This window comes from Acinetobacter terrestris (genome assembly GCF_004331155.1).
Lineage (GTDB): Bacteria > Pseudomonadota > Gammaproteobacteria > Pseudomonadales > Moraxellaceae > Acinetobacter > Acinetobacter terrestris.
Window position 1 is genome coordinate 1 of the sequence record NZ_SJNZ01000001.1, and the last position, 230686, is coordinate 230686.

The following is a 230686-nucleotide window of genomic DNA, read 5'->3' on the forward strand; positions in this document are numbered from 1 at the left end:
TACTTTAGCAAGTTGCTCAAAATCCTGTCGCACGACGGGTTTAATAAGCTGATGAAATACGGTATTCTGATGTGACAAAACCTGAATCCTGGTCGTTAAAGTGTTTGTTTGCACTCATATTTTAACGATTTGGACTCAGGTTTTTTATTTAAATCAAACTATGGGACAGCAGTGAGCCGAAGCTTCCTTTTTCTTAATCCAATCTTTTAGCTATGTGGTTTCTCTGCTTCTTCAAGCATCTTGGCATCCACATATTCAGGGTTATTTAACGCATGATGAAGCTGTTCAGTGTCCAATTGACCAACCCATTTTGCAACGACAATAGTCGCCAATGAGTTACCGACCAAGTTAGTCAATGCACGTGCTTCAGACATGAAACGGTCAATACCCAGAATCAAGGCCAAACCTGCCACTGGAATGTGCCCCACTGCTGACAAGGTCGCAGCCATCACAATGAAACCGGAACCGGTTACACCCGCTGCACCTTTAGAAGAAATCAATAACACCACAAGTAATGTAATTTGATGTTCAATATCCAACTGTGTATTGGTGGCTTGCGCAATAAAGATTGCCGCCATAGTCAAGTAAATAGAGGTACCATCCAGGTTAAATGAATAACCTGTAGGAATTACCAGACCCACCACTGACTTTTCACAACCTGCAATTTCAAGTTTCTTCAACATACGAGGCAATACAGACTCGGAAGAAGATGTACCTAAAACAATCAATAATTCTTCACGAATCATACGAATCATTTTCAAGATACTGAAACCACAAACACGGCTGATTGTACCTAATACGATGAAAATGAACAGTAAACAGGTCACATAGAAGCACAAGATCAATTGACCCAACTGCGCCAAACTGCTAATACCATATTTACCAATGGTAAATGCCATCGCACCAAACGCACCGATCGGCGCTAACTTCATAATCATGTTTACGATATTGAAGAAAACGTGAGAGATTTGATCGATAAATTTGAGTACTGGTTTACCCGCACCACCCAGTTTATGCAGCGCAAAACCGAACATAATCGCAAATAACAATACTTGAAGAATTTCACCTTCAGCAAATGCACCTACAACCGTATTCGGGATGATATTCATAAAGAAATCAAGCGTCGATTGTGAAGCACCTGATTCTACATATTTAGAAATACCTGAGGTATCCAAAGATGCAGCATCGATATTCATGCCTACGCCCGGTTTTGCAACATTAATGACAAGCAAACCGATCAGCAAGGCAATCGTTGATACGATTTCAAAGTAAAGTAAAGCAATACCACCAGTTTTACCCACTGATTTCATGCTTTCCATACCAGCAATACCACTGACGACTGTACAGAAGATTACTGGCGCGATGATCATTTTAATCAAACGAATAAAAGCATCACCTAAAGGTTTAAGTTGTTCACCTAAGCCCGGAACATACTGTTCTGCACCATTGATTATTTGCGTTCCACTTGGTGAAAAATGACCAACAAGGATACCCGCAATAATGGCAACAATCACTTGAAAATAAAGTGACTTATAAATTGGTTTTTTAGCCATGACATTACTTCACGATATATTTCTAAATAAGAAATATTCAGTTTTTGTCTATTTTCATCAAATAAACAGCCCAAAACCCTTTTGCCAGGCAAAAGAGCGCCAAAGCATTGAATTCATTCAATACTGAACAATAAATACGTATTATAAGGGTGATTAAAAAATCACGATATTCTGAACTTTTCCAAATTCAAAACCGCTAGATCAGGAGATTGGAATGCAACAAAAGTCTAATATGATTAAATTTTACCTAATTTTTTAATGCTTGTTCTCGCTTATTTGTTAATTAGACTAAATAATCATCAATTCCTTATTAGACATTGGTCTAAACTCAACCACTGAAGTTTTGTTGGAATTAGGCTGCAATATTCCTGTCAACTTTATAAAATAGCTGCATACTTATTTTACTTGCCCATAAAGTTAGACTTATGCAAACCAAAAGAAATATCTATAAAGATTTTGAACATCCTTTTGCACAATATGTACGCATTGTGGGTAAAGGGAAAAATGGTGCGCGTTCACTCAGTTATGAGGAGGCCTATCAAGCCTTTAGCATGATCTTAAAAGATGAAGTGCTAGATGTTCAGCTTGGTGCTTTCTTAATGCTGTTACGTGTTAAAGAAGAATCTGTAGATGAGCTGGCGGGTTTTGTGCAAGCCACACGGGATCAACTCAATTTTAAAAACCTGGACGTCGATTTGGATTGGTCGTCCTATGCAGGCAAGCGTAAGCATTATCCATGGTTTTTATTGGCTGCCCTGACTTTGGCACAACATGGTTATAAAGTGATGATGCATGGCGCATCGGGTCATACCGTTAACCGTCTTTATACTGAACAGGTATTGGAATATCTGGGTTATGCCATTTGCCAGAATGACACAGATGTGGAACAACAATTACAGCAACGCAATTTTGCCTATATTCCTTTAGAAGCGATTTCACCCATCTTAAGTGACTTGATTGCCTTACGTAATGTGATGGGCTTGCGTTCACCGATTCACACCCTTGCCCGTTTAATCAATCCATTCAATGCCAAAGCAACGGTACAGGCGATCTTCCATCCTGCTTATCGAGGTTCGCACCAACAGGCGGCTTTTAAATTAGGCTATAAAAATAGTGCCGTCATTAAAGGTGAAGGTGGTGAATTTGAACGCAATCCGGATGCGAAAACTTTAATTTGCGGTATTAAAAATGGCGAACTATATGAGCACGAATTACCGAAGCTGACCGAAAACCGTAGCCCGATTGAAGAAGAACTGGATTTGGCAGTTTTTAAAGCAGTTTGGGAAGGTCAGCAAAATCATGAATATGGTGAGATTGCAGTCACTGAAACCATGGGGATTGCTTTATATACGATGCATGCTTGTGATTCTTATGATGAAGCGATGTTAAAAGCCAAAGAGCTTTGGCAAAACCGAAAAGTTGTTTAATAGCTTAAAGGGTCAGGCTCTGCGGAGTCTTACTGTTTATTAGCAAATAACGGGAGCTCGTTGTGTTACTTTTTAAAAAGTAACCAAAACTTTTTCCATTCGCAAAACTCGGCAAATACCACCGAGTGTCATCTCTCGCAAAAACAGGACTATATGAATATAGTCCTGCCTCGAACAATTGCGAATGGCTTTTACGTGTAGCTAAACTTCAATTTAAAGTTTAGCTACTCAAACAACTCATCATTAAACAAAACGAATCGGTTTGAATTCAGGTTCTTCAACATGCGAATCGCAATGTTCATCTTCTTCTTTGGTGCCTCGGTCAATATAACCGCTGCGCTCGGCTTCAGGTAAATGTTTCATTTCCCAGGCATATACCGCTTGCATACAGGTCTGACGCTGTTCACGCGTTAATGCAACACCGTTCGGCCATTTACCAATTTCTACTGCTGTTTTTAAACGCGAAACAATTTCAGGATCGAGCACGGTCAGCATTTGTTCAATATTCATCATTTAATCCTGCTGTTGTAAAGAGTCAAAATCTTGATTCCAACCAAGTTTGGTCCGACACGCCATATAGAAGTCATAACCGGGTGGATGAAGTAAATTCAATTTAAATGGATGTTTACGGATATGCAAACTGTCCCCAACATTGAGTGAAACGCTATGTTGACCATCGGCACTGACCATCGGTAACACGCGATTTTCACGAATGATAATCTTGATTTCACTATGCCCGCCGACCACAATAGGACGTGAAGACAAGGTATGCGGATGCATCGGCACTAAAGAAATAGCATCCATACCGGGATGGACAATCGGTCCACCACCGGATAAGGCATATGCCGTAGAACCGGTAGGTGTAGAAACAATGAGGCCATCACTATGCTGGCGATAGACATACTGGCCATCAATATTCAGTTCGAAATCAATCATATGAACCGATCGACCCGAATGTAAAACCACATCATTCAGCGCAATGGCATCATAAATACTTTCGCCTTTGGAACGAATTTCCATTTCCAGCAAGAAACGGCGATCCAACTGGTACTCGCCTTTAAGCACCTGGTCAAGCTTAAATATAACTTCGGTCGGCTTAATATCGGTTAAAAAGCCCAAACGACCACGGTTTACGCCAATAACAGGCGTATTATGTTTTACCAAGGCACGTGCAGCATGTAATAAAGAGCCATCGCCACCCACCACAATGACCAAATCAACCACTTCACCGAGTAAAGCACGACTGACGGTTTGTGTATTGGGATAAGGAACCAGCGCTGCTGTTTGAGAATCAAAAACAGGATGAAGCCCTAAACTTAAAAGATGGTCATGAATGAGACTTAAAGTTTCAACGACGGAGGATTTATCTGGACGTCCTACTAATCCAATGTTCCGAAAAGTCTTATGTGAAATTTGCACCTGAGTCATCGCTCCGCTACGATTCCTGCCTATAATAGCATTAACCCTATTCATTTTAAAAAACTTTAAAGTTCTATATGGCACTCTATATAGATTAATCGACTAGTTAATATAAAATGATTTATCACACTTATCACGAACTACAACAAACATTCTTGCAAGTTTGAGCAATATTGATTTGTTATGATAAAGATCACATTTTCCAAGCAGCATCTTGATATCTATAGCACTGCGGAATGATTCAATTCTGGAAAGGTGTTTTAAAATTGACCCAATATCTGCAAATAAAGCCCAAGCTGTAGAAATAACATCTTTTATAAAATCAATAACTCATTACAGCTTTAGCGGGTTTTTTATCACCCTATTTTATCTTCATTCACAGATTAATTATTGCAAAAAAACGAAAAGCTTCGCATGATTAGCACAATTTATCAGGATCTTATATTAATTGATGAAGTCTGAACGTGGGATTGGTTTACTAGCGCTTATTTTTTCAATATTAGTTATTGGTGCTTTCTTGGCTTTTAGCATCTATTTAATACGAATGGATAATATTGTGCGGGATAAGTTTGAAGGACAGCGCTGGGATATTCCGGCAAAAGTATTTGCCCGTCCTTTGGAAATCTATACCAATGCCCCGGTCAATCAAACAGACTTTACACAAGAGCTGAAATTACTCGGCTATAAAAATTCTGATAGCTACACCAAATCAGGGAGTTACGTTAGCTCAGGTGATGCACTCTATGTGCATACCCGTGGTTTCGACTTTGGCGATAGCGCAGAACCTGAACAGGTTTTAAAAGTCACGTTTAACAATAATCAGGTGGGTGAAGTCAGTGCGACCAAACCGTCCTCTACCGGGATTGCTCGTTTAGAGCCTTTATTGATTGGTGGTATTTACCCGCAGCACAATGAAGACCGTGTCCTGATTAAACTGGATAAAGTCCCTAAACCTTTAATTGAAGCACTCATTGCGACAGAAGACCGTAACTTCTATCATCATCATGGGGTTTCAGTTCGCGGCACAGCACGTGCATTAGTCAGTAATGTCACGGGTGGCAAGCGTCAAGGGGGTTCAACCCTGACCCAGCAATTGGTGAAAAACTTCTATTTAAGCCCAGAAAAAACCTTAAAACGTAAGGTCAATGAAGCCTTGATGGCGCTGTTAATTGAGCTGCATTATGATAAAGATGAAATTTTGGAAGCTTATTTAAATGAAGTGAACCTGGGTCAAAATGGCAGTTATTCAATTAATGGTTACGGTCTCGCTTCACAGTTTTACTTTGGTTTACCGCTCAGAGAATTGAATACAGCTCAACAAGCGTATCTGGTCGGTTTAGTTCAAGGACCAACGCTGTTCAATCCCTGGAGAAATCCCGAAGGTGCAAAAAGACGTCGTGACATTGTCCTGAACAATATGCTGGTGATGGGTTATCTGACTCAGGAACAGTTTGAGCAAGAAGTGGCACGACCACTCAATGTCATTGCAAAACCGACTTTGGGTCCTGCCCGCTTCCCTGATTTCCTAGACATTGTCCGTCGACAATTGCGGACTGAATATCAAGAAGGTGATTTGACCAATCAAGGTTTAAGAATTTTCACTACCCTTGATCCGATTGCGCAAACCAAAGTTCAAGAGGCATTTAAGGCATCTGTTTCCGGCTTAGCCAATGCCAATCCTAAACGTTTAAAAGACTTGCAAGGTGCAGTTTTAATTTCTCATCCTGAAAATGGCGAACTGGTTGCAGCGGTGGGTTCTACACAAGACTTTACCGGCTTTAACCGTGCTTTAGATGCGAAACGTCAAGTGGGCTCTTTACTCAAACCGGTTATCTATTTAAGTGCCATTGAATCAGGGCGTTACAACTGGGCAAGCCCCATTGAAGACAGCGCCCTCAATATTGCCAGTGAAGGAAAAACCTGGACACCTAAAAACTATAGTGGCGGTGATCATGGTGTCATTCCAATGGCCGAAGCTTTGGCAAATTCCTACAACCTTTCAGCAGTCCGTTTAGGTCAGGAATTTGGGATTTCAACTTTTAGCAATCATCTGAAAAAATTTGGCGTGACCTCCAACATTCCCACTTATCCATCTATCTTCCTCGGTGCAATTGATATGTCGCCTATGGAAGTGATGAGCATTTATAGCAACTTTGCAACGGGCGGATTTAAATATCCAATCAAATCTATCCGTTCTGTGGTGGATGCAAACGGACGTTTACTGGATCGTTATGGTCTGACCGTTCAAAAAACCATTGATCCTTCTGCCGCTTATATTCTGAATTATGGCTTACAGCAAGTGATGAGTTCCGGTACAGGCCGTTCGGCTTATAGCGCCTTACCCAGCGATTTAAATCTGGCGGGGAAATCTGGTACCACCAATGATACGCGTGACTCATGGTTTGCAGGCTATTCGGGTAATTATTTAAGTGTGGTGTGGTTGGGTCTGGATGACAATAAAGTCACTGGCTTAACCGGTTCTTCAGGTGCCCTGCCTGTTTGGACCAATGTCATGAAGCAACTGCGCCAAAAACCTGTGAACTTACGCCAAACTGAAAATGTGCAATGGCACTGGATTGACCGCGCGAGTGGCTATTTATCTGCACAAGGTTGTGAAGGCGCCATGTACATTCCGATCCTGCGCAGTAATGTGCCACGTCAGGCAACCGCATGTGGTTTACCGCATTATCAAGTCGAGCCAGTTTACAATTCTGACACTGAAAGCAATCAAGCCGCACCTGTAGAAAACGATAATATCGAAAACTATATTCGTGAAAGTGAAACTGAAATGCAACGTGACTTATCTAATAATAGTCAGATCATTTCAAGCGGTAGCTATAATAATTAAGGGTGACAATTCATAATGAAGGTTCGATTCAATATGTATAAGCAGGTGCTGATCGGTTTAGGCCTAATCGCTTTGGTCGGCTGTCAAAGCCTGCCAGCTCCTGAAACCAAGCAACCGGCAAAACCTGCACCTTCTGAAAAAAAGGAAATTAAAACGCCTTCTGGTGTGGTCATTACCCCTTATGAACGCGAAGAAATTCAACGTAAAAAAATGCAGGTGGTTGTTCCTGAGCAAAAAAGAACGCAGCAATTTGATGATGGCCGCAAACTTCCCGCATTTAAAAAATTGATGCAACAAACCCAACTGGCCTATAAACAGGGGCAATGGAATCAGGCTGAAGCTTCTGCACTTCAGGCCCAACGCTTGGCACCACAATCTGCCGAGACTTTTTTGTATTTGGCTTTGGTGGCCAATAAAAAAAATAAGCCTGCAAATGCCGAAGCTTTAGCACAACGTGGACTGAGTTATGCGCAAAGCAATGCCATGAAAAAGCAGCTTTGGCTGGTCATTTTAAAAGCTGCACAACAGCAAAAAGATCAAAAAACCATTCAGCAAGCGCAAAAAGCACTGAAAGTCTTATAAAATTCTGGATGTATTAAGATAAAAAATTCAGAGCTTAATACATCCTTTTCTGGTTATATAAATTGTTATAAAAACCGAATCCCTGCAATTCCATAAGCACCCTGCTGCTGAGCTGTCAGCAAATCACCGGCTTGCATGCCACCTAAAGCAAAAACAGGAATGTCGACTTGTACAGCTAAATTTTTAAACTGTTCCCATCCCAATACCCCAACTTCTGGATGCGTTTCTGTAGCCAACACAGGACTCAACAGAATGGCATCACACCCCATTTTCTCTGCCTGCTTCATTGAAACTAAATCATGACAGGCGGCAATGTAGCGTTTGCCCGTGATTAAATCGCCTTGCATTAAAGCCATGACTTGCGACTGCTTTAAGTGAATGGCAGAAATGGCCTGTTGCTGAATTGAATTTAACTGCTGGTAAAGCTCGATATTCACAATCAGCTTGGATAATTGCTCAACACTTAGGCCTGAAATTTCAATAATCTGGGCTTGAGTCCCCTCAACACGCCAATACATCAACTGATCCAGTTTTAATGCGTCTAATGCACTTAACCGATCTGAAATTTTAATCTGATGTGCCCAGTGCAGGCGCTTGATCATAGCCTGATTGGCTTTGGGAAAATTCAGACTGAGCAATTCATCACGGCTATACCATTTCCACGGCTGCTGGATTTCATTCAGTAAAGCGTTCGGTACGATGGCATGAAATAAATGCAAATTAACGATCACATCCTCATATTCATGGCGAATCACATCAAAAGCATGCCAGTCCTGCAAACCAATCCCCACTTCTTCATAAATTTCACGGCGACAGGCGGCTAAAGGGCTTTCGCCTTCTTCAACTTTGCCCCCGGGAAATTCATGTTTATTTCCCTGATGCTGTTTTGCTTCACGCCATCCTACCAGTACCTTGTCCTGATGCAACAAGATTGCAATTGCAACGTGAATCGTGGGTTTCGACATGCCGTACTCCTTTGCGTGAAAATATTTTTGCGTGTAAATATTACAGAGTGTAAGCAAATTTAAGTTTTTTATGAAATCTTAAATAATTCATTGACAGGTCTATTCGATAATGATTATCATTTAAAACATTCACTATATACCACGGAACCGAAGGAATGAACGCACCATTTAGCCTATTTACACGTAATAATGATGTCACACACTCACTACCGATGTTGCACTCGAACAACCTGTTTTCCCTTGGCCGAGAAATTCGAATCATGCATGCCGGCGAAGAATATCGTTTACGTTTAACCCGTAACAATCGACTGATTCTGACCAAATAAAACTGATTCAAACCCAATAAAATAGTCACAAGCCAATAATAATATTCGTGGAAACAGGCAGTATGTGCGCAAACATGCTGCTTTTTAGCGACGCAGATGGAGTGGAAATTGTAGCTCGACTTTTAATCCGCCATGACTGGATTGAGAAAAATGAATTTCCCCTGCATGCAATTCAATGATTTTTTGACAAATCGAAAGCCCCAAACCTGAACCCTGAGTTTTGGTTCCCAAAGCGCGGTAAAAGCGCTCACCCAATCGTTGTAGCACTTCATCTGTCACGCCTTGTCCATCATCTTCAATGCTGATAATGATGTGTTGCTGCTTTTGTTGTCCATCAATAAATACATGCCCACCCTGCTCTGCATAGCGAATGGTATTGTCCACCAGATTGCGTAAACAACTGAAAATCAGTTTTTCATTAGCCATAATATAAAGATCAGGTGAAAGCTGGGTCTGGATCTGAATATTTTTCTCAAGCGCAAAGGGTTGCAAGGCTTGAATGACCTCCTTCACCACAAGCTGCACATCTATTTCAGTTTTAGGCAATTGACTGGTATTGGTCGGATCGAGTCGTGCAAGTAAAAGCAGGTTTTCTAAAACTTGTGTCCCCCGGCTGACATCATTTTGAATACTGACCAAGTCCTGCGCTAAATCTGGATATTTACGTTTCAGTACCTGTAAACGCATTTGAATGGCAGATAACGGTGAACGTAATTCATGAGAAGCATCGGCGGTAAAGCGCTGCTCTGCCACTAGAGATTGTTTGAGCCGTTGTAACAGTTGATTCAATTGCCACACCATGGGCTGTAATTCTTTTAATTCAGGCACTTGCTGCTGAATCGGAGCAAGATCATGAGCATTTTTTCCCGAAATTTCTTTGGACAATTGATGAATCACTTTGAATTGGCGTTTTACTGCAAAATGTAAAATCAGCCACTGAATGAACCAGAGCAAAACTAAAATCAGGCCATAACCCATGACATTTTGAGCCAGATCTTTAAAGCGCTCTCCAACTGATTGTAACACCAATACCGACATATTCAGTTCGCTATCTTCAGCCCTATACATGCGCCACAATTGCCGATCTTGCCAAATGAAATCATAACCTTCCGATGCATTATTTTTGAGCTTTGAAGATGGATTGCCGATTTGAAAATTCTTTGATTGCGTGAGCACCTGTTGCTGATCTTTAAGTTGATATTGAATATCAAACTCATCGCTGAGTTCATCCACCTGTCGTCCTGAACTGACGGTCACATCCGAAATCAGCAGCATGTCGGCAATTTCATCCATGAGCTGATCTTGCACTTGCATGGTCTGATACAGGGAAATCGCCATAAAAAGCAGCAATGCCACAACCCCAGCCAGCATTGAACTGAGTAATGATGTCTTGATCAGTTTACTTTGTAGGGACACGGCGTGTGACATATTAATCCTGACTCATGCGATAGCCCAAACCACGAATGGTTTTGATATATTGGCTGCCAATTTTTTTACGTAATTGATAGATAAACACTTCTATGGCATTGCTTTCTATTTCATCGCCCCACGCATAAAGTGATTCTTCCAGTTGCTCACGCGTCATGACATGTTCCGGCTTTTGCATCAGTTTATGCAAAATCTGAAATTCCTTGGCCGTTAAATTCACAGTCTGGCCATCTTGAATCAGGGTTTTGGCTTGCGGGTCTAACACCAGATTTGCATAACGCAGATCGTGCCCGGCACTGCTTTGATGCTGCCGCAGTTGAGAACGTACCCGCGCAGAAAGTTCTTCCAAGCTAAAAGGCTTCACCAGATAATCATTGGCGCCTAAATCCAGACCTTCAACACGGTCCTGAATACTGTCGCGCGCGGTAATAAAAATTACCGGTGTGGGTTGCTGCTGCATTCTTAAAGTTTTGAGAATCTCATCCCCCGTAGCTTTAGGCAGTCCGCGGTCAAGCAAGACACAATCATACTGATGTTGCTCAATCGCTAGAATGGCATGATCGCCACGCTGGACCCAGTCAATATTATAACCATCCATTTCTAGCCATGTTTTGATGCTTTCTGCTTGGGAGGCATCATCTTCTGCCAGTAAGATTCGCATGTATTGTTCTCATGTATAAGGCATTTTATCGTTTTAAGATAGCACGCTTTAAAAGGAGCTGGATTCAAAAAAACCACATGAATGACTCATGTGGTTTTGGGAGAAATAAAAGGAAATATAAAACTTCCGCCTTATCACTTTATTTCCATTGATCGGCTATGCAATGAATCGACCGAATTAGAATTTAACCGTATCGACATCAATTTCAACACGTTTTGCAGGTTTGTAATCTATGTCAACTTCACCGGTGATGGTCACAGGCGTTTTTGCATTCACCGGTTTACCCTGCCATAACTCGTCATCGATATCGACATTAATCGTGCCCGTGTTATCACGGAACTGATATTTTTCATCACCGACCGATTTCACCACATAACCCTTAAGCTGTACTTTAGTGTCATCTTTTAAGCCTAAAGCCTGTTTAACCGTAGTAGTGGCTGTAGGTGCAATCGCTGTTTGATTCACAGCAGTATTAGCCATGGCAAATGTTGTTGCACCGATTAAACCAGTAATTAAAGCTGCTTTTGAGATCATGTTCATTATGAAGCCCTCATCTTTTTGTTCATCATTTCGATGAAGCTATTAAAACAAATCAAGATGAGGTGAATCTTAAGATTGCTTCATTTTCAAAAATTCCTAATTTAAAGGAACCACCCGTAGGACTTCTTCCAAAGTGGTCAGTCCGTCCAGAACTTTACGCGCACCGGCAATACGCAGCGGTTCAACACCCTCTTTTTTGGATTGTTGACGCAATTCATTTAAATTGGCATTGGCACTAATCAGTTGTTTGGTCTCTAAACTTAAAGGCATAAATTCATAGATGCCGACACGTCCTTTATAGCCTGTATGTCGACATTCTTCACAACCGACTGCCTGAAACACAAAGTTTGGCATCTCAATTGTAAAGTCGTAGGTCAAATGCTTCCATTCTTGTTCGTTAATAAAAGTCTCTGTTTTACAGTGCGGGCAAAGTTTTCGTACCAGACGCTGTGCCAATACCCCTAAAATGGTCGCGGCCGTTAAAAATGGCTGCACGCCTAAATCGTGCAGACGGGTCAAACTCGATGGCGCATCATTGGTATGTAAAGTGGATAGCACCAAGTGACCGGTTAATGCAGCCTGAATTGCCATATTGGCAGTATCATGGTCACGAATCTCACCGACCATGATAATGTCAGGATCCTGACGCATTAAAGCGCGCACGCCATCGGCAAACCCTAAATCAATCCCGTTATTGACCTGCATCTGGTTAAAGCTCGGCTCAAGCATCTCGATGGGATCTTCAATGGTACAAACATTCACTTCTTCCGTCGCCAGCTGCTTCAGTGAAGAATAGAGTGTCGTGGTTTTCCCTGAACCTGTCGGTCCAGTCACCAAAATAATGCCATGACTATGTGCAGTTAAGGCTTGCCAGTCATTGAGTAAACCACCTTCAAAACCCAATTGCTGAAAACTGCGCACCAGCACTTCAGGGTCAAAAATACGCATCACCAGTTTTTCGCCAAAAGCGGTTGGCAAAGTCGATAAACGCAGCTCGGTTTCTTGTCCTTTGGGGGTACGGGTTTTTAACCGGCCATCTTGCGGTTTGCGTTTTTCCGCAACATTCATACGACCTAAAATTTTAATTCGCGAAATCACCGCGGTCAGTGTATTGGCCGGCATTTTATAAATAGTATGCAACACGCCATCAATTCGAAAACGTACCTTACCTGTGTCTTTACGCGGTTCGAGATGTATATCACTGGCCCCTTGCTCAAAAGCGAACTGCAACACCCAATCCACAAGTTTCACAATGTGCTGGTCATTGGCATCCGGGTTTTGCGTATCGCCCAATTGTAAAAGTGCTTCTACCCCTTTGTTATCACGATCATAAGCGCTGGATTTTTGTGATGAGTTCACCGCACGGCTGACCTGATAATATTCCACCAAATAGCGCTGTAATTGATCTGGGCTTAATAGCACACGCTGGATTTTTTTCGGTGCAATGGTATGTTCAAGATTGGCTAGCCATTCTGTTTTAAAAGGCTGATCCGTTGCAATCAGGACTTTATCTACCTGAATTTCAACCGCCAAAATCTTATTTCGAAACGCAAATTCTTGCGACATGATATGGGTTAAAGCACCGACATCCGCCTTCAAGGGATCAATAATATAAAACGGGATCTTGGCTTTTTCTGCAATCCACTGACATAAACGGTTTAAGGTCAATGTCGATTGCGGATGGGATAGATCGACCAGATTAAAATGTGCAATCCACTGCAATGGATGCCATTTCAGTTGCTCGCGTTGGCGGTGTGTGGTTTGTATCATCAGCTTGTTGCGCTCGGTAATACGCCCATCTTTTTGTAGTTGTTCCAGACACCAAGCCGTGTCCATTTCAAAATTAAAATTCATTGTTCTAAGCCCCAAAACCTAAGCACACTATAGCAAACTAAATTTCATCTGACTTCAATCAGCTTTAGAAAAAAGCATCGATGCCATTGACTAAAATGATAGCTTTCTCATCGGTCTTTCAAATGCAAGCTGTAACTTTTTTAAAAACGATTACGCTTTTACTTTCACCCATTTATAGCAAATAATGCTAAATGTACTGCTTAAATATGCAGCACTCTTTTCCCTACCCAAGCGATTGGATGAACCTTGTGAATAATCTACTGTATCTGCCGTTTCAAAATACACCATTTCATGAATTGCTGATGATGATGGCAGCAGCATTAGGCTGTGGTTTGCTGATTGGTTTGGAACGTGAACGGAGCAAGCAACGTGAAAATCAGCACAGCTTTGCCGGAGTTCGCTCATTTGTGATCTGTGCATTACTCGGTGCACTCTGCTTTATCTTTGGGCCGGTTTTTGGTGTGGTTGGTGCAATCAGTGTCGCTGCGATCAGTATTTTTTCACTTAAAAATCAGCTCAAAGATCCGGGTGTGACCACTGAGCTGGCCTTCGTGATGACCTATTTCATTGGCGCACTGTGTATCTGGAATGTGACACTGGCAGCCAGTTTATCTGTTGTACTGACTGTCATTTTAATGATGAAACATTCCATTCACGGTCTTGCCGGAAAATGGATTACCGAAGCTGAATTTAAAGATGGTTTATTTTTACTGGCATTGATTTTAGTCGGTCTACCGCTCACCCCCAACACACCTTTATGGGGTACAGTTCTCAACCCGCATATTATTTTAAAGCTGCTGACCCTGATTTTAGTGGTTCAAGCATTGGCACATATTGCTAAACGCTTACTTTCAACAAAAAAAGCCCTCATTCTTTCTTCCATTGCTTCGGGATTTGTCTCCAGTACCGCAATGATTGCGCATTTAGGCATGCAAGTGCGTAATGGAGAAGCTGATGCCCGATCAAATGCCGGTGCAGCGCTGATGTCCTGTATCTCAACTTTAGTTCTATTATTCATCGTGGTTGGAGGCGTTTCTTTGGCCTGGTTAAAGCTGCTGATACTTCCCTCGCTCATTGCCATGGCTATTCTAGCGCTTTGTGCTTACTGGCTATTACGTAAAGCAAAACCTGTCGAAGAAACAGAACCTGAAGATAGTCCGATGTTTAGCTTAAAAGAAGCCGCGATTATTGCCGGGTTGTTAACGGTCATTCAGGCCGGCGTATATGGCTTGGAGCTTTTACTCGGTGATTCGGGTTTAATTGCAGGCACACTGCTGGCTTCACTGTTTGAAATTCATGCCGCCATGGCAGCCGTGGTCGTTCAAGGTGAACCTGGCAATATAAGCTTGCTCTATGCCCTGATTTTAGGATTGGCTGCACACGCCATTTCAAAATCGATCAATGCAGCTATCAGCGGTGGATTTAAATTTGCACTTTATTTTGCACCTGCACAAATTCTGCATATGCTGGTTTTAATTGGCATACTTTGGTGGAGCCTTTAGATATTGTATTCATGTTTATGTATAATGCGCTTGGACAAATTTCAATCCTGTCTAATATCATTCTAAATAAATAATAATTTATAGAGCATTAATAAAATGAAAATTAAAATACTTTCTTTATGGGTTTTTTCTGCTTTTATATTAACCGCTTGTGGTGGGGGATCAGATTCATCGCCTTCATTTAATTCAAGTTCACCTGAATCAAGCAATAATACACCTCCAAATGGTAATGAACCAGCTGATCAGGTTTTAACACAAATTTATATTAGTGAAATGTCTGATGATACTACCCAGAAGATTTTAGGCTACGATATTGATACTATTACCATAAAAGATGGTCAGTACTATACTAGAAATGAGAATAATTTGGGTTATAACCAAGAAGCCGATATGAGTTTTCTTGTCACAGCAGATGGCGTGTATGAAGATGGTCCAAAACATCCTACTTATGGTGTAAATATTGGTTCAGTAACTGGCTCTCCAGCAAACTTCACCCTGAAGCCTTATTCGAAAATTGCTTCCAAAGGGTTAACCTTCAATCAATCTTATAAAACAATTGACCTCAGTAATAAGTCACTTAGTGAAGTAATTAATCCATATAATACATGGGTGATTAAAAATAATCTGACAAGCCAATTTCCAATCAGTGATACTTTATCACGTTTTTATAATGCCAATGCTGCAACTAAATTCCCAGCTGGTTCTCAATGTTTTCAGCTCACCAAATCTGAAAACAATCAGGAGCATATTGAACTTTATAACGACACCAAAAATCAAAAAAATGTAATGGATATATGGAATCAGGAAGCCAATAAAATTGCTGCAGATACACAAAAGAAAAATTTTAAAGATACAACTGCATTTATCACATCTCAGCATCCGCAATATGACACTTATGCCAAATTCCAAAGTGATTTTTATGCAGGAGATTATTATTCTAAAGGTATAGATTTCTTATTAAGTGAGGAAATTTCTAACATGAAAGAAGATATTAATCAAAATAGTGATCTTACAGCCGCAGAAAAAGCTAATGTATTAGAATATATTAACATTACCAATAATTTATGTACTGTATATAACAACACAGCAACCGAGACTATTCGTAATGCCATTAGTAATTTTAAATAGTTTTTTAATTATCTAAGCTCTAAAAAATACAGAAATTCAAAATTCCTGTATTTTTTATGAACCATCAATAAAAGACTTGGCTATTGATATAATTTATTGAAAATAAGTTCTTTATAATGTGATTAAGGTTTCTTTGAAATTTTAAATTATTAACTTAATCCATTGCTTCCTTTAGAAAGAAACACAATATTTAATAGCTCCTTCAAATCTATAAAGCATGGGTGATTTAAAGATATTAAGCTAAATTTGAATTGACTTAATTTTAATATATTCATCTACCATAAATTTAATTTCAAATTCCGCAAACTTCATTCCATAAACTCTCTCTGCATCCTTTTGATAGGCCGGTCTTGGGTCAAGCGATAAAACCTGTTCCAATTCATTCACAATTCGTCCATCTAATTTTTGACGTTTCATTAAATCTTGCTTTTGCTGCTCTGCACTTTCTGTCCAGATAACCCTCATTCGTTCAGGCTCATTCTGTGCATAACCACTTTCTGCATCCCGTACGGCATCTGAATATTGAATATAAGGCTTGATATCTATAATGGGTGTGCCATTCAACAAATCACTGCCTGTGACATAGACCCGAACTGATTTACCGACTTTTTTCACTTCTTTGAGCTGAACCACAGATAAACCCATCGGTGCAGGACGGTACATACTGCGCGTTGCGAACACGCCTATTTTCTGATTGCCGCCTAAACGCGGTGGACGGACTTGCGGGCGAAATTTTGGATTATCTTGTTGATTCTTATTGTCATGGAACTGCCAAATGAGCCACAAGTGGCTGAATTCATTGATCCCTTCAAATGCCAGTAAATCATTATACGGTTCCAGCATTTCAATATAGGATTCGACCTGAACCAAATTTGGTTGTCTGGGAATGCCAAATTTTTCACGGTAGGGAGAATTCATATACCCGATTATTGGCACTTTAAGCTCATTCATAATCACTTTTTCTGATAAGGTCAATTCAATATATTCAGTTTATCGAGAATGTTTTTAGATTAGAATAGTAAGCTGTTCTAATTTGATAATTTATTGAGACCTTTAATGGCTGCTTTCAACGTCGAAAAGATTACTCACGTACACCACTGGAATGACACATTATTCAGTTTTAAAACCACTCGCGACACTGCGCTACGTTTTAAAAATGGTCAATTTGTGATGATTGGACTGGAAGTAAACGGTAAGCCTTTAATGCGTGCTTATTCTATTGCTAGCGCTAACTATGAAGAAGAGTTAGAGTTTTTCTCTATTAAAGTACCAGATGGTCCTTTAACTTCTATTTTACAAAAAGTAAAAGTTGGCGATGATATTTTGATATCACGCAAACCGACCGGCACTTTGGTTCTTGACGACTTAAACCCAGGTAAAAACTTATACCTTCTTTCTTCAGGTACTGGCCTTGCTCCTTTCCTTTCTACGATTCGTGATCCTGAAACGTATGAACGTTTTGAAAAAATTATTGTGGTTCACGGTACACGCTTTGTGTCTGAATTGGCATATCAAGATTTGATCTTGAATGAAATTCCAAACCACGAATTCTTCTCAGAATTGGGCGCGAAAGAAAAATTAGTGTACTACCCAACCGTTACGCGTGAAGATTTCCACACTCAAGGTCGTGTAACCACTGCAATTGAAACGGGTGCTCTTTTCGAGAAAATCGGTTTACCACGTTTTAACCCAGAAACAGACCGTGCAATGTTGTGTGGTAGCCCTGCATTCCTAGATGACGTTGTTGCTTTGCTTGACCAACATGGTCTTAAAGAATCTCCGAAAATGGGTGTTCTTGGCGACTACGTGATTGAACGAGCATTCGTTGAAAAATAAGATTCCTCTTTTTTAGAATTGGAATCAAAAAAACCGAGCTTTTTAGCTCGGTTTTTTTAAATCTCTCGATTTAATTATTTACCTTTACCTTCCTGGTTAGCCTGTCCAGTACAACCTGCACCACCACCAATCACAAAACCAAGTTCCGCTTTACATGAACCAATCATTCGTCCACTCGAATCGAAGGTCGTTACTGTTGAAGCACAGCCTGTCAATAACACAGCAATTGTCAAAGCCAATAAACTCGAAATTTTCATCCTATTTTCCCCCTACTATAAAATTTTTTAAAAAGTTACTCGTGATCTGAAAGCATAATTTTTGCTGATTTAGGCGGTAATGGTAATAATCCTGACTGTTGATTAATTTTTGAATAATCCACACCTTCAGAATTGGCACCGCCATAACAAATTGCGCGAGCCCCCAATATGAAGCTAGAAGTCGCTTTGCAAGAACCGATCACTTGACCTGTTGCATCATAAGTCACGACTTTCGCGCTACAGCCTGTAATCAACACCACAGTGCCCAAAACTAAAAATTTAATTGATTTCATTAAACCCCCTAATAAAGATTTCTAAAATATTCAATTTATTTTGAGAAATTATTTACATTACTTATATTTAATTTGAATTCTATCAAAATGTTTTTATTTGTAAAGCAGTAAATATCGTGTGAATTTTAATGTTTATTTTTACTTAGCAATGAGTTTAATTGTTATAAAAAAAGCTGCTTTCAGGCAGCTTTTAATAAAAACTTTATGATCTACAATGTTAGGGATTGATGTTCTTTACGTTCCTGCAAAGCCCTCTGAATCACCCGATATCCTGCTGTTAAACCCAGTACTGACATAATCACTGCCACTATAATATCTGGCCACAGACTTCCCGTACCAAATACCCCTACCGCAGCCAAAATCACTGCGACATTACCAATCGCATCATTACGGCTGCACAGCCAGACCGACTGCATATTGGAATCACCATCTCTGAAAGCGTATAAAAAGACAGCTGAAATAACATTGGCAATTAAAGCCAACACACCAATAAGTCCCATGGTCATCGCTTCAGGTGGAATCCCTTGCAAATAAGCATAGCCGGTTTTTCCAAGCACGATAAATCCAAACAATGCCATGGTCATGCCTTTGACTAAAGCAACCGATGCACGCCAATACAGACTCATACCCAACACGGCAAGTGAAATACCGTAATTCACCGCATCGCCAAAGAAATCCAGGGAATCTGCCCACAGTGCCGATGAATGCGCATAAGCACCACCCATCAGTTCAACCAGAAACATCACAGCATTAATAATGAGCGCAATCCATAAAGCTGTACGGAATTTGCTGTTCATTTTGGGTGGTTCGGGAGTGCAACAACATGCCATGTTTTTCTCCGTTACTTTTAACATCAATTGGATTATTCTTATTCAAAACTATGGACTAACTCCAAGGTCAAGCCATACTATGAAATCAGAGAAAATTTATTTAATTAAAGATTTGGCAAACAAGGCTCAGCTCAGCACCGACACCATTCGTTTTTATGAAAAAAAGCAGCTGATCCAACCGAGTTTTCGGGCAGACAATAACTATCGTTATTATGATGATGAAGCTCTGAAACGGCTGATTTTTATTAAGCGTTGTCGGGCGCTGGATATGTCGTTAAAAGAAATTGAATTGCTGATTGAACTGGAACAAAAACCGGATCAGGACTGCTGCGCAGTGAATAACGTCATTGACGAACATTTAAAGCATATTCAGAGCAAAATTTCCGAATTACAAAAGTTCCAGCTGCAACTTCAACAACTCAGGCAATCTTGCTCTATCCAAACCACCATTGATCATTGCCAGATTTTAAAGAAGCTTGAATCTGCTGAATGAATCGCTGAATAAATCAAAGTGACTTTTGATTGACCCGTTTTGACAGTTGTTCAGCGGATTCCTTACGTTCCGAATAGCGATCGGTTAAGTATCCTGCTTGCCCACGTGTCAGCAATGTGAATTTATACAGCTCTTCCATCACATCGACAATCCGGTCGTAATATGAAGATGCTTTCATTCGTCCATCTTCCTCAAATTCTAAAAATGCTTTAGGAATAGAGGATTGATTTGGAATGGTGATCATCCGCATCCAGCGTCCTAAAACCCGCATTTGATTTAAAGCATTGAACGATTGAGATCCGCCGCACACCTGCATCAAGGCCAAAGTTTTGCCCTGTGTGGCGCGAATTGCTCCTGCTGCCAATGGAATCCAGTCAATCTGTGCTTTAAAGATTGAACTCATGGAACCATGCCGTTCAGGTGAACACCAGACCATTCCTTCCGCCCAAGCCAGCAACTCATGTAATTCCTGAACTTTAGGATGTGTGCTTTCAGCATCTTCAGGTAAAGGCAATCCTTTGGGATGGAAAATCTTCACCTCGGCTCCAAAATACTCAAGAATACTACCGGCTTCCAGCACCGCTAAACGGCTATAAGATCGCTCCCGGTTTGAACCATAGAGCAATAAAATTCGAGGTGGATGATCGAGTGCTTTGGCCTGTACCTGTTCTAAAGCCGGAGTTTCAAGCAGATTTAAATCAATATTGGGTAAGGACATTTTTAAACTCACTTTTTCTATTAAATTCTCAACATCCCCCCTTTTATAGAGAGGGTTTAGGGAAGATTTTGAGATGATAATCATCAATTTTTTAGCCACGACTATTTACATCATTTGGATAAAACTTTTTACGCAGCCATAGCGAGACACTCACCAAAGCAATCAGCACTGGCACTTCCACCAATGGACCAATAATGGTGGTAAATGCCACAGGTGAAGCCAAACCAAAGGTGGCAATGGCAACGGCTAAAGCCAGTTCAAAGTTATTACCTGCGGCAGTAAAGGAAATGGCGGTGGTTTTTGCATAGTCATTACCCATCCATTTGCTCATAAAGAAACTGATAAAGAACATCAGTACAAAGTAAATGCTCAGTGGAATGGCGATACGCAAAACATCTAACGGTAAACTGACCACATCTGCACCTTTCAGGCTAAACATCGCCACGATGGTGAATAACAAGGCAAGTAGACTTAAGGGGCTAATCTTGGGAATAAACTGGCTTTGATACCACAGCAAACCTTTGGCTTTAACCAGAAATAATCGGCTTAGGAAACCGAATAAAAATGGAATTCCTAAATAGATCAGTACCGCTTGGGTAATGGTCCAGAAGCTGACATCAATTACTTGTCCTGCCACCCCAAAATATGGCGGCAAATAACTTAAAAACAGCCAGGCATAGGTGCTAAAAAACAGAATCTGGAAAATGCTGTTAAATGCTACCAATGCCGCGACATATTGATTGTCGCCACAAGCCAGATTGTTCCAGACCAGAACCATGGCAATACAGCGCGCCAAGCCAATCAAAATCAGACCGGTCATATATTCCGGATAATTTTGCAAAAAGATAATCGCAAGCCCAAACATCAAGCAGGGTGCAATCAGCCAGTTTTGCACCAAGGATAAAACCAGGGTGCGTTTATCCTGAAACACTTGTGGCAAAGCGGCATAATCCACCTTGGCCAAAGGTGGATACATCATTAAAATCAGGCCGAATGCAATGGGTAAATTTACCGACCCCACACTCATTTGTTCCAAAGCAGACGATGCTTGCGGTAGATATACCCCTATTGCCACGCCCAAAGCCATGGCAATAAAAATCCACAAAGTTAAGTTTCGATCAAGAAAGGACAATTTTTTAGCAGTCATGACCTTCTCGATTAGGCAATTTCAGAAATTTTATTGATTTCTACAATTAATTTTTCAGGGCTTAAATGGGCTAAATCTAGGGCAAAAAAGGCATCAAAACGACGGTTGATATGCTCTACCGTCTGCATAAATGCTTGCATTTTTTCATCTTCAGAAACCTCTAAATGCGAAGGATCTTCTAGGCCCCAGTGCGTTTTAATCGCTTTACCCAGATATAAAGGACAAGGTTCTGCCGCGGCTGAACCACACACGGTGATCACCACTTGTGGATTAAACTGTTCACAATCCTGCATGGTTTTGCTAGATAGACCTTGCGTCGAAATGCCTAAATTTTGTAAGGTTTTCAGGGTTAAAGGATGAACCTTTCCAGTCGGTTTACTGCCTGCACTACAGGCACTAAAACCTTCTGGGGCACGAGCATTAAAAAGGGCTTCAGACAAAATGCTACGGCAGCTATTTCCGGTACATAAAAAAAGAAAATTCATATTATTCCAATCACTTATTCACAACAACTTGAAGATTCACAAGCAGATAAATCTACAGCATCAAAACGCTGATCTTGGCTAGCCGCGCTATTCAAAACATCCAGACACCACTGCGGCAAATCCGCTTGCAAGCTGTAATAAATCCACTGCCCTTGACGACGATCTTGCAAAACACCGCTAGTGCGTAACAAGGCCAGATGCCGTGAAATTTTCGGCTGACTTAAATCCAAGCTTGCGGTTAAATCACAGACGCATCGTTCGCCCTGTTTCACAATCAGCGTAAGGATATCCAAGCGCGTTTGATCGGCAAGACATTTAAAGAAATTAACCTGATCCATAAGATATATGTATATACGTATTTACAGATATATTAGCGCAAGTTTAATGACATTTCGATGACACTGCAGATAATTCCGAGCTTTTTACTGGGTTGAATCTAATTTTCAAATCCATACAATAAAGCCATATTTTTTATATGCCTTTATTTTTCATGAGCATTAATCACGTAACCGAACTCCTCTCTCCTGCTGGCTCACTCAAAAACATGCGCTATGCATTTGCGTATGGTGCCGATGCCGTATATGCAGGTCAGCCGCGTTATAGCTTGCGTGTACGTAATAATGCTTTCGATCATGACAATCTAAAAACTGGTATTGAGGAAGCTCATGCACTGGGTAAAAAATTCTATGTGGTGGTGAACATCCAGCCACATAACAGCAAACTCAAGAATTTTATCCGTGATCTGGAACCCGTTGTTGCCATGCAACCTGATGCACTGATTATGTCCGACCCTGGTCTGATCATGATGGTACGTGAGCATTTTCCAGGTGTGCCGGTACATCTTTCGGTTCAGGCCAATGCAGTCAACTGGGCAACGGTCAAATTTTGGCAAAACATGGGCTTAACCCGTGTGATTTTATCCCGTGAACTTTCAATTGAAGAAATTGAAGAAATTAAAAACAATGTGCCGGGTATGGAAATTGAAGTTTTCGTGCATGGTGCATTATGCATGGCGTATTCTGGTCGTTGCTTACTTTCAGGCTATATGAATAAACGTGATGCCAATCAGGGCGCCTGCACCAATGCCTGTCGCTGGGATTATAAAATTCACGATGCAGTTGAGGATGAAACTGGTGATGTCATTTCAGTTCAACACATTGAAGAATCCTCATCATGCTGCAAAAACAAAGATGCCGACGAGCAACACGCAATAGAACAACATCAATTCGGTAAGCCGGTTTTACTGCAACGCAATGAAGAAGACATGTTTGCTGCGGAAGAAGACGAACATGGCACTTACTTCATGAACTCTAAAGATTTGCGTGCGGTACAGCATGTTGACCGTTTAACCAAGATGGGTATTCATTCACTGAAGATTGAAGGTCGTACCAAATCCTATTTCTACTGCGCGCGTACTGCACAGATTTACCGTAAAGCTATTGATGATGCGCTAGAGGGCAAGCCATTTGATCCAGCATTGATGACTCAACTGGAAGGCTTGGCGAATCGTGGTTATACCGAAGGTTTCCTGCGCCGTCATGTGCATACTGAATATCAAAACTATGAAACCGGTTCATCGCGTTTTGATCATCAACAATTTGTTGGTGAAGTTCTGGAACGCAATGGTGACTATATCAAGATTGAGGTGAAAAACCGTTTTGTCGTCGGTGACTCTTTAGAGTTAATGACGACCAAAGGCAACATCACTTTTATTTTGACTGAGATTAAAGACAAAAAAGGTAACTTGATTATTGACGCCAAAGGTTCAGGTCATGTCGTGGATATTCCTGTCCCTACTGATGTTGACATGAACTATGCCCTGCTGATTCGCAACTTGCCAAATTCAACTGCAGATATTTCTGCTGCATCTTTGGCTTATCAAGCGATTTAAAGCGAGATAGATATGGCATTACTCATCACCGATAAATGCATCAATTGTGATATGTGTTTGCCTGAATGTCCTAATGAAGCCATTTATGAGGGCGATAAAGTGTATGAGATTGATGTAGATCGCTGTACTGAATGTGTCGGCTTTTATGAGCACCAAACTTGTATTGCGGTATGTCCAATTGAGTGCATTATTCCGCATCCTGAGCATATGGAAACACAAGAGCAATTAATGCAGAAGTTTAAAACCTTGAATTTATTCAAATCTTAGAAATTTAAATAAAACTGGAATAAAACTTGCTTAATTAAATGCAATAACCTTGGGGAAACAACAATAAAAAAGGGCAAAACAAAAAAAGTAGAAAATTAAAATAACAATAAAAATAGAGGTCATAAAAAAAGGAACTCAGCGTTAGCGCCCTGAGCTCCTATAAAAGGGTAAAACAAAAACTTGGGGAACTAAAGCCAAAGTGTCTATGTCTAAGTCTACATAGCCACTTTGGCTTTTTTACTTATTGCCCTGAACGGATGATGTAATCGAATGCAGAAAGCGATGCCTTGGCACCTTCGCCCGTGGCGATGATGATCTGTTTGTAAGGCACAGTTGTACAGTCACCGGCAGCAAACACACCTTTCACGCTGGTTTCGTTACGCTCGTTAATCACGATCTCGCCACGGTTAGAAAGTTCAACTTTCGAGTCTTTCAGGAAGTCGGTATTTGGCAACAGACCAATCTGTACAAAGATCCCGGCAAGCTCAACTGTTTTAATTTCATCAGTGGCACGGTCTTTGTATTTCAATGCCGTCACCTGTGAACCATCACCAACCACTTCTGTAGAAAGTGCATTCATAATCACCGTAGTGTTCGGCAAGCTGTTAAGTTTGTCTTGCAATACCTGATCGGCACGCAGTTTGGTATCAAATTCAACTAAAGTCACATGCTCAACAATTCCGGCAAGGTCAATCGCTGCTTCCACACCCGAGTTCCCGCCGCCAATCACCGCAACACGTTTGCCTTTAAACAATGGACCGTCACAGTGCGGGCAATATGCAACACCACGGGTTTTATACTCTTGCTCACCCGGAACATTCATTTCTCTCCAGCGTGCACCAGTCGACAGGATGATGGTTTTTGACTCTAACTTCGCACCATTTTCCAAAGTGACTTCAACCAGACCGTTGGCGGTTTCATCGGCACCTTTAATGGCAGCCACTTTTTGCAGGTTCATGATGTCGACATCATACGCACGCACATGGGCTTCCATTTCAGCGGCAAATTTTGGACCTTGGGTTTTTTGCACCGAAGTGTAGTTTTCAATGTCCATGGTATCCATGACCTGACCACCAAAGCGTTCCGCTACAATCCCGGTTTGGATGCCTTTACGTGCCGCGTATATTGCAGCTGTGTTGCCTGCAGGACCACCGCCAATCACCAAGACATCGAATGCGCCTTTGGCATTGAGTTTTTCAGCCTCTTTGGCAGATGAGCCTGAATCCAGTTTGGCCACGATTTCTTCCAGCGTCATACGGCCCTGACCAATGTGCTCGCCATTCTGGAACAACATTGGCACTGCCATGATTTTGCGTTCTTCCACTTCGTCCTGGAAAAAGGCCCCGTCAATCATGGTCGCGGTTGTACCCGGATTGTTGATCGCAATCAGGTTCAAGGCTTGCACCACGTCTGGACAGTTATGGCAGCTTAAGGATACGAATACGTCGAAATCAGCAGTGAGATTTAGACCCTTGATTTGAGCCAGTACTTCATCAGAGACTTTTGGTGCATAGCCGGAAACCTGCAGCAATGCCAGGATCAAAGAGGTGAATTCATGTCCCATCGGCAGACCGGCAAAGTTTACGCGCGGCTGTTCACCGACTTTGGCAATCCCGAAGCTTGGGGTACGTTTATTGGTTCCGTCAAAACGGGCAGTGACCTGATCCGACAGTGCCGCAACTTCAGTCACCAGTTCCTTGATCTTGTCCGATTTGTCAGATGAATCGAGTGACGCCACCAGTTCAATCGGACTTTCCAGACGTTGTAATAAGGTTTTAAGTTGTGCTGAAGTATTTTGGTCTAACATGGCTAACGTCTCCAAGGGAGTAAATGTTTATTTAATAAGGCTATACTAGTGCAAATTAGTAAATAGGTAAAACAGTTTGTTTTTATTATTAAGATCGGATTATCAAATCAAACATGGTTTATCATATCTTCTATAAGCTCTGCCTCACTCCAAAACTTAAGAAAAAATACAATGAAATAACCGTGAAAAAAACAGAAGCCCCAGTAGGAGCTTTTGAATTGCATGATTTAAGGTGTAATGCGCTGTTCAACTCTTAATATGCGTCCTTTTAAATGCTGCGCTAAAAGAAATAAAATTGAGCTCAAAATTGCAGATAAAATAAGCATGGCAATAATAAAGATATTCACCACATCGCTCATTTGTTTAGCTTGATCTACTTGCTTCGAGACACTTGCCGCCATCGGGGTTAAGGTTTTTCCATAAAGTTGATGCTGCATGGTCCACAATTGTTCAGGCTTGAAGCCATATTCAATAAATTGAGGATCTGTTTTTTCCGCTTTAACCAAAGCCAGAACCTGAGGAATAGCGGCATCTTTATCGACAGGCTTATGCAACAGCGCAGCTTGTGCAAGTAAATAAGCCTTCACTGGCTCATCCAAATTGCTCTGCTGTAAGTCTTGGGCCAATTCACTTTGCTGAATATTTTTATCGTATTGAATCGCTTCGCTATAGGCATTATTTTCATCATCATTTAAATCGTATTGTAGAAAGGTTAAGCCTGACCACAACACAATAAAGGCCACCAGCCAGCCGACAAATTTCAAAATAAAAGACTGAAAACGCGTATAGAAGAAGCGTATTTTCTTTAAAAAATGAATGACAAAAAATGCCCCGATAAAAGAAACAAACAGCTTTAGAATCAGCCAGCCAAACCACGACAACAGATTGGTAAAATAATCGGTGTGCTGGCCGAGTTCAGCAAGGTTTGCATCCACACTCATCGGCATATGCAATTGCTTTAATTCGGTGGTAACGCCAAAAAAACTATAGACAAAATCATGTTGTAAAAATAATGCCACCACAGAAGCTAGGAAAACGGTACTGCTGGTGATACAAAATAAAGTCAGATTACGTTGGCGCTTTTTCAGCGCCACAACACCAGATTCAATCTGTTGCGGATTCACAGCATATTCATCTAAGGGAGGCAAACGGTTTCTCCTGAAGTGCAGGCAATGAACTTAAGCGTATTCTTAAGATTTATTCATTCCACTGGTACTTGATTCTATAACCAAATGATTCAAATTTTCCTGCAAGGCACGTAAACGCGTCGTAGCTTCAGCACGTTTTTGCATGCCTTCTTTTTGCACCTGAATCACATCATTAACAGTTTTAATGAGGGTGTTTTGCACATGTTCAAGCGTTTCAATATCAATCACTGAACGTTGATTGGCTTTAGCGGTATCCACCGAGTTTTGATGCAACAAGTCTGCATTACGGCGTAACAGGTCATTGGTCGCATCATCAATGCTATTGGCCAGTTGCACACTGTTTTTCTGTTCATTTAGGGAAATGGCCAAACTGATCTGGTTTTTCCAGGCCGGTAAAGTGATGTTTTTAATGGCATAAAATTTATCCACCAACATCAAATTATTGGACTGAATAATCCGAATCATCGGCAAGGTTTGCATCGCCGATTGCTGCAAGACCTGCAAATCGCTGACCCGCTTTTCCAGATTGTTGGCCAGATGATTCAGGTCATAAACCTTTTGCACCGATGCCTGATCTTGCGTTTGATTGCTTAAAGCTGCGATTTCCTGTTGGATTTCATGTTCTTTCAATTTTCCGGCAGCAATATAAATCCCCAGTTGTTTATATTCATCCTGCACACCATGGAACATTTTATCCAGGGTATCAACGCGAGTTTTCAGCCCCGATTGTGACGTTTCAATTTCTTTGACCAGAACATCAATCTGTTCTTTAGTGCTATTAAAATGCTGATCAAAGTTCTGCTTGGCACCTTTCATTTTACTGATCAAGCCACCAAAGAAACCCGAACTTTTTTTCTTGTTTAAAATGCTGCTGGTATTCAACTGCTGAGCAACTTGCACCACCTGATTTAACTTTTGACCTGTGGCGTCCAGATCTTTATTTTGCACAAGATTTAACAACTCATCGGTATAGGTTGATGTCTTTGTCGCAATATTTTTACCATATTCAGCCACGGCGTTATGGCTCATTGCGGCCAATTCCTTACGTGCATTCATTACTTCATTAAAGTCTGAATCCTGCAAACCAATTTCTTGCAAGTTCAGTTGCTGAAATTTTTGCTGAACCACATCGGTGCTTATTTCGGTCGGTAAATCTTTATGTTCAAAATCGCTCATATCTCACCTAATATCATTATTAATCTGTTGGTTTCTGTAGTGATTTTCTTAAAGTTTTAATCAGATTCTCTCGGCTATTATCCAGCTTTTCCAATTCAATTGTCGAATTGCTTTGATTGCTTTGTTTAACATGATATTGCCATGCGGGAATCAAAACCTGCTGCGCCTCTTTAAACCGATCCAGCAAGCTAAAAGAAAGTTGCTGAGATAACTGCATTTGTGTAATTGCAATATCATTACTGGCTTGCAAAGTTTGCAATGTATTAATTTTTTTAGATAATCTTTCTGCGAAATTGTCTAGTGGATGCTGATTCTTGACAAATTTTGGATATTCCACCAAGAACTCCTGCGCAGCCCGAATGTACTTTGCCATTTGCTCACGGTGTCCAAGCAACTGCTGAAAACGTGCCTGCGACTTCTGAATCTCGATTTGCAATTTTTGACTTAAATGATTAGCACGATTGAGCAATTGATCCAGATTTTTATAATATTCGACCTGCCCCGACCCATATTCCAAATCAATACCCAGCCACTTTTGCAAGGCATTAAACTTGCGTGCTTTCAAATATTTTTTTGAATCTGCCAAGGATTGAATCAACTGTTCAATCGTCGAACTGAGTTGCTGGGTGAGATGTGGATCTATCCCGTTAAGTAATACCGACTGAGCTTGAATAAGTTGATCCGCATAATGATTCAGACGATATTGATCATTCAGCAAAGGCACTAAATCATTACGCTGAATGGAGAGAAGTTCAGCCCGATTCACCTCAATTTCAGCCAAAGGAACAAGAACATCTATCTGTGACATAATATTAGAAACTCAATAAAATCATTTTTATACTACGGCTTTTATAGAAAATATCATGTAGTGTTTTGCAATTTCCAGCGCATATTTATATTAAATTGGATAAAGATTTAAACAAATTTTTAACCTCATGCAATTTTAGCAAAAATCCAGTTTATAGAAATAAGTTACTTCTTTTGGACAATGTCATCCATTACTTTTAAAACTTATATTCCAGTAAGTCAGTCCATTTTTCAAATAAAGAATCAATACTAGGTAAATAACAATCCGTCGGAAAAATAATTTACCCGATTCGAGCAATACTTTGATTATTAAAATCTTCTTAAAATTATAACTTCATTCATATCTTCATCAGCGCCTTTTTATCGGATTACTACAGATTTGACCGGTGAATTCTTTATTCTATTATTCTGCTAATACAGGAGTATTGGCCAATAATGAAAATTTGAATAAAAAATGACTTTCATGGAACTGAACTGGAAAAAATGAGATGAAAAACAAAAAATTATTTTTTAAATGGACTTCGAATGTTTTGCTTGCATCTACCGCATTCACATCACTTTGTATAAATGCAGCTACAGCAACGATGCCTGTTCCACCCAATAGTCAGCAAGTTTTTTTTGTTGGCAATAACTGGGATGGAACAGTGACCGTCATTCGTCCATCGGGTGATTTTGGCAAGATCGGTGTAATTAACATGATTCCTGATCGCAAAGAGCGTTTGAAGGAAATCCACCTCAATCCAATTAAACTGATTGCCTATACTTATATTCAGGCCACCGCTGGAGAAGGTAACGATCAATTGGTCGATGACATGTACTCAACTCCAGACGGCAAGTCAGTGGTTGCATCTCGCCCAAGTTTTGCAGATGTAGTGTCTATCAATATTGCTACGGGCCAGATCAACTGGCGCACTCCTGTTGAAGGTTTCCGTGCAGATCATATGGCCGTTTCTCCAGATGGTCAGCGCTTAGCTGTCTCGGCTTCCTCGGGTAACATTGTTCATGTTCTGGATATCAATACAGGTAAGGAATTAGGACGCTTTGCCACTGGCGACAAACCGCATGAAAACATTTTCTTTAGTGGCGGCTCAAAAATTTTGAACTCAGCCATTGGAAATGTAGAAACCTCCATGGATGCATCATGGCAAGATTTCACCAAGGGTAAACGCTTCATTACCATTGCCGATGCCAATACGTTTAAAGTGATCAAGAAAATTGATTTCCGTCCTGCATTAGATGCATTCGGTCGTAAGGATTTATCCAATGCTGTGCGTCCCATCGTATTTAGTAAAGATGAAAGTAAAATTTATGCACAGGTTTCGTTTTTTAATGGCTTGGTGGAATATGACTTAAATCAGGATAAAGTCACTCGTATTGGTCAATTACCGGGTAGCTCTACCATTCCTTCTAACCGGACAAAATATGTAAATGACTCACGTCACCATGGATTATCCATTAGTGCAGATGGCGAGAAATTATGTGTGGCAGGTACCATGGATGACTATGCGACTATTGTCGACCGCTCTACCTTGAAAGCTGCCAAGCTGATTCCTGCAGGCAAGCCATACTGGGCAACACAGAGTGCTGATGGAAAAAGCTGTGTGATTTCAGAGAGTGAGACTGATGTCGTTACTGTCATTGATTTTGCTACAGGTGAAAAGGTATTGAGTGTTCCAGTGGGTAATCATCCACAGCGTGTTCGTATCGGTTATGCACCGGCTGGCTGGTCGACCAAATAATAAACAGTTAATAAGTGAATAATGGATGAATTGAACAGACCTGATTTTAGATTGGGTCTGCTTTTAATTTAAATGCAAGAGCAGGATTTCTGGCATGAATAGCACCCTACGACTTGGTCTTATCATTGGATCTATTGTGACCTTGTTACTTATCATTGTGGTTTATATATTTAAACCCCTCTCTACAACGCCACCAAATACAGTACAACCACAAGAAAAACCGATTCCAACTGAAATTATATTAGAAAAAAAATTGGTACTTAGCGCACTGGTTCAAGCAAATACAGTGACAGTATCAAATCAGGCAGAATTGATTCAACAACGTGACCGACTTTATCAAGATTTTGAAGAAATCAGCAATTCATTGAGTGTAGGACAGCAACCTGATTTTCGTCAGGTAAGTGATTTATTAGACAAGCAAAAACAGCTTGTAAAAACAGGTGTGCTTTCAGCAAACGATGCAATTTCATATTGCCAATTTTTAAGACAAATTTTGCCGGCTATGGATCATCAAATTAATCAACATATTCTACAACTAGAGCAACTTAAGCGTGCGACTTCATAAATTCAATTACGAATATCCCGTAGGATTTAATTTAGCATTCTAGATTTTTTAATTAAAAACCAGCTTAGGGACAATAAAAAAGGACTTTAAGCTTTTTTGCTTAAAGTCCTTATGCCTAATGGCATTGAATCTTGGTAGGTATAAGCAGACTCGAACTGCTGACCTCTACGATGTCAACGTAGCGCTCTAACCAACTGAGCTATACACCTAAGTGCTGTGAATCATATTCATTTTTATTTTTTAAGACAAGGACTTTCTATTATTTTTTAAAGCATATGTACAAGTTTTAAGCATTGCTTTAAATTGCTTCATTTGTTGGCCAGTTATCGCTACAGAAAATCGCTGCTGCTGATAATATTCTGCTGTCTGGATAAATATCTTTTGTTCATCCTCTTTAACCCCTTCGGCTAAACGATGCATCCAGCTAAAGAAAGTTTCAGCAGGCTGCTTACGTAATGGCTTCGCTAGTTGCTTAGAGAACTGTTGAACTGCACGCTCATATGCCGAACCGTGCTGTTTATTACGATAATAAATCCAGACAAAATAAGAAATCATCACCAATAAAATGCTTGAGAATAATATCAGGATACTGGCATAAGCCGTTTTCAAACCTAATTTCGCCAACCAGCTTTGCTGCTTTTCAGCATCATATCCAACAACTTTGCTTTGCCACTGATAGCTCGCATAGTCACTCCAGATTCGCATATTTTTCATCATTGAAAATTGACGATACTTCCACTTCTGCTCTTTACTTCCCAAAATAGTTCGATCATTTTCAATATAATTTTGCATTCCCGCATCTATGCGTTGTGGAGCAATGATTGCGGTTGGGTCAATCCGTTGCCATTTTCCATTTAATTGCACTTCTGTCCACGCATGGGCATCCAGTTGACGCACTTCCCAACTTGCCCGGTCCAGTGCAAGTTGTCCGCCTTGATAACCGATGACCACACGTGCAGGAATCCCCGCGTATCGCATCAGCATGGCAAAACTCGAAGCATAATGCTCACAAAACCCCTGCCGAGATTGAAACAAGAATTCATCGATACGGTTTTCACCCAGTAAGCCCGGTGTTAAGGTATATACAAAATCATTGTTCTTATACCACTGCAAAATATTACGCACATACTGGTCTGGTAATCGTCCACTTTTCTGAAACATTTCCAAAGCGAATTGACGTGATTTTTCATCGATTTGAGTATTGCTTTGAGTATTGCTTTTTTCCAGTAAATTGGGTGTAGATAAGCCCTGTCCTTGCAGTTGTGCATCGCCTAGCCAATGTAGCGTAATAGGCTGATTTCGTGTGATGGAGCGGATCGGGCTAATGCTCCAATCCTGCTTTAATTGGTATTGAGGGTTTTTGGGGATGGACTTTTCTAGTCCCATGATCCACATCACACTTGAATCTGCAGCCAGGTATTGATAATCAAAACCCTGTTCTGCTTTTATCGAAATCCTATGATTCAAGACAGGTTGTTGATTGACAAAACTACTGGTCCAGGTTCTGCCATCATATTGATCCAGAACCATTGCCCGCCAATATAGCTCATTGCGGGAAGGCAGTTTATTCATATTGCCAATAATGCGAAAAGCCAAACTGCTAGATTGCGAAAGTTCTGCAATATCCCCAGGTGACATGCTGTCACTCATCCCCGTGACACTTTTTTGTTCTGGAATTGGAATATGCCAAAGTGGCGGTAAGCGCGGAAAAAAGATAAACAGCAAGATAAAAAAAGGCAAAGCCAAAATCAGAAATTTACCTACATGCTTGGCATCTGTTTTTAATGCCGATGATTGATTCTGAGCCTGTTTAAATTCACTGGTCTGTAAACGATAAAGCCCGATCAGGCAACTAAATAAGCATAGTAAAATCACAATCGCCATCCAGATGGATTGGCTATATAAAAATGAACTCGCCCCAACAAACAAGGCAAAATTAAACAAGATAATGACATCTCGTTTATTCTTGGTTTCCAAAGCCTTGGCAAATAAAAAAGTGGATAAGACCGCAACGCCCGCTTCTATCCCGATAAAACTCTGATATCTAAAATAGATCGCCATTAGGGCCAGAATTGCCAAGGCAAAGATCCAGATTTTGGATACTGTTTTTGTTTCATCTTTAAAGCTGACAAATAAACAGAGGAGAATCAGAGCAAAAATTGCGCTTAACAGAACAGGATTAAACATTACTTGTGCAAGCAGTAATAACAGCAAGGTCATTAAAATCGAGGTTCTAACATCAGCATGCATCATAATTAAGCCTGCGCCAGAAGTTTTTTTGCCTGAAGCAACTGGTTTGCACCCGCGCCTACAGCTAATTCAGCTTGAGGTAAAAATACCGCATAGCTATATTGCAATTGCTCACATTGCTCAATCAGCCCCATCATTAAGCTCAGTTTCTCTTCATGCTCGGTACTTGGCATGTTTGCATAATGGATTTCCATACTCGGTTGATCATTATGCTGCTCAAAGACTTTGATATATAAACCTTGTCCACGCGCAGCCTGCTTCCATGATACGGCGTGTAAGCTATCACCTAACTTAAAATTACGCAGTTCACGAAACTCATCCATATCGGGTTCAAAACTGTGCTGATACTGTTTATTTTCCGCATTGTAAAATGCAGCTTTGGGCGCAACCCATGAATATTGCGTCAAATAAAAATAAGTCCAGGCACGAACCAGTCCAAAGGGATATACCGCATAAATCTGTACAGTCGGATAATGGAACTTGCCGCGTTTCTCGGCAAAAAAAGACAAGGTGATTTTTTGCTTGAGTTCAGCAATCGAGACTTTTTCTAAATGCTGATCGGTCTTAATCCATAAATAACGCGATTGCTTGTAGGGCTGCTGAAAATGTAATTGCAAATCAAGATGATTCCCCACTTGCCCAATTTCATTTACTGAAATTTCAATGCTAAGCTCATGTAACTGTTTGAAAGTGACATAAAAACTGATACATAAAATTGCACTGATCAGAAAGCAAAAACCCAAAATCAGGTTGTTGGCATAATTGATTCCGGCAATAAACGTAATCAAGATCAATACCAGATACAGATAGCCCTGCTGATAGATAAAAATCAGAATATCTTTTTGCGAAAGCTGTTTGATTTTTTCAAATTGAAAGCGTTTCGCTAACCATTTTTGCCAAGGCTTGCCCAATTTGATCTTCCTTTAGCTAATCGTCACTTGCTGCATCAACTGCGAAGTCTCTGCTTCATTCAATCCAATCCGATGAGAAACCACGGCAACAAATACAGCTTGAACATCATCCGGGGTGACATAGCTGCGCTGTTCAATGAAGGCATGTGCTTGAGCTGCTTTTTTCAAAGCCAATAGACCGCGAGTGGATAAGCCATGCCGACTTTTACGGGTCTCGCTAGCCAGATCCAGCAGATAGTCCAGCACCACATCGGCAATATGAACCTGCGTGACCAGTCGCTGCATCTCTAAAATTTCATACTCGCTGAAAACGTGCTCTAAGGTTGCAATTAAGGCATAGCGCGAGTTTTGCTGTAGTAACAGCTTTTCTGCGGAACGTGATGGATAGCCCAGTGACAAACGCATCAGGAAACGGTCAAGCTGGGATTCTGGCAAACTATAAGTACCACTTTGAAAAAGCGGGTTCTGTGTTGCAATCACCCAAAAGGGTTGCGGCAACTCATAACGAACGCCATCCACCGTAACCAAACCTTCTTCCATTGCTTCTAGCAATGCACTCTGAGTTTTGGGGCTACAGCGGTTGATTTCATCTGCCAGTAATATTTGGGTAAAGATTGGACCTTGCTTGAACTCAAACTGATGCTGTTTTTGATTAAACATATTCACGCCAATCACATCACTGGCAAGCATGTCGTTGGTAAACTGAATACGCTGAAACTTCAGCCCTGCAATATGAGATAAGGCACTGGATAATGTGGTTTTACCCAATCCGGGTAAATCTTCAAACAGCACGTGACCGCCGGCCAGCAAACTGCTTAAAGCCAGTTTGGTCTGATGCTGTTTATCCAAAATGATGCTATTGATTTGATGCAGGAATACCTGAATTTTTGCCGCATACGATTCAACCTGATCATTCAGTTGTTGCTGCTCGTGTGTGAGTTCCTGTTTTTGAACCTTATTCATACCCCAAATCACAGCTTATTTCCCAATAAAAAACGGTGCATGATTAACATACACCGTTTTGTGGTTTTTCCAAACAAATCAAAAGATTTCTGACAAATGTCTGCTTATATTAACAAGGGCATTTTTTCATTCCACCGCCTGCGCTTGGATAACGTGCATCCACACAGTAACGGTAAAATGTTTTGGCATCCATTGCGACTAAGTCTGGATGATTCTTTTGCATATGCTCCAGATAAGTCTGATAATCCGGCACACCAACCATCAAGCGAAAGCTTTGCTGTAGGCGTTGCCAAATCAGTTGAATGGTTTTAATGCCATTCAACATCAAAAACTTTTTCGGCTGCGCAAGTACAGTAAATTTAATGATTTTACCCAATGCCAGTTTTTGGCGAATTTGATCTTTTAGACTCATTTCACCTCTCCTGCCGCTTTATTTGGACTGATCTCATCACTGTAAATCGCTTCTGACTCATGCACGCTTGGATTTGGATTGGCCAAGGCACGGCGGATCACCCCAATGGCAGCAAACAACATTACGAAAGCCACAATCATAAAGAAGCCGCAAAGTACTGCATTGATCTGATTAGAGAATACAATTGTTTGCATTTCAGCAATGTCTTTGGCCGGTTTCAATATTTCATTTCGTGCAATTGCATCCGAGAAACGGTTGGCTTGTGCCAAGAAACCAATTTTTGGATTTTCATGGAAGATTTTTTGCCAACCTGCCGTCATCGAGGTAATGAAAAGGAAAATGGTCGGCAGAATCGTCACCCACACATATTTCTCTTTCTTCATTTTAAACAGAATAACGGTGCCGAGTATAAGAGCCATCGCTGCCAAAATCTGGTTACCAATACCAAACAGCGGCCACAAGCTGTTAATCCCACCGAGCGGATCTATCACACCTTGATAAACGAAGAAGCCCCAGCCTGCAACCGCAACTGCGGTACCCAACAAATTACCAAAGAAATTATGTGAGTTTTTCACCGCAGGAATCACGATACCCACCGTATCCTGAACCATGAAACGGCAAGCACGTGTACCCGCATCTACTGCAGTTAAGATGAACAATGCTTCAAACAGAATTGCAAAGTGATACCAGAATGCCATCATTGAACGGTTATTGAAAATTTCCGTAATAATGTGTGCCATACCAATTGCAAAGGTGGGTGCTCCACCAGTACGTGAAAGAATTGAAGTTTCACCGACTTCTTGCGCAAGCAATGTTAATGCTTCCGGAGTGACCACAAAGCCTAAAGTACGCACCGCTTCAGCCGCACTTTCAACCGTTGTCCCCAATATGGCAGCAGGCGCATTAATTGCGAAATAGACGCCCGGTTCAAGAATGGTGGCACAGATCATTGCCATCACAGCAACGAAAGATTCCATCAACATACCGCCGTAACCAATCACACGAATATCCACTTCGTTATCGACCAGTTTTGGTGTGGTTCCTGAAGAAACCAGTGCGTGGAAACCTGAAATGGCACCACAGGCAATGGTAATAAATAAGAACGGGAACATTGAGCCTGCAAATACAGGACCTGTACCATCAATAAAATGTGTAACCGCAGGCATTTTCAGTTCAGGCAATGCCACCATGATCCCAATCGCAAGACCTGCAATCACACCAATCTTCAAGAAAGTTGAAAGATAATCGCGTGGTGCAAGCAGTAACCAGACCGGTAACACGGAAGCGATAAAGCCGTAAATAATTAAGCACCAGGTCAGTTGCGTACCAGAAAGAGTAAACAATGGTCCCCAATACGGATCAGCTGCAACATTGCCACCATACACAATCGCCAGCATCATCAGCACAAAACCAATGATTGACACCTCGGCAATTTTCCCCGGACGGATATAACGCATATATACGCCCATGAACAATGCAATTGGAATCGTTGCAGCAATACTGAACACGCCCCATGGACTGTTGGTCAAGGCTTTCACGACAACCAATGCAAGCACTGCAAGGATAATGATCATGACGCCTAAAGCACCCAGCATCACAATCACACCCGCAAAAGAACCCAGCTCTTGCTTCGCCATTTCACCGAGTGAACGGCCATCACGACGGGTAGAAATAAAGAGGACTAAAAAGTCTTGAACAGCACCCGCGAGAACCACACCGACTAAAAGCCAAATCGTGCCCGGTAAATACCCCATCTGCGCCGCAAGAATAGGTCCTACTAATGGACCTGCACCTGCAATGGCTGCAAAGTGGTGACCAAACAGGACATATTTATTGGTAGGGACATAATCCAGACCATCTGCCAAGCGATGCGCAGGTGTTAAGCGTCTTGCATTGAGTTCAAAGACTTTATTGGCTATAAATAAACTATAGAAGCGATAAGCGATGCTATAGACACAGATGGCTGCCAAAACCAGCCAGACTGCATTAACATGCTCACCTCTGCTGACTGCAAGTATCCCGAATGATACTGCACCTAAAATCGCGACTAGAAGCCACACTATTTTTGAAGTTATGGTTAACTTCGGTTCAATGGTTTCCATGTAAATCCCTCATATCTAATGCATAAATCAGCGTTAATTTTTATTGTTCGGTATACTGCTGTTTCTTCCTTTGCGACTGTACTCCTCAAAATTTACTTTTCATCTAATACTTTGGCATAAAAAAAGGGATGATTTAAATCACCCCTTTCGATAATAGTCTATTTTTAAACCATTATGCACGTTCTAAATAGTCACCTGTACGGGTATCTACACGAACACTTTCTTCTTGCTGTACGAATAATGGTACACGAACAACGGCACCCGTTTCGAGTTTGGCAGGCTTACCGCCACCGCCCGAAGTATCACCACGTACGCCTGGATCAGTTTCAACGATTTTCAACACAACGAAGTTTGGTGCACTTACTGACAATGGAACACCATTAAAAAGCATGATTGTACATTTTTCGTTTGAATCGTCTTTCAACCATTTGGCAGCATCGCCCATCGCAACCTTGTCAGCTGCGATTTGTTCGAAGCTTACTGGATCCATAAAGTTCCAAAGTTCGCCATCGTTGTAGAGGTATTCCATTTCAACTTCAACAATGTCCGCACCTTCCAGTGTTTCATTGGATTTAAACGTTTTTTCTAGCACTTTTCCACTTCTAAGATTACGTAATTTTACCCGGCTGAAAGCTTGACCCTTACCTGGTTTTACGTACTCATTTTCTAGAATTGTACATGGATTACCATCAAGCATGACCTTAAGGCCTGCTTTAAAATCATTTGTCGAATAATTGGCCATGAAAGGCTCGCTCCAAACTTACTAACTTAAATCTATTGATGCTAGACTAGCATCATTTTTTACATGCAGCATGATAAACTATTTATATCAAGAGCAAAACTGGCAATCTCAACTCAGTGATCTGATTACAGATCCATTAGAGCTTCTAGAGACCCTTCAGCTCTCACCTGATCAATTATTGTCAGGCGCAATTCTGGCTTCTGAACAGTTTAAATTGCGTGTTCCGCGTGCGTTCGTCGGAAAAATGAACATGGGCGACCCCCTTGATCCCCTTCTATTACAAGTCTTGCCGCATCATCTAGAACTTGAAGAACATCCTGGTTATGTCACCGACCCTTTGGGTGAAGAACAAGCCAATCAGCAACCCGGTGTATTACATAAATACAAATCACGCTTTTTACTCACCTTAACCGGTGCTTGTGCGGTACATTGCCGTTATTGTTTCCGTCGTCATTTCCCTTATCAGGAAAACCTGCCCAAAAATGAAGACTGGCTCAACATTAAAGGCTATATCGAAAGCCAACCCGATATTAACGAGGTCATTTTTAGTGGCGGAGACCCACTTACCCTATCCAACCGGAAATTAAAGCTCTGGATCGATCGACTGGAATCGTTGGCACAAATTAAATTTTTGAGAATTCATTCACGGGTTCCGATCGTAATCCCCAACCGTGTCGATGAAGAGCTGGTTTCCCTATTAAAAAACAGTAGGCTACGCATTATTCTAGTGGTACACTCAAATCATGCAGCTGAGCTTGATGATTTTACTTGCGCTAAACTTTCACTATTGGCTCAACAACAAATCACCGTGCTCAATCAGGCAGTTTTATTAAATGGGGTCAATAATTCTGCGCAGGTTTTAGTAGATTTAAGTTACCGTCTGTTTGATGCAGGCGTGATGCCATACTATTTACATGTATTAGATAAAGTAAAAGGTGCGCATCATTTTGACTTGAGTCCCGAGCAGATTAATCTTATATATAAAGATGTTTTAGAGAGCCTTCCAGGATATTTGGTTCCTAAACTCGTTAGGGAAATAGCGGGCGAAAAAAATAAAACACCGCTTTTTGGGGTTTCAACTTTTTGAGTTAAATAATAACGATGCTTATGAGTACTTCTGATATTTTCCAAACACCAACAGAATTAAAGTTGGAACAACTCAGCTTTTGTCCATCGAATGCAAAAGGGCTACAAGAATGGGTGTCTAATTTATCCATTCTGCAACTCGGAAATTCTTCAAAAGAACTGTTCAATGCGTTACTGGAAATATCAGAACTTAAATGCCCAGAAATGCTGCGTTTTGATTTAATTCAAATCTTGCACCCGACCATTGATAATGTATTGACCAGTCTGGAAAAGCATTTTTTCAACCAAGGTCTGATTACCACTGATCGTAGTGATCAAATTATTGAGTTGGCTATGCTGTTACGTAGCCATTTCGCCAAGATTTACATCGATATTTCAAAACGCTGTAATACCCAATTAAGTCTGCAAAAGTTTTCTATTTTTGCATTTAATCAGAAGAAAAGTTTACAGACCGCCAGAATTGTTTCGACGTATTACGCATTACAGCAACTCTCGTTATTACTTTATCAGCAAAATTTGCTGTATAGCACGCCATTATTTGGCCAATGGCTGGTCGCGCATCAACTGCTCGAATGTGCAATCAAGAATAATTTTTATCAAACCAATATCAACCAGATTTTAGATACGCAGCATCAATTACAAACCATTGCTCACGCTTACTCACAGCTCATTTTATTGGATATTTTTAATACCCATCAAATTCGCCCATCAGAAATGCAAGGCTTATATTTATGTAGCTTTGACTGGGCCAAACTGGTTCATATTTTGCCGAAAGAAACCACGCTTTCGCGCTATATTGTCGATACCAATAAAGATCATCCACCGGTTTTCAATATCAATCAATCCAGTTTATATAAACCGACCATCTATATTGCAACGCAAAATTTATTAGATCATCTGTCTGAGACTCAAACTAAAAATACGGGATATTTATCACGTAATGAAAAGTTATTTCTGACCCCAGCACTACATTTTCATATTCATAATCTGCTTACGACCAATATCGAACGTCGCCATGAACGCTACGAATATTCAGCACAATTGCAGATCTGTTTTAGCCTTTCTGTGGCACATTTTTACCTCTCTAAAGGTAAAAACTTTCACGAAACTTTGGATGTAGAAAATAATTATCAGTTCCAAAATGAAAGTAGTTTTATTAATTCGATGAATTCCAATATTCCTGCTGAAATTACCACAGCTAAAGTCTTGGATCGCGAAGCAAAACAAATCTATCCAGCCGAAGTTCTGGATATCAGTGTCAATGGTTACAGAATTAAATGGACCGGTGCTACACCTTCAAATTTAAAAACTGGGGAATTTATTTTAATTCAGGAAAATACCAACAGCCCTTGGCGTGGCGGTGTGGTTCGCTGGATTAAACAGTCGACAGAAAAAAGCCTGGAACTTGGGCTTGAAGTATTGGCCCAAGATTTATTCCCCTGCTCTGTCATGGTAAAAACTGAACGCAACAGCAGTAACTACCAACCTGCCCTGATTGTTCAAACCACTCAACTCGATCATGTTTCAACCAGTCTGATTGTATCGGGTTCGCACATGTTTAGAGAAAAACAAACGATTCATTTAAGATTAGGCAAAGAAGAACTCAAAATTTACCTGACCAAAGCGCAGCTTATTACTCAAAGTTTTATTCGTTTTGAATTTGAATTACTCAATGATCAGCAAGAAAGCCTGATTACAAACTTTATCAATAAACAAATGAATGAAATCAAGAATCACGATTTATGGGAAGCATTGAAGTGAGAAATCCATTATTGTCTAAAAAGTTAAAACGTACCGAGACACGTTTACTCATTATCGATGATAATCAAATACGTTTTAACCAGATTCGTGATCTTTTAACATCAAATGGACATGTTGTAGAAGCAACATTGCTGGATGATTTACAAACTTTTGAAAAGCAATTACATCAAAATTGGGATCTGGTTATTTTTGGCCGTGCCTACGATTTAAAATACGAACAGGCTTTAAGTTTAATCCAACTATCAAAACAACCGAACTTACCGATTATTCTTCTAAAACCAGAAGATTATCAGGCAGATCAATATGCGGCTTATATTCGTAAAGGGATTTATGACATTTTAAATCTGGATTATCCAGATCGTTTTTACCTTGGCCTACTTCGTGCACTTTCATTAAGCCGCTTAATGCTTACTCAGCAACATTTAATGGATGAGTTAGAGTCTGCACAAACCCATGCACAATCCTTAGTACATGATAGCAACAAAGCCGTTGCACTGATTCAAGAAGGCATTCACATTCAAGCCAATCCTGAATATTTACAACTATTTGGGATGAAAAATGAGGATGATGTCGTAGGTCTTCCTTTGCTTGATTTGTTACAACCAAAAGATTTGAACGACTTCAAGTTACGTTTTAAAAAAATTACCCAAGGTCAATTTGATTTAGGTCGTTTAGAAATTGCGACCTTAAATGACCAGGTTTCTGTTCCGAATCCGCTTAAGATCGAATTTTTACCCGCTACGGATGAAGATGCATTACAACTTACTATTGATATTGAAACTTCAGAAACGAGCAATGCAACATCGGGAACAGCTGATAAAAATACCCAGAAGCCAAATACCTATCAGTTGATTAACCGCACGGTGACTCAACAGCCTTCTGATATTAATGCACTGGTCCTGTTCTCTCTAGCCTCTTGTCCTAAAACTATTTTTGAAGGTAACTGGGTTACTTCAAAAAATTATTTCAGTGAAATAAAAACATTCTTAAAAGAACAAACCCATGTTCCTTTATTTAAGGTTTCACCCGGTATATTTGCTGCTTTATTCCAGGCAGAATCTAAAGCAAAACTAGAATCCAAACTGATTGGTTTAAGCTCATTAACCAAGCCACAATTATTAACCGTCAATCAAGTCAGTTATCCACTGAATTTAAGAATTGGTTACGCTATTCTAGATAGCGAAATTCGTGATGAAAGCCATTTTGAACAATTTATTCATTCAGCTTATCAGACCGCTTTACCACAAAATGCACCGGCTGTAGAGCTTAATCTAGGTACACATTTAGATATTCCATCGATGGAAATCCACCATCCAGAAATCAAGCCATTAAATTCTTCGCCTGAATCTTCATTAATCAGAGCTTTAGAGAAAAGCTTGGATCGTGGAGAGATTCATCTTAAATATCAACAACTTTATGATAAACAAGACACCAATTTATACACTTATGAGGTCACCAGCGGCTTCATATTTGAAAATTCTTGGAAAGATTTATCCAGTTTAAGAGAACTGGCCGAAGACCCTGAATTGTCGATTAAACTGGATCGCTGGATATTAGTTGAATCATGTAAACAATTACATAATTTTATTACGCAATATCCTGAAGCCAAATTGATTGTGAATTTGAATAAAGAAGTGCTATTTCGCGATCGGACCTTCCCTGAATTCATTTCCAAGCTGATCACGATTGTACGCAGTAAATTAACCCATCCGCTTATTTTACAATTTTCAGAAGAAGACCTGACCCAGAATATTCCAGATGCACAAAAGCATATTGCTCAACTGCGCCAGTTTGGCGCTGAAGTATCCTTAAGAGATTTTGGTAATACTATTTACAGTGAATCTGCTATACGTCAACTGGATATCAACTGCTTAACATTGCACCGCACACTGACAACAATGTTAAATACAGAACAATCTACGCAGGAATTACAGGAAAAAATTAAAATTTTCCATGAAATTAAACCTGTTGAAATCATGCTACGCGAATTAAATGATATGACGCTCTTCGCCAACGCGTGGAATGTAGATGCCCGATTTATTCAAGGTGATTATTTCCAGAAAAAACTGGATCACTTAATTGATGTACAAGACCAATAGGTCTTGTACACATTATTTTGTAGCAAAATACATAAATTTCAGGCATAAAAAAACGGGCATATTGCCCGTTTTTTTACATTTGACGGTATTAGTCAGGACGTTTGATAGAACGTGACATACCAGCAAAACGTTGTTTGAACTTGTCGATACGACCACCTTGGTCAACATTCTTCTGTTTACCAGTATAGAATGGGTGGCAAGCTGAACATACGTCAAGGTAAAGAGTTTCTTTACCAATCGCTGAACGAGTTTCGATTACGTTACCACATGAACAAGTAGCAACTAATGTTTCATATTTTGGGTGAATATCGGCGCGCATCGTCGATTACTCCTAAGTTAAGAAAGGCTTATGCTGTCATCGCAATTGATCACTCTCATGATTCATGAGGAAAAAGCTTCTTCAAAAGAAGAGCGAGACCAACACCATAACAGACCATTCTTTTGGCCCACCGAGACGGATACCGCCAGAGCTAAGCACAACAAGTGGGCGTAATTATACGGTAAAAAATACCAGATAGCGAATTATTCTTGTAACTCATCTTCTACAGCTTTAAATTCATCTACAGGATGCTTCGACCAATAATTGGCAATCACACCGCACACCATCAGCTGAATTTGATGAAAGATCATAATCGGCAAAACAATCATCCCTAAAGGTTGTCCGATAAATAAAATTTGTGCCATCGGGACACCACTGGCCAAGGTTTTTTTGGAACTGCAAAAAAACATTGCAATTTGATCTTCCCGGTTAAAACCCATCCATTTCGGAATATATAAAGCCAACAGCATAATCAGGGTTAAAAACACTGAACATGCCAGAGTCAAAATCAATAGCGTTTCCCAACTCACCATTTGCCACAATCCTGCAACGACTGCCCCGCTAAAAGCACCATAGACCACCATTAAAATAGTGCCCTGATCAAATGCTTTGACGATGCCCGGCAACTTCAACATATAGGGATAAATATAAGGACGTAATATTTGACCCAATATAAAAGGGACCAGCAACAACAAGGTAATCTGAACAATCGAAGATGTAGGATCAAAGCCGTGTTGTGACTGACCTAAAATAAAGAAACTGACCAGTACAGGGGTAATAAACATGCCAATAATATTGGAAAATGAAGCACTACATACAGCACTGGCCACATTGCCCTTTGCAACCGAGGTAAATGCAATTGAAGACTGCACTGTTGATGGCAAGAAGCACATGAACAAAAATCCCCAGTACAATTCCTGCCCCAAAACAGGCAATAAAATCGGCTTCGCTAACAACCCTAAAAGTGGAAAGAGTGCAAATGTAAAAGCAAACACCACCACATGGAATTTCCAGTGCATGATGCCTTGAACGACTGCTTCTCTGGACAGTTTTGCTCCATGCAAAAAGAATAAAATCGCAATTGCACCCGAGGTAATGACGCCAAAAATATTTGCAGCAAGACCGGAGACTGGAACTATTGTTGCCAAGATCACCATGATAATCAGCAAAATGGTAAAGCGATCCAGTGCCAACAGTTTTAACATTGCTACGTCCTGTAATGATTTAAAGGTATAAAAAAAGCCCAATAAGAGAGTTTACCTAGTGGTAAAGTTTCATCTTACTGGGCTGAATAAATAAAGCCAGTTTTTCAACTCAATATTGAATATTTAGTTTATCTATACCGCACTATTATTAATTATTACGTGCATCTTTATCTTGCTGAATCAGCTCGATTTTATAACCGTCTGGATCCTCAACAAAAGCAATCACCGTTACCCCGCCCTTCATTGGACCAGCTTCACGCACCACTTTACCACCACGCGCCTTAATTTCTTCACACGCCTGATAAGCATCATCTACAGCAATGGCGATGTGACCATAGGCATTTCCCAACTCATAACTTGCAGTATCCCAGTTATGCGTGAGTTCCAGCACCGTATTGTTTTCTTCATCACCATAACCCACAAAAGCTAAAGTGAAACGACCTTCTTCATAATCACGTTTACGAAGCAAAGTCATACCGAGCACTTCAGTATAGAACTTTAAAGATTGTTCCAAATTGCCTACACGTAACATGGTATGCAGCATGCGCATATTCTTGATCCTTATTAAGTCTTTGTATGTTGATGTTCACGTAATAACTTCGCCACCCACACCACTAAAATTAAAATTGGAATACCAATCAGCGTGGTCATGAGGAAGAAATTCGGATAACCAATATTGCTGACTATAGTACCCGAATAACCGCCTAAAATCTTGGGGGTTAAAGTCATGAGCGAGCTAAAAATCGCGTATTGCACTGCGGTAAATGACACACTGGTCAAGCTCGACAAGAAGGCAATAAAGGCAGCACCCGCTAAACCGGACGCCAAATTATCGACAATAATAGCGAAATATAACCACCCTGAACTATACGGTTTGATGACTTTTCCGCTAATTTCAACTTCGTCAGTGGATTGGCCATTCACAGCAGCTAGAGGTTGCACATCAACATCCAAGTCTTTGGCAGTGCTCAAATTCATATTTGCAGCATAGTTATGCTTTGTACTTAAGATCACTTTATTGTTTTCAAAAACTTCAGCAACAAGACTTTTAGAAGCTGAATTGATCAAAACCTCAGCCGGAATTGCCGCACTAAATATGCCTGTTTTATCCAGATTTGCATCAAAAGTTTGGCCATCCAAGCCTAAGACAATTTTTTGAGATTCAGATAATGCCGGTCCAGAATATTGTCCGCGAATGACTAAACTATTATTTCGCTCCTGCGCGCTAATGGTATTGTCACTGGTCACAGGTAGAATTTGCATACTGGATTGCTTTTCATCCAGCTTTAAATACGGCAATGTGGTGACTGCGGTAGTTTTAGAGCCATCCGAATATTGTGCAGCCACTTGCAGTTCATCCGCTTGTGCCAAAACCTGACTGGGTACTTTGAGTTTCCAGTATCCCACTTCATCGGACTGAACCTTGTAACTGTGCTGCCCGACTGTGACATTGACATCATTCAGCTGTTGCCCTGATTTCACCAAACCAATAAAAATCAGATTGGTAGAGCTGGCCAAGATTGCACCGACAAACATCAATTTCATAATGTTCATGCGCTGTGCCAGCAAACCACCCAAGAAACCGCCAACCAGACTAAAAATCACGCCGTAAATTTTCACTGCTTCAGCAATTTGCTGTTTGGTGAAGTTCAGATCTTGATAGAACACATTCGAGATGACACCGGCAATAATGTCGGAAATACGGTAAAAACCAATCAACAGCAACAACACCAATGCCAGTTTAACGCCATAACGTTTAAAGAAATCTGCAATGGGGTTGACCCAGGTTTCAAAGGCCATTTGTTTATTGACGGCACCCATTTTCACCAGCAATGTACCGACCAATACGGCAACAGCAGCAGAGCCAATAAAACGTAATGCTTCAAAGCAGAATAGTAAGAAAGAATCTGAAATTTCAAATTGAGATTTAAGCGCTTCAGTTAAATTACCTGAGAAAATATAGCTCAGTACAAAACTGATTACTGCCACAAAAAATACCGCAACCAAACGATAGTAATCGGTACGTTTATAATTTTTATAAATCCGGCTCACTTGCGGTTCACGAATCACCAATGTGGTGATAATGCCCACTATCATCACCGCAGCCATGGCTAAATAGGTAATTTTCCATGCACTATAGATATAGTTGCCTTTCGCTGTGCCCAAGGATGCCGCTAAAAATAACGCCCCTGCACCCGCTACAATCATCCCGATGCGATAACCGGCATTATAGGTAGAAGCCAGAACGGTCTGCATCTGTGTTTCGGCCAGTTCAATCCGGTAAGCATCAATGACAATATCCTGGGTGGCAGCAGAAAAGCCCAGCAACACTGCACCCACTGCCATTTGGTACAAATAACTTTGCCCTAAAGCAGGGTTTGAAAATGCCATGATACAAATGGCGCAGATAATCAACACTTGCGCAATCAGCAGCCATGCGCGACGACGACCGAGTATTTTCGTCAATACCGGAACCGGCAATTCATCGACTAACGGCGCCCAAACAAACTTGAAGGAATAGCCCAGCGCGGCCCAGCTAAAAAAAGTAACTGCACTTTTATCAATTCCGGCTTCTCCGAGCCATAAAGACAGGCTGGAAAAAATCAGTAATATCGGAATACCTGCGGAGAAACCCAAAAACAGCATAATAAGGGCACGGCGATCAAGAAATGCCGTAAAGGCTGATTTCCATCCAGTAGATTGTGTTGTCATTGATTTATTATGTTCTGCAAAAACTCAATGCCGCTATTCAAACGCGTAATGCGATAGGTTTCAACAATATTTACGAAATCATTATTTTATTTTATCGATTAAAGCACCCTGTCCGCTTGAATTTTTCAAGCAAACCTGTATACCTTTAAAGCTCTACCGCAATATTTCGTTTTGGATTTTCACAGTGACCCAAAGACTCGAGCAAATGAACTCTTCTTTATCCGCCAATATTATTAGCAACACCGAACAACCGAGCCAAAACATTTTAACTTCAGCATTTGAACAACCAGAAATACAAAGCACTCTAGAAAAAACCAAACTGAAATCTGAACAACTGACGCATATCCCTAATTACGATAAAATTCCTGCGTCAACACGTCGACTGAAACCGCTGAATAATTTTCTGGGGCAAGACCGCGCGCGTGCCTCTGTAGAAGCCGGTATTGCCTTACCTTATTCAGGCTATAACATTTTTGCTGTGGGTACGGCGGGCCTCGGCAAACGCACGATGATTAAGCGTTTATTGCAACAGCACGCCAAAACAATGCCGACACCAAATGACTGGGTCTATGTCAATAATTTTAAACTGCCACGCCAACCGATTGCGCTCGAGCTTCCATCTGGACAAGCGACTAAATTTCAAACGCTATTGCATCAGACCTGGCAAACCATCTTAAAACAGTTAGAACGCCGTTTTACTGCAGAAATTTATCACAATCGTATCGAACTGATTCGCCAGCAAATTGGGGATGAACAACATCAAGCATTAATTGATCTCACCAAAGAAGGTGAAGCACTTGATCTGAAACTGATTACTCGTAATGAAGAACACTGCTTTGTTCCGGTTCATTTCATTGACGATTCACCGGAAGAAATGACAGCAGAAGACATTAATGCGCTGAACAGTAAAGAGCGGGCTGAAATTTCAACCAATATGCGTTACATGGATAAAAAACTGGAACGCTTAGGCTTGCATCTGGGCGATTTGGAAGATGATGCACGCGACAAAGTGCAAGTCTTGAATCGTGATATCGCAAAACAGGTGGTGATGCCACGGATCGAGCAAATCCTGAATAAGTTTGGTGAAGTCGAAGGCTTAAAAGACTATCTCAAATACTATGCCGAAGACATTATTAACAATGTTGAAATCGTGCTTGAGCAAGAAGAAGATGACTTTACCCCAGGTTTGTTCAGCCGTGTGCCTGCGCGTTATCAAGCCAATATCATTGTTTCCTACAAGCCAAATTCTGGCGCACCGGTGATTTTTGAAGACTTCCCAACGCATTACAATTTACTGGGTCATGTCGAACAACTAACTCAAAATGGCACCATCACCACAGACTTCACCCTGATTCGCCCGGGTACATTACATAAAGCCAATGGCGGCTTTTTAATGCTCGAAGCCGAGCAACTGCTTGAACAGCCTTATGCATGGCAAGGTTTAAAGCGTGCCTTAAAATCTGGACAGCTAAAATTATCTTCACTAGAACACATGCTGACTTTAACCGGCAGTATCTCGATTGAACCTCAATCTATTCCATTGAATTTAAAAGTGGTTTTACTTGCAGAACCTGAAGTTTATTATGAAATTCTAGAAGTCGAACCAGAACTCGGCAGTGTCTTTAAAATTCGGGCCGACTTTACAGATACATTACAACGTAATGACAGTAACGAGCAGGCGTATATGCAGCTGATTGCCGATTATGTGCAAGCAGACAAATTATTGCCTTTTGAGCGTTCTGCTTTAGCGGCATTGCTGACCGATTCGAGTCGTCAAGCTGAAGACCAGAGTTCATTGTCATTACATGCTTTAACGCTGGGTGACTTGATTCGTGAGGCACATCATCATGCTGAAAAGTCGGGCGACAAAATCGTGACCGACAAGCATATCAATACCGCGCTCGATCATCGTAAGTACCGCCTAGGCTATTTACGTGAATTGTACTGGGAAGATTTGTCTCGTGGTACACAGCTGATTGAGACCAAAGGTCATCGTTTAGGACAGATCAATGCCCTCTCTGTAATTCAATATGCAGATGTTGAATTTGGTTTGCCTTCGCGCTTAACCGCTTCGGTCTATCAAGGCGGTGGCGATATTCTTGATATTGAGCGTAGTGTGGAACTCGGTGGCTCCTTACATGCCAAAGGTGTGTTATTGATGTCGAGTTTCTTAAAGGCGCACTTTGGTCGAGAACAAATTCTGCATTTCTCTGCTGCCCTCGCCTTTGAGCAAAGCTATGGCCAGGTCGATGGCGACAGCGCAACCGTGGCTGAACTTTCCGCATTATTGTCAGCCATTAGCCAACTGCCGATTGACCAGTCTTGGGCAATTACCGGCTCGATGAATCAGCTGGGTCAGGTACAACCGATTGGCGGAGTAAATGCCAAAATTGAAGGTTTCTTCGATGCGTGTAAATTACATGGCTTAACCGGCAAACAAGGTGTGATTATTCCGCGTCAAAACATGCAACATTTAATGTTGCGACACGATGTCATTGAAGCGGTTGAAAAAGGTCAATTCCATATTCATGCCATTCAAACCATCGATCAGGCTTTAGAAATTCTCATGGCTCGCCCTGTCGGCACGCTGAACAAGAAAGGTCGCTATAGCAAAAATTCAATTTATGCTGCAGTGATGGATCAGCTTGAATATTGGCAAGCCATTGAAGATGGCGCAGCATTTGAGGAAGAGACCAAGAAAAAGAAAAAAAAGAAAAAAGCCAAAAAAAAGCTGAAAGAAGAAGCGGAAAAACAGCCTGTTCCCGCTGATGTGGTCGAATCTAAAGACAGCAGCAAGATAAAGTCAGAAGTAGAGTAATCTGCTTCTTTAAAAACTTGATTAAAAATAAACATTAAAAAAGCGCCACAAGGCGCTTTTTTAATTACTTCACAACTGAATTAAGCTTCAGGTGCTGGGCTGTACTGTTCGATCAAGGTTTTTAATTCACCTTTTTGGAACATATCAAGCATGATATCGCTACCGCCAATCAATTCGCCATTGATCCACAATTGTGGAAAAGTAGGCCAATTTGCAATTTGCGGCAAAGTTGCGCGAATGTCTGGGTTTTCCAAAATGTTTACATAAGCAAATGGACGACCAATTTGACTGAGTGCTTCTACCGCACGTGCAGAGAAACCACATTGTGGGAATTGCGGCGTACCTTTCATGTAAAGGAGTACTGCATGTTTAGCAATTTGGTCACGAATTAACGCTTCAGTATCGCGTGCTTGTTCAGTCATTGATAAATCCTCAACTAATCTGCCTCGCATTATACCCAAAACTTAACAAAACAGTATGACTAAAGCAATATTTCCATTTTTATTTACATTTGGGCTTTTATTCTGTAGCAGTTTTTGCTTATATAAACTTTTATTTTCCCACCTAACAGATAAGAGTTAGTCATGAATAACATTACCCTTGCACCTGTGCAATCTGATCAACCTTCACACTTGATGCCAGTCTTTGGCCGTCAGCCGATCAGCTTTGTTCGCGGTCGAGGTTCTTATCTTTATACAGAAGATGGCACTGAATATTTTGATGCACTTACAGGTATTGCTGTATGTGGTCTAGGTCATGCTCATCCTGTTATTGCTGAAGCCATTGCTGATCAAGCGGCAACTCTCATTCACACCAGCAACCTGTTTGAAGTGCCTTGGCAAACTGCGGCAGCACAAAAACTTGCTGAAGTTTCAGGCATGGAAGAAATTTTCTTCTCGAACAGTGGTGCGGAATCCAATGAAGGTGCAATTAAAATTGCCCGTAAATTTGGATCGATGCAAGGCATTGCTACTCCAAAAATCATTGTTGCGGACCGTTCTTTCCATGGCCGTACCATGGCTACCCTTGCTGCAACCGGCAACAAGAAAGTTCAGGAAGGTTTCGGACCACTGGTTGAAGGTTTTATTCGCGTACCGTTTGGTGACATTGAAGCCATTGAAGAAGCAGCAATTAACCACCCGGACATCGTGGCGATTTTTGTTGAACCGATCCAAGGTGAAGGTGGCGTAAATACTGCCCCTCAAGGCTTTAGCTACCTCGAAGAAATTCGTCAAATCTGTAATCAGCATAACTGGTTGATGATGCTTGATGAAGTTCAAACTGGTAATGGCCGTACCGGTAAATACTTTGCTTACCAGCATACCAACATTGTTCCAGATGTTTTAACCACGGCAAAAGGTTTGGGTAACGGCTTTCCGATTGGCGCCGTAATGACTCAGGGTCGTGGTGTTGGTGTACTGACTGCAGGCAACCATGGTTCAACTTATAGCGGTACAGCATTGGGTTCACGTGTGGTATATACCGTTCTCGATATTATGCAAAAAGAGAATATCGTTGCCAATGCTGCCGAAAAAGGTGCTTATATTGTCGATCAGCTGCGCAACAAACTGGCTGATCAAAATGTCATTGTCCGTGGTTTCGGTTTAATGATTGGTATTGAATTGCCAAAAGCGTGTGGTGAACTGGTTAATATTGCACGTGATGAATATCATTTGATTATTAACGTGACTGCAGGTTCTGTTGTTCGCCTACTTCCTACTTTAAACATTACTCAAGAACAAGCCGATCAATTGATTTCTCGTCTTGTAAAAATGATTAAAGCCTTTTTAGCTTAATTCTTTAATCGTTCAAAAACGAAAAGCCGCTTATAGCGGCTTTTTTTCATACTCATCGGCTTTTATGAAGCTTCTTGATAAATTCTGCCACCGGGTAATTGGCAGAAATATTGTTTTAGCGCCTCTAAACAACGATGAATTTTCATCGGCTGTTGTTCATGTTTTGAAATAATGGCATACAAGGTAAAACTTGGTAACTTCCACTCCGGTAAAACTTCAACCAAAGCGCCATTTACTAAATCTTTTTGTGCATCTAAATATAAAATTCGAGCGATCCCATGTCCTTGCTGACATAATGCTTTGGCAACCAAGACATTATTTGAGGTCAATCTCGAACGCATCTCTAAACTAATGTCTTCATTTGTCACACCATGCTGGAATGACAAATATTGATAATTTTTGATCACATTCATTGGAATTAAATCATGATGCTTTAAATCCTCAGGACGTGAAATAGGTGTCGACTGATTCAAATAACTCGGTGAAGCAACAAGAACCTGCTCAACTCGAGCAAGCGGTACAACATGCAAATTACTATCTTCAATTTTTGAACTTATGCGCAACGCAATATCAATACGACCTTCAATCAGGTCAATATATTGATTGTCAGCTTCTACATGAACTGCCAAACCTCGATGAGCAGACATCCAATGTGACAATGCTGGAATGACATGATTTGCAGCTAATTCTGGCGTAGTTGCAATACGTAAATCGCCAACAAGATCATCACGCAGCTCATTAATTCGTATTTTTCCGCGCTCTGCAGCAGCGAGCATCTCTTGACAGCTGTGGAAAAAAGCTTGTCCCACTTCAGTCAAACTCAACTTTCTGGTAGAACGATGTAAAAGTGTAACTTCCATCTCATTTTCTAAAGAACGAATTTGTTGACTTACAGCGCTGGTGGTGATGCCTAAATCGCGGGCTGCACCACTGAACGAGTTTTTTTCTACAACACAAGCAAAGACACCCATTGCTCGAAGTTGATCTAACATAAATTTCCCTCTGAACTTATGAGATGCTTTATCTTTCGATAAAAGCAACTCATTGTATTATACGGTGAAATTCAAGTATTGCATTCAATTTATTTAATTAAGAGGTAAGACATTAGTCGGATCAATAGGCTTGCCGTCTAAACGGACCTGGAATTCAAGCATGGTGCGGGTGGTACCTGATGAACCCATTTCTGCAATTTTTTGCCCTGCCGTTACATTATCACCACTTTTCACATTCATTTTACTGTTATGTGCATAAGCTGAAATATAACCATTAATATGCTTGATCAGAATCAAATTGCCATATTCTTTTAAACCGTCCGCTGCATAAACCACTTGTCCATCCGCGGCTGCATAAATGGTATCGCCCACGTTCCCTGCATAACGGATCCCTTTAATATTATTGGCTAAATTAAAGTTTTGCAGTACAGATCCATTGCTTGGTTTAACCCAACGCAATGCAGATGCTTTGGAAGATGCTACCGGCGCGGTTGGAACATTTGCGACAACAGCTGGAGTGGTTTTAACTGGAGCAGTTGGAATTTGAACGGTTTGACGTTGAATCGGGGCAGCTTGTGTCACCGCTTGAGTCGTGGTGGTACGACGTGAACCAGAATCTTTTAAACGTAAAGACTGTCCCACATAAATGCGATACGGCGGTGTTATGTCATTCATATCAGCAACGCTGGTATAAGCTAAACCATAACGGGCAGCAATCCCACTTAAAGTGTCTCCAGATCGAACGGTATAGTAGTCTGGTGCAGTTGCATAACGTGTTGCATTCTGAATTTGTGGTTTTGAAGCACAGCCACTCAAAATAACAGTCGAAATAACAGCTGTAGACAACACAATGGTTTTCAGCAAGGCTGAAGGCACAGCAAATAAACGATATTGTGACACCACGTGCATTAATCTTCCTCTCTACATACAAATGTATTTATTGATTTGCGCTAAGATTAGCAAAAAAGTATATAAAAAATTATTTCACTTCTACATTTTCACAAAGTTATAACACTACTTGCTACTCTTTGGAAAACTGTGCATGTAATGTGCTCAAAATGTCATAATTTGTTGCATCCATTTGTATCGGTGTGATACTCACATAGCCATTTGCCACGGCAAAAAAATCCGACTCTATATCCGTCAGGCCTTTTTTAGGCTCCGCGACTGCCTCTCCTGACAGGCCAATCCAATAAACTTGACGACCACGCGGGTCTACATGACTGGTAATCGGTTTGGACTGGCTGCGTCTGCCCTGATAGGTAATTTTTGAACCTTGCAATTCAGGCACATCGGGAATGTTCACATTAAAAATATGCCGTGGTGGTAACACTGGCAAACCTGAAGCAATAAAATCATGTACCCAGTGTGCAGCAACAGCATAATCGTTCGGGTGCTCATAAGAGCGAACATTGGGTCCTGCCATAGAAACCGCAATTGCAGGCTGTTTCATTAAACGTCCTTCAAATGCTGCACCGACTGTTCCCGAATAAAGAACATCATCGCCTAGGTTGGCACCACTATTAATCCCACTGACCACCAGATCAAATTCAAAATCAAATAAGCCATTCATAGATAAATAGACGCAATCTGCAGGTGTGCCATTCACAGCCCAGACATCGGGTGAAATTTGAATGGGACGCAAGGGTCGATCTAAAGTTAAGGCACTGGAAAAACCACTGCGCTCACTTTCTGGGGCAACAATAACAACGCGGCCTAAAGGAGCTAAAGCATGCGCAAGCGCTTGGATACCGGGAGCAAAAACGCCATCATCATTGGCAATTAATATATTCACTTAAAAATCTCGTAACGGTTTAAAAAATGACTGGTCAGAACATTTGATTGAATAAGACAAAGAATTATATATATTTAACGCTCGACATCCATTCAAAATGTGTGACTAAAAAATGATTAAAATGATCTCCTTTCGTGGCTTCTTGGGTTTAGGTTTTGCAGCGTTATTATCACAGGCTGTTTTAGCCGATGAAGGCTTAACTCAAGCTGAAGCCAATACCATTGTTAAGGAAGACCTTGCTTCGGCTCAAGTCATGGCTGAAGTATGCCCTGCAATTGTGGGTAAAAATGCAAAATTTGATCACAATATTCATCAACTTATTCAGTCTTATCTGCAAGACTATTCAGATAAATCGATGACTTACGACAAAATTCAGGCAGATACAGAATATAAGTCAGTGCTTGATGAAGCGCGTCAGGCTGCAAAAGAAACCAGTAAGGATGAACAAAAATCAGTTTGTGATGACGTAGTCAATTACGAAGCATAATTCACCACAGATCAGGCCTATAGAATATTCAACCGATTGAGTATTCTATAAATGGGTATGCAGATGTATCCACCTTCATGCCCTGTTTTCTATAAAATAAATACAAGTCAAATTCTACCCTTAAATCCCCTTCACTTATTCTTCATTTTTCAACAGCTTCAATACATTTGAGTACTTACAATTACCCAAAATACCGTTAAGCTTATTTATATTGTTATTTTTTAAATAATTTAGGTCTGCTTAAATGAAATCATCCATGTTCAAATCTCTATCTTCGGGTTTATTGACCACTGCTCTAATGACAATTTCTCTAATGACAGTTTCAGTAACTCACGCGGCAACACAACAAGAAGAAAATATTAATGTGACTCCCACTCAAAAAATTACTCAGCAAGAACTGGCTGCCATTTATGTGCTGTCAGAAGTCTGCCCAAGTCTGGTAAAAGATGATGCACAGTTTGAGAAAGGATATTCCAAACTTGCACAAGAATATTTACCTCAGGAAAAGGATGCTGTTTCAGCTTTATCCAAGCTCAGTAAAGAGAAAAAATTCAAGTCAATTTTAGCGGAAGCACGTACGGATGCGAAAAAAGCCGGTGATGCAAAAAACAAAGAAATTTGCCAAGAATTGACTACTTACAGTAATTAATACAAATTGGTTACAATACTTTTGAAATAAGCCGATTTCCCCGTAGAAGTCGGCCTAGCTTTATCCTAGAATGCTAGGCTCTTTGTGCCTTATTCACGTATTGGAACCACCTAGAATGACCAGAAAAAGCGCCCTTGCTGCATTATTACTTTTACCTAGTTTCACATACGCAGCAACTGTCTTATCTGCACCACCAGAACTCAATAATAAATCTTATGTTTTGATGGACTATGAGACGGGGCAACTCCTCGCAGCAAAAAATGAAAATGAAAAATTAGCACCAGCTTCAATGACCAAGATGATGACCAGTTACATCATCGAACAGAAGTTGTTGAGCGGTGATCTCACGGAAGATGAAAAAGTTCGTATGAACGAATCGGCATGGTGTCGTGGCAGCAGCTCGGAATCATGTATGTATGTACCGTTAAACGGTACTGCAACCGCATTGGAAATGCTCCGCGGGATTATCATCCAGTCAGGTAATGATGCCTCTAAAGCCATGGCAGAACATATTGCCGGGAATGAAGGCACTTTTGCCCACATGATGAATGAAGAAGCAAAACGTATAGGCATGACCAATACCAGCTTTATCAATTCAACCGGTATGCCTGCTGAAGGTCACTACTCGACTGCAAAAGATATGGCGACGCTTGCGCAACATATCATTCATGACAGCTCAAAGTATTACCCAATCTACTCTGAAAAAGAATTTACTTTTAACGGTATTAAACAAGGCAACCGTAATGCCTTGCTTTATACCGACCCAAGTGTAGATGGCTTAAAAACCGGTCACACTGACGAAGCAGGTTATTGCTTAACCACTTCTGCCAAACGTGGTCCCTTGCGTTTAATTTCAGTGATTTTTGGTGCGCCAAGCATGAATGAACGTGCATCTCAGACACGTGAAATTTTGGCTTGGGGTTATGCAAACTTTGAAACCGTTAAAGTACAACCAGCCAATCAGGTTTTAGCCAAAGCGAAAGTTTGGTATGGTAAAAGCAATGACGTTCAAATTGGCTTAGCTGAAAACTTCAATGTGACCATGCAAAAAGGTCAGGCGAATGCGATCAAAACCCAATTGGTTGTTCAACCAAAACTCACTGCGCCACTTAAAAAAGGTCAAGTGATTGGTAAATTTGTCGCTAGTATTGATGGTAAAGTGATTTCAGAAAAACCGCTTGTTGCACTTCAAGATGTTGAAGAAGCAGGTTTCTTTGCAAAAATTATCGACCATATCAAACAATTCTTTAGCAATTTATTCTAATCATTCTAAGCAGAATTTTTTAACTTAGACCAAAGCATCCTGACCTCGGTTTGGATGCTTTTTTATTTTATAATGACGCCATACCCTTGCCCCGAATTCCAATCATGAAAAAGAATATTCGCCCTTATCTAGATCACTCTCCTAAAATTGATGCCACTTGTTACATTGATGAAATGTCGGTGGTAATTGGGGACGTGAGTTTGGCTGAAAACGTTTCAGTCTGGCCTTTTGCGGTGATTCGTGGTGATGTGAATCATATTCATATTGGTAAAAACTCGAATGTGCAAGACCATTCCATGCTGCATGTCAGCCATAAAAAAGCCGATAAGCCTGAAGGTTCACCGCTGATTATTGGCGAAGATGTCACCATTGGTCATCATGTCAAATTACATGGCTGTACCATTGGTAATCGGGTTTTGGTCGGTATTGGCACCATTATTTTGGATGATGTCATCGTTGAAGATGACGTGATGATTGGCGCAGGTTCACTGGTTCCACCGAATAAGGTTTTAGAAAGTGGCTATTTATATGTGGGCAGTCCTGTGAAAAAAGTTCGCCCGCTCACTGATAAGGAAAAAGAGTTTTTGCCTTATTCAGCGCAGAATTATGTGAAGGTGGCGGGAAATTATAAGTAAGATTCCATATTTTATAATGTGTTGATGATCACGGCATGGTTCTCAAATTTTCTTGCCGAGGGATCTAAAATCAAAACCATAAAAGCCGACTTGTTTCAGAATCGGCTTTTTACTACTTTTTAGTCATGAATAAATTTTTAAATTGTTGATATTTAAATCAATATATAAGTGTACTTCGTCTAATGCCCATTATATTAAATGAGGGTGTTTAATTAATTTGAGTTTGCAAAATTGCTAAAATTTTTCTTAATTCTTCTCATGTCTTGAAGTGTATAACCATAATTTCCGAAACATTCTTGTAGCATTTTTGGATCACTCATTGGACTATCTAAAACAGTAAAAAATTCATTAATAATATTTACAGTAGATAAGTTAGCTTCTTTTTTTCTTGTATGAGGATTAGTTGTTATCAATTGATTTTTATTAAAATAATCAGCAGTAATTAAATCAGGTGAATTTTTAAGTTGAGGATTTAATCTTCTGAAATCAGTATTATAAAGAGGAATACAACTTTCTATTATTCGTGGTAAGGCTCTGTCAGTTAAGAACGTGTTTAAGTTGGATTCTATATCTCCAGTAGGTTTTGCATTATTAATATTTGAAGGTTTTACTGGAAAACCATGAAACATCCATTGTATACCCCATAAAATTACCATGACTAAAATTACTGAAAAGATGATTTTTAATTTCTTCATTTTTTAAGTTTTCCTAAAATTAACATACTAAACCTTATAAGAAATGCTTTAACTTTTTTCCTTTTGCATTAATATCTTCATAAAACTCATTTCAGTAGTCAGCTCAATCGAGTGACTTTTATTTCAATATTCGCGTTTCACGCTCACTATTCAAACATTGTTCCACGACTTTAGTTAGCTATTATTAATAATTTATATTTATACAACTTAACTGTAAAAGGTAATTCTAAAAATAGACATCAATTCATTGCAATTTTATAAACCGCCAAAGAAATCCCCTCCCATCATAGCCACCACGTCCTAAATTTTGTAGAATAGCCCTTTTACTCCCTGGTGCTTTTCAATGACCGCTTGGACTGCTCACGTTACCGTAGCCACCGTTGTCGAAAAAAACGGCAAATTCCTTTTTGTTGAAGAACATACGGAAGGCGTAACCCATACCGTGTTTAATCAGCCTGCAGGTCATGTTGAAGCTGGCGAAACTATCATTGAGGCTGCCATTCGCGAAACCATGGAAGAAACCGGGCATGATGTCGAAATCGAATCATTGCTTGGCATCTATACCTATACTCCCCCAATGTTTCCTGACCGTACTTACTATCGTTTTTGCTTCCTGGCGCGTGATGTTCAATATCATCCGGATGCCAAGCTCGATACAGGTATTATTGGTGCAGTCTGGATGACGCTGGATGAGTTAAAAGAGTCTGCACGAGCACGTAGTCCCTTAGTGATTAAAGCCGTGGAAGATGCTTTATCTGGTCAAAAATATCCTTTATCGCTCATTTACGAGCACCAAAATTCTCCCTTAATTTCAACTTTGGATGCTTAATCCTATGCAACAACGTGTCATCGTCGGTATGTCTGGTGGTGTAGATTCTTCTGTTTCTGCAGCGCTTCTTCTTCAACAAGGATATCAGGTTGAAGGACTTTTCATGAAAAACTGGGAAGAAGATGACGGCACGGAATATTGCACGGCCATGGAAGACCTTGCCGATGCGCAAGCCGTTTGCGACAAAATTGGCATCAAACTGCATACAGCCAACTTTGCCATGGAATATTGGGATCGTGTCTTTGAGCACTTCCTGGCGGAATATGCGGCTGGCCGCACTCCAAACCCGGATATCTTGTGTAATAAAGAAATCAAGTTCCGTGCCTTCTTAGACCATGCCGTGAACTTGGGCGCAGACTTTATTGCCACTGGTCATTACTGCCGTCGCGGTGAAACCCTGATCAACTCACGTGGTGAAGAATACGCACCTTTATTACGCGGCTTTGACCAAAATAAAGATCAAACTTATTTCTTACATGCCGTACATGGTCGTGAAATTAACAAAACCCTGTTCCCTGTGGGTGAAATTGAAAAACCGGAAGTTCGTCGTATTGCTGAAGAACTTGGTTTAGCCACAGCGAAGAAAAAAGATTCAACCGGCATTTGCTTTATTGGCGAACGTCGTTTTAATGACTTCTTAAAACAGTATTTGCCTGCCCAAGCTGGAAAAATTTACCTAGATACAGGTAAAGAGGTTGGTGAACATCACGGCTTAATGTACTATACGCTCGGTCAACGTGGCGGCATCGGCTTGGGTGGTCTTAAAGGCGAATCTGAAGGTGCATGGTTTGTTCTTTATAAAGATATTGAAAACAACCGCCTCGTCATTGGTCAGGGTCATGAACATCCACTGATGCAAAGTACTATACTTTGGAGTGAAGCGATTGACTGGGTTGCGGGTGAACAAGAAATTCCAGAGACTGGATTCCGTTGCACTGCGAAAACGCGTTATCGCCAACCCGATCAAGGCTGTGTGATTTATAAAGATACCGATATGCCAAATGGCGTACGTGTTGAATTTGACGAACCGCAACGTGCGGTGACTCCAGGACAAAGTGTAGTGTTCTACGCAGATGAAGTTTGTTTAGGTGGCGGTGTGATTCATCATACCAATGCGCCAAAACCTGATTTTATTTAAAAGGAAGCGATAGGCATGGCTGAGTTACCCTTTCAACAGCCTCAAACTTTGAATATACGCCAAAACCGTGCTTTGGCGTTGGCAGCTGTGTTTCAATCGACACAGCTGACCCATATGACCGCCATGTCGGGACAACAGAGTATTGGTGAAAGCGGTAGTTTCTATTTAGAACAACTCATCAAAGCCAGCCTGAATATCCGCCCTACCGCCAATGAATCCTGCCAAACCTTAGATTTTTTTAATCAGCTTGCTGACATTTCCCTCGGTTTAAAAACCTTAGAAAATAGTATTAACCAACCGTTTAACACCTCCCCCAAATCCCGTTTACCCAAACTCTCTAGCGCCAAGTTGCCAATGAGCTATGCCATGGCCTTGTTACAATTAGAGAAAAAAGTCTATAGCAATCCAAAATTCGTTGAAATTATTGAAAAATCCCAACAAAAAATATTAAAGCAACTTTCATTTTTTGATAATAATTATCTGCATCCCAGTATTATTGCCAACCTAGCCCAAACCTATATTGAAACTGCGGGACAAATTAATCCGCGCATTATGGTCAAAGGCAATGCCCAAGCGTTTAAAGATACTTCCCATACCAATCGTATTCGTGCTTCCCTGTTTACTGGCCTGCAACTGGCGCACTTATGGCGTCAAATGGGCGGCAGTTCATGGGGTATGATTTTCAGTAAGCGTAAGCTGCTCCAAGATATTCAAGATCTTGCCCGTTTACAGTATCAGGTGGTTTAACTGATGCTGTGCGGGCTTTGTTTTACGTTTAATTCCAATGTTTAAGGAATCGCTATGAACGCTTTAACCGCACTTTCTCCATTAGATGGACGCTACGCGAGCAAATGTGATGCTCTACGTCCTTTCCTCTCTGAGTTTGGTTTAATCCATGCTCGTGTGACTGTTGAAGTGCGCTGGTTACAAGCGCTTGCAAACCGTCCTGAAATCACTGAAGTTCCAGCTTTTTCAGCAGCAACCAATGCTGCTCTAGATGCAATTGTGACTGATTTCTCTGAAGATGATGCAAACCGCATTAAAGAAATTGAACGTACCACCAACCACGATGTAAAAGCGGTTGAATACTTTCTTAAAGAAAAAATTGCCCACATTGATGAATTGAAAGATGCGGGTGAATTCATTCACTTTGCATGTACTTCTGAAGACATCAACAACTTGTCTCACGCCCTGATGTTAAAAAATGGTCGTGAGGTTCTGGTTGCTTCAATGCAAAGCATCATCGATGCAATTGCAGCTTTGGCTGAAACGCATGCTGAACAACCAATGTTGTCTCGTACGCATGGTCAAACTGCAAGCCCAACCACTTTGGGTAAAGAAATGGCAAATGTGGCTTACCGCCTTGCACGCCAAATCAAACAATTTAACAATGTTGAATTGCTGGGTAAAATCAATGGCGCTGTAGGTAACTACAATGCACATTATTCAGCATATCCGGACATTAACTGGCCTGCTCATTCACAAGCTTTTGTTGAATCTTTAGGTTTAGCGTTCAACCCGTACACCACTCAAATTGAACCACATGATTACATGGCGGAACTTTTTGATGCGCTTCGTCGTTTCAATACTATCTTGATCGACTTTAACCGTGACGTTTGGGGTTATATCTCTTTAGGTTTCTTCAAACAACGTTTGAAAGAAGGTGAAGTGGGTTCTTCAACTATGCCACACAAAGTTAACCCGATTGACTTCGAAAACTCTGAAGGTAACTTAGGTCTTGCCAATGCTGTATTGGCTCACTTGGGTGAAAAACTTCCAGTATCTCGCTGGCAACGTGACTTAACTGACTCTACTGTTCTTCGTAACATGGGTGTTGGTTTTGCGCAAAGCTTGATCGCTTTTGAAGCTTGCTCTAAAGGTATTGGCAAATTAGAGCTTAACGCTGCACGTATTGCTGAAGATTTAGACCATGCTCAGGAAGTACTGGCTGAACCGATTCAAACGGTTATGCGTCGTTATAACGTAGAAAAACCATACGAAAAATTAAAAGCCCTGACTCGTGGTCAAGCAATGACTCGCGAAATGATGGTGAACTTCGTAAATGGTAATGAACTTGAAGCTGTTCCTGCTGCGGATCGTGCACGTCTTGCGACAATGACACCTGCAACTTATACAGGTAATGCAGCTGAGCAAGCCAAACAAATTAAAGATTTAATTGCTAAAATCTAATTAAATTTCAGTCAGAAAAAGCGAAGCTTCGGCTTCGCTTTTTTATTATAATTCCAATACTTTATAGTCGAAAACCATAAGATGATTGAATACCAGCTCACCTTGAAACACTGGCTTGGTTTAGGTTTTTTAACCCTTGCCATTGTGATTGCAAGTATTCAACCGCTCGAATTATTCTCTTATGTGCTGCATCAGGTCGGTACAGCATTTATGCTGATAGTCCTGTTGATTTGTTTAAAAAAAATCGGGCTGACTTATTTCAGTTTTGCTTTATATCTCTTGTTTTTACTGATTCATATTATCGGTGCGCATTATCTTTATTCTTATGTGCCCTATAATGAGTGGCTGATTCAGCTGTTCAATTTTGATTTAAATCAGTCTATAGGCTGGACACGCAATATGTACGATCGACTGGTGCATATTGCTTTTGGCTTGTTGCTTTATCCATTTTTCTATCGCCTGTTTCAAGTTTGGCTACCGACGTTAAAACCCAGCGTAACTTTTCTATTGGTCATTCAATTTGTAATCACCACAAGTCTTGTCTATGAATGGATTGAATGGTGGATTGCGATTGGCTTATCCCCAGAGGAAGCAGAAAACTATAATGGCCAGCAAGGTGATATTTGGGATGCGCATAAAGATATTTTACTGGCAACCCTTGGCGCGATCATGACCGGCATGATCTGCTTATTTAAAGCTGCCAAACATAACTAATATTTAAATAGTGAAACGTCTACATTGTTTTTTTTATTGCTGAATCGAGGTCGGTTCAATCCATTTCAAAATGGTCGATTCAGGTAATTGTGAATTGAGTTTGCGATCATGAAACTCAAAGCAAATATAATCACCTTTATGCTTAGGTGCTAAGCTTTCATCAAAGCGGAAATGGCGAAAATATTTGGAATCATCAAGCTGTAAAGTAATACGCTCAAACGTCTTCCCTCTGCTATAACGCCCGCCTTTAGAATACTGTTTATAGTACTGCACTGTGCCACAAGCAGTTGACACGGTTAACGGCTTATCGCTATTTAAATACAGTCCATAGCCAAAAATTAAAAATCCAGGCAGCATCAGTAAAAATGGCGCACCCGCTTTCCAGTCATCTGGCTTAACCTGAGGAACGATGTAAAGAATGGCATAGGCTGGCAATCCGACCATGCACATTAACCCCAAAACAGTAAGAAACGTCGCCATTTTATATATGAGCAATCAATGAATTATAAAATAATATTAGCATAAGCATTTAATATTGCTAAAAAAAAGCACACCGAAGTGTGCTCTCATACGCATGGGTTTAAAGAATTAAAGTTTTGGATCACGCAGTTGAATGACATTCGCACTCGCTTTTGCCAAAGTCTCCATCACTTTATTCATCACCGCAGGCACCAGGCTATCTGCCATTTGAGCTGCCTGTAAACCCAACTTTTCACCCAAGGTTGGTTTACGGCGGGTATCAATCACATACACATCATGCTGTGCCAATAAGCCCAGCAGATATTCATCTGAAGTTTGCAGTTTGTCGACCAGGTTTAATTCAAGCGCATCTTTTCCATACCAATGCTCACCTGTTGCGACTTTTTCAACATTCAGCTGTGGACGGTATTTTTCCACAAAGTGCTTAAACAATTCATGGGTTTGTTGCAACTCTTCTTCAAATTTGGCTTTACCTTCAGCGGTATTTTCGCCAAACATGGTTACGGTACGTTTAAACTCACCTGCGGTATAAAGCTCGAAATCGATATGCTTTTCTTTTAATAAGCGGTTGAAGTTGGGCACTTGCGCAACCACACCAATTGAACCCACCACCGCAAACGGCGCAGAAACAATTTCGTTGGCAATACATGCCATCATATAACCACCGCTGGCTGCGACTTTATCGACACAGATGGTCAGGTTAAAACCGGCATCACGCAGACGCACCAGTTGTGCAGCTGCTAGACCATAGCCATGCACCATACCACCCGGGCTTTCCAAGCGAACCACCACACGGTCACGCCCTGCTTTTGCCGTCGCTAAAATCAGGGTAATTTCTTCACGTAAACTTTCTACCGCAGATGCAGCGGTATCGCCCTTAAAATCGAGTATATAAATTTTTTGATTATTTTTTTTGCGTAAACGCGTTTCCTTTGAAAGCTGTTGAGTCAATTGCAACAGTTCAAATTTAGATGAGGTGGTTTGCGCAATTTTTTTACGTTGTTCATTTACGCGCGCATTCAAATGGCTGATTCGAATTTCGGCCGGCAATTTGGGGGTATGGAATAACATATAAAATGATTTCTCTAATTGTATGTGCAGTTGTCTTTAACATGAGGTCAAAACATTGAAAATTCAATATGAATTTTATTAATCATCTAATTGCAGAGATGTTTTCCATTTAAGTACTTCATACCTTGAGTCATTTTCTCAGCATAAAAACATATGCCTAAAGATAATAATCGGATAAAAAATAAAGCTTAAAGGGTTACTAACTGAACACGTTGTATTCCATTTTTAGACAAAAATATTTGATAAAAAATGGATGATTCAATAAAAAAGAGCCTTTCGGCTCTTTTTCAATACTGTCATTTCATTAACCAAAACGACCGGTAATATAAGCTTCTGTCAATTGATGATCCGGCTGGGTAAAGACTTTTTCAGTGGCATTCACTTCAATTAAATCACCTAAGTGAAAGTATGCGGTACGATCCGAAACACGCGCAGCCTGCTGCATCGAGTGCGTCACAATGGCAATAGTATATTGGGTTGAAAGCTCTGAAATCAGTTCTTCAATTTTTGCCGTAGCAATTGGGTCCAGTGCTGAACATGGTTCATCCATCAAAATCACTTCCGGACTCACCGCGATAGTGCGCGCAATACATAAACGCTGTTGCTGACCACCAGAAAGACCTGTACCTGGCTGGTTTAAACGGTCTTTTACTTCGTCCCAAAGACCGGCTTTATGCAGGCTATTTTCAACAATTTCTTCCAGGTCGTATTTGTCACGTGCCAAACCGTGAAGTTTTGGACCGTACGCCACATTGTCAAAAATTGATTTCGGGAATGGATTGGGTTTCTGGAACACCATGCCGACTTGCGCGCGTAGCAATACCACATCTAAATTTGGATCATAGATATCCTGATTATCCAGCATGACTTTACCGCTTACCCGGCACGAATCAATGGTGTCATTCATTCGGTTTAAAGTACGCAGGAAAGTGGATTTACCACAACCGGATGGACCAATAAAAGCAATCACTTCATTTTCATAGATATTTAAATCAATACCTTTAATGGCTTCTGCTTGACCATAGTACACATGCACATCCGAAGTGCTTATTTTCACATTGGCTGTTTTATTTTCTTTTTTAGCCGAAGGACTGGTATCAAATTGAGAAACAAATGCAGTGCCTTGATATTTTTTATCTACTTCGGGTGAGGTAAATTGTTTCTGATCTTGATTCACGGTTTGATCCTGTTCTAAGGAATTTGTTTTTGACATCGCTGTTACAGTATTCATATATTGCTCCTCTTACCAGCGCACTTCAAACTTCTTGCGTAACCAGATTGCCAGACTATTTAGGCCCACCATCAGTGCAAGTAAGACAATAATTGCAGCAGCGGTACGCCCTTCGAAGAAGTTACGTAATTCATTGCCCTGCCATAAGAAAATCTGTACCGGTAATGCTGTGGATTGATCGAGTGGCGAAGCCGGAACACTCGCTACAAAGGCACTCATCCCAATCAGCAGCAGCGGAGCGGTTTCACCTAAGGCTTGTGCTACACCAATAATCGCACCGGTTAAGATGCCCGGTATCGCAAGTGGCAATACATGGTGGAATACCGTTTGTACACGCGAAGCACCCAAGCCCAATGCCGCCTGACGAATCGATGGTGGTACAGCTTTAAGCGATGCACGCGTGGTAATAATTACGGTTGGGAGAGTCATCAGGCTTAATACCAGACCACCGACCAAGGGTGCAGAAATAGGTAACTGCATCCAGCCAATAAAAATGGCAGCGCCGAGCAAACCGAATACAATGGAGGGTACGGCTGCAAGGTTATTGATATTGACTTCCACGACATCGGTAATGAAATTTTTCGGTGCAAATTCTTCAAGATAAATGGCAGATGCCACACCAATGGGAATCGAGATAAAAATCACGATCAGCATCATGAACAATGAGCCCATGATTGCACCAGCTAAACCAGACGTTGCCGGAGAACTACGTGAGTCTGGATTGGTGAAAATATGAGTATTAAAGCTATTTTCAAGCACACCTTTGGCTTTTAAATCATCAGCCAGTTGGCGAACTTCCGGGCTTAATTGCTGCTGATCATCAGGCAATGATCGATCAATATTTCCTGCCAGCCAGACATCGACATTGGCATCGGCTAGAATATTTAAATCTTTCTTCTGACCAATCAAGGCTGGATCTGCGAGCACCAGATCACGTAAACGGTATGTTTCTGAACTGGTATACAGACTTCCAATCTCATCACGTCTGGACGCAATAGTTGGATCTTTTGCAATTAATCCATTTACGATTAAAGCATCCCAGTCGACCATCCCCATTTCAGTTTGCCAAGCAATATAGCGTTCCTGAAAATGGGCCGGAGATTCGCCCTCTTTTTTCGCAGGCTTCGCGCCAGCATTAATAATGGTCGGGTCAAAATAGACTGGAACGGTCATGCTGGTTTGCCAAAATGCCGGTAAACCCTTTGCCAGAATACTTCCGAATAGCAGTACCACAAAGAACAGACCGGTAATCACTGCAGAGAAGCCAAATATACGAAACATTTTTTCTTTGCGATGACGCTTGGCTAAAGTATTACGAATCCTTTGTTTGCGTTTTTCGCGTAATTCAGCGGCAACGCGTGGATCACGTGCCTGATCCATGGAAGATGTATTAGAAGTACTCATTCATATTGCTCGCGATATTTACGCACGATAAACAGTGCAACAATGTTCAGGCCTAAAGTAATCACAAACAAGGTTAATCCCAAAGCAAATGCCACCAGTGCTTGTGGGCTGGCAAAGTCGGTATCCCCTGTGAGTTGATTGACGATAGTAATGGTCACGGTTGAAATCGCTTCCAGCGGATTGGCATGCAGTAAGGGACTATTCCCTGCGGCCAAGACCACGATCATGGTTTCACCAATTGCACGCGATGCCGCAAGTAAAAATGCGCCAATAATGCCCGGCAAGGCTGCAGGCAACACCACCTGACGAATGGTTTCCGACTTGGTTGCACCGAGTCCCAAAGAGCCATCACGTAGCGAGCGAGGCACCTGGGTAATAATGTCATCGGAGAGTGATGATACAAACGGGATAATCATAATCCCCATCACGAAACCTGCGGTTAAGGCACTGGTGGCATTAATTTCTAGCCCAACGCTTGCTCCAAGCATTTTAAAGAATGGGCCAATAATCATCAGTGCAAATACACCGTATACAATTGTTGGAATTCCGGCTAAAACTTCAATTGCCGGTTTTGCCCAAGAGCGAAAGCCAGAGGATGCATACTCAGCCAAATAGATTGCAATCATTAAACCGACGGGTACTGCGACTAATAAAGCGATACCACTGACCATCAGTGTGCCCCACAGCAGTGGCAGCAAACCATAACTTCCTTCAGCATTTCCTGATGTACTAAAACCCGGATTCCATTCTGTACCAAAGAAGAAATCGAGTGGACTGACGAAGTGAAAGAAGCGCATGGCTTCACTAAACATCGACATCACAATACCGATGGTGGTTAAAATAGCTACACCAGAACATAAGGCTAAAGCGATATTAATGGTTTTTTCGACCTGATTACGTGCACGAAATTGTTGGGCGACACGTTTTTTTGCCAAAACCAGCCCCGCCAAAGCAGCACAGATCACCACTGCCAATTTAGCAAAAGAACTGATGGTTTCAATTCTGGATAACTGTTGTGCTGCTGCAATTTCATAGGCTGCGGCTTGATCACTGACGCCAAAGCCAGAGGCAATCGCCTGAACACGGTCAATCACCACTTCCATGCCAGATCGATCTAATGTTGCTGCAATATTTGCAGGTACATTATCTAAAATCACATGTCGTAAAATATTCGGTTCGACAATATTCCAAACCAGTAAAATTAAAAAAGCAGGGATACCACACCATAAAGCCACCAACGCACCGTAATATCCAGGACGAGAGTGCAACTTCGCAGAGTTATTTCCCTTACCTGCCAGGCTACGGCTTTTAGATAACCCGATTTGATAGGCTACGGCAATCAATGCCAATAACACACCTATGAGTAGCAGATTCATGTATTCTCCGGCATTTTTTCAATTTTCATGCTTTGAAAAAACCTTGTCTTTGCAAAAAAGCTGATGCTAGAAATTATCTAGCACCAGCTCGTTCATCCTAATTACTTAACCGCTTTACCAGCTTTCAAAGCTGCAAGAGTGTTTGCACGTTCTTTATCAGACATTGAAATCAAACCCGCTTTTTCCAGCTTAGAACCTTTACCTGAAACTTTCTTACTTAAGAAGTATTCAGAATATTGCTGTAAACCTTTGATTGATTTAAGGTGCTCACCTTTCACGTAGAAGTACAATGGACGTGATACTGGGTAAGAACCATTTAGAATCGTTTTTTCTGATGGCACAACATTGTTGACTGTCGCTACACGTAATTTGTCACGGTTTTGATCATAGAAACCTAGACCAAATACACCTACCGCACTTGGAGAAGTTTTTAAACGTGCCAGTGTTTCAGTATAGTCGCCTGCAATTTCAATCACTTTGCCGTCTTTACGGAAAGTAGAACATGCTTTCTTCTGTGCATCTTTATCTAAATTTTTGAAATATGCGTAAGATTCACAACCTGCTTCAACCATTTTTTCCTGGAACACTTCACGTGTACCGTGGTTAGATGCTGGAATTACCAATGTAATTGGTTCATTTGGAAGTGATTTGTCAATTTGGTTCCAACGTGTATACGGGTTGGCAACCAATTTACCATTCGAAGGTAATTCTGCTGCAAGCGCTGCAAATACATGTTGAGGACGTAATTTATAAGAGGCTTTTTTTGAGTTAGACGCAAATACAATACCGTCATAACCCACTTTAATTTCAATCACCTGATTCACGCCTGCTTTCTTACATGCAGCCAATTCAGAATCTTTAATTTTACGAGATGCATTGGCGATGTCGATAGTATTGTCACCCACGCCTTGACAGAATTGCTTCAAACCGCCCGATGTACCACCAGAACCCACAACCGGTGTTTTAAACTGCGGAAAAGTATTGCCAAATTCTTCTGCCACAATACTTGCATAAGGCAGCACAGTGGAAGAACCAGCGATCTGGATGGTGTCACGAGCTGCATTTGCTGTTGTTGTTACCACTGCCCCTGAAACTGCTAAAGCAAGTGCGATGTGATTTAAGCGCATTCTTTTCTCTCTTTATTAGATGCAATTTTGAAGTACGCTACTTTTTATAAAGTTTTGTACTTGTTTCGATCATTGCATTTTGATTTTATAATATGACAAAGAAGTTACAGCTATGTGACGTTTTAATGATAATTGAAATAGCGGTTTTTACATTAAAATAAATTTATAAAAATCAATAAATAGAATCAAATCTAATCTCATAATTTTTTATTTCTTTGATGACTCTCATTGTAATTATTCATTTACGATTATTAAAAACAATTGCTTATTCTTTAATCATTGATATGGCTGTCTGATCATTTCAGTTAATTTAACGCTGATTTATCTTTTTTCATTTCACTTATTTTATTTTCTACAACGCCTCACTGTTCTAATTTTTGCAATCCCAAATCCAGTTAATTGAAATTTCATAGAACGGGCTACTGTTTTATATTCGACCTCAAGATAAAGAAAAAAGATTCGGTTATGAACAGTAAAAATATTGCCACTTTTAATCCTGATCTACCTGTGCATATGACATTTGAGGAACACGACTGGCATTTATTAGCACAACATTGGTATCCGATTGCCCTTGCCCGTGATATTACAGATCAGCCAACAGGTACAATGCTGCTGGATATGCCTTTGGTCATTTACAAGATGGAGAATGAGCTTATTGTTGCCAAAGATGCCTGCCCTCATCGGGGCGTTCCCTTAAGCTTGGGGAAAAATGATGGGCAAGGCGTGGTTTGTCGTTATCATGGATTACGATTCGGCAGTCAGGGCAAATGCAACCGTATTCCTGCACACCCAGAGCAGAAAATATCGGAACGCTTCAATCTAAAAACCTATGCTGCAGTGGAAAGGTATGGCCTGATTTGGTGTTCACTGACTGCAGCAAAAAATGCCAAACCTAATATTCCAGTTATGCCATTTGGGGATGATGCTGAATATCAACAGCTGGTTTGCCCGCAAATCGACATTAACTGCTTTGCAGGAAGACAGCTCGAAGGCTTTATTGATGTAGCGCATTTTGCCTGGGTGCATCCAGAGACTTTTGGCGATCCGGATAATGTAGAAGTACCTGACTATACAACCACTGAAACCGATCATGGGTTTTCTGCCGACTATATCAGTGGTGTGGGACGTTATCCGATTGGACTAGATCAGCGTGGTCAGGAGGATTTTAAATGGCTCAGACATTTTGAAATTAGTTTGCCCTTTACCGCAACTTTAACCATTCATTTTCCTAACGATGCACGACAAGTTATTATGAATGCTGCATCTCCCATGACAGCACGTTCGACACGGCTATTTGCCCCGATTTGCCGAAATTATGATAAAGACTTACCGGTTGAAGATGCCTATGACTTTAACTTAAAAATTTTTGAGGAAGATCGTTTGATTGTGGAAAATCAAAAACCTGAATATCTACCACTCGATTTATCATTAGAAGCACATTTCCCTGCCGATCGAAGTTCGAGTATGTACCGTAAACTGTTGCGAAAAATGGGGTTAAGTCCGTTATTTGCAGCATGAAAAAGATTTTCGGGTGAAAAATCAATCAATTATTCATCAAAGTTTGCATAGTACCTCGCTATTTACAATCACCTCTCCCTAACCCTCTCCTTCAAGCAGAGGGAACCTACACTGCCAATTTTATATTCTTTTAAATTTTTGCTATTTAATCCATGAAATTATAAGCCGTACACTACTATCGTGACTGGCGACACGGATGTCGCCGTTAGGCAAAGGTCACATGGACGTACCTTTTGCCTAACCAATGATTCTGGTTACCTTGCGGAATATATTCTTATCCTTGAAAAGTAAAAAGCGGCCTACGCAAAAAATACAATGCTTAAATGACAATTGAGGCCATGCATCAAATTAAACTTATCGAGTTAGATAAAAAAAGGAGATCAATTGATCTCCTTTTCTTTAATACAATAAACAACGCTATCGATTAGTCGATTGCAGGTGTATATGTACCATCAGCGATTGCATCTTTAATACGGTCAGCTTCCGCTAATACAAGATCTAGCAAAGCTTTCACGTTTTCTAAAGTTGCAACCGGGCTTAAAGTGGTCATCTTCAAAGATTGAACATCACCCACTTTCGTTACCCCAATATTCGCTTCACCACGTGCAAACAATTCATCTGCAACGTTCTGATTCAGTGTATCCAGTAATTCTGCTGGATAACCCTCAGGAATCACACGGAACAATACAGAAGCAAATTGCGGATCAACCAGCATCTCTAAACCAGCAGTTGCATTGATGTAGTCAGCCACTTCACGGGTCAACTTCACACCATGGTCAATCATCGAACCATAAAGCTCTTCACCGAGTGCCTCAACCGTCATCCACAATTTCAACGCATCAAAACGACGGGTTGTTTGTAATGATTTAGACACCAGATTTGGAACACCATGCTCTTCATCATAAGCAGAGTTTAAGTACTCAGCTTCATAATGCATGAAACGGTAGTTCGCTTCGTCTTTCAACAAGAACGCGCCACAAGAAATGGTTTGGAAATAATGCTTATGGAAATCAAGTGTCACTGAATCAGACAACTCGATCCCATCAAGCATTGAACGGAACTCATTCGAAAGAATCAGTGCCCCGCCCCATGCTGCATCGATGTGCATCCACGCGCCATACTTGTTGGTTATGTCACGAATCGCTTTTAATGGATCAATCGCACCGGCATCTGTTGTACCTGCGGTCGCAACCACACATGCAACGATTTTGCCTTGCGCCTGTAGTTGCGCCATGGTTTGCTCAAGAGCGACAACATCCATCTGTGCATTTTTGTTCACTGGAACAGTGACCACAGACTGGAAGCCCATACCCATCATCGCCATGTTCTTTTGCACAGAGAAATGTGCATTTTCAGAACAAATGACTTTGACATTACGCATCGCATCGCCTGGAATACCATCACGCTGTACAGACCACGGATTGGCGTTTTCGTCTTTCCAGTTTTTCGAGATACAAGCATCACGGGCAAGCAGCACACCCATCAAGTTCGATTGCGTACCGCCAGAGGTGAATACACCTGCCTGACCTGAACCGTAACCGACTTTTTGACGAAGCCAGTCAATTAACTGAACTTCCATCAACGAACCTGCAGGGCTTTGATCCCATGAGTCCATAGACTGGTTGGTTGCATTAATTAAAACTTCAGCAATTTGGCTCACTACCATGGTTGGGCAGTGTAAATGTGCTAAAGAATGGGGATGGTGTACTTTTAAGCTTTTGTTTAAAAAAAGCTCAACCATACGCTTAAGCGATTTATGCACGCCCAAGCCTTGTTTAGTGGCATTAAAAGAAATCGCACTGCGCAAATCTTTAATGCTGCCACCGGTGTACATTTTGTCGTTATGCAACCATGCTGCTACAGCTTTTGTAGCCTCATCCATTGCTGACTGATAGTCAGCAATGGATTGAGCATCATTGCAGAGTAACGCTTTACGGTGTTCTGCAAAATCTACCATGTATTATGCGCCTCGAGTAGCAATAAGCGCTTCAGCAATTGCTTTCTTAAAGCGGGCAATCGCTTCAACACATTCGTCATGCGTGATGATGAGTGGGCAAAGTAAACGAATCACTGTACCGTTACGGCCACCTTTCTCGAGCAACAATTTGTTGTCGAAACATGCTGCCTGAATCGCAGCAGCCAATTGAGAATCACCTGGTAATGAACCCATGTGATCTGCTTGTTGGCGTTCATCTACGATTTCAACACCAATCATCAAACCACGGCCACGTACATTACCAATACATGGGAATTCTACAGCCAATTTTTTCAATTCAGCTTGTAAAAAATCACCACGTTCTTGCGCGTTTTGAGCCAAGTTTTGTTCTTTAATGGTTTTGATTGTTGCAAGACCAGTACCCATCGCCAATTGGTTACCACGGAACGTACCGGTGTGACCAGCAGGCTGCCAAGCATCAAACTTACGTTTAATACCAAGCACTGCAAGCGGCAAGCTACCACCTACTGCTTTAGACATCACCACAACATCCGGCTCAATCCCTGCATGTTCAAAAGCAAACATTTTGCCTGAACGGGCAAAACCAGCTTGGACTTCATCAAGAATAAGTACGATATTGTGTTTTTCAGTTACTTCACGGATTTTTTTCAACCATTTGGTTGGCGCAGTAACCACACCACCTTCACCTTGAATAGCTTCAAGAATCACGGCAGCAGGTTTGGTTACACCACTTTCTACATCTTCAATGAAGTTTTCGAAGAAGTAAGTTAAAGCATCTACCCCTGCTTCACCACCAAGACCCAATGGGCAACGGTATTCATGCGGATATGGCATAAACTGTACGCCAGGCATTAAGCCATTCACCGAATTCTTCGCAGATAAGTTACCTGTCATGGCCAAAGCGCCATGCGTCATTCCGTGATAACCGCCGGAGAAGCTGATCACTGAACTACGACCTGTATAGGTTTTTGCTAATTTAATTGCTGCTTCTGTGCCATCTGCACCAGACGGACCACAGAACTGTAAACAATACTCAGCCTTACCACCCGGTAATTGCTCAAGTAAAGCTTCAGTAAAAGCATCTTTTAAAGGTGTGGTTAAATCCAAAGTATGCAATGGGAGGCCACTTGCAAGTGTATCTTGGATACTTTGAATGACCGCAGGATGGTTATGGCCCAAAGCCAATGTTCCTGCCCCAGCTAAACAATCGAGGTACTCTGTACCTTCAACATCAGTAACCCAACATCCTAAAGCTTTTGCTATCGCTAACGGTAATTTACGAGGATAGCTACGAACATTGGATTCCATCTGGCTTTGGCGAGTCAAATAGTATTCGTTAGTAGAATTAGGGGCAGGATTTACAGAAGAAACGCTCATATCGAATTACCATCTCTGATATGGGTTGAAAGAAATAAGTCGGGTGACTTGCGGTCCTTTGACTCGGTGCTTTATAGAATCTAGCTAGACATGAATTTTTTTGTCATAACTAAAGGGCGGATGATACCGACTTTTTCTGAAAAATAAACAACTTTCGGTACTTTATCTGCCCTATTTTATCGAAAAAAACATCAAGCTAATCTATAACTTGAATTATCATCTTACATTGTGACAGCGTAAAGAAAACCTCATTTTCTTATGCTTTTTTTGATAAAGTCGTGTAATAAAGTAAAACTGCTTGCAAATTAATCTATAAGTGTATAATTTTTCTTTAATTTTATAATTAAAAATGAACAGGTTTTTTTGAGCTTATTTTTACAATCCCACCACAAACTCTACCAAAATTCACCATAAACACCGTTTAATATCACTGATATAGATTCAAATTTTACTTACAAAAATAGGCTAAAAAAATGCGTTACTTAACTCTCTCCGCTCTGGTTTTAGCATCTACTTTCAGTGCATCTGCCTTTGCTCAACAAAATGAACAACTTAATTACAATGTCATCAATATACAAGCGGAAGCTGCACGCCAAGTGTCAAATGATGAAATGCATGCGGTTTTATACATTGAAAAAAGCAACAAACAACCTGCTGAACTTGCATCACAAATCACGCAATTAATGAATCAAGCCATGGCTTTAGCCAAGAAATATCCACAAGTTAAAGTAGAAACAGGTTCTCAAACCACCTATCCTATTTATGACAATGACAGCCGTAAGTTAAAAGAATGGCGTGGTCGTGCCGAAATCCAGATTGAAAGTACTGACTTTAAAGCAGCCAGCCAATTAATTGGTGAATTGCAACAAAACTTCCAGACTGAGTCGATTAACTTTAGCGTTTCAGATGCGCAACGTAAAAAAGTTGAAAATGAGCTGATGGTTGAAGCTTCAAAAAACTTCCAGCAACGTGCACAAATGCTGAGCCAGTCATGGAATAAATCGGGTTATAACTTGGTGAATCTTAATTTGAATACCAGCAGTCAATATCCACAACCGGTCATGATGCGTGCCAATATGGCGAAATTCTCCGGGGCTGAAGCTGTCGATGCTCAAAATGTAGCAGCGGGTGAATCTAAAATTACCGTGAATGCCAATGGTGCAATTCAGTTTAAATAAGCCATTTATACTAAATAGCTAAAAACCGTACCTTATGTACGGTTTTTTATAAGCAGAATATTGCCTTTGCAACGCAATCACACGATTTAAGTACAATATCGCGTTTCAATTCATCAATAAAATTATTGCATTAGCCATCCTGTCTTTGTATGTCGCTCCCGCCGCCATGTCCCTCGAAAGTCTAAATCTTGAATTGTTTAGCCTATTAAATGTGCCTGAACACGCGTCCGTTTTAATGCAGCATTTTGCCATTTTTATTGCCCATGACTTGGTTTATATCATGATCGCTATTTTTGCGCTGCTGTGGTTACGTGGTAACAATGGCACTAAAACCCTTCTGGTCAAAGCTTTTATTTTTACCCTTATTGCACTCTCAATTAGCGAAATAACATCTTATATCTTAAATACACCCCGTCCTTTCGTGATGCATGTCGGTCATACATTAATTGAGCATGATGCCACGGGATCATTTCCAAGCAATCACATGACGATTTTTAGCAGTATTGCCTTTGCCTATTATTTTTCGGTGCGACGAGATATTGGCAAATTCCTGCTAGCCGTTGCATGGCTGGTGGCATGGTCACGTATCTATGTCGGTGTACATTTCCCGATTGATATGGTTGGCGGATTTATGATTGCACTCGTTGTGAATTTAATCGGCTTACCCCTTTGGTTTAAATATTCAGAAAAATTGATGTCTTGGATGTTATATCTGCATCACTTCCTGTTTAAGCCGCTGATCAGCAAAAATATTATTAAATAACTCAAAAAAGCCATAAAAAAAGCCATAAAAAAAGCCATAAAAAATCCCGCTCAAAAGCGGGATTTTTTATTACGAAAATCTTTTAGTAAATCGCCATATGATTGCGGTGAATCATTTCCAATGAACGTGCTTCCCCTAAAACCTGATGCACTTTATCTGAAGACAAACCCTTCACAATTTCAGCTGAACGCGAACTAAAATTGACACGACCAACAGCAATACGGCCACCCTGTGAATCGACACATTCAACCACATCACCGCGTTCAAAGTGCCCTTCCACCGCTTTCACCCCTACAGGCAATAAACTGCGATGGTTTTCTTTAATCGCTTTCACAGCACCATCATCCAAGACTAAACGACCAGCCGTTTGTAGATGCGCAGCCAACCATTGTTGATGCGCAGTTATACGGTCATTGTCGGTAATAAACAATGTTCCGAGCAATTCACCAGACATCAGACGGGCAAGCACATTGTCACTTTCACCACTGGCAATCAGGGTTGGACAACCTGATTTCGCTGCCAAGCGTGCCGCACGAACTTTGGTCAGCATACCACCACGACCAAATTTTCCGCCGCCACCAGCCATATCAAACAGACTTTCATCTAGTGCGCGAACCGTATGGAACAGTTTTGCATTTGGATTAGAACGCGGGTCAGAATCAAACATGCCTTGCTGATCGGTCAAGATAATCAACAAATCTGCATGCACCTGACCTGCCACCATAGCAGCCAAGGTATCGTTATCGCCAAAGCGAATCTCGTCAGTGGACACCGTGTCATTTTCATTAATGACCGGAACCACATGCCAATCAATCAAATGCTGCAAAGCATCGCAAGAGTTTAAATAACGACGACGGTCTGCCAGATCATCGTGGGTCAATAAAACTTGCGCCGTTTGAATGGAATGCTTTTCCAACACACTCGACCAAGTTTGAATGAGACCCATTTGGCCAATAGCAGCACATGCCTGAAGACTCGGTAAATCAGTGGGTCGATTCGACAATTTCATCCGAACCATCCCTTCAGCCACAGCACCTGAAGACACCAGAATAATCTCGTGTCCTGCATTGTATAGATCTGCAATTTGTTTCGCCCAATGCGAAATTGCGTCCAAATCTAAACCTTGCCCATTTGCTGTGAGTAAAGATGATCCGATTTTAACAACGATTCGTTTACAACCCTTGAGCTGACGTTGCCCATCTACCACTTCTATCATCTTGTCCTCAGTTACTCTACTAAGAGCTTAACGTACGTAAAACACTTCTACATCGTTATCGTCGTCTGCTTCATCGTCCTCATCGTCTTCTTCTTCAGCCAACAGACCAGCAAGACGTTGTTGACGACGCATTTCACGATAAGCTTCTTTCGCTGCAATGGTCTGTTCACGTGTTTCAGCTTCAAGCTGATCACGGAATGCTTTCATTTCTGCTGCGTATTCTGGATCTTCAACTTCGCGTTCACGTTGTTGTTCAATTTGATCCATCAGGTAATAAACAACTTCTTTGGTTCCTTCCGACATCAAGCCAGAAGTCTGGAATACCGGGCCTTCCCACTGCATTTCTTCCAGAAGATGGTTACACCATTCTTCTTTGGTATCTGGGTCAAGCTGGTCAACTTTATTCAGCACTAACACCACTGGCAATTTTGCCAAAGTTGGAGAGAAGTTCTTCAACTCTTGTAAAATTGCATTGGCATTATGAACAGGATCTGAACCGTCAATTGGTTGAACATCTACAATGTGCAACAAAATACGGGTACGTGCCAAATGTTTAAGGAAACGAATACCCAGTCCTGCACCTTCCGACGCACCTTCGATTAACCCTGGAATATCCGCCATGACGAATGAACGATGGCTATCCGCATCGACCACACCCAGATTTGGAACCATGGTGGTAAATGGATAATCTGCAACTTTTGGTTTTGCTGCTGATACTGCACGAATAAATGTAGATTTACCTGCATTTGGCATACCCAGTAAACCCACATCCGCAAGAACTTTAAGCTCTAAACGAATTTCACGGTATTCACCTTTGGTACCCGTTGTGCATTTACGTGGCGAGCGATTTGTCGATGATTTGAAGTGAGTATTACCCAAACCACCATCACCCCCTGCTGCCACCAATACACGTTGACCATCAGTGACCAAGTCGCCGATGATATCGCCTGATTCTGTATCAACAATTGTGGTTCCTACTGGAACCTTTAATACGGTGTCTTCACCGCCACGGCCTGCGCAGTTTGCACCACGACCGTTTTTAGCACGTTCTGCACGGAATCGACGTGTATAACGATAATCTACAAGAGTGGTGGTGTCGTTTCCGGCTTCAACATAAATGTTACCGCCACGACCACCATCACCACCATCTGGACCACCAAATGGTACAAATTTTTCACGGCGAAAACTGGCTACGCCATTGCCACCGTCGCCAGCCTCTACGGTAATGACTGCTTCATCAACAAAGCGCATATTGCCAATCCTCTAAATACTTTAAAACCGCATATTCTGCCATATTTTACAAAATTTCTCGAATAGTATTATTCAGCATTACATGATTTTTAGTATTGTTAAGATGAATTTGGCTGGAACTGGGCTGATATGATCTGGCTGAGTTCAATTATTCGCTCAGAAAATCAAAAGGAACCATTCACTTAGCGAGTGAAAAACTGCTTTTAGATTAAATTCCAGTTACTTTATTTTTTAATCATTCAAATAAACTTCAATCCAAAATTGCTGCTCATAGATTTCAAAAAAATTTAATAAAATAATAGTGAGATATGTCCAGTTAAATTATTCTCCTAAATGTATTCCTGCTATTTCTAAGTTTCCGTTTTAGATTTTGTAAAATCCATTCTCTGGCTTATCACAATAAATAATTCCTTTTAAATAAATATCCTGTCATTTAAATATCTCCTAAATTATTTAAATGACTCACTGCTATTATTGAGCAACACGTTGTTTATTTTCTAAAATTTCAGGTAAATTTCGTTCAATCCAGCCAGTCAGTAATGTCATTTTTTCAGCGGCTTGAGCACCCAGAATAGTCAACTGGTATTCCACTTTAGGTGGCACGACTGGATAAACTGTACGAATCAGGAAACCGTCTTTTTCCAATACCTTTAAGGTTTGCGCCAGCATTTTCTCACTCACCCCTTCAATTCGCTGTTTCAGCTCGCTAAAACGATGTACACCATCACTTAAACAGCGTAAAACCAGCACAGACCATTTGGTGGTTAAGTGTTCCAATATTTCACGTGAAGGACATTGATTGGATAGAACTTGTCCAAGTAAATGGCTCGTTGCATAATTTGTCATGACATTGTCTCGATCTTCTTATTACTTACTAATTTTAATTTACTTACTGTTTGTAAGCTAACAGATTAATATTTCAGCAGCAAGCTCTGTTATTACTCTATATTGAATCCAGTAAAATCTGTGTTAAATAAAAAATAGACATAAAAAAAGAGCTTCAAATGAAGCTCTTTTTGACTACTTTACAAATTATGCATTTGTTTCAGCAGGAACTTTTGGATAGCTTACGCCACACATTTGTTCAGCGATACGCAATACCTGGCAGCTATAGCCCACTTCGTTATCGTACCAAACATACGCTGTTAGGCGAGTACCTGAAGTGATTGTTGCCTGCGCATCAAATACACCTGCAGTACGTGAACCGATAAAGTCAGAAGATACAACTTCAGTCGAGTTTGTATAACCAATTTGACCTTGAAGGCTTGAATTAATTGAGATTTGACGAATGTATTCATTCACTTCTTCACGATCAACTTCTTTCTCAAGAGTTAAGTTAAGAATAGCAAGTGATACGTTAGGCGTTGGAACACGTACCGAGTTACCAGTCAACTTGCCTTTAAGTGCAGGAAGTGCTTTAGCAACCGCTTTCGCAGCACCCGTTTCAGTAATCACCATGTTCAAAGTCGCAGCACGACCACGGCGATCTGCCTTGTGGTAGTTGTCGATCAAGTTCTGGTCATTTGTGAAAGAGTGAACAGTTTCAACATGCCCATTAAGCACTTTGTATTTGTCATCTAACACTTTTAATACTGGCGTAATTGCATTTGTGGTGCAGCTCGCAGCAGAAATGATTTTGTCTTCATCTAAAATGTCAGTATGGTTTACGCCATACACTACATTTTTCATTTCGCCTTTACTTGGCGCAGTCAATACCACACGAGCAACGCCTGGGCATTTCAAGTGTTCAGCAAGACCTTCAGCATCACGCCATTTACCTGTGTTATCAATCACTAAAGCGTTATTGATACCAAAAGCAGTGTAATCCACTTCGCTTGGGCTTGAAGCGTAAATCACTTTAATAAAGTTACCGTTGGCAATGATTGCTTCGTTTTCTTCATCTACAGAAATTGTGCCTGCAAATGGACCGTGAATTGAGTCACGACGAAGTAAAGATGCGCGTTTTTCCAAATCACCGTCAGATGATTTACGAACAACGATTGCTTTTAGGCTTAAACCGCGACCCAGACCGGATTGACCAATGATCAAACGTGCAAGGATACGACCGATACGACCGAAACCGTAAAGAACGACATCTTTAGGTTCAACAGTTGCAGGATTACCTTCTAAAGATTTAACGGCATCAGCAACAAATGCATCGATGTCGCCGCCTTTTTCTTTAAATTCAACCGCCAGTTTACCTAGATCGATTTCAGCAGAACCAATTTTCTCAACTTTAGCCAATGCTTCTAAGATTGGGAAAGTGTTAACCACAGAAAGTTCAACATCCATCACACGGGTACGGCGGTGTGCTTTTAAAATCTGGATAACTGAACGGTTAACTAAAGAACGACCGAATACAGAAGTCACGATATTTTTTTCACGATACAACTGACCAATCAAGGCAATCATATGTTCCGCGATTTCTTCACGGTTTTTCCAGCGACCTTGGTGATCTGCATGTAGGGCGATGATAGTCTCTTTGCTCACAGATACGTCCTCTAATTAATTGTATATCTAGGCATAAATTTCAAAACCCCACAATTGTAAAGGAATTATCGGCAAGTTTGAATCAAAAGCTCATTCTGGCCCACATATTTTGCTCTATATTCATTATAAATTGACGAAATAGCTGTAATTATTTTTATGATTTTCTTACCTAAAGCCATCAACCACCGTATTTCATCTTCAACCTATATATTCAGTTCAAATGTTGCTTTATCAAACAAAACGCAAAAGTAGAGACAGCTTACTTTAAGCGATCTTCATAATTTTCCAGATTTTGCACTAAAACCTTTTGCTTCTGCCGTTGCTTGACCAGATGAATTGAACCCTCTAGCACTAGCAATAAAACAGCAAGCCAAATGGGAATATAGGTAAACCATTCTGCTGCTTCTACCCTTTCACCCAACGCAATGGAGGCAAAAGCCAGCAATACCGGTTCTAAATAGCTTAACAATCCAAATATAACAAAAGGCAAATACCGGCTCGCCAGAATATAACTCCCTAGTCCCAAGGCACTTAAAAAACCCAATCCTAAAATCGCCCAGATTAAATGGGGAAATTGTCCTATTAAAGCAAAAGAGTCGCTATACACAGTTGCTAAATAAATAGCGACGGGAAGGATTAAAAATAAGTCCCACCAGAAACCGCCCAAGTGGTCAGTTTTAAAAGCACGTCTTAAAAAGAAATAAACAGGATAGGCAACGGCAACATAGGCCGTTTCCCAAGCAATACTGCCAATGCGCCATAGTTCATGCCCCACACCGATACTGGCAAAAATCACCGCAGCAATCTGCCATTTGGACAGTTTTTCTTTGTAAAGTACACAACCGATGAGCACCATCACCAAGGGGAGCAAAAAATAGCCCAAAGAGACTTCCAAACCCCGTCCGTTTATTGGTCCCCATAAGAACAACCAAAGCTGGGTGGTGCATAAAAGTGAACTGACGATCAGCCAGATTAAAAAAGTCGGTTGCTTGAAAATCCGTTTAAAAATTTCCGTGATATGCTTTAAATCACCGGTCCACCACATAAATAAAGTTAAAAATGGCAGTGTGGCCAGCATACGCCAGGCAAAAGTCTGCTCGCTATCTAAAGGCTTTAAGAATTGGGTGTAGAAATACAAAACCCCAAAAGTGACCGATGCCAATACAGACAAAGCTACGCCTTTATACATTTTGTATCTCTGGATTTATCTCGCCTGCATTATAAACATGACACGCCAAGAAAACTTGAAAATTCATCCTTCATATTGACCATCCAATAAAAAACCATGCCGAAGCATGGTTTAATCACTCATTCTTTTAAGCTTATTTCTGGGTCTGCTTGGTATAAATCACATCACTAATGTCATAGCCTATCGATTGGGCATAATCCAGATATTCCTTGACCACTGCTTGATCCGGGTGTGCTGAACGGGACAATACCCACAGATATCTACGGCGTGGCTCACCGATCAACACGGTTTGATAAGCATCGTCAATTTTTAGAACCCAGTAATCCCCACGTCCTACCGGCAACCAGCGAACAGATTCCGGCAAGAAACTGACTTTCAGCTTGGTATTAAAGGGCGCATTTTGAATGAATGCCTCGCCGACAGAATGGTTTAATTTTCCATCTTTACTATAGCAACGGTTATCTACACCAATATTGCCATTTTCATTGAGCGTATAGGTCGCAGATACATCACGGTCACACTTGTTTTGGAAGTACATAGGCTTGCGCGCAACTTCATACCAAACGCCTAAATATTTATCTAATTCGACTTTTTCAACGGTGGCTAAGGACTTGGTTTGTGCATAAGCCATGGTTGCCATACCCAAGCCAATCAGCACCGCGCCACCCAACGCAATTTTAGCCAGTTTAAAGCCGGCTTTAGGAAGATCATTCGTTGTCATAAAGCTACCCTTTCTAGTCAAAATTTAAGAATTATTTCAAAGTTATAGTGAGTCTCCAATTAAAAATAACCCATTCCAACTTATTGATACTGTAGTGTTATGTAATGATTTTGCAGTAAAAAATTACTTTTTCAACGAATTTACACCTAACTTAACATCTGTGCTTTTAAGCGAACAATCTCATCACGCAGTCGTGCTGCCTGCTCAAACTGCAATTCTTTCGATGCTTTCAACATCTCTTTTTCCAGTTTGGACATGTGTTTCGCCAGCAACTTAGGATCGGCCAGAATATGACGCTCATCCGCACTTAAAGCGCGTGCCTGATCCGAGATATTCTCATCAATCTGATCATCAGTCAGCACTTCACCGGTATCAATATCCTTATTGTTTTGACGTTTAGTACTGCGTGGCGTAATGCCATGCAATTCATTAAACTCGATCTGCTTGGCACGACGTCGGTCGGTTTCATCAATCGCTTTTCGCATGGAATCGGTAATACGATCAGCATACAAAATTGCTTTACCCTTCACATTACGCGCGGCACGACCAATGGTCTGAATCAGTGAGCGCTCAGAACGCAAGAAGCCTTCTTTGTCTGCATCCAGAATCGCCACCAAAGATACTTCTGGCATATCCAGACCTTCACGTAACAGGTTAATGCCGACCAATACATCATGCACACCGGAACGTAATTCATGAATAATCTTCACCCGTTCTACGGTATCGATATCTGAATGTAAATAAGCGACTTTTATCCCATATTCCTTTAAATATGAAGTTAAATCTTCTGCCATACGCTTGGTTAGTGTGGTGATCAAAACACGCTCATCAATATCTTTACGCAAATTGATTTCTGAAAGCACGTCATCGACTTGGGTCAATACTGGACGAATTTCAATTTCAGGATCGACCAGACCGGTAGGACGAACCACCTGTTCTGCAATTTGCACAGATCTTTCCAGCTCATATTTTGCCGGGGTTGCGCTGACATAAATGGTGGTCGGAACGATACGCTGCCATTCTTCAAACTGCATTGGGCGGTTATCCAGCGCACTCGGTAAACGGAAACCATAATTGACCAGGTTTTCTTTACGCGAACGGTCACCTTTATACATCGCACCAATTTGCGGAACCGTGACATGCGATTCATCAATAATCAGTAAAGCATCGTCAGGAATATAGTCGAATAAGGTCGGTGGTGCTTCACCCGATGGACGACCTGACAAATGACGCGAATAGTTTTCAATACCGTTGGTATAGCCCAACTGCTGCATCATTTCCAGATCATAACGGGTGCGCTGTTCAATCCGTTGTGCTTCTAATAATTTGTCATGCTCGCGAAAGAACACCAAGCGCTCTTTCAGTTCTTCACGAATGGTACCGATAGCACGCTGCAAGTTGTCTTTCGGGGTCACATAATGACTTTTTGGATAAATGGTGACACGCGGTACTTTACGTACCATTTTTCCGGTTAAGGGATCGAACCAGCGAATGGAATCCACTTCATCGTCAAACAGTTCAATACGAATCGCATCCTGATCGGATTCGGCCGGAAAAATATCCATGATTTCACCGCGAATACGATAAGTACCACGTAAAAATTCGAGTTCATTGCGGGTATATTGCATCTCGACCAGACGGCGAATAATGTCATCACGACTAATTCGATCACCCTGTACAATATGCAGCAGCATGCTCATATAGGCGTTTGGATCACCCAAACCATAAATGGCAGAAACGGAAGCCACAATAATGGCATCGCGACGTTCTAGTAATGAACGCGTGGCCGAAAGACGCATTTGATCAATATGATCATTAATGGCAGAATCTTTTTCAATAAAAGTATCGGAAGACGGCACATAGGCTTCCGGCTGATAGTAGTCATAATAACTGACAAAATATTCAACCGCATTATTCGGGAAAAATGACTTAAATTCGCCGTACAACTGTGCAGCCAAGGTTTTGTTGTGCGCCATAACAATCGTCGGGCGTTGGGTCCGGGCAATGACATTGGCCATGGTATAGGTTTTCCCCGAGCCCGTTACCCCCAATAGCAACTGGTCGTGATAGCCTTTTTCAATACCACTGACCAGTTTCTCAATGGCTTGCGGCTGATCACCCGCAGGTTGATAGCTGGTCACTAACTCAAAAGGTTGTTGACTATCCGACATGTTTTTCAGCTTCTATACAATAATACAATTCCAATAATATGAGGGCTAAAGCTCAACATGCAATATCGGGATATTTATATTTGTATATTTCACCACTTTAGATGTTTTATATTTTCCTTTTTCTTTTTTATGTCTTAATAGTTTTAAACCACCAGAATAAAGTCTGGTTCCTAAATCAGTTTTTATGAGCAAATATGCTTGAAATAAGTGAAGAATTTGACCTTTATTTATGATCTGTAGGCTAAATTTAAAAATACTGATCTTTCACTTGACCATCCGCTATTTCAATTGCAACATGAATGAAAGACCATACGATTGTATTCGCCTATGTCATATCACTATCACGATGAAAATATTGTAAAAAGCTTGCCTGAAGATACTGTGTTTGTTTTTGGCAGCAATATGGCAGGACTGCATGCAGGTGGAGCTGCACGTACTGCGCTTGAGCACTTTGGTGCAGTTTCAGGTGTCGGTCGCGGCTGGTCAGGCCAAAGCTATGCCATTCCGACCATGAATGAGCATTTGCAACAAATGCCCTTGTCGCAAATTCAGCACTATATTGATGATTTCAAGATTTACACCAAAAACCATCCCAAGATGACTTACTTCATCACCTCAGTAGGTTGTGGTATTGCAGGTTACAAAACTGAAGAAATTGCGCCGATGTTTAAGGGCATTTCACATAATGTGATTTTACCCAATTCATTCCGTCCTTTTGTAGAAAGAGCCTTACCAAAACTGACCCGGCATTTCTTAAGAACTGTTTTTAACGACGAAGTGATTTTTTCCACCCGTGATGATGAGGTGATTACTAGCCTCGATTTATCTGAAAATGAAAAAAGTGCCGCAAGAATTATTTTAAATACAGAAATCTATCCAACCGATAGCAATGGCCGTGATCGTAGTTTTGAAATTTCAGATATTTTACATGTTCTAAATGGCAAAATATTTGAATGGCAAAACAACTCTGAAGGTCCGATGATGTTTGGTGGCGTGATTTTAGCTTTGCTTGAACTGTACAATATTAATGAAAAAGATTTTATTGATGTTTGGCTAGGGGAACGGGAAATTCCTGCCCCAAAACCAGAAAATAAAGCACGCAGAAAAAATCGCTAATTTTTAATCTCGCTTAACAAAAGCCAATTTATAAAATTGGCTTTTTAATGATGGGATTAAACATTTTATGATTCAATTGTCATTAATAAAAATTATTAATTTACTTATCACATTATTTTAAAATCATTTTTTTCATTCTATACTGCATTCTTAAATTTAAATAAAAATGATGAGCTCGTGTAATGGAAATGTTGGATTCTCCTTTTTTTGAATTATCACCCATTGCCATGTGGCTTGAAGACTACAGCGAAGTTAAAAAACAATTTGATCTCTGGCGTGAACAGGGCGTCGAAAATCTGTTAGATTTTCTACAACAAGATGAATCCCGAATACTTGAATGTGCAAGAAAAATTAAATTATTAAAAGTAAATTCTAAAACTCTGGAACTGTATCAAGCCCGGGACTTTGAGCATTTACACCAAAATCTTGATCTGGTCTTTAAACAAGACATGAGCAAAACCCATGTCAAGGAACTGCTTGCCTTATGGAATGGCGAAACCCAGTTTTCCAATTCCGCAGTGAACTATACCCTGACAGGCGTACGTCTGGATATCCAGCTCAAAGGCATTGTACTGCCGCAACATGAACACGATTTATCGCTGCTGTTAATTACCACTGAAGATATTACTTCTTATACCGAAGCTTGCCGTCTTGAAGAAAAAAGCCGACACCTCGCGGAAGCCCGCTTTATTTATTCTCCTACATCACTCTGGGTGGAAGATTTCAGCCGGATCAAAGTTAAATTAGATAGATTACGGGATTTGGGTATTGAAGACTTTCCGACTTTTTTAGATGTGCATAATGAGTTTGTCTATGAGTGCATTAAAGATATTCTGATCATTGATGTCAATCAGGCCACACTGGAATTATTTGGCGCACCGAATAAAGACGTATTATTTCAAAACATGCATAAAGTTTTTGCTCAGGAAATGACCCAAACCTTTCGAGAGCAATTAATTGAACTGTGGAATGGCAATATTCATCATCAGCGTGAAGCCGTGAATTATGCGCTCGATGGCAGCGTCCGCCACGTCCTGCTGCAATTTACCGTATTCCCCGATTATCTGGATAACTGGGGAATGGTTCAGGTTGCACTCACCGATATCACCGCGCGTAAAAAAGCTGAAAAATATCTGGAATATTTAGGCAAGCACGACGTGCTGACCAAACTGTATAACCGTTCTTTTTATACAACTGAATTAAATCGTTTACAACGTAATAGACAGCGTCCTGTGTCCTGTATTTTTATAGATATGAACGGATTAAAAGAACTGAATGACAGTTTAGGTCATGATGCCGGCGATAGTTTATTGCAACGTATGGGCAACGTCTTGAATCAGGTGGTTCAGCAAACCCTGTATACGGCCTGCCGGATTGGTGGCGACGAGTTTGTCATATTGTTGCCGGGTGCTGATGAAGCAGCGCTACAAAACTGTTTGCAAAGCCTGCAAGAACTTTTATTAGTAGATAACCAGTTTTATTCCACTCAACCGATTAGCCTGTCGATGGGTTATGCGACCAATTATGCGGATGAACGCATGGAAGACATGCTAAAACGTGCTGACATGGCGATGTATCAGGACAAAAGAAATTATTATCTGAACCACAATAGAAGAAAACCGACAGCCAATGATATTTAATGAATCAACGTGGATCGGGTTACTCAAATAAAAAAGTCATAATAAAAAAAGCCATGGCTAAAACCATGGCTTTTTTTATTTGAAAGCTTAGCGCTTTCCCATCGAACGGCGTGTACCGCGAGGTGGCATCCAGGTACGGTCAGCATAACGCTGTGGACGTGGACGCAGTTCTTCTAACACTTCATCCGCATTTTGCTCATTCTCTTTTTTAATCGGGAAAGGCAAATTGACCAATGGTTTTTTCTTGGGAGTATTTTGGGTGCTCATGTGATTCACTCAAGGATTTCTGAGACATATTGTACGGAAAAATGCCCCCAAGTGCGAGATACGATTTTAGCTGGTTTATATCATCGCTTCTATTCACTGCATCAAAGCCACCTCAATAGCAGCTGAATAGTGGTTTATACCACTACAACGGACTTAAAAAACACATCAAAATGCGTTAAAAATATCTAAATATTTGCGTCATTATTTTCCATCTTAAACCCTTATAAATTTACCAATAAGCAAAAAAATGAAGTTACAAAAAATTATTTTTATCTATGTTATTGATAACAAATAAGCAAAATAATTACAGGAACACAACTAGATTTATATTTTTAAATAACAGTCAGGTGATTTTTCAACCATATAATAAAAATTAGAAAAAAACTTAAAAACGTAAAATGGACATGGAGTCCCTGAATGAAAAAGTCGCTACTTTGTATTATGTCGTCTCTTGCTGCTCTACCTGCAATCAGTCATGCCGATTCACCCTATTTTAGTCTACAAGATGGTGATGGATTTAAACGCTTTTCTGTTTCTGTTGGTGCACTACATGTCATGCCTCAAGGTAAAGCTCAGCCCTTTCAAGTCAATACTGCAGTTAAAAATGGTGAAGTTTCCAAAAATGGTGACATTCAAGTCGATACCGTATTAAACAACCTGAATCCCGATGTGGATCAAAAAGCTCTGGCGACAGTATTAAAGGGATTAGGTTTTCTTACAGGCGGTCAACTCGGTAGTAACCTCAGTGGCAGTGCAAAGATTCAAGGTTTAGAGCAATGGGACAATCCAGGAACCGGCTTAGAGGCAGATGATGTCACGACTCTTGGCATTATGACCAATTATTTCTTTACCGATCATGTTTCCTTTGAAATGAAAGCGGGCATTCCGCCTAAAGTCGACTTACAAGGAAAAGGTAAAATTTATGCGCCATTTTCTGCCATTGCCACACCCCAAATTGGCAATTTACCGCTGGAATTCCTCAATATTGATCTGCAAAACGATATTTTTATTACCGATTTAGAAGCCAATGGTCCTGCTGCCACAGCACGTGCATGGACACCTGCCTTTGAATTCCAATATCATTTTGGTAAAACCGGAGTCAATAAATTCCGCCCTTATGTAGGCTTAGGCGTCATGTATGCTTATTTCAATGAGCTGGAAATCAACCCGCGCACCGAACAGGACTTAATTGCGGCAGGCCATATGATTGCCAATATTAAAGAAGGCAATGCCGGCGCTTCGCTAGAGGGCAAACTGAGCAAAGCCAATCCTCAAGTTGAACTAGAGGCAACGGATGCCATTGCCCCAATCGCAACTGTTGGTTTTACTTATGACTTTAATGACAAGTGGTTTGCGGTTGGTTCAGTTTCCTATGCGCACATGAAAAATGAAACCACCATTACCGTGACTGATGCCACTCACGGTGAATTAATCCGCTCTAAGGCCGATATCGAGATTAACCCATTATTGGCTTATGCCGGTGTAGGAATTCGCTTCTAAAAGTCTTTTTAAGAAAAAGACGGCTTTATGTCGTCTTTTTTTGATTTCATAAAACTTTCTATAACTTAATTTTATCGTTTGTTTAAATTTTATTTAATCGCTTCCCTATTCGGAATCTAATAACATAGCGACACCGCAATTGCAGCATGGACGACTTATGTCAGATACACGTTTTTCCAAACCTCTTATTTACATGTTAATTGGAAGTGCACTGATTCTGGCGTTATCCCTCGGCGTGCGTCATGCTTTCGGTTTATATCTGGTGCCCATGAGCCATGAATTTGGCTGGGGACATAATGTCTTTAGCCTTGCTATTGCAATGCAGAACCTGATCTGGGGTGCGGTACAGCCCATCACCGGTGCTTTTGCGGATAAATATGGCAGTAAAATTGTCGTTGCTGTGGGCGGCGCTTTATACAGCATCGGCTTATTGCTTATGGCATTCAGCTCCACAGGCTTAATGCTAAATTTAAGCGTAGGGTTAATCTTGGGTTTAGCCCTATCCGCAACCTCTTTTCCAGTGTTACTTTCTGCTGTAGGACGTGCCGCCCATCCTGAAAAGCGCAGCCTTGCAATGGGGATTGCCAGTGCCGCAGGCTCTTTTGGGCAATTCATCATGTTGCCATCGACCTTACTGCTTTTACAAAATATTGGTTGGTCAGCCGCACTGATCGTCAGTGCTATTTTAATTGCCCTGATTATTCCTTTGGCTTGGATGTTAAAAGCACCGATGTATGTCGCTCCCAACGCATCTTCGCTTACCGGCAAGCCCGCTTTAAGCTTTAAACAAATTTTGGTGATTGCCAAAAACCATACTCCCTTTTGGTTCCTGGCCTTGGGCTTTTTGGTCTGTGGCTTTCAGGTGGTATTTATTGGGATTCATTTACCGGGTTATCTGATTGATCATGGATTTAATGCAACCACAGGCACCATTTTCCTGGCCTTAGTCGGTTTATTTAATATAGTCGGGACCTATACTGCAGGTTGGCTGGGCGGAAAATATTCTAAACCTCGCTTATTGATGGGTTTATATGGCTTACGTGGGATCGCCATTATTGGCTTTTTGGCACTGCCTTTAACCACATGGACAATTTATGCTTTTGGCGTCATTATGGGGTTACTCTGGCTCTCTACCGTACCTTTGACCAATGGCATTGTGGCGAATATGTTCGGGGTTAAATACCTCTCCATGCTCAGTGGCATCGTATTTTTTACCCATCAAGTCGGTTCTTTTTTTGGCGGATGGCTCGGTGGTGTCAATCACGACATGACTGGCAACTACAATATGGTGTGGATGTTTTCGATCCTGCTGAGTCTCTTGGGTATCGTGGTGCATTTCTTCGTCAATGAGGAGGCTGTAATTCATGACTGATTCTCTCTTTGGATTAAAAGCCATGATTGCCCTGGCTGTAATTGGATTCATCAGTTTAGCCATTTTATTGTGGTTCAAAACCCCGCAGCTGTTTGAATACTTCAATCAAGCATTCTGCCCACATTAATGCTTAAAAATCAGCATCTAAACAGCAAAAAAACTGCTTTATTTTGCTGTTTATATTAAAAGTTTAACAATCATTCATTTAATAATTTTTCATTGTTATTTCATAAGCTTAGCACTTCTTTTGATTTGGTATTCGGGTCATTTTTGATTAGATTTTTCTCACAGCAAAATAATTTGAGAAAACAATGACCAGCCTTACCCAACTATCCCAAGCCATTCATGATGCACCACGTTGGCATCAGCAAGAACAATTTCAAAACCCAGAAGAAATCAGTATTATTCCCTTACAAGATGAAGCATTAGGTGCCGTTGTTTTTGGTTTGGATGCCCGTAAAGCGCAAGCTAGTGAAACGATTTACCGGCTGAAACAAGCCCTCGCTGAACATTTGATTTTAATTTTTAAAAAACAGACCTTAGATGATTTGCAGTACTTGGCTTTTACCAGTTATTTTGGCTCTATATTCCGTCCCAGTGCAGACAATCCAGTCCTTGCCACGCAATCAGATACGGGCACGCCACCCGATGTGATTCCGGTGTCGAATGCCGTGGGTCAAGGTGATTACACCGGTCATGGTGAACTTTCACCGCATGCTGATCACCAATGGACGCCACAACCCTCTTTCGGTTCCTTACTCTATGCCATTGAACTTCCAGAAGATGGTGGCCAGACCTCATGGTTCAACACCATTCAGGCTTATGAGGCTTTAGACCGTGACACTCAAAAACATATAGATGAGTTGCAACTGATTACCTATAACCCATTTGTCCGTCGGCAACAGCTTCAAGACCATGATAGCAATGGCTATGGCACAAGTCCTTTATACCGCTTTAAAGATCAACCAATTATTGGGCATGCTTATCCACATCCATTAGTACGCACCCATCCTGAAAGTGGTCGTAAAGCACTTTGGCTAAATACACGAAGTGAAGTGGAATTGGTGAATTATGATGATCAAGCAGGCAGTGAATTAATCTCTTCATTGCGCGAGCATATCCTCAAGCCTGAATTCCGTTATGAACATAATTGGGAAATTGGCGATATCGTGTTTTGGGATAATCAGGTGACTTTACACTCGCGTCGTCCTTTTCCATCTGATCAGCGCCGATTACTAAAACGAATCAGTCTGGCAGGGAGTCGTCCTTTTTAATAAAAAATAAAGATAAAAAGAAACTCTAATTAAATTGTCTAAAATGATTTAACTCATGACCTCTAATCTTTGATCTTTATATTTCACCATTGAGAATAACCAGCTCAATGGTGATTTTTTGAAATAGACTTTGAAATAGGTTTTGAAATAGGTTTTGAAATAGGTTTTGAAATAGGTTTTGAAATAGGTTTTGAAATAGATCATGCGCTGCTCACACTCCTTATCTGCAAAATTAAAATGATTGAGAAAATCTATTTTTATAGAATAATAATTTAACAAAATCCCTGCTTTATTTACTTTTTCTCACCCAATCGAACTAGTGTATTTGTCTTTTTCTGATTAGCGTATTCAATGATCAAAATGCATCACATCAAGGAGAAAAATATGAATAACAGCCATTTTTCAGATTGTGCCCAAGCCTGTATGCACTGCTCACTGGCCTGCACCACCTGTGCCAGTGCCTGCCTAAAAGAAGAACATTTAGATATGATGCGCGAGTGTATTCAGCGCTGTCTGGATTGTACTGACATCTGTCAGCTCTGCGCTCGTATGGAGCAGAAACAGTCGCCTTTTAGGCAGGAGATGTGTGCTTTATGCGCTAAAGCCTGTGATTACTGTGCGGAAGAATGCGGCAAGCATCAGGATGAACATTGTCAGCGCTGTGCCGAAGCCTGCCGTCAATGTGCGGAAGAGTGCCGAAAAATGGCAGCCTGATTGCTCTTTTATCAGCTTTCGTTAAAAGAGAACTTTTCAGTATATCCCGCTGATAGTGATTTTTTTGATTGAACTGATCTGATTTCACTGACCTGAATCATAAAACCCGCAAGTTTTCACTTGCGGGTTTTATCTAAGTCAAAGCTTCAGCTTAGAATAAACGGTTCATACCATTCAATGTGGCTACACGGTAGGCTTCCGCCATGGTTGGATAGTTAAAGGTGGTTTCAACAAAATATTTAATCGTGTTGTTACCACTATTCATCACCGCCTGACCAATGTGAATAATTTCGGAAGCATTGTTACCAAAACAATGTACGCCCAAGATTTCCAGCGTGTCACGGTGGAATAAAATCTTCAATTCACCCACAGTATCGCCAGTAATTTGTGCGCGCGCTAAATGACGAAAAGATGCTTGCCCTACTTCGTAAGGAATCTTTTCTTCAGTCAATTGTTGTTCAGTCTTACCAATCGATGAAATTTCCGGAATGGTATAAATACCTGTCGGAATATCCGTTACGGGTGCAACATCTTCACCGCTCATGTTTGAACCGGCACAACGACCTTGGTCATAAGCAGCAGAAGCAAGTGATGGCCAGCCAATCACGTCGCCGGCAGCATAGATATTTTCTACTTCAGTCTGGTAATGCTCATTCACCGTTAACTGACCACGGCTGTTTGGTTGAATTCCTACATTTTCAAGACCCAAACCATCGGTATTACCCGAACGGCCGTTACACCATAAAATGGCATCGGCTTTAATTTTCTTACCACTTTGTAAATGCATCACCACGTGATCATCAAATGTTTCAAGATGATCCAGTTGTTCATTATGACGAATCAATACACCCTGTTCACGCAAACGGTAAGACAGAGCATCAGAAATTTCGTCATCTAGATAGCTGAGTAATTTGTGCTGTGTATTGATCAAATCAACTTTATGATCCAGCCCAATGAAGATCGAGGCATATTCACAACCAATGACACCAGCACCGTAAATGATGATTTTTTGGATTGAGAAATCAAGATCCAAAATTTTGTCTGAATCAAATACGCGTGGATGATTAAAATCAAGCGCCGCTGGACGGTACGGACGCGAACCTGTCGCGATCACCAATTGCTGGAAAATAATGGTTTCTTTAATACCGTCTTCACTGAAAATCAGTGCAGTATTTTTATCTTGAATGTAAGCACGACCATGATAAATATCAATTTTATTACGGTCATAAAAACGAGAATGGGTTTCAACCTGTTGTTGAATCACTTTATGAGCATTACGTAATACTTGTTTCATGGTGAACTGTTTCCAGTCACCCACTTTCTGGAACATTGGATCACGTTGGTAACGTAAAATGCTCGATACGGTTTGACGTAATGCTTTACTTGGAATGGTTCCTACATGCGTACAGTTACCACCCAACTGCTCACGAATATCAATAATTGCAACACGCTTGCCAGATTTGGCAAGTTTCATTGCTGCGCCTTCACCAGCAGGGCCTGAACCGAGAACTACCGCGTCGTATTTAACGAAAGTTCCACTAACGACCTCTTTTTTACGTGGCATTCAACGCTCCTTTAATCAAATCTATTTACTCAATCTAAGCTATATTATGACGTAATTCCCATGCATTTGGTGTATTTAGCTGACATATATTGAGTGATGACAACATTTTTTAAATGAATATCGTTTTTGCCCTATTTGAGCCTAAGTTCGTTATAATAACAGGGCTATTATGTCTCGCATCTCCCCCGTCAAAAACAGTGGAAAAGTTGAATATGTCTGAAAACCGTAAACCAGAACAGGGTGTCAAACTTCGTGGCGCAGAGAAGGTCGCTCGTATTCCTGTAAAAGTTGTACCTACGGTTGAAACGCCACGCAAACCGGACTGGATCCGCGTCAAAATGGCGGCTCCTGATGAAGTTCAACGGATTAAAACCACATTACGCGCACAAAAATTACATACTGTTTGTGAAGAAGCTGCTTGTCCTAACCTGCCAGAATGTTTTGGTGGCGGTACAGCAACCTTTATGATCATGGGTGACATCTGTACCCGTCGCTGTCCGTTCTGTGATGTGGCACATGGTCGCCCAAATGCACTTGATCCAGACGAACCGCGTCACATGGCAGAAACGATTTCTAACTTGGGTTTGAAATATGCAGTGATCACCTCTGTTGACCGTGATGACCTTCGCGATGGTGGTGCTCAGCATTTTGTAGACTGCATTAAAGAAGCCCGTGAATTAAGTCCAAAAACGCTACTTGAAATTCTCGTTCCCGATTTCCGTGGTCGTATGGATGTGGCTTTACGCATTATGACGGAATGTCCACCAGACGTATTTAACCATAACATTGAAACTGTGCCACGTTTGTATAAAGCGATGCGTCCGGGTTCTGATTATCAGCACTCATTAGACCTGCTTAAAATGTTTAAAGAGTACTGCCCTGACGTTCCAACCAAATGTGGTTTGATGGTGGGTCTAGGTGAAACTGAAGAAGAAGTGCTGACACTGCTTGATGATCTTCGCGCACATGATGTGGACTACATCACCATCGGCCAGTATTTACAGCCTTCCAAGCAGCATGCACCGATTGACCGCTTCGTTACTCCAGAAGAATTTGAACGCTATACCGCACACGGCCAAAAGCTCGGTTTCAGAAATATCTGGGCTGCACCGATGGTTCGTTCAAGCTACTTTGCTGACCGTCAATATTATGGCGAACCTGTTCCAGCAGTACGTCGTAAAGCCGATCCTGCCAAGAAAATTGCCGTTCAAACCATTGAAGCTTAATTCAGCCTAAATAAAAATTAGCCTGATTTAATGATGCCAATCTAATCCATTTAGGTTGGCATTTTTATTTTACGATTCTAAAAAATCAGATATAAAAAATCCCCTATTCAAATAGAGGATTTTTCAAAGAACTATAAATAAACTCTAATAGGTTAAGCCGCTTTACTCGGCACACCACTATGGAAACGGAATAAATTATCTGGAGTTAAAATCAGGTTTTTTTCCACTTCACGAAAGTGTGCAATACGCTGCTGAATATCTTCTTTAGGATTTTTTAACTTTGAGGTTTGAGCAACATCCAGTGCCAATGCCAAATAATCTTCAAAGTGACGAGATTCAGACTTGAGAAGATAACGGTAGTATTTACCCAAGTCTTCATCTACTAGCGGTGCGAGCGCATAGAAACGTTCACATGAACGCGCCTCCACAAAAGCACCAATCACCATAATATCGATTAAAGCTTCAGGCTCATAAGTACGTACTTCTTTACGCAATCCACCTGCATAACGGCCCGCACTAATCGATTGCCATTCCTGCCCGCGTTTGGTCATCAACTCAAGTACTTGTTCGTAGTGCAACATTTCTTCACGCACCAACTGTGCCAGTTTGACCTGTAAATCGGTAAAGAAGGTGTAGCGAAACATCAGGTTCATGGCAGTACCTGCTGCTTTCTTTTCACAATTGGCATGATCCTGCATGAGCAACTCTAAGTTATTCATTGCCTCATCTAACCATGCTTTCGGTGTTTCACATCCCAAGAAGCCAAGAACCGGCTTCATGAGATCATCATAATTTATTGACGACATAATTCTAAAAACTTATCTTGCTGATTTAATGACAGCTTTCATTTGTTGAACGGCTTGAGCCAACCCGATAAATACAGCATCGGCAATAATGGAATGACCAATATTGAGTTCATGAATTTGTGGAATTTGCGCAATTGGCGTGACATTCTCAAGGTTTAAGCCATGTCCTGCATTCACCAGCAAACCTTTAGAGGCTGCATATTCTGCACCTTGAACAATACGCTCAAGTTCGTGCTGCTGTGCTTCTGCTGTTTTCGCATCGGCATAGGCACCGGTATGAATTTCAATGGTCGGTGCACCACAGGCAATCGCGGCATCAATTTGTGCAATATCGGCATCAATAAACAAAGACACTTCACAACCAATTGCAGTCAAGGCTTGGGTGGCTGCTTTGACATCTTCAAAATGACCTACAACATCCAGACCACCTTCAGTGGTCACTTCCTGACGTTTTTCCGGAACAAAGCAAACATGCTGCGGCTGGATTTCTTTGGCGAATTCAACCATTTCAGGGGTCACTGCCATTTCCAGATTCATATGCGTTTTCAATAACGGACGCATACGACGCACATCATCATCTTGAATATGACGACGGTCTTCACGCAAATGCAAAGTAATCCCTTCTGCACCGGCTTGTTCACAAATCAATGCAGCATTGACTGGATCTGGATAAGTGGTTCCGCGCGCCTGTCGCAATGTCGCCACATGGTCAATATTTACACCAAGCAAAGCAGCCATAACAATTTCCTAACCATGATTAAAAATTAAGATTTAGATTGAGTATTTTGAACCCACAATTGACGGCTTTTCAGCGGTCGTTCTCCCAAAAGAGAGGTGATCATCTGCCGATACAGTTGCGCCAACAATTGTAACTGCTCCGGATTAAAATCCCTACCCTTTTCATAATCACGCATCGACAGAATTTGCTGTCCCGCTAAAGTTGAGCGTGACTGTTGTGCGGTTGGGATAAAACCCTCATTGAGCTGAAATATATAGTTTTGGGTCTGTTGAATCTCATTTTGCTGAGCATCGGTGCTAAAGTCGAGTGCATAGCCGAGCTCTTCTAGCAGTGCATGTTCGAACTGACGCAAAATTTGTCTGAGAAAAACATGAGGATTTTCGTGCTGTGCCAATTGCTGCAGCTGTTGCAAGACCAGATGATATTGCACAAAGGTCTGTGGCATTTCGACTTCAACTGGACACAAACGAAGAATAAGTTCATTCAAATAAAAGCCAGAAAAGAAGGCATCGCCAAAGAAAAAAACCGGCTGATTGACAATTTCAAGTTTAGTGAAATTTTTAAGATCGGATTTTCCTGAAGCCTGCAAGCAAATCGGTTGATATTGCGGAGGTGGAGTTTGTCTTAATATTCCATCAACGCGACCATGCTCCTGTGTAAACAAATGCACGATATGACTGCGCTCACGGTATTTACGGTGATGGATTAAATAGCCATGCAACTCTTCATTTCGCATGAATAATTAAATCTAGTCTTTTTTCTTTTTAGAATCTTCTTCATCATCCCCATCAGGAATGACCGCCCCCACGACAGCAGCAGTTCCTTTAACTACGCCCTTCGTGGTTTTATAAGCCACTTTTACAGGGACAGTGACAAGTTTATGAATACAGCCTTGCAGAAATAAAACACATGCTACAACTGCCAATACTTTGATCATCACTATTCCCTATAAAAGCGTTACTTATCAAAACGGTTTAGATATCGCTATAACCCAAACTTTTCAATGCACGTTCGTCATCAGACCAACCGCCTTTCACTTTAACCCAAAGTGTCAGCATGATCTTTTGTTCAAACATTTTTTCCATATCCGCACGCGCATCCATACCGATTTTTTTCAGCTTGGTGCCTTTTTCACCAATCACAATGGCTTTTTGGCCTTGGCGATCAACAAAAATTGTCGCATCGATATAGGTACAGGCTGGTTTTGGACGACCGGTTTTTTCATTAATCGTTGCTTCTTCAGTATTAAATGACTCAATCTGCACGGTTAAATCATACGGCAGTTCCTCCCCCAACTGACGCATGATCTTTTCACGAATCACTTCAGACGCCAGAAAACGTTCTGAACGATCGGTAATTTGATCCAATGCATACAAAGGTGGCTGGAACGGCAAATAGTTTTCAATCGTGTCACGCAAGTGATCAAGATTTGATGCACGTAAAGCTGAAACAGGAACAATTTCTGCGAAATTCATTAATTTCGCTCGTTCTTGAATCAATGGCAAAGCACTGTTTTTATTTTCAAAAGTGTCAATTTTGTTGATCACTAAAATTACTGGCATTTCAGCATTTTTCAGTTTTTCCAAAACCAGCTCATCATTTTGAGTCCACTTTTGAGCATCAACAACGAACAGCACCAGATTTACATCACGTAGTGCCGAGGTTGCTGCACGGTTCATCATTTTATTGATGGCACGGACTTCTTTTTTGTGCATCCCTGGCGTATCCACGAATACTGCCTGAGACTTTTCACGCGTATCAATACCGACAATCTTATGACGAGTGGTTTGCGGCTTACGTGAAGTAATCGAAAGTTTTTGACCTAAAATATGATTCATTAACGTAGATTTACCCACGTTTGGACGTCCAACAATGGCGACAAATCCACTTTTAAAATCTTTAGGAATAGTTGTGCCTTGTGAACTGAAAAAATCATTAATCAGGTCATTGCCGTTGCTTTGCGGCTCGTGATCAGCATCGATGTGATCAGAATGTGTGGTCATGCAGATTACTGCTCCAATTGTTTTAAGATATCTGCCGCTACTGCTTGCTCAGCAAAGCGACGGCTGGATCCTTCACCGTACAATACAGGCAAGCCCTCGATAATGCATTCCACTTTGAAATGCTGATTCGGGGCATCACCTTGAATATCCACTACATCGTAAATAGGGAGAGGCTTTTTACGTGCTTGTAAATATTCCTGTAAACGTGATTTGGGATCTTTGAGTTGGTCTGTAGGCTCAATATGGTCTAAATATGGCACGTACCATTTCAGTACGATCTCTTGCAAGGTTTTTAAATCATTGCAGTCGATATAAATTGCACCAATAATCGCTTCTACAGTATCAGCAAGAATAGATTCTCGATGATGTCCACCCGATTTCAACTCACCCGTGCTTAAGATTAAACACGGACCAAGTTTTAAATCGTTTGCAATTTTGCCTAATGCTTCTTGACGAACCAATGTGGCACGCATACGCGTTAAACGCCCTTCATTTTCATGAGGGTAGGCTTGATACAAATAATGGGCAATGATCATCCCTAACAATGAATCGCCTAAAAACTCTAGACGCTCATAGTTAGATTTATGACTTACCGAGCGGTGTGTCAGTGCAAGCTGCAATAATTCAGGCTGTTTGAACTGATAACCGATACGGCTGACTAAGTGCATATCACTTAGTTTGGACTGACCTTTGATCAAAACTTTTCTCGAACTTTAACACTAAATCTATATTGAGTAAGAACGGCTTTCTTATCTCATAATCTTTTTTCACTTCCAGACCATCAATATTTGTAACTTGCGCAATTTCATCGAATTTAAGATCGCGAATATTGTTCATGTCTAAACGCTGACTCATCTGACTTGTAAACTTTGAAGGAGCTGTATTTGCCGGACTGTTTTGCATTAACTCAGTAATCTGACTATCTACCACTCGATCATCCCAATAGGGTCCCCACACTGCAATTGCAATTTTTGCTAAAAAAGCAAAACCAATAATTGCAATCAAAATCCCAATATATGATACACCTTGTTGATTTTTACGCATTTGTTATTTTTCCAATCATGCTTAATCAATTTTACCGTTACGATTAAATGACGGCAATTTAAATCCAGGTTCTTTATGCATCCAGATATAGAATGCACGACCCGTTAAGTTTTCTTCTGGTACAAAGCCCCAAAAACGACTGTCAGCACTTTGATCACGATTATCCCCCATCGCGAAGTAATGACCTTGTGGAACTTTGACTTCCCAATATAAACCATTTTCAGCCGAGTATTTACCATTTTCAACATAATTAATAAATGGTGCCTGGCGTGCGACATTTACATCTTCAAGCTCACGCATTTTAAAAGTATGTTTACCCAATGTTTCTTGATGATAAATTGACGCGGGTGTATCTAAAATATCTTTTTCACGGCTAAATTCAACTGGAACTTTAGCAACCTTATTCCCGTTAATGGAAAGCTGTCCATGATCATAAACAATATGATCACCGGGTAAACCGACTACACGTTTAATATAGCTAATGGTCGGCTGGGGTGGATAACGGAATACAATCACATCACCGCGTTCTGGTTCACCCACATCAATCACTTTTGTATTGACGATAGGTAATCGTATTCCATAATTAAATTTATTGACCAGAATAAAGTCGCCAGTTTCTAAAGTTGGAACCATAGAATCTGATGGGATATTAAAAGGTTCGTATAAAAATGAACGCAGGATCAGGACAACGGCCAACACCGGCCAGAAGTCATAAGCCCATGTAATAATGAAATTTTCATTATCCTTGCCTAGAGTTTGTCTTTGTTTAAAGACAAACTTATCCAACAACCACACCAAAAAGAAAACCAGTGTCGCTGGTACAAGGATTAAATTAAAATCAAAATCCATGGGCTTATATCCTCAATCTTATTATCTTTCTACTTTCAATACAGCCAGGAACGCTTCTTGCGGGATTTCAACACTACCCACTTGCTTCATGCGTTTCTTACCTTCTTTTTGCTTAGACAACAGTTTCTTCTTACGTGAAACGTCACCACCATAACATTTAGCCAATACGTTTTTACGCATTGCTTTTACAGTAGAGCGCGCAATGATTTGTGCGCCAATCGCAGCCTGAATCGCGACATCAAACATTTGACGTGGAATTAGCTCTTTCATTTTCTCGACCAGCGCAATACCACGGTGACGTGCATCATTACGATGAACAATCATCGCCAAGGCATCCACTTTGTCACCATTAATCAAGACATCCACTTTTACCAGTGATGAGCTTTCAAAACGAACAAAGTTGTAATCGAGTGATGCAAAACCACGTGAACATGATTTCAAACGGTCAAAGAAGTCCATTACCACTTCAGCCAGTGGAATTTCAAAGGTCAAAGATACTTGTTTACCCAAGAATTTCATTTCTTTTTGAACACCACGGCGCTCAACACATAAAGTCATGACGTTACCCAAGTATTCTTGAGGAACCAAAATATGACATTCAGCAATCGGTTCGCGTAAATCTTCAACCATTGAACCATCAGGCATTTTTGATGGACTATCGATGTAAATGGTTTCGCCATTTTTCATTAAAGATTCATAAATGACCGTTGGTGCAGAGCTGATCAGGTCTAAGTCGTACTCACGCTCTAAACGCTCTTGTACAATTTCCATGTGCAGCATACCCAAGAAGCCACAACGGAAACCAAAACCTAAGGCATCTGAACTTTCCGGTTCAAAAAACAATGCAGAGTCATTAATCTGTAATTTATGCAGTGCTTCACGGAACGGTTCAAAATCACTGGCATCAATGGGGAACAGACCTGCATAGACCTGCGGTTTAACCTTTTTAAAACCAGGTAAAACAGCAACGTCCGGGGTCGTAGACAAAGTAAGGGTATCGCCCACTGGCGCACCAAAAATATCTTTAATCCCTGCAATGACAAACCCCACTTCACCTGCTTCCAACTCACCTGTTTCAGTGTGTTTAGGGTTAAAAATACCCACTGAGGTCACGATGTGGGTTTGACCTGTCGATTTGACCAGCATCTTGTCGCCCTTACGGATACGACCATGTTTGATACGAACTAGCGAGACCACGCCTAAATAGTTATCGAACCAAGAATCGACAATCAAGGCTTGTAAAGCAGCATCCCGATCACCCACTGGCGGTGGAATCACATTGACCAGTGTTTCTAAAACACCTTCAACGCCTAAGCCAGTTTTTGCAGAACATGTAGGTGCTTCTGTCGCCTCAATTCCGATAATATCTTCAATTTCTTGAACGACACGCTCAGGTTCGGCTTGAGGTAAATCAATTTTGTTTAAAACAGGAAGAACTTCAAGACCTTGTTCAAGGGCGGTATAACAGTTGGCAACAGATTGTGCTTCAACACCTTGTGCAGCATCGACAACCAGTAAAGCTCCTTCACAGGCTGCTAGCGAGCGTGATACTTCATAGGAAAAGTCGACGTGTCCTGGAGTATCAATAAAGTTAAGTTGATATTCTTGACCATTTGGATGGGTGTAATACAAGGTTACTGACGTAGCTTTAATGGTAATTCCGCGTTCGCGCTCAATGTCCATAGAGTCGAGAACTTGCGCTTGCATTTCACGCGCTTGTAGACCACCACAGGTTTGAATAAACCGATCTGCAAGCGTCGACTTACCATGATCGATATGTGCAATAATCGAAAAATTTCGTATATTATTGATATTAACTGACTTTTTAGCAACTGCCATAAACTACTCTAAATCAAAACACACAATCACATACTTGAATGAACAAAGCATTTATGACGTGCAAAAAAGGATATTCCGAAGATGTTGCACAGTATAAGCAGTAGATAGTTAAAAATACAGTGAGCTTTTAAAAATAGTCGGTTTCTTCTGCAAAACTTTGCGATACATCCGCCTCATCCACGCATTGATTTATAAATGTAATGACAGCAATGAAATCAGTTTTTTTAAGCTTTAGTTGACAGGTAGATATGTATCAATCTTCACCTTTCAAATGAATATGGGTGAAATCCAGCGGATTAATATCAGCGGCTATCGGTTGATAAGCCTGGGTAAACGTCGGTGACATGCGTTTTGGTCGACCTGTTGCGATTTCGATACAGGCCCATTTGGTACTTCCTGTAAATAAAATACTTTGGTCCTGAGGACGATAGAAAACATATTGGCGGAAAGAATAGAGTGCATTGAGATCATTTAACCAGGTGCGCAAGATAATTTTCTCGCCTTCAAACGCAGCCTTACGATATTGCACATGATGCTCAATCGCTACCATCGCATGCTTCAGCTCAAGATATTCCTTAAGTCCCAAACCCAAGGCCTCAATATGTGCAGTAGCAACTTCCTGTATCCATTGCATATACACTACATTATTTACATGCCCCAAACTGTCAATATGATCTGCTTGAACGGTCATTTCTAAATCAAAAACTGTGCTCATATATTGTTTAAATCCTTACTCTTTGCAAAAATTTCGTTCAAGGAAACACAGTCTACGTAATTTTAAGATCGAGTAAAATTGCAAAATATAAAAAAACCACTCATTTTTAGAGTGGTTTTACTGTTCATTGATCGGGACTATTCAATCCGCATACCCAAAATTGCGCGTTGATCTTGACGAATAACCGAAACACGTGCAATTGAACCTTTTTTCAACTCAGACACAGATTTAATAAAATCGTTACTATTCAGAATGATTTTATTATTGATTTGAGTAATGATATCGCCTGCAGCCATACGCGATTGTGCAGCAATACCCCCTCGCTTCACTTCCTCAACCAAAATACCGCCTTTGATATTCAGCTGGGTTTGTTCAGCGGCTGTGAGGTTACGAATACTAACACCGATAACCGGACCTTTTTGCTCAGCAGTTTGTTCCACTTTTGCCGGGGTATCATCTGGAGCAGTGGTCACGGTCGCCGAGATATTACGGATTTTATCATCGCGTAAAACTTGCAATTGAATGTTTTGATTCGGTGTCGTCCGGTTTAAATAATTCAACAAATCAGAAGTTCTTGAAATGGGTGAGCCATTATATTTCAAGATTACATCGCCCGACTTAAAGCCGGCTTTGGCTGCGGGTGAATTTGGCGCCACCTGTGTCACCAGTGCACCTTCAGGTTTGGACAGGTGATAAGATTCTGCAAGGGTACGATCAATATCTTGCAGCATTATGCCTAAGTATGAACGCGTCACCTTGCCATTCTTTTTCAACTGCTCTGCCACATCCATGGCCACATCAATCGGAATAGAGAATGACAAGCCCATATATCCGCCAGTACCACTAAAGATGCGCGAGTTCACCCCAACCACTTCACCGTTTTGGTTAAACAGTGGACCACCCGAATTGCCGGGATTCAAGGCCACATCGGTTTGGATAAACGGAACTGAAGTTTCGCCCATCATGTTACGCATTTTTGCGCTGACAATGCCGGCTGATGCAGAATAATCAAAACCAAAGGGTGAACCAATCGCCAGTACCGGCTCTCCCACTCTGAGTCGATCAACATTGCCGGTACGTAATTCAGGGAAATTCGAGCCATTAACTTTTAAAAGTGCAACATCGGTACGCTCATCACTTCCAACCACAGTCGCATCAATTTCACGGCGGTCGTTCAGCATGATCGTGACTTTAGAAGCATCTTCTACCACATGGTGATTGGTCAGCAAATATCCATCTTTACTAATAAAGAATGCGCTGCCATAACCGGTTTTTTCTTGTGGTGCCTGTTGCTGAGGAATAATCACCCGATTACCAAAGAAACGTTTTAGTATTTCAGGAACTTGCTGCTGCAGTAATTCCTGCTCTGTCATTTTTTTAACGACATTGACACTAACAACCGCAGGACTCACCTGTTCTACCAGATTGGAAAAATCCACCGGAGTAGCTGCCTGGGTTTGTACTGCCACCATGGTAAATACCGCAGCATAAATTCCTTTTTGTACATAGCGATTTTTCATATAAAGCATTCGCTCCATTTCGTTATAAATATGTATAGACAGTTTCTAACACAAACTTTGTCTATCTTGGGTAATAATATTGTTTGATTATATTTGTATAAACAACAGCTTAAAGTTTTCTTAAAAGTTTGTTGGTTTATTACTTTTTCTCATCATACATTAGCATATTCGCTCTTGTTTTTTGATCAAAAAAGCGGTGTTATTAGCGAACTTTTTTTTCGAATTAGCTGATGGACATGTCTAATTTAAACACAACGCATCATTTTGATGTGATCATTGTGGGAAGTGGCGGTGCTGGTTTAAGTCTGGCTTTATCGCTACCCGATCATTTCAATATTGCAGTTTTGGCAAAATCAACCTTAACCGATGCCAGTACTTTTTATGCGCAAGGCGGTGTCGCAGCTGTTCTGGATGAAACCGATTCAATTGAACAGCATATTGATGACACCATGATTGCAGGCGCACAGCTATGTGAGATTGAAGCGGTAAAACAGACAGTGGAAGGCGGCAAACCTTCAGTTGATTTCCTTTTAAAGCATGGTGTGCAATTCACCTTAGATGAACAAGAACAACTCCATTTAACCCGTGAAGGCGGACATTCACAGCGCCGGATCATTCATGCGGCTGACGCGACCGGCCGAGCCATTTCAACCACTTTGGTTGAACGTGCTCAAGAAAAACAGAACATCACTATTTTTGAAAATTACATTGCGATTGATCTCATTACTTCGCACAAATTAGGGTTGAAAGATCAAGGCAATCGCGTTTTAGGTTTATACGCGCTGGATGAAAAAAATGAAAAAGTACATACCTTTTTAGCGCCCTCTACCGCTCTGGCCTGTGGTGGAGCAATGAAAGCCTACCTCTATACTTCCAACCCTGACATTGCCACCGGTGATGGTATTGCCATGGCCTATCGCGCCGGTTGCCGCGTGGCCAATATGGAATTTAACCAGTTCCATCCGACCTGTCTTTACCATCCTCAGGCACGTTCATTTTTAATTACTGAAGCCATGCGTGGTGAAGGTGCTTATTTACGTCTGCCCGATGGTGAACGTTTCATGCTGCGTTTTGACGAACGTGCTGAGCTCGCCCCCCGTGATATTGTGGCGCGTGCCATCGACTATGAAATCAAACGCTTAGGGATTCGTCATGTCTGGCTGGACATTACGCATAAACCGGCTGAATTTGTGAAGGAACACTTCCCGACCCTGTATGCCCGTTTGTTAGAGCTGGGCATCGACATCACCACGGAAATGATTCCGGTGGTTCCTGCTGCCCACTATACCTGTGGCGGAGTGATGGTCGATGAAAATAGCCAGACCGACATTGAAGGACTCTATGCCATTGGTGAAACCTCTTATACCGGTTTGCATGGTGCCAACCGAATGGCCAGCAACTCACTTTTAGAATGTTTCGTCTACGGAATGAGTGCTGCAAAACATATCGAAAGCCAATTCAACACCGATTATATCTCTCCAGATGTACCGGCCTGGGATGATTCTCAGGTGATGAATCCAGATGAAGATGTGGTGATTTTGCAAAACTGGGATGAGCTGCGCCAGACCATGTGGAACTATGTCGGCATTGTACGAACCACAAAACGTCTGGAACGTGCGCTACACCGGATTGAAATGCTGAAACAGGAAATCAACGAGTATTATCACGATTATCAGGTCAGTAAGAACCTGATTGAACTGCGTAATTTAGTGCTGGTGTCCGAGATGATTGTACGCTGTGCCATGGAACGTAAAGAATCACGCGGCCTGCACTTTACTTTGGACTATCCTGAATTGGCGGATGAATTACGTAAAACTGTACTGACTCCACCCAGCTTTAAAGTGGAAACACCTTTAGTGAATGCAGAAAGCCAGATTTAAGCCTAGGCAAAAGCCATAAAAAGCCGAACAGAAATGTTCGGCTTTTTAACTCGACAATAGCCTGGAATCATCGCTGAGGTGGAATAGAATAAGTCCCCACCACATGGGCAATCGGTTCATCCGAATCAAGGGAATATAACCAGACATCACCGACAATCAGTGCCTTGCCCACTTTCATCAATCGGCAAACTGCACGAATATCCTGATCTGCAGACGGCTTTCTTAAAAAATTAGTGGATAGATTGGTGGTCACTGCCAAAGCAACAATACCAATCTCGCCCAGAATTGCAATGTAGAGTGCATAATCGGCAGCAGTCATCATGGTCGGTCCTGATACCGTTCCGCCAGGCCTTAAATCAGCTGCATTTATATGATAAATAATGGATGCGCCTTTTTCAGTCACCGATTCTATGTCACATTTTTCCAGACTTTGTGGAAATTCAGCCTGTAAAAAAGCAATGATTTCTGCCTTGGTACTTTTCATTTATATTTCATCTTCATCCCTGATGATGCTGAATATAAAAGAATAACCCATCTTAAGCACTGATCTTTTTGATCTTTGTTTCAATCTGAAAAAGTTATTTCAGATAAGCCACTGCCTGTTCAAATACCTGATCTGGTGTCTGAGTGGCATCCAGACGCTTAATCCTCTCCCCCTGTTGTTCCCACAGCTCATGATAGCCTGAACGCACTTTCTCAAAGAAAGTGGCTTTCTCCTGCTCAAAACGATCCAGTGCTCCACGTTCACGTGCGCGTGACATGCCCAGTTCCGTTGGTGCATCAAGCCAAAAGGTGATATTCGGCATATGCGAAACAAAATTAGAATTCAATAACTGTAATTTTTCTTTACTCAAGCCACGCCCTGCACACTGATAAGCAAAACTTGCATCGGTAAACCGGTCACAAAGTACGGTTTTACCCGCAGTCAATGCAGGCACAATCACTTGCTGCAAATGTTGCGCACGTGCTGCATACATTAAAAGCAGTTCAGTATCATGGGCCATACTTTCTTCATGATTCACCGATAAAAGCAGCGAACGGATTTGTTCCGCCATGGGTGTACCACCTGGCTCGCGGGTAAGCACCACTTGCTGGCCTTGCAGTTCTAAATAGTCATAAATTTTACGAATGAGTGTGGTTTTCCCGACACCTTCAGTGCCTTCAAAACTAATAAACATCGATCACTCCTTCTTCGATTTTAAAACTGACAAGTAATCCTGCACTGCACGATTATGCTCATCTAAACTTGCGCTAAATTTATGTCCACCATTACCGGTTGCAACAAAATAAATATTGTTTGATGCATCCGGATGCATTGCAGCTTCTATGGCTTTTTGGCTGGGTAATGCAATAGGCGTTGGCGGCAAGCCATTGTTAGTATAAGTGTTATAAGCAGTCGGTGTACGCAAATCGTTGCGGGTGATATTGCCTTGGTAATTCACGCCCATACCATAAATAACAGTGGGATCTGTTTGCAGGCGCATACCCATTTTTAAACGGCGCACAAATACCCCCGAAACCTGTTCAAGTTCACGATCGAGACTGGTTTCTTTTTCAACAATTGAAGCCATAATCAGGGCTTCATATTTATCTTTATAAGGCAGGTCAGAGGCGCGATTTACCCATGCGGCATCTAAAGATTTCATTTGACGGTTATACAAATCCGTCAAAATCTTTTTATCTGTTTCGCCTTTGGCAAAGAAATAGGTATCCGGTGCAAACAGACCTTCAGGATGATTAAACGGAATATTCAACGCCTGCAGCATTTGATCTTGCGGAAGGTTCAGCACTTCTTTGGTGACTAAATCATCTTTCTTTAAAATTTCAATTAACTGCTTAAAGGTGGTGCCTTCAATCACCAGAATACGGTTCATTTGTGCATTTTCAGAATTTGCGACCATATCCATCACTTGACGAATCGTCATGCCCTGACGCACTTCATAGACACCAGCTTTCATGGTGTCATGAATGATAATTTTTTGATAAAGCTTCAATATAATCGGGAAACTGACTTTCCCTTCTTTGGCTAAACGGCTGATAAAAGCTGAATAGGTATCCCCTGTTCCAATCGCCAGCATCTGCTTTTTGCCTTCGACAGGATAAGCCTTAAACAAACTTGACCATAAGATGACTGAAGCCATCACCACGAAACCCATGAATAGAACGATGAAACCTTTCAATGGAAATACTGTTGTGGCTTTCTTTTTTGAGTTTTTCTTTGTGGTGGACATATTAACGAATCTGATTCAATTGAAGGTTATTAAACAGTTCAATACATGCTTGAACATTCAAAGCTTGCTGATTAAGTTCAGTCACAACTTTCATTGGACTTAAGGCATTACAGAAAAACAGACTTTCAAATTTTGAAATTTCTTCCATATCAATAAAGCGCTGTTCACAGTGAATGCCGTGTTGTTGCATACGCAGCAAAATTTCTGCACGCATCACGCCATGGACGCCATTATAACGAAGTTCTGGCGTAATCCATGTATTGTTTAAACGAATGAAACAATTACTGCTTACTCCTTCAACAACAGTGCCTTGCACATCGGTCACCAGTGCTTCAGTCCATCCACGGCCATCGGCCTCATTTTTTAATAATACCTGTTCCAAACGATTCAGGCTTTTTAAACCGACCAGACTGGGCATGGTCAGTCCCAATGCCTGTTGCAGCACACCCGATTTTATTTTTTCAACCTGAAAATCCTCAACCACTTTAGGATAAAAAAATACCCATACATCGGCGGGATGATCGGGCAAACTATATCCGCGCTGTCCTTCACCCCGGCTAATGATGATTTTAAGCGTGCCATTCACTTCCAGAAATTGCTGTCGCAATAAACCTAAGCTTTTTTGAATCAAACTCAAATCTGCGTTTAACAGCAGTCGTTCACAACTTAAATGCAGTCGTGCCATATGCAAATGTTCTAGCTCAATTTTGCCATGCCGCACACGCGCCGTGCTAAAACAGCCATCACCATAATGGAAAGCACGATCCAATAATGAAATTTCATTTATTTCCTGTGCATTTTTAAAACATGGCATATGCAAATGTCCTGTAAATGATGAGCTAGTTTAAAAATAGCCACGCTGAATTGATAGCAGTTTTATTCATATCAAATTCGTTTCTTCTTATTTTTTTACCCTAACAGATAACGCTATTCTCCGCTTTGTACAAAACATAAATAATTTAAATGTAAAGGATAGTAAAAAATGCGCTCATTAAAAATCGGGGTTTTAGCAGCACTTATTTCGGCAGCATCTTTTGGCGCTCTGGCAAAAGACTTCTTAAATGTTTCATACGATCCAACACGTGAATTGTATGAAAACTATAATAAAGAATTTGGTGCGTATTGGAAGAAGTCTACGGGTCAAGATATTACCTTCAAACAGTCACACGGCGGTTCGGGTAAACAGGCACGTTCAGTGATTGATGGACTAGATGCAGACGTTGTGACTTTAGCACTGGCTGCAGATATTGATGCCATTGCAGAAAATTCAAATCTTCTGCCTAAAGACTGGCAGAAAAAGTTTCCCAATAACTCTACTCCTTATACATCAACCATCGTATTTTTAGTCCATAAAGGCAACCCGAAAGGCATTAAAGATTGGGGTGATTTAGTTAAAACAGATGTCGGCATCATTACTCCAAACCCTAAAACATCTGGTGGCGCACGCTGGAACTATTTAGCAGCATGGGCTTGGGCGAAACATCAGGCAGGCGGCAACGATGCCAAAGCACAAGAATTCGTTCGTAAAATCTATAAAAACACCAAAGTGCTCGATTCTGGCGCACGCGGTGCAACCACAACATTTGCTGAACGCGGCATTGGTGATGTACTACTGGCTTGGGAAAATGAAGCGCACTTAGCAATTCGTGAACAGCCGGGCAAGTTTGAAATTATCACCCCATCATTGTCTATTTTGGCAGAACCGCCAGTGGCCATTGTTGAAAAGAATGCACAGAAAGATGGCAATCTCACCGTTGCTAAAGCTTACTTAAACTACCTCTATTCACCTGCAGGTCAAACCGTTGCTGCCAATAACTTCTATCGTCCGCGCAATGCCGCTGTATTGGCAAAATACAAATCAGTATTCAAACCTTTAAAACTGGTAACGATTGACAAGGAATTTGGTGGCTGGACTAAGGTTCAAAAAGCGCACTTCGATAATGGCGGCATTTTTGACCAGATCGTGAAGGCCAATAGCACGAAATAATCTTGGAAAATCAAGAGCGGCACTGGCTTTATTGATAAGGCCAGTGCTTCGGATGCAGAATAGGTTTATCTTATCTTTTTTATTCATATAAAATTCATTTTTTATTATTTTTTATGCATAAAGAATGGCGCTATTCTGCATTCATGTTACAAAACAGTTAAAAATATTGAGGTTGGCATGAGCATTTCAGCAAAATTAAAGTTAGGGGTTTTGGCCGCAGTGATCTCTGCAACATCTTTTGGCGCTCTGGCAAAAGACTTTCTAAATGTCTCTTATGATCCAACCCGTGAACTTTATGAAGATGTTAATAAACAGTTCGGCAAATACTGGGAAAGCCGCACCGGTCAAAAGATCAATTTCAAGCAATCTCACGGCGGTTCGGGTAAACAAGCGCGTGCGGTGATTGATGGTTTAGATGCTGATGTCGTGACGCTTGCGCTTGCTGCTGATATTGACGTGATTGAACAAAAAACAAAACTGCTTCCTGCTGATTGGCAAAAGAAACTTCCTCAAAACTCAACCCCCTATACATCTACAATCGTATTCTTGGTACGTAAAGGCAATCCTAAAGGTGTAAAAGACTGGGGCGACTTAGCTAAACTGAGTGTAGGCATTATCACTCCAAACCCTAAAACATCTGGCGGCGCCCGCTGGAACTATTTAGCAGCGTGGGCTTGGGCAAAACACCAGGCAGGCGGTAACGACAAAACTGCACAAGAATTCGTTCGTAAAATTTATAAAAATACCAAAGTCCTTGATTCAGGCGCACGTGGCGCAACCACAACATTTGCTGAACGTGGTATGGGTGACGTATTACTGGCTTGGGAAAATGAAGCTCACTTAGCGCTTCGTGAACAACCCGGCAAATTTGAAATCGTCACCCCTAGCCTGTCCATTCTGGCTGAGCCACCCGTTGCGATCGTAGAAAAAAATGCTGAGAAAAAAGGCAACAAATACTTGGCACAAGGTTATTTGAACTTCTTGTACTCGCCATTGGGTCAAGAAATTTCAGCACGTAACTTCTACCGTCCACGTAATGCAAAAGTGTTAGCCAAATACAGCACTGTCTTCAAGCCACTTAAACTTGTGACCATTGATCAGGAATTTGGCGGTTGGGATAAAGTTCAAAAAGCCCACTTTGAAAATGGCGGTATTTTCGATCAAATCGTAAAAGCCAATAGCGCTAAATAATCGTGCTGGAAAAATAAAGGAGCATCGACATGATTCATACCGTAATTGTTCCAGGTGTAGGTGGCAGTGAACCTGCGCACTGGCAATCCTGGTTACAACGACAACTCATGTCATGCTCTCGTGTGCAACAAAAGGATTGGAATAACCCGGTACTTGAAATCTGGATCAGTGAATTTGTAAATACCGTTGCGCCCATTCAGGGAAAGATCCAGATTGTTGCGCATAGCTTTGGTTGCCTTACCACTGTTGCAGCACTAGCTCAGCACCCGGAATTAAATCAAAAAATTAAAAATTTGATTCTGGTTGCACCAGCGAATCCTGCACGTTTTGGTGAATCTGGCTTTGCACGTGATAGCCAGCAAGATTATCAACGCTATTTTCACCAACTTAAAATTGCCGTTCCAACTACTACTTTACTGATTAGTGAAAACGATCCTTGGTTAAATTTTGAAGATGCCCAATGCTTAGCCAAAGCATGGAAACTCAACCCGATTAACCTGGGTCAGGTCGGACATATTAATGTTGCTTCCGGTTTTGGTCCGTTTCCTGAAATTTATGATTATTTGATTTCAGAAAATTTACTGCAACATATCAATTTTTCTGATGAGAGCAAGTGTTATTTTAAATTTGCAATTTGAAGTCTGCAAATTATGCTTGTGCCGAATTAAATTTTTATTTTTGCTGACTTTATTGGTCAGCATTTTCTCTTTTGAGGAGTAATCATGTCGCAGCGATCCCGAGTGCTGCCAGGATTTGGTCTGTCTCTAGGCTTTACCCTAGCGTATTTGTCATTAATTGTTCTTATTCCACTCTCTGCGGTGTTTATTAAATCACTGGGCATTGGCTGGGACGGTTTGTGGGAAATTTTAAGTTCAGAACGTATCCTAAAATCTTTGCAGTTAAGTTTTAGTGCTGCACTCATTGCAGCCTTAGTCAATGTGGTATTTGGCTTATTACTGGCATGGTGCTTGGTTCGCTACAGCTTTCCTGGTAAACGGATTATTGATGCTTTGGTGGATTTACCCTTTGCCCTGCCAACCGCAGTTGCCGGTATTGCACTGACTTCTTTATACGCACCTACAGGTTGGATTGGTCAATACCTGGAACCAATTGGTATTAAAGTGGCTTACACCCCGATCGGGATCACGCTTGCGCTGATTTTTATTGGTTTACCTTTCGTGGTTCGTACGGTACAACCAGTTTTAAGTGATCTGGAAACCGAACTGGAAGAAGCTGCGTCAGCACTCGGTGCCAACCGTTTTCAGGTTATTACCAAAATCATTATGCCGATTCTATTTCCAGCATTATTGACAGGTTTTGCCTTGGCATTTGCACGTGGAGTCGGTGAATACGGTTCAGTCATCTTTATTGCAGGTAACCAGCCATATGAAACTGAAATCGCGCCACTGATGATTATTTCTCGTTTAGAAGAATATGATTACGCAGGTGCAACCACGATTGCGGTGGTGATGTTGGTGCTGTCATTTGCGATTTTATTCCTGATTAACTTGCTACAAGCGTGGGCAAGCCGTCGTACAGGGAGAACTGCACCATGAGTTTAATCACCAATAGCAATGCTTTAGCAGAAAAACTGCAATCTCGTGATGCAACCCGCGAACCGACCTGGGTACGTAATCTTCTGATCACCATTGCGCTGATCTTTTTCTTGAGCTGCCTGATTCTGCCTTTAATTCTGGTCTTTGTGGAAGCCTTTAAGCAAGGCGTTGCGGTTTATTTCCAAGCCTTGATCAATCCGGATACGCTCTCTGCTGTAAAACTGACTTTATTGACCGCTGCGATTGCCGTGCCATTAAACGTGGTGTTTGGTGTTGCTGCTGCATGGTCTGTTGCGAAATTCAACTTCCGTGGCAAATCTCTTTTAACCACCATTATTGACATTCCATTTTCTGTATCGCCGGTCATTGCAGGCATGATGCTGGTACTGATTTTTGGTACTCAAGGCTGGATGGGCGGCTGGCTGATGGATCACGACATTAAAGTGCTCTATGCCGTGCCTGCCATTGTACTTGCCACCATCTTTATTACCGTTCCTTTTGTCGCGCGTGAATTGATTCCTTTAATGGAAGCGCAAGGCACTGAAGAAGAAGAAGCCGCGATTGTATTGGGTGCTTCAGGTTGGCAAACCTTCTATAAAGTGACCTTGCCGAATATTAAGTGGGGTCTGATTTACGGTGTTATTCTGTGTAATGCCCGTGCCATGGGTGAATTCGGTGCGGTATCGGTAGTGTCTGGACATATCCGCGGCGAAACCAATACTCTGCCTTTACATGTAGAAATTCTCTATAACGAATATACCTTTAGTGCTGCATTTGCAGTGTCCTCGCTGTTGGCCTTACTTGCTATTGTGACCCTGATTTTAAAAGCCTGGGTTGAGATTCGCCAAGAGAACCAAAACAAACGTAATGAAGATTCAACAGTTTCTTAAGGAATGACATCATGAGTATTCAAGTTAAAAATATTGAAAAACACTTTGGTGCATTCCATGCACTTAATAATATTTCACTGGATTTTCCGGATGGGCAATTGGTGGCATTATTGGGCCCATCAGGCTGTGGTAAAACCACCTTGCTCCGCATTATTGCCGGCCTAGAATCGGCTGATGGCGGTCAAGTGATTCTTGAAGGCGAAGATGCAACCGATGTTCATGTTCGCGAACGTCAAGTCGGTTTCGTATTCCAGCACTATGCCTTGTTCCGTCACATGACTGTATTTGAAAACATTGCTTTTGGTTTACGTGTTCGTCCGCGCTCGACCCGCCCTTCTGAAGCAGAAATCAAAAAACGTGTCACCCGTTTACTTGATTTGGTTCAACTCGGTTTCTTGGCGGATCGTTTCCCGGCTCAGTTATCAGGCGGTCAGCGTCAACGTATTGCCTTGGCTCGTGCACTTGCCGTTGAGCCTCGCGTACTGTTACTGGACGAACCGTTTGGTGCACTCGATGCCAAAGTACGTAAAGAACTGCGTCGCTGGTTACGTACCTTACATGATGAATTGCATATCACTTCTATTTTTGTAACCCACGATCAGGAAGAAGCCTTAGAAGTAGCGGATCAAATTATCGTGATGAACAAAGGTAATGTAGAACAAATTGGCTCGCCGCGTGAAGTGTATGAAAAACCGGCAACGCCGTTTGTTTTCGACTTCCTGGGTCAGGCCAACCGTTTCGAAGGTCAAAATCAGCAAGGCATCATCCATCTTGGAGAAGACCGCATTCAATTGCCACAAGTGAAAGATGCGCCACAAGGTGAAATCATTGCATTTGCGCGTCCAAACGAACTCAGCATTCATGCTGCTCCGCAAGAAAATGCCATTCAGGCCACTTTCTTACGTGAGATCTGGATTGCCGGTAAAGTGCTTGCAGAGCTTCAGGATCGCCAAGGTAATTTAATTGAAATTTCGCTGAATTCTGAAGAAGCGAAATTACATCAATTCAAACCGAATCAAACTGTGTGGTTAAGCCCAACCGCATTGCATTTATTTGCCAATGACGTCGCTTAAGAACAAATAGATGGGGCCAAAAAAGCCCCATCCCCTTTTAAGGTATACAGAATCATGAATTTTCAACAATTAAGAATTATTCGAGAAACCGTTAGACAAAACTTTAATTTAACTGAAGCTTCAGCAGCACTTTACACATCCCAATCGGGTGTGAGTAAACACATTAAAGATCTAGAAGATGAACTGGGTGTACAACTGTTTATCCGTAAAGGGAAACGTTTATTGGGTTTAACTGAGCCGGGTCAATCTTTGCTGGGTATTGTTGAACGCATGCTGGTCGATGCAGACAACATTAAACGTCTGGCAGATGACTTTAACCGCGTCGATGAAGGCACGCTCACGATTGCAACCACCCATACTCAAGCGCGTTATGTATTGCCGCCGATTGTAAATCAATTTAAAAAAGAATTTCCAAAAGTACATCTGATTTTGCAACAGGCAAGTCCGGTTGAAATTACTGAAATGCTACTTCAAGGTGAAGCCGATATCGGTATTGCAACCGAGTCTTTAACCACTGAAGACAACCTTGCGAGTGTGCCTTTTTATACTTGGCAACACAGTATTATTACGCCACAAAATCATCCACTGGCCAGCAAAACTGATATTAGTTTAGAAGATTTGTCGCAATATCCGCTGATTACTTATCACGGCGGCTTCACCGGTCGTTCAAAAATTGACAAAGCTTTTGAAGAGGCAGGAATTGATGTCGATATCGTGATGTCAGCGCTTGATGCTGATGTCATCAAGACCTATGTTGAACTGAATATGGGCGTCGGTATTGTCAATAATGTCGCTTATGACGCAGAACGTGACTACCGTCTAAAACAGATTCCAACCGATATTTTTGGCGTGAACACCACCTGGATTGCGGTACGTAAAGGCCATTTATTACGTGGCTACGGTTATGAGTTTGTTTCACTCTGCTCACCAGAAGCGGATATCAAGGCATTAAAAAGAGTCGCCTACCCCGAAGATTAAAAATCACATAAATATTTAAATCAGGGATATCAGAATATCCCTTTTTTTTAATTTTAATTAACTGATCTTATTATTTTACTTATCAGTAATATAAGATATTTTACCTGTTCAAGAATTAAAGTATAAATAATCTTAAAATTAGGCTTGCCCATTCTAAATAAAACAGCATAAAGTACTCACGCTGAATAAAAAAAATTCAATTACATGCTGTGTCATCAGGTTTTACACACAAAATATATAAGCGAAGTGATTATTTAATTTGGGGTTATTTATGAAAGCTAAGGCATTTGGCATAAGTGTGTGCATTTTTTTGCCTACCCAAGTATTTTCCGCAGCACTTGAAACTTCAAACCAGAGCATTGCTATATTTTTACAACCAAAGAATTACGCTGAATTTTCAACTGTATTTGTTGATGCCAATATCTCGGGAAATACTTACCGGCCTGAAGCCAATAATCCATCGACCTATACAGAAAGCTCTACCCAAGATTTTGTTAATCCCTTTTATCTGTCCAACGCGGCCTTAAAATTACAACTCGATCCCCATTGGTCCGCAGGCCTAATTTATGAGCAGCCTTTTGCTACAGATATCGGTTATACACTCAATCCCGTTGCCAGCAGTCCGGATGATTTAGTCAACGCTATACGTTTTAAATTGAATACAGACAATCTCACAGCTCTTGTTGGCTACCAGCCAAACCAGTCTTGGAACATCTATACAGGCTTAAGTTATCAAAGCTTAAAAACACATTTGAAAATTTCAGGTCAATCCATGGGTTTACTGGTCGATTACACCGGGGATCTAAAGAAAGATTCCGCGAGTGGTTGGCTTACAGGTGTCAGCTATCAACGGCCTGAATATGCCCTTCAAAGCTCACTGACTTACCGCTCTAAAATCCGACATACGCAACACTTTCAGGAACAAATCAGCACAGTTCCCGCCATCCCTTTACTCAATTTAGCATCCAGCCAGAATACGACCATAGAAACTCCTCAATCTGTTAACCTTGAGTTTCAAACAGGCATAACAGCCAATCATTTAATCTATGGTTCATTGCGTTGGGTTAATTGGCAAAATTTTAAAATTACTTCACCCTTGATCAGTTCAGATAGTGATACGCCGGTCGCTTTAGTGGATTATCAGACAGATCAGTGGAGTACGACTTTAGGCCTGGCCCATGTATTTAATGACAAATTCACCTCTACGTTAGATATAGGACTCGATTCGGGTAGTGGTAATCCAGCTTCTACCTTAAGCCCTTCAGATGGTTTTTATAGTATTGGTGCAGGTGGTTTTTATAATATTGACACTCATTTATTTATTGCCGGTGGCATAAAATACTTAAAATTTAATAAAGCAAAAATTCAGCAAGATCAAAATGGTTCAGGCAGTTTATTTGGGCCTTTATCCTCAGTTAACAATAATGATGCTTTCGTTTACGGGATGAAAGTAGGTTATCGCTTTTAAATAAGTGCTTAATTTGCAAAATCTAATATTTCATCCTCTAAAACAAAAAAACGAGCCGAGGCTCGTTTTTTAAAGAATGATAACTTTCAATTACCAGTGATAGCTTACACCTACTTTAGCTACTGGTAACCAAGCGAATTTATCATCATTTGCTATTTCTTCCGCTTCTTTATCTACTGCGTCTTGAGCTGATACAGTATTACCTGATACTGGAACTAAATTATTTTGTGTTAAGTTAACATCTGGGTTGCCTGTATAGTAAGCACCGACTTCACCAAACACGCCCCAGTTCTTATTGATTTTTGGTGCAAAGCCCAATCCTACGTAAGGAGCAATGTCATTTTCGTAAGACATTTGACCACGTACATTTCCTTCTTGACCAGTAACACCTAATTGATAGTTATTTCCATCAATGCTTAAGGTTTCACCGTTGCCAATACGTTTTTGTAAATCATATTGATTGTCAAGATAACCTACACCTGCAGCCATATATAAGCCTTGTGCCCAACGGTTTTCACTAGCACCCCAAGGACGAATCTCTGCATTTAAATAAGCTAGTTTATTATCCATGTCTAGATCATATTTAGTACCATTCACAGACACATCATCAGTCCATGAAATTTCACCCCCATTATAACCCAGAGCTAAACCTACATATGGGTTTGCAGTCCAAAGCAATGCACCACCATAACCCGTTGTACCTACTTCAGCACGAACGCCTGTCGGAAGAAGTTGATTGCGATCAAATGCATAACCATCCTGTACTACTGCGTCGTCAGCCATCGCTGTTCCAGCAATAGCAGTCAGTACAGCTGCTGCTAAAATCGTACTTAAAGTTTTCATCGTGTCTCTCCTCAAAAGGGGTTATTTCATCATTAATGTTTTTTTCGTGTTTAAACTATAAAATATAAAGAGCGGAGGTTTTATTCGAAATTTGCGTGGTTTTTGTTAAATTTTGATACAAATACTCTTTATCGTTGATAAATAGTAATTATTTTATAGGAATTTTTATATTATTTGCCTAAACAGATCTATCTAACTTAATAAGATATTGCCTTATTCACTGTATTGTTTGCGTTGTGTTAACGCACTAATGCTTTACAAAAGTCTTGAATAGATTGCTCACATTTTGTTTAGCAGCATCATTCCTATCTCTTTAATAATTAATTCCGATCTAAAGTCACTTTTTCATCTATTTTTGTCTCAATATAGTGTAAAATCTTGGAAAATTTTTTTTGGAAATGGAAGATCATGTCTCAGCTTTCAACAATCATTGAACAGGCTTTTGAAGACCGTGCAAATTTCACAGCGGCTGATTGCCCTGCTGAAGTTCGCAGTGCTGTAGAAGAAGCTATTGCTGGCTTAGATAACGGCTCACTTCGTGTAGCTGAAAAAATTGATGGTGAGTGGATTGTTCACCAATGGCTTAAAAAAGCAGTTTTGTTATCTTTTAAATTAAATGACAATAAGCCTATTGAGTCATGTGACCTTCGTTTCTATGACAAAGTAGATACTAAATTTAAAGGTTGGACTGAAGAACAGTTTAAAGCTGCTGGCGTACGTGTTGTACCGCCTGCTGTGGCTCGTAAAGGTTCTTTCCAGGCTAAAAATGTTGTATTGATGCCGTCTTATGTGAACATTGGTGCATATGTTGACGAAGGCACAATGGTTGACACTTGGGCAACTGTGGGTTCATGTGCGCAAATTGGTAAAAACGTACACTTGTCTGGCGGTGTAGGTATTGGTGGTGTTCTTGAACCATTACAAGCAAACCCAACCATTATTGAAGACAACTGCTTCATCGGTGCACGTTCTGAAATCGTTGAAGGCGTGATCGTTGAAGAAGGTTCTGTGATTTCAATGGGCGTATTCATTGGCCAATCGACTAAAATCTTTGACCGTGCAACTGGCGAAATCCATTACGGCCGTGTACCTGCAGGTTCAGTCGTTGTTTCTGGTAGCCTTCCATCTAAAGATGGTACTTGCAACCTGTATGCGGCAATTATCGTGAAAAAAGTTGATGCGAAAACTCGTGCTAAAACCAGCTTGAACGATTTATTACGCGAAGACTAATATGTCTTAAGTCTGTTGCGGAACTTTAATCGTTCCTCGTCTCTACGGTCAGACATGATCGTAGAGATTTTTGTTTTTGTACTCTCATGTTTTTTGGTGTGGTAATTTTTTGTTATGAATACTCTTCGATCTTCCGCTATTCCTGTTTCTGATCCGTCTGCGGGTTTACGCATCACGGAGATTTTCTATTCATTACAAGGTGAAGCCAATGCTGCAGGTTTACCGACGGTTTTTATCCGTTTAACCGGTTGTCCTTTACGCTGTACCTATTGTGATACCACCTATTCTTTTGAAGGTGGTGAACGCCAATCACTAGACGACATTATTAAAACAACACTCGATTTTAAAACACCCTATATTTGCGTGACAGGTGGTGAGCCGCTTGCTCAGCCCAATGCACTGCCTTTGATGCAACGTTTAACCGATCTTGGCTGTGAAGTATCGCTAGAGACCAGTGGTGCTTTAGATGTGTCTAAAGTAGACCCTCGCGTTTCTAAAGTTTTAGATTTAAAAACCCCAACTTCTGGTGAATCTGCACGAAATTTGCTTAGTAATCTTGATCATTTAACTTTGTATGACCAAATCAAGTTTGTGATTTGTAATCGTGAAGACTATGAATGGTCGAAACAACAAGTTGAACAGTACCAACTTACCGACAAAGTCAGCACCGTGTGGTTCTCTCCTGCATTTGCAGTTGAAAAAGGTGTAGTTCGCTTGCCTCAACTTGCGCGTGATTTAGCACAATGGATTTTAGAAGACCATCTCCCTGTTCGTTTCCAGTTACAATTGCATAAATTGCTCTGGAACGACGAAACTGGTCGTTAATTTATTTCTGTTTTTGAATACCTATATTTGTTTGGAGATTTGAATATGCGCTCTCGTGCCATAGTTTTGTTATCTGGCGGCTTAGACTCAACAACTTGTTTGGCTTGGGCGCAAGCACGTTATGAATGTATTGCCATCAGTTTTATGTATGGTCAACGTTCTACCACTGAACTTGATGCTGCTACAGCATTAACACAGCGTGCTGGAGTAGAACATCGCGTCATTAATATCGATTTAGGCAACCTCGGTGGCTCTGCGTTAACCGACCACAGCATTGATGTACCAGAACATGAACAAGAAGGTATTCCTGTAACTTATGTTCCAGCACGTAACACAATATTTCTGTCTTACGCGCTCGCTGCAGCGGAAGTTTTTGGTGCAGAAGCCATTGTCATTGGAATTAATGCCGTTGATTATTCAGGATATCCTGACTGTCGACCTGAATTTATTGATGCTTTTGAACGCATGGCTCGCCTTGCAACCAAGGTGGGTGTGGAAGGTAAACCTCTTAAATTTGAAACACCTTTGTTACATTTATCCAAAGCAAATATCATTCGCTTAGGTATAGAACATGGCGTAGACTACAGTCAAACGGTGTCTTGCTACCAAGCAGACGACCAAGGACGTGCTTGTGGCAAATGTGATAGCTGCCGTTTACGTAAACAGGGTTTTGCTGACGCAGGTATTGCAGATCCAACACGTTATATACCGTCATAACAGGGTAACAGTACATGAAAAATTTGAAATCAAACATTCTTCTTTCTACATTAGTTTCAGCTGTAGCATTGATGACAACTGCTTCAAATGCTGCAGAAACAAACAAGCTCCAAGAAGCTTATAAAAGCACTAATGTAAAATCTGCTTTAATTAATGTTTGTAAAAATGAAACAGGTAAAAGCAAAAAATTATCATCTGCAGAAGTAAGTAAATATTGTACTTGTGCAGTTGAAGCTGACGGTAAATTAACCAATGCTCAAAAATGGGAAATCCAAAGTACCATCAACCAGAAGAAAAGCCCTGCAACTCTAGCTTTTGTTCAAAAACAAAATAAAGATCTTCAGGCTTGTTTTGGTCCACAACTTACAGGCAAGCTTAAAAGCTTAACTGAAGAAGCAATGAAATCTGCTCAAGCTAAAAAATAAGCTGACTTGGATTGAATAAAAGCCTGCATATGCAGGCTTTTTTATATCTGGGTAATGTATACACCATCCATGAAAAACCAGCACCCCTCTTTAAAATTTTAGTTTCTTAAATTCTTTTCAAAGACAGCTATTCGCTTTTAAGAATCAAAAAATTCAGTATTTCATGGAAGATATGTTGCCATTTAAATCACCAATTGCTGTACCTAACGGTGATATTCTATATCATGAAATTATGCCTTTTTAGCACTCGAATGAGATCGCAATTCAATTTAATCAAGGATTAAAGCATGACAGAAAGTATTCAATTGCCAAACCAGACCTTTATGACCACGACGGGTGAAGTTAACTTGTCGACACTTCCATCAGAATGGCTGATTGTGTATTTTTATCCGAAGGATTCAACCCCCGGTTGTACCACGCAAGCGATTGGCTTTTCTTGTTTGAAAGATCAATTTGATGCTTTAAATACCACAATTCTGGGTATTTCACGCGACTCGGTTAAAGCACACCAAAACTTCACCGAAAAGCAGAATCTGACCATTAATCTCATCAGTGATAAAGAAGAAATATTGTGTAATCTCTTTGATGTGATTAAAGAAAAGAATATGTATGGCAAACAAGTGATGGGCATTGAACGCTCAACCTTTATTTTCCATAATGACCAGTTAGTCAAAGAATACCGTAAGGTGAAAGCTGCAGGTCATGCAGAACAAGTAATAGAAGACTTAAAAGCCTTGCAGGCAGCTTGATAACCCTGTTACTGGATTTATTTATAAGAGCCCAAAAAATTTGGGCTTTTATTTTGCTTCTTTTTAAGGTCTTTTATACAATCAAAATTCTTGTATTTATTTTGCCCTTAAATTTTTAAATGTACGTAAGAATAAGCGTACAGTACCGATACCCATCAAGAAGACGGGGGAAAAATTTGTTAAACACTGGTCATTATATTCTTAGTTAGCTGCACATTGGCCAGAAAGCTCAAGATTCACTTTCTCCCCCACGCCGCCAATCCCTTTTCTCATACCAAAATCACTACGGTTAATTACCGCAGAAGCTTGGACATCGAGCAAGTTACCATTAGACAGATTGGGTTTGAACGTCGTTACAAAAGTCACGGGCTTGGTCACACCACGCAAGGTTAAATGTCCCAAAACATTAAATTTACCATTTCCTAAGTCTTTAAATTGGGTACTTTTGAATCTTACCGTCTTGTATTTTTCTGCATAAAATAAGTCTTCACCCAAAATCATATGTTTCAGCAAGGGTTTATTAAAGCTCAAACTGTCGACATCCATGACCAGATGGGTCGATGCATTTTGCGGTGCTTTCATATCAAATTCCATGCTGGACTGAACTTGATTAAATTTGGCTTTGACCACCGTAAGTCCCATCGACCTGATCTCAAAACCAACATTACTTTGGGGCGTTAAAATCCATGATTGGGCAAAGGACGGGCTGCTTACCGCTAAACCCATTGCTACGATAATAAGTCCATTTTTTATTGTTGTTTTCAAATTTAAATCCACCTTTTTTTTGATTGCTTGTTGATCGGATTTAGACACACGGTCCAATCTTAGATTAAATTTGTTTTAAGTTTTCGAATTTTCATTTTAGTTATTTTTATACCAGTTTATTGAAGTTTTTGTAAAACCATTAATGACTAATGGACAAAATATTCGACCTAAGTTCTGAGTAACCATTGGCTTGATATCGCATTTTTAGTTAATATAATTTTGATTTTCAAAAATTTTAACTTTAAAAAATGACTATTTATTTTAAGTTTAGTAATACGTTTAAAACTCATCTGTCGCCTAAAAATGTAGTCGCGTATATCGCTAAGAAAATAAAAACGATGCTATAAGACTATAAAAATTTGGAAATCTAAAAAACACTTTAAGCCGTTTTTTTAAAAGATGTGAACTATCGTTTTCGCCATTGTCCATCTACCTCAATATTTACTTGCTCCCCTATACCCTCGAATGCTTTCTTCATACCAAAATCACTGCGATTTACCACTGCTTTAGATTCAACATCCAACAGTTGTGGATTTGCTGTATTGGGTTTTAAAACCGTATCAAGAGTTACCGGCTGGGTCACACCGCGCAAGGTCAAATCACCTTTTATACTGTAGTGATGATTGTCTAAAGCGATAAATTCATGACTCTTAAAAGTCGCAGTGGGATATTTTTCTACATAAAATAAATCCTCTCCCATAATCATATTTTTCAGTGAAGGTTTGCTCAAGCTCACGCTGTTTAGGTCCATGACAAACTGGGCTGAGGCATTTTGTGGGAGCGCGGGATCAAAAGTCATACTAGACTGAACCTGCTCAAACTTGCCTTTTACGATAGAAAAACTCATCGACTTCACCTTGAATCCCACATAAGTTTGTGGAGTAAGCGTCCATTCCTGGGCATTTACATGCGCAACAATATTCAAATTGATTACAGTGGCAATAAAGACACTTTTCAACGTGGTTTGGATACTCATCTTATCCACTCCGGGGTCGCTGCAATTGCTTACTCCAACTTAAAAGCTTACTCAGATTCTTCGAGATTGGTTTTATCTTGTGTCAGGTATTTGTGCTGTAATTGTTGATAAGTAGACGTGTTCTGAAATTTTTGTAGAAAGTCACTGGTTCCCCATGGAAAAGCAGATTCGATAATTTCGCCACGATAATAAGCTTCACGCAGCGGAGTCGCTGAAATCGCGCCTTTTAGGCTTTCAAGCTCAACCATCTCCCATTCGGGAAAAAGCTGCAGATAGTATGAAGATTCATCCTTAAAATGACCAATTAAGCCGACTTTAGCTTCTGGCTCTATCACTTCTGACACCAGGGATTGCACCAGTTTTTGCCATTTTTCATCGTCATACACATCAACAACATGAACAAACTTAATTCGCTTTTGGTCTGCTGCTGAAAAGTTGGACAAAATCATCTGTTCACGCTCAGAAGCACTAAACGGATTTTTAATATTGCGTTCATTTTGTGCAGAACCGAGTGCCAAAATCACATTCTGACTTTGCTCTAAAGCAATTTTAATCGTTTGCATATGTGCCAGATGAAAAGGCTGAAATCGACCAATGAAAACCAGATAATCAAATGTATAGTTCATAACAGATCAAATTTTTTTATGACTCGTGAGTTGTGCCGCCCAAATAAATATGCGACATAATAAACGCCATAAAATCAAATTAAGTATTTAAAGCAAGGATAGTACGATGACACTGAGCTGTATTCAACAACCTCATGAACATTTGGATGCGAATTTAGAAAATGGCGTACTGACCTTAGCCATTAACCGACCAAAAGCAAAAAATGCATTATATGGCGAATTATACCTCTGGATTGCCAAAGCTTTGGATGAAGCTGATCAAAATAAAGATGTCCGTGTAGTGATTTTACGTGGTGCTGACGCTGACTTCAGCGCGGGTAACGATATGCAGGACTTCATGAAGTTTATTCAAACACCGCTTGCAGGCAAAGCTGGGGATGCACCTCCATTTGTAGTTTTAAAATCTGCGGCAAAATTTTCCAAGCCTTTAATTGCAGCGGTTCGTGGGGTGGCTATTGGTATTGGGGTGACGCTTTTACTTCATGCTGACCTTGTCTATAGTGATCACACTGCCCTGTTCCAGATTCCGTTTGTAAGCCTTGGTCTTTCTCCAGAAGGTGCTTCGAGCAAGCTTCTTATTCAACAAGCAGGTTACCATAAAGCGGCTGAGCTGCTGTTTACTGCACAGAAATTTAACAGTGAAAAAGCCTTAAGTGCAGGTTTGGTCAATAGCATTGAAGAAGATGTGTATGCGACTGCACTTAAACAGGCACAGACTTTAGCTGCACTTCCGCTTGCTTCAATCAAGCAAACCAAAGCTTTAATGAAACATAACTTGCAAGAAATTTTAGACTGTGTAGATCATGAAGCTGAAATTTTTATGAAGCGTGTATCTTCACCTGAAATGGCCGAAGCGGTGGCTGCATTTATGCAAAAGCGCAAGCCGGATTTTGCTCAGTTTAATTAATTCTTTATCTTTTAATTTCCAGACCACTGAGTCATTCACTTGGCTTAGTGGTTTTAAAATTTCTCAGCTTTTAAAATTTTTAAACTTTTAAAATTTAATCTTCCACAAAATCGAGCCATTTATGACGAACCAAGCCAAAACTGAAAAGAAACGTTACTTTGAACCTGCTCCGCAGGATATCGATGTCGAAAACTTTAAGAAAGTTCTCACAAGCCGTCGCTCTGTACGTAAATTTACTGATAAAGCCATTCCTGCAGATATTTTGGATGACTGTTTAGATCTGGCTTTGCTTGCACCAAACTCATCCAATTTGCAGCCTTGGACATTTTATGTGGTGCAATCGACTGATCAGAAAAAGCAGTTGGTAAAAGCATGTTTAGGTCAATTGGCTGCCAAAACCGCAGCTGAACTGATTATTTGTGTCGCCCGTACTGACCGTATTGATGAAATGGCGAAAAAGAACATTAGTGATTTTCCTTTTCCTGAAGCACCAAAAGCAGTGAAGCAATACTACCGTTTCATTCCTTACAACTATAAAACTGGTTACTTCAATGCTGTAGGTCACTTTAAGAAAGTGGCTTTCAAAGTTGCACGTACATTAGATAAGCAATTGCCCGTTACTGCGTTCAACCCTGCTGATGCCAAACTTTGGGCATGTAAAACCACAGCATTGGCTTGTGAAAATCTGGTTTTGGCTTTGCGTGCTTATGGTTTTGACAGCTGTATGATGGAAGGTTTTGATGAACCTATGGTTCGTGAAATTCTAAAATTAAATGATGAGCAATATCCGGTCATGGTAATTGGTGCAGGTGAACGGGCTAAAGACGGCGTGTTCTTCCCGCAGTACCGTTTCGAGCGCGAGTTGTTTATTCAGAAGGTATGATGATTAATATTTAGAAAATTTAAATATCTAAATCTGATACGCGTAACAACGACATGGATGTCGCCTGTTAGGCAAAGGTTCATGGATGAATCATCTGCATATAAAAATTTAAAATCCAATGATAAAACAGGTACTGTAACGATTGTTTATGATCCAAGTACAAAACAGCCTGTGGAAATAGGGATTTTCACATATAAAACTAATTGGGATTACAGAAAACTACAGGCAATGATTTTAATTTAAAAACAAGGCAAGGTATTTCAGATATTTTTTTTCGTGCACTGATTATTATAGTATTCCACAAGCAATTACTAACCGTATTAGCCTATTTGAAATAGTTAAATGAAAAGCAAATAAAAGAATATAAGAATGTAATTTGGGATACAAGCGTTAAAGAATTTAATACAAAAGATAATGATAATGCAGCCACTCAAGATGCTGTTAGAAATTATAGTCTTTCAACTATTAACATTATCAAGAAAGTATTTACTAGCTACCCTCCATATATAATAAAAGGTGTTCCACCATCATTACCTTATAAATAGGATTAATACATGAATAATAAATTTATCATTTCAATGATATTAGTATTTTCTATATTTAGTCATGAAAAAACTTATGCAAAAAGAGAAATTTATATCGAATATAAACCTCAACAATGTGGAAGCGTTGTCTTTAACGGCACTAAAATGCCTAAATATTGTATGACCCGTGATTATATTGCACCCCAAATTAAAAAGCCAAATGACTTGCAATGGTCATTGCGGATGCTGGTTAGTGGGGGGCATCCTGGGTCATTACCAAATCCCGGAGATACAATTCATTTTAAAAATCAGTTTATAGATTTTCAAGGACATATTTGGGATTATTCACAACAAAAAAATGCCCCATTAGGCTTTACACACGAAAATAATTACGTTATTCATAATGCTATTTTTTTTAATACTTATGTTATTATTGGAGGATATTTCCCCCCTGATTTTAAAACTCAGCAACAAAGTAATGTGACCACAGACGTTTCAAAAACAGAATTTATTTATGCAAAAAAAGATCATTATGGTAAAACTTCACTTTCAAATGTTACTCTCATTAATTCAAAAATATATGGGAACCTAAGATTTGCCTCTTGGGATGGGCTTATCAAAAACAATACAATATTTAATAATTTTACAGCTAATCAATTAAATGGATCTAAAGCAATACTTAAAAATAATACTTTTTATAGTAATGCTGTTCAAATCAAAACTAAGTCTGATATATCCATTAATTCTAAAAATAAAACCGCAGATTATACTAATGATATTATTGATGAAGATTCAATTTCTGCTGTATTGCATGTGAAATTTTCCCCTGACACTATTATTGATGGTAATACATTTAACTTAAATCATATAAATGACGCAAAATATGCGATTATACTAGATCACTCCCCTCGCGTCCGCATTACGAATAATACTTTTAATGGTTTTAAAGTTCCTATTCTGATGGATCAGTGGAGTTCTATTGTTGATGAAAAAGGTAATGTCATTAACCCTGATAAATTTGCAGGCAATGTCACGATGAATAGAAAAGGTGAAATTGTAGCTGTGAAATAATCTAAATCAATTCATAAAGTTTAATTCTATCCTGCTAGGAAATCCTGTAATGGGGATTAGAGCAGTTGACGGCTTGCTCTTCCCGCAATATCGTTTGAGCACGATTTGTTTATTCAGAAAATTTGATTTCTCTCAAACTAACTCAAGAAAGATATTTGATACGCGAAGAGGCCACCCGCAACTGTCTGAGACAAGACTACAAAAGTTTGTAAGTTTCAGCGAGTGCTTAAATCAACTGATGAAATTTGACGAGTTTCGTTGAACCAAAGATTAAAGTATTCATTCAAAGTGCAACAGTAAAACTCAATCGTGTTAACTCAGTATTCAACTCCCACCATCTGAATAAACTCAAAAGCCGGCTCTTCATAAGGATGGCTTGCCTTTAAAGCCCTTCCCACATCAGATGCTTTATCTTCCGGTACAATAGTTTCTACCCGCCATTCAGTGACCTGTTCCAATTCCCCAACATCACCAATAAATGGGTCAGCTCCTTTTATCGGCTTAAACTGCCCTGTGCCTAATACTTGCCATGCACAGTGCTCATAATTGCCTATACCACCTGCACCCGCTTCGAAAATGGCTTGTTTGGTGGATTCAAGATGGGATTCTGGAACGTAATAAATCAGTTTAAGCATGCGATAGACAAACAGAATAAAGATAGGATTATATTAATCCTTAAAACCAAATTAATCTCTCTGATATTTCATTGCTTCATATTGGAATGACAACAAGCCAAATCATTTTTAAATACAAGCGCCTATTACTTTTCGTGACATTTCTCTGACAGTTTAAGCTTTTACATCGATCAAAAAACAAACTACCTTAAAAAATAATACTTAATTTAATAATTTCGGGTTCGAAATTTTTATTTCTATCTCGGTCATGACAACAATATTTTCATTACACCAATAGTCTTTCCAATTAAACAGTCCAACATGATGTTCAGGTATTCCATATACCGTTTACTGTTTCTCTGACTTTCATCTGGTGTAAGCAACTGGAGAAAATCAATGCTATTCATCATCAGTCTGCTTATTCAATTTTTTACCGTATGGGCCGTTTTCTTTTTTGGGCTCAGCCGTAATACCGGTGCGATCACCACCATTATTGTGGCAATCGCTACTGCATTTATCAGTCCATGGTCGCTGATTTTTGGTATTCCACTCATTCTGATCAGTTTAGTTGTGATGATTGAAGCTTTAAGGATGGCATTGATTACCAAGCCTGCCTATAAGGCGCTGGCAAATGCCATGCCGACAATGAGCGTCACCGAACGTGAAGCCTTGGATGCAGGCACCAGCTGGTGGGAAAAAGACCTGTTTATGGGGGCACCGGACTGGTCCAAGTTTGAAAGCTATCCTTATCCTACTCTTTCGGCAGAAGAACAATCATTTCTGGATAATGAAGTAGAACATTTATGCTCCATGCTGAATGACTGGGAGATCCATCATCACCTTAAAGACTTGCCGCCTGAAGCCTGGAGCTATATTCGGGAAAATGGTTTTTTAGGCCTGATTATTCCCAAGGAATATGGCGGTCGTGCTTTTAGTTCATTTGCCCAAAGCCGGATTATGAGCAAGATTGCTTCGCGCTCGTTAACGGCTGCGGTGAGCTGTATGGTGCCTAACTCTTTAGGTCCCGGTGAGTTATTGCTGCATTACGGAACTGAAGAACAAAAAAACCGTTATTTACCGGGTTTGGCCAAAGGTGAAGAAATTCCCTGTTTTGGTCTCACTAGCCCAGAAGCCGGTTCAGATGCAGGGGCAATTCCGGATACGGGTGTGGTGTGTTATGGCGAGTTTGAAGGTCAGCAAATACTTGGCTTACGCATGCACTTTTCCAAACGCTGGATTACCCTCGCCCCAATTGCAACCGTGATTGGTTTGGCATTTAAGCTATATGACCCTGATGGGCTATTGGGTGATAAAACCAAAATTGAATATGGCATTACCTGTGCGCTGATTCCTGCCAGCCATGAAGGTGTCAAAGTGGGTGCACGACATAATCCCGGCTCGCCTTTTATGAACGGAACTGTGGATGGTAAAGATGTCTTTATTCCATTGGACTGGATTATTGGCGGATCTAAAAATATTGGTAAAGGCTGGCGTATGCTGATGGAATGTCTGGCGGTCGGTCGCGGCATTTCCCTTCCTGCACTTTCGACGGCAGCAAGTGAAATGACCTATTTAACCGTGGGAGCTTTTGCCAAAATTCGTCAGCAATTTAAAATTTCCGTGGGTAAATTCGAAGGTGTACAGGAAGCCACCAGTGATATAGCCAGTGACACCTACATGCTGGAAGCTTTTCGTTATTTGGTGACCTGTGGCCTGAATCTAGGGGGTAAACCTGCAGTGATGACTGCAATGGCCAAATACTATGCCACTGAAACCATGCGCCGCGTGGTCAATCATGGCATGGATGTGGTCGGTGGTCGTGCCGTGCAAATGGGGCCACGTAACTTTTTAGCTCTCGCCTATCAGGCTATTCCTGTCTCCATTACGGTTGAAGGTGCCAATATTCTCAGTCGTTCACTCATGATTTTTGGTCAGGGTTCTATGCGTTGCCATCCTTATCTGTTTGAGGAATTACAACTGCTGCAAGCCAAGGATAAAGAGACTGCCCTGACCACTTTTAACGAAATGCTGTTTAACCACTTAGGCTATACCTTTAACCGTACTGCACGTGCATTTGCTTATGGCTATATCGGTGGCTCTTCAGATGCACCCAAAAGTGCGGATGAATTTACCCTGCCCTATTACAAGATTATTAACCGTTTAAGTACTGACTTTGCCCTGACTGCCGATATGTGTTTGGGTCTGCTTGCAGGTGACATTAAACGTAAAGAGATGCTGTCTGGTCGTTTAGCCGATATTCATGCCAACCTGTTTATGAGTACCGCTATTCTTAAATATTATGAACATGGCAAAAAAACTGAGGCGGAACAGGTTCATGCAAAACTGGCACTAGAAAAATCACTGTTTAATGCTCAAGAAGCCTTTTATGGTTTGTTTGCTAACTTCCCCGTCGGTATTGCGGCTGGCTTAGTCAAGTTTATCTGTTTCCCACTTGGTCGCCCTGTTCACAAACCAAGTGATGCCTTAAAACGACAAGCTGGCGAGATCATTATGCAGGACAATGCTTTCCGCGATGAATTGAAAAAGCATGTATTCTATAACACTGATGCAGATGATGTGACGGGTCGCATGGAATCGACTTTTAACATGTTGCTTGAGTTAGAACCGCTGTGGGACAAGTTCAAAAAAGCTGAATCGAAAGGGCAATTTAAAGGTTTAACTTTTGATGAACGTCTTGCAGATGCGGTAGAGATAGGTTTTGTAACTCAAGAGGAAGCAGCAAGTCTTCTCACCTACAATGTCAAACGCTACGACAGTATGCTGACTGACGTTTTTGATTCTGAACTTGATCAAGCGCTGGAACTGGAAAATCCTTATAATGATGAGGAAGAATCTGCGCCAATGCCTGACCCAAAACAGCAGGAACCGTTATCTCCATAAAAATTTCAGCAATAAAAACGGCTGTTTGCAGCCGTTTTTTATAAGTTAATTAAAAATAAATTCAAATATATTTCTAATGCATAAGCTCTTTTATTGAATTTAATTCTAAATATAAAAAAATTGGGTACAGCTTATTTTCTTGAACTTTAAAGGGGCGGTATAGCAAAATGAAAAAATTAATACTTTTAATAAGCTTAACGACTAGTCTAGTCCTATCAGGATGCTCATCTATGATGAAAAATAGTATTAGTTATTCTATACATTATGATTCGGGAAAATTTGTCTATAAAAATAACTGGCTATTGTGCGGTAATTTTTATGATAGCGATGGAAATATGCTTGTAAAAAGAAAAACTAAATATTTAACTACAGATAGCTCTTGCAAAGTCGAGCCAGAAGGTTATGTCCCTCCACAAATTATTATTGAATATGCTCCGTGGTTAACTTATAAAGAGCAGATAAAAAAAGGATATGGCGTTCCTGAAGAACTACGTTATGGTGGTGGCGAAGAGGCAGCAAAAAAAAGACTAGCCATAATGGCAGCACAACAGGAAGGTGTAGCAAAAATTCCAACCGCTGCATGGAAACGGATTGTACTCACTCCTCTTAAAGATATAGAAAAGTATAAGTACCAAGTTCCTGAAGGGAAAGGCAACCGAAGCCGAGGTAAAAATATCCATTACATCATTTCCCTTAACCCCGATGGTAGTTACAGCATAGAAACCAAATTGTACTGGGTGCAAAAATATCAATTAAAATGGAATTAATACTTTATTTGAAATGGATCAAAGCTAATTATGGGACAATATTAATATTTAAACCTGCAAGTGAAGTTAAAGAAAAATGAAAATAAAATTAATAACAATAAGCAGTTTATTTATTTTAAATGGCTGTCAAGTAACCGCACCTATCATGAAAAACAGTATTAGCTTTGAAATGGATAATAAATATTGGCCGGTCCATAGCATAGTTTACAAAAACAATTGGCCTGAATGTAGAAACTTAGCAGGAACACCAGATACGATAAAAAAGCAAAGATATATTACAACTTATAGTAGCTGTAAGGTATCTCCTGAGGGTTATGCCCCTCCACAAATTATTATTGAATATGCGCCTTGGTTAACGTATGAAGAGCAGATAAAAAAAGGATATGGCGTTCCTGAAGAACTACGTTATGGTGGTGGCGAAGAGGCAGCAAAAAAAAGACTAGCCTTAATGGCAGCACAACAGGAAGGTGTAGCAAAAATCCCAACCGCTGCATGGAAACAGATTGTACTCACTCCTCTTAAAGATATAGAAAAATACAAGTACCAAGTCCCTGAAGGCAAAGGCAATCGTAGTCGGGGTAAAAATATCCATTACCTCATTTCCCTTAATCCCGATGGTAGCTACAGCATAGAAACCAAATTGTACTGGGTGCAGAAATATCAAAGATATTGGAATTGATACTTTATTTGAAATGGATCAAAGCTAATTATGGGACAATATTAATATTTAAACCTGCAAGTGAAGTTAAAGAAAAATGAAAATAAAATTAATAATAATGAGCAGTTTATTTATTCTAACTGGTTGCCAAGTAACAGCACCAATCATGAAAAACAGTATTAGCTTTGAAATGGATAATAAATATTGGCCGGTCCATAGCATAGTTTACAAAAACAATTGGCCTGAATGTGGCAACTTATCAGGAACACCAGATGCGATAAAAAAGCAAAGATATATTACAACTTATAGTAGCTGTAAGGTATCTCCCGAGGATTATGCCCCTCCACAAATTATTATTGAATATGCACCTTGGTTAACGTATGAAGAGCAGCAAAAAATTCCTGAGCTTAAAGGGAAAAAAGTTATCATTACTGGTGATAGAGTAACCCCTTATGGGATTACAAAAGATGCATTTATAGGTAAGGATGAAAATGCACTTAAATACAATACAACCATTCTTAAGAAAAATATTGAATCTGCTATCGACAAACTCTCTCTTACTGCCTGGAAACGGATTGTACTTACCCCCCCCTAAAGAAGTAGAAAAATATAAGTACCAAGTTCCTGAAGGGAAAGGCAACGCTCGTCGTGGCAAGGAAATTCATTATATGATTTCATTAAAACCTGATGGTAGTTACAGCATAGAAACCAGATTGTACTGGGTGCAAAAATATCAATTAAACTGGAATTAATATTTTATTTAGAATATCAAATCACATGACTAGCGATATGGACGTCGCATGTTTGGTAGGGATACAAGGACATATCCTCTACCAAACAAAGCATTTTTATCTTGCGGACTCAAAATATCAACACAAAAAAAACCACCTCACGGTGGCTTTTTAAATCTAGAAATTAAGAACTTTGAAGCAAATAGCTGCCGATCAAGAACAATGTTTGCAGCCCAACGACTGCCATAAAAAACATCCAACCTTTCTTACGTAAATTCGCTTTATCAACAGTTGTATATGTCACAGTTTTTAGCATTGTGTCACCTCACTTAGAGATTCAATCCTGAACTTATATTTAGTGAACCATCTTTCCTCTATATTGCATCATCATTGTGCATAAAACACACAAATACTCTTTCACTGCAATATAAAAGCAAAATCCAAACCAAGTCCAGTGAGAGAAAAGAAATTAAATAAAATTAAAAATATATACAAAATAAAAAAGCCACCCGAAGGTGGCTTTTTTCAAAACACTTCAGAATTAACCAATGAACTTACGTGCGTTGCGGAACATGCGTAACCATGCACCATCTTCAGTCCATTCTTCAGGTTTCCAAGAATGCTGAACTGCACGGAAGTTACGTTCAGGGTGCGGCATCATAATTGTTGCACGACCGTCGATAGACGTTACCCCAGTAATCGCTTCTGGTGAACCATTCGGGTTCAATGGATATTGTTGTGTAGGGTTACCGAAACTATCTACATAACGCAAGCTAACTTGGTTGCCTGCATTTAACGCGGCAATCTTGTCTTCACTTGCAACCACACGACCTTCACCATGCGCAACCGCGATTGGTAAAATCGAACCTTCCATACCGTCTAACAAAATCGAGTGAGACTTTTCAACACGGACGTTAACAGCACGCGCTTCAAAAACTTCTGAAGTGTTGCTGTGGAAACGTGGCCAAGCATCAGCACCTGGAATCAGTGGAGCCAATTGAGACAACATTTGACAACCGTTACAGATCCCTAGAGAGAAGGTTTCTTGACGATTGAAGAATTTCTCGAACTGGTCACGAAGTTTCGGGTTAAATAACACCGATTTCGCCCAACCACCGCCTGCGCCCATTACGTCACCGTAAGAGAAACCGCCACACGCCACTAAACCTTCAAAATCATCTAGGTCAATACGGCCTGCAAGCAAATCACTCATGTGAACGTCCACAGTGTTAAAGCCCACTTTATCAAATGCAGCAGCCATTTCCACATGACCGTTTACACCTTGTTCGCGTAAAATAACCATGTTTGGACGGCGTAAATTGATATACGGCGCTTCCACAGATTCATTCAAATCAAATGTCGGTAATGCGATTAAGCCTTTGTGTTCTTTATTGGCAATCAAGCTATATTCTTGATCTGCTGTTTCTACGTTGTCACGTAAGCGTTGAATTTGATGTGATACTTCAGTCCATGCTTGTTGTAATTCAACACGGTCAAAATTCAAACTATTTACAGTCAAAGCATCAGTGCTATTCACTGTGCCCACTACTGTAATTGCATCTTTCAAGCTAGATGTTGCAACTTCAGCTTCTAGTGCAGTCCAATCCGCTTTTGAAATTTGCAATACTGCACCAATTTCTTCTGCAAATAAGCTTGCTGTAGATTGATCTTCTAATGCTACGCCTAAACGTGAAGCGAACATCATTTCTGCAACAGTTGCCAATAAACCGCCATCACCGATGTCATGGTAAGCCTGAATTAAGCCACGGTTGTTCCAATCTTGCACCAATGCAAAGAAGGCTTTGAAGTCATCAAAGCTATCTACATCTGGTGTGATTGAGCCAATCGCTTTGTACACTTGCGCTAAAATTGAACCACCTAAACGGAATTGACCTTTAGATAAGTCAATACGTACAAGTACAGACTCTAGGTTTTTAAGTTCAGGGGTTAATGTTTTGCGAACATCAGTTACGGGTGCAAATGCTGTAATTACACCTGTCATTGGTGACGTTACAGATTTGTCGATGCCTTCGTCATTCCACGTGGTACGCATTGACAATGAGTCTTTACCCACTGGAATTGCAATACCTAACGCAGGACACATTTCCATACCGATGGCTTTTACGCCTTCAAATAGGGCTTGGTCTTCGCCTTGTTGACCCGCTGCTGCCATCCAGTTTGCAGACAATTTAATGTCACTAATCTGGTCAATTTTGGCACACATAATATTAGAAATAGACTCTGCAACCGACAAACGTGCAGATGCCGCTGGATTTAACAATGCCACTGGTGGACGTTCGCCCATTGCCATTGCTTCACCCGTGTAACCCACTAAGCTGGTCGTTGTAACTGCAGCATCCGCTACAGGCACTTGCCAAGGGCCAACCATTTGGTCACGTGCAACCATACCTGTAATTGAACGGTCACCAATGGTGATGAGGAATGACTTAGATGCAACGGTTGGATTTTTAAGAACACGGTAAATTGCATCTTTCAAATCTGTTACAGATTCAGCTGTAAAATCATCGCCTTGACGTTCAATTGTTTCATATGAACGGCTCATACGCGGTGTGCCACCAAGCATCACTTGCATTGGCATATCCACAGCTTTGTTTTCAAACAATGGATCTTCAACGGTTAAGTGACGTGCTTCAGTCGCCTCACCCAATACCGCAAACGGACAACGTTCACGTGCACAGATCGATTCAAATAACTCTAAAGAACTTGGACGAATTGCCAATACATAACGTTCTTGCGCTTCGTTTGACCAGATTTCCATTGGAGACATACCTGACTCTAATGATGGAATCTTACGAAGATCTAGTACTGCACCTAACTCATGGTCATTCACAAGTTCAGGCATGGCATTCGATACACCGCCCGCACCGACGTCATGTACAGACACGATTGGGTTGTAATCTTCCATACGCCAGCAAGTATCAATCACTTCTTGGCAACGGCGTTCCATTTCTGGGTTTTCACGTTGTACAGATGCGAAATCCAGGTTTTCACCCAATTTACCGCTGTCTACAGAAGATGCTGCACCACCGCCTAAGCCGATCAGCATTGCAGGACCACCCAGCACGATCAATAAGTCGCCCGGTTGAATTGGATCTTTTTCTACATGGTCAGGACGGATGTTACCGTAACCACCAGCAATCATAATTGGCTTGTGAAAACCTTTTACATCACCATTTACATTTTGTTCGAACGTACGGAAGTAACCATTTAACGCAGGACGACCAAATTCGTTATTAAATGCAGCACCACCTAAAGGACCATCAATCATGATCTGGAGTGGAGACGCCATACGCGATGGTTTGCCGTAGTTTTCTTCCCAAGGTTGTTCAAACCCAGGAATATTCAAGTTAGATACGGTGAAGCCGGTTAAACCCGCTTTTGGTTTACCGCCACGACCTGTTGCGCCTTCGTCACGAATTTCACCACCTGAACCCGTCGCAGCACCTGCAAATGGTGCAATCGCTGTTGGATGGTTGTGGGTTTCCACTTTCATGAGGATATGAGCAGCTTGGCTCTTATATTTATAAACGTGGTGACCGTTTTCATCCGGTTTTGGATAGAAACGTTGTGTGTCATAACCCACGATTACAGAGGCATTGTCTTTATAGGCTGACAATACATCTGCAGGAGATTCTTTATAAGTGTTCTTGATCATCTGGAACAATGACAATGGTTGTTTTTCACCATCAATGGTCCATTCTGAACCGAAGATTTTATGACGGCAATGCTCAGAGTTTGCTTGAGCAAACATCATCAACTCGATGTCATGTGGGTTACGACCCATCTTGGTAAATGCTGCAGTTAAGTAGTCGATTTCTTCATCAGACAATGCAAAACCAAATTCAGAGTTGGCTTTAACCAGTGCTTCTTTACCTTGACCTAAAATATCAATGCTATTTAAAGGTTTTGGTTCAGTCTCGTTAAATAAAGCAGCGGCATCCTCAATTTGATTGAAAACGCTTTCAGTCATGCGGTCATGCAATGCCAGTTTTACTTCATTGGATATTTCAGAAATACCCTTTAAAGTAAACAAAACACCGCGTTCAAGGCGGTGTATCGGGGTATTACAATTGGCAAAAATATCAGTCGCTTTAGAAGACCACGGAGAGATTGTCCCCAAACGCGGTGTTACAAGAATTTGAATTTCATCACTTGCCGCTTGGCGAACTTCAAAAGACGCACCGTCATTTAACAGTTGTAATGCAGATTGATGCTGCTGCTCGTTGAGCGCTTGATCAAACAGATAAATCCATTGACTTTCAATTGATTGAACAGAACTCATTGACGCTAAACGGTTTAAGAGTTGAGTTTTCTTAAAAGAAGAGTGTGCTGGTGCACCGGCCACGATAAACATGCTGATTTTGGCTCCACGGGCAGGTCTTTTGGACCATACCGCCAATGTGACTTAGAGAGAGCGCATATTCTACTTCGTATTGACCAAATCAGCTAGATAGAAATTCACGAATGTGCCATCTATTCATGCAAGAATCCTGAAGAATACTTTAATTTTCAGATAAAAATTTTGAATTTTATCTCTATCGTATTCTTTAGCATCTTGTTTCTAAATGTGATTTAAAATGGGTAGGGTTATTGCCTATCAAGGGTTTTCAGCAAATGAACCACCGCCTCTGCTACAATTTTAAGTGATTGCAGATCAACCTGATTAATGATGTTGCATGATGTCACCAGCACTGAGATAACACGGCGGAAACTCAAACACACCCACTTTCATTTGTTCATTAAATAGAATAATCGAGCTGCAAGACCGCAACATTCTCAGACTTTGAATCTGCATAATCAATGTGATTAAAGGTGATTAAAGGTGATTAAAGGTGATCAGGAAACATAAAGCATTTCCCTGCCTGTTGATATGCTCTATTCAAAAGACAAATCATGTCGCACTACTCTAGTCTGTTTGGCTTTTTTTTGGCATGATGATTTCAGGTCATTACTGAATAATCATAAATGGAACAAATGCGTTGGTTAGAATTACTTTCAACAGTTCGTATTGGTAGCAAAAAGCAAAGTACAGAACAGGCACGTAGCCCCTTTCATAAAGATTATGACCGCATTATTTTCTCACAAAGTTTTCGCCAGCTAAACCGTAAAACCCAGGTTCATCCGCTGACACAGCATGACGGTATTCATACCCGTTTGACCCATTCACTGGAAGTGTCCTGTATTGGCCGTTCACTCGGCATGCTTGCGGCGGAAAAAATTAAAGATCAACTGCCAGTGTGGATTTCCCCTGCCGATGTCGGGGCGATCATTCAGGCAGCCTGCCTTGCCCATGATATTGGCAATCCACCTTTTGGACATGCCGGTGAATATGCCATTCGCGAATGGTTTGATGATGCTTCACATGGCAACTTTTTAGCAAAGCTCTCGCCTGAAGAACAAGCCGATGTACGCCAGTTTGAAGGCAATGCCCAAGGTTTACGCTTACTGACCAAAATTGACTATCATCCCAATGATGGCGGCATGCGTCTAACTTACGCAACATTAGGGGCTTACTTAAAGTACCCATGGCTGTCTAAAACCATTGCCTCGCAAGGTGACCGCCCTGCCAGTCAACGGGCAAAGTTTGGGTGTTATCAATCCGAAAAAGAGATTTTGAAGCAGATTGCAGAGCAGCTTGGTTTAATCCAACTGGGTGAATATCACTATTGCCGTCACCCACTGACCTATTTACTGGAAGCGGCAGATGACATTTGCTATGCGCTGATTGACCTGGAAGATGGCATTATTTTAAACATGCTGTCTTATGAAGAAGTGGAACCGATTTTCCTTGACCTGATTGCGGATTATGGAACACCTCAAGAACTTTCCATGGAAACCACCACCTGGCAGCAAAAAATTGCCGCTTTACGTGGTCGGGTAATGAAACGTCTGGTGGATGAAGTGACCACAGCTTTTGCCAAACATCACTATGAGATTTTGTCTGGGCAACTCAAAGGCAGCTTGTTGCAATATTGCTCCCAAGATATTGAACGCGGTATTAACCGGGCGAAGAACCTGGCGCGTGACAAAATTTTTGAACATCCGCAAAAAGCTGGACTCGAGATTATTGCCCATCAAAGTCTGCAAAATATTTTAGATGCCTTTATTCCCTTAACCACGCCGCATAAGACTTTAAGTTTTAAGGAACAGCGCTTGATGTCGATGCTGCAACGTGCCGGGGTCAATTTTGAAAGTAATCACTATGAAAATATTATGCAAGTCTTGGACATTATTTCTAAATTTTCAGACCATCAGGCCTACAACCTGTCGCAAGAATTGCAAGGTAATAAAGCTGGTTTAATCTAAAGATTTCGCAGATATTTTGACCAGAATTTTTGTGAAATTTAAATAAATATGCGTGCGCATTTTGCCTTTCCTGCAAATGCTCACTACTATGCAAGCAACGATAGATAAGTGAAAAAATCAAAATGATTGGATGTCTCATTGGTGAAGTGTTTGCTTTGGAAGCACCGACAGTACTATTAAATGTAAATGGCGTGGGCTATGAAGTGGATACACCGCTTTCTACATTTTGCCAATTGCAAAAAGGGCAAAAAGTGACTTTATGGACGCATTTAACCGTGCGTGAAGATGCTCAATTGCTTTACGGCTTTTTAGATGCACAAGAAAAAACCATTTTCCGTACCTTGCTTAAAGTAAATGGCGTTGGTCCTAAAATGGCGCTCGGTATTTTATCGACTTTAAGTATCGATTTACTGATTCATACCGTTGAAAATGAAGACCTCAATACACTGGTTAAAGTTCCGGGTGTGGGTAAAAAGACCGCTGAACGCTTGATGATTGAACTTCGTGATCGCTTTAAAGCCATGTCTTCAGGCAATGTGCCGACCAATTCAACAGCGCCACAAATTCAGTTTATGGGTAATTCGGCTGTTGCTGAAGCGGAAGCGGCTTTACAATCACTGGGTTATAAACCGGCTGAAGCTCAAAAACTGATTAATGCCGTGAAAGGTGATTACACCGAAGCCGGTGATATTATCCGTGCAGCATTAAAATCGATGAATAAATAATTTTTAGTTAATTAATTAACTCATTCAGATTTCAGATACACGTTTGGCGACATGGATGTTGTCTAGTCAGATTAGGATATAGGGATATATCCTCAAGCCAACAAAAGATTTTTGTTACCTTGCGCAGTATATATACTGCTCATCTTTCAAAAGTAAATACCGCCTACGCAAAGGCAAAACGAGTCCGAGAGATTTTTTGAGGCTGTGAATTCATCCAGCTCAAATCAACCATGTAGGGATAGATTCAATAAATATGCAAGACCGTCTCATCAGTGGTTCTGAAAAACCCGAAGATCATTTTGATCGTGCCATTCGCCCCACTTCACTGGATGACTATGTTGGTCAGCCGGTGGTACGTGAGCAAATGGAAATCTTTATTGGCGCAGCACGTGGTCGTGGTGAAGCACTTGACCATACCTTAATTTTTGGCCCACCGGGTTTGGGTAAAACCACGCTTGCCAATATTATCGCGCGGGAAATGGGCGGTAATTTAAAATCGACTTCTGGCCCAGTACTGGAACGTGCCGGCGATTTGGCTGCCATGCTGACCAATCTGGAAGAAGGTGACGTTTTATTTATTGATGAAATCCATCGTCTTTCTCCAGTGATTGAAGAAATTTTATATCCTGCAATGGAAGATTACCAACTTGATATCATGATTGGTGAGGGACCGGGTGCACGTTCGATTAAACTGGATTTACCACCGTTTACTTTAGTGGCTGCAACAACTCGTGCAGGCTTACTCACCTCTCCACTGCGTGACCGTTTTGGTATTGTGCAGCGTTTAGAATTTTATTCGGTTGAGGATTTAACCCATATTGTGACGCGTTCAGCATCGTTAATGGATGTTCCCATGACTGGTGATGGCGCTAAAGAAATTGCCCGTCGTGCGCGTGGTACACCGCGTATTGCCAACCGTTTACTGCGTCGTGTGCGTGACTATGCACAAGTCAAAGGCAACGGTGAAGTCAATCAGGATATGGCGCAACGTGCGCTGGATATGTTGAAAGTCGATAAAGATGGTTTAGACACTTTAGACCGTCGTTATTTAAGCATGTTGCTTGAGCGTTTTGATGGCGGTCCTGCCGGTGTGGAAGCTTTGGCTGCTGCAATGGCTGAAGATTCAGGCACATTGGAAGATGTAATTGAACCATATTTGATTCAGCAAGGTTATGCGATGCGAACTGCTCGAGGACGTATTGCCACCAATATGGCATATTTGCAGTTTGGGATGACACCGCCTGAGCCGAAGGATAAATGAGAAAAGGGAGATTTATTCTCCCTTTTCTCATTTTACATTTTGATTGAGTAGCTTGATTAAGCTAGCTTTCACAACATCTAACTCATTAGAAAAAGCAGCTATTCGATCATTTAACTGATCTTTATTTCCATCAAGCTGTATTCTAATTTTCCATAGTGAATCCATTAGCTCCTTCAGCTGTGTTTTGACTGTTTGATGATGTGAATTAGCTTCGCAGTCTAAAAACAATTCAATTTGCATATGGTAATATGCGACTTGGGATAAATAATTGATTAAACTTTCAATTAAATCCCCTCTTTCCATTCGTCCAATTTCTAAAGATACAACACTGTTAAACTTCATCAACAAAGCAAAATATTCAGCAATGACGTTTCTAAATTTATCAATTTCTGAACTTCTATATAAAAACTGTAATTCTTGTTCCTTCAGCATTTTTTGGTTATTCAAAACTTTATCTGTTGTAATCCTATGCGTTTCAGCCGCTTGTTTAATATCCTCACTTACAGTTTTAAACGACATCTCTGTTAATTTAAAACTTTTGCGCCCATACCAGTAAGCTAACCAAGTCGCGAATAGACCTAAAATTACAGCAATTAAAACAGACAACCCAAAAGAGGAAATGGCTGTTTTATCTGTTGAAGCATTCAACTCCATTTGTGTTTTAGCGGGCTGTTGTAAAACAATCGTTTGTACATTTGGCTGTTGCGGTACAGTCCACGGAAGCTGAATTATTAACGCTTGTTTGCCTTCTTGTTGTGCCATCTTTCCCAACTTAGTTGTTAAATATGTGTTGGGGATATCTTAAAGGTTTTTTCTTTTAATTTTAATCAATTAGATACTTATAAATTAGAGATAACACGTACCTCTTCCACTAACATCAACTCACACGCACCACCGCCTGTATCTTCACGGCTTATAGAACTACGCCAAGTCCATCCATCTGAAGACTTCACTTCCACCAACTGTCCTTTTAAATAAATCAAATCATCTTGATCAATTTGAGCCAGTTGTTTGGCGATGGCTTTGGTTGCAGGAATCAAGTGCGTATTGGCACTTTGTGTTTCAATTTCACGTACTGGAATAGGTGGAGCATTTTCATAACGCCAATGATACCAACGGTTGCTTTGGCGAATCGATAACTGTTTATAAACCTCAGGATCAGCCATTTTGTCCCATCCCAAAGCAAAATCGACAGGGCTAATTTCAGATTCACGCCCAAAGTTATAATTTTCTCTAGATAAAACCCGAAACTCTCCCGTATAAGGCTGCAAATTCGTCATGCTATAGCCATTAAACTGATGAATCCCCGCTGTGGTCTGATAATCAGCTGCATCTGAAATACCTTTATCCGGTTTCAGCCAATAATTCCACAGTGCAAAGCCAATGGCGAAAATAACTATATATTTAAAAAAGCGACTCATCTAAATCTCGAATGTTTAGCTAGGCTGTAATAACTTAATAAATTGAATCGAATTAAATCTCTGGGACACAGATCCAAAAACTAACTCTTATAACAACCGCAACTTATTAGATGTTAATTTCAAAGTAAAATACATAAATTTACAAAGCAAAATTATAAATAAAAACCTTTTATTCCAATCACTAAAATAAAGCATACCTTAAAGGTATATTTAAGATACCTACAGGGTTTTGGTTAAATTTAAAACAATATGCAATTCTATAGAGTCACTTTAACTATTTCAAACTCTTAAGGTTCTCCCAAAATATGAACATGTACAAGCAGATCTCCCTTTGTCTTCCCCTTATCCTTTGCAGCCAACTGAGCTTTGCAGACTGGATTGATGATTCCGTTAAAAATGTTGAAGCACATACTATTAAGCTTCGCCAACATATTCATCAACATCCTGAACTTGGAAATATGGAATTCAAAACTTCTGAGCTGGTACAAAAAGAGTTAAAATCTTATGGCATTGAAGTACGTAAAGGCTATGCCAAGACAGGTGTGATTGGGGTACTTAAAGGGGCAAAACCGGGTCCAGTGATGGCATTACGTGCAGATATGGATGCCCTGCCGATTGAAGAAAAAACTGGTCTTCCTTATGCCAGTAAAGCCAAAGCCATTTATCAAGGTGCAGAAACCCATGTCATGCACGGCTGTGGTCACGATGCCCATACAGCCATGTTACTGGGGGCTGCCAAAGCCTTAGCGGCGAATAAAGACAAAATTGCAGGTACTGTAGTCTTTGTATTCCAACCGGCTGAAGAAGGCGGTGCCGATATTGATAACTTTACCCAAGGTCATTTAATCGGTTCACGTAAAATGATTGCCGATGGCGCATTGAACAATCCAAAACCGGAAGTCATTTTCGGCATGCACGTGATGGCAGGCATGCCAAGCGGCAATATCCTGTATAAAGATGGCGCGATTCTGAACAGTGCCGATCATTTACGCATTCAGGTCAATGGCAAACAAGTCCATGGTTCTATGCCTTGGCTTGGTCGTGACCCCATCTATGCTTCTGCGCAAATGATTAACAACATGCAAAGTTTAGTCAGTCGTACTGCAGATTTAACTAAAGGCATGGGTGTGGTCAGTATTGGCAGTATCCACGGCGGAACAACAGGTAATGTCATCCCCGATCAGGTCAATATGGTCGGCACCATTCGCTCCAACAGTGAAGATGTCCGCCAAGGCATTTTGAAAACTTTACCGAAAATGGTCGAACATAATGCCGCAGCCAACGATGTCACGGCAAAAGTGGAAATTGCGCCATATGCGCCAGTCACCACCAATGACAAAACCTTAACCCAGCTGATGCAACCCACGCTTGCCCAAGTCAATGGCGAAGATAAACTGCATGTTCTGGACAACAATGCCAGTGCCAGTGAGGACTTTGCCTATTATGGACAGCTCATGCCGTCCTTATTTGTCTTTTTGGGCGCAACGCCTGCCGATCAGGACATGACGAAAGCCGCACCTAACCATAACCCGTTATTCATCGTCGATAATGCAACTTTAAAAACTGGGGTAGAAAGCCATGTGCGCTTCATCCTTGATTATCCAAAAGTTGCCGAACAGGTACAGTCAGACTGGAAAAAGATGCAAGCTGCGAAAAAATAAAGTACATTTTTAAAAGGTGAGCATCTTTTGCTCACCTTTTTTATATCTAAAGGTTTTGTTGAGTAAATATAGAATAGATTTCATTTGAAACCTTGTGCCATTGGACTAAAAACTCAAGCTGCTAAACTGCAACGCGTTACACAGCTTGACTCTTAGCGAAAAAAACGTCATTTTCACAGATCTTTTAAGCCGCTAAAAGTACTGCTAAAACCATAAAACTGAATTGAAAAATGGGACACAATCATGGCGAATAAATTCGAATTCAACATTCGTGTATATATTGAAGACACTGATGCAGGCGGCATTGTCTATCACGCGAATCATATTCGTTTTATGGAACGTACTCGTACCGAATGGTTGCGCGCATCGGGTGTGGACCATTATTGGCACCAAAAAGATTACAACTTTGTGGTCCATAAAATTAACGTGAAATATTCACGCCCAATCTTGATGGATGACCTGATTACCGTGACTGCGAGTGTAGTTTCGTGTAAAGCGACATCATTTGTATTGCAACAAAATATTTATCGTGGTGAAATCATGCTTGCATCTGGCGAGGTCGAGTTGGCATGTATAAGTGCAGAAATGAAACCTCGTAGACTTCCAGACGAAATTCGTGAACTAATTCTTAAAGAGTTAGAACAAGACTAAAAAATTTATTGGCACATGTAACTATGGCAACAGAACTAGAATCATCTTTACACATATCAGATCTTATTTTACACGCAAGTCCCATCGTTCAACTGGTAATGCTCGTGCTCCTGCTCGCATCTTTATACAGTTGGTATCTGATTGCCAAGTTACATATGAGTTATAAAAAAGCCCAGGCAGATGATGAACATTTTCAAAAAATCTTCTGGTCTGGCGCTGAACTCAATACGCTATACAACAATGCCCAGCTCAATTCCAAACGTACCGGTCTGGAAGATATCTTCTATCAAGGTATAGGCGAGTTTTTTAAACTGAAAAAATACCAGGCCCCGAATACGCAAACCATTGAAGGTACAGAACGTATTTTACGTGTCGGTTTAAGCCGTGACCAAGGTCTGCTTGAACAAGGCTTGGGCGCACTTGCCAGCATTGGTTCTGTCGCACCATATGTCGGTCTGTTCGGTACCGTTTGGGGCATTATGAATGCCTTTATTGGTCTGGCTGATGTTGATCAAGTGACTTTGGCCACCGTTGCTCCGGGTATTGCCGAAGCTCTGATTGCAACAGCGATTGGTCTGTTTGCTGCAATTCCTGCTGTATTGGCATTTAACCATTACACCGCCAAAGGTGAAACAGTCTATTCAGACCGTGCATTATTTGCTGAAGAAATGGTGGCGCTATTACAACGTCAAACTGTGAGCTCTGCACAGGAAAATGACTAATGGCAATTCAGCGTTCTGGACGCTTTGAGCGGGTCAAAAAACCACTAAAAAGTGAGATGAATGTCGTCCCTTATATTGACGTCATGCTGGTACTTTTGGTGATTTTTATGGTCACAGCACCCATGATCACCAGTGGGATTAAAGTCGATTTACCTCAAGCCAATGGCAATCCCATCGAATCTAAAGATGCGCCTACAATCGTGACGCTGGATCAGGATGGTCTGTATTATCTGGAATATAAAGGTCAAAGAACTGGTCCTGTTGATCTGGCTCAGTTGACGAGTCTTTTAGTGGAGGCACAAACAAAAGCCAAGGATGACAATAAGGAACTGAATGTTGTCATTAGTGGCCATACCACACGTCCTTATGGAGATGTCATGGCTTTAATGTCTGGTCTTCAAGATGCTGGTTTAACACAAGTTAGCTTACTCACTAAGCCTTTAGAATAAAGTATGAAAGATTTGAAAAAGCCACAATCCAAAGAAAAAACAATTGCACTTGGATTTACCCTCGGGATCCATGCTGTGGCAATCACTGGCTTACTTTTTTTGGGCATGAGTAAACCTGTCGAACCGCCTAAACAAATTAAAATGGTTTTGGTCACGCCTGAGGATTTGCTCCCTCCCGATCCTGTGCCTTTAGAACAGACAGACTCGACTGAAACGGCACATGAAAAGGTTGCGGAACAAGTTCAGCAAACGGCAAAACCGAGTGTTGAACCTGCACCTGTTATTCCAGTTACGCAGCCTAGCCCTCCTACTCCAGCACCAGCACCAGCACCAGCACCAGCACCAGCAAAGCCTGATGCAAATAAAGATGCACAGGAAGCTAAAGCTGCTGCTGAAGCAGTGCAAAAAGCGGAACAGCGAGCTGCCGAAAACGCAAAAATTGCTGCAGCAAACAAGTTAAAAGCTCAAGCTGATGCTCAAGCCAAGGCAAAAGCCGATGCTGCTGAAAAAGCCCGAGCTGATAGCGCTGCTAAAGCTAACGCGGCTGAAAAAGCGAAAGCCGACGCTGCTGCGAGGGCCAAAGCTGATGCAGTGAATAAAGCCAAATCCGACGCAGCGAATAAAGCTAAAGCCGACGCTGCAAATAAAGCTAAAGCCGATGCTGCAAATAAAGCTAAAGCCGACGCTGCAAATAAAGCTAAAGCCGATGCAGCCAATAAAGCCAAAGCCGATGCTGCAAATAAAGCTAAAGCCGATGCAGCCAATAAAGCCAAAGCCGATGCTGCAAATAAAGCCAAAGCCGACGCTGCAAATAAAGCCAAAGCCGACGCTGCAAATAAAGCCAAAGCCGACGCTGCAAATAAAGCCAAAGCCGACGCTGCAAATAAAGCCAAAGCCGATGCAGAAGCCCGTGAACGTGCTGCCGAGGAAGCCAAAGCATCAGCTGCAAAACAAGCCGCTGAAGAAGCTGCGACTAAAAAAGCGGAAGCAAAGAAAATTGCCTCAACTGCAAAACGTGACTTTGAAAATAAAGTTAGACGTGCGTGGGATATTCCAAGCGGCTCATCCGGTCAGAAAGCCACTGCCCGTGTGACCTTAAGTGACAGTGGTACAGTGCAATCGGTTATTGTCAATTCAAGTGATCCGGACATGAAAGCAAGTGTAGAAGCTGCGGTACGTGCAGCAGCGCCTTACCCTATGCCTTCCGATCCAGATGCACGACGAGAAGCAAGAACATTCACTTCAAGCTTTACTGCGAAATAAAATAAAAAGCCACATCAAATTTAATTGATGTGGCTTTTTTGACATATGAATTCAAATGTTGCTAAAAATAGATAATATTTTATTCACTTTTCACAGTCTTATAACAGTTTAGTCATCATGATGTACTTCCAATAAAGCAAAATCATGCCATTATGTGACACAACCGAATTCACAATAATTTACATTTTTTAGAGTACCTAGCGGATGATGGAAATGACGCGTAAACATTTACTTTGCCTAACCGTTTTGACAGCTTTAAGTCCCGTTTTAGCAACACAGTCTTATGCACAACTGCATTTAGAAATTGCCAAAGCACCCGAAGAAGCACCGAAGATTGCCATTATTCCGTTTAATAATGACCAAAGCATTTATCCGATTGTCGAAAATGACTTAAACCGTTCAGGCAAATTTTCAAGTGCTTCAAAAAACCTGCCTGCAACAGCAAGTATGAATACACCCAATGCAGAGGCATGGAAATCTGCAGGTGTTCCTTATGTGGTTACAGGTACGGTAAAAACGACTGAAAATGGCGCATATGAAGTTCACTATCAACTCTATGATGTCGAGAAACAGCAATATTTATTAAATGAATTACTGACAGTTCCTGCTTCACGTATTCGCCAAGCGGGTCACACGATCAGTGATGCAATTTATCAGGCATTGACGGGTATTGCAGGTGACTTTAGCGGACGTATTGCTTATGTACTGCGCAACCCGGCTACGCCTGAACAGCGTTATACCCTGCAAATTGCAGATACCGATGGCGAACAGCCTAAAACCATTCTGACCTCTCGTGATCCAATTTTGTCCCCTGCCTGGACACCGGACGCGAAAAAAGTTGCCTACGTTTCATTTGAAACCAAACGCCCTGCAATTTATGTACAAGACTTGGCCACAGGTCAGCGTGAAAAACTGGCGAGCTTCCGCGGTCTAAACGGTGCACCAAGCTTCTCGCCAGATGGTAAAAGCATGCTGTTTACTGCATCTCTGCATGGCAACCCTGAAATTTATCAAATGAATCTGGAAACACGTCAGTTGCAACGTATGACCAATGACGGTGCCATTGATACAGAAGCACGTTATGCCCCAGACGGTAAATCATTTATTTTCACCTCTGACCGAGGCGGTTCACCACAAATTTATACCTATAACTTTGCAAATAATACAAGTAAGCGCCTGACGTTCCGTGGTGCATTTAATGCACGTGGCACATTAAGTGCTGATGGTAAAAAAGTGGCATTAGTCCATCGCCCAAGTGGCAGTAATTACAAAGTGGCTATTCAGGACATCAATACCGGTATTACCAATATTCTGACCCCAACCAGTCTGGATGAATCACCAAGTTTCTCGCCAAATGGGCAAATGGTGGTCTATGCAACACGTGAAGGGAACCGTGGTTTATTGTCCATCATGTCACTGGATGGTCGTTTCCGCATGAATTTACCCAGTGAACAAGGCGAGGTTCGTGAACCTGCCTGGGCACCAAAATAACAATTTAATTTAAAGCAATCATGATCATGGAGATAAAGATGAAAGTAGTTAAATTATTGGTCCTTCCTGTTCTTGCAACAGCGTTAGTGATGACTGGTTGTGCAAGCCGTAAACCTGCAGCTGAAATTCAGGCAGGTCAAAATCCATCTGAAGCAGCTACAGTAAGTACTGAGGGCTTAAGTGAAGATGCAGCTCTAAATGCGCAAAACCTGGCAGGTGCTTCTTCTAAAGGTGTGACTGCGGCAAATAAAGCCTTCTTGGCAAAACGCGTTGTTCACTTTGACTATGACAGCAGCGATCTTTCTAACGAAGACTATCAAACCCTTCAAGCACATGCACAATTCCTTGTGGCAAATGCAAATTCGAAAGTGGCTTTAACCGGTCATACCGATGAACGTGGCACACGTGAATACAACATGGCTTTGGGTGAACGCCGTGCTAAAGCGGTAGAAAGCTTCCTGATTACCAATGGCGTTGCTGCAACACAATTAGAAGCAGTTAGTTATGGTAAAGAAATGCCGATTAATGCAGGTCATGATGAAAATGCATGGAAAGAAAACCGCCGCGTAGAGCTTAACTACGAAGCTGTTCCACCATTATTAAAATAATGGTTTGAATAAAAAAGCGCTCAACTTAGTGGTTGGGCGCTTTTTTATATTTTAAGCTTTTTCAGATTCATTCGCTTCATCTTTCGAGCTTTGCATGGATTCAATCAGATCATGCTTGTTGAATTTTTTATATTCCGGTTTTGCTTCGTAAGCTTTCCAGGCTTCCTTCACTTTCTCGTCAGAAATATCATTTAAATTCATAGCTTCATTTGGCGTTGGAGTCGCATCAAACTTTTGCGTTGTCATAACTGTGCTCCTATCACTATTTTAATACCTTCTATTCCTCAACATAGCATTTTCCAAGAAACTTACAAGAGTAAAATCACGACAAATAGTCGAGTTTAATTGTTCTTTTGCTGCGTTCTCATCTAAAATGATCCCCCATATTCTTTTGATAATTTTTTATCATTTTCTAATTGGAGTTTTCCTGTCATGTCATACCTCACCCTTTCCCAATTTCTAGAACAAAAAACAGGGAATCTAACGCCTGAACTTGCTCAAGTAATTGAAACAATTGGTAATACATGTAAAGCCATTGATCAGTTATTACAAAAAGGAGCCTTGGCGGGTGTATTGGGTAGCGCACAACACGAAAACGTACAAGGTGAAGAACAAAAGAAACTTGACGTTATTTCAAATGATTACTTGATCGATGCTTTAAAAGTTCATCCACATGTCGGCGGTTTGGCTTCAGAAGAACTCGATGAATTCACCCCTGCGCAAGAAAATGGTGAATTTCTGGTATTGTTCGATCCACTTGATGGTTCAAGCAATATCGACATCAATATGTGTGTCGGCACAATTTTCTCTATTTTGCCTGCTCAAAATGCAGTGACCAAAGCTGAGGACTTTATGCAACCCGGTACCAATCAGGCTGCTGCAGGTTATGTATTGTATGGTCCATCGACCATGATGGCGCTTACCGTCGGTGCGGGCGTTGTATTCTTCACTTTCGACCCTGAAACTCAAGAATTCCTTTTAACCTCTGAAAATATTCAGGTTGCTGCGGATACCAAAGAATATGCGATTAATGCTTCAAATCAGCGTCACTGGGAAGAACCGGTAAAACGCTATATTGGTGAACTGCAAGACGGTAAGACTTCAGTACGTGGCAAAGACTTCAACATGCGTTGGGTCGCGTGTATGGTGGGTGACATTCACCGTATCCTTTGCCGCAGCGGTATTTTCTTATATCCCTACGACACCAAAGATCCTCAAAAAGCTGGTCGTCTTCGCTTGATGTATGAAGCAAATCCGATGAGTATGCTGATGGAACAAGCGGGTGGTGCATCTACCACGGGCCGTGTTCGTATTCTTGAGATTCAACCGACCGAACTGCATCAACGTGTTCCTGTCGTGATTGGATCTAAAAACGAAGTTGACCTAGTTACTCACTACCACCATTAATTTAAAAAATGGAAGTAAGTGTTTTGTCGCTTACTTCCACGGATAATTCTCCCATGCCAGCTTTTTTTCTCGAATCAAAAGACAATACAAAAATCAAACACCTACGTGGATTGATTGAACAAAGCTCATTCCGTAAAAAGAATCGTCAAACGGTACTCGAAGGTACCCATTTAAGCCTTGCTTGGTTAGAACAGGGTCGAAGCATTAATTCTATATTCACCACCGAAGCTGCCTATAGTCATCCTGATTTAGAAAAAATCGTATCCTTGTATGACGGTAATGTTTTTGTACTGAGTGAAGCTTTATACAACGACTTAAGTACCCTAGGCACTTCTTTGGCATGTTTGGCAATTGTTGATTTACCTAGTTCAAGTCAAGCCTTGAATTTTAAGGAAGATACTCTAATTCTAGACAATATCCAGGATCCGGGTAATGTGGGAACTTTGCTCCGTTCCGCTGCCGCTGCCGGCATTGAGCAAGTTGTATGCACTAAAGGTTCAGCCTCAATCTGGTCACCGCGCGTTTTGCGTGCAGGTATGGGTGCGCATTTTTCTCTACACACCTATGAAAATATTGTATTAGAAGATCTGTTAGAAAAATTCACCATACCAGTCTATGTTACCAGCTCGCACCAATCTGAAAGCCTTTACTCAAAAAACTTAAGAAAACAGTGTGTCTGGATTTTGGGCAATGAAGGTCAAGGTGTTTCTGATTATGCACTTAAGTATGCTGAAGCTGTTTCTATTCCACAGCCTGGTGGACAAGAATCATTAAATGTTGCCGTTGCAGGTTCGATTTGTTTCTTTGAGATGGTTCGTCAACGTTTATAAGCCTGTTGTTTCGTTACTTTATTTTAAACATCACCTGCTGATGCTTAAAAATAGACTACACTAGAAAAATAATAAGTTTTTTGTCAACCAAACCATTATTTCCAGCGTTATATAATGTATGAAAATGGGAATAATGGTGGGTGTCCAATGACAGGATTTTCCATCTCTATGGATTCAGCACCGAAACAGTCTCAAGCGGAAAATTTGAGTATTCTGAAGAGTACGGCTGAACAGCGCCTGAAAATTTTCATGCAGGATGTGACGGGGCGTGCCTTAGTGATGATGGAAAGTGCGACTCAAGGTCAACAAGGCATTGCGATGGATTTAGTGCAAGAAGCATTTATTTCCCTGCATAAAAAATATGCCGAAAAGCCGACTGATGAATGGTATCCCCTGTTTTACACCATTTTGAACCATAAACTACAAGACTGGCGCAGAAAAGAAGTCCGTCGAGCACAACCTTTTTCATTTTTTAAAAAGGTTAACCTAGATGATGACGATATTGAACTGAATGATATTGTCGATGAAAACACCCCCAGTCCATTCGATTTTCTTGATCAAGCCGTGACTGCCGAAGAAATACAGAAAGCCATTTCTCAGCTCCCTGTTCGACAGCAACAAGCTTTTATGCTGCGTGCTTGGGAAGGTTTTGATACACACACCACTGCACAAATCATGGAATGCAGTGAAGGTAGTGTAAAAACGCATTATCACCGTGCCATTCAAGGTCTGCGGAACTCGTTGGCACATTTGAATCCATATTCTGGAGGGTCATCCGAATGAAACAAGATGATTTCTTAAAACAAGTTACTTCCAAACTCGATGGACTCGCACAACATCATAAAGACAAACCTGTTGTGATGAATCATGTCATTGAAGAAATTCAAGACCGAGAAACTGCCCGTTACGGACTTTGGAAAATGTCAGGATTTGCACTTGCTGCTGCAATTGCAGGTTTTGTGGTCTTCCCAAATTCTATTGAAATGGCTGCAAAGCCTCAGAATCAAGTTGTGGTTACTCCAAAATTATCGCCCCAAATGGTTGAAGATTTGGAGATGTTAATGGTTTTAGGCGAGGACAAAGTTCCACATGGCAGCTAAAAAATTAGCATTTGCTTTTTGTGCACTCGGATTTCTGCAAACCAGTTTCGCTGGTTTTGAACGTTTTTGGATTTTTTCTAAGGATGCGGACACTCAATTGGCAGAAACATGGGAAACTCTGTCAGATGCTGAACAGCGTGCACTTATTCAGCGTTATCAATCGCTAAAAGAATTGCCTGAAGCACAAGGTACCGCTTTGCATCAGCGTATGGATTGGTTTACCCAGCTTCCCGAGCAAGAAAAGCAAAAAATGCGAGAAACCTGGCAAAAAATGAGTAGCCAAGAGCGTAAAGATTTAGGCACACGCATGCAAAAGGCAACACCTGAAGAAAGACCCGCTATTCGTGATGAATACGTCTCTAAATATTTGCAGCAGCCTAATATTAGCAATCATTAATACTTCAAATATTCAATAACAGTAATAAAAAAGCCTCTTTCGAGGCTTTTTTATTACTTATTTCATTCTATAACGTCGATATAGACCCAGTCCGGCAAGTGCCAATAGACCATAAACACCGAATGATCCACCACCGCCACTGCTTGAGTTGGTGTCTTTTGCTGTATTTTTCAAGGATAATGTTGCTTCGTTGGAAATTCCACCATCTGCATCAAAAATTGCATATTGAATTGGATAATCAAACTGACTAAAACTATTTTTCACCGTAAATTGAATCTTGCCACCGTAGCATTTATCACGGATATAAGCCTCTGGACACGGACCTTCGTGTTCAGCTTTCATGATTAACCCTGCTGGCAAGGCAGCAAATCGAATCGGAATATCTTGACCTGCATCATTTTTATGATAAATCGCTTTCGATTTCGTAATCGTCAATATCGGACCATCACCATCATCGTTGTCATTTTCTAATGGATTTACATTCACGCTTAGATTTTGATTCGCATCCAGAACATAATTGTCATCTGTTGCAATAGGGGCAATATTAGTAAAGCTGGCTTTTAAAATACCTGATGATTGTTGAGATTTGCCACCTTTTTCTTTGATGGTGTATTTACAATATGCATTATCTCCATTTTCTAACAATGCACCGCTGGTACGATAAATCATGATGCGTTTGAGATCTGCTTTCCATTCACACTTTAAGTCATCCATTGAACCATTCAGTAACGGCTGACCATCTTTAATGTTGAGCACTCCAATACCAAACGGCTCTGCAATAACGTCGTAATTTTGAGTATTCAAGACTTTAATACGATATTCTTCATTTGCAGTTTTAGGAACGCGCTCTTCTGCGGCAATAGCAAGTGCAAAAGGATCAAAATAAATCGCACGATATTTTTGGTACTGTTTGGTGTATTTATACAGATTTTCGTAGTTGGTCAACTCTTCCTTAAAATCTTCAACATCTTCTTTTTTTTCATTACTTTGAGTAATCAGTTCCTTAAGTTCATCAATATTTGACTGATAGTAATCTAACAAAGTTACTAAAGATGAATTCTTAAGATCAGTTATATCAACCGCTGCTAAATTCATTTGCTCAACAGAACCAATATCACAACTGCTTTGCAGATCGGGATTTAACTGTAAAACCGTGTCATCAGCACGTTCTAGAAGTCGTTGATCATAATCGCTACAGCCACTGCTTTTTACATCAACTAAATCCGTGGCTGTTTGATTATTGCGTGGATAATACAGTGGCAAGAATGTGTTATATGGAGATGCAGGGATCAGCTCAGAAAGTAGAGTCGAGAAACTTGTGGTCGAGACATCAATATTTTTCGAGTTTTCTACTGTAGCATCTAAAGTGCTTTTCGGTAGCATACATTGATCTGCACCCGTACCTAAATTCAACGCATTTTTTGCCAAAATAAACATGATATTTTCTTTTGGCACATCCGTATTAGAATAGCGGCACGATTTCCCCCCCTGATTAAAGGCTAAAACATTAAATGCCCCGTATTTGCTGCCATTCTCATCATAGAGCAACGTACTATGCGCTTCATTCTCTACGATGGTGTTACTGGTCATTGTGATAACAGAATAAGGACTCAAACGATTTAAGCCATCTGTGACCATACGCAGAATACTACCATTAGTAATACTGGCTTTATTTTGCGCAATGGTATTGGTCAGTAAATCAACTTTCGCTGAACCACAAAAATCTAAGCTACTTAAACTGTTACTTGAACCATTTTTAATAATACTATTACGTTCAAAATAAATGACCGGCTTGGTATCATCCATATTGCCGTAGCAGTCCATCGCGATCACACTACCTTTTGCTGCTGTGTTCCCTTGAATTAAACTGCCATTAATTGATATTTTCTTTTCAGTATTCAATGCAACATTATAAATCGCACCACCTGCAACCTCTGCTTTAGAATTAACAATCGAACCATTATTGAAGATTAAATCTCCACCAATTAGTACAGCACCACCACGCCCATTTTGCCCAGCTTGGGTACCCGCATAGCCATTTTCAAGCTGAATATTGTTGAGGGTAAAGCTAATTTCAGTTTTACTGGTATTAAAGATTCGTGTACGGCCCTCACCACTAATCATGGTTTTAATACCTTCCAATGCTGGATAGGTTTGGGTTAATTTATTCTTTTCTTTATAGTTTTCACGCGATGCGCCGCTAATTATTACGTTCGATTCAGGCACTAATTCCGAATTTAATTTATATGTACCGGCTTTAAGTTGAATATAGTCTTTTTGACCAAACACCGTATTACCCGGGGTACAGCCACCATAAGCTGCATTTTTTTTCGCCGTGATAATCGCTTCACGAAGCGAACAGGCATTGGCATTTTCACCATTTTCGTCTAGAAATGTGGTGACATAAATGGTTCTATCTTCTGCTGCCATCAGTGACATAGCAGACAAAACCATGACACAGAGCAGTCCTTTTTTATAAGTGTGCATCACTTTTCCTTTTTCTTATTTTTTAAAGCGGCGTATACCCACCAGTCCCAATACTGCAAATAAGCCGAACAATCCCAATGCCCCACCCGAGGTTTTTACAGATTTATCTTCAAATTCATTGTTGGGTTCTTGCACCATGTAGGCTTCTAGCACTATATATTTTTTATTTTCATTGAAATGCGTCGATGACGTGACAATTTGTAGATTAAAAATATCCGCACCATGCCAATTACCATTTGGGGTATAGACCAAGTTACCATCAATATCCAAAGTCAATGTTCCTTTCGACTTTGTCAGCGTTTGATCGATATAAGCACAGCCGTCTTGCCAATCACCGCCTGCTGGGTTTTTCATTTTAAGCAAGCTTTCGCATTTTTCTTTTGGATATAAGTCACTGTCACCCAAGTATTCTAAAATATTTAGCTTAGCAACTTCGCCTACTTTTAAATCTTGTCCAATACGAGACTTAGAGATCGGTACAACAATTTCAATCGCGCCGCGGTCACACCAGCTATTATCTATAGTTCGATTTTTATTACGTTGATCCATGGTCTCACAGACCAATTGCGTACTGTCTGCGGACAAGTCAAGACGACCTTTATTCAAGATCAAGGTATCAAACATATTTTTAGCGGTGAGTAAAATACGCGGGCGGATATAACCCAAGAATGTATCTTTCGGCGTGCTATATGGGCACAGTAAAGCATCTGGATCTTCCATTAATGATTTACAACTGCCTTCACTGCTGTTACTGGCAAAAAGTTTGCTACCAGTCCAAAATTCATTTGGATATTTGGCATCGCCACTCTTACATTCTGTGCCAACCAAATTGTTTTGTAATAAGGTTTTATCATCTGAGTTAAATTGGCAATTCGTACCGCTACCATTTCCCACCACAATACTGTTGGCAAGATAACCGTAGCCTTCTTTTGAATCGAATTGTACCCCCGCCTTATTGCCTGCAATCGTCACATTATTTACAGCAATACCATCACGGATATTGATGATATAACCACTATTATTTAAAAATGTACTATTGCTGAGTTTATTTATATTCTTATCGTTTAGCAGAGTGACATCAGCAATGGCTTTTTCACTAAAAATATTAGCAGCACCTGAAGTTGTATTGTTGTTTTTAAATACGACACTACTCAATCTAAATGCCGGTCGTTGACTATATAAAACTGCACCCGTGACGGCTGTATTGTTTTCCACAATACTATCAGTGATAGATACTTCGCTAACATAGTTTTGTGTTGCACTACTCTCACCAACATTATAAATTGCGCCACCTAAGCGTGCGTTACCACCCGACAATTTGACGTATTGCAAGACTAAACGTTCATTGTTATAAAAAATTCCGCCTTTATCAGCACAAACACTCTTATTACAGCCTTCAAAACTCACTTCCTTGATGGTAATCAAAGCTAGGTCTTTCGGATCATGGTCAATATTGAAAATTTGATCTTTGCCCGTCATTTTAATGATGGCATTATTCAAGCCCGGAACTGCATCTTCAGTCACGGTGGTGTCATAATATGTTTTTAAGGCCAGACTAGCTTTCACATCAACTTTAGCATTGAGGGTATAGGTTTTTTGTTTGTCTAATAGAATCGTTGACAAAGCATTTTTACCCCCACAGCCCATATAGCCTGCTTCAGGCATGCCTTTATTGACATATTCAATGGCTTCTCGCAATGAACATTCACTATCATCTTTGGTAATATCATCTGTAATGGTGACAGTGATTTCTGCACTATAAGCATGTCCTGCTAGACACAGCATCCCTATGCCTATGCTCCGTTTGAGCATACCTTTCTCCTTATATTCTTTTATCTTTTTATTCTGAAATTGCATGTTCCCTGCAATTGCGAATTATTTTGCTGTACTTTGTCACAGCTAGAGTAATTACTCAAGATTTTTTATTGTTTACCGATATTCATCAATTAATGCATAAATTTGTCTTAAATTTGCATGACTGATTTTTGTTTTTTCACCTTTTAACAGCTGGATTAATTGTTCTAGAGTTTGTAATAAAATAGAAGTTTGATGAGGCCCATGCAGCAACAAATAATCGATAATTTGTTGATCAATGTGAATTCCTCGACGTGTTAATACGGATGTGACTAGCGCATAACGATCTGCATATAAACTCCCTGTCGGCACTTTAACGCTCACCGCTTGAGTCAAACGTGACTGTAAATCCGGAAGTTCAAGTTTCAATTCAATAGGTGCAACACGAGAAGAGAAAACTAACTGCCCTCCGCCTTCATTATTATAATTAATTAAATGAAATACTGCTTTCTGCCAATGTGGAACACCACTGATGGCTTCGATATCATCCAATGCCACAAGGTCATATTGATCTAATGAGGTAATGGCTTCAGTTGGCGCATCAAGCAATTCCAGTAATGAGACTTGAATTGCAGACTTGCCAACCTCTAAGTAAGAATCGCAAATAGCAGAAAGCAAGTGACTCTTACCAGAACCTGCACCACCGTACACATAAAAACGGTTTATTAGACCGGCATGAAGCTGTCGGACTGCATCAATTACATGGCCCCAGCTTGGACCCGAAAAATCACTAATTCGGGCATCCAGTTGAGGTTCTATATCTAATTGCAGTTGACGCATATATGTGTTTTGACCTTAGGGTTCTTTATTGTCTATCAATTCAATCTTACTCGATTTTTCAGCATCTTGCAGACTTTTTGATTCTTGATTTTTCAGCTCAATATCAACATCTACTTGATCCGCCTTAAACGAAATTGATCCTGCTCCCGCCTCTTGTATAACTACAGGAGATTGCCCATAGATACGGCTCTTTTCATAACAGTCACGTGCATGGCGTAACAGCACGACAATAATCGCAGCAACCGGTAAAGCAATCAACATACCCAAGAAACCAGCAAGCTGTGCACCTGCCAATACCGCAAAAACCACTGCCACTGGAGATAAACCAATTTTATCACCGAGTAAAAAAGGTTGCAGAACATAGCCTTCAACGGCCTGGCCAACCATGAACACCACACCCACCAACACCAGTTGCATCCAATCAATACCAAACTGGAATAGTGTTGCAATTACAGCAGCTATCATCCCAACAGCAAATCCCAAATAGGGGATAATACTGGCCAGTCCCGCAACCATCCCAATAATCAGCCCTATTTCAAGACCAATGATTTGCAAGCCAACTGCATACACCGTACCGAGCAGGAACATCACCAAAAACTGACCTTTCACGAAGGCGCCTAATACGCTGTGACATTCACCCACAATATGTAAAGTACTTTTCTCATAAGGGCGAGGAATTAAACGACGCATATTATCGAGCATACGATCCCAATCTAACAGGAAATAGAATGCAATAATGGGGATCAGAACAACCGTTCCGCCAATCTGGATGAAATTCAACCCTGATTGCGCAACTTTTAACAGCATGGCCTGAATACTATCTGCGCTATAATTGGTCTGAATATATTCCATGACCACAGTCGACATTTGCTGCGTATCGATTTCCATCGGCTCGACACTAAAAGTTTGCGAGACCCAAGGCAAGAAAGTGTAATTTAACCAGTGAATTCCTGCTGGAATACTGTCTCGCGCATACATCAACTGTTGCCAAACCAGTGGTACCAGATACCACATGGCCAAAGTCAGAACCACACCAATGCCAATAAAAACAATACTAATAGCCAACCAGCGCGGCAAACCGATCTTATGAATTTTATCCACTAACGGGCTAAATAAATAAGCCACCAAAAATGCAGCGACAAAAGGCAATACCACGGGTTTAAGCAGATACAAAACCCAAAGGATTAATGCAATTCCTGAGAGTATAAAAATGCGACGTAAGGTACGATCCACCATGCAAATTCGCCTTTTTTTGGTTTATTCGTTATAGAAAGTAAAATATTTGAATAAAGATAGCATTTTAGCGCATAAATAACATAAGAGTTTCGTATATTCGGGTATAATCGCCGCGCGAATGCGGAGACTTCATTATGAGCAACTCAACTTCCCCAAACACTGGTTTAAGCTATAAAGATGCGGGTGTCGACATTGAAGCGGGCGACGCACTTGTCGATCGAATCAAATCTGTCGCTAAGCGTACCTCACGTCCTGAAGTTATGGGCGGATTAGGCGGCTTCGGCGCTCTTTGTAAAATCCCTAAAGGTTATGAAGAACCTGTTCTCGTATCTGGCACAGATGGTGTTGGTACAAAATTACGTTTAGCACTCAATTTGAACCGTCATGACACGATTGGTCAAGACTTGGTTGCAATGTGTGTAAACGATCTTATTGTATGTGGTGCTGAACCATTATTCTTCCTCGACTATTATGCAACTGGACACTTAAATGTGGACGTTGCTGCAAATGTCGTGACAGGTATTGGTGCAGGTTGTGAGCTTGCAGGCTGTGCATTGGTTGGCGGTGAAACTGCTGAGATGCCAGGTATGTATGAAGGTGAAGATTACGACCTTGCAGGCTTCTGCGTAGGTGTAGTTGAGCAAAGCAAAATTATTGATGGAACCAAAGTTAAAGCTGGTGACGTATTGATTGGTGTAGCGTCTTCAGGTGCACATTCAAACGGTTACTCTTTACTTCGTAAAATTTTAGACGTGAAAAACGTTGATTTAACACAAATCGTGGATGGTCGCCCACTTGCCGATGTGGCAATGGAACCTACACGCATTTATGTAAAACCATTGCTTGAATTGTGCAAACAAGTTGATGTCCACGCTATGGCGCACATCACAGGTGGTGGTTTACCGGGTAACTTACCTCGCGTACTTCCAAACGGTGCTCAGGCTGTCGTGAATGAAGCGTCTTGGGAATGGCCAAAATTGTTCAAACTTCTTCAACGTGAAGGCGGTGTTGAACAACATGAAATGTATCGTACATTTAACTGTGGCGTAGGCATGGTGATTGTTGTTGATGCGCAAGATGCTGACAAAACTGTTGAATTGTTAACAAGTCTTGGCGAAAAAGCATGGACAATGGGTCATATCCAGGACAATGCTGAATCTGTTGCCGGCGCTGATGAAAAGATTCGCGTAATTTTTGCATAAAGAACCGCACATGACCAAAATTGCTGTCCTCGTTTCAGGCAGTGGAAGTAACTTGCAAGCCCTGATTGATGCCAATCTGTCAGGTCAAATTGTTGGGGTCATTTCCAATAAGCCTGAAGCTTATGCTTTAGAACGTGCGAAAAAAGCAGGGATTCAAACCGCTGTTATTGAACACAAACAATATCCAAACCGTGAAGCTTTTGATGATGTGATGCATCAACAATTGCTGGACTGGAATGTGGATTTGGTAGTTCTTGCAGGCTTTATGCGCATTTTAAGTGCCAAGTTTGTCAAAGCATGGGAAGGGAAAATGCTCAACATTCACCCTTCTCTGTTGCCGAACTACAAAGGCATGCATACCCATCAACGGGTACTTAACACCGGTGATGTCTTGCATGGCTGTACAGTTCACTATGTGACTGCTGAGCTGGATGCCGGTCAGGCGCTTGCTCAAGGTCTGCTAAAAGTAAATGTGCATGATGATGTAAATACTTTGGCCGATCGCGTCCATGTACTTGAACACGTCATCTACCCGCAAGTGGTGGAATGGATTTGTTCAGGAACAATTCGGCATACTGAGCAAGGTGTGTTGTACCGTGGTCAAGCGATGCAGGAACCAGTTCAATTTTGTAAGTTTTAAACCGAATTTTATGCAATAAAAAACGCATCCCAGGATGCGTTTTTTATTTGTGAAAAATATGATAATTAAGCTGGTGTTTGAATCAGCTGTTTGACCAAGTTAACTACTTCAACCGGATGTTCCAGCGGGAACATATGTCCGCCTTTAAATACTTCAAAAGGAATATCAAATTTCTTCTGAACTTGTTGTGGAAACTTGCGTGCCAGAAAAGGTCCCTTCTCAGCCACCACCAAATGTACAGGCACCTGTGGCTTAACTTGAGGCAACCACCAGAGCGATGGATTGGTTCTAAAGATATTAACCTCATCCATTTTAGGAATGGTCAGCTCTACGCCACCACGCAATGGATCATCCTTCAAGGCATGATCGATATAGGCCTGAAAACAGTCTGCTTCAAAGTGCTGGTAAAAACCTTTGGGTCTTAATAGTTCTGCAGCCTGTTCACGAGATTGCCAATGATCGCGACGGCGTTTGGACAAACCTGCCGGAGACATTTTGTCCAGTGCTTTGAGCTTAAACAGCTTCGCCACATGTAAGGCAAAAGCCTCCTTGCCCATGATCATTGGTGGGTCAAGCATGATCACCTGACTAAACAGCTCAGGGCGTTTTAATGCCGCCTGAAAGGTCAGCACAGAACCCAGTGAATGCCCAAGTCCGATCACTGGACGACCGTGGGCTTGACGTACAATACTGTCAATGACTTGATTGGTCAGGCTGTGCCAATGGTTATCAATGGGATAGCGTTTATCCGGCCCAAGCAGTGGTACATAAATAACATCGTATTCATCTTTGAGTAAATCAAATAGCTTTTGGTAGACTTTTGATGGCACGCCATTGGCGTGCGCAAAATGGATCAGTGGCTTCATTGTAATTTGGTCGTTTGTTCAGATTGGACTTGTTGTGAAAGTGAAGTTGCAAAACCCTGACCAATCGCACTTCCCATACGGCCAAGTACAGAATCGAAAGGACTATATTCAATGGTGTAATTGACTGCTTTTTCCAGTTTTAATTCGCGCTTCAACGTATTTAAGCTACCGGTACGATCTGCAATACCCAATTTCACTGCCTGATCGCCAGTCCAGAATAAACCAGAGAAGATTGCCGGATCTTGAGATTTCAACTTCTTGCCACGACCCTGTTTTACCGCGTTAATAAAATGATCATGTACATTATCAAGCACTCCTTGCACATGCGCTTTTTGTCCAGCATCAACCGGTTGAGTCATGGAAAGCAATGCTTTGTTTTCACCTGAAGTCATGGTGCGGTCTTCTACACCAAGCTTTTGCATTAAGCTATTCACGCCGTAGTTCGGCATAATGACACCAATAGAACCGACCAGGCTGGATGGATTAACAATGATTTCATCGGCAGCAGACGCGATGTAATACGCACCTGAGGCACCCGTATCACCAATCACGGCATAGAGTTTTTTACCGGCATGCTCTTTTTTCAAATATTGAATTTCTTGCCAGATTTCATCGGACTGAACCGGTGAGCCCCCTGGTGAGTTAATATTTAAAACGACAGCTTTACTCTGTTTGTTTTCAAAGGCTTTCTTCAATGCCTTGACTGTAGCAGTGCTATTGACACTTTGCTTGTCTGCGGCAATGGTGCCAATAATATCCACCACAGCAATATGCGAGCTGGTCGTTGCCGTTGCATCTGTGGATGAGGTACTGCAACTTTTCCCCAATACCACTAAAATAAACAGGATATAAGCAAAAGTTAGAAATTTAAAAAAGATTCCCCAACGACGTGCACGGCGCTGCTCTTCTACAGAGGCTAAAACGGCTTTTTCTAAAATATGCCATTCTTTGCCCGTGATATTTTGTGAGTTATGTGGTGTATTCTGAACTTCATTTTCTGGTTTTGGCGGCCAATCGGACATGCAAAATAATCCAAGGATGAGTTAAATTGAACTCATTATATACACTGAATCATAGAAATCTGCCTAAACAATCTATTTTCGCCTATAATATTTGCACTTTTTGACTCTTTATATACATTGACGATAGGCAATGACTGACAATACTCCAACGGATAGTACATACCGCTTATTGAAATTCATAAGCCGGCAACCGATTCAAATTTCTAGATTCGTCGCTCGAATGTTAGCTGGGCTGGTCAATTTTCTAAAAATGTCAAAAACCTCAAATACGATTCGCCTTAATCTTCAAATCGCTTTGCCAGAATTAAGCGCTGAACAACATGAGAAGATTATTCCAAAGGCGATTCATAACGAGCTAACTTCATATTTCGAATTTTTTAGTATCTGGGGTGCAGATAACACTAAAAATATTGCACGGATCCATTCAATTAGCGGTGAACAGCTACTTCATGAGGCACTCAAGGCACCTGAAGGTCTGGTACTGATTATCCCGCATTTTGGCACGTGGGAAATCATGAATGCCTATTTGGCTCAATTCACCCAAATGACCATTCTGTATAAACCGGTCAAAAATGAATCTGCCGATCAATTTGTACGTGCAGCCCGCAGTCGTGAACAAGCCCATTTGGTTCCAACCGATGAATCCGGGGTAAGACAAATTTTTAAGGCCTTAAAACAAGGCGGCACCACAGTAATTTTGCCAGACCACACTCCGAATATGGGTGGGGAAATGATTCCTTATTTTGGCATTCCGCTGGCCAGCAGTAATTTAAGCGCCAAACTGATTCAGAAAACCAAAGCCAAAACTTTATTTTTATATGCACTGCGGAATGACAATCAAGGTTTTGATATGCATATTGAGGCGATTGATGAGCGTATTTACCAAGGCAATGCCAATCAGGGTACCGGGGTCATTTTAGCAGCCATCGAAAATTTAATCCGTCGTTATCCAGAACATTATCACTGGAGTTATAAGCGCTTTAAAGCCAATCCTGAACTAGATAGGGTTTATCATTTAAATACAGAAGAAGCGCTAAAACGGGTTGCCGAAGTTCGCGCGAAAGCAATTCAGCCCGAGATCGCTTAAGGCTTTAACCACAGCCGTGAATCACGTTCAAACTCTATAGCCATGATGTTTTTGTGTTTGGAAAATCGAATACTGCCCTGTTTTAGCGTGGTAAGTAACGGAATATTTAATTCTTTTAATCGTGATTCAAGCACTACGCTTGGATGCCCATACCGATTGTTAAAACCTGCTGATGCCACGGCCAGTTTGGGATTTAACTGCTTTAAAAAATGATAGGCAGAGCTATGTCGACTGCCATGATGTCCCAAAACCAGCACATCAACCTTTAAGTCTGGATAATCCTGTAAAATCTGATATTCGGTTGGCCAACCGGCATCTCCCATCAATAAAAAATTTTGATAAGGCTGCGCATTTTTGACCTGCAAATAAACCACACAGGACATTTCATTTTTTTCATCCTTAGCATTTTCCAACTGCTCAGCTTTGGGTGATAAGACTGTAAAATCGACTCGATCGCTCCATTGCCACTTTTGACCTTGATGACAATAATCAAACTGGCTGGAATCGGCGACCTCAAGCTGTTCATTTGAATATACATTTTTAATGGGTAAATCATGTTTGATAGACTCATAAGCGCCTTTATGATCCTGATCCAAATGGGTCAAAATCAGTTGATTCAATTCACTGACACCCTTCACCGATAAAAATGGCAAGATGATTTGCCTGCCCACGCTAAATTTAGCTTCATCATGATTTCCACCGGTATCAATCATCAGCGTCTGTTCTTGATCACGGACAAAAATGGCTTGACCTTGCCCTACATCCAGTACCGTTAATTCAAACTCATTTTTAGTGGAATCGATCATCATTAAGGGAACGAAACATAATACTGACCAGGTTTTCGGTAGCACGCCACGCGGTAAAAACAGAATGATCAAACCCAAACATAAACTGAGCAACATCCAGAAGTTCATGGCAACCGGTTGTAGTGCCGGTGAAAAAAGCTGATCTAAAAGCTGCATAAAAATAAGCAATACTGAAAGACACCCATCATTGATTTGAAAAATCAGGCTTCCCAAAGGTTCAAAAATGAAATAACACAACGCTGCAATCACATCCAAGGGAACGATCACCATACCAATCCAGGGAATGGCGAACAAATTGCTCAATGGCGTAATCCATGCCACCTGTTTAAAGAAAATCAGCATGAGTGGAAACAGCGCCAAAAATATTTTCCATTGCGATTCGATCAGAATTTTAACTTGAATCTTGATTGCCTGAGTCCTGGTCTTGATTTCTTCAGCATGACTTTGTTGCACAGTTTGATAAATACGTAACAGCACAAAGCACGCGCCATAAGACAACCAGAATGCAGCCGATAAAATACTAAACGGATCGAATATCAATAAAATAGACGCACTCAACAGCAAAATATTTAAGGCTTGAATCTTTTGTTTTAACAGTACAAATCCACTGATCAACAGGCAGGTGAGCAAAGTTCTAAGGGCGGGAATTTCAAAGCCCACAAAAGCACAATACAACAGTACGCAAATACAAAATGGCACAATCAACAGATACTGTTTTGGCCACTTTAAATACGCTTGCGGACAATAGCGGCCAATCAGTTGATGCAAGCTCCAGCATAGCAATAATGCAAAAATCAGCACATGCGGTCCTGATATTGCCAGTAAATGACTCATGCCGAAGCGTTGAAAGAACTGTTCTGTCTCGGGTTTGAGTAAGCTTTTATCCCCTGTTAATAAAGCCAAAAGTAAGCCTTTATGCTTTACCGGTTGTTGATCAATAAAATTGCGTAGCGCTAAGCGTTGCTGTTCCATCCACAGCTGGATCTGATTGGAAAAAGAATGCTGCTGCCTGACATATCGGCCATAACCCAAAGCAGAAATGTCCTGTTCAGGCAGTTTGTGTACCGATGTTACTTTAAAACCCGACATGATACTTTGCTGGAGATACCACTGCTCTTGATCAAAGACACCTTGCGTTGCATAGCTATGCGCCGGCAGAAGTTTACCCTGCAAGCGATAATATTGCCCCAGTTCAAGTGGCTGATGATGGGAATCTATTTCATGTTTTAACCATGCCTGCCATTGCACAACTTCAGCATGTCGATTCAGCACCTGTATTTTTTGTTGTATGGATGACTCACCCAATTCATTGAGATTTTTAACATAGGCAACTACTTCAACGTGCTCAGTCTGCCTTTCTCGAAGCTGTAAACGGTCATCCAGCTGATGCTGGGCATAGTTATAGCCAAGCGTAATACCCAGACTGAACCCAATACAAAGCTGTAAAAATTTCCACCACAAAGAATGAACTGGTTTTAAAACAGTGAGCTTTAAAAGCAAGGAGAGAATGAAAAGAGCAATACAAGGGATCAGCAAGGACTGCAAGAACGGGAAAATTTTTCCCATACTGCCAATACCGATGACCCAGCCTACGCACATTAATTGAATCATTATTTTTATAATATTTTTTATTTTGCGCAATATTAAAGCCCACCGCAGTGAGCTTCAATCAATTTTTAAAATTATCGATCAGTGTCTAAGCATCAATCCAGATCCCATCTTGCATATGCAAAATGGAATCGCCGGCTTGAGCCAATTGTTCATCATGCGTCACAATCAGCATCGCCATATTGAACTCACTGCGTAATTCACTCAACAGTTCAAAAATTTTCACAGCATTTTTGCGGTCCAGATTCCCGGTCGGTTCATCGGCTAGCATCAGTTCAGGTTTCGCCACCAAAGCCCGGGCCAAAGCCACACGCTGGCGCTCACCACCAGATAATTCGCCCGGTTTATGGGTCATACGGTGCGACAATCCGACACGATTCAGCAAATATTCTGCCTGCTCTTTGGACTGTTTATAGGTGGTGCCGGCACGCAGCATCAGCGGCATTGCGACATTTTCCAACGCAGTAAATTCAGGCAAGAGATGATGGAACTGGTACACAAAACCCAAATGCTGGTTACGCAAATAACCACGCTCAGCTTCACCCAAAGTATCAAAGCGTTTGCCATTTAGAAACACTTCACCTTCTGTGGGTCCATCTAAACCGCCCAAGACATGCAACAAGGTACTTTTACCTGAGCCACTTGAACCGACAATCGAAACAAACTCACCTGCCTTGACTTGCAATGACAAGTTTTTAATCACCTCGACCGTGGTTTTCCCATCGGTAAAACTTTTCGAGATATTCTTCGCTTCGAGGACAATATTACTCATAACGCAAGGCCTCTGCAGGTTGAGTTTTGGCAGCACGGAAAGCTGGATAAATCGTCGCAAGGAAGCTTAAAAGCAATGATAGACAGACAATCACCACTACATCTTGCCAGCGCAAATAAGACGGTAAGTAATTAATAAAGTAGGCATCAAACAGGTTCAAACCAAATGTGGTATTGAGCCAGCCAATCACACTACTAATACTTGAGGCAAAAATAATCCCGAGAATGGCACCAGAAACTGTACCAATCACCCCAATGATGGTTCCCTGCACCATAAAAATTCGGGTGATAGTTGCAGGTGAAGCACCTAGGGTACGTAGAATCGCAATGTCAGATTTTTTATCTGTTACCACCATGACCAGTGATGACACGATATTAAATGCAGCCACCAAAACAATCAGGAACAGCAGCAAGCTGACCATGGCTTTTTCCATCTGAATGGCACTGAACAAATTACCATGGGTAAAGGTCCAGTTCGATGCATAGAAATTGCTTGGCAAGTCTTTGACAATGTCATCCGCCACTTCAGGTGCAAGGAAGATATCATCCAGTTTTAAACGGACACCTTGGGCACCATCGGGCAAGCGCAACAAGGTCGAAGCATCATTCAAGGCGATATAGCCCATCATTGAATCGACTTCTGCACCAATACTAAAGATCCCGACAATTTTAAAACGCTTGAAGCGCGGTACTACACCGGCCGGTGAAGGCGTTGCTTCAGGCAGTACCAAGGTAATATTGTCATTTAAGCCCAAGCCCAGTGAATCGGTCATTTGTTTACCTAAAACAATGCCAAATTCACCTTTTTTCAGGCTATCAATACTGCCTTCAACCATGTGATTTTGAATGATCGAAACTTTCTTTTCATAGGAAGGTTCGATCCCTGTCACCATGATTCCGGCCACTTGTCCTTGCGCTGTAAGCATCCCCTGTAATTGGGTAAATGGTGCTACGCCTTTGACATGCTCATGTTGTTCAACTTTTTTTGCAAGTTCAGGCCAATTTGTTAAAATTTGTGTTGAAGAAACAGTCGCTTGAGGTATCATTCCTAAGACGCGGTTTTTCAGTTCTCGGTCAAAGCCATTCATCACAGATAAGACTGTAATAAGTACGGCTACACCTAATGTGAGACCGATCATAGAAACCAGAGCAATAAAAGAAATAAAGTGGTTACTACGCCGTGCGCGAGTATATCTCAACCCTATGTACAGCGAGATTGGTTTAAACATACCATTTAGTCCGAGGAATAATTATGGAAAATTCACAGCATCAAAGCGGCAACATGGAACGTCGCGTTATGTCGCGTATAGATGCTGCCTTGCGAGTTAATTATCAGATTATTTCTGATGATGTCGCGTTTAATGACCCTTATGATCCTAACTTTGTGCTGCCACGCTATTTTCTACTACTCGCAGAATTAGATCAATTTGATCACGCAATAAACTACGAATTAGAACAATTATCTGAAAGAGATCAACAAATTGCTCGAATCTTATCCTTATTCAACCAAAAGTTAAACCTTATTACCGGTTCTTTGTACGATGCAATTGTACAATCCATGTTACCTATCCCGGAAAATGTCAATTTCTCGGAAACCGGATTCAGTTTCTTTAATGAGCATCCGATTCAGGAAGGAACCTATATTCACGTGACCTTAAGCCACCCTGAAAATTTCTTTCATATCGCAGCAACCGCACAAGTGGTCTATAGCCGAGCTGAAGACAATGGTAAATTCCGTACCGGTGCCTACTTCATCACTTTGCATCCACAAGACCGGGTAAAATTGAGCGAATGTATTACCGTAAGCAAGCCCAAGGATTAAAAATTTAAGGCTTGGATTTAATCTTGTGGGCGAGCTTACGACTCGCCTGAAGGTCACGGTAAAAATAGACAAATAGACCAAACAATAAAATAAATGCACCGACAAAAACCATTGCAGACAATGACTCGTTATTCAGTATCGCACCAATAAATAAAGCAATCATTGGGGTCATTACCGTGGTTAATGACAAGGTCGTGGCTTGAATATTTTGCACCAGTTTGAAATAGCAGAACATTGCAATTAATGAAGCCATCACCACAGCATAAAGCAGGGCAAATAATGACTTGGCATTTGGAATATGCGTTGGTGCATGCTGCCAGATAAAAGGCACAATACAGATTGCAGCCACCGTGGAAACAAAGATAGAACCGGTTGCCTGTGCCACCGGATCAACATCTGCATTGACTTTCTTCACCCAAAAAATCGATAAGGCATAAGTAAATACACTCAGCAACATGAGGCCTATACCGATCGGGTTGACATGCTGATTTTCACCGCCAAAACAGATAATGGCCAAGCCTGTAACTGCAATGAGCATGCCCAGCCACTGTAAGCGGCTTAGGCTCTGTTTAAAGCCAAAGCGTCCAATCAAACCTGCCATAATGGGTGCCAGACCAAACATCAGCGCAATAATGCCTGAGCTTAAATAGCTTGTTGCAATATAAGTAAAAATCTGCGATCCCATTAAACTAAACGACCCAGCCAAATAGCTATGCCATGAATTTTGATCAATGGGAAATTTGACCTTTAAAATGAGCAATAATGCGATGGCGAGTGGCAAGGCAATAAAGAACCGCAGCACCAATGCCCACATTAAATGCAGGTCAGAAACACTCCACACAATGGCCAATGGCGTGGTGGCCCAAATAAATACCAATAAGGCATAAGTTGAAACAATATTGGCTTTAGAAGGCATACGGGACTCGGCTTAAGGTGCAGTTTTACGTTTCTGTTTCTGGATGGTTTGATCGAGTGAACTGGAAAATTCACGTTTATCACGTTCAGAAATTGGCGGTGGTCCACCAGTGTTGACCCCTGCTCCGCGTAATGAGTCCATAAAATCACGTAAATGCAGACGGGCTTTGACATTCGCCGTGGTATACACCTCACCGCGCGGATGAATCGCAATACCGCCCTTTTCAATCACCAGAGCCGCAAGCGGAATATCTTGAGTCATCACGATATCATGCTCTTTCATGCGATCTATGATTTCTTTATCAGCCGCATCCGCCCCACTCATCACCTGAATGGAATTGATTCGAACTGAAGGCGTGATGCCTACATTTTGATTGGCGACAAAAGTGACTTCTAACTGATAACGGTCTGAAGCACGAATAATGACTTCACGTAGAATTTTAGGCAATGCATCGGCATCGACCCAAAGTTTAAATGGCAGCACACAGCATCCATAGCAAGAAAATATTAACAGCTAGTTTAGCAAATTCATGTGACAAGAGGATGGATAAATCCATTGAGTCAATTTCCCACTTTGAATTTGAATCAGATGACCCTGGTTTTTATACATAAATGAATCATTCATGTTTCTCTTCACCCGGCAATTTGGCCCATTTCTCATACTTTGATGGTTAAATTTAGCCCGATGACTTGAAATTTTGAAATAACCCTCGATTTAATAGATAAATACAACTCAACATCAATTGTGAATATGAAAAATCAAAATAGTCCAGAAATTATCACCATTGAAGATCAGAACTTTGGCAGCCATGTTGAACACTGGAACTTACTCACAGACAATCCAACGACAGATGTGCCAAAGTGGCTTGGTTTAGCGCTAAATTCACCGGTTATGCCGATGGGTTTATGTCCTCAAGAATGTGACATGGATGAAAGCACATGGCTGATTCAAGGACCCAAGAAAGCAGCGGTGCAAATCAATCAAGTGATTGCGGTTGAAAATAACAAGCCACAAGCTGTAAAAACAGCATTTCCAAGTTTCGAAGGTCCCTATAAAGTCGCTGCTAAAATTGAACGAATTATTAGCTGTAAATCAAAAACGCAGGCTGTTTTACGCTTAAATCTCGGTGCAAATACCATTGTTTATGCCTTTGATGCCCTGTATAGCGTTAATCACGGGCACTATGAAAAAGGTCAAACCTATCTTGCGCAGTTGAATGCGTGGGCTTATGAACTGGAAGCGGTTTCTGACCATGAACAACTGGTGGTTGATGACCCTGCCTCAATCAAACATCACCGGGCTTTAAACGATATTTTGGCGGCCAATGACGGCGTTGCCCCTGCCAATTTACAAGCGCAAATTGATGCCTGGGAGCCTAAATCGGAAGATGACAAAGAGCCGGTTACTGTCGATTTCTCAAAAATGGTGGCCTATCTGTACGGCGAAAATATGGGCCAAGAAGATGAAGCCTGGTTCCAGGGCAATATTGTCGGTAAAACGTCCATGTCCTTTATGGATCAAGACTACACACTTTATGACGTTGCCTTAATTCATGATGAAAACCAGGAAGCAACGCTGATCCGCATTGCGACCAAGAATGAAGCGAATCAAGACTTTCAGATTGGGCAATTTATTCGAGGCAATCTGTGGATTCAAGTCAATATTCATTCTAAAAAACAGTAAACTATAAACAGCAGCTGAATAGGATTGATCATCTATTCTCCAATTGAGCTGCTGTTTTAATTCCATTTTTTATTATATCGTTTCAACTTGCATTTTAAAGTTATCCACAGCTCAACATTATATTTAACGTTTTTAAATTCAAAATAAAATACACTTATCCACAATTTAAATTCAAAACTTTATATTTTTAAAATATACTCGCGATTATATTGGAGTGGTTAATTTTTAAGCATTTTATGTAGTTCAACCCTTGATGGAGAAGAAGCCGAGAATAAATGCGATATTTATTTCGTTAAAATAAATATTTTAATTACATATTTTTATTTAGTACTTTATTTAATCAATTTTTTATGATAAAAATGCGAATTAGAAATAGGAATTAACGATAAATAAATCGGAATCGAGCTTTCCATGAAAATCGTGCAAGAAGAAAATATACAGCAAGTTGAACATCAACTTGGAAAACGCTTCCAGTTAGATAACATTTCATGCTTATTTTTTGTATTAGGCATGTTTATGTCTGCCTATATTTTGCATCACTTTATTCTTTAAGCTTATTTTAATACCTTATTTTTAACAGACCGGTTTAGACAAAACTAATTTAACTCATAAAAATTTTAATCAATAAAAAGCCCATCATGTGATGGGCTTTTTTAGCTTTAAGGCTTAACCGTTGCGTTTGGCAAAGTCATCCATAAAGTTAACTAAGGCTTGTACGCCCTCTAAAGGCACGGCGTTATAAATACTTGCACGCATACCACCCACTGAACGGTGACCTGCCAAATTAACAAGATGATTTTGTTCCGCTTCTTTTAGGAACAATTTATCTAAATCTGCATTGGCCAAAGTAAATGGAACGTTCATAATTGAACGGTTTTGTTCCGCAATTGGATTTGCGTAGAAATCACTCGCGTCGATATAACCATAAAGCAATTTGGCTTTTTCAAGGTTAACTTTGTGAATAGCTTCAACACCACCATTTTCAAGTAACCATTCAAATACCAGACCAGACAAGTACCAAGCATAAGTTGATGGTGTATTCACCATTGAATCATTCTTTGCTTGCGCAGAATATTTCAAAATGCTTGGAATTTCAGGTTTCGCCTGATCAAGCAAATCTTCACGAATGATCACTAAAGTCAGGCCGGCAGGACCAATATTCTTTTGCGCGCCTGCATAGATTAGACCAAACTTAGACACATCAATGGGTGCTGAAAGAATGCTTGAAGATAAATCAGAAACCAATGGCGCATTCACGTCCGGAATGCCGGCAAATTGAATCCCGCCGATGGTTTCATTATCTGCATAATGCACATAAGCTGCATCATTGGATAAGTTCCACTGGCTTTGATCAGTAATGGCTAATTTCCCGTTAATGCTGGTGCCCGCTTCCACGACATTGATGTCGCCATAGCGTTGTGCTTCTTTCAGCGCTTTTTCAGACCAGATTCCGGTATGGATATAATCTGCTTTATTATTTTTGCCTAAAAGGTTTAAAGGAATTGCAGAGAATTGAAGTGAAGCACCACCCTGCAAGAACAACACTTTGTAGTTCTCTGGGATGTTCATCAATTTGCGTAAATCTGCTTCTGCTTTTTCTGCCACAGCAACATAGTCACTACTACGGTGACTCATTTCCATGATCGAAAGACCTTTGCCATGCCAATCGAGCATTTCAGCTTGGGCTTTTTCTAAAACGGCAGTCGGTAATGCAGCAGGGCCAGCACAGAAATTGTACGCGCGCATGATTTTTCCTTTCAAAGTGAAACACAATAAAATAACGGCATTTAACCACAGATAGCCTGTGCTTGCAGTAAATTATCCTGAAAATATTTCAATGCTGTCGGACATTTAAAGTCAAAACTTCAATAAGGATCTGTTGTTGTTTTCCCTTTGATGAGGTCATTAAACCGGTTCACCCACGATTAAATAACTGACTGTATGAACAATTAAACGAAAAATAGTACTAAAAATCACAATAACGATATGAATAAAAACAGCCCAAAATAGATAAAAAGTAAACTCAATCCTGTGTAGCCCAGACAAATCCATTTGGGTTTCATATTCATTTTTGTGGTTTTAAATTGGCTATTGCAAAGTGGCCCTGCGCATCCATCCAGTTTCAGATTGCTGCACCCTCTAAATTAGAATTGGCTCAACCAGATTGCTATGCCCAACTTTATTCGTATTCGCGCACCGTATTTTTATCGCAGGATTGAATGAGTTCATTTTCGCCTTAGTATTAAATAGTCCTTAATATACAATTGCATATTAAACAATACAGTTACTAACTATAAAGACATCTTAATTTCAAGCGATGTATAATTTGTTACAACGATGTTGAGAGCCAAATCTATGTTACTGAATTTGACATGGGCACAAGAAAATATAGACCAGACCATCAGAACGATAATCAAGATTGCCCTACTGTCTAGCACTACCCTTTATGCAACGACAACATTGGCTCAAAGCATCAGTTATGCACAAGCGGAACAATCGGTTTTAAATGATTCTTACAGCACTCAAGCCAATCAGGCCTTACAGCAAGCGGCAAAACTAGAAGCAGAAGCAGCAAAAGGTCTAGGGCTGCCCCGCGTAGATTTAAATGTCCGCGCTTATGCTTTTCATAATGAACTGGATATTCCGCTCGATTCTTTTAAAAATAATTTGGAACAAACCCTGTCGAATGGTGTAAATAGTCAAATTGACCAATGGCAAAACTCTAACCCCAACATTGGTAGTCTAGCGGACCCGCTTAGAAATGGCGTGAATCAAACCATTCATAGTGGTGTGGGTTTATTGCCAGATTCAGCCAATGTGGTTCTGGAAGATCAGGTGATTCGTCCCACGGTTTCAGTATTGATGCCGCTTTATACTGGCGGACTCACGTCAAGTGCCAAAGAAGTCGCCAACATTAAAGCGCAGCGCAGTCAGCTCAACACCCAGCAACAACAAGACATCCAGCGCTTTGAACTGATTCAGGCTTATTTTAATGCCCAACTGCAAAAGCAGTTACTCGATTCAAGCCGCTCCAATTTTAACGCCATGCAAAGCCACTATAACAATGCGCTAAAACTGGAACAGCAGGGTTTTATTAGCAAAGGTCAGCGGATGCAGTTTGAAGTGGCAAAAAACAATGCACAGCGTACTTATCAAAATACGGAAGCCAGTCTCAGATCGAGTCTTTTTCAACTGAATAATCTTTTGCAAAGCAGTCAAATTACTGACTTGAGCACCCCATTATTTGTAAATTCCGCGCAAAGCCAGTCGTTAAATAGCTTGCTGAAAACCTATCAGGATCAATCTTCGCTGATTCGTAAAATGCGGATGGATACCCAACTCGCGAATGCCAATGTCAAAGCACAAAGTGCTGCGAAAAAACCCAATCTTTTTGCTTTTGGTGAATACAGTCTGGATGAAAAACAAAACTGGATTGTTGGTGTGGTGGCACGCTATAACCTGTTTTCAGGGGTCGATAAAAACAAGAATATTCAGGCTGCAGAATTACAACGCTATGCTTCGGAACTGATGACCGAGCGCAGCAAACAGGAAATTGAAAATATCATTTATAAGTCATACAGCGAGGTGACCACTGCACAGCAAAGTCATCAACTATTACAGCAAAATATGAAAGCGGCTCAAGAAAACCTGCGTATTCAGACTTTATCTTTTAAGGAAGATATGGGCACAGCAACCCAAGTGATTGATGCGCAAAACACCTTAAGCGGTTTAAAAAGTGAAATGGCGCTGAATGCTTATAAATATGTGATGTCTCTGGCAACTTTATTGCAAAGTCATGGCTCGATCAATCAATTTCAAAGCTATGTCAATCAAGCTCAAACTTACTATATCCGTTAATTTTTGATGGGGAAAAACATGACTCAAGATCAAAACAAACCTGATCAAGATGTAGAAAATACCTCATCGGAAGGAAACTCTACAGATACTTCAGCTCAAAGCAGCAAAGTGGATGCTCAGGCGACCGCTGGACAGCAAAGCAATACTGGTACCGATAACGATACCGAATTTTTCAGTTATTCAGAACAAGTTCAGACGACTGAAACGACCGAGCCAAATTCCAAAAAATCAGCTGTGATTAAAGTGGTCGGCATCATTGTTTTAATTTTGCTATTGGGTTTAATTGCTTTTGGTCTATGGAAAAGTTATCAGCCGCAACAAGTTGAACTGCAAGGTCGGGTTGAAGCTGAAACCATTCATATCAGTACCAAAGTGCCGAGCCGCATTGAAGAAGTCTATATCCATGATGGCGATAAAGTTGCCAAAGGTCAGGAATTAGTACGATTATTCAGTCCTGAAATCGATGCCAAAAAACAGCAGGCTTTGGCTTCTTTACAATCTGCTTTAGCACTGCAATCCACTGCTGATCGTGGTTCGCAACAGGAAAATATCGAGAGTCTGTATGCCAACTGGCAAAGCTTTAAAGCTCAGGAGGCTTTAGCGAAAACCACCTATCAACGTGGTGCCAACCTGTTTAAAGAAGGTGTGATTTCCAGACAACGCCGGGATGAAATGCAAGCTGCAGCAGTTTCAGCCAGTCAAATGACCGAATCTGCCTATCAACAATATAAACGTGCCCAACGTGGCAGCACACCAGAACAGAAATCTTCGGCCAATGCTCAGGTGGATATCGCCAAAGCTGCGGTTGCGGAGGCCAATGCCTTGGAAGCTGAAACCAAATTGCTTTCCCCGATTGATGGCACCGTGTCTAAAACCTACGGTAAAGCCTCTGAACTGGTTGCAATGGGCGTACCTGTCGTGAGCATTATTCAGGATGATGATTTATGGGTCAGCGTCAATGTCCGTGAAGACCTGTATGCGCAAATTTATAAAACTAAAACCATCGAAGGTTTTATTCCAGCCTTAAATCAAACCGCCATTTTTAAAATTAAAAACATTGATGCTGAAGGTGAATTTGCCACCATTAAGACCACACGCCAAACCGGTGGTTATGACATTCGCAGCTTTAAAATCCATTTGGCTCCGCTACAACCGATCGCAGATTTAAAAGTGGGCATGAGTGTGCTGTTTAAAATTGCAGAGCCGAAATAATGCGGTCTGGCATGCTGCGGGAACTGCGCTATTTACTGACACATAAATGGGACTTGTGCCTGGTCACACTCGCGCCTTTATGTATGATCGTGTTGTTCAGCAGCATGTTTTATCAGGGCAAGCCTGAACATTTACCCATTGCGATTATTGACCAAGACCAAAGTGAACTGAGCCGAAATATTGAAAAATATGTCAGCCACAATGCCGTGCTAGACATCGTGGCTGTTTCACAAAGCCCGGATGAAGTCGAAAAGCTGCTCAATCAAACCAGAATCTGGGGCTATATTTCTATTCCAGCCGGTGCGGAACAGCGACTGGTTCAAGCCAAAGATGCCGAAATTAGTATTGCCTTTAATCAAAGCTATTTTAGCGTCGGGAATAGCATTTCCTCTGCAATGCTGGTCAGTACCGTAGAGGCTATGGCGGATTTTACTGGGCAAAATTACCTGCAAAATAAAATTCCTTATATCGATGCTCCCACACCAAATGTCAAAATATCTCCTTTATATAACCCCGGTTTAAGTTACGAGTTCTACTTGGAACCGTTTATGATTCCTGCGATTTTGCATTTACTGCTGTGTTGTTGTGTGGCTTTTGCGGTTGGGCAAGAACTGAAATTTAACACCACAGAACAATGGCTTAATCAGCATAGTATTTTCAGTGCATTACTCGCCAAAAACTTAACTTATGTACTGATCTTTACGGCTTGGACTTGGGCGTGGATGTTCTGGCTTATTGACATCCGTGGCTGGTTCGTCGCAGGTCATTTATGGCTCATTCTACTGGGTCAGTTTTTCTTTTATAGCGCTTATGCTTTTATGAGCAGCACTGTGGTTCTAGCGACCCGTGACTTAGCCAAATCTTTCGGTCTTATTGCCGTGTATGGGGGTTCATCTTTAAGTTTTGCAGGCGTGACTTTACCTTTAAATAATGCCCCGCTCTTTACCCAGTTTTGGGCCAACATTATTCCGTATACGCCCTATGCGAAATTGCAAACTGAACAATGGGTCATTGGCAGTCCTGTCTCCGTTTCACTATTACCGCTTGCTGTCTTAGCTATCTATTGCCTGTTCTATTTTGCGACTGCTTATTTCTTCCTGAATAAATATTTAAAGGGAGTTAAAGCATGAAAAATAGCATCAAAGACTTCCTGCATTTTTATTTAAAAACCTTTAAAGATATTGCCGCGAATAGCTCCATCTTGACCACTTTGGTGCTTTCGGTATTTGTATATAGTTTCTTCTACCCGACCGCTTATCAAGCCGAACATGCAGAATCTTTACCGATTGTGATTGTAGATGAAGAACAGAGCCTGATTACCTCCACCATTATTGGTGAAGTCTCGAAAAGTCCGAACGTGAAAATCGCAGCGGTTACTGGTAATTTTGCTGAAGCGGAAATGATGGTCAAAACCCAGCAAGCCGATGGTATTTTGCTATTGCCTGAAAATTTATCCGGCAGTATCCGCCGGGGTGAAGTCGGTGGCGTAGGCTTATATTTAAGTGCCGCCTATTTTTTAAAGACCAAACAGATTGGTTTGGGATTGGCGACTTCGGTTGAGCATGCCATTGCGGAACAAGCGCAGAAGTTTGGCGATATTTCACATTTTTCCCCTGCACTTTCCATTCATCAAATTCCGTTATTCAATAGCATGTCCGGTTATGGCAGTTATATTTTTCCCGCCATTGCCCCTTTAATTATTCATCAAACTATCGTTTTGGGTTTAAGCATGCTGATTGCAGGCTATCGACTGCAAAACTGGCGGCCCGGCAAAACTGAATTTTTTGCGATCTTTAGTGCCATTTTAACCATTGGCTGTTTGGGCTGTTTCTATTTATTTGGCTTTACTTTCTGGCTCTATGATTATCCGCACGGTGGAAATTTCTGGGGCATGCTGATTGGCGTACCGATTTTTATCAGCTGTGTGATTGGCCTGAGCATGGTAATTGCTTCATTTTTCGATCTGCCGGAACGTGCAGGACATGTGATTGTCTTTACATCCATTCCGCTCTTTTTACTGTCAGGGACAGCTTGGCCACATGCTGCTATGCCTGAGTGGATGCAATGGCTGGGAAATGTTTTGCCTTCGACTCAAGGCATCCAGATGTTTATTCAGCTCAATCAAATGGGCGTGCCATTAAATATCGTGATTCCAAAAATGATTTATCTGGCGACCATTGCGGCTGTGTTATTGACCTGGGGATATTTCCGTTTAAACCAGCCAAATAAGAAACAATCTTTTAATAGACTGCCTGATAAGATTCTTAAATAAAACCTCACAATCTGATTAAATTTCCAAATAAAACTGAGCTTTTTTTATCCTATCGCATTAATTGTGAAGAAAAAAGTTAGATTGAATATCTGAATGGATGCAAAATAGTCTTTATCCATATTCATGAATATTTTTTATATTATTCATTCCCATGCTCCCATTAACATGTCTTTATGATGTCGACAGCGTTATTACAGCATTTTTTCACTAAATATCTGATTTTAAGGGCTTAGCATGAAGAAGATTAAGATTAGTCTTGCTTGGCAAATCGTAATTGCGCTCATTTTAGGTGTGCTTGTAGGCTCTTTTCTACATTATTCTCCCGAATATCGTGAAACTCTGATTAATAATTTGCTCAGCCCTTTGGGTTCAATCTTTATTAATTTGATTAAGATGATTGTGATTCCACTTGTGGTTTCAATGCTGATTTTAGGTATTGCAAATGCAAGTCAGGGTCAAAATGTCGGTAAGCTCGGTTTTAAAACCATTGTCTATTTTGAAATTATTACCACAATTGCGATTATTGTGGGTTTAGTTGCGGCAAATGTATTTCAGCCGGGTGTCGGTATTGATATGTCGAGTTTAACCCAAACCGACATCTCTCAATATCAGCAAACCACACAGGAAGTCAGTAGCCATTCACATGGTCTGGTGAATACTGTGCTCTCTCTAATTCCTTCCAATATTTTCGGTTCACTGACTGATGGGCATATGCTGCCTATTATCTTCTTCTCGGTGATTTTCGGTATTGGTTTGGGGTCTTTAGCGAAAGAAACCAAGAAACCGCTCATTGACGTGTTGCATGCAATTTCTGAAACCATGTTCAAAGTAACGCACATGATCATGCTGTTTGCACCCTTCGGTGTATTTGGCCTGATTGCGGCAACCGTTGCGAACTTTGGATTTAGCTCTCTGCTTCCATTATTGAAATTGGCTCTTCTGGTTTATGGCGCTATTTTCTTCTTCATCTTTGTCATTTTAGGTTTAGTGGCTAAATTCTGTGGTTTCAGCATTTGGGAAATTATTAAAATTCTAAAAGATGAACTGATTCTTTCCTATTCAACTGCAAGTTCCGAAACCGTATTACCTCGAATTATGCAAAAAATGGAAGCCTATGGTGCACCTAAGTCGATTACCAGTTTCGTCATTCCCATTGGCTATTCGTTTAACCTCGATGGTTCGACCTTATATCAAAGTATTGCGGCGATCTTTATTGCACAGCTTTACGGTATTGATTTGAGCATCACCCAGCAAGTGATTCTGGTTCTGACCTTAATGATTACCTCTAAAGGGATTGCTGGTGTTCCAGGCGTGTCTTTCGTGGTGCTGTTGGCGACATTGGGCAGTGTGGGCATTCCACTTGAAGGCTTGGCATTTATTGCCGGTATTGACCGTATTTTAGATATGGCACGTACTGTATTGAATGTGATTGGTAATTCGTTGGCTGTGCTTGTGATCAGTAAATGGGAAGGCCAATTCGATGCTGAAAAGCAAAAAGATTATCAAGTTGAAATGAAACAAGCTGCATAATTTATAAAATCAAAAAAGGAAGCTTCGGCTTCCTTTTTTATGGCTTAAATTTATTTGCCAAGTCATTAATAACGGCTTGTACAACCAGCCAAGAAATATTTGTTGTATCTTCATCTGGGCTAAATCTATTCATCATTTGCTCATAGGGATGAATTAGATTTCGAAACTCTCGTAAAGAATGTGAATATTTTTTAACATCAATTCCTATCCAATCAAGATGATGTGCTACATCTATCATTTCTGCTAACTTCCATTCAGCAAAATTTTTTATTTTGTCATTCTTATCTTTTGGAGCATTCCTAGCTTGATTACCTTCTTTCATATTTTTTTGAAAAACACCTAAGAGTACTCCCTCAAGAATACTCCCCATTAAAATTATAGATGCTAAATATGCCTTTGACTCTATACACTTTTGAGTTTCATTCCATCTATTTTGAAGAATTTCACCCACACCTACGTCCAAACCCAGTGCAAGAAAATCAGGTGTAGGTAATGGTTTTAGTTCTCTCTCTATTTCTTGAATATTATTAAAATCTATCTGAATTTTTCTAAATTTTGGCTCAATACCTTCTAGATATATTTCAAAGCCTTCGACATACAGTATGCTATTTAAAGTCTTTAAAGCTTTAAAAACTATTTCTTTATCGCCACCATATTCTCGTGGAGAAGCCAGTCGTTTTAACACATTAGCTAATTGTTGACTTGTTAATTCATCTAATCTTTCTAAAACCCATTTAGCGCGAGTTGAACCATCATAAATATATGGCAAACCTATATTATGAAAAAATTTAGTAATTTTCGAACTTGATCTATATTCCGGATGAATTGATTCATTATTTCCACAAATAAACTCTGCTATTTGTTCCAGTGTCTTTTGATCCATATCCCCACCATTTTAATATTTATTAGATTATCTTCTTTTATAAAAAAAGAGCGCCTAAGCGCCCTTCTTTTCAAGTCAAAACTTATTCTTCGTCAGAATCTCTTAAATCTGATTCATTTTCAGCTTCATCAGCAATCGTTTCGTCATCAACCAAAGTTTCAGAATCAATCAAAGCTTCAGAGGCAATGACTTCTTCGCCTTCAACTGCTTCAATAAACTCGTCTTCTTCAACAGCTTCAACAGAAACAACACCCACCAAGACTTCTTCATTACCCAAACGGATGAGACGAACACCTTGTGCATTACGGCCTGTGGTTGCAACTTCTGAAGCACGTGTACGAACCAGCGTACCACCATCAGAAATCAGCATCAGTTCTTTGCTTTCATCAATGGATACTGCACCGACCAATTCACCGTTACGTTCAGATGTTTTAATTGCAATTACACCTTTACCGCCACGTTTTTTGGTTGGGAAGTCGCCCACCGGGGTACGTTTACCATACCCATTGGCACATGCACAAAGCACTTCGCCAGTTTCTGGTACAACCACCAGTGACACGATACGGCTGATTAATGCCGAATCTGAAGTATCTTCATCATCTGAATCTACATCAGTTTCCACTTCTTCAAGCTGCGCTGCTGCACCGATGGTCACGCGCATACCGCGTACACCTTTGGCAGAACGGCCCATTGAACGAACGTCAGTTTCAGCGAAACGAATGGCTTTACCTTCATTCGAGAACAACATGATTTGCTGTTCGCCATCGGTAATTGCCACACCAATCAAGGTGTCGTCGCCATTCAGCTCAATCGCACGTAAACCATTTGAACGAACATTACTAAACTGTTCAAGCTCTACACGTTTAATCGTACCGTACTCGGTCGCCATAAACACATAGAAGTTTTTACGAACTGCTTCAGCTTGCTGCGCAAAGTCGGCAATAATTTCATCATCTAAATCAGTCGTAGAAAGCTCAAGACCCAATTGTTTCAATTGAATACGTAATGCATCAGACAAGTCATCTGCACCATCTTCAAGCTCGGCTAAAGCCGCTTCAAGTTCAGCAAAATGCGAATTGATGATTTCATTTTCTTGCAGTTTCGCAGCATTGGCTTTCACAAATGCCTGGAAATCGGCCAGACGGTCTTTAAATTTCTTCGGTGCATCAATCACAGGAAGAATCGCTGTAATTGTTTCATTGGCATCCAGCGGCAACAAGTTCACCATTGGGCGACCTTTTGCACCACGAGACGCTTGCGGCACTTCGTATACTTTCAGACGATAGACTTTACCGACATTGGTAAAACATAGAACTGTCGCATGGTTCGATGTCACAATCAGATGCTGAATGTAATCATCAGTTTTCATTGAGGTTGCAGACTTACCACGACCGCCACGACGCTGAGCGGCATAGTCAGACAATGGTTGAGTTTTCGCATAACCTGTTTTAGAAACAGTCAGTACCATTTGCTCTTCAGGAATTAAATCTTCACGAGAGAAATCAATACGTGATTCAACAATAGATGTTTTACGTCCATCACCATATTGCTGAATAATCAGCGCCAACTCTTCACGAATCACGTTCATCAACAAATTAAAATCATTTAAAATTGCAGTATATTCAGCAATTTGAGATAATATATCAGAATATTCAGCATGTAACTTGTCTTGTTCAAGACCAGTTAAGCGGTGTAAACGTAATTCTAGAATCGCACTGACTTGGGTTGGTGAAAGACGGTAAATACCCCCATCAAAACCATACGGTTTAGCCAGGTCTTCGCCTTCAATAATTTCAGGACGTACAGAAACTGAACCTGCTTTTTCAAGCAATGCAACCACGCCACCCGCAGACCACTCACCGGCATGTAAACGCTCACGCGCTTCGCCTGGATTTGCAGAAGTCTTAATGGTTTCAATGATGCTATCAATATTTGCCAGAGCAACCGTCAAACCTTCCAAGATATGCCCACGTTCACGCGCTTTGCGTAACTCGTACATGGTACGACGTGTAACCACTTCTTGACGGTGACGGATAAACGCCGCAATGATGTCTTTCAAGTTCATCAACTTCGGCTGACCGTTGTCCAGGCAGACCATGTTGATACTGAAAGAGTTTTCAAGCTGGGTATTCTGGAACAGGTTATTCACAATCACTTCAGCGTTTTCGCCACGCTTCAAGTCAATTGCAATACGCATCCCGTCTTTATCAGACTCGTCACGAAGTTCTGAGATCCCTTCAAGTTTTTTCTCTTTTACGAGTTCAGCAATACGTTCAATGGTTCTCGCTTTGTTAACTTGATACGGAATTTCTGTGAAAACAATCGTAATACGGCCATTCTTCGGATCTTCTTCGAAGTGATATTTACCACGGATATGCAAACGGCCTTTACCGGTACGGTACGCATCCACAATCCCCGATTTTCCGTAAATAATACCGCCTGTAGGAAAATCTGGACCAGAAATATGCTGCATCAAACCTTCGATGCTGATATTTGGATCATTGGCATAGGCAAGGCAGGCATTCACGACTTCAGTCATGTTGTGCGGCGCCATATTGGTCGCCATACCCACTGCAATACCGGTTACACCGTTTACTAGCAAGTTGGGTACACGGGTTGGCATGACCTGAGGAATACGCTCAGAGCCATCGTAGTTGTCTTCCCATTCGACTGTATCTTTTTCCAGGTCAGCCAAAAGTTCATGGGTCAACTTACGCATACGTACTTCGGTATAACGCATTGCCGCAGCACTATCGCCATCTACAGAACCAAAGTTACCCTGACCATCGACCAATTGATAACGCAAGCTAAATTCTTGTGCCATACGAACAATGGTTTCGTAAACGGCTGAGTCACCATGCGGGTGATATTTACCGATTACGTCACCCACCACACGGGCAGACTTTTTATAAGCTTTGTTGTAGTCATTGCCTAACTCGTGCATAGCGAAAAGCACACGACGATGCACTGGTTTCAAGCCATCTCGCACGTCTGGTAATGCACGAGAAACAATAACACTCATGGCATAGTCGAGATATGAGCTTTTGAGTTCATCCTCAATGGCAATCGGTCGGATTTCCGATAGGCTCATGCATACTCCTTATTACTAACAGTATTTGGAACTGCTCGTTTTATATAATCAATCTAGCAAAAAATTAACCCAAAATAAGCTGAGTTAAAGTCTAAATACAGCCGTAAATTATAGCATAAATTCTGTTGTTTTTGTCTCTTATCCTGCATCTTAATCTTGTTAATTTTCTTCAATTTATCGTTTATTTTTTAATCTGTTTTAATTGTCGGCATTTTATGTGAATTAGTTCATTTTTTCACGGGTTTTAATTCAAATCTACACAGGCAATTCTTTATTGTCCCGCTGCATTAGGCGGCTTTTTTGTTCATTCGTATGCACAGAAAATCACTGATGAGTCATCCATCAACACCGCCACTCAAAACCCATTGAAATGCTGCAATTTGACTCGCTGTGGAATGCCATAAACCTGACTTGAAATTCAAGTCAGTCATGCTGTTATTTCGATGCGATTACTTCAAGCCTGGGTGAGTTAAATGGGTTAAGTCAGGCATGATTTATGTGATAAATTTTACCCAATAAAAAACGCCCCTGGAAACCAAGAGCGTTTTTTTGAAAGCTGTCGCCAGAATTAGACTTTAGAAACCAATTCAGGAATAACAGTGTTCAAGTCGCCCACTAACCAGTAGTCAGCAACTGCATTGATTGGCGCTTCTTCATCTTTGTTGATCGCAACGATCACTTTAGAATCTTTCATACCCGCCAAATGCTGAATCGCACCAGAAATACCCACAGCGATGTACAGGTCAGGCGCAACGATCTTACCAGTTTGACCGACTTGCATGTCGTTAGGAACGAAGCCAGCATCTACCGCAGCACGTGAAGCACCTTGAGCAGCGCCAAGTTTGTCCGCTAATGGATCAAGGATTTTGTGATAGTTTTCACCTGAACCCACACCACGACCACCAGAAACTACAATACGAGCCGCTGTAAGTTCTGGACGTTCAGATTTAACAATCTCTTCAGAAATAAACGTAGAGATGCCAGCATCTTGAACGTCGCCTACCGCTTCAACTGCTGCAGAACCGCCTGTAGTTGCTACAGGATCAAATGCAGTACCACGAACAGTGGCAACAACAACAGATTCAGCAGATTCTACAGTTGCAATTGCGTTACCTGCATAGATTGGACGTTTGAAAGTTTTAGGGCTTTCAACAGCAATGATGTCAGTAATCATGCTTACGTCTAAAAGTGCAGCAGCGCGTGGCAATACGTTTTTACCATTTGAGGTAGATGCAGCCAGGATATGTGAATAACCTTTGCCTAACTCAGCAATCAATTTAGCCACGTTTTCAGCCAACTGGTTTGCATAAGCCGCGTTGTCAGCAAGTAATACTTTGCTTACACCCGCAACTTGAGCCGCTTGGTCAGCAACTGCCTGAGCGCCAGAACCCGCAACCAATACAGTGATATCACCACCGATTTTTTGAGCTGCAGCAACAACGTTTAAAGTTGCACCGTTTAGTGCTTTATTGTCGTGCTCAGCGATAACTAAAATACTCATGATATTATCCTTCTGTATTAGATCACTTTCGCTTCGTTTTTAAGTTTTTCAACAAGCTCGTCAACAGATTTCACTTGTACGCCAGCTTTACGCTCTGCTGGTGGTTCAACCTTCACTGTTTTAAGTTTAGTGGTCGCTGAAACGCCATAATCTGCAGGTGACTTCACATCAAGCGGTTTTTTACGCGCTTTCATGATGTTTGGAAGAGCAGCATAACGTGGCTCATTCAAACGTAAGTCAGTGGTGATAATTGCAGGAATGTTCAATTCAACAGTTTGTAAACCGCCGTCAACTTCACGAGTCACCTGAACTTTGTCGCCAGCAACATTCACTACAGAAGCAAATGTACCTTGACCTGCGCCAAGTAAAGCACCAAGCATTTGACCAACTTGGTTAGAGTCGTCATCAATTGCCTGTTTACCAAGAAGGATAAGTTCTGGTTTTTCTTGTTCTACAATGCCTTTCAAGATTTTAGCAACTTCAAGTGCACCAATCTCATCAGCAGTTTCTACCAAGATACCGCGGTCAGCACCAAGCGCCATAGCAGAACGGATTTGTTCTTGCGCTTCTTTAGGACCGATAGAAACCACAACGATTTCTGAAACTGTTCCTTTTTCTTTTAAACGAACCGCTTCTTCCACTGCGATTTCACAGAATGGATTGATCGACATTTTAACGTTAGTAAGGTCTACCCCACTATTGTCCGGTTTAACGCGAACTTTAACGTTGGCATCAACCACACGTTTTACAGCAACAAGAGCCTTCATGTAATCCTCGGCTGTTTCAGCAAAAGTAAATGTTGAGAAAAGTTAGAATAACTCTTCACTTAAAATTTTTAGGTGCCCTATCTTGCAATGCGTATGGCATTTCGGTCAAGTCACAATTATCGAAAGAGCTGTAAAAATGCGTAAAATTACTTGAACTAGGCGTTCATATTTTTTTGAAGCGTTTTTATTAAGATGAATTCGCTCAATATTTATTTATTTTTTAAGCATTGATTTTTATTATGTTTTTATTTGATTAACCTCATCAAAAGTTCTGATTTAATGCTAGTTTTAGATGGGTTATTGGCTTGGAGACGTTATCCTTCTTGTACAAAAGGCAAAGTTGTGAAATGTCATTTAAGACAGAGCAGAAGCATTTACTTTATATATTTGCAGTAAATATGATCATTTTTTAGATTAAACGGGTAATAAATTACTTTTAATCTGCAAATCCAGTTCTAATTAAAAAGCATGTCATCACGACATGCTTTATATAGACATATTAATTAATGATTAACCAGGTGGCAGCAAGCATGAGTAAACCGCCCGAACTGCCATCAATCCATTTTTGTTTACGTTCATCGATTTGGGTTTTTTGGGTAATTTTGGCAAAAATCACACTCAAACTGTAGTACACCACAAAAATCAATCCAATAAAAATAAATGACAGGATTAGGCCTTGGGTCACGGTATCTCCGCTTTTATTAATGAACTGGGGCAAAATTGCAAAGTAAATCAGCATGCCTTTTGGATTCAGCAAAGCGGTAAAAAAGCCTTTTTGAATCGGTTTCGAGGTACTTTTGTTTTCAATCGCCAATTTTTTATTGCTAAAAACCGACTTGATTAAACTGAAAGCCAAAAATAACAGATAAGCAATCCCGAGCCAGCGAATGCTTTCAAATAACACCGGGAAGGAAACAATAATGGCTGCAATGCCTAAAGCCACCAACACAGAATGTACTAAATATCCCAGACACACCCCGATCGTTGCCATCATGCCTGCTTTTGCATCTTTACCCATCACTTGTGACAGGATAAATAACATATCTGGTCCAGGCGTAAAAATAAGGGGGATAACCGTTAAGGCGAACAGTGCAAATACAGACATTTCCTTTTTTCCCGTCGTACATGAGAAAGCTGAAATTAGTATCGAATAAATACCACAAAATAGGATTTCAATTTATTCTATAATTAGGATTATTTTTCGAATTATATTCTAATTTATGAAGTTATCTTCCAAGTCTATTTCAGTAAAGCTGGATCGTACCGATAAAAATATCATTCGTGCACTACAACATAATGGCCGCATGCAAAATAACGATCTTGCCCGTGAAATCGGGCTGTCGCCTTCTTCATGCCTGCGTCGGGTGAAATTGCTCGAAGAAGCCGGGGTCATTCAGAATTACACCACCGTGGTGGATCCGCAAAAAATCGGCTTACAACTGCTTTTGTTTTCGCGAATCTGGCTGGTGGGTCAGGATGCTGAAACCATTGACTGCTTTATTGAAGCGATGAAAGAGCTGCCTCAAGTGATGGAGTGCTATATTATTTTGGGTGAATGTGATGCCATGCTGAAAGTAGTGGTTCCCGACCTGGAAAGTTATCGTAAATTTCAGTCCACGCATTTAACCAAGAAAAATGGCATTACCAGTGTCAAAACGGATTTACCCAGTCAAATTATTAAACAGAGTTTCCAGCTTCCACTGGATGATCTTTAGGACAGCATGATGGGCATACAGCTTGAGACATCGCTTTTAATTTTAAGACCTTGGAAAGAGTCTGATCTCAAGCCGTTTTATGCGCTGAATTCTAACCCGGAAGTGATGCGTTATTTTCCTGGTTGCTTAATTCAGGAGCAAAGTGATGCGTTGGCACATAAGTTTCAAAGAATGATTGAAACTCAAGGTTGGGGACTTTGGGCAGTCGAATTAAAACAGGGTGGAGATTTTATTGGCTTCACAGGATTAAATGCTCAGCCGAGTCAATTTAGCTTTTCCCCCTGTACCGAAATCGCTTGGCGAATTCAGCAGAAATATTGGGGGCAAGGTCTTGCAACCGAAGCGGCAACTGCTTGTTTAGACTTTGCTTTTGATTCACTCAAGCTCAACCAAGTGGTTGCATTCACTGCAATACAAAACACAAAATCCCAAGCCCTTATGCAATGTTTAGGCATGCAATTTAAAGATTACTTTAATCATCCAGCTTTAGATCACACCAGTCCTTTGCAAAGACATGTGCTTTATCAAATAAATAATGCTCAATTCAGGCATGCTCAATTTAGCCAGACTAAAACAACCCGTTAAACATGATAATGTTGTAAAAAATCACGGTGTATATGACTTAAATCAATCAGGTCATATTCTTGAAGATTAAATATCTCCCACACTTCTAACAAGTCGTGTTTTAAATCAACATCCACCGTAGCAATCGGTCGTTCCTGCCATTGCAAGTCTGAAATCCAGATATAGCCTTGTTGTGTCTTAGTATTGAGCGCTTGTACCTTACCTTCAGCATTAATGCCTTGAACATGGGTATTTTCCGGTAAAGATGGCTCAATCGTGGGCAAACTTATTTCAACAAAATGCTTCACCTGACGCAGACCATAGCCCGCAAAAATCTCTTTTTGCTCAGTACTCAATAAATCATATTTTTCCTGAATATCTGAAATCATTGTTTTCCCTATCATCTTTTATTTCCAAAATTTATATAACATCCAGTGGAACAACAAATAATTTCATTACACTGCATTATTCATGCCACCCATTTCATATTTATACTTGATTTTTATACCTGATAAATTGGCTTTTTATTATTCTACAATAGTTTAAAACGCCAGCAATATTCCGCAATACTACAGCTGGATTTATTTAAGTTTCATTAATTTATGTTCTTTTGCTTAAAAAATTCAGAATTATATTAAAACAAAATATAGATCTTTTTAGATATTTACTATGATTTTTTGAGTTGTGCACGCGGATGTGCCTGATCATAAACTTGCGCCAAACGATCAAAATCAACATGGGTATAGATTTGCGTTGTGGTTAAGTTACTGTGCCCCAACATTTCTTGTACAGCCCGTAAATCTCCACTGTTCGACAACATATGACTGGCAAAACAATGACGCAATAAATGCGGATGCAAGTCGACATTTACCCCGGCACGCTGCGCCTGCAATTTAACCCGATTTTCAATTTGTCGTGCACCCAACGGATTGCCCTTTTGGGTAATAAACACATTCGCATCAGGCACAAAGTCACCATTCCATAACGGATAAACTTGCAGCCACAGCATTACGGCATCTTTGGCTTTAGAACCAAAAGGCACCACACGGGTCTTATTGCCTTTACCGGTAATGCGTAACAGTTGCCGATTAAAATCGATATCCTTAATGCGCAAGCCTTGTACTTCTGCCAGTCGCAGACCACTTGAGTAAAGCAGCTCCAGTATTGCTTTATCGCGTAACCACATTTGTTGTTCAATGGGTTTTTCAGGTTTAGGCTGATCTAGAATTTGATTAATGGTCTCAATATCTACCATACCCGGTAAAGGTCGAGGCAGGCGCTTTAACTGAAAATCATCGGCGGGATTAAAAGCCAGATATTGCCCTTGCTCGGCCCATTTCATGAATTGGCGAATGGAAGATAAAAGCCGTTGCAGACTACTGGAACTCAGTTGTTGCTGTTCAACTTTTTGCGCTAAAAACTCACGTAAATCGGTCGATTCAACATCTGTCAAATTGAGTTTTTTGATTTCACAAAAATTTAAAAAATCCGAGACATCACGTTCATAGGCCTGCAAAGTATGTTTGGATTGATTTTGAATTTCTCTTTCTTTTAACCACATCAGCAATAAATCAGCAGGAGAACGTATCTGCATCTCTGGATCAATCACGTTTTTTCTCACTGTATTTATCGGCGCCATTTAACGACAATTATAGAATTTATATTTAAACTGCCTCAGTTTAACAATCAAGCACATCACAGGATATGCCCTTTTCATCCATTGTATCTATTTGATACTAACTTGCATCATCCATGATTCCACAGATAAAAAAGCACCATCATGGTGACAGTGCTTTTTCGCTCAAAGCATGCGTTTTATTGCTGGTAAAAACTTAAATCGATACGGCCTTCATAGACATTTGCAGTTGGACCGGTCATCCAGACTACATTGCCCTCTTTCCATTCAATTTGCAGCTTACCACCGGCAAGTTCAATTTCTACTGCATTGGCCAGCAAGCCACGGCGCATACCTGAAACCGCAGCTGCACAAGCGCCTGTGCCACATGCCAGTGTTTCGCCTACACCACGTTCAAATACACGTAAACGCGCATGATTATCATCAATGATTTGCATAAAACCCGCATTGACGCGTTGCGGGAAACGTTCATGCGACTCAATTTGAGGCCCCATACCCGCAACATCAGCCTTAAGCACATCCTGAACAATGGTCACCGCATGCGGATTACCCATATTCACCACATCAATGATAATACTTTCATCATTGGCCAACGCTAAGCTGTATAGGTTCTCAGGCTGATCGGCAAGGAATGGAATCTGGTTCGGCAAGAATTTTGGATAACCCATATTCACGCGAACCCAGCCATTTTGCCCCAGTTCCGGCTCAACAATACCGGCTTTGGTTTGTACCTTAATTTTGGTTTTTGTGGTCAACTGACGTTCATGCACAAAACGTGCAAAACAGCGAACGCCATTGCCACATTGCTCTACTTCAGAGCCATCGGCATTAAAAATGCGATATTTAAAGTCAACATTGGGTAAATCTGGCGGTTCAACAATGAGTAGTTGATCGAAACCGATGCCGAAATGACGGTCAGCCAAACGCTGAATCGTCATGGTATCCAGATAAGCGCGCTGGCTGATCAGATCCACCACCATAAAGTCATTGCCCAGACCATGCATCTTGGTAAATTCTAAAAACATCCCGAATTACTCCTTAAGGCAATAAGCGTTCTTTATCCCACAATGATTCAATGCTTTCACGTTCACGAATCAAGTGTGCCTGATCATTATCGACCATCACTTCAGCAGCACGGCCACGGCTGTTGTAGTTCGAGCTCATCACAAAACCGTATGCACCTGCACCCAATACCGCGAGCACATCATTTTCTTGCAATGCAAGCTTGCGCTCTTTACCCAAGAAGTCACCGGTTTCACAGATCGCACCGACCACATCCCACTCTTTCGTTTCAACATCGCTACGTGGAGTGACTTCCTGAATATCCATCCACGCTTCGTATAAAGCAGGACGAATCAGGTCATTCATGGCTGCATCAATAATGGCAAAGTTACGGTGATTAGTCGGTTTCAATAAATCAACTTTAGTCAGCAACACCCCTGCATTGGCAGAAATGCTACGTCCCGGTTCCATATAGACTTTTAAACCGAGTTTTTCTAAAGCAGGTTTCAGTGCATTGGCATATTCGACAACAGATGGCGGAGTTTCATCTTTATAAGTCACACCCAAACCACCACCGATATCGATGTGTTTTAGATGGATACCGAGTTGTTTTAATTTCTCGATCATCATGATCACACGATCAAGCGCATCGACAAAAGGCTGAGTTTCGGTCAATTGCGAACCGATATGGCAATCAATACCCACCACGTCCAGATTCGGCAAAGAGGCTGCATATTGATAGGTTTCAAATACGCTGTCCGATGGAATACCGAATTTATTTTCTTTTAGACCGGTCGAAATATAAGGATGGGTTTTGGCATCGACATCCGGATTTACCCGTAATGAAATCGGTGCTTTCTTGCCGAGTTCAGCCGCGACTTTTTGAATGCGATCCAGTTCGGCATAAGATTCAACATTGAAGCAGGAAATACCGACTTCTAGCGCTTTCTTAATATCCGCTTCTGACTTACCCAAACCAGAGAACACGATCTTAGATGCATCACCGCCCGCTTTCAGCACACGTGCAAGCTCGCCTCCAGTGACAATATCAAAACCTGCACCCAGCTTCGCCAGTACATTCAATACCGCAATATTAGAGTTCGACTTTACCGCAAAACAGATTTGATGGTCGATAAAGCTAAATGCACGATCCATATCGAGATAATGCTTTTCAAAAGTTGCTTTTGAATAAACATAAAGTGGTGTGCCAAATTGCTGCGCAAGTTGTTGCAACGAACATTGCTCTGCGTGCAGAACCCCATTAATGCGGGTAAAACTCATGAATGTATCCTTTCGATGACGCGTATTAGATATTGAAAATTAATTCGTTTCAGCAGATGAAGCAGGAAGCTCTTGTTGTAACGGAGCTGCTTCTTTCTGTTCAGGCTGCTGTTTTGAATCAACATTGGGATATAACAAATATTTTGCACGCTTGTCGTAATCCGGGTCGCTCGGCAACTGCAAAGCTCCCGATTGACCACAACCGACCAAGGCAAAACCTGTTGCCAATAAACTGATGTAGCAAATGACAAGACGCATCTGACCACCTATCCTATGTTTTCGAAGAAGTATAACTCGATCACCGCCGTGACCAAAGTGCTAAACGCTAGAGATTATCGCTAGTTAAAAAAAAACGCCAGTTTCAGACTGGCGTTTTCATCAACAAAAGGCTTATTTATGTTTCGGTTTGTAGAAACCAAAGTAACCAATAATCAAAATAATGAACCAGATTGGACTGACCATCAGTGCTCGCATGGTATCTGCTTCTAATGACAAAACGTAAATCATGCCAATAAAGAAGATGATCACCACCCAACAGGTAAACAATCCACCTGGCAGTTTAAAGGTAGATTTGGCATGCAGTTCTGGACGGGTTTTATAATAAACAATATAACTCCAGATAATCATCAGCCATACACAGATGAACAGGATGGTTGAAAGCGTGGTTGCCAAAGTAAAGGCTTCAACAGTGTTCGGTACAAAGTACTGCAGTGCAGCACCCAAAAGTAAACAGACTGCAGAAAAATACAAGGCATTCGCAGGAACCGCGCGTTTATTTAAATGTCCAAATGCTTTTGGACCCTGCTCTTCACGTGACAGACCGAACAGCATACGGCTGGTCGAGAATACACCACTGTTCATGGATGACATGACTGACGACAACACCACCAGATTCATGATAATCGCTGCGGCAGCAATACCCGCCTGGCTAAACAGGTTTACAAACGGACTGATGCTCGGATCAATTTTATTCCACGGCGTTACCGACATCACAATCACCAATGCCAATACGTAGAAAATGATGATACGAATTGGAATCGAGTTAACCGCTTTAGGCAAGTTGCGCTCTGGATCTTTGGTTTCAGCCGCAGTTGTACCAACCAGCTCAACGCCCACAAAGGCGAAGATCGCAATCTGGAAGCCTGCCAGGAAGCCCGTTACTCCAGTCGGGAATATGCCGCCATGTGACCAAAGATGAGTAAATGAAGCTATCTCACCTGCGGTAGAGGTAAATCCGGTAAAAATCATCCATAAACCGGCACCAATCAGCACCACAATGGCAATAATCTTGATTAAAGCAAACCAGAACTCCAATTCACCGAATAATTTCACCGTGACCAGGTTCAAACCCATAATAAAGACAATGGCCGCGATACTGATCATCACCCCTTCGCCAGGCGTAAACGGCAACCCTCCGTTAAAGAATTGCAGGTAATAAATAATCGCGGATAAATCTGCAATACCAATCGTGATCCAGCATAGCCAATAGGTCCAGCCGACAAAGTAACCTGCCCAAGGACCAATTAAATCGGTTGCAAAATCAATAAAAGATTTGTATTGCAGGTTAGACAGTAACAATTCGCCAAGCGCACGCATGACCAAAAAAACCATAAAACCAATAATCATATAAATGATTAGAATTGAAGGTCCGGCCAGGCTGATGGTTTTACCTGAGCCCATGAATAGACCTGTACCAATTGCCCCACCTATTGCAATCAATTGCAAATGTCGATTAGACAAACTCCGTTGTAGTTCACCACCTTCACTGGTCGAACCTGTATTTTGATTTGACATTTATTTCATTCATCTTCGACATCTATGGCAACAAATTACCGCAAAAAATGCAGAAAACAACAAAAAACTGTGAACCATCTATATTTTCCAATTAAGTAAAAAAGTTAATTTATTTTTCTCATATACCAAACTAGTGAATAATTGATTTAAAAATAAACATTAATAATTCATTTTTAATGCTTGTAAAAGTGCTGAACTTTAGCTAAAAAATAAATAACCAAAACAATATGCTGATCAAAATTGAATTTTCAGCAAACAAAAATTAAAACACTTTTAAAGTATAAGGAATAAAAATTCAGTCGCGTTATAGCAAATCATCAGGAAGACCCAAATATGGCACATCACTTGCTTAAGCATTGATAAATCTAAATAAGCCATTTACAGAACTCAGGACGACAAGAAGAAAATATGATGCAAAATTTACAGTCAATAATGGAAACACTCAGCGGATGGGTTTGGGGTCCATATATGCTGGTACTGATCGTGGGTACCGGTGTATTTCTCACATTCCGTCTCATGTTCTGGCAATTTCGTATGCTGCCTTTGGCCTTTAAACAGGTTTTTGGCAAGCATCATCAAGCTAAATCACAGCCAGGAGATATTTCACACTTTGCCTCCCTGATGACAGCACTCTCCGCCACCATTGGTACCGGTAATATCGCGGGTGTTGCGACAGCATGCGTTCTGGGTGGCCCCGGCGCTGTGTTCTGGATGTGGATGACGGCTTTATTTGGTATGGCAAGCAAATATGGTGAAGGCGTATTGGCTGTCAAATATCGCGTTAAAAATGAAAATGGCCTGATGTCCGGTGGACCGATGTATTACATCGAAAAGGGCTTAAAGTGGAAATGGCTGGCGCTGATTTTTGCGTTCTTTGGCACAGTGGCTTCTTTTGGTATTGGCAGTTCAGTACAGTCCAATACGGTGGCACTTGCGGTGCAAAACAGTATGGGCATCGAAACCTGGATCACGGGCGTTGTGATTACCGTTTTCTCGGCATTGGTGATTTTAGGCGGTATTCGATCAATTGCTAAAGCAGCGACCCTTATTGTTCCTATTATGGCGATTGGCTATGTTGCAGGTGGTCTGATCATTATCCTCACTAACCTTGAGCTGGTAATACCTGCCCTGGAATTAATCTTTAAAGATGCCTTTACCGGTGAAGCGGTTGCAGGTGGTGCTATTGGTGCCGTGATTCGTTACGGTGTGGCACGTGGTGTCTTCTCGAATGAAGCAGGTATGGGTTCTGCACCTATTGCAGCTGCAGCGGCAAGAACCGATCATCCTGCACGTCAAGGTCTAGTTTCAATGACCGGGACATTTATTGACACCATCATCGTGTGTAGCATTACCGGTATTGTCTTGGTGATGGGTTTCATTATGGCCGGCAATAGTTTTGGAAGTGAAACCGGTGCCGTGCTGACGACGCATACTTTTGATCAATTGTTGCCAGGTGTGGGCGGTTGGCTGGTTACCTTCGGTATTATTTTCTTTGCCTATTCCACTATTTTGGGTTGGTGTTATTACGGTGAAAAATGCTGTACTTATATTTTCGGAGAAAAGTACGTACTGGCATATCGGGTGATTTATATCGCTTCAGTCTTCATTGGCTGTATCGCCACACTGGATCTGGTCTGGTTATTTGCCGATACATTCAATGGCTTAATGGCCGTTCCAAACTTAATTGCCCTGTTATTGCTTTCTAGCGTGATTGTGAAAGAGTCAAAAGATTTCATTGCCAAGCGCAAGTCAGGCGAACTGTATTAATTCAAGTTTTTTATCACTATCAATAAGCCACCTTAAGGGTGGCTTTTTTATTTGCATCTAGCGCTGTATGCTGTAGCCAGTTTTCAATTTTTGTATATTTCAAATAAAAAATATGGCCAAAGCGAAAAGTGTTTATCGATGTGAACAATGTGGTGCTGACCATCTCAAATGGGCAGGTCAATGTAGCGAATGTGGTGAATGGAACAGTCTGACCGAAGTCAGCATTGCACCTGCCGTGACCCATCGTGCGCAACCGAAAATAGGTGGCGGTTATGCAGGTCAAGTCGCCAATATCACCACCTTAAATAAAGTTTCCGTTTCACATGAATCACGCCTAGCGACCGGCATTAGTGAATTCGACCGTGTTTTAGGCGGCGGTTTGGTGACGGGTTCTGTAGTGCTGATTGGCGGTGATCCCGGAATTGGTAAATCCACAATTCTTTTACAAACCGCCACGCATATGGCATCTGCACAAAGTTCTGCGCTTTATGTCACCGGTGAGGAATCACTTTCGCAGGTTGCTTTACGTGCCCACCGTCTGGAGTTGCCAACAGAACATCTTCAAGTCATGGCAGAAACCTGTGTGGAACGCATTTGTGAAGTTCTGGCACAAGTACGTCCTGCGGTTGCCATTCTTGATTCTATTCAAACGCTGTATACCGAAACCTTGCAATCTGCACCGGGCGGTGTTTCCCAAATTCGGGAATCTGCTGCCTTATTGACCCGCTTTGCCAAAAACAGTGGCACCTCATTATTTCTGGTGGGACATGTGACCAAAGAAGGTGCTTTGGCTGGTCCGCGTGTTCTGGAACATATGGTCGATTGTGTTTTGTATTTTGAAGGCCAATCTGACTCACGTTATCGCATGATTCGTGCGGTAAAAAACCGTTTTGGTGCAGTCAATGAATTGGGCGTGTTTGGCATGACCGAGAAAGGCTTGCGTGAAGTTTCCAATCCATCCGCTATTTTCCTAAGTCGTTATGATGAAGCCATTCCCGGTTCGATTGTGATGATTAGTCGTGAAGGTACCCGTCCACTGTTGGTTGAAGTGCAAGCATTGGTGGACGATGCACATGGCCAGCCACGTCGTGTGGCCTTAGGTTTGGACCAGAACCGACTGAACATGCTGCTTGCGGTGATGCACCGTCATGGTGGCGTACAGACTGCCGGGCAAGATGTCTATGTCAATGTGGTCGGTGGTTTAAAAATTACCGAGACAGGTTCTGACCTTGCGGTTTTACTGGCCTGTGCTTCAAGCTTGCGTGGTAAAGCATTGCCTCAACAACTGGCTGTGTTTGGCGAAGTTGGGCTATCCGGTGAAATTCGCCCTGTGCCGAATGGTCAGGAACGGTTAAAAGAAGCGGTGAAGCATGGTTTTAAATACATTATTCTGCCCAGAGGCAATGCGCCGCAGAAACCGATCCCGAATGTACAGATCATTTCTGTGGCACGCTTACATGAAGCATTAAGCGAAGCCATGAGCTTAAGTGAAGAATTGGCTTAAGTCTTAAACATATGAAAGATTATGTAAAAAAAACACCATTTTGATATTGAAATTCGGTGCAAATGACTGCATAACTATAGGGCTATAATTTATTTTTTATTTAGGAAAAATTCGATGGAAGTTCGACAGCGTGGTTTGATGGCAGGTCTTTTAATGGCAGCTTTGGTGGTTGCACCAATGGCTGAAGCGAAACGTGCAGGTGGTGGTAAAAGCCATGGCATGAGTCGTTCTGCTACTCCAACCCAGTCTTACCAACAACCGCGTCAAGCTACTCCTGCTCCACAACCGACTACCGCACCTGCTCAAAAATCGGGTTCTGGTGTAGGTAAAATGGTAGCTGCTGGTGTTGCAGGTGCTGCAATTGGTGCAGTTGCAGCGAATGCAATGGCAGATGACAAACCTGCTGCAAGCGGTGCTGAAGCTACAGCACAACAGCAGGAAGAAAAAGGCGGACTTCCAGGCTGGATCTGGATTCTTCTGGCAGCAGCAGTCGCATTTTTCTTATTCCGTAAATTCGGAGCAAAAAAAAAACTAGCCGCTAACAATCCTTATGCACCAAACAATGCTGGCAATACAGCACCGTTTGGTCAACAAAATGCAGCGCCACGTACTTCAAACGACAACAGCAATATTTTTGGTCAGTCAGTAGGTGGTTCTGCAGGTGCAGCAACTCAAGCTCCATTTGGTAGTGCTTCAACCAGCAATGGCAATCAATTACCAGATGGTACTGAACCTGCAGCATTCTTGCGTATTGCTCGTCAGCGTTTTAACCATATTCAGTCGATGAATACAGCCAATAATATTGCTGAAATTCAACGTTATTTAACACCTGATCTTTATCAGTCTATGTATAACGATATTATGGCGAACCAAGACCAAGACGTTGCTGAATTCTCTAACCTCAATGCGATGGTTACAGATTCTTCAACTGAAAATGGTCAGTATGTGGTAAGCGTTCGTTTTACGGGTACTGTAAGCGAAGATTTAAACAGCTTACCGCAACCTTTTGCAGAAGTTTGGCATTTTACCAAGCCTGCAGGTTCTAACCAGGACTGGTTGGTTGCAGGTATTCAACAAGAGGCTTAAGGTCTTTTGAGTTAAAAACAGCGACTTCGGTCGCTGTTTTTTATGAATTCTATAAAAACAGATTAGATCCAAATCTTCTATAAACAGCCTCCAAGCTGATCCGATTCACCTACTCTGCCTTTGTTTACTGGTCTGTATTTAGGCTTTCTAAGAAGCAAAATCAACAATCACTCTTATTACTTATGTATATTGTTATCATGGCCTTAAGTTTCGTGATTAACTTAATCTAAAAAAGCACGCTATAATTGATCAGCCAATTTTCAGATTGGTTTTCTTAGTTTAAATATTTAGCTTCACTCAAATCTATCTTTGGATTTTTTAATGTCTGATCTCCCTATTTCTACCGAACTTTTTAACCGTGCAATGGCAGGCAACCGTGATGCACAATTTGAGCTTGCTGAAATTTATATGCAAAGTGAAAATGATGAGCATGTTGCCCTTGCTGAGGAATGGGCACTCAAAGCCGCTCAACTGGGTCATGTTGAAGCCATGTACTGGCTAGGTGAAGGTTATGCATTTTATGCAAAAGACATGTTGGAAGAAGATCCGGAGGAAGCAAAAACCTATTTTGAACATGCTTACCGCTGGTTAGAACAGGCAGCGAAACATAAACACCCTGCTGCGCTTTTAGAGTTATCGAATTTTTACCGTCGTGGCGATGTGGTGGCAAAGGATGTGACCAAGTCTGTTGAACTGGTCAAGCAAGCCGCTGAACTGGGTGAAGTTCAAGCCATGCGTGATTTGGCCTGCATTTATGAACATGGTTTGGGTGTAGATGTGGATGATGAAAAAGCCGATTACTGGCATGATAAAGCTCAGTCTACTGAAGAATAATTGAATTAAAAAGCCCATCAAATAATGGGCTTTTGTTTTATCCAGTTTTTAAATCTTAACTCTCGATTTTAAATATTAACTCTCGATATAATCGTTTTCTTCAACCACAATCACTTGTCGACAAATTCCGTCTACTCGACGTTGCTGCTCAAAAACTGAAGCTGGCATCGCATCAAAACTGTCAAAGAAACAGATTTCATCCGCATTGACATCATAAACAAGTGAGTGATTCCCCACCTCTTCCAATGTGTCGTAATAGACAATCACAAATTTATTTTGCTCAAATGCCTGCTGGATTTGCTCATAATTTAACGCGGGCAGAATAGGCAAACCCAGTTGTTCAGCTTCTTGATAACTGAGTTTTTCACTCTCCTGAAGATCAGGATCAGGATCGGTACAAAACTGAACATGATAGCCAAACTTTTTTAATCCAACAGCCAGACCAATGGTGGTCGTGCCATTTTCAGAGTCATAGCCACATACATCTACAAGTTGCTGAATATCGGCATCGATCCCTAAATGTTGCAGCAACATCCATACCGCAAAAATTCCGCCATTTGCTTCTAGATTAGCTAATTCTTCAGGCATTTCTAAGGCCATAATTTTCATCCAAAATGTGATTGTGCTGATAATAATATAAATATTTACTCTATTAAGGATTATTCCAACATCCAGCACTTTGGCTATCAAAAAACTCTATCTCCACTTTTGGAGAAATTTTTTGAATTAATTTTTCCACTTTATAACAATAATCCTGATCATCCTTGTAAACTGAAATAGCAACTTTACCACCCATTTTGTTTTTAAAAACTTGTGTTACCAAATGGTTTTCTTGATCACCCACTCCCCAGCCATAAATTACTAAATTTTTATTGTTATCAAATAGTTCTGGTAATATTTCATAATATATTTTACTAAGGTATTTACTAGTTCTAATAGATTCCTCCTTTCTTCCACCTGTACCCTCTGCCACAAATAAGGGAATGACATCATCATTCCAATAATTAGCTATATTATCTAAAAGATTTACATCATCTCCTCTTTTAATTTTTCTTTCTAAATTTAATGAATAACGAAATATAGATAAATTTCCATGCTGATAAAAAGTTCTTGTTATTTCCTTTTCTTCAGGCTTTAAATAATAAGGCTCTTTCAAAGCTTTCCAATCCCAATAAATATTTCCTCCGTTTTGAAAGCCGTCTTTGTAAATATGCCCATCACCATGGCAGCTCTCATTTCCGTACATGCGTATCCAATACAAAATTAAATCGTAATTTAAAGACACTACATCTTTAAAGCTTTTAGTAAACTTATAGAGCCTAGGCAGTTCGCTTTCTATTTGTGAATAAGAACAATGAACTACTTTGACTATCTTTATGAGGCTTTCTCTTAAAATCTTATACGCTTGGTCTGTTAATGTATCAACAACTCCAAGATGATTATTTACTAATTTAGCGTGCCAAACTAATCTTAAAATCAACTCAAAATCATCAGTTTCAAACTCTTTAAATAATTTTGCTATATCCTCATCAAATAACTTTAACTCTTCCGCTTTTTCTTTTAGAGAACGAAAGTCAAAATCTTGATGTAAAGCAATACTCGCGCCATTCCCTATGATTAAACTACCATCCTTATAGTCAGCTGCAATATCATTCCAATTTTTTATTTCATAATTTATTACTTTATTCATCATCAAGTTATCTAAGTACTCATTTATCAGTCAGATAATAATCAATTTCAGATTGGAACAAAATCAATTTCCAAGTACAATAGCCGCCTAGTCGAGGGATGCTGCGACTTTTTCACAGGCACTAAATGTGAAATCGCTAGGCTCGACGATTCGGTCAAAACTGCTGTGAAATACAGGTTTTGATCAAAAACGGCATCCGCGAACATAACGATCCAATCTATTTTTATCCTAGGAGATCCTGATGAACGCGGTTAATGCTTCATTTACAGATTATAAAGTTGCCGATATTTCACTTGCTGAATACGGTCGTAAAGAAATCAAACTTGCTGAAGCAGAAATGCCGGCTCTTATCGGTTTACGTAAGCGTTATGCTGCGGCTAAGCCACTTGCAGGCGCGAAAATTCTCGGCTGTATCCACATGACCATTCAAACTGCAGTTTTAATTGAAACTCTGGTTGAATTGGGCGCAGAAGTTCGCTGGACTTCATGTAACATCTTCTCTACTCAAGACCACGCTGCTGCGGCTATTGCTGCTCGCGGTATTCCTGTTTTCGCTTGGAAAGGCGAAACTGAAGAAGAATACATGTGGTGTCTTGAACAGCAAATCAATGTCAATGGCAAACCTTGGGATGCCAACATGATTCTAGACGATGGCGGTGACTTGACTGCTGTTGTTCACGAAAAATATCCTGAACTGATTGCTAAAATCCACGGTGTGACTGAAGAAACCACCACGGGTGTGCAACGTCTTTATGAAATGTTACGTGACGGAACTTTGAAAGTTCCTGCAATTAACGTAAACGATTCAGTGACTAAATCTAAAAACGACAACAAATACGGTTGCCGCCATTCTCTAAACGATGCCATCAAACGCGGTACGGACATGTTGATGTCTGGTCGTCGTGCACTTGTAATTGGTTATGGTGACGTAGGTAAAGGTTCTGCTCAATCACTTCGTCAAGAAGGCATGATTGTTCGTGTAACTGAAATCGATCCAATCTGCGCAATGCAAGCCTGCATGGACGGTTACGAAGTTGTATCTCCATACAAAAACGGTGTGCAAACAGGTAAGAAAGAAGACATCAATGTTGATCTTCTTCAAAATACTGACCTGATCGTAACAACGACTGGTAACTACCACGTATGTGACTCTGCAATGTTAGATACATTAAAAGCAGGTTCAGTGGTGTGTAACATCGGTCACTTTGACACTGAAATTGATACCAACTATTTACGTGGTTACAAATGGGTTGAAGTTAAGCCTCAAGTGCACCAGGTTTATCGTTCAGAAGACGAAAGCAACTATTTGATTCTTCTTTCTGAAGGCCGTTTGGTGAATCTTGGTAACGCAACAGGCCACCCATCACGTGTGATGGACGGTTCTTTTGCGAATCAGGTATTGGCTCAAATGCATTTGTTCGCTGAAAAATTTGCTGATCTTCCTGAAGAGCAAAAACAAGCTGCAATTCGTGTAGAACTTCTTCCTAAAAAATTGGATGAAGAAGTTGCTGCTGCAATGGTTGCTGGTTTTGGTGGTGTATTGACTACACTCACTCAAGAACAAGCTGACTACCTTGGCGTGCAAGTTGAAGGTCCATTCAAATCTGAGAATTATAAATACTAAGTTTGACCTCTCCTAACCTCTCCTAAAAGGAGAGGAACTTTCTCAATTTCATTCGAATTGAGGTCCTCCTTCTCCCTCTGGGAGAAGGTCGGGATGAGGGCAATAAAAAACAAAAGTATTGATAAAAAAGGATTTGAAAAATGACCAAACGTGTTCCAATTTCGTTTGAATTTTTTCCGACCAAGACTGATGTTGGCGCGGAAAAACTTCGTGTTGTTCATAAAGAATTACAACTGTTAAATCCTGAATTCTTTTCAGTGACTTATGGTGCTGGTGGTTCGACCCGTGAACGCACACTCGCTGCAATCAATGACTTTAATGGCAAAGGCACACCTGTAGCCCCTCATCTGTCTTGTATTGGTGATGACAAAGCACGTATTGCCGAGTTGCTTGATTTATACAAATCGCAAGGCATCGACCGTATTGTTGCGCTGCGTGGTGACTTACCTTCTGGTCAGGTGGGCTTGGGCGAATTGCCTTATGCACAGGATCTGGTACGTTTCATCCGTGAACATTCAGGCGATCATTTCACCATTGAAGTCGCTGCCTATCCTGAAATGCATCCCCAAGCAGACAGCTTTGATAAAGACATTCAACACTTTGTCGAAAAAGCCAATGCCGGTGCCAATGCCGCGTTAACACAGTTCTTCTTTAATCCAGATGCGTACTTTTACTTTGTAGACCGTATTCAAAAAGAAGGTGTGAACATTCCTGTTGCTCCCGGCATTATGCCCATTACCAATGCCAGCAACCTGATTCGCTTTGCTGATGGGACAGGTGCTGAAATTCCGCGTTGGATTCGCAAGCAACTGGCCACTTATGGTGATGACACTGCTTCAATCAAGGCTTTTGGTCATGAAGTTGTGGTGAAATTGTGTGAACGTCTGCTTGCAGGCGGTGCACCAAGTTTGCATTTCTATACCATGAACACGACAGATCCAACACGTCAACTCGTGACTGATCTGGGTTTAGCTTAATTTTTTTCTGATTTGTGAGTAATACTTAAATGCCGCGTTTTTATATTGAAGCTGATTTGGCTGTTGATATGAATGTTGAATTAACCGAAACGGTTTTTCATCATTGGGGAAAAGTATTACGTGCACAAGTCGGTGAAAAAGCCACCTTGTTCAATGGACAAGGTGGCGAGTATGAAGTCACGCTTGTTGAAGTTTCAAAAAAATCAGCAAGCGTTTCTGTCGATACATTCAATCCTGATGATCGCACTCCTGCCTTTAGCGCCTTACTTGGACAAGTGATGAGTAAAGGTGATCGCATGGATTATGCCATTCAAAAAGCAGTTGAACTGGGCGTTGCAAAAATCCAGCTGCTGACTTCTGAACGCTGCGAAATGCGCCTTAAGTATGATCGTGATCAAAAGAAAATCGATCACTGGCAAGGGATCGCCATTGCTGCTTGCGAGCAATGCGGGATGAATAAAGTTCCTGAAGTGTTAGCACCGCTCTCTTTGCAAGACTGGTTAGCCAGTGAATTACCCACCACCAAATTAGTACTTGCCCCGAATAAAGATCAAGTTGATGTTCTAGCCAATGCCACACCAGATATTGCACTTTTAATTGGGCCTGAAGGTGGACTCAGCGAAGCTGAAATACAATTATCCAACGATGCCGGATTTATAAATTGGTGTATTGGCAATCGCGTTTTACGCACAGAAACTGCCCCGATTGTTGCTTTATCTATTTTAAATTATAAAGTAACTGTATAGTTCATCTGATTTCAGATAAATACTGCCTGTTTCGATTGATTTTTCTCAATAACATAATTAATCTTGATTTAAAGATACAAATGTATATTCAAGATACAGTTTAGTTTTTTTAAACATGATTAATATTTAGAAAGCAATTATTTATCGCAAAACAAAAATAAGGTTTCTGCTTTTATGTCAGATATTCAAGATGAATATATTAAACAGCATGTGAGTGCTGCTCAAATTACCAATACGATTCGACTCAGTCGATTCTTTCTCATCAGTATTCTGATCGTTTCCTTATATGTTTTTGGCATTTATCAAATTTATTTTACAAAGCCATCTTTCTATTTCAATTTATGGTTTATTGCGACCGAACTCTTAAGTTGTCTAAGTTTACTGATCATCAGTATCTATTTTAAGCCGCATAATTTCATACTTAATCACGCCCATCGCTGGCTACAATTTCAATGCCTGGCAATAGGAAGCTGTATTGCGATTGGTATCAGTCTGATTTATTACTATTTACCGCAATACAACCCTAATTTCAGCCAGGTTAATGCATTAATTCTCTCAGCTTTATTACTGATTGTGAGCCAGGCATTTGCCCTGACTTTTTTAACCCAACGTCTAAATTATTTTTGTTTGACCTTTATTCCGGCCATTTTTCCTTATCTGGCTTCCCAATTTATTGCCACAGAAACCTCTAATTTTTTATTCCATTTAACGATCAATTTCATCCTTATTGTCATTTTACTGAGTGCAAATTCGACCACCCGTATTCATAAACGCATTTCAGCCCTGTATTCCAAAAACAACCGCCTGGTTAAAAATGCCGAACAGCAAGTGCTCTGGACCGATGAGTTATGCCAGCAATTACAAACTGAAATCAATAAATCCAAAGATATCGAATTACAACTTCAACTAAACAATCAATTGCTTGAACAGAAAGTCAAAGAGCGGACTTTTGATATTGCTAAAATGAATGCTGATTTGGAAAACCAGCAACAAAATCTGATGTTGGCACATGGCGTTGCGGGACTTCGGCCTTGGGACTGGAATATTAAAGATCGGGAAATTTTATTGACCGATTCCAAGCATCAAAAGACCTTGAAACCTTCAAAACAGCACCATCATCAGCTGGAAAATATCATTCATCCCGATGATCTTGAACACTTCCAAACCTCGATGAAGCAGAATTTACGCGGCCAAACCGATCAGTATGAAGCCACTTATCGAATTCAGCACAGCAATGGCAAATGGAAATGGGTACATGATATTGGCAGAGTCATTGCGCGCGACCCTGTTAACTATAAGCCTCTGCGGATGGTCGGCATTCGCCGTGATATTCATCAGGAACGAACTGATCAGGAACGCTTAAAACTTGCAGCAAGCGTGCTGCAACAAGCGGCTGAGGGGATATTCATTTTAGATGAACAACTTTGCTATATCGACGTCAATCCATTCTATGAGCAATTGACGGGTTTTACACACGACCAAATGATTGGCAAGCATTTATTTGATATCGCTGCCAGTTATAAGGCACAGCAAAGAAACAGTCATGCCGCCATCATCAATCAACTGAATAAAATAGGTGAGTTTGATGGCGAGCTAAATGAAAAATTCCTGTCTGGCAAAGAACTGACTGTCTGGATGCGAATTAATGCCATTAGCGATGAAAAAGATCGTGTCACGCACTATATTGGGATCGTTTCTGATTTAACGGAACGCAAGTTGCAAGAACAACGTCTGTCTTATTTAGAGAATTACGATCCACTGACTGACCTGCCGAATCGCTTTTATTATAACTATCAATTACATCAGTATTTAGTCACTCAAAAAGATTCGCTTAAACAACTTGCTATAATTCGTCTGAATATCGATCGCTTCAGACCTTTGAATGAATTTCTGAGCAATAGCGGTGGCGATGAACTGTTACGCCAAGTGGCGCAAAGGCTACGACTTACCAATGCTGAAGCATTACTGGTCGCTCATTTAAATGGGGATGACTTTGCCATTGTCTATGAAATCTCGCATATTCGCCCATCGGTTCAGCAGCATTGTGAACGGATGAGCAAGGCATTTTCATTACCTTTCAACATTTTTGGTCAGGATCATATTATTACCCTGTCTATGGGGATTTCTTTCTATCCAGAAAATGGCCGCCAACTCGATTACCTGAATAATTGTGCTGAACAGGCTTTAACCGAGGCAAAAAGCTTGGGTGGCAATACCATCCGTTTTTACTCCAATAAAAATTCCGCTTTACTTGAGCAAGGGATTTATCTGGAACGCGATTTAAGACTGGCAATTAACAACAATGAACTGATTGTTTACTATCAGCCAAAAATCAATTTTAGCGACCAAAACATTTATGGTTTTGAAGCTTTGGTTCGCTGGAATCATCCAAGCAAAGGCATTATTCCACCGAACCTGTTCATTCCCCTCGCTGAGCAAACCAGTTTGATCTCTGATATAGGCAGAATTGTTATACAACAAACCGCTAAACAAATCAGGAACTGGAATGACTTAGGCTTTAATAATATATGTGTCTCGGTCAATGTGGTTGCACAGCAATTGCAACGTGGACAGTTACTCGAAGACCTTGATCATGCCATTCAAACCTACAACATTTCAGGTTCGAGCCTAGAGCTTGAAATTACTGAATCATCGCTGCTTGAGAACTCGGTTACCGTTAAAAACCTGCTCGATGAAATCAAGAAACGGAAGATCAATATCTCGCTGGATGATTTTGGAACAGGCTACTCCTCCCTATCCTATCTTGCTGATTTTCCTATTGATATCTTAAAAATAGACCGCAGTTTTATCTCCAGAATTGGACAAAACAAACAAGAAGCCATTGTCAGTGCCATGATTGCCATGGGCAAAGCCATGGGCATGGTCGTGGTTGCAGAAGGCATTGAAACAGAGGAACAGCTTCAGTACCTGCAAGATCAGGAATGTGACATTGCCCAAGGCTTCTTGTTTTCAAAACCTTTACCCGAAAGTGAAGCAACCCTCTTTCTGGAACAACATCGACTTATACCTTCTTGATATAAGTCGGCACGCCTAAATATCAGTTTGCTTGAAAATGGCAGATTCACGACTGTGCTAAGGTCGCAACAAATGTTATATTCAATCAAATTAAGCAAAAAACCACCACCAGCTCGGGCTGGGCAACTCAAGCAACAATAGAGATACAGATGGACGATCAATCATTAAAACAGCAAGCTTTGTACTACCACGAATATCCAACCCCAGGGAAAATCAGTGTTACGCCAAGCAAACAGCTGGTCAACCAACATGACTTAGCGCTGGCTTACTCTCCAGGTGTGGCAGCACCATGTTTAGAGATTGAACGCGACCCATCAACTGCAGCACTTTACACAGCACGTGGCAACCTTGTTGCAGTGATCAGTAATGGTACTGCGGTTTTAGGTTTAGGTAACATCGGTCCTTTAGCGTCTAAACCGGTTATGGAAGGTAAAGGCGTACTGTTTAAAAAATTCGCAGGCATAGATGTATTTGACCTCGAAATTGCTGAAAACGATCCAGACAAAATTGTGGACCTCGTCGCTGCATTAGAACCCACTTTTGGCGGTATTAACCTTGAAGACATCAAGGCACCAGAATGTTTCTACATCGAGCAAAAACTTCGTGAACGCATGAATATTCCTGTATTCCACGATGATCAACATGGTACCTCTATCATTGTCGGTTCAGCCTTACTCAATGCTTTACAACTGACTGGCAAAAAAATTGAAGAGATCAAGATTGTTGCTTCAGGTGCCGGTGCAGCTGCATTGTCCTGTTTAGATTTGCTTTGCGCTTTAGGTGCAAGCAAACACAATATTACCGTTGCCGATTCACGCGGTCTGCTTACCACTCACCGTGACAATCTGGATGCATCAAAAAGACGTTATGTTCAGGATATTGAAGGCACTCAATTAGCAGACGTAATTGCCGGTGCAGATATGTTCTTGGGGCTTTCAGCGGCAGGCATTTTAACCAAAGAAATGGTTAAAGTGATGGCTGAAAATCCAATCATCTTTGCTTTGGCAAATCCGGACCCTGAAATTCTGCCTGAACATGCACACGAAGTTCGTGACGACGTGATTATGGCAACAGGCCGTTCGGATTATCCAAACCAAGTCAACAATGCCCTTTGTTTCCCGTATATCTTCCGTGGTGCTTTAGACGTTGGCGCAACCACCATTAACGAAGAAATGAAAATTGCCTGCGTACATGCCATTGCACGTATGGCGCACATTGAAGCAGATGCAGCATCTTATGGTGAAAAATCTGCATCATTTGGCCGTGACTACCTTATTCCACGCCCGCTTGATCAGCGCTTAATTCTTGAAATTGCCCCTGCGGTTGCACAAGCGGCAATGGATTCTGGTGTCGCGACTCGTCCAATCCAAGATTTCTCTGCATATCGTCAAAAATTGTCTGAGTTTGTATACAACTCTGCATTTATGATGAAACCGATCTTTGCTCAGGCAAAAACAGCACCTAAGCGTATTGCATATGCTGAAGGTGAAGATTTACGTGTACTTCGTGCCGTACAAATTGCGGTAGATGAAGGCTTGGCCTTCCCAATTCTTGTCGGCCGTACTGCGGTCATTGAAGCAAATATCAAAAAACTGGGCTTGCGTCTTGAACACGGTGTAAACATTGAAATTGTGGATCAAGAAAAGAACCCGCATTACGAACAGTTTGCTGATGACTACTATCAAACTATGCAACGTAAGGGCGTAACACCTGAGTATGCACATCGTGAAGCACGTCGCCGCTCTACCCTGATTGCTGCAATGTTAGTCAAACATGGTCATGCAGACGGTATGCTTTGTGGTACATATTCAAGCTATGACATTCACCTCGATTTCGTGAAAAACGTGATTGGCTTAAAAGAAGGTCGTAGCACGTTCTTTACCTTGAATGCATTGATGCTTCAAGATCGTAACCTGTTCATTGCCGATACTTATGTCAATACCAATCCAACGGCTGAACAGTTGGCGGAAATGACCATTTTGGCGGCTGAAGAAGTACGTCGTTTTGGGGTGATTCCACGTATTGCATTGTTATCGCATTCAAGTTTTGGTTCTGACCAGACTGATGCAAGCGCACAAAAAATGCGTAAAGTATTTGAAATTTTAAGTGAAATTGCACCTGAACTTGAAGTGGAAGGTGAAATGCACGGTGATGCTGCACTGGATGAAAATATTCGTCATTTCGCATTCCCGAACTCACGTTTCAAAGGTTCTGCAAACTTACTGATCATGCCAAATCTGGATGCAGCAAACATTTCATTTAACCTGTTGAAAGCGACTTCAGGTAACAATGTAACGATTGGCCCAATTCTGTTGGGTGCTGCAAAACCTGTGCATATCCTGACACCGACTGCAACAACACGTCGTGTGGTGAATATGACCGCGTTGACAGTTGCTGAAATTCAGCAGTCACAAGAAGGCTAGTCTTTAACTTTAGCAAAAAGCTAAGGTTCTTTACTTGAGAAAACCTCTATTCTGTAGCATGATTGCTTGAAGAATAGAGGTTTTTTCATGCGAGTTTATTTAGTAGGCGGTGCAGTACGTGATCACTTACTCGGTCACCCCTATCACGAAAAAGATTATGTGGTTGTTGGTGCAACACCTGAACAACTCCTTGCTCAGGGCTATCAGCCGGTGGGCAAAGATTTCCCTGTTTTTTTACACCCCCAAACAAAAGAAGAATATGCTTTAGCCCGTACCGAACGAAAATCCGGTCATGGTTATCATGGCTTTGAATTTTATACAGATACCAGTGTAAGCTTGGAAGAAGATCTGATCCGTCGCGACCTGACCATTAATGCGATGGCGATGGATGAAGATGGCAAGCTATACGACCCTTATAATGGTCAACAAGATTTAACCGATCGAATATTACGTCACGTATCCAATGCTTTTGTAGAAGATCCGCTACGTGTTTTACGCATCGCACGCTTTGCCGCACGTTATAAAGCATTGGGATTCACGGTGGCTCCTGAAACTTTAGCGTTGATGCAACAACTGGCTGAATCGGGTGAATTACAGGCATTGACGCCTGAACGGGTATGGAAAGAAACTTCACGTGCCTTGATGGAAAATCATGCTGATGAGTATTTCGAAGTACTTCGTGCCTGCGGTGCGCTAAAAGTTTTGTTCCCTGAATTGGATGCCTTATATGGTATTCCACAACGTCCTGAATATCATCCGGAAATCGATTGCGGCATTCATACCATGATGTCGCTACAGCAAGCCTGTAAAGCCAATTATTCACTCGACGTTCGTTTTGCTGTTCTGGTTCATGATTTAGGCAAGGCACTCACGCCAACCGAGGAATTGCCGCGGCATATCATGCATGAAGAGCGTGGCATAAAACCGGTCACTGAAGTGTGTGAACGTCTTAAAGTTCCCACCAATACTAAGCAACTCGCGCTTGCAGTATGTAAAGAACATTTAAAATGTCATCAAGCTTTGAATCTTAAACCGGGCACTTTATGGCGTTTATTACAGCGTCTGGATGTATTACGCCGTCCTGAACGTGTGGAAGCTTATGTTCAGGCATGTGAGTGTGATTCACGTGGTCGCTTAGGTCTAGAAGATCGTGAATATCCACAATCGCGATATGTCTTGGATGCAATGGACGTAGTTCGTGGCATTAAAGCGCAGGATTTGCCACCCGATATTAGTGGCCCTGATATTGGGGAAATGTTGATTCAACGGCGTATTCAAGCAATTGAAGAATTAAAAGCCCGTCAGATTATTGCTGCTATATAGCTCATAAAAAAGCTTCTCTTTTGAGAAGCTTTTTTATGTCGCGAGGATGATAAAAAATTCCCCTTTATTATTACAGAGGAATTTAAGACGATGATTTATATCAAGACACATCCGCAGGGAAAGTAATCACTTTTTCCAGTTTCATCTGTTCAGTCACAACCATCAATAAACGGTCAATGCCTAAAGCGATGCCGGAACATTCGGGCATCTGTGGTAAAGCAGCGAGTAGATATTCATCAATCGGCATCACATGCAAGCCAAGCTTTGCACGCTCAAGATTATCGGCTTCAAAACGTGAGCGTAAAATATCAGCATCAATCAGTTCATCATAGGCATTCGCTAATTCCAGGCCTTCAATATAAAGCTCGAAACGTGCTGCAACCTGTTCACCCTCTTCATCGACTTTGACTTTGGCAAGCGATGCCATTTCAGGGGGGAAATCGGTTAAAAATACTGGCGTATCAAAACCCAAACTTGGTTCAACCATATGTGAAAATAACAGGTCGATATAACCCAAACGGTCATTCCCCAAATCCAGATTCAGACCGACACGGTTACAGCAGTCTTTGAGCTGTTTTAAGCTAGCCTGCAAGGGATTGAGATCAAGACGGTCCATAAAGGCATGCTTGTAACTTAAAATAGTCGGACGCACTTCGCCAAAACGATGCGCCAAGGTTACATTGAGCAAGTCTGTGACTTCAAACATCAGTTCTTTCAAGCTTAAATTTGGGCGGTACCATTCCAGCATGGTGAATTCACTATTGTGTTTGCGCCCATGTTCATCATCACGAAAGACTTTGCAAATTTGGTAAATTGGACCGCTACCACTGGCAAGCAATCGCTTCATGGCAAATTCAGGTGAAGTCTGTAAATAATGAGTTTGTTTGCGACCACCTAAATGACGCTGAGCCTGAATAGAGGCTAGATGCACATCGGTTACACCGGCTTGGGACAATATTGGCGTTTCCACTTCAAGCACATCCCGTTCAGCAAAAAACTGACGGATTTGTGCATACATTTTGGCACGGGCTTTTAGTGCTTTGATATCACAGGTCGGTTGATAATTGATGGTTTTTGTATTTGCCATGCTCATGCTTTTGGGCCTCCGTGCGCTGCCCATTCACGGCGTAAGGGATAGGTTTTACGTAAATAATCAAAGGCTTTTTGATCCACTTTACCGTCTTTTAAGCAGGCACGCAGGTTGGTATCATCACGTGCAATATCATAAATGTGAGCAAGATGCAGTTTCAGTACCGACTTTAAATTCTGATTCTGGAAATATTGCTCACATACTGGCAACTGGGTTTCAAATTGTTTGTCGGCTGCGAAATTAAAAGTTTTGCAGAAGGCATCGTAAATCATTTGCGTGCCACGTGCTTTGCCTTCCAAGCTATAGCCCGCAATATGCGGTGTTACCAAACCAATCAGATTTAACAGTTGTTCTGAAATTTCCGGTTCATGTTCAAATACATCTAACACCACTTGGCGCTTGTTCTGTTGAATATCTGCAATCAGCGCTGCTTCCTCGACCACTGGACCACGGGCTGAATTAATCAAGATTGCTTCAGATTTCATTTGTGCCAAAGCATCTGCATTGATCAAATGAAAAGTCGGATGATTCCCTGTTTTAGTGAGGGGGACATGGGTCGAAATAGCATCTGCTGTTTTTAATAATTCTTCTAATTCAACTTGCTGAATCTGTTCACGATTCACAAAAGGATCATGACCAATCACCTTCCAGCCGAGTAATTTTGCCATATAGGCCAAACGAGAACCGACATTGCCCAAGCCAATAATACCAAGGGTAAATTGCTCATTTTTATCGATTAAATCCGGTTGCAAATATAGCAGTGCGGTAATCACATATTCCGCTACAGCCTGTGCATTACATCCTGCTGCATTTGACCATGTGATATTGTGTTTTTCTAAAGCAGGAATATCCAGATGATCGGTGCCAATGGTGGCACTGCCGACAAATTGAAGTGGGGTATTTTGAATCAGTTGTTCATTTACTTGGGTCACAGAACGAACCAGCAAGGCTTCAGCATCCTGTACATCTGCATGGGTTAAACTACGCCCCGCTGCTTGCTGAATTTCTCCAAAATCTGCAAAGAAATATTCGGTAAAGGCCAGATTTTCATCCGCAACGATTTTCATAGTGCGTTCCAATGACATGAAGACCGCTATGATAACGCTTAGCGGCAAATCTGACTATGCACCTTAGTTATAGAGCTGATTCTTTAAGCGATATGGAAGGATATTCAAATTTTAATAGCTTTGATGTTAAGTAAGCCCTAACCCAAAATACAATTTCCTCTCCAAAAAAAAAGACCGAATTCTGTAAAAAACTCAGTCAAATAAGAGCAACCAAAATAATAGTCAACAACCTTAACTAAGCTACTTTTCCATCAATAATACCCTGCGCCTTTAAAGCTCTTAATTCATCTGAACTTTTAAACTGCGATAAAACTTTTTCAGTATGTTCCCCTAACTGCGGCGCAGCATGCTTATATTCAACCGGTGTATCGGATAATTTAATCGGTGAACCGATCATTTTAAATTGATTATTTAATGGATGTGCGACATCCACCACCATGTCACGCGATTGAATTTGCGGCTCATTCAATGCATCTTCTATCGAGTTAATCACCCCGACCGGTACTTTTACCGCATGAATTGCAGTGACCCAATCTTCGGCATTTTTAGCCAAGAAATATTCAGACAATAAAGGAATCAATTCATCACGATGTTTAACCCGATCCTGATTACGTTGGAACTTTTTATCTTCCAATAATTCAGGCAACCCAATCGCAATACACAAATCTTTAAACTGTTTGTCATTGCCACAGGCAATAATAAATTCTTTATCTTTGGCCTTAAAGGTTTGATACGGCACGATATTCGGATGGTTATTTCCCATACGCTTTGGAGCAATACCCGAAGTTAAATAATTCATACCCTGATTGGCCAGTGTAGCCACCTGTACGTCTAATAAAGATAAATCGATATATTGACCACGACCGATATGTTGACGTGCCAATAAAGCCGCCTGAATAGCAACGGTTGCATACAAGCCTGTTTGTATATCGACCACAGCAACACCGACTTTTTGCGCGCCCCCACCCGGCAATTCGTCCTTTTCACCAGTAATGCTCATCAACCCTGACATGCCTTGAATGATAAAGTCATAACCCGGTTCTTCAGCACGTGGCCCTGTTTGGCCAAATCCGGTAATCGAGCAATAAACCAAGTTCGGATTAAGCTGATTTAAAGACGCATAATCTAAACCGTATTTTCCCAATGAACCGGCTTTATAGTTTTCAATCACCACATCGGCGGTTTTGGCAATTTCTCGAATCAGTTCCTGACCCTGTTCACTTGCAATATCTATTGCAACCGAATATTTATTGCGATTGGCACATTGATAATAACCTGATTCGCGTGTTGCAGTGCCTTGATTATCCAGCATCCACGGTGGTCCCCACATGCGGGTATCATCACCCACTTTTGGACGCTCAATCTTAATCACTTCTGCACCAAGATCTGCCAGAATCTGGCCACACCATGGACCTGCCAGTACACGGCTTAAATCTAAAACGCGAATTCCTTGTAATGCACCCATGTTCTACTCCAAAAACCAGCAGAAAATGCTGCTGGCTCTTTTTATTATTTAGCGGTAATTGTTTTGTTGGTTGTGGCCACGCTGCTCGGTGTATTCTCTTCTGTATCTGTGGCGGTGACCAATGAAGATTGCTGTGGGTCATATTGGCGTTCACGAATAAACAAGCCTGGAATCACACCCGCAATAAAGTAGGCAGCACCCATCACAATAAATGCCATGGTGAACGACCCGCCAGCCGCGATAATCCCGATGGTGGCAGGCGCAATGGCAGCGCCCAGACGCCCCATGTTATATGCACCGCCAATGGCTGTTCCGCGTACATCGGTCGAGAAGGTTTCCGCCATGTAAGTTGCATTTACACCGTACGGGATTCCGTAAAGGAATCCAAAGGTAATTAACAGATAGGCAATATTGGTTGGCGTGTTAAAAAAGATAATGACGGGTAAAAATGCAGCCGTTGCAACTGTACCAAAAACAAAAGTTGCCCGACGACCCAATTTGTCTGCCGCATAGCCGGCAATAATTTTACCGAGAATCATCGCTGTATATGCACCGACCATATAGCCTGTTAATGCCTTAAAGTTCATATTCAGTTCGGTTTCTAAATAGGTTGGCATCCAGTTATTGACACCGTAGTAGCCGAACTGCAAAAAAGCAGCTGTGCTCATCCATAACAGGAACATTTTGCGGTGCTGGGTATGTCCAAAAATACGCTTATAAACACTTTCAGAAGGAACTTTAGCAGTGAGGGCTTCACTGGCAGGCTCAATTTTCAACTCTTTACGTTTAAATTGTTCTATTTTTGCTTCCTGCCAAGATGCAGGTTCAGGAACAAAACGCATGAAAATAAGTGCGAAGGCAGCCGGAACAATGGTCACATAAAACAGCATACGCCAGCCATGATCAGGAATAATAGCTCCTGCCAACAAAGTTGCCACGATATAACCAATCGTTTGACCTGTCTGCAAGGTACCCAAAACAGTAGTACGGTACTTGGTGGGAACATATTCTGCCATGAGCGTATTACACGCCATGTAGAGCGAACCCAAGCCAAAGGCACCAATAAAGCGCAGAATCATGAATTGCTCATAAGTTTGGGTGAAGCCCAAAATACAGGTCATGATTGAAAAGAAAACCACAGACCAGGCAATGGTTTTTACCCGGCCAAATTTGTCACATGCCCATCCACCGGTAATACCACCCAGCGCCATTCCAGCAAGTGATGAACTTCCCAGCATCCCCGCTTGAAATGAAGTCAGTCCAAACTCAGCTTTTAAACTGGTTAGGCTGAATGACAATAGCATGATGTCAACACCATCAATTACCAGTGAAATAAATGCAAAGACAAATGCAATTTTCCAAGTGTTTTTATGAATGCGATGTACTGTACCTACATTGGATGGTAATTTTCTGCTGAGCGTTCCTGCTCCAGCCTGTATATCATTATTCATTTCCATATCCCTCATTTTCCCAAATGAGTCATCGGCAGTCCTATTCTTTCTCTACATTTACCTGAGATTCTTTATTATTTTTCTATCATTCCGTTTGAACTTTAAGCTTGAAAATGTACAGACTTACAAGAATTTTTCACGATGAATCCTTTACTTAAAGTTAATTATTAATTTTTTCAAGACAAAACGTCTCTAGGATGCCCACGAATGAGCATCCTGAATTGAAGAACTAAATTAGTTACCGAATGCAGCGATGCCGGTCTGCGCACGACCTAAAATCAGGGCATGCACATCATGAGTACCTTCATAGGTATTCACCACTTCCAGATTGACCAGATGACGCGCCACACCAAACTCATCGCTAATGCCGTTTCCGCCGAGCATGTCACGCGCAAGTCGTGCAATGTCCAGCGCCTTGCCACAGTTGTTGCGCTTGATCAGTGATGTGCCCTCAACCGAAGCAATGCCTTCATCTTTCATACGGCCAAAACGCAAGGCAACCTGTAAGCCAAGTGCAATCTCTGTCTGCATGTCGGCCAGTTTCTTCTGGATCAACTGATTGGCAGCGAGTGGACGACCAAACTGTTTACGGTCCATGGTGTATTGATGTGCAGTATGCCAGCAGAATTCTGCGGCTCCCATCGCACCCCAAGCGATACCGTAACGCGCACTGTTCAGGCAGGTAAACGGACCTTTTAAGCCACGTACTTCCGGAAAGGAATTCTCTTCCGGTACAAATACGTTATCCATCACGATTTCACCGGTAATCGAGGCACGCAAGCCAACCTTGCCGTGAATTGCGGGAGCTGACAGTCCTTCCCAACCTTTCTCTAAAATAAAGCCGCGAATATCACCAACATTGCCCTCAGCAGACACTTCCTTGGCCCAGACCACAAAAACATCTGCGATTGGACTGTTGGTAATCCACATTTTAGCGCCACTTAAACGATAACCACCATCGACCTTTTTGGCACGGCTAATCATGCTGCCTGGGTCAGAACCATGATCCGGTTCAGTCAAACCGAAACAGCCGATGTATTCACCAGTCGCCAGTTTTGGCAAGTATTTCTGTTTCTGTTCTTCCGAGCCAAATTCATTAATCGGCACCATCACCAGCGAGCTTTGTACACTGGCCATGGAACGGTAGCCTGAATCGACATATTCAATTTCACGTGCCACCAGGCCATAGCTGACATAGTTTAAGCCTGCACCTCCGTATTGTTCAGGAATCGTTGGGCCTAATAAGCCCAACTCACCCATCTCGCGGAAAATGGAAGCATCAGTTTTTTCATGACGGAACTGTTCAAGTACGCGAGGCAATAATTTGCCCTGGCAATAGGCATGGGCAGAATCACGGATCATGCGCTCTTCTTCTGTGAGTTGCTGCTCAATTAAAAACGGGTCTTGCCAGTTGAATTGAACTTTTGCTGTTTTTTTCATATTAATCATTTGATTCATCGCTTCCTCTGCTCGATATCATGTTCTATTTATCTGACTCGATGCTAGGGCGGAAAAATGATTCTTTCAAACGATAAATTTGCATGCAGATATACCATTTACGCATATCTTATTTGAAGCAGATAGCTAACAATGGATTTGGCATCTGTATTTATCGGACATTATTCGATTTTTAGACTAAAGTTGAATGGGTTTCGCATCTTCCTATGCCATTTTAAAATATCTGGTTCAGATAAAAGGATTTATCTATGCGTCGTCATATCCCATCTTTACAAGGTTTGTTGTGTTTTGAGTCTGCAGCTAAACATGCCAGTTATACGCATGCTTCACAAGAACTGTGTATTACTCAAAGTGCAGTGTCGCGGCAAATTCAGCAACTCGAACAATTCCTTAAACTTGAATTGTTCACCCGCACCCGGCATGGCGTCGAACTCACCCTTGCAGGACAGCAATATTACAGTCTGATCAAACCCTATTTATTGGGTCTGGAGCAAAGCACTTTAGACATTATGGCGCACAAAGGGCTAGGGGGAACGCTAAGATTAGGCGTGGTTCCAACTTTTGCAACCTGCTGGCTACTTCCTAAACTGCACCGCTTTAATGAAATTTACCCTGAAATTACCGTGCATTTGGAAACCAGCACCAAACCCTTTCTCTTTAATGAAACGATATTTGATGCCGCCATATATGCCGGAACACCACAACAAATTGCACACTGGCCAGGTGTACAAACCCATTACCTAATGAAAGAAGACCTGATTGCTGTTTGCTCCCCTCAGCTTATTTTAAAAAATTTTCCAGATGCACAAATGATCAATGAATATAGTTATGATTTAAGTCCTGAACAGCTCATCCAGCTTCCACTGTTACAACAAACCACCCGCCCGACCATTTGGCATGAATGGTTTAAAACCCATCAAATATTTCATCCAAAATCTTATGATGGCCATCGGCATGAACTGTTCTCCATGTTAGCGGTTGCAGCCAAGCAATCCATGGGCATGGCGCTCATTCCACAAATACTGATTAACTCAGAATTGCACAACAAAGAATTGGTCATTGCATCCAGTAAAAAACTCGAAGGAAGCCGTTCTTATTATTTAGTGCATTCCAGTCAAGAGTCCTCTCTTCTGATCCAAAAATTTATCGACTGGATTCAGCAGGAATTATTGCTTTCATCAACTCATCATAATGATAGAAATATAGAAGAATAAAAAAGCTTATTTCTATGCTTTGATTTAGTTCAACTGCGATATCTATGATGAATTGAAGTCGTGTTTTTTAAGTATTAATTTTGGATCATAATAAAATATGTATTTGCACTGTGTGAAGCAATCTTTCCTTTCTGCAATCATTTGCAAATCTTAATAATCAACTCTCAATATGCATCCGCTTAAGGACGTTTACATTTAATCTTTGAAGTCATTTTTACCCGATGGATATGCACAAATTTATCCAACTTTCTTCTTCATCTATACTTTAGTTTTTTTATGAAAAAAATTTTAGACAATAAAAAACCCCGATCAATGATCGGGGTTTTGAATTTGGCGGAAGCGGTGAGATTCGAACTCACGGAGGACTCGCACCCTCGTCGGTTTTCAAGACCGGTGCATTAAACCGCTCTGCCACGCTTCCAATGGCGGCTATGATATAAATAAAAACCCATCTTGGCAAACACTTTTATGCTTTTTTCTTACCGAGTGATTAAAATAAAGTCAAAATAGATTAATTTACTGAATTTTCAGGCTTTTCATAACGAATTTCATTGATATACCACTGTTTCTTGCCTAAAGGGGTCAGCACCTCAACTTCATCATCCACTTGTTTTCCGAGTAAAGCACGTGCCATAGGCGAATCAATTGAAATATGCTGCGGATGATGATCATAAATTTCATCTACACCAACCACACGTAAGGTTTTTTGTTCACCTTCCTCATTCTCAATATCCACCCAGGCCCCAAAATACACCTTACCCTCTTGTTCAGGTGAAAAATCAATAATTTTAAGCTCTTCTAAACGCTTGCCCAGGTAACGAACCCGACGGTCAATCTTACGTAAAATTTGTTTATTATATTGATAATCAGCGTTTTCACTACGGTCGCCGAGACTCGCCGCCCAGTTCACTTTTTGGGTAATTTCTGGTCGTTCTTCATGCCACAAATGCTGTAATTCTGCGACCAGTTTGTCATGTCCAGAACGTGTAATTAAGTTAGATTTCATAGTATTTTTTGATATTGGGCTTACAATTCGCTTACAAGAATGATCTATTTTATCCGCTATTTACACACAACTAAAGTTTATAAAATTAATTCTTCAATTAAATTAAATCTTTATGTTACATATTTCTAAAAAGTTTCGTACAAAATTTGACAAGTCTATTTTTCACCCTTATTATGCGCGCATGTTTTTAAATCGTCTATTTTTTAATCTATGTAGAAATTCTACATTATTCTCCTTTTAATCCAATGTCATTTTGAATGACGTCATGACTGCCCAACCCTTATTGAATTTATCAAACTTGAAAGAGCTTGAGGCATGTGCGCCTTTGCTTTTTAGGGCATAAATTACTTGTAGCGGAGACAACATGCACAGTAGTTCAACTTCTGGGGTGAGGCTTTGCCTTAACTCTTTAAAATCTTCTCTCTCATTAAAAATTCTTGCGTTCAGTACCCTGTTAATTCCATTTCACAGTATTAATGCAAGTAAATCGTACCAATACGATTCTGTCGTTAACGGCAAGCAACTCACCGTTGTTTCAGTTGAAAATTCAACCACAGTATTTAAAGATGGCTCCCACTTACATGGTTTTGGTTATGACCTCGCGCGTAACTATGCCAACAGCTTAAACGTCAAACTGGTGTTTAAGACTGTGCCTGATAACGCCACAGCACTAAAATGGGTATCGCAAGGTAAAGCAAACTTTGCCATGACGACAGCAGACGTCCGTTCAATTGAGCAAAAACGTCTGACTTCTTTTTCCGCAACCTGCGGTGATATCGGCAGCTTGCAACAAAATGGCCTAAATACCAGCCTGAATTGGGTATTTAAGCACGCGGATGATCCACTCACACAAACGGCAAGTGGTTTTGTCTGTCGGGGCAAACAGTCCGGCTCGATTCGTCAATTGGCTTCATTCTATAACCAAAATGCGGTTAAAGAAGAGTCATGGGATAGTATTCAGCGTGATCTAAATCAGCGTATGCCGATTTATAAAGCCAGTTTTAAAAATACTGCAGCAAAATACGATTTAGATTGGCACCTATTGGCAGCAATTGGTTATCAGGAGTCGTATCTGAAACCTAATTCTGTTTCGCCTACCGGCGTTCGTGGTTTGATGATGCTGACCAACAGTACAGCAAAAGCAATGGGTGTAAGTAACCGAACTGACCCTGCGCAAAGTATTGAAGGTGGCGCTAAATATTATGACCAGATGTTGAGTCGTTATTCTGATGTGCCTTATCCTGACCGTAACTGGTATGCACTTGTGGCTTATAACATGGGGCCGGGTGCAGTAAACAATATTCAGAAACGAATTCGTGCACAAGGCAAAAACCCCAATAACTGGGTCAATCTGTATAGTTATTTAGACCGTAACAAAGCCAGCAATGGCCGTTACCGTCAAGCGGTACAGTATGTGACGCGTATCCGCTCTTATTTAGAACATATTAAAACTACACAGTTAGTGAATATTTAATATCTTCGAATATAAAAAAAGCTTACCCAAGGGTAAGCTTTTTTTATGCTTAAAAGTTCTTAAGTGGTTTGCTCAAGCACTTTCTTGAATAAATCTTTTTGTTCTTGGCTTGGCTTGGCAGTTTGTAAAGCCATCAATTGCGACATATCGCCTTGAACTTTAATTTTGCCGGTCATGAATGCTTGCATTGCAGCCGCCATATCAAATTCCAGGAACACTTTACGAAGGGTTTCACCATCCATATTCAAAGTGGTTTTGGCATTTGGAGATAGACCTTTTTTAATTGCACCACCATCCAAAGACAATTCTGTATTGCCTTCTGATTCTGTCACTACTAAGTTAATTGCCAAATTTGCAAGTGCAGGTGGCAAGTTTAAATCACCCGCTTGAGCAGTTAAGCTATCTACAGTTGAAAACCAATCATCAGTTAAAAAGGTAGGCATGATCTTTCCTCAATTTATTCGTTCATTTGTGTCGCCTATCCAGACAACATCTTTGTGAAGCTATTTATGCTTGACGCTTGTTATAGCATGTAAAATTGTTTTCTGCTTAAGGTTTTTTGCACGATACGTTCAATTTTTATATTTTTAATACATTACTTAACTAAATCAAATATATAAAATAGACACCAATTCTAAAACTGGTGTCTAGCATCACCATTATTCAGCAGCGAAACCTAAATTCACCATATTGATACGTTTGCTTTGCGCTTCATCTTCTGTAGAACAGCTCGCGGTGAAATCAATTTCACGTTGCTCATCTAAAGCTTCAAAGTCAAACAGTTCACGATCGGCCAATTGTGACGGCGATACGTTTTGCATGGCACCAAAAATACTGTGTAAACGCTTCGGATATTGCGCATCCCATTCACGCAGCATATTGTTGATCATTGCGCGCTGCAGATTTTCCTGTGAACCACATAAGTTACACGGAATAATCGGGAACTGACGCATTTCTGCATACTTGATGATGTCTTTTTCTTCCACATAAGCCAGTGGACGAATCAGGATATTCTTCTTGTCAGATGACAAGAGTTTTGGTGGCATGGCTTTTAAGCTGCCGCCATGGAACAAGTTCAAGAAGAAGGTCGCCATAATGTCATCACGGTGATGACCTAAAGCCACCTTAGTCGCGCCAATTTCTTGAGCAAAGCCATATAACGAACCACGACGTAAACGCGAGCACACTGCACAATACGTTTTACCTTCAGGAGTCAGTTTTTTGGTAATGCTGTAGGTGTCTTTTTCCAGAATGTAATATGGAATGTTATTTTCTTCCAAATAACGTGGCAAGACATCTTCAGGAAAACCCGGCTGCTTTTGGTCAAGGTTCACCGCAACGACATCGAAATTTATGGGTGCAATACGTTTAAACTGCAACATAATGTCGAGCAAGGTATAACTGTCTTTACCACCAGAAATGCATACCATCACCTTGTCACCTTCTTCGAGCATTTTAAAATCACGAATGGCATGACCGACTTGGCGGCGAAGCTTTTTCAACAAACGGTAATATGCCGAACTTGTTGGCAGTTCTGGTTTGAAATTAAATCCTTGTTCGGACTCAACTGGCGAGTACATAGACGAGATTTACCCATAAATAAAAATACCGCGCAATTTTATCCGATCTGGCCTCACATCGCACCAAAAGAATGTAATTTCTGAAAATTGATTATTGTTGTCATTTTCATGTAATCAGCCCTATGTTATTTTGGACGATGCAGTTCAAATTTTGTTCATGATGCTTACCAATTGTACTTTTCCACAGTTGTCCACAAAACCTGTGGATAACTTTGTGGATTTCAAAAGGCTTGACAAGGTGTCTGACCTATTGTTTAAGGCTTCTATTTAAATTGATCATTTTTTGATCAATTTTATTATTTATAAAAATCAATGGCTTAATAGTGTCAAGTTATCCTGATTAAAAAAAATTAAATATTTTTTTGATTACTATCTCTGCAATTAACACTTGCTTTTTACAAACTTGCAGAGAAATAAGTTACACAATGCTTTTTATTCTGTTTTTTTTTGTTAAACTCCTGTTGAACTGTTTAGATCAGATTTTTTTCTCTATAAAAAAATGAAAAATAACATTGTAAGCATGGGACTTTATTTTTTGGGGTGTGTGACAGCTGGTTCTGTTGCAGCGACCAGTCATGCCGGCCAAACCATCTATCAGCTAAAAGAATCAAATGGCACGACCCTACTCACTAATAAACAGGGCCGTTACAGTCATTTAAAAGTTGAAAAGAAAACCTATTATCCTGATAGCAATATGCATAGTTATAGCAACTGGGGCTCATCTGAAGCTTCGGTATTGCCCAGCTATAGCCGTAATAAAAATGCCTTTGACCACATCATTAAACAGGCTGCTGCACAACACGGTATTTCTGAAGGCTTGATTAAAGCAGTCATGCATACTGAATCCGGCTTTAATGTCAATGCGCGCTCGCCTGTCGGTGCACAAGGATTGATGCAACTGATGCCTGCCACGGCGCGACGCTTTAATGTTTCAAATGCCTATGATCCCCAGCAAAATATTATGGCTGGGGCAAAATATTTGTCTTGGCTGATGAAACGCTTTAACGGTAATACTTCACTGGTTTTGGCCAGCTATAATGCCGGTGAAGGAAATGTTGCAAAATATGGCGGCATTCCCCCGTTTAAAGAAACCCAAGATTATGTAAGACGGGTCAGCAGCCGTTATAGCAACTTGTACTCAAATGGAATTGCCAGCAGTTCAACTTCAAGCAATAATGCCCCGACTGAAAATGCAAGAATTATCGCGCAATCTAATTCTGATGAGTCAACAGCATCGAACGCTACACCACATTATAGTGCGCAGCGCCAAATCATTATGGCCGCTGACGGTAGTTTTACCGATGCTCCTATAGGCTCGTTTGCCACGGCACATGCCACGGCTTCTGCGAAAATTTCAATTACCGACTAATCGTGTTGATTGTTTGAAATCTGCCTGCCCCCCCCAGAATTACTTATTTTTCTCCTTGAATTTTTAAGACTTACACCTCATATTTACTACGATGATTTTTGATTCATAAATCAGATTATTTTTTTATTATAAGAGGATTCTCTCAATGATGCGGATTGGTTTGTTCTTGCTTACCAACCTCGCGGTACTGGTTGTAGCTGGCATTATTTTGTCACTCTTCGGTGTCGGTAGTTACCATGGCGCGGGTGGCTTAAATCTTGGCAACCTAATGGTCATCTGTTTTGTCTTTGGTATGGTTGGTTCTATCATTTCCCTGTTCATGTCAAAATGGATGGCGAAAAAAACCACAGGGACAGAGCTTATTGATCCCAACGCGCCTCGTAATCAAGCAGAAGCATGGTTATTACAAGAAATTGCGCAATTGTCGCAACGCGCTGGTATTAATATGCCAGAAGTGGGGATCTTCCCTTCTTACCAGTCCAATGCTTTTGCAACAGGTTGGAACAAAAACGACGCTTTAGTAGCCGTTTCAACGGGTTTACTCGAACGAATGAACAAAGATGAACTTCGTGCGGTACTTGCGCATGAAATTGGTCACGTTGCCAATGGCGATATGGTGACTCTTGCCCTGATTCAGGGTGTCGTCAATGCCTTTGTGATGTTCTTTGCACGTGTCGTCGGTGATTTTATTGACCGCAACGTATTTGGTCGTGAAGACGGCGAAGCACCGGGACTGGCTTACTTCGGGATTACCATCGTACTGGATATTGTGTTTGGTATTCTGGCATCTTCTATCGTGATGTGGTTCTCACGTCAGCGTGAATATCGTGCCGATGAAGCAGGTGCACGTTTAGCCGGCAAACAAGCCATGATTTCAGCATTGTTACGTTTACAAGCAGAATCAGAACTGCCTGATCAAATGCCTAAAGAAATGAAAGCATTTGCAATTGCGGAAGGTAAGGAACAAGGTTTCAGCCTAGCCGCTTTGTTCCAAACTCACCCAACCATTGAACAACGTGTGGCTGCACTACATCAGTTAAACTGCCCATAAGATTTAATTAAAAATATCGTTTGATTAAATTGATATGAAAAAAGCCTCCACATGGAGGCTTTTTTAATGCTGTTGAATCCAACGTAACACGCACTATGCCACGAGCTTTTAAGACCGAGTTCTGGATGATGAAAAAAATTCCAGACTTAAACGTCCTCTATTCAGAATTATCTATTAGAGCTCTTTCATAAATCATTTTTTTAATCACTACAAAGGAAATTCCCTCTCCTTGTAGAAGACTTGCGGAGCATGCTCCTCAGGGAGAGGTTTCTATAAAAACACCCTCATTCTCCTGCAAAGCAATGCTTCTCATCCCAGAGGGAGAAAGGGCTTCAATATCTATTTAGATATAAATAGACCAACGATCATTTTTTGATTTATGAAAGAGATCTATTGATTAGAGTGATAGACCGATTGCAAACCCAGCATGCGATAAAAATTAGATGTAACGTTAAAATTGATCGCTGCTAAATTCGCAGCAATATAATTCATAGCTTTTATCCATAGCCCTTTTCCATAGTTCTTAGCCAGCGTTTTTATCCATCAATTCTTCGTTATAAATCTCAGCGAGCAAAATCAAAAAGCATTCAGTCCTTGAAACCATTGCCATAACCAGCTCAAACTAAACCACATTGCTATTAATATCAACACTAAAACGATTGCGCCCAAAAGGTCAGGAATATGTAACCACAACCAGGCCACCACAGGATTGCGCCAGAAGGCTGAGCTCTGCTGTTTATGCTCCAGGCTCTCATGCAAAAATGGATGAACCACATGGGAATCACTGCGGATCTGATATTCTTCGCGAATATGCTCATGCAC

Annotated in this window: 212 protein-coding genes and 2 tRNA genes (1 of these 214 cut by a window edge); 101 read left to right on the top strand and 113 right to left on the bottom strand. The window is 41.0% G+C overall.

The annotated features are described in order from the left end of the window. Positions 1-206: 206 nt before the first annotated feature. Positions 207-1553, bottom strand: coding sequence for a dicarboxylate/amino acid:cation symporter (locus E0H81_RS00005; protein WP_131315510.1), 1347 nt, complete (start codon positions 1551-1553; stop codon positions 207-209). Positions 1554-1978: 425 nt separating this feature from the next. On the opposite strand from E0H81_RS00005, the gene E0H81_RS00010 reads away from it, so the two are divergent. Beyond that, positions 1979-2980: a glycosyl transferase family protein gene (locus E0H81_RS00010; protein WP_131315512.1), complete on the top strand. Its 1002-nt coding sequence runs from the start codon at positions 1979-1981 to the stop codon at positions 2978-2980. A gap of 243 nt (positions 2981-3223) precedes the next feature. On the opposite strand, the gene E0H81_RS00015 is transcribed toward E0H81_RS00010, so the two are convergent. After that, positions 3224-3490: a YeaC family protein gene (locus E0H81_RS00015; protein ID WP_131315514.1), complete on the bottom strand. Its 267-nt coding sequence runs from the start codon at positions 3488-3490 to the stop codon at positions 3224-3226. A 3-nt stretch (positions 3491-3493) separates the two neighbouring features. Further along, positions 3494-4408: an NAD(+) kinase gene (locus E0H81_RS00020; protein ID WP_205677714.1), complete on the bottom strand. Its 915-nt coding sequence runs from the start codon at positions 4406-4408 to the stop codon at positions 3494-3496. Between the two features lie 442 nt (positions 4409-4850). On the opposite strand from E0H81_RS00020, the gene mrcB reads away from it, so the two are divergent. After that, a complete protein-coding gene (gene mrcB / locus E0H81_RS00025) occupies positions 4851-7247 on the top strand; it encodes a penicillin-binding protein 1B (protein ID WP_131315516.1) in 2397 nt (798 codons plus the stop codon). A 33-nt stretch (positions 7248-7280) separates the two neighbouring features. Further along, entirely contained in the window at positions 7281-7829 is a 549-nt protein-coding gene (locus E0H81_RS00030) for a tetratricopeptide repeat protein (RefSeq protein ID WP_131315518.1), read from the top strand. A 65-nt stretch (positions 7830-7894) separates the two neighbouring features. Here the strand turns inward: E0H81_RS00030 and E0H81_RS00035 are convergent, their stop codons facing one another. After that, a complete protein-coding gene (locus E0H81_RS00035; protein ID WP_131315521.1) occupies positions 7895-8794 on the bottom strand; it encodes an NUDIX domain-containing protein in 900 nt (299 codons plus the stop codon). Between the two features lie 155 nt (positions 8795-8949). On the opposite strand from E0H81_RS00035, the gene hemP reads away from it, so the two are divergent. Beyond that, entirely contained in the window at positions 8950-9120 is a 171-nt protein-coding gene (gene hemP, locus E0H81_RS00040; protein WP_131315523.1) for a hemin uptake protein HemP, read from the top strand. 84 nt (positions 9121-9204) lie between these two features. On the opposite strand, the gene E0H81_RS00045 is transcribed toward hemP, so the two are convergent. The 4 genes from E0H81_RS00045 to tfpB form a co-directional block, all read right to left on the bottom strand. Next, entirely contained in the window at positions 9205-10548 is a 1344-nt protein-coding gene (locus tag E0H81_RS00045) for a sensor histidine kinase (protein ID WP_131315525.1), read from the bottom strand. A 1-nt stretch (position 10549) separates the two neighbouring features. Next, on the bottom strand, positions 10550-11209 hold the full coding sequence (locus tag E0H81_RS00050) for a response regulator transcription factor (RefSeq protein WP_131315527.1): 660 nt from the start codon (positions 11207-11209) through the stop codon (positions 10550-10552). Positions 11210-11386: 177 nt separating this feature from the next. Further along, on the bottom strand, positions 11387-11749 hold the full coding sequence (locus E0H81_RS00055; RefSeq protein ID WP_131315530.1) for a NirD/YgiW/YdeI family stress tolerance protein: 363 nt from the start codon (positions 11747-11749) through the stop codon (positions 11387-11389). A 96-nt stretch (positions 11750-11845) separates the two neighbouring features. After that, a complete protein-coding gene (gene tfpB / locus E0H81_RS00060; protein WP_131315532.1) occupies positions 11846-13603 on the bottom strand; it encodes a type IV pilus assembly ATPase TfpB in 1758 nt (585 codons plus the stop codon). Positions 13604-13905: 302 nt separating this feature from the next. On the opposite strand from tfpB, the gene E0H81_RS00065 reads away from it, so the two are divergent. Beyond that, the gene (locus E0H81_RS00065; protein WP_171458550.1) at positions 13906-15105 is read left to right on the top strand and encodes an MgtC/SapB family protein; all 1200 of its coding nucleotides are present in this window, start codon (positions 13906-13908) and stop codon (positions 15103-15105) included. A 96-nt stretch (positions 15106-15201) separates the two neighbouring features. Then, positions 15202-16233 (top strand): hypothetical protein, encoded by a 1032-nt coding sequence (locus E0H81_RS00070; RefSeq protein ID WP_131315536.1) that lies wholly within the window; start codon positions 15202-15204, stop codon positions 16231-16233. A 240-nt stretch (positions 16234-16473) separates the two neighbouring features. On the opposite strand, the gene tsaA is transcribed toward E0H81_RS00070, so the two are convergent. Then, positions 16474-17184 (bottom strand): tRNA (N6-threonylcarbamoyladenosine(37)-N6)-methyltransferase TrmO, encoded by a 711-nt coding sequence (gene tsaA, locus E0H81_RS00075; RefSeq protein WP_131315538.1) that lies wholly within the window; start codon positions 17182-17184, stop codon positions 16474-16476. Between the two features lie 105 nt (positions 17185-17289). Between tsaA and E0H81_RS00080 the strand changes: the two genes are divergently transcribed. After that, positions 17290-18069 (top strand): ferredoxin--NADP reductase, encoded by a 780-nt coding sequence (locus tag E0H81_RS00080; protein WP_131267450.1) that lies wholly within the window; start codon positions 17290-17292, stop codon positions 18067-18069. A gap of 74 nt (positions 18070-18143) precedes the next feature. On the opposite strand, the gene E0H81_RS00085 is transcribed toward E0H81_RS00080, so the two are convergent. The 3 genes from E0H81_RS00085 to E0H81_RS00095 all read right to left on the bottom strand — a co-directional run bounded on the left by E0H81_RS00085 (position 18144) and on the right by E0H81_RS00095 (position 19449). After that, the gene (locus tag E0H81_RS00085) at positions 18144-18326 is read right to left on the bottom strand and encodes a hypothetical protein (RefSeq protein ID WP_131315540.1); all 183 of its coding nucleotides are present in this window, start codon (positions 18324-18326) and stop codon (positions 18144-18146) included. Between the two features lie 35 nt (positions 18327-18361). Further along, positions 18362-18619 carry a hypothetical protein gene (locus tag E0H81_RS00090; RefSeq protein WP_131315542.1) on the bottom strand — a complete coding sequence of 86 codons (258 nt, stop codon included), beginning with the start codon at positions 18617-18619 and terminating at the stop codon, positions 18362-18364. Positions 18620-18828: 209 nt separating this feature from the next. Further along, a complete protein-coding gene (locus E0H81_RS00095; protein WP_131315544.1) occupies positions 18829-19449 on the bottom strand; it encodes a cation efflux transmembrane domain-containing protein in 621 nt (206 codons plus the stop codon). A 79-nt stretch (positions 19450-19528) separates the two neighbouring features. Here E0H81_RS00095 and E0H81_RS00100 point away from each other — a divergent pair, with 79 nt between their 5' ends. Continuing rightward, entirely contained in the window at positions 19529-19942 is a 414-nt protein-coding gene (locus E0H81_RS00100; RefSeq protein ID WP_131315546.1) for a MerR family DNA-binding protein, read from the top strand. 13 nt (positions 19943-19955) lie between these two features. Here E0H81_RS00100 and arsH read toward each other — a convergent pair whose 3' ends face one another. From arsH to E0H81_RS00120, 4 genes are all read right to left on the bottom strand, one after another. Continuing rightward, the gene (gene arsH / locus E0H81_RS00105) at positions 19956-20660 is read right to left on the bottom strand and encodes an arsenical resistance protein ArsH (RefSeq protein ID WP_131315548.1); all 705 of its coding nucleotides are present in this window, start codon (positions 20658-20660) and stop codon (positions 19956-19958) included. A 91-nt stretch (positions 20661-20751) separates the two neighbouring features. Continuing rightward, a complete protein-coding gene (gene arsB / locus E0H81_RS00110) occupies positions 20752-21807 on the bottom strand; it encodes an ACR3 family arsenite efflux transporter (protein ID WP_131315550.1) in 1056 nt (351 codons plus the stop codon). Positions 21808-21818: 11 nt separating this feature from the next. Beyond that, complete coding sequence (locus tag E0H81_RS00115) at positions 21819-22292, bottom strand: arsenate reductase ArsC (RefSeq protein WP_131315552.1); 474 nt, start codon at positions 22290-22292, stop codon at positions 21819-21821. Positions 22293-22306: 14 nt separating this feature from the next. Then, on the bottom strand, positions 22307-22630 hold the full coding sequence (locus E0H81_RS00120) for a metalloregulator ArsR/SmtB family transcription factor (protein WP_131315554.1): 324 nt from the start codon (positions 22628-22630) through the stop codon (positions 22307-22309). Between the two features lie 152 nt (positions 22631-22782). On the opposite strand from E0H81_RS00120, the gene trhP reads away from it, so the two are divergent. Both trhP and E0H81_RS00130 read left to right on the top strand, forming a co-directional pair. After that, the gene (gene trhP / locus E0H81_RS00125; RefSeq protein WP_131315556.1) at positions 22783-24183 is read left to right on the top strand and encodes a prephenate-dependent tRNA uridine(34) hydroxylase TrhP; all 1401 of its coding nucleotides are present in this window, start codon (positions 22783-22785) and stop codon (positions 24181-24183) included. A 12-nt stretch (positions 24184-24195) separates the two neighbouring features. After that, positions 24196-24450, top strand: coding sequence for a YfhL family 4Fe-4S dicluster ferredoxin (locus tag E0H81_RS00130; protein WP_131315558.1), 255 nt, complete (start codon positions 24196-24198; stop codon positions 24448-24450). 241 nt (positions 24451-24691) lie between these two features. On the opposite strand, the gene ahpF is transcribed toward E0H81_RS00130, so the two are convergent. The 4 genes from ahpF to E0H81_RS00150 all read right to left on the bottom strand — a co-directional run bounded on the left by ahpF (position 24692) and on the right by E0H81_RS00150 (position 29389). Then, positions 24692-26257: an alkyl hydroperoxide reductase subunit F gene (gene ahpF, locus E0H81_RS00135; RefSeq protein ID WP_131315560.1), complete on the bottom strand. Its 1566-nt coding sequence runs from the start codon at positions 26255-26257 to the stop codon at positions 24692-24694. Between the two features lie 227 nt (positions 26258-26484). Next, positions 26485-27405 (bottom strand): hypothetical protein, encoded by a 921-nt coding sequence (locus E0H81_RS00140; RefSeq protein WP_131315562.1) that lies wholly within the window; start codon positions 27403-27405, stop codon positions 26485-26487. A 42-nt stretch (positions 27406-27447) separates the two neighbouring features. After that, entirely contained in the window at positions 27448-28581 is a 1134-nt protein-coding gene (locus tag E0H81_RS00145; protein ID WP_131315564.1) for a toxic anion resistance protein, read from the bottom strand. Between the two features lie 19 nt (positions 28582-28600). Further along, positions 28601-29389: a tellurium resistance protein gene (locus E0H81_RS00150; protein ID WP_131315566.1), complete on the bottom strand. Its 789-nt coding sequence runs from the start codon at positions 29387-29389 to the stop codon at positions 28601-28603. 487 nt (positions 29390-29876) lie between these two features. Between E0H81_RS00150 and E0H81_RS00155 the strand changes: the two genes are divergently transcribed. Continuing rightward, positions 29877-31127: a YncE family protein gene (locus E0H81_RS00155; RefSeq protein WP_131315568.1), complete on the top strand. Its 1251-nt coding sequence runs from the start codon at positions 29877-29879 to the stop codon at positions 31125-31127. Positions 31128-31221: 94 nt separating this feature from the next. Then, positions 31222-31692 (top strand): hypothetical protein, encoded by a 471-nt coding sequence (locus tag E0H81_RS00160; protein WP_131315571.1) that lies wholly within the window; start codon positions 31222-31224, stop codon positions 31690-31692. A gap of 132 nt (positions 31693-31824) precedes the next feature. On the opposite strand, the gene E0H81_RS00165 is transcribed toward E0H81_RS00160, so the two are convergent. The 7 genes from E0H81_RS00165 to efp form a co-directional block, all read right to left on the bottom strand. Further along, positions 31825-31901 (bottom strand) — tRNA-Val (locus E0H81_RS00165). A 31-nt stretch (positions 31902-31932) separates the two neighbouring features. Beyond that, positions 31933-33945: a transglutaminase TgpA family protein gene (locus tag E0H81_RS00170; protein ID WP_131268925.1), complete on the bottom strand. Its 2013-nt coding sequence runs from the start codon at positions 33943-33945 to the stop codon at positions 31933-31935. A gap of 2 nt (positions 33946-33947) precedes the next feature. Then, entirely contained in the window at positions 33948-34853 is a 906-nt protein-coding gene (locus tag E0H81_RS00175; protein WP_131315573.1) for a DUF58 domain-containing protein, read from the bottom strand. A 12-nt stretch (positions 34854-34865) separates the two neighbouring features. Further along, positions 34866-35816, bottom strand: a complete 951-nt coding sequence (locus E0H81_RS00180) for an AAA family ATPase (protein WP_131315575.1) — start codon at positions 35814-35816, stop codon at positions 34866-34868. Positions 35817-35925: 109 nt separating this feature from the next. After that, positions 35926-36228 (bottom strand): YbdD/YjiX family protein, encoded by a 303-nt coding sequence (locus tag E0H81_RS00185; RefSeq protein ID WP_131268922.1) that lies wholly within the window; start codon positions 36226-36228, stop codon positions 35926-35928. Then, positions 36225-38330 (bottom strand): carbon starvation CstA family protein, encoded by a 2106-nt coding sequence (locus E0H81_RS00190; RefSeq protein ID WP_131315577.1) that lies wholly within the window; start codon positions 38328-38330, stop codon positions 36225-36227. The genes E0H81_RS00185 and E0H81_RS00190 overlap by 4 nt, the downstream gene beginning before the upstream one ends. Before the next feature lie 172 nt (positions 38331-38502). After that, a complete protein-coding gene (gene efp / locus E0H81_RS00195) occupies positions 38503-39072 on the bottom strand; it encodes an elongation factor P (RefSeq protein ID WP_131268920.1) in 570 nt (189 codons plus the stop codon). 70 nt (positions 39073-39142) lie between these two features. On the opposite strand from efp, the gene epmB reads away from it, so the two are divergent. Genes epmB through E0H81_RS00210 form a run of 3 tightly spaced genes read left to right on the top strand, consistent with a single transcriptional unit; the run spans position 39143 to position 44018 of the window. Continuing rightward, positions 39143-40159, top strand: a complete 1017-nt coding sequence (epmB, locus tag E0H81_RS00200; RefSeq protein ID WP_131315579.1) for an EF-P beta-lysylation protein EpmB — start codon at positions 39143-39145, stop codon at positions 40157-40159. 14 nt (positions 40160-40173) lie between these two features. Next, positions 40174-41919 carry a cyclic-di-GMP receptor FimW-related protein gene (locus E0H81_RS00205; protein ID WP_131315581.1) on the top strand — a complete coding sequence of 582 codons (1746 nt, stop codon included), beginning with the start codon at positions 40174-40176 and terminating at the stop codon, positions 41917-41919. Continuing rightward, entirely contained in the window at positions 41901-44018 is a 2118-nt protein-coding gene (locus E0H81_RS00210) for an EAL domain-containing protein (RefSeq protein ID WP_131315583.1), read from the top strand. The genes E0H81_RS00205 and E0H81_RS00210 overlap by 19 nt, the downstream gene beginning before the upstream one ends. A gap of 88 nt (positions 44019-44106) precedes the next feature. Here the strand turns inward: E0H81_RS00210 and rpmE are convergent, their stop codons facing one another. The 4 genes from rpmE to E0H81_RS00230 all read right to left on the bottom strand — a co-directional run bounded on the left by rpmE (position 44107) and on the right by E0H81_RS00230 (position 48254). Then, positions 44107-44337, bottom strand: coding sequence for a 50S ribosomal protein L31 (gene rpmE, locus E0H81_RS00215; protein WP_067725111.1), 231 nt, complete (start codon positions 44335-44337; stop codon positions 44107-44109). A gap of 203 nt (positions 44338-44540) precedes the next feature. Further along, positions 44541-45542 carry a bile acid:sodium symporter family protein gene (locus tag E0H81_RS00220; protein ID WP_131315585.1) on the bottom strand — a complete coding sequence of 334 codons (1002 nt, stop codon included), beginning with the start codon at positions 45540-45542 and terminating at the stop codon, positions 44541-44543. A 148-nt stretch (positions 45543-45690) separates the two neighbouring features. Next, positions 45691-46092 carry a lactoylglutathione lyase gene (gloA, locus tag E0H81_RS00225; RefSeq protein WP_131315587.1) on the bottom strand — a complete coding sequence of 134 codons (402 nt, stop codon included), beginning with the start codon at positions 46090-46092 and terminating at the stop codon, positions 45691-45693. Between the two features lie 14 nt (positions 46093-46106). Further along, the gene (locus tag E0H81_RS00230) at positions 46107-48254 is read right to left on the bottom strand and encodes an AmpG family muropeptide MFS transporter (RefSeq protein WP_131315589.1); all 2148 of its coding nucleotides are present in this window, start codon (positions 48252-48254) and stop codon (positions 46107-46109) included. A gap of 184 nt (positions 48255-48438) precedes the next feature. On the opposite strand from E0H81_RS00230, the gene E0H81_RS00235 reads away from it, so the two are divergent. Further along, positions 48439-51072 carry a Lon protease family protein gene (locus E0H81_RS00235; RefSeq protein WP_131315590.1) on the top strand — a complete coding sequence of 878 codons (2634 nt, stop codon included), beginning with the start codon at positions 48439-48441 and terminating at the stop codon, positions 51070-51072. An 80-nt stretch (positions 51073-51152) separates the two neighbouring features. Here E0H81_RS00235 and grxD read toward each other — a convergent pair whose 3' ends face one another. Then, positions 51153-51494, bottom strand: a complete 342-nt coding sequence (gene grxD / locus E0H81_RS00240) for a Grx4 family monothiol glutaredoxin (protein ID WP_131315592.1) — start codon at positions 51492-51494, stop codon at positions 51153-51155. A 162-nt stretch (positions 51495-51656) separates the two neighbouring features. Between grxD and E0H81_RS00245 the strand changes: the two genes are divergently transcribed. Beyond that, the gene (locus tag E0H81_RS00245; RefSeq protein WP_131315594.1) at positions 51657-52868 is read left to right on the top strand and encodes an aspartate aminotransferase family protein; all 1212 of its coding nucleotides are present in this window, start codon (positions 51657-51659) and stop codon (positions 52866-52868) included. 62 nt (positions 52869-52930) lie between these two features. On the opposite strand, the gene E0H81_RS00250 is transcribed toward E0H81_RS00245, so the two are convergent. The 3 genes from E0H81_RS00250 to surE all read right to left on the bottom strand — a co-directional run bounded on the left by E0H81_RS00250 (position 52931) and on the right by surE (position 55655). Next, positions 52931-53860: a LysR family transcriptional regulator gene (locus E0H81_RS00250; protein ID WP_131315596.1), complete on the bottom strand. Its 930-nt coding sequence runs from the start codon at positions 53858-53860 to the stop codon at positions 52931-52933. 93 nt (positions 53861-53953) lie between these two features. Then, entirely contained in the window at positions 53954-54769 is an 816-nt protein-coding gene (locus tag E0H81_RS00255) for a peptidoglycan DD-metalloendopeptidase family protein (RefSeq protein WP_131315598.1), read from the bottom strand. Between the two features lie 112 nt (positions 54770-54881). Further along, complete coding sequence (surE, locus tag E0H81_RS00260) at positions 54882-55655, bottom strand: 5'/3'-nucleotidase SurE (RefSeq protein WP_131315600.1); 774 nt, start codon at positions 55653-55655, stop codon at positions 54882-54884. A 112-nt stretch (positions 55656-55767) separates the two neighbouring features. Between surE and E0H81_RS00265 the strand changes: the two genes are divergently transcribed. From E0H81_RS00265 to E0H81_RS00280, 4 genes are all read left to right on the top strand, one after another. Next, the gene (locus E0H81_RS00265; protein WP_131315602.1) at positions 55768-56142 is read left to right on the top strand and encodes an MCR_0457 family protein; all 375 of its coding nucleotides are present in this window, start codon (positions 55768-55770) and stop codon (positions 56140-56142) included. Positions 56143-56386: 244 nt separating this feature from the next. Then, positions 56387-56791 carry an MCR_0457 family protein gene (locus E0H81_RS00270; protein WP_131315604.1) on the top strand — a complete coding sequence of 135 codons (405 nt, stop codon included), beginning with the start codon at positions 56387-56389 and terminating at the stop codon, positions 56789-56791. 115 nt (positions 56792-56906) lie between these two features. Further along, positions 56907-58055: a D-alanyl-D-alanine carboxypeptidase PBP5/6 gene (gene dacC, locus E0H81_RS00275; protein ID WP_131268905.1), complete on the top strand. Its 1149-nt coding sequence runs from the start codon at positions 56907-56909 to the stop codon at positions 58053-58055. Positions 58056-58159: 104 nt separating this feature from the next. Then, positions 58160-58690, top strand: coding sequence for a gamma carbonic anhydrase family protein (locus E0H81_RS00280; RefSeq protein ID WP_131315606.1), 531 nt, complete (start codon positions 58160-58162; stop codon positions 58688-58690). A gap of 212 nt (positions 58691-58902) precedes the next feature. Here the strand turns inward: E0H81_RS00280 and E0H81_RS00285 are convergent, their stop codons facing one another. Next, the gene (locus E0H81_RS00285; RefSeq protein ID WP_131315608.1) at positions 58903-59385 is read right to left on the bottom strand and encodes a hypothetical protein; all 483 of its coding nucleotides are present in this window, start codon (positions 59383-59385) and stop codon (positions 58903-58905) included. Positions 59386-59728: 343 nt separating this feature from the next. On the opposite strand from E0H81_RS00285, the gene E0H81_RS00290 reads away from it, so the two are divergent. From E0H81_RS00290 to E0H81_RS00310, 5 genes are all read left to right on the top strand, one after another. Continuing rightward, entirely contained in the window at positions 59729-60214 is a 486-nt protein-coding gene (locus E0H81_RS00290) for an NUDIX hydrolase (protein WP_131268902.1), read from the top strand. A gap of 4 nt (positions 60215-60218) precedes the next feature. Beyond that, positions 60219-61352, top strand: coding sequence for a tRNA 2-thiouridine(34) synthase MnmA (mnmA, locus tag E0H81_RS00295; protein WP_131315610.1), 1134 nt, complete (start codon positions 60219-60221; stop codon positions 61350-61352). Between the two features lie 15 nt (positions 61353-61367). Beyond that, the gene (hflD, locus tag E0H81_RS00300) at positions 61368-62099 is read left to right on the top strand and encodes a high frequency lysogenization protein HflD (RefSeq protein WP_131315612.1); all 732 of its coding nucleotides are present in this window, start codon (positions 61368-61370) and stop codon (positions 62097-62099) included. A gap of 54 nt (positions 62100-62153) precedes the next feature. Continuing rightward, a complete protein-coding gene (gene purB / locus E0H81_RS00305; RefSeq protein WP_131315614.1) occupies positions 62154-63542 on the top strand; it encodes an adenylosuccinate lyase in 1389 nt (462 codons plus the stop codon). Between the two features lie 81 nt (positions 63543-63623). Next, positions 63624-64256, top strand: a complete 633-nt coding sequence (locus E0H81_RS00310) for a DUF2238 domain-containing protein (protein WP_131315616.1) — start codon at positions 63624-63626, stop codon at positions 64254-64256. A gap of 33 nt (positions 64257-64289) precedes the next feature. Here the strand turns inward: E0H81_RS00310 and E0H81_RS00315 are convergent, their stop codons facing one another. From E0H81_RS00315 to E0H81_RS00340, 6 genes are all read right to left on the bottom strand, one after another. After that, positions 64290-64700: a hypothetical protein gene (locus E0H81_RS00315; protein ID WP_131315618.1), complete on the bottom strand. Its 411-nt coding sequence runs from the start codon at positions 64698-64700 to the stop codon at positions 64290-64292. Positions 64701-64844: 144 nt separating this feature from the next. Continuing rightward, entirely contained in the window at positions 64845-65807 is a 963-nt protein-coding gene (gene sohB / locus E0H81_RS00320) for a protease SohB (protein ID WP_131315620.1), read from the bottom strand. Positions 65808-66111: 304 nt separating this feature from the next. Further along, positions 66112-67038 carry a phosphate ABC transporter ATP-binding protein PstB gene (pstB, locus tag E0H81_RS00325; protein ID WP_131315622.1) on the bottom strand — a complete coding sequence of 309 codons (927 nt, stop codon included), beginning with the start codon at positions 67036-67038 and terminating at the stop codon, positions 66112-66114. Between the two features lie 12 nt (positions 67039-67050). Continuing rightward, a complete protein-coding gene (pstA, locus tag E0H81_RS00330) occupies positions 67051-68442 on the bottom strand; it encodes a phosphate ABC transporter permease PstA (protein ID WP_131315624.1) in 1392 nt (463 codons plus the stop codon). After that, on the bottom strand, positions 68439-69818 hold the full coding sequence (pstC, locus tag E0H81_RS00335; RefSeq protein WP_131315626.1) for a phosphate ABC transporter permease subunit PstC: 1380 nt from the start codon (positions 69816-69818) through the stop codon (positions 68439-68441). The genes pstA and pstC overlap by 4 nt, the downstream gene beginning before the upstream one ends. A 101-nt stretch (positions 69819-69919) precedes the next feature. After that, a complete protein-coding gene (locus tag E0H81_RS00340; RefSeq protein WP_131315628.1) occupies positions 69920-70945 on the bottom strand; it encodes a substrate-binding domain-containing protein in 1026 nt (341 codons plus the stop codon). A gap of 465 nt (positions 70946-71410) precedes the next feature. On the opposite strand from E0H81_RS00340, the gene E0H81_RS00345 reads away from it, so the two are divergent. Beyond that, positions 71411-72463 carry a Rieske 2Fe-2S domain-containing protein gene (locus tag E0H81_RS00345; protein ID WP_131315630.1) on the top strand — a complete coding sequence of 351 codons (1053 nt, stop codon included), beginning with the start codon at positions 71411-71413 and terminating at the stop codon, positions 72461-72463. A 424-nt stretch (positions 72464-72887) separates the two neighbouring features. Here E0H81_RS00345 and E0H81_RS00350 read toward each other — a convergent pair whose 3' ends face one another. Together E0H81_RS00350 and E0H81_RS00355 are read right to left on the bottom strand one after the other, a co-directional pair. Continuing rightward, a complete protein-coding gene (locus E0H81_RS00350; protein ID WP_131315632.1) occupies positions 72888-74420 on the bottom strand; it encodes a pyridoxal phosphate-dependent decarboxylase family protein in 1533 nt (510 codons plus the stop codon). Positions 74421-74423: 3 nt separating this feature from the next. Next, positions 74424-75797, bottom strand: coding sequence for a diaminobutyrate--2-oxoglutarate transaminase (locus E0H81_RS00355; RefSeq protein ID WP_131315633.1), 1374 nt, complete (start codon positions 75795-75797; stop codon positions 74424-74426). Positions 75798-76270: 473 nt separating this feature from the next. Here E0H81_RS00355 and E0H81_RS00360 point away from each other — a divergent pair, with 473 nt between their 5' ends. Further along, entirely contained in the window at positions 76271-76975 is a 705-nt protein-coding gene (locus E0H81_RS00360) for an SIMPL domain-containing protein (RefSeq protein WP_131315635.1), read from the top strand. A gap of 166 nt (positions 76976-77141) precedes the next feature. Beyond that, the gene (locus tag E0H81_RS00365) at positions 77142-77738 is read left to right on the top strand and encodes a phosphatase PAP2 family protein (RefSeq protein WP_131315637.1); all 597 of its coding nucleotides are present in this window, start codon (positions 77142-77144) and stop codon (positions 77736-77738) included. 82 nt (positions 77739-77820) lie between these two features. Here the strand turns inward: E0H81_RS00365 and proB are convergent, their stop codons facing one another. From proB to uvrB, 7 genes are all read right to left on the bottom strand, one after another. After that, positions 77821-78954 (bottom strand): glutamate 5-kinase, encoded by a 1134-nt coding sequence (gene proB / locus E0H81_RS00370; protein ID WP_131315639.1) that lies wholly within the window; start codon positions 78952-78954, stop codon positions 77821-77823. 27 nt (positions 78955-78981) lie between these two features. Next, positions 78982-80205, bottom strand: coding sequence for an Obg family GTPase CgtA (gene cgtA / locus E0H81_RS00375; protein ID WP_131315641.1), 1224 nt, complete (start codon positions 80203-80205; stop codon positions 78982-78984). Between the two features lie 471 nt (positions 80206-80676). Continuing rightward, positions 80677-81051 carry a winged helix-turn-helix transcriptional regulator gene (locus E0H81_RS00380; protein ID WP_131315643.1) on the bottom strand — a complete coding sequence of 125 codons (375 nt, stop codon included), beginning with the start codon at positions 81049-81051 and terminating at the stop codon, positions 80677-80679. A gap of 186 nt (positions 81052-81237) precedes the next feature. Continuing rightward, positions 81238-82695, bottom strand: a complete 1458-nt coding sequence (locus E0H81_RS00385; RefSeq protein ID WP_131315645.1) for a glyceraldehyde-3-phosphate dehydrogenase — start codon at positions 82693-82695, stop codon at positions 81238-81240. A gap of 259 nt (positions 82696-82954) precedes the next feature. After that, the gene (gene rarD, locus E0H81_RS00390; RefSeq protein ID WP_131315647.1) at positions 82955-83884 is read right to left on the bottom strand and encodes an EamA family transporter RarD; all 930 of its coding nucleotides are present in this window, start codon (positions 83882-83884) and stop codon (positions 82955-82957) included. Positions 83885-84017: 133 nt separating this feature from the next. Continuing rightward, positions 84018-84605, bottom strand: coding sequence for a lipocalin family protein (locus tag E0H81_RS00395; RefSeq protein ID WP_131315649.1), 588 nt, complete (start codon positions 84603-84605; stop codon positions 84018-84020). Between the two features lie 146 nt (positions 84606-84751). Next, entirely contained in the window at positions 84752-86776 is a 2025-nt protein-coding gene (uvrB, locus tag E0H81_RS00400; protein ID WP_131315651.1) for an excinuclease ABC subunit UvrB, read from the bottom strand. 327 nt (positions 86777-87103) lie between these two features. Between uvrB and E0H81_RS00405 the strand changes: the two genes are divergently transcribed. Continuing rightward, positions 87104-87892, top strand: coding sequence for an A1S_2505 family phage non-structural protein (locus tag E0H81_RS00405; RefSeq protein ID WP_131315653.1), 789 nt, complete (start codon positions 87104-87106; stop codon positions 87890-87892). Between the two features lie 182 nt (positions 87893-88074). After that, positions 88075-89532, top strand: a complete 1458-nt coding sequence (locus tag E0H81_RS00410) for a sensor domain-containing diguanylate cyclase (protein ID WP_131315655.1) — start codon at positions 88075-88077, stop codon at positions 89530-89532. Positions 89533-89619: 87 nt separating this feature from the next. Here E0H81_RS00410 and E0H81_RS00415 read toward each other — a convergent pair whose 3' ends face one another. Continuing rightward, positions 89620-89799, bottom strand: coding sequence for a hypothetical protein (locus E0H81_RS00415; protein WP_067725036.1), 180 nt, complete (start codon positions 89797-89799; stop codon positions 89620-89622). A gap of 417 nt (positions 89800-90216) precedes the next feature. Here E0H81_RS00415 and E0H81_RS00420 point away from each other — a divergent pair, with 417 nt between their 5' ends. The 5 genes from E0H81_RS00420 (at position 90217) to E0H81_RS00435 (ending at position 94659) form a co-directional block, all read left to right on the top strand. Continuing rightward, entirely contained in the window at positions 90217-91299 is a 1083-nt protein-coding gene (locus tag E0H81_RS00420; protein WP_131315657.1) for an OmpW/AlkL family protein, read from the top strand. A gap of 157 nt (positions 91300-91456) precedes the next feature. Continuing rightward, positions 91457-92671: an MFS transporter gene (locus E0H81_RS00425; RefSeq protein WP_131315659.1), complete on the top strand. Its 1215-nt coding sequence runs from the start codon at positions 91457-91459 to the stop codon at positions 92669-92671. After that, a complete protein-coding gene (locus E0H81_RS16300; protein WP_268916188.1) occupies positions 92664-92798 on the top strand; it encodes a hypothetical protein in 135 nt (44 codons plus the stop codon). The genes E0H81_RS00425 and E0H81_RS16300 overlap by 8 nt, the downstream gene beginning before the upstream one ends. A 184-nt stretch (positions 92799-92982) precedes the next feature. Beyond that, on the top strand, positions 92983-93945 hold the full coding sequence (locus E0H81_RS00430; RefSeq protein ID WP_131315661.1) for a TauD/TfdA dioxygenase family protein: 963 nt from the start codon (positions 92983-92985) through the stop codon (positions 93943-93945). Positions 93946-94329: 384 nt separating this feature from the next. Further along, entirely contained in the window at positions 94330-94659 is a 330-nt protein-coding gene (locus E0H81_RS00435; protein WP_131315663.1) for a four-helix bundle copper-binding protein, read from the top strand. A 151-nt stretch (positions 94660-94810) separates the two neighbouring features. On the opposite strand, the gene sthA is transcribed toward E0H81_RS00435, so the two are convergent. Then, positions 94811-96223, bottom strand: coding sequence for a Si-specific NAD(P)(+) transhydrogenase (sthA, locus tag E0H81_RS00440; protein WP_131268872.1), 1413 nt, complete (start codon positions 96221-96223; stop codon positions 94811-94813). 212 nt (positions 96224-96435) lie between these two features. Between sthA and lipA the strand changes: the two genes are divergently transcribed. After that, positions 96436-97449, top strand: coding sequence for a lipoyl synthase (lipA, locus tag E0H81_RS00445; protein ID WP_131268871.1), 1014 nt, complete (start codon positions 96436-96438; stop codon positions 97447-97449). Positions 97450-97601: 152 nt separating this feature from the next. Here the strand turns inward: lipA and E0H81_RS00450 are convergent, their stop codons facing one another. The 11 genes from E0H81_RS00450 to E0H81_RS00500 form a co-directional block, all read right to left on the bottom strand. Next, complete coding sequence (locus tag E0H81_RS00450; protein WP_131268870.1) at positions 97602-98255, bottom strand: MiaE family protein; 654 nt, start codon at positions 98253-98255, stop codon at positions 97602-97604. A 12-nt stretch (positions 98256-98267) separates the two neighbouring features. Beyond that, positions 98268-98993, bottom strand: a complete 726-nt coding sequence (pdxJ, locus tag E0H81_RS00455; protein ID WP_131315665.1) for a pyridoxine 5'-phosphate synthase — start codon at positions 98991-98993, stop codon at positions 98268-98270. 26 nt (positions 98994-99019) lie between these two features. Beyond that, the gene (recO, locus tag E0H81_RS00460; RefSeq protein ID WP_131315667.1) at positions 99020-99730 is read right to left on the bottom strand and encodes a DNA repair protein RecO; all 711 of its coding nucleotides are present in this window, start codon (positions 99728-99730) and stop codon (positions 99020-99022) included. 12 nt (positions 99731-99742) lie between these two features. Next, on the bottom strand, positions 99743-99931 hold the full coding sequence (locus tag E0H81_RS00465) for an NF038104 family lipoprotein (protein WP_131315668.1): 189 nt from the start codon (positions 99929-99931) through the stop codon (positions 99743-99745). A gap of 37 nt (positions 99932-99968) precedes the next feature. Continuing rightward, complete coding sequence (gene era / locus E0H81_RS00470) at positions 99969-100997, bottom strand: GTPase Era (protein ID WP_131268867.1); 1029 nt, start codon at positions 100995-100997, stop codon at positions 99969-99971. Between the two features lie 5 nt (positions 100998-101002). Next, positions 101003-101695: a ribonuclease III gene (gene rnc / locus E0H81_RS00475; protein WP_131315670.1), complete on the bottom strand. Its 693-nt coding sequence runs from the start codon at positions 101693-101695 to the stop codon at positions 101003-101005. Next, positions 101667-102041: a DUF4845 domain-containing protein gene (locus E0H81_RS00480; protein WP_131315672.1), complete on the bottom strand. Its 375-nt coding sequence runs from the start codon at positions 102039-102041 to the stop codon at positions 101667-101669. The genes rnc and E0H81_RS00480 overlap by 29 nt, the downstream gene beginning before the upstream one ends. Positions 102042-102062: 21 nt before the next feature. Then, the gene (lepB, locus tag E0H81_RS00485; protein ID WP_131315674.1) at positions 102063-102890 is read right to left on the bottom strand and encodes a signal peptidase I; all 828 of its coding nucleotides are present in this window, start codon (positions 102888-102890) and stop codon (positions 102063-102065) included. A 21-nt stretch (positions 102891-102911) separates the two neighbouring features. Further along, positions 102912-104729, bottom strand: a complete 1818-nt coding sequence (lepA, locus tag E0H81_RS00490; protein ID WP_131315676.1) for a translation elongation factor 4 — start codon at positions 104727-104729, stop codon at positions 102912-102914. Between the two features lie 253 nt (positions 104730-104982). Beyond that, entirely contained in the window at positions 104983-105444 is a 462-nt protein-coding gene (locus E0H81_RS00495) for an acyl-CoA thioesterase (protein WP_131315678.1), read from the bottom strand. 137 nt (positions 105445-105581) lie between these two features. Further along, on the bottom strand, positions 105582-106964 hold the full coding sequence (locus E0H81_RS00500) for a Do family serine endopeptidase (RefSeq protein WP_131315680.1): 1383 nt from the start codon (positions 106962-106964) through the stop codon (positions 105582-105584). Between the two features lie 230 nt (positions 106965-107194). Here E0H81_RS00500 and nadB point away from each other — a divergent pair, with 230 nt between their 5' ends. Further along, positions 107195-108844, top strand: a complete 1650-nt coding sequence (gene nadB / locus E0H81_RS00505; RefSeq protein ID WP_165492565.1) for an L-aspartate oxidase — start codon at positions 107195-107197, stop codon at positions 108842-108844. Between the two features lie 67 nt (positions 108845-108911). Here nadB and E0H81_RS00510 read toward each other — a convergent pair whose 3' ends face one another. From E0H81_RS00510 to pabC, 4 genes are all read right to left on the bottom strand, one after another. Further along, positions 108912-109328 (bottom strand): PaaI family thioesterase, encoded by a 417-nt coding sequence (locus tag E0H81_RS00510; protein WP_131268860.1) that lies wholly within the window; start codon positions 109326-109328, stop codon positions 108912-108914. A 94-nt stretch (positions 109329-109422) separates the two neighbouring features. After that, positions 109423-110022, bottom strand: a complete 600-nt coding sequence (gene tmk / locus E0H81_RS00515) for a dTMP kinase (RefSeq protein ID WP_131315684.1) — start codon at positions 110020-110022, stop codon at positions 109423-109425. A gap of 3 nt (positions 110023-110025) precedes the next feature. Next, entirely contained in the window at positions 110026-111075 is a 1050-nt protein-coding gene (gene mltG / locus E0H81_RS00520; RefSeq protein ID WP_131315686.1) for an endolytic transglycosylase MltG, read from the bottom strand. Position 111076: 1 nt separating this feature from the next. Further along, entirely contained in the window at positions 111077-111889 is an 813-nt protein-coding gene (pabC, locus tag E0H81_RS00525) for an aminodeoxychorismate lyase (RefSeq protein WP_131315688.1), read from the bottom strand. Between the two features lie 168 nt (positions 111890-112057). On the opposite strand from pabC, the gene E0H81_RS00530 reads away from it, so the two are divergent. From E0H81_RS00530 to E0H81_RS00565, 8 genes are all read left to right on the top strand, one after another. Then, positions 112058-113062 carry a sulfate ABC transporter substrate-binding protein gene (locus tag E0H81_RS00530; RefSeq protein ID WP_131315690.1) on the top strand — a complete coding sequence of 335 codons (1005 nt, stop codon included), beginning with the start codon at positions 112058-112060 and terminating at the stop codon, positions 113060-113062. 177 nt (positions 113063-113239) lie between these two features. After that, positions 113240-114253 (top strand): sulfate ABC transporter substrate-binding protein, encoded by a 1014-nt coding sequence (locus E0H81_RS00535; protein WP_131315692.1) that lies wholly within the window; start codon positions 113240-113242, stop codon positions 114251-114253. A gap of 29 nt (positions 114254-114282) precedes the next feature. Continuing rightward, positions 114283-114891, top strand: a complete 609-nt coding sequence (locus E0H81_RS00540) for an alpha/beta hydrolase (protein WP_131315694.1) — start codon at positions 114283-114285, stop codon at positions 114889-114891. Positions 114892-114975: 84 nt separating this feature from the next. After that, entirely contained in the window at positions 114976-115809 is an 834-nt protein-coding gene (cysT, locus tag E0H81_RS00545) for a sulfate ABC transporter permease subunit CysT (protein WP_067724989.1), read from the top strand. After that, positions 115806-116699 carry a sulfate ABC transporter permease subunit CysW gene (cysW, locus tag E0H81_RS00550; protein WP_131315696.1) on the top strand — a complete coding sequence of 298 codons (894 nt, stop codon included), beginning with the start codon at positions 115806-115808 and terminating at the stop codon, positions 116697-116699. Before cysT ends, cysW begins: the two co-directional genes overlap by 4 nt. An 11-nt stretch (positions 116700-116710) precedes the next feature. Then, positions 116711-117772: a sulfate/molybdate ABC transporter ATP-binding protein gene (locus E0H81_RS00555; protein WP_131315698.1), complete on the top strand. Its 1062-nt coding sequence runs from the start codon at positions 116711-116713 to the stop codon at positions 117770-117772. A 54-nt stretch (positions 117773-117826) separates the two neighbouring features. Then, a complete protein-coding gene (locus tag E0H81_RS00560) occupies positions 117827-118750 on the top strand; it encodes a CysB family HTH-type transcriptional regulator (protein ID WP_131315700.1) in 924 nt (307 codons plus the stop codon). A gap of 271 nt (positions 118751-119021) precedes the next feature. Beyond that, positions 119022-120218: an OmpP1/FadL family transporter gene (locus E0H81_RS00565; protein ID WP_131315702.1), complete on the top strand. Its 1197-nt coding sequence runs from the start codon at positions 119022-119024 to the stop codon at positions 120216-120218. A 90-nt stretch (positions 120219-120308) separates the two neighbouring features. On the opposite strand, the gene carO is transcribed toward E0H81_RS00565, so the two are convergent. Beyond that, positions 120309-121061, bottom strand: coding sequence for an ornithine uptake porin CarO (gene carO / locus E0H81_RS00570; protein ID WP_131315704.1), 753 nt, complete (start codon positions 121059-121061; stop codon positions 120309-120311). 408 nt (positions 121062-121469) lie between these two features. Between carO and dapD the strand changes: the two genes are divergently transcribed. The 5 genes from dapD (at position 121470) to E0H81_RS00595 (ending at position 125007) form a co-directional block, all read left to right on the top strand. Continuing rightward, positions 121470-122291, top strand: a complete 822-nt coding sequence (gene dapD / locus E0H81_RS00575; RefSeq protein ID WP_131268847.1) for a 2,3,4,5-tetrahydropyridine-2,6-dicarboxylate N-succinyltransferase — start codon at positions 121470-121472, stop codon at positions 122289-122291. Between the two features lie 114 nt (positions 122292-122405). After that, positions 122406-123116 (top strand): 7-carboxy-7-deazaguanine synthase QueE, encoded by a 711-nt coding sequence (gene queE / locus E0H81_RS00580; RefSeq protein ID WP_131315706.1) that lies wholly within the window; start codon positions 122406-122408, stop codon positions 123114-123116. Positions 123117-123161: 45 nt separating this feature from the next. Next, positions 123162-123833 carry a 7-cyano-7-deazaguanine synthase QueC gene (gene queC / locus E0H81_RS00585; protein ID WP_131268843.1) on the top strand — a complete coding sequence of 224 codons (672 nt, stop codon included), beginning with the start codon at positions 123162-123164 and terminating at the stop codon, positions 123831-123833. Positions 123834-123847: 14 nt separating this feature from the next. After that, entirely contained in the window at positions 123848-124258 is a 411-nt protein-coding gene (locus tag E0H81_RS00590) for a hypothetical protein (protein ID WP_131315708.1), read from the top strand. Positions 124259-124545: 287 nt separating this feature from the next. Continuing rightward, positions 124546-125007, top strand: coding sequence for a peroxiredoxin (locus E0H81_RS00595; protein ID WP_131315710.1), 462 nt, complete (start codon positions 124546-124548; stop codon positions 125005-125007). Positions 125008-125208: 201 nt separating this feature from the next. Here E0H81_RS00595 and E0H81_RS00600 read toward each other — a convergent pair whose 3' ends face one another. The 3 genes from E0H81_RS00600 to E0H81_RS00610 all read right to left on the bottom strand — a co-directional run bounded on the left by E0H81_RS00600 (position 125209) and on the right by E0H81_RS00610 (position 127374). Beyond that, positions 125209-125772: a YceI family protein gene (locus E0H81_RS00600; RefSeq protein ID WP_378235449.1), complete on the bottom strand. Its 564-nt coding sequence runs from the start codon at positions 125770-125772 to the stop codon at positions 125209-125211. Positions 125773-126178: 406 nt separating this feature from the next. Next, complete coding sequence (locus E0H81_RS00605) at positions 126179-126748, bottom strand: YceI family protein (protein ID WP_131315712.1); 570 nt, start codon at positions 126746-126748, stop codon at positions 126179-126181. A gap of 47 nt (positions 126749-126795) precedes the next feature. After that, complete coding sequence (locus tag E0H81_RS00610) at positions 126796-127374, bottom strand: nicotinate-nicotinamide nucleotide adenylyltransferase (RefSeq protein WP_131315714.1); 579 nt, start codon at positions 127372-127374, stop codon at positions 126796-126798. A 106-nt stretch (positions 127375-127480) separates the two neighbouring features. Here E0H81_RS00610 and E0H81_RS00615 point away from each other — a divergent pair, with 106 nt between their 5' ends. The 4 genes from E0H81_RS00615 (at position 127481) to E0H81_RS00625 (ending at position 130759) form a co-directional block, all read left to right on the top strand. Further along, positions 127481-128281: an enoyl-CoA hydratase gene (locus tag E0H81_RS00615; RefSeq protein ID WP_131268015.1), complete on the top strand. Its 801-nt coding sequence runs from the start codon at positions 127481-127483 to the stop codon at positions 128279-128281. A gap of 121 nt (positions 128282-128402) precedes the next feature. Next, on the top strand, positions 128403-129164 hold the full coding sequence (locus E0H81_RS00620; protein WP_131268016.1) for a nitroreductase family protein: 762 nt from the start codon (positions 128403-128405) through the stop codon (positions 129162-129164). A gap of 81 nt (positions 129165-129245) precedes the next feature. Beyond that, positions 129246-129407: a hypothetical protein gene (locus E0H81_RS15870; protein WP_165492566.1), complete on the top strand. Its 162-nt coding sequence runs from the start codon at positions 129246-129248 to the stop codon at positions 129405-129407. A 311-nt stretch (positions 129408-129718) separates the two neighbouring features. Continuing rightward, positions 129719-130759, top strand: a complete 1041-nt coding sequence (locus E0H81_RS00625) for a right-handed parallel beta-helix repeat-containing protein (RefSeq protein WP_131268017.1) — start codon at positions 129719-129721, stop codon at positions 130757-130759. A gap of 317 nt (positions 130760-131076) precedes the next feature. Here E0H81_RS00625 and E0H81_RS00630 read toward each other — a convergent pair whose 3' ends face one another. Further along, positions 131077-131394, bottom strand: coding sequence for a YqfO family protein (locus tag E0H81_RS00630; RefSeq protein WP_131315716.1), 318 nt, complete (start codon positions 131392-131394; stop codon positions 131077-131079). 375 nt (positions 131395-131769) lie between these two features. Here E0H81_RS00630 and E0H81_RS00635 point away from each other — a divergent pair, with 375 nt between their 5' ends. The 4 genes from E0H81_RS00635 (at position 131770) to E0H81_RS00650 (ending at position 136294) form a co-directional block, all read left to right on the top strand. Further along, complete coding sequence (locus E0H81_RS00635) at positions 131770-134274, top strand: acyl-CoA dehydrogenase (RefSeq protein WP_131315718.1); 2505 nt, start codon at positions 131770-131772, stop codon at positions 134272-134274. A 230-nt stretch (positions 134275-134504) separates the two neighbouring features. Further along, on the top strand, positions 134505-135041 hold the full coding sequence (locus tag E0H81_RS00640) for a hypothetical protein (protein WP_323052954.1): 537 nt from the start codon (positions 134505-134507) through the stop codon (positions 135039-135041). Between the two features lie 76 nt (positions 135042-135117). Further along, a complete protein-coding gene (locus E0H81_RS00645) occupies positions 135118-135720 on the top strand; it encodes a hypothetical protein (RefSeq protein ID WP_131315720.1) in 603 nt (200 codons plus the stop codon). Positions 135721-135796: 76 nt separating this feature from the next. Beyond that, complete coding sequence (locus E0H81_RS00650) at positions 135797-136294, top strand: hypothetical protein (RefSeq protein WP_244926480.1); 498 nt, start codon at positions 135797-135799, stop codon at positions 136292-136294. A gap of 320 nt (positions 136295-136614) precedes the next feature. On the opposite strand, the gene E0H81_RS16305 is transcribed toward E0H81_RS00650, so the two are convergent. Further along, a complete protein-coding gene (locus tag E0H81_RS16305) occupies positions 136615-136746 on the bottom strand; it encodes a KGW motif small protein (RefSeq protein WP_266096729.1) in 132 nt (43 codons plus the stop codon). Between the two features lie 225 nt (positions 136747-136971). Beyond that, complete coding sequence (purL, locus tag E0H81_RS00655) at positions 136972-140805, bottom strand: phosphoribosylformylglycinamidine synthase (RefSeq protein ID WP_131315722.1); 3834 nt, start codon at positions 140803-140805, stop codon at positions 136972-136974. A gap of 611 nt (positions 140806-141416) precedes the next feature. Here purL and E0H81_RS00660 point away from each other — a divergent pair. The 3 genes from E0H81_RS00660 (at position 141417) to ruvB (ending at position 144743) form a co-directional block, all read left to right on the top strand. After that, a complete protein-coding gene (locus E0H81_RS00660) occupies positions 141417-142757 on the top strand; it encodes a deoxyguanosinetriphosphate triphosphohydrolase (RefSeq protein WP_131315724.1) in 1341 nt (446 codons plus the stop codon). A gap of 122 nt (positions 142758-142879) precedes the next feature. Further along, entirely contained in the window at positions 142880-143482 is a 603-nt protein-coding gene (gene ruvA, locus E0H81_RS00665) for a Holliday junction branch migration protein RuvA (RefSeq protein ID WP_131268024.1), read from the top strand. A gap of 253 nt (positions 143483-143735) precedes the next feature. Continuing rightward, a complete protein-coding gene (ruvB, locus tag E0H81_RS00670; RefSeq protein WP_067724937.1) occupies positions 143736-144743 on the top strand; it encodes a Holliday junction branch migration DNA helicase RuvB in 1008 nt (335 codons plus the stop codon). A 27-nt stretch (positions 144744-144770) separates the two neighbouring features. Here the strand turns inward: ruvB and E0H81_RS16055 are convergent, their stop codons facing one another. Further along, entirely contained in the window at positions 144771-145505 is a 735-nt protein-coding gene (locus tag E0H81_RS16055) for a hypothetical protein (RefSeq protein ID WP_235942373.1), read from the bottom strand. Between the two features lie 77 nt (positions 145506-145582). Then, positions 145583-146164 carry a hypothetical protein gene (locus E0H81_RS00680; RefSeq protein ID WP_131315726.1) on the bottom strand — a complete coding sequence of 194 codons (582 nt, stop codon included), beginning with the start codon at positions 146162-146164 and terminating at the stop codon, positions 145583-145585. Positions 146165-146475: 311 nt separating this feature from the next. Between E0H81_RS00680 and E0H81_RS00685 the strand changes: the two genes are divergently transcribed. From E0H81_RS00685 to pal, 7 genes are all read left to right on the top strand, one after another. Further along, complete coding sequence (locus E0H81_RS00685) at positions 146476-147825, top strand: amidohydrolase (protein ID WP_165492569.1); 1350 nt, start codon at positions 146476-146478, stop codon at positions 147823-147825. Positions 147826-148068: 243 nt separating this feature from the next. Then, complete coding sequence (ybgC, locus tag E0H81_RS00690) at positions 148069-148476, top strand: tol-pal system-associated acyl-CoA thioesterase (protein WP_067863715.1); 408 nt, start codon at positions 148069-148071, stop codon at positions 148474-148476. Between the two features lie 23 nt (positions 148477-148499). Next, positions 148500-149198, top strand: coding sequence for a protein TolQ (gene tolQ / locus E0H81_RS00695; RefSeq protein WP_131315730.1), 699 nt, complete (start codon positions 148500-148502; stop codon positions 149196-149198). After that, entirely contained in the window at positions 149198-149647 is a 450-nt protein-coding gene (tolR, locus tag E0H81_RS00700) for a protein TolR (RefSeq protein ID WP_131315732.1), read from the top strand. The genes tolQ and tolR overlap by 1 nt, the downstream gene beginning before the upstream one ends. 3 nt (positions 149648-149650) lie before the next feature. Then, the gene (tolA, locus tag E0H81_RS00705; protein WP_131315734.1) at positions 149651-150910 is read left to right on the top strand and encodes a cell envelope integrity protein TolA; all 1260 of its coding nucleotides are present in this window, start codon (positions 149651-149653) and stop codon (positions 150908-150910) included. Between the two features lie 207 nt (positions 150911-151117). Next, entirely contained in the window at positions 151118-152401 is a 1284-nt protein-coding gene (gene tolB / locus E0H81_RS00710; RefSeq protein WP_165492570.1) for a Tol-Pal system beta propeller repeat protein TolB, read from the top strand. A gap of 38 nt (positions 152402-152439) precedes the next feature. Continuing rightward, positions 152440-153009, top strand: a complete 570-nt coding sequence (gene pal / locus E0H81_RS00715) for a peptidoglycan-associated lipoprotein Pal (RefSeq protein ID WP_131315738.1) — start codon at positions 152440-152442, stop codon at positions 153007-153009. Positions 153010-153060: 51 nt separating this feature from the next. Here pal and E0H81_RS00720 read toward each other — a convergent pair whose 3' ends face one another. Next, positions 153061-153255 carry an NF038105 family protein gene (locus tag E0H81_RS00720; RefSeq protein WP_131268033.1) on the bottom strand — a complete coding sequence of 65 codons (195 nt, stop codon included), beginning with the start codon at positions 153253-153255 and terminating at the stop codon, positions 153061-153063. A gap of 186 nt (positions 153256-153441) precedes the next feature. Here E0H81_RS00720 and E0H81_RS00725 point away from each other — a divergent pair, with 186 nt between their 5' ends. The 5 genes from E0H81_RS00725 to E0H81_RS00745 all read left to right on the top strand — a co-directional run bounded on the left by E0H81_RS00725 (position 153442) and on the right by E0H81_RS00745 (position 156743). After that, positions 153442-154416, top strand: a complete 975-nt coding sequence (locus tag E0H81_RS00725; RefSeq protein ID WP_131315740.1) for a class 1 fructose-bisphosphatase — start codon at positions 153442-153444, stop codon at positions 154414-154416. Positions 154417-154469: 53 nt separating this feature from the next. Beyond that, a complete protein-coding gene (locus E0H81_RS00730; protein ID WP_131268035.1) occupies positions 154470-155246 on the top strand; it encodes a TrmH family RNA methyltransferase in 777 nt (258 codons plus the stop codon). A gap of 168 nt (positions 155247-155414) precedes the next feature. Beyond that, positions 155415-156029: an RNA polymerase sigma factor gene (locus E0H81_RS00735; RefSeq protein WP_131315872.1), complete on the top strand. Its 615-nt coding sequence runs from the start codon at positions 155415-155417 to the stop codon at positions 156027-156029. After that, complete coding sequence (locus tag E0H81_RS00740; RefSeq protein WP_131268036.1) at positions 156026-156346, top strand: hypothetical protein; 321 nt, start codon at positions 156026-156028, stop codon at positions 156344-156346. The genes E0H81_RS00735 and E0H81_RS00740 overlap by 4 nt, the downstream gene beginning before the upstream one ends. Continuing rightward, positions 156336-156743, top strand: coding sequence for a DUF3106 domain-containing protein (locus E0H81_RS00745; protein ID WP_131315742.1), 408 nt, complete (start codon positions 156336-156338; stop codon positions 156741-156743). The genes E0H81_RS00740 and E0H81_RS00745 overlap by 11 nt, the downstream gene beginning before the upstream one ends. Before the next feature lie 57 nt (positions 156744-156800). Here the strand turns inward: E0H81_RS00745 and E0H81_RS00750 are convergent, their stop codons facing one another. The 4 genes from E0H81_RS00750 to cxpE all read right to left on the bottom strand — a co-directional run bounded on the left by E0H81_RS00750 (position 156801) and on the right by cxpE (position 163100). Continuing rightward, positions 156801-159230, bottom strand: coding sequence for a CSLREA domain-containing protein (locus E0H81_RS00750; RefSeq protein WP_131315744.1), 2430 nt, complete (start codon positions 159228-159230; stop codon positions 156801-156803). A 15-nt stretch (positions 159231-159245) separates the two neighbouring features. Next, positions 159246-161042: a rhombotarget A gene (gene rbtA, locus E0H81_RS00755; RefSeq protein ID WP_131315746.1), complete on the bottom strand. Its 1797-nt coding sequence runs from the start codon at positions 161040-161042 to the stop codon at positions 159246-159248. 117 nt (positions 161043-161159) lie between these two features. Next, positions 161160-161864 carry a DnaA regulatory inactivator Hda gene (gene hda / locus E0H81_RS00760; protein WP_131268040.1) on the bottom strand — a complete coding sequence of 235 codons (705 nt, stop codon included), beginning with the start codon at positions 161862-161864 and terminating at the stop codon, positions 161160-161162. A 15-nt stretch (positions 161865-161879) separates the two neighbouring features. Continuing rightward, positions 161880-163100: a chloramphenicol efflux transporter CxpE gene (gene cxpE, locus E0H81_RS00765; protein ID WP_131315748.1), complete on the bottom strand. Its 1221-nt coding sequence runs from the start codon at positions 163098-163100 to the stop codon at positions 161880-161882. Positions 163101-163234: 134 nt separating this feature from the next. On the opposite strand from cxpE, the gene purM reads away from it, so the two are divergent. Together purM and purN are read left to right on the top strand one after the other, a co-directional pair. Continuing rightward, positions 163235-164302: a phosphoribosylformylglycinamidine cyclo-ligase gene (gene purM / locus E0H81_RS00770; protein WP_131315750.1), complete on the top strand. Its 1068-nt coding sequence runs from the start codon at positions 163235-163237 to the stop codon at positions 164300-164302. A gap of 10 nt (positions 164303-164312) precedes the next feature. Continuing rightward, the gene (gene purN / locus E0H81_RS00775; protein WP_131268043.1) at positions 164313-164942 is read left to right on the top strand and encodes a phosphoribosylglycinamide formyltransferase; all 630 of its coding nucleotides are present in this window, start codon (positions 164313-164315) and stop codon (positions 164940-164942) included. Between the two features lie 65 nt (positions 164943-165007). Here the strand turns inward: purN and E0H81_RS00780 are convergent, their stop codons facing one another. Further along, positions 165008-165808, bottom strand: coding sequence for an alpha/beta fold hydrolase (locus E0H81_RS00780; protein ID WP_131315752.1), 801 nt, complete (start codon positions 165806-165808; stop codon positions 165008-165010). Then, complete coding sequence (gene sppA, locus E0H81_RS00785) at positions 165805-166830, bottom strand: signal peptide peptidase SppA (RefSeq protein WP_131315753.1); 1026 nt, start codon at positions 166828-166830, stop codon at positions 165805-165807. The genes E0H81_RS00780 and sppA overlap by 4 nt, the downstream gene beginning before the upstream one ends. A 130-nt stretch (positions 166831-166960) precedes the next feature. On the opposite strand from sppA, the gene E0H81_RS00790 reads away from it, so the two are divergent. Continuing rightward, positions 166961-167917 carry a lysophospholipid acyltransferase family protein gene (locus tag E0H81_RS00790; protein WP_131315754.1) on the top strand — a complete coding sequence of 319 codons (957 nt, stop codon included), beginning with the start codon at positions 166961-166963 and terminating at the stop codon, positions 167915-167917. Here E0H81_RS00790 and E0H81_RS00795 read toward each other — a convergent pair. The 3 genes from E0H81_RS00795 to E0H81_RS00805 all read right to left on the bottom strand — a co-directional run bounded on the left by E0H81_RS00795 (position 167914) and on the right by E0H81_RS00805 (position 172331). After that, positions 167914-170334 (bottom strand): DNA internalization-related competence protein ComEC/Rec2, encoded by a 2421-nt coding sequence (locus tag E0H81_RS00795; protein ID WP_131315756.1) that lies wholly within the window; start codon positions 170332-170334, stop codon positions 167914-167916. The two genes, E0H81_RS00790 and E0H81_RS00795, sit on opposite strands and share 4 nt — an antisense overlap. A gap of 85 nt (positions 170335-170419) precedes the next feature. After that, positions 170420-171103, bottom strand: coding sequence for a lipoprotein-releasing ABC transporter ATP-binding protein LolD (gene lolD, locus E0H81_RS00800; RefSeq protein WP_131315758.1), 684 nt, complete (start codon positions 171101-171103; stop codon positions 170420-170422). After that, positions 171096-172331: a lipoprotein-releasing ABC transporter permease subunit gene (locus tag E0H81_RS00805; protein WP_131268048.1), complete on the bottom strand. Its 1236-nt coding sequence runs from the start codon at positions 172329-172331 to the stop codon at positions 171096-171098. The genes lolD and E0H81_RS00805 overlap by 8 nt, the downstream gene beginning before the upstream one ends. Positions 172332-172354: 23 nt before the next feature. Between E0H81_RS00805 and E0H81_RS00810 the strand changes: the two genes are divergently transcribed. Continuing rightward, positions 172355-172924: a PilZ domain-containing protein gene (locus tag E0H81_RS00810; RefSeq protein ID WP_131315760.1), complete on the top strand. Its 570-nt coding sequence runs from the start codon at positions 172355-172357 to the stop codon at positions 172922-172924. A gap of 4 nt (positions 172925-172928) precedes the next feature. On the opposite strand, the gene E0H81_RS00815 is transcribed toward E0H81_RS00810, so the two are convergent. Together E0H81_RS00815 and E0H81_RS00820 are read right to left on the bottom strand one after the other, a co-directional pair. Then, positions 172929-173840: a DMT family transporter gene (locus E0H81_RS00815; RefSeq protein ID WP_131315761.1), complete on the bottom strand. Its 912-nt coding sequence runs from the start codon at positions 173838-173840 to the stop codon at positions 172929-172931. A 12-nt stretch (positions 173841-173852) separates the two neighbouring features. After that, a complete protein-coding gene (locus E0H81_RS00820) occupies positions 173853-174323 on the bottom strand; it encodes a YaiI/YqxD family protein (RefSeq protein ID WP_131268051.1) in 471 nt (156 codons plus the stop codon). A 267-nt stretch (positions 174324-174590) separates the two neighbouring features. Here E0H81_RS00820 and E0H81_RS00825 point away from each other — a divergent pair, with 267 nt between their 5' ends. Further along, positions 174591-175523, top strand: a complete 933-nt coding sequence (locus E0H81_RS00825; RefSeq protein WP_131315762.1) for a hypothetical protein — start codon at positions 174591-174593, stop codon at positions 175521-175523. Between the two features lie 411 nt (positions 175524-175934). After that, a complete protein-coding gene (locus tag E0H81_RS15875) occupies positions 175935-176075 on the top strand; it encodes a hypothetical protein (RefSeq protein WP_165492567.1) in 141 nt (46 codons plus the stop codon). A 114-nt stretch (positions 176076-176189) separates the two neighbouring features. Here the strand turns inward: E0H81_RS15875 and serC are convergent, their stop codons facing one another. Next, positions 176190-177269 (bottom strand): 3-phosphoserine/phosphohydroxythreonine transaminase, encoded by a 1080-nt coding sequence (gene serC / locus E0H81_RS00830; RefSeq protein ID WP_131268053.1) that lies wholly within the window; start codon positions 177267-177269, stop codon positions 176190-176192. A gap of 609 nt (positions 177270-177878) precedes the next feature. Here serC and E0H81_RS00835 point away from each other — a divergent pair. The 5 genes from E0H81_RS00835 (at position 177879) to gltP (ending at position 184395) form a co-directional block, all read left to right on the top strand. Further along, positions 177879-179381, top strand: a complete 1503-nt coding sequence (locus E0H81_RS00835; RefSeq protein WP_131315763.1) for a TolC family protein — start codon at positions 177879-177881, stop codon at positions 179379-179381. Positions 179382-179399: 18 nt separating this feature from the next. Then, positions 179400-180593 (top strand): HlyD family secretion protein, encoded by a 1194-nt coding sequence (locus tag E0H81_RS00840; RefSeq protein WP_171458549.1) that lies wholly within the window; start codon positions 179400-179402, stop codon positions 180591-180593. After that, positions 180593-181723, top strand: coding sequence for an ABC transporter permease (locus E0H81_RS00845; RefSeq protein WP_131315764.1), 1131 nt, complete (start codon positions 180593-180595; stop codon positions 181721-181723). Before E0H81_RS00840 ends, E0H81_RS00845 begins: the two co-directional genes overlap by 1 nt. An 8-nt stretch (positions 181724-181731) precedes the next feature. After that, a complete protein-coding gene (locus E0H81_RS00850) occupies positions 181732-182865 on the top strand; it encodes an ABC transporter permease (protein WP_131315876.1) in 1134 nt (377 codons plus the stop codon). Between the two features lie 234 nt (positions 182866-183099). After that, complete coding sequence (gene gltP, locus E0H81_RS00855) at positions 183100-184395, top strand: glutamate/aspartate:proton symporter GltP (protein ID WP_131315765.1); 1296 nt, start codon at positions 183100-183102, stop codon at positions 184393-184395. Positions 184396-184432: 37 nt separating this feature from the next. On the opposite strand, the gene E0H81_RS00860 is transcribed toward gltP, so the two are convergent. The 5 genes from E0H81_RS00860 to E0H81_RS00880 all read right to left on the bottom strand — a co-directional run bounded on the left by E0H81_RS00860 (position 184433) and on the right by E0H81_RS00880 (position 191742). Then, on the bottom strand, positions 184433-185278 hold the full coding sequence (locus tag E0H81_RS00860; protein ID WP_131315767.1) for a hypothetical protein: 846 nt from the start codon (positions 185276-185278) through the stop codon (positions 184433-184435). A gap of 82 nt (positions 185279-185360) precedes the next feature. Next, a complete protein-coding gene (gene gyrA / locus E0H81_RS00865) occupies positions 185361-188369 on the bottom strand; it encodes a DNA gyrase subunit A (protein ID WP_131315770.1) in 3009 nt (1002 codons plus the stop codon). Between the two features lie 568 nt (positions 188370-188937). Continuing rightward, the gene (locus tag E0H81_RS00870; RefSeq protein WP_131315772.1) at positions 188938-189870 is read right to left on the bottom strand and encodes an FAD-binding protein; all 933 of its coding nucleotides are present in this window, start codon (positions 189868-189870) and stop codon (positions 188938-188940) included. Between the two features lie 17 nt (positions 189871-189887). After that, positions 189888-190637, bottom strand: coding sequence for an electron transfer flavoprotein subunit beta/FixA family protein (locus tag E0H81_RS00875; RefSeq protein WP_131268060.1), 750 nt, complete (start codon positions 190635-190637; stop codon positions 189888-189890). Positions 190638-191136: 499 nt separating this feature from the next. After that, on the bottom strand, positions 191137-191742 hold the full coding sequence (locus E0H81_RS00880) for a LysE family translocator (RefSeq protein ID WP_131315774.1): 606 nt from the start codon (positions 191740-191742) through the stop codon (positions 191137-191139). A 115-nt stretch (positions 191743-191857) separates the two neighbouring features. On the opposite strand from E0H81_RS00880, the gene E0H81_RS00885 reads away from it, so the two are divergent. After that, the gene (locus tag E0H81_RS00885; protein ID WP_131268062.1) at positions 191858-192352 is read left to right on the top strand and encodes an Lrp/AsnC family transcriptional regulator; all 495 of its coding nucleotides are present in this window, start codon (positions 191858-191860) and stop codon (positions 192350-192352) included. Between the two features lie 9 nt (positions 192353-192361). After that, the gene (locus E0H81_RS00890; protein ID WP_244926482.1) at positions 192362-192937 is read left to right on the top strand and encodes a GNAT family N-acetyltransferase; all 576 of its coding nucleotides are present in this window, start codon (positions 192362-192364) and stop codon (positions 192935-192937) included. Here the strand turns inward: E0H81_RS00890 and E0H81_RS00895 are convergent. The 6 genes from E0H81_RS00895 to E0H81_RS00920 form a co-directional block, all read right to left on the bottom strand. Further along, positions 192934-193305 (bottom strand): hypothetical protein, encoded by a 372-nt coding sequence (locus E0H81_RS00895; protein ID WP_131315878.1) that lies wholly within the window; start codon positions 193303-193305, stop codon positions 192934-192936. The genes E0H81_RS00890 and E0H81_RS00895 overlap by 4 nt on opposite strands. A gap of 278 nt (positions 193306-193583) precedes the next feature. Then, on the bottom strand, positions 193584-194477 hold the full coding sequence (locus tag E0H81_RS00900) for a tyrosine recombinase XerC (RefSeq protein WP_165492571.1): 894 nt from the start codon (positions 194475-194477) through the stop codon (positions 193584-193586). 254 nt (positions 194478-194731) lie between these two features. Next, positions 194732-195577: a diaminopimelate epimerase gene (dapF, locus tag E0H81_RS00905; RefSeq protein ID WP_131315778.1), complete on the bottom strand. Its 846-nt coding sequence runs from the start codon at positions 195575-195577 to the stop codon at positions 194732-194734. 13 nt (positions 195578-195590) lie between these two features. Continuing rightward, positions 195591-196835, bottom strand: a complete 1245-nt coding sequence (gene lysA, locus E0H81_RS00910) for a diaminopimelate decarboxylase (protein ID WP_131315780.1) — start codon at positions 196833-196835, stop codon at positions 195591-195593. A 39-nt stretch (positions 196836-196874) separates the two neighbouring features. Then, positions 196875-197093 carry an LPS translocon maturation chaperone LptM gene (gene lptM, locus E0H81_RS00915; RefSeq protein WP_131315782.1) on the bottom strand — a complete coding sequence of 73 codons (219 nt, stop codon included), beginning with the start codon at positions 197091-197093 and terminating at the stop codon, positions 196875-196877. Between the two features lie 132 nt (positions 197094-197225). Next, positions 197226-198629 (bottom strand): amino acid permease, encoded by a 1404-nt coding sequence (locus E0H81_RS00920; protein WP_131315784.1) that lies wholly within the window; start codon positions 198627-198629, stop codon positions 197226-197228. Positions 198630-199040: 411 nt separating this feature from the next. Here E0H81_RS00920 and E0H81_RS00925 point away from each other — a divergent pair, with 411 nt between their 5' ends. From E0H81_RS00925 to E0H81_RS00940, 4 genes are all read left to right on the top strand, one after another. Then, entirely contained in the window at positions 199041-200396 is a 1356-nt protein-coding gene (locus tag E0H81_RS00925; protein WP_131315880.1) for an alanine/glycine:cation symporter family protein, read from the top strand. A 112-nt stretch (positions 200397-200508) separates the two neighbouring features. Next, positions 200509-201900: a DNA repair protein RadA gene (gene radA / locus E0H81_RS00930; RefSeq protein WP_131268067.1), complete on the top strand. Its 1392-nt coding sequence runs from the start codon at positions 200509-200511 to the stop codon at positions 201898-201900. Between the two features lie 114 nt (positions 201901-202014). Next, entirely contained in the window at positions 202015-202986 is a 972-nt protein-coding gene (locus tag E0H81_RS00935) for a Tim44 domain-containing protein (protein ID WP_131315786.1), read from the top strand. Positions 202987-203307: 321 nt separating this feature from the next. Next, the gene (locus tag E0H81_RS00940) at positions 203308-203820 is read left to right on the top strand and encodes a tetratricopeptide repeat protein (RefSeq protein ID WP_131315788.1); all 513 of its coding nucleotides are present in this window, start codon (positions 203308-203310) and stop codon (positions 203818-203820) included. 75 nt (positions 203821-203895) lie between these two features. On the opposite strand, the gene E0H81_RS00945 is transcribed toward E0H81_RS00940, so the two are convergent. Both E0H81_RS00945 and E0H81_RS00950 read right to left on the bottom strand, forming a co-directional pair. Further along, entirely contained in the window at positions 203896-204420 is a 525-nt protein-coding gene (locus E0H81_RS00945) for a cysteine peptidase family C39 domain-containing protein (protein WP_131315790.1), read from the bottom strand. Between the two features lie 52 nt (positions 204421-204472). Continuing rightward, a complete protein-coding gene (locus tag E0H81_RS00950) occupies positions 204473-205513 on the bottom strand; it encodes a DUF4917 family protein (RefSeq protein ID WP_228259881.1) in 1041 nt (346 codons plus the stop codon). A 238-nt stretch (positions 205514-205751) separates the two neighbouring features. On the opposite strand from E0H81_RS00950, the gene ahcY reads away from it, so the two are divergent. From ahcY to E0H81_RS00980, 6 genes are all read left to right on the top strand, one after another. Beyond that, the gene (gene ahcY / locus E0H81_RS00955) at positions 205752-207134 is read left to right on the top strand and encodes an adenosylhomocysteinase (RefSeq protein WP_131268071.1); all 1383 of its coding nucleotides are present in this window, start codon (positions 205752-205754) and stop codon (positions 207132-207134) included. A 140-nt stretch (positions 207135-207274) separates the two neighbouring features. Then, on the top strand, positions 207275-208111 hold the full coding sequence (gene metF, locus E0H81_RS00960) for a methylenetetrahydrofolate reductase [NAD(P)H] (RefSeq protein ID WP_131268072.1): 837 nt from the start codon (positions 207275-207277) through the stop codon (positions 208109-208111). A 29-nt stretch (positions 208112-208140) separates the two neighbouring features. Continuing rightward, complete coding sequence (locus tag E0H81_RS00965; protein ID WP_131268073.1) at positions 208141-208857, top strand: 16S rRNA (uracil(1498)-N(3))-methyltransferase; 717 nt, start codon at positions 208141-208143, stop codon at positions 208855-208857. 174 nt (positions 208858-209031) lie between these two features. Beyond that, on the top strand, positions 209032-211893 hold the full coding sequence (locus tag E0H81_RS00970) for a bifunctional diguanylate cyclase/phosphodiesterase (protein WP_131315792.1): 2862 nt from the start codon (positions 209032-209034) through the stop codon (positions 211891-211893). 149 nt (positions 211894-212042) lie between these two features. Next, positions 212043-214316: an NADP-dependent malic enzyme gene (locus E0H81_RS00975; protein WP_131268075.1), complete on the top strand. Its 2274-nt coding sequence runs from the start codon at positions 212043-212045 to the stop codon at positions 214314-214316. An 87-nt stretch (positions 214317-214403) separates the two neighbouring features. Continuing rightward, the gene (locus E0H81_RS00980; RefSeq protein WP_131315794.1) at positions 214404-215639 is read left to right on the top strand and encodes a multifunctional CCA addition/repair protein; all 1236 of its coding nucleotides are present in this window, start codon (positions 214404-214406) and stop codon (positions 215637-215639) included. Positions 215640-215739: 100 nt separating this feature from the next. Here the strand turns inward: E0H81_RS00980 and epmA are convergent, their stop codons facing one another. From epmA to E0H81_RS01005, 5 genes are all read right to left on the bottom strand, one after another. Next, positions 215740-216726, bottom strand: a complete 987-nt coding sequence (epmA, locus tag E0H81_RS00985) for an EF-P lysine aminoacylase EpmA (RefSeq protein ID WP_131315882.1) — start codon at positions 216724-216726, stop codon at positions 215740-215742. Between the two features lie 2 nt (positions 216727-216728). After that, entirely contained in the window at positions 216729-217796 is a 1068-nt protein-coding gene (locus tag E0H81_RS00990; protein ID WP_131315796.1) for a 4-phosphoerythronate dehydrogenase, read from the bottom strand. Positions 217797-218031: 235 nt separating this feature from the next. Continuing rightward, positions 218032-219261 carry a CaiB/BaiF CoA transferase family protein gene (locus tag E0H81_RS00995; protein WP_131315798.1) on the bottom strand — a complete coding sequence of 410 codons (1230 nt, stop codon included), beginning with the start codon at positions 219259-219261 and terminating at the stop codon, positions 218032-218034. Between the two features lie 44 nt (positions 219262-219305). Next, positions 219306-220712 (bottom strand): MFS transporter, encoded by a 1407-nt coding sequence (locus E0H81_RS01000; protein ID WP_131315800.1) that lies wholly within the window; start codon positions 220710-220712, stop codon positions 219306-219308. Between the two features lie 234 nt (positions 220713-220946). Further along, the gene (locus E0H81_RS01005) at positions 220947-222170 is read right to left on the bottom strand and encodes an acyl-CoA dehydrogenase (protein WP_131315802.1); all 1224 of its coding nucleotides are present in this window, start codon (positions 222168-222170) and stop codon (positions 220947-220949) included. Between the two features lie 248 nt (positions 222171-222418). Here E0H81_RS01005 and E0H81_RS01010 point away from each other — a divergent pair, with 248 nt between their 5' ends. Then, positions 222419-223384, top strand: a complete 966-nt coding sequence (locus tag E0H81_RS01010; protein ID WP_131315804.1) for a LysR substrate-binding domain-containing protein — start codon at positions 222419-222421, stop codon at positions 223382-223384. 331 nt (positions 223385-223715) lie between these two features. Here the strand turns inward: E0H81_RS01010 and E0H81_RS01015 are convergent. Together E0H81_RS01015 and greB are read right to left on the bottom strand one after the other, a co-directional pair. After that, positions 223716-223805: transfer RNA gene (locus E0H81_RS01015), tRNA-Ser, on the bottom strand. 90 nt (positions 223806-223895) lie between these two features. Further along, complete coding sequence (greB, locus tag E0H81_RS01020) at positions 223896-224390, bottom strand: transcription elongation factor GreB (RefSeq protein ID WP_131315806.1); 495 nt, start codon at positions 224388-224390, stop codon at positions 223896-223898. A 364-nt stretch (positions 224391-224754) separates the two neighbouring features. On the opposite strand from greB, the gene E0H81_RS01030 reads away from it, so the two are divergent. Continuing rightward, a complete protein-coding gene (locus E0H81_RS01030) occupies positions 224755-225864 on the top strand; it encodes an MltF family protein (protein ID WP_131315808.1) in 1110 nt (369 codons plus the stop codon). A gap of 59 nt (positions 225865-225923) precedes the next feature. On the opposite strand, the gene E0H81_RS01035 is transcribed toward E0H81_RS01030, so the two are convergent. Both E0H81_RS01035 and ttcA read right to left on the bottom strand, forming a co-directional pair. Further along, entirely contained in the window at positions 225924-226307 is a 384-nt protein-coding gene (locus tag E0H81_RS01035) for an SCP2 sterol-binding domain-containing protein (protein ID WP_131268084.1), read from the bottom strand. Between the two features lie 216 nt (positions 226308-226523). Next, positions 226524-227444, bottom strand: coding sequence for a tRNA 2-thiocytidine(32) synthetase TtcA (ttcA, locus tag E0H81_RS01040; RefSeq protein WP_131268085.1), 921 nt, complete (start codon positions 227442-227444; stop codon positions 226524-226526). A gap of 499 nt (positions 227445-227943) precedes the next feature. Here ttcA and E0H81_RS01045 point away from each other — a divergent pair, with 499 nt between their 5' ends. Together E0H81_RS01045 and htpX are read left to right on the top strand one after the other, a co-directional pair. Further along, positions 227944-228813, top strand: a complete 870-nt coding sequence (locus tag E0H81_RS01045; RefSeq protein ID WP_131315810.1) for a lytic transglycosylase domain-containing protein — start codon at positions 227944-227946, stop codon at positions 228811-228813. Positions 228814-228958: 145 nt separating this feature from the next. Continuing rightward, positions 228959-229864: a protease HtpX gene (gene htpX, locus E0H81_RS01050; RefSeq protein ID WP_131315812.1), complete on the top strand. Its 906-nt coding sequence runs from the start codon at positions 228959-228961 to the stop codon at positions 229862-229864. A gap of 576 nt (positions 229865-230440) precedes the next feature. On the opposite strand, the gene E0H81_RS01055 is transcribed toward htpX, so the two are convergent. Beyond that, positions 230441-230686, bottom strand: the final stretch of a protein-coding gene (locus E0H81_RS01055) for a DUF4112 domain-containing protein (RefSeq protein WP_131315814.1). It continues 345 nt past the right edge of the window; only the last 246 of its 591 coding nucleotides appear in the window; its start codon lies beyond the right edge, outside the window — the gene reads right to left on this strand; the stop codon is at positions 230441-230443.

What these genes read in the sequence shown, in the direction of transcription:
- E0H81_RS00005 (WP_131315510.1), bottom strand. Translation starts at nt 1,553, where the DNA reads ATGGCTAAAAAACCAATTTATAAGTCACTTTATTTTCAAGTGATTGTT.
- E0H81_RS00010 (WP_131315512.1), top strand. Translation starts at nt 1,979, where the DNA reads ATGCAAACCAAAAGAAATATCTATAAAGATTTTGAACATCCTTTTGCA.
- E0H81_RS00015 (WP_131315514.1), bottom strand. Translation starts at nt 3,490, where the DNA reads ATGAATATTGAACAAATGCTGACCGTGCTCGATCCTGAAATTGTTTCG.
- E0H81_RS00020 (WP_205677714.1), bottom strand. Translation starts at nt 4,408, where the DNA reads ATGACTCAGGTGCAAATTTCACATAAGACTTTTCGGAACATTGGATTA.
- mrcB (WP_131315516.1), top strand. Translation starts at nt 4,851, where the DNA reads ATGAAGTCTGAACGTGGGATTGGTTTACTAGCGCTTATTTTTTCAATA.
- E0H81_RS00030 (WP_131315518.1), top strand. Translation starts at nt 7,281, where the DNA reads ATGTATAAGCAGGTGCTGATCGGTTTAGGCCTAATCGCTTTGGTCGGC.
- E0H81_RS00035 (WP_131315521.1), bottom strand. Translation starts at nt 8,794, where the DNA reads ATGTCGAAACCCACGATTCACGTTGCAATTGCAATCTTGTTGCATCAG.
- hemP (WP_131315523.1), top strand. Translation starts at nt 8,950, where the DNA reads ATGAACGCACCATTTAGCCTATTTACACGTAATAATGATGTCACACAC.
- E0H81_RS00045 (WP_131315525.1), bottom strand. Translation starts at nt 10,548, where the DNA reads ATGTCACACGCCGTGTCCCTACAAAGTAAACTGATCAAGACATCATTA.
- E0H81_RS00050 (WP_131315527.1), bottom strand. Translation starts at nt 11,209, where the DNA reads ATGCGAATCTTACTGGCAGAAGATGATGCCTCCCAAGCAGAAAGCATC.
- E0H81_RS00055 (WP_131315530.1), bottom strand. Translation starts at nt 11,749, where the DNA reads ATGAACATGATCTCAAAAGCAGCTTTAATTACTGGTTTAATCGGTGCA.
- tfpB (WP_131315532.1), bottom strand. Translation starts at nt 13,603, where the DNA reads ATGAATTTTAATTTTGAAATGGACACGGCTTGGTGTCTGGAACAACTA.
- E0H81_RS00065 (WP_171458550.1), top strand. Translation starts at nt 13,906, where the DNA reads ATGATGATGGCAGCAGCATTAGGCTGTGGTTTGCTGATTGGTTTGGAA.
- E0H81_RS00070 (WP_131315536.1), top strand. Translation starts at nt 15,202, where the DNA reads ATGAAAATTAAAATACTTTCTTTATGGGTTTTTTCTGCTTTTATATTA.
- tsaA (WP_131315538.1), bottom strand. Translation starts at nt 17,184, where the DNA reads ATGAATGAGCTTAAAGTGCCAATAATCGGGTATATGAATTCTCCCTAC.
- E0H81_RS00080 (WP_131267450.1), top strand. Translation starts at nt 17,290, where the DNA reads ATGGCTGCTTTCAACGTCGAAAAGATTACTCACGTACACCACTGGAAT.
- E0H81_RS00085 (WP_131315540.1), bottom strand. Translation starts at nt 18,326, where the DNA reads ATGAAAATTTCGAGTTTATTGGCTTTGACAATTGCTGTGTTATTGACA.
- E0H81_RS00090 (WP_131315542.1), bottom strand. Translation starts at nt 18,619, where the DNA reads ATGAAATCAATTAAATTTTTAGTTTTGGGCACTGTGGTGTTGATTACA.
- E0H81_RS00095 (WP_131315544.1), bottom strand. Translation starts at nt 19,449, where the DNA reads ATGGCATGTTGTTGCACTCCCGAACCACCCAAAATGAACAGCAAATTC.
- E0H81_RS00100 (WP_131315546.1), top strand. Translation starts at nt 19,529, where the DNA reads ATGAAATCAGAGAAAATTTATTTAATTAAAGATTTGGCAAACAAGGCT.
- arsH (WP_131315548.1), bottom strand. Translation starts at nt 20,660, where the DNA reads ATGTCCTTACCCAATATTGATTTAAATCTGCTTGAAACTCCGGCTTTA.
- arsB (WP_131315550.1), bottom strand. Translation starts at nt 21,807, where the DNA reads ATGACTGCTAAAAAATTGTCCTTTCTTGATCGAAACTTAACTTTGTGG.
- E0H81_RS00115 (WP_131315552.1), bottom strand. Translation starts at nt 22,292, where the DNA reads ATGAATTTTCTTTTTTTATGTACCGGAAATAGCTGCCGTAGCATTTTG.
- E0H81_RS00120 (WP_131315554.1), bottom strand. Translation starts at nt 22,630, where the DNA reads ATGGATCAGGTTAATTTCTTTAAATGTCTTGCCGATCAAACGCGCTTG.
- trhP (WP_131315556.1), top strand. Translation starts at nt 22,783, where the DNA reads ATGAGCATTAATCACGTAACCGAACTCCTCTCTCCTGCTGGCTCACTC.
- E0H81_RS00130 (WP_131315558.1), top strand. Translation starts at nt 24,196, where the DNA reads ATGGCATTACTCATCACCGATAAATGCATCAATTGTGATATGTGTTTG.
- ahpF (WP_131315560.1), bottom strand. Translation starts at nt 26,257, where the DNA reads ATGTTAGACCAAAATACTTCAGCACAACTTAAAACCTTATTACAACGT.
- E0H81_RS00145 (WP_131315564.1), bottom strand. Translation starts at nt 28,581, where the DNA reads ATGAGCGATTTTGAACATAAAGATTTACCGACCGAAATAAGCACCGAT.
- E0H81_RS00150 (WP_131315566.1), bottom strand. Translation starts at nt 29,389, where the DNA reads ATGTCACAGATAGATGTTCTTGTTCCTTTGGCTGAAATTGAGGTGAAT.
- E0H81_RS00155 (WP_131315568.1), top strand. Translation starts at nt 29,877, where the DNA reads ATGAAAAACAAAAAATTATTTTTTAAATGGACTTCGAATGTTTTGCTT.
- E0H81_RS00160 (WP_131315571.1), top strand. Translation starts at nt 31,222, where the DNA reads ATGAATAGCACCCTACGACTTGGTCTTATCATTGGATCTATTGTGACC.
- E0H81_RS00170 (WP_131268925.1), bottom strand. Translation starts at nt 33,945, where the DNA reads ATGATGCATGCTGATGTTAGAACCTCGATTTTAATGACCTTGCTGTTA.
- E0H81_RS00180 (WP_131315575.1), bottom strand. Translation starts at nt 35,816, where the DNA reads ATGAATAAGGTTCAAAAACAGGAACTCACACACGAGCAGCAACAACTG.
- E0H81_RS00185 (WP_131268922.1), bottom strand. Translation starts at nt 36,228, where the DNA reads ATGAGTCTAAAAGATCAAATTCGCCAAAAACTGGCATTGGGTAAAATC.
- E0H81_RS00190 (WP_131315577.1), bottom strand. Translation starts at nt 38,330, where the DNA reads ATGGAAACCATTGAACCGAAGTTAACCATAACTTCAAAAATAGTGTGG.
- efp (WP_131268920.1), bottom strand. Translation starts at nt 39,072, where the DNA reads ATGGCCAATTATTCGACAAATGATTTTAAAGCAGGCCTTAAGGTCATG.
- epmB (WP_131315579.1), top strand. Translation starts at nt 39,143, where the DNA reads ATGATAAACTATTTATATCAAGAGCAAAACTGGCAATCTCAACTCAGT.
- E0H81_RS00205 (WP_131315581.1), top strand. Translation starts at nt 40,174, where the DNA reads ATGCTTATGAGTACTTCTGATATTTTCCAAACACCAACAGAATTAAAG.
- E0H81_RS00210 (WP_131315583.1), top strand. Translation starts at nt 41,901, where the DNA reads ATGGGAAGCATTGAAGTGAGAAATCCATTATTGTCTAAAAAGTTAAAA.
- rpmE (WP_067725111.1), bottom strand. Translation starts at nt 44,337, where the DNA reads ATGCGCGCCGATATTCACCCAAAATATGAAACATTAGTTGCTACTTGT.
- E0H81_RS00220 (WP_131315585.1), bottom strand. Translation starts at nt 45,542, where the DNA reads ATGTTAAAACTGTTGGCACTGGATCGCTTTACCATTTTGCTGATTATC.
- gloA (WP_131315587.1), bottom strand. Translation starts at nt 46,092, where the DNA reads ATGCGCATGCTGCATACCATGTTACGTGTAGGCAATTTGGAACAATCT.
- E0H81_RS00230 (WP_131315589.1), bottom strand. Translation starts at nt 48,254, where the DNA reads ATGACAACACAATCTACTGGATGGAAATCAGCCTTTACGGCATTTCTT.
- grxD (WP_131315592.1), bottom strand. Translation starts at nt 51,494, where the DNA reads ATGACTGAACAAGCACGCGATACTGAAGCGTTAATTCGTGACCAAATT.
- E0H81_RS00245 (WP_131315594.1), top strand. Translation starts at nt 51,657, where the DNA reads ATGAATAACATTACCCTTGCACCTGTGCAATCTGATCAACCTTCACAC.
- E0H81_RS00250 (WP_131315596.1), bottom strand. Translation starts at nt 53,860, where the DNA reads ATGTTAGATCAACTTCGAGCAATGGGTGTCTTTGCTTGTGTTGTAGAA.
- E0H81_RS00255 (WP_131315598.1), bottom strand. Translation starts at nt 54,769, where the DNA reads ATGCACGTGGTGTCACAATATCGTTTATTTGCTGTGCCTTCAGCCTTG.
- E0H81_RS00265 (WP_131315602.1), top strand. Translation starts at nt 55,768, where the DNA reads ATGATTAAAATGATCTCCTTTCGTGGCTTCTTGGGTTTAGGTTTTGCA.
- E0H81_RS00270 (WP_131315604.1), top strand. Translation starts at nt 56,387, where the DNA reads ATGAAATCATCCATGTTCAAATCTCTATCTTCGGGTTTATTGACCACT.
- dacC (WP_131268905.1), top strand. Translation starts at nt 56,907, where the DNA reads ATGACCAGAAAAAGCGCCCTTGCTGCATTATTACTTTTACCTAGTTTC.
- E0H81_RS00280 (WP_131315606.1), top strand. Translation starts at nt 58,160, where the DNA reads ATGAAAAAGAATATTCGCCCTTATCTAGATCACTCTCCTAAAATTGAT.
- E0H81_RS00285 (WP_131315608.1), bottom strand. Translation starts at nt 59,385, where the DNA reads ATGAAGAAATTAAAAATCATCTTTTCAGTAATTTTAGTCATGGTAATT.
- E0H81_RS00290 (WP_131268902.1), top strand. Translation starts at nt 59,729, where the DNA reads ATGACCGCTTGGACTGCTCACGTTACCGTAGCCACCGTTGTCGAAAAA.
- mnmA (WP_131315610.1), top strand. Translation starts at nt 60,219, where the DNA reads ATGCAACAACGTGTCATCGTCGGTATGTCTGGTGGTGTAGATTCTTCT.
- hflD (WP_131315612.1), top strand. Translation starts at nt 61,368, where the DNA reads ATGGCTGAGTTACCCTTTCAACAGCCTCAAACTTTGAATATACGCCAA.
- purB (WP_131315614.1), top strand. Translation starts at nt 62,154, where the DNA reads ATGAACGCTTTAACCGCACTTTCTCCATTAGATGGACGCTACGCGAGC.
- E0H81_RS00310 (WP_131315616.1), top strand. Translation starts at nt 63,624, where the DNA reads ATGATTGAATACCAGCTCACCTTGAAACACTGGCTTGGTTTAGGTTTT.
- E0H81_RS00315 (WP_131315618.1), bottom strand. Translation starts at nt 64,700, where the DNA reads ATGGTCGGATTGCCAGCCTATGCCATTCTTTACATCGTTCCTCAGGTT.
- sohB (WP_131315620.1), bottom strand. Translation starts at nt 65,807, where the DNA reads ATGTTATTCCATACCCCCAAATTGCCGGCCGAAATTCGAATCAGCCAT.
- pstB (WP_131315622.1), bottom strand. Translation starts at nt 67,038, where the DNA reads ATGAATACTGTAACAGCGATGTCAAAAACAAATTCCTTAGAACAGGAT.
- pstA (WP_131315624.1), bottom strand. Translation starts at nt 68,442, where the DNA reads ATGAGTACTTCTAATACATCTTCCATGGATCAGGCACGTGATCCACGC.
- pstC (WP_131315626.1), bottom strand. Translation starts at nt 69,818, where the DNA reads ATGAATCTGCTACTCATAGGTGTGTTATTGGCATTGATTGCCGTAGCC.
- E0H81_RS00340 (WP_131315628.1), bottom strand. Translation starts at nt 70,945, where the DNA reads ATGCGCTTAAATCACATCGCACTTGCTTTAGCAGTTTCAGGGGCAGTG.
- E0H81_RS00345 (WP_131315630.1), top strand. Translation starts at nt 71,411, where the DNA reads ATGAACAGTAAAAATATTGCCACTTTTAATCCTGATCTACCTGTGCAT.
- E0H81_RS00350 (WP_131315632.1), bottom strand. Translation starts at nt 74,420, where the DNA reads ATGGTAGATTTTGCAGAACACCGTAAAGCGTTACTCTGCAATGATGCT.
- E0H81_RS00355 (WP_131315633.1), bottom strand. Translation starts at nt 75,797, where the DNA reads ATGAGCGTTTCTTCTGTAAATCCTGCCCCTAATTCTACTAACGAATAC.
- E0H81_RS00360 (WP_131315635.1), top strand. Translation starts at nt 76,271, where the DNA reads ATGCGTTACTTAACTCTCTCCGCTCTGGTTTTAGCATCTACTTTCAGT.
- E0H81_RS00365 (WP_131315637.1), top strand. Translation starts at nt 77,142, where the DNA reads ATGTCCCTCGAAAGTCTAAATCTTGAATTGTTTAGCCTATTAAATGTG.
- proB (WP_131315639.1), bottom strand. Translation starts at nt 78,954, where the DNA reads ATGATAGAAGTGGTAGATGGGCAACGTCAGCTCAAGGGTTGTAAACGA.
- cgtA (WP_131315641.1), bottom strand. Translation starts at nt 80,205, where the DNA reads ATGCGCTTTGTTGATGAAGCAGTCATTACCGTAGAGGCTGGCGACGGT.
- E0H81_RS00380 (WP_131315643.1), bottom strand. Translation starts at nt 81,051, where the DNA reads ATGACAAATTATGCAACGAGCCATTTACTTGGACAAGTTCTATCCAAT.
- rarD (WP_131315647.1), bottom strand. Translation starts at nt 83,884, where the DNA reads ATGTATAAAGGCGTAGCTTTGTCTGTATTGGCATCGGTCACTTTTGGG.
- E0H81_RS00395 (WP_131315649.1), bottom strand. Translation starts at nt 84,605, where the DNA reads ATGACAACGAATGATCTTCCTAAAGCCGGCTTTAAACTGGCTAAAATT.
- uvrB (WP_131315651.1), bottom strand. Translation starts at nt 86,776, where the DNA reads ATGTCGGATAGTCAACAACCTTTTGAGTTAGTGACCAGCTATCAACCT.
- E0H81_RS00405 (WP_131315653.1), top strand. Translation starts at nt 87,104, where the DNA reads ATGTCATATCACTATCACGATGAAAATATTGTAAAAAGCTTGCCTGAA.
- E0H81_RS00410 (WP_131315655.1), top strand. Translation starts at nt 88,075, where the DNA reads ATGGAAATGTTGGATTCTCCTTTTTTTGAATTATCACCCATTGCCATG.
- E0H81_RS00415 (WP_067725036.1), bottom strand. Translation starts at nt 89,799, where the DNA reads ATGAGCACCCAAAATACTCCCAAGAAAAAACCATTGGTCAATTTGCCT.
- E0H81_RS00420 (WP_131315657.1), top strand. Translation starts at nt 90,217, where the DNA reads ATGAAAAAGTCGCTACTTTGTATTATGTCGTCTCTTGCTGCTCTACCT.
- E0H81_RS00425 (WP_131315659.1), top strand. Translation starts at nt 91,457, where the DNA reads ATGTCAGATACACGTTTTTCCAAACCTCTTATTTACATGTTAATTGGA.
- E0H81_RS16300 (WP_268916188.1), top strand. Translation starts at nt 92,664, where the DNA reads ATGACTGATTCTCTCTTTGGATTAAAAGCCATGATTGCCCTGGCTGTA.
- E0H81_RS00430 (WP_131315661.1), top strand. Translation starts at nt 92,983, where the DNA reads ATGACCAGCCTTACCCAACTATCCCAAGCCATTCATGATGCACCACGT.
- E0H81_RS00435 (WP_131315663.1), top strand. Translation starts at nt 94,330, where the DNA reads ATGAATAACAGCCATTTTTCAGATTGTGCCCAAGCCTGTATGCACTGC.
- sthA (WP_131268872.1), bottom strand. Translation starts at nt 96,223, where the DNA reads ATGCCACGTAAAAAAGAGGTCGTTAGTGGAACTTTCGTTAAATACGAC.
- lipA (WP_131268871.1), top strand. Translation starts at nt 96,436, where the DNA reads ATGTCTGAAAACCGTAAACCAGAACAGGGTGTCAAACTTCGTGGCGCA.
- E0H81_RS00450 (WP_131268870.1), bottom strand. Translation starts at nt 98,255, where the DNA reads ATGTCGTCAATAAATTATGATGATCTCATGAAGCCGGTTCTTGGCTTC.
- pdxJ (WP_131315665.1), bottom strand. Translation starts at nt 98,993, where the DNA reads ATGGCTGCTTTGCTTGGTGTAAATATTGACCATGTGGCGACATTGCGA.
- recO (WP_131315667.1), bottom strand. Translation starts at nt 99,730, where the DNA reads ATGCGAAATGAAGAGTTGCATGGCTATTTAATCCATCACCGTAAATAC.
- E0H81_RS00465 (WP_131315668.1), bottom strand. Translation starts at nt 99,931, where the DNA reads ATGATCAAAGTATTGGCAGTTGTAGCATGTGTTTTATTTCTGCAAGGC.
- era (WP_131268867.1), bottom strand. Translation starts at nt 100,997, where the DNA reads ATGACCACACATTCTGATCACATCGATGCTGATCACGAGCCGCAAAGC.
- E0H81_RS00480 (WP_131315672.1), bottom strand. Translation starts at nt 102,041, where the DNA reads ATGCGTAAAAATCAACAAGGTGTATCATATATTGGGATTTTGATTGCA.
- lepB (WP_131315674.1), bottom strand. Translation starts at nt 102,890, where the DNA reads ATGGATTTTGATTTTAATTTAATCCTTGTACCAGCGACACTGGTTTTC.
- lepA (WP_131315676.1), bottom strand. Translation starts at nt 104,729, where the DNA reads ATGGCAGTTGCTAAAAAGTCAGTTAATATCAATAATATACGAAATTTT.
- E0H81_RS00495 (WP_131315678.1), bottom strand. Translation starts at nt 105,444, where the DNA reads ATGAGCACAGTTTTTGATTTAGAAATGACCGTTCAAGCAGATCATATT.
- E0H81_RS00500 (WP_131315680.1), bottom strand. Translation starts at nt 106,964, where the DNA reads ATGAAAAATCGCTATGTACAAAAAGGAATTTATGCTGCGGTATTTACC.
- nadB (WP_165492565.1), top strand. Translation starts at nt 107,195, where the DNA reads ATGGACATGTCTAATTTAAACACAACGCATCATTTTGATGTGATCATT.
- E0H81_RS00510 (WP_131268860.1), bottom strand. Translation starts at nt 109,328, where the DNA reads ATGAAAAGTACCAAGGCAGAAATCATTGCTTTTTTACAGGCTGAATTT.
- tmk (WP_131315684.1), bottom strand. Translation starts at nt 110,022, where the DNA reads ATGTTTATTAGTTTTGAAGGCACTGAAGGTGTCGGGAAAACCACACTC.
- mltG (WP_131315686.1), bottom strand. Translation starts at nt 111,075, where the DNA reads ATGTCCACCACAAAGAAAAACTCAAAAAAGAAAGCCACAACAGTATTT.
- pabC (WP_131315688.1), bottom strand. Translation starts at nt 111,889, where the DNA reads ATGCCATGTTTTAAAAATGCACAGGAAATAAATGAAATTTCATTATTG.
- E0H81_RS00530 (WP_131315690.1), top strand. Translation starts at nt 112,058, where the DNA reads ATGCGCTCATTAAAAATCGGGGTTTTAGCAGCACTTATTTCGGCAGCA.
- E0H81_RS00535 (WP_131315692.1), top strand. Translation starts at nt 113,240, where the DNA reads ATGAGCATTTCAGCAAAATTAAAGTTAGGGGTTTTGGCCGCAGTGATC.
- E0H81_RS00540 (WP_131315694.1), top strand. Translation starts at nt 114,283, where the DNA reads ATGATTCATACCGTAATTGTTCCAGGTGTAGGTGGCAGTGAACCTGCG.
- cysT (WP_067724989.1), top strand. Translation starts at nt 114,976, where the DNA reads ATGTCGCAGCGATCCCGAGTGCTGCCAGGATTTGGTCTGTCTCTAGGC.
- cysW (WP_131315696.1), top strand. Translation starts at nt 115,806, where the DNA reads ATGAGTTTAATCACCAATAGCAATGCTTTAGCAGAAAAACTGCAATCT.
- E0H81_RS00555 (WP_131315698.1), top strand. Translation starts at nt 116,711, where the DNA reads ATGAGTATTCAAGTTAAAAATATTGAAAAACACTTTGGTGCATTCCAT.
- E0H81_RS00560 (WP_131315700.1), top strand. Translation starts at nt 117,827, where the DNA reads ATGAATTTTCAACAATTAAGAATTATTCGAGAAACCGTTAGACAAAAC.
- E0H81_RS00565 (WP_131315702.1), top strand. Translation starts at nt 119,022, where the DNA reads ATGAAAGCTAAGGCATTTGGCATAAGTGTGTGCATTTTTTTGCCTACC.
- carO (WP_131315704.1), bottom strand. Translation starts at nt 121,061, where the DNA reads ATGAAAACTTTAAGTACGATTTTAGCAGCAGCTGTACTGACTGCTATT.
- dapD (WP_131268847.1), top strand. Translation starts at nt 121,470, where the DNA reads ATGTCTCAGCTTTCAACAATCATTGAACAGGCTTTTGAAGACCGTGCA.
- queE (WP_131315706.1), top strand. Translation starts at nt 122,406, where the DNA reads ATGAATACTCTTCGATCTTCCGCTATTCCTGTTTCTGATCCGTCTGCG.
- queC (WP_131268843.1), top strand. Translation starts at nt 123,162, where the DNA reads ATGCGCTCTCGTGCCATAGTTTTGTTATCTGGCGGCTTAGACTCAACA.
- E0H81_RS00590 (WP_131315708.1), top strand. Translation starts at nt 123,848, where the DNA reads ATGAAAAATTTGAAATCAAACATTCTTCTTTCTACATTAGTTTCAGCT.
- E0H81_RS00595 (WP_131315710.1), top strand. Translation starts at nt 124,546, where the DNA reads ATGACAGAAAGTATTCAATTGCCAAACCAGACCTTTATGACCACGACG.
- E0H81_RS00605 (WP_131315712.1), bottom strand. Translation starts at nt 126,748, where the DNA reads ATGAGTATCCAAACCACGTTGAAAAGTGTCTTTATTGCCACTGTAATC.
- E0H81_RS00610 (WP_131315714.1), bottom strand. Translation starts at nt 127,374, where the DNA reads ATGAACTATACATTTGATTATCTGGTTTTCATTGGTCGATTTCAGCCT.
- E0H81_RS00615 (WP_131268015.1), top strand. Translation starts at nt 127,481, where the DNA reads ATGACACTGAGCTGTATTCAACAACCTCATGAACATTTGGATGCGAAT.
- E0H81_RS00620 (WP_131268016.1), top strand. Translation starts at nt 128,403, where the DNA reads ATGACGAACCAAGCCAAAACTGAAAAGAAACGTTACTTTGAACCTGCT.
- E0H81_RS15870 (WP_165492566.1), top strand. Translation starts at nt 129,246, where the DNA reads ATGGATGAATCATCTGCATATAAAAATTTAAAATCCAATGATAAAACA.
- E0H81_RS00625 (WP_131268017.1), top strand. Translation starts at nt 129,719, where the DNA reads ATGAATAATAAATTTATCATTTCAATGATATTAGTATTTTCTATATTT.
- E0H81_RS00630 (WP_131315716.1), bottom strand. Translation starts at nt 131,394, where the DNA reads ATGCTTAAACTGATTTATTACGTTCCAGAATCCCATCTTGAATCCACC.
- E0H81_RS00635 (WP_131315718.1), top strand. Translation starts at nt 131,770, where the DNA reads ATGCTATTCATCATCAGTCTGCTTATTCAATTTTTTACCGTATGGGCC.
- E0H81_RS00640 (WP_323052954.1), top strand. Translation starts at nt 134,505, where the DNA reads ATGATGAAAAATAGTATTAGTTATTCTATACATTATGATTCGGGAAAA.
- E0H81_RS00645 (WP_131315720.1), top strand. Translation starts at nt 135,118, where the DNA reads ATGAAAATAAAATTAATAACAATAAGCAGTTTATTTATTTTAAATGGC.
- E0H81_RS00650 (WP_244926480.1), top strand. Translation starts at nt 135,797, where the DNA reads ATGAAAATAAAATTAATAATAATGAGCAGTTTATTTATTCTAACTGGT.
- E0H81_RS16305 (WP_266096729.1), bottom strand. Translation starts at nt 136,746, where the DNA reads ATGCTAAAAACTGTGACATATACAACTGTTGATAAAGCGAATTTACGT.
- purL (WP_131315722.1), bottom strand. Translation starts at nt 140,805, where the DNA reads ATGTTTATCGTGGCCGGTGCACCAGCACACTCTTCTTTTAAGAAAACT.
- E0H81_RS00660 (WP_131315724.1), top strand. Translation starts at nt 141,417, where the DNA reads ATGGAACAAATGCGTTGGTTAGAATTACTTTCAACAGTTCGTATTGGT.
- ruvA (WP_131268024.1), top strand. Translation starts at nt 142,880, where the DNA reads ATGATTGGATGTCTCATTGGTGAAGTGTTTGCTTTGGAAGCACCGACA.
- ruvB (WP_067724937.1), top strand. Translation starts at nt 143,736, where the DNA reads ATGCAAGACCGTCTCATCAGTGGTTCTGAAAAACCCGAAGATCATTTT.
- E0H81_RS16055 (WP_235942373.1), bottom strand. Translation starts at nt 145,505, where the DNA reads ATGGCACAACAAGAAGGCAAACAAGCGTTAATAATTCAGCTTCCGTGG.
- E0H81_RS00680 (WP_131315726.1), bottom strand. Translation starts at nt 146,164, where the DNA reads ATGAGTCGCTTTTTTAAATATATAGTTATTTTCGCCATTGGCTTTGCA.
- E0H81_RS00685 (WP_165492569.1), top strand. Translation starts at nt 146,476, where the DNA reads ATGTACAAGCAGATCTCCCTTTGTCTTCCCCTTATCCTTTGCAGCCAA.
- ybgC (WP_067863715.1), top strand. Translation starts at nt 148,069, where the DNA reads ATGGCGAATAAATTCGAATTCAACATTCGTGTATATATTGAAGACACT.
- tolQ (WP_131315730.1), top strand. Translation starts at nt 148,500, where the DNA reads ATGGCAACAGAACTAGAATCATCTTTACACATATCAGATCTTATTTTA.
- tolR (WP_131315732.1), top strand. Translation starts at nt 149,198, where the DNA reads ATGGCAATTCAGCGTTCTGGACGCTTTGAGCGGGTCAAAAAACCACTA.
- tolA (WP_131315734.1), top strand. Translation starts at nt 149,651, where the DNA reads ATGAAAGATTTGAAAAAGCCACAATCCAAAGAAAAAACAATTGCACTT.
- tolB (WP_165492570.1), top strand. Translation starts at nt 151,118, where the DNA reads ATGGAAATGACGCGTAAACATTTACTTTGCCTAACCGTTTTGACAGCT.
- pal (WP_131315738.1), top strand. Translation starts at nt 152,440, where the DNA reads ATGAAAGTAGTTAAATTATTGGTCCTTCCTGTTCTTGCAACAGCGTTA.
- E0H81_RS00720 (WP_131268033.1), bottom strand. Translation starts at nt 153,255, where the DNA reads ATGACAACGCAAAAGTTTGATGCGACTCCAACGCCAAATGAAGCTATG.
- E0H81_RS00725 (WP_131315740.1), top strand. Translation starts at nt 153,442, where the DNA reads ATGTCATACCTCACCCTTTCCCAATTTCTAGAACAAAAAACAGGGAAT.
- E0H81_RS00730 (WP_131268035.1), top strand. Translation starts at nt 154,470, where the DNA reads ATGCCAGCTTTTTTTCTCGAATCAAAAGACAATACAAAAATCAAACAC.
- E0H81_RS00735 (WP_131315872.1), top strand. Translation starts at nt 155,415, where the DNA reads ATGGATTCAGCACCGAAACAGTCTCAAGCGGAAAATTTGAGTATTCTG.
- E0H81_RS00740 (WP_131268036.1), top strand. Translation starts at nt 156,026, where the DNA reads ATGAAACAAGATGATTTCTTAAAACAAGTTACTTCCAAACTCGATGGA.
- E0H81_RS00745 (WP_131315742.1), top strand. Translation starts at nt 156,336, where the DNA reads ATGGCAGCTAAAAAATTAGCATTTGCTTTTTGTGCACTCGGATTTCTG.
- E0H81_RS00750 (WP_131315744.1), bottom strand. Translation starts at nt 159,230, where the DNA reads ATGCACACTTATAAAAAAGGACTGCTCTGTGTCATGGTTTTGTCTGCT.
- rbtA (WP_131315746.1), bottom strand. Translation starts at nt 161,042, where the DNA reads ATGCTCAAACGGAGCATAGGCATAGGGATGCTGTGTCTAGCAGGACAT.
- hda (WP_131268040.1), bottom strand. Translation starts at nt 161,864, where the DNA reads ATGCGTCAACTGCAATTAGATATAGAACCTCAACTGGATGCCCGAATT.
- cxpE (WP_131315748.1), bottom strand. Translation starts at nt 163,100, where the DNA reads ATGGTGGATCGTACCTTACGTCGCATTTTTATACTCTCAGGAATTGCA.
- purM (WP_131315750.1), top strand. Translation starts at nt 163,235, where the DNA reads ATGAGCAACTCAACTTCCCCAAACACTGGTTTAAGCTATAAAGATGCG.
- purN (WP_131268043.1), top strand. Translation starts at nt 164,313, where the DNA reads ATGACCAAAATTGCTGTCCTCGTTTCAGGCAGTGGAAGTAACTTGCAA.
- E0H81_RS00780 (WP_131315752.1), bottom strand. Translation starts at nt 165,808, where the DNA reads ATGAAGCCACTGATCCATTTTGCGCACGCCAATGGCGTGCCATCAAAA.
- sppA (WP_131315753.1), bottom strand. Translation starts at nt 166,830, where the DNA reads ATGTCCGATTGGCCGCCAAAACCAGAAAATGAAGTTCAGAATACACCA.
- E0H81_RS00790 (WP_131315754.1), top strand. Translation starts at nt 166,961, where the DNA reads ATGACTGACAATACTCCAACGGATAGTACATACCGCTTATTGAAATTC.
- E0H81_RS00795 (WP_131315756.1), bottom strand. Translation starts at nt 170,334, where the DNA reads ATGATTCAATTAATGTGCGTAGGCTGGGTCATCGGTATTGGCAGTATG.
- lolD (WP_131315758.1), bottom strand. Translation starts at nt 171,103, where the DNA reads ATGAGTAATATTGTCCTCGAAGCGAAGAATATCTCGAAAAGTTTTACC.
- E0H81_RS00805 (WP_131268048.1), bottom strand. Translation starts at nt 172,331, where the DNA reads ATGTTTAAACCAATCTCGCTGTACATAGGGTTGAGATATACTCGCGCA.
- E0H81_RS00810 (WP_131315760.1), top strand. Translation starts at nt 172,355, where the DNA reads ATGGAAAATTCACAGCATCAAAGCGGCAACATGGAACGTCGCGTTATG.
- E0H81_RS00815 (WP_131315761.1), bottom strand. Translation starts at nt 173,840, where the DNA reads ATGCCTTCTAAAGCCAATATTGTTTCAACTTATGCCTTATTGGTATTT.
- E0H81_RS00825 (WP_131315762.1), top strand. Translation starts at nt 174,591, where the DNA reads ATGAAAAATCAAAATAGTCCAGAAATTATCACCATTGAAGATCAGAAC.
- E0H81_RS15875 (WP_165492567.1), top strand. Translation starts at nt 175,935, where the DNA reads ATGAAAATCGTGCAAGAAGAAAATATACAGCAAGTTGAACATCAACTT.
- serC (WP_131268053.1), bottom strand. Translation starts at nt 177,269, where the DNA reads ATGCGCGCGTACAATTTCTGTGCTGGCCCTGCTGCATTACCGACTGCC.
- E0H81_RS00835 (WP_131315763.1), top strand. Translation starts at nt 177,879, where the DNA reads ATGTTACTGAATTTGACATGGGCACAAGAAAATATAGACCAGACCATC.
- E0H81_RS00840 (WP_171458549.1), top strand. Translation starts at nt 179,400, where the DNA reads ATGACTCAAGATCAAAACAAACCTGATCAAGATGTAGAAAATACCTCA.
- E0H81_RS00845 (WP_131315764.1), top strand. Translation starts at nt 180,593, where the DNA reads ATGCGGTCTGGCATGCTGCGGGAACTGCGCTATTTACTGACACATAAA.
- gltP (WP_131315765.1), top strand. Translation starts at nt 183,100, where the DNA reads ATGAAGAAGATTAAGATTAGTCTTGCTTGGCAAATCGTAATTGCGCTC.
- E0H81_RS00860 (WP_131315767.1), bottom strand. Translation starts at nt 185,278, where the DNA reads ATGGATCAAAAGACACTGGAACAAATAGCAGAGTTTATTTGTGGAAAT.
- gyrA (WP_131315770.1), bottom strand. Translation starts at nt 188,369, where the DNA reads ATGAGCCTATCGGAAATCCGACCGATTGCCATTGAGGATGAACTCAAA.
- E0H81_RS00870 (WP_131315772.1), bottom strand. Translation starts at nt 189,870, where the DNA reads ATGAGTATTTTAGTTATCGCTGAGCACGACAATAAAGCACTAAACGGT.
- E0H81_RS00875 (WP_131268060.1), bottom strand. Translation starts at nt 190,637, where the DNA reads ATGAAGGCTCTTGTTGCTGTAAAACGTGTGGTTGATGCCAACGTTAAA.
- E0H81_RS00880 (WP_131315774.1), bottom strand. Translation starts at nt 191,742, where the DNA reads ATGTCTGTATTTGCACTGTTCGCCTTAACGGTTATCCCCCTTATTTTT.
- E0H81_RS00885 (WP_131268062.1), top strand. Translation starts at nt 191,858, where the DNA reads ATGAAGTTATCTTCCAAGTCTATTTCAGTAAAGCTGGATCGTACCGAT.
- E0H81_RS00890 (WP_244926482.1), top strand. Translation starts at nt 192,362, where the DNA reads ATGGGCATACAGCTTGAGACATCGCTTTTAATTTTAAGACCTTGGAAA.
- E0H81_RS00895 (WP_131315878.1), bottom strand. Translation starts at nt 193,305, where the DNA reads ATGATTTCAGATATTCAGGAAAAATATGATTTATTGAGTACTGAGCAA.
- E0H81_RS00900 (WP_165492571.1), bottom strand. Translation starts at nt 194,477, where the DNA reads ATGTGGTTAAAAGAAAGAGAAATTCAAAATCAATCCAAACATACTTTG.
- dapF (WP_131315778.1), bottom strand. Translation starts at nt 195,577, where the DNA reads ATGTTTTTAGAATTTACCAAGATGCATGGTCTGGGCAATGACTTTATG.
- lysA (WP_131315780.1), bottom strand. Translation starts at nt 196,835, where the DNA reads ATGAGTTTTACCCGCATTAATGGGGTTCTGCACGCAGAGCAATGTTCG.
- lptM (WP_131315782.1), bottom strand. Translation starts at nt 197,093, where the DNA reads ATGCGTCTTGTCATTTGCTACATCAGTTTATTGGCAACAGGTTTTGCC.
- E0H81_RS00920 (WP_131315784.1), bottom strand. Translation starts at nt 198,629, where the DNA reads ATGTCAAATCAAAATACAGGTTCGACCAGTGAAGGTGGTGAACTACAA.
- E0H81_RS00925 (WP_131315880.1), top strand. Translation starts at nt 199,041, where the DNA reads ATGCAAAATTTACAGTCAATAATGGAAACACTCAGCGGATGGGTTTGG.
- radA (WP_131268067.1), top strand. Translation starts at nt 200,509, where the DNA reads ATGGCCAAAGCGAAAAGTGTTTATCGATGTGAACAATGTGGTGCTGAC.
- E0H81_RS00935 (WP_131315786.1), top strand. Translation starts at nt 202,015, where the DNA reads ATGGAAGTTCGACAGCGTGGTTTGATGGCAGGTCTTTTAATGGCAGCT.
- E0H81_RS00940 (WP_131315788.1), top strand. Translation starts at nt 203,308, where the DNA reads ATGTCTGATCTCCCTATTTCTACCGAACTTTTTAACCGTGCAATGGCA.
- E0H81_RS00945 (WP_131315790.1), bottom strand. Translation starts at nt 204,420, where the DNA reads ATGGCCTTAGAAATGCCTGAAGAATTAGCTAATCTAGAAGCAAATGGC.
- E0H81_RS00950 (WP_228259881.1), bottom strand. Translation starts at nt 205,513, where the DNA reads ATGATGAATAAAGTAATAAATTATGAAATAAAAAATTGGAATGATATT.
- ahcY (WP_131268071.1), top strand. Translation starts at nt 205,752, where the DNA reads ATGAACGCGGTTAATGCTTCATTTACAGATTATAAAGTTGCCGATATT.
- metF (WP_131268072.1), top strand. Translation starts at nt 207,275, where the DNA reads ATGACCAAACGTGTTCCAATTTCGTTTGAATTTTTTCCGACCAAGACT.
- E0H81_RS00965 (WP_131268073.1), top strand. Translation starts at nt 208,141, where the DNA reads ATGCCGCGTTTTTATATTGAAGCTGATTTGGCTGTTGATATGAATGTT.
- E0H81_RS00970 (WP_131315792.1), top strand. Translation starts at nt 209,032, where the DNA reads ATGTCAGATATTCAAGATGAATATATTAAACAGCATGTGAGTGCTGCT.
- E0H81_RS00975 (WP_131268075.1), top strand. Translation starts at nt 212,043, where the DNA reads ATGGACGATCAATCATTAAAACAGCAAGCTTTGTACTACCACGAATAT.
- E0H81_RS00980 (WP_131315794.1), top strand. Translation starts at nt 214,404, where the DNA reads ATGCGAGTTTATTTAGTAGGCGGTGCAGTACGTGATCACTTACTCGGT.
- epmA (WP_131315882.1), bottom strand. Translation starts at nt 216,726, where the DNA reads ATGGCAAATACAAAAACCATCAATTATCAACCGACCTGTGATATCAAA.
- E0H81_RS00990 (WP_131315796.1), bottom strand. Translation starts at nt 217,796, where the DNA reads ATGAAAATCGTTGCGGATGAAAATCTGGCCTTTACCGAATATTTCTTT.
- E0H81_RS00995 (WP_131315798.1), bottom strand. Translation starts at nt 219,261, where the DNA reads ATGGGTGCATTACAAGGAATTCGCGTTTTAGATTTAAGCCGTGTACTG.
- E0H81_RS01000 (WP_131315800.1), bottom strand. Translation starts at nt 220,712, where the DNA reads ATGAATAATGATATACAGGCTGGAGCAGGAACGCTCAGCAGAAAATTA.
- E0H81_RS01005 (WP_131315802.1), bottom strand. Translation starts at nt 222,170, where the DNA reads ATGAATCAAATGATTAATATGAAAAAAACAGCAAAAGTTCAATTCAAC.
- E0H81_RS01010 (WP_131315804.1), top strand. Translation starts at nt 222,419, where the DNA reads ATGCGTCGTCATATCCCATCTTTACAAGGTTTGTTGTGTTTTGAGTCT.
- greB (WP_131315806.1), bottom strand. Translation starts at nt 224,390, where the DNA reads ATGAAATCTAACTTAATTACACGTTCTGGACATGACAAACTGGTCGCA.
- E0H81_RS01030 (WP_131315808.1), top strand. Translation starts at nt 224,755, where the DNA reads ATGCACAGTAGTTCAACTTCTGGGGTGAGGCTTTGCCTTAACTCTTTA.
- E0H81_RS01035 (WP_131268084.1), bottom strand. Translation starts at nt 226,307, where the DNA reads ATGCCTACCTTTTTAACTGATGATTGGTTTTCAACTGTAGATAGCTTA.
- ttcA (WP_131268085.1), bottom strand. Translation starts at nt 227,444, where the DNA reads ATGTACTCGCCAGTTGAGTCCGAACAAGGATTTAATTTCAAACCAGAA.
- E0H81_RS01045 (WP_131315810.1), top strand. Translation starts at nt 227,944, where the DNA reads ATGAAAAATAACATTGTAAGCATGGGACTTTATTTTTTGGGGTGTGTG.
- htpX (WP_131315812.1), top strand. Translation starts at nt 228,959, where the DNA reads ATGATGCGGATTGGTTTGTTCTTGCTTACCAACCTCGCGGTACTGGTT.